174 protein-coding genes, 1 tRNA gene and 3 pseudogenes (2 of these 178 running past the window's edge) are annotated in these 230,686 nt (G+C 59.2%); 86 read left to right on the top strand and 92 right to left on the bottom strand.

Annotation, left to right across the window (positions count from 1 at the left end; translation table 11 throughout):
* From QZR14_RS01840 to QZR14_RS01830, 3 genes are all read left to right on the top strand, one after another.
* Window positions 1-22, top strand: partial view of a sigma-70 family RNA polymerase sigma factor gene (locus tag QZR14_RS01840; RefSeq protein WP_311995744.1) — the 3' end only. It extends 497 nt beyond the left edge of the window; only the last 22 of its 519 coding nucleotides appear in the window; its start codon lies off the left edge, out of view; the stop codon is at window positions 20-22.
* Complete coding sequence (locus QZR14_RS01835; protein WP_311995743.1) at window positions 13-975, top strand: FecR domain-containing protein; 963 nt, start codon at window positions 13-15, stop codon at window positions 973-975. The genes QZR14_RS01840 and QZR14_RS01835 overlap by 10 nt, the downstream gene beginning before the upstream one ends.
* Window positions 976-1,041: 66 nt before the next feature.
* On the top strand, window positions 1,042-3,441 hold the full coding sequence (locus tag QZR14_RS01830) for a TonB-dependent receptor (protein ID WP_311995742.1): 2,400 nt from the start codon (window positions 1,042-1,044) through the stop codon (window positions 3,439-3,441).
* 56 nt (window positions 3,442-3,497) lie between these two features.
* Here the strand turns inward: QZR14_RS01830 and QZR14_RS01825 are convergent, their stop codons facing one another.
* The 6 genes from QZR14_RS01825 to QZR14_RS01800 all read right to left on the bottom strand — a co-directional run bounded on the left by QZR14_RS01825 (window position 3,498) and on the right by QZR14_RS01800 (window position 10,335).
* Window positions 3,498-4,490, bottom strand: coding sequence for a LacI family DNA-binding transcriptional regulator (locus QZR14_RS01825; RefSeq protein ID WP_311995741.1), 993 nt, complete (start codon window positions 4,488-4,490; stop codon window positions 3,498-3,500).
* Between the two features lie 75 nt (window positions 4,491-4,565).
* Entirely contained in the window at window positions 4,566-6,068 is a 1,503-nt protein-coding gene (locus QZR14_RS01820; protein WP_311995740.1) for a glycoside hydrolase family 32 protein, read from the bottom strand.
* Complete coding sequence (locus tag QZR14_RS01815; protein WP_311995739.1) at window positions 6,065-7,210, bottom strand: ABC transporter ATP-binding protein; 1,146 nt, start codon at window positions 7,208-7,210, stop codon at window positions 6,065-6,067. The genes QZR14_RS01820 and QZR14_RS01815 overlap by 4 nt, the downstream gene beginning before the upstream one ends.
* A gap of 27 nt (window positions 7,211-7,237) precedes the next feature.
* Window positions 7,238-8,080, bottom strand: a complete 843-nt coding sequence (locus QZR14_RS01810) for a carbohydrate ABC transporter permease (protein ID WP_311995738.1) — start codon at window positions 8,078-8,080, stop codon at window positions 7,238-7,240.
* Entirely contained in the window at window positions 8,077-9,039 is a 963-nt protein-coding gene (locus QZR14_RS01805; RefSeq protein ID WP_250605110.1) for a carbohydrate ABC transporter permease, read from the bottom strand. The genes QZR14_RS01810 and QZR14_RS01805 overlap by 4 nt, the downstream gene beginning before the upstream one ends.
* A gap of 21 nt (window positions 9,040-9,060) precedes the next feature.
* Window positions 9,061-10,335: an ABC transporter substrate-binding protein gene (locus QZR14_RS01800; protein ID WP_311995737.1), complete on the bottom strand. Its 1,275-nt coding sequence runs from the start codon at window positions 10,333-10,335 to the stop codon at window positions 9,061-9,063.
* A gap of 168 nt (window positions 10,336-10,503) precedes the next feature.
* Between QZR14_RS01800 and QZR14_RS01795 the strand changes: the two genes are divergently transcribed.
* Window positions 10,504-12,069, top strand: a complete 1,566-nt coding sequence (locus tag QZR14_RS01795) for a carbohydrate porin (protein ID WP_311995736.1) — start codon at window positions 10,504-10,506, stop codon at window positions 12,067-12,069.
* A gap of 146 nt (window positions 12,070-12,215) precedes the next feature.
* Here QZR14_RS01795 and QZR14_RS01790 read toward each other — a convergent pair whose 3' ends face one another.
* The 4 genes from QZR14_RS01790 to QZR14_RS01775 form a co-directional block, all read right to left on the bottom strand.
* Window positions 12,216-13,175, bottom strand: coding sequence for a TauD/TfdA family dioxygenase (locus QZR14_RS01790; RefSeq protein ID WP_311995735.1), 960 nt, complete (start codon window positions 13,173-13,175; stop codon window positions 12,216-12,218).
* A 37-nt stretch (window positions 13,176-13,212) separates the two neighbouring features.
* Window positions 13,213-13,944 carry a TSUP family transporter gene (locus tag QZR14_RS01785; protein WP_311995734.1) on the bottom strand — a complete coding sequence of 244 codons (732 nt, stop codon included), beginning with the start codon at window positions 13,942-13,944 and terminating at the stop codon, window positions 13,213-13,215.
* A 616-nt stretch (window positions 13,945-14,560) separates the two neighbouring features.
* Window positions 14,561-17,017 (bottom strand): membrane-bound PQQ-dependent dehydrogenase, glucose/quinate/shikimate family, encoded by a 2,457-nt coding sequence (locus QZR14_RS01780; protein ID WP_311995733.1) that lies wholly within the window; start codon window positions 17,015-17,017, stop codon window positions 14,561-14,563.
* Window positions 17,018-17,243: 226 nt separating this feature from the next.
* Window positions 17,244-18,146 carry a GntR family transcriptional regulator gene (locus QZR14_RS01775; RefSeq protein WP_250605116.1) on the bottom strand — a complete coding sequence of 301 codons (903 nt, stop codon included), beginning with the start codon at window positions 18,144-18,146 and terminating at the stop codon, window positions 17,244-17,246.
* Window positions 18,147-18,300: 154 nt separating this feature from the next.
* Between QZR14_RS01775 and QZR14_RS01770 the strand changes: the two genes are divergently transcribed.
* From QZR14_RS01770 to QZR14_RS01730, 9 genes are all read left to right on the top strand, one after another.
* Window positions 18,301-18,987, top strand: a complete 687-nt coding sequence (locus tag QZR14_RS01770; protein ID WP_250605117.1) for an aspartate/glutamate racemase family protein — start codon at window positions 18,301-18,303, stop codon at window positions 18,985-18,987.
* A gap of 7 nt (window positions 18,988-18,994) precedes the next feature.
* The gene (locus QZR14_RS01765) at window positions 18,995-19,744 is read left to right on the top strand and encodes a hydroxypyruvate isomerase family protein (protein ID WP_311995732.1); all 750 of its coding nucleotides are present in this window, start codon (window positions 18,995-18,997) and stop codon (window positions 19,742-19,744) included.
* A 169-nt stretch (window positions 19,745-19,913) separates the two neighbouring features.
* A complete protein-coding gene (locus tag QZR14_RS01760; RefSeq protein WP_250605119.1) occupies window positions 19,914-20,429 on the top strand; it encodes a cupin domain-containing protein in 516 nt (171 codons plus the stop codon).
* A 227-nt stretch (window positions 20,430-20,656) separates the two neighbouring features.
* Window positions 20,657-21,715, top strand: a complete 1,059-nt coding sequence (locus tag QZR14_RS01755; RefSeq protein WP_311995731.1) for an ArsO family NAD(P)H-dependent flavin-containing monooxygenase — start codon at window positions 20,657-20,659, stop codon at window positions 21,713-21,715.
* A gap of 82 nt (window positions 21,716-21,797) precedes the next feature.
* On the top strand, window positions 21,798-22,232 hold the full coding sequence (locus QZR14_RS01750; protein WP_311995730.1) for a YeeE/YedE family protein: 435 nt from the start codon (window positions 21,798-21,800) through the stop codon (window positions 22,230-22,232).
* A gap of 2 nt (window positions 22,233-22,234) precedes the next feature.
* Window positions 22,235-22,654 (top strand): DUF6691 family protein, encoded by a 420-nt coding sequence (locus QZR14_RS01745; protein WP_250605467.1) that lies wholly within the window; start codon window positions 22,235-22,237, stop codon window positions 22,652-22,654.
* A 147-nt stretch (window positions 22,655-22,801) separates the two neighbouring features.
* The gene (locus QZR14_RS01740) at window positions 22,802-24,004 is read left to right on the top strand and encodes a cation:proton antiporter (RefSeq protein WP_311995729.1); all 1,203 of its coding nucleotides are present in this window, start codon (window positions 22,802-22,804) and stop codon (window positions 24,002-24,004) included.
* Between the two features lie 61 nt (window positions 24,005-24,065).
* Window positions 24,066-25,406: a putrescine-ornithine antiporter gene (gene potE / locus QZR14_RS01735; RefSeq protein ID WP_311995728.1), complete on the top strand. Its 1,341-nt coding sequence runs from the start codon at window positions 24,066-24,068 to the stop codon at window positions 25,404-25,406.
* 49 nt (window positions 25,407-25,455) lie between these two features.
* Window positions 25,456-26,361, top strand: coding sequence for an amino acid ABC transporter substrate-binding protein (locus tag QZR14_RS01730; RefSeq protein ID WP_311995727.1), 906 nt, complete (start codon window positions 25,456-25,458; stop codon window positions 26,359-26,361).
* On the opposite strand, the gene QZR14_RS01725 is transcribed toward QZR14_RS01730, so the two are convergent.
* Window positions 26,358-27,002 carry a dTMP kinase gene (locus tag QZR14_RS01725; protein WP_311995726.1) on the bottom strand — a complete coding sequence of 215 codons (645 nt, stop codon included), beginning with the start codon at window positions 27,000-27,002 and terminating at the stop codon, window positions 26,358-26,360. The genes QZR14_RS01730 and QZR14_RS01725 overlap by 4 nt on opposite strands.
* Before the next feature lie 57 nt (window positions 27,003-27,059).
* Window positions 27,060-28,241 carry a XylR family transcriptional regulator gene (locus QZR14_RS01720; protein ID WP_311995725.1) on the bottom strand — a complete coding sequence of 394 codons (1,182 nt, stop codon included), beginning with the start codon at window positions 28,239-28,241 and terminating at the stop codon, window positions 27,060-27,062.
* A gap of 175 nt (window positions 28,242-28,416) precedes the next feature.
* Between QZR14_RS01720 and xylA the strand changes: the two genes are divergently transcribed.
* The 4 genes from xylA to QZR14_RS01700 all read left to right on the top strand — a co-directional run bounded on the left by xylA (window position 28,417) and on the right by QZR14_RS01700 (window position 33,750).
* Window positions 28,417-29,733, top strand: a complete 1,317-nt coding sequence (gene xylA / locus QZR14_RS01715) for a xylose isomerase (RefSeq protein ID WP_311995724.1) — start codon at window positions 28,417-28,419, stop codon at window positions 29,731-29,733.
* A gap of 162 nt (window positions 29,734-29,895) precedes the next feature.
* The gene (xylF, locus tag QZR14_RS01710) at window positions 29,896-30,897 is read left to right on the top strand and encodes a D-xylose ABC transporter substrate-binding protein (RefSeq protein WP_311995723.1); all 1,002 of its coding nucleotides are present in this window, start codon (window positions 29,896-29,898) and stop codon (window positions 30,895-30,897) included.
* Window positions 30,898-31,056: 159 nt separating this feature from the next.
* Window positions 31,057-32,613 carry a D-xylose ABC transporter ATP-binding protein gene (xylG, locus tag QZR14_RS01705; RefSeq protein ID WP_311995722.1) on the top strand — a complete coding sequence of 519 codons (1,557 nt, stop codon included), beginning with the start codon at window positions 31,057-31,059 and terminating at the stop codon, window positions 32,611-32,613.
* Window positions 32,614-33,750 carry a sugar ABC transporter permease gene (locus tag QZR14_RS01700; protein ID WP_123449829.1) on the top strand — a complete coding sequence of 379 codons (1,137 nt, stop codon included), beginning with the start codon at window positions 32,614-32,616 and terminating at the stop codon, window positions 33,748-33,750.
* A gap of 10 nt (window positions 33,751-33,760) precedes the next feature.
* On the opposite strand, the gene QZR14_RS01695 is transcribed toward QZR14_RS01700, so the two are convergent.
* On the bottom strand, window positions 33,761-34,684 hold the full coding sequence (locus QZR14_RS01695; protein WP_311995721.1) for a LysR family transcriptional regulator: 924 nt from the start codon (window positions 34,682-34,684) through the stop codon (window positions 33,761-33,763).
* Window positions 34,685-34,778: 94 nt separating this feature from the next.
* Entirely contained in the window at window positions 34,779-35,978 is a 1,200-nt protein-coding gene (locus QZR14_RS01690; RefSeq protein WP_311995720.1) for an MFS transporter, read from the bottom strand.
* Between the two features lie 48 nt (window positions 35,979-36,026).
* On the opposite strand from QZR14_RS01690, the gene QZR14_RS01685 reads away from it, so the two are divergent.
* From QZR14_RS01685 to QZR14_RS01645, 9 genes are all read left to right on the top strand, one after another.
* Window positions 36,027-37,553 carry a c-type cytochrome gene (locus QZR14_RS01685; protein ID WP_442967366.1) on the top strand — a complete coding sequence of 509 codons (1,527 nt, stop codon included), beginning with the start codon at window positions 36,027-36,029 and terminating at the stop codon, window positions 37,551-37,553.
* Window positions 37,550-38,023 carry a (2Fe-2S)-binding protein gene (locus QZR14_RS01680; RefSeq protein WP_250605133.1) on the top strand — a complete coding sequence of 158 codons (474 nt, stop codon included), beginning with the start codon at window positions 37,550-37,552 and terminating at the stop codon, window positions 38,021-38,023. Before QZR14_RS01685 ends, QZR14_RS01680 begins: the two co-directional genes overlap by 4 nt.
* A complete protein-coding gene (locus tag QZR14_RS01675) occupies window positions 38,020-40,254 on the top strand; it encodes a xanthine dehydrogenase family protein molybdopterin-binding subunit (protein WP_311995719.1) in 2,235 nt (744 codons plus the stop codon). Before QZR14_RS01680 ends, QZR14_RS01675 begins: the two co-directional genes overlap by 4 nt.
* Before the next feature lie 170 nt (window positions 40,255-40,424).
* On the top strand, window positions 40,425-41,537 hold the full coding sequence (locus QZR14_RS01670) for an alkene reductase (RefSeq protein WP_311995718.1): 1,113 nt from the start codon (window positions 40,425-40,427) through the stop codon (window positions 41,535-41,537).
* Between the two features lie 257 nt (window positions 41,538-41,794).
* Window positions 41,795-42,754 carry an EamA family transporter gene (locus tag QZR14_RS01665; protein WP_311995717.1) on the top strand — a complete coding sequence of 320 codons (960 nt, stop codon included), beginning with the start codon at window positions 41,795-41,797 and terminating at the stop codon, window positions 42,752-42,754.
* A gap of 358 nt (window positions 42,755-43,112) precedes the next feature.
* Window positions 43,113-44,411: an MFS transporter gene (locus QZR14_RS01660; protein ID WP_250605137.1), complete on the top strand. Its 1,299-nt coding sequence runs from the start codon at window positions 43,113-43,115 to the stop codon at window positions 44,409-44,411.
* A gap of 88 nt (window positions 44,412-44,499) precedes the next feature.
* Complete coding sequence (locus QZR14_RS01655; RefSeq protein ID WP_311995716.1) at window positions 44,500-45,627, top strand: aminotransferase class V-fold PLP-dependent enzyme; 1,128 nt, start codon at window positions 44,500-44,502, stop codon at window positions 45,625-45,627.
* A gap of 200 nt (window positions 45,628-45,827) precedes the next feature.
* Entirely contained in the window at window positions 45,828-46,925 is a 1,098-nt protein-coding gene (locus QZR14_RS01650) for a carboxynorspermidine decarboxylase (protein ID WP_095125981.1), read from the top strand.
* Window positions 46,926-46,954: 29 nt separating this feature from the next.
* Window positions 46,955-48,199 carry a saccharopine dehydrogenase family protein gene (locus tag QZR14_RS01645; protein ID WP_095125982.1) on the top strand — a complete coding sequence of 415 codons (1,245 nt, stop codon included), beginning with the start codon at window positions 46,955-46,957 and terminating at the stop codon, window positions 48,197-48,199.
* A 101-nt stretch (window positions 48,200-48,300) separates the two neighbouring features.
* Here QZR14_RS01645 and QZR14_RS01640 read toward each other — a convergent pair whose 3' ends face one another.
* On the bottom strand, window positions 48,301-49,755 hold the full coding sequence (locus QZR14_RS01640; protein ID WP_311995775.1) for a TrkH family potassium uptake protein: 1,455 nt from the start codon (window positions 49,753-49,755) through the stop codon (window positions 48,301-48,303).
* Window positions 49,756-50,131: 376 nt separating this feature from the next.
* Here QZR14_RS01640 and QZR14_RS01635 point away from each other — a divergent pair, with 376 nt between their 5' ends.
* Complete coding sequence (locus tag QZR14_RS01635) at window positions 50,132-51,571, top strand: ATPase domain-containing protein (RefSeq protein WP_311995774.1); 1,440 nt, start codon at window positions 50,132-50,134, stop codon at window positions 51,569-51,571.
* Window positions 51,572-51,594: 23 nt separating this feature from the next.
* Entirely contained in the window at window positions 51,595-51,954 is a 360-nt protein-coding gene (locus QZR14_RS01630; RefSeq protein ID WP_311995715.1) for a response regulator, read from the top strand.
* Window positions 51,955-52,083: 129 nt separating this feature from the next.
* Here QZR14_RS01630 and QZR14_RS01625 read toward each other — a convergent pair whose 3' ends face one another.
* Entirely contained in the window at window positions 52,084-52,593 is a 510-nt protein-coding gene (locus QZR14_RS01625) for a nucleoside deaminase (RefSeq protein ID WP_250605141.1), read from the bottom strand.
* Window positions 52,594-52,624: 31 nt separating this feature from the next.
* Window positions 52,625-53,956 carry a nucleobase:cation symporter-2 family protein gene (locus tag QZR14_RS01620; RefSeq protein ID WP_311995714.1) on the bottom strand — a complete coding sequence of 444 codons (1,332 nt, stop codon included), beginning with the start codon at window positions 53,954-53,956 and terminating at the stop codon, window positions 52,625-52,627.
* 214 nt (window positions 53,957-54,170) lie between these two features.
* On the opposite strand from QZR14_RS01620, the gene QZR14_RS01615 reads away from it, so the two are divergent.
* Window positions 54,171-55,085 carry a LysR family transcriptional regulator gene (locus QZR14_RS01615; RefSeq protein WP_311995713.1) on the top strand — a complete coding sequence of 305 codons (915 nt, stop codon included), beginning with the start codon at window positions 54,171-54,173 and terminating at the stop codon, window positions 55,083-55,085.
* A gap of 103 nt (window positions 55,086-55,188) precedes the next feature.
* Here QZR14_RS01615 and QZR14_RS01610 read toward each other — a convergent pair whose 3' ends face one another.
* Window positions 55,189-56,355: an MFS transporter gene (locus QZR14_RS01610; protein ID WP_311995712.1), complete on the bottom strand. Its 1,167-nt coding sequence runs from the start codon at window positions 56,353-56,355 to the stop codon at window positions 55,189-55,191.
* Window positions 56,356-56,449: 94 nt separating this feature from the next.
* Between QZR14_RS01610 and QZR14_RS01605 the strand changes: the two genes are divergently transcribed.
* Window positions 56,450-57,355 (top strand): LysR family transcriptional regulator, encoded by a 906-nt coding sequence (locus QZR14_RS01605; protein WP_311995711.1) that lies wholly within the window; start codon window positions 56,450-56,452, stop codon window positions 57,353-57,355.
* Between the two features lie 218 nt (window positions 57,356-57,573).
* The gene (locus tag QZR14_RS01600) at window positions 57,574-58,035 is read left to right on the top strand and encodes a hypothetical protein (protein ID WP_311995710.1); all 462 of its coding nucleotides are present in this window, start codon (window positions 57,574-57,576) and stop codon (window positions 58,033-58,035) included.
* Window positions 58,036-58,051: 16 nt separating this feature from the next.
* Here QZR14_RS01600 and QZR14_RS01595 read toward each other — a convergent pair whose 3' ends face one another.
* Window positions 58,052-59,296 (bottom strand): MFS transporter, encoded by a 1,245-nt coding sequence (locus QZR14_RS01595; RefSeq protein WP_311995709.1) that lies wholly within the window; start codon window positions 59,294-59,296, stop codon window positions 58,052-58,054.
* 229 nt (window positions 59,297-59,525) lie between these two features.
* On the opposite strand from QZR14_RS01595, the gene QZR14_RS01590 reads away from it, so the two are divergent.
* The 11 genes from QZR14_RS01590 to QZR14_RS01540 all read left to right on the top strand — a co-directional run bounded on the left by QZR14_RS01590 (window position 59,526) and on the right by QZR14_RS01540 (window position 70,127).
* Complete coding sequence (locus tag QZR14_RS01590) at window positions 59,526-60,458, top strand: AraC family transcriptional regulator (protein WP_250605148.1); 933 nt, start codon at window positions 59,526-59,528, stop codon at window positions 60,456-60,458.
* Window positions 60,459-60,535: 77 nt separating this feature from the next.
* Window positions 60,536-60,991, top strand: a complete 456-nt coding sequence (locus QZR14_RS01585) for a (2Fe-2S)-binding protein (RefSeq protein WP_311995707.1) — start codon at window positions 60,536-60,538, stop codon at window positions 60,989-60,991.
* The gene (locus QZR14_RS01580) at window positions 60,991-63,243 is read left to right on the top strand and encodes a xanthine dehydrogenase family protein molybdopterin-binding subunit (protein ID WP_311995706.1); all 2,253 of its coding nucleotides are present in this window, start codon (window positions 60,991-60,993) and stop codon (window positions 63,241-63,243) included. The genes QZR14_RS01585 and QZR14_RS01580 overlap by 1 nt, the downstream gene beginning before the upstream one ends.
* A gap of 17 nt (window positions 63,244-63,260) precedes the next feature.
* Entirely contained in the window at window positions 63,261-64,613 is a 1,353-nt protein-coding gene (locus QZR14_RS01575; protein WP_311995705.1) for a c-type cytochrome, read from the top strand.
* Window positions 64,614-64,625: 12 nt separating this feature from the next.
* On the top strand, window positions 64,626-65,630 hold the full coding sequence (locus QZR14_RS01570; RefSeq protein ID WP_311995704.1) for an XdhC family protein: 1,005 nt from the start codon (window positions 64,626-64,628) through the stop codon (window positions 65,628-65,630).
* A gap of 167 nt (window positions 65,631-65,797) precedes the next feature.
* Entirely contained in the window at window positions 65,798-66,610 is an 813-nt protein-coding gene (locus QZR14_RS01565) for a DUF1206 domain-containing protein (protein ID WP_311995703.1), read from the top strand.
* Between the two features lie 102 nt (window positions 66,611-66,712).
* Window positions 66,713-67,615, top strand: a complete 903-nt coding sequence (locus QZR14_RS01560) for a bestrophin family protein (protein WP_311995702.1) — start codon at window positions 66,713-66,715, stop codon at window positions 67,613-67,615.
* A gap of 306 nt (window positions 67,616-67,921) precedes the next feature.
* Window positions 67,922-68,479 carry a GTP cyclohydrolase I FolE gene (folE, locus tag QZR14_RS01555; protein ID WP_123468712.1) on the top strand — a complete coding sequence of 186 codons (558 nt, stop codon included), beginning with the start codon at window positions 67,922-67,924 and terminating at the stop codon, window positions 68,477-68,479.
* A gap of 78 nt (window positions 68,480-68,557) precedes the next feature.
* On the top strand, window positions 68,558-69,100 hold the full coding sequence (locus tag QZR14_RS01550; RefSeq protein WP_250605155.1) for a DUF3833 domain-containing protein: 543 nt from the start codon (window positions 68,558-68,560) through the stop codon (window positions 69,098-69,100).
* Window positions 69,097-69,807, top strand: a complete 711-nt coding sequence (locus QZR14_RS01545; RefSeq protein WP_311995701.1) for an SDR family NAD(P)-dependent oxidoreductase — start codon at window positions 69,097-69,099, stop codon at window positions 69,805-69,807. Before QZR14_RS01550 ends, QZR14_RS01545 begins: the two co-directional genes overlap by 4 nt.
* A 14-nt stretch (window positions 69,808-69,821) precedes the next feature.
* Window positions 69,822-70,127 carry a DUF6482 family protein gene (locus tag QZR14_RS01540; protein ID WP_250605157.1) on the top strand — a complete coding sequence of 102 codons (306 nt, stop codon included), beginning with the start codon at window positions 69,822-69,824 and terminating at the stop codon, window positions 70,125-70,127.
* A 22-nt stretch (window positions 70,128-70,149) separates the two neighbouring features.
* Here the strand turns inward: QZR14_RS01540 and QZR14_RS01535 are convergent, their stop codons facing one another.
* Window positions 70,150-71,118, bottom strand: coding sequence for an NAD-dependent epimerase/dehydratase family protein (locus QZR14_RS01535; RefSeq protein ID WP_311995700.1), 969 nt, complete (start codon window positions 71,116-71,118; stop codon window positions 70,150-70,152).
* A 92-nt stretch (window positions 71,119-71,210) separates the two neighbouring features.
* On the opposite strand from QZR14_RS01535, the gene QZR14_RS01530 reads away from it, so the two are divergent.
* From QZR14_RS01530 to QZR14_RS01520, 3 genes are all read left to right on the top strand, one after another.
* Complete coding sequence (locus tag QZR14_RS01530; RefSeq protein ID WP_311995699.1) at window positions 71,211-72,098, top strand: LysR family transcriptional regulator; 888 nt, start codon at window positions 71,211-71,213, stop codon at window positions 72,096-72,098.
* Between the two features lie 263 nt (window positions 72,099-72,361).
* Window positions 72,362-74,767 (top strand): glucose/quinate/shikimate family membrane-bound PQQ-dependent dehydrogenase, encoded by a 2,406-nt coding sequence (locus QZR14_RS01525; protein WP_311995698.1) that lies wholly within the window; start codon window positions 72,362-72,364, stop codon window positions 74,765-74,767.
* 84 nt (window positions 74,768-74,851) lie between these two features.
* Complete coding sequence (locus tag QZR14_RS01520; protein WP_250605161.1) at window positions 74,852-76,150, top strand: carbohydrate porin; 1,299 nt, start codon at window positions 74,852-74,854, stop codon at window positions 76,148-76,150.
* Window positions 76,151-76,214: 64 nt separating this feature from the next.
* Here QZR14_RS01520 and QZR14_RS01515 read toward each other — a convergent pair whose 3' ends face one another.
* The 14 genes from QZR14_RS01515 to QZR14_RS01450 form a co-directional block, all read right to left on the bottom strand.
* Window positions 76,215-76,460 carry a hypothetical protein gene (locus QZR14_RS01515; protein ID WP_095049097.1) on the bottom strand — a complete coding sequence of 82 codons (246 nt, stop codon included), beginning with the start codon at window positions 76,458-76,460 and terminating at the stop codon, window positions 76,215-76,217.
* A 287-nt stretch (window positions 76,461-76,747) separates the two neighbouring features.
* Window positions 76,748-77,407: a carbonic anhydrase gene (locus tag QZR14_RS01510; protein WP_250605162.1), complete on the bottom strand. Its 660-nt coding sequence runs from the start codon at window positions 77,405-77,407 to the stop codon at window positions 76,748-76,750.
* A 122-nt stretch (window positions 77,408-77,529) separates the two neighbouring features.
* The gene (locus tag QZR14_RS01505; RefSeq protein ID WP_311995697.1) at window positions 77,530-78,096 is read right to left on the bottom strand and encodes a hypothetical protein; all 567 of its coding nucleotides are present in this window, start codon (window positions 78,094-78,096) and stop codon (window positions 77,530-77,532) included.
* Between the two features lie 139 nt (window positions 78,097-78,235).
* Window positions 78,236-80,941 carry an AAA domain-containing protein gene (locus QZR14_RS01500; protein WP_311995696.1) on the bottom strand — a complete coding sequence of 902 codons (2,706 nt, stop codon included), beginning with the start codon at window positions 80,939-80,941 and terminating at the stop codon, window positions 78,236-78,238.
* A gap of 108 nt (window positions 80,942-81,049) precedes the next feature.
* Window positions 81,050-82,657 carry a M20/M25/M40 family metallo-hydrolase gene (locus QZR14_RS01495; protein WP_311995695.1) on the bottom strand — a complete coding sequence of 536 codons (1,608 nt, stop codon included), beginning with the start codon at window positions 82,655-82,657 and terminating at the stop codon, window positions 81,050-81,052.
* On the bottom strand, window positions 82,615-83,415 hold the full coding sequence (locus tag QZR14_RS01490) for an amidohydrolase family protein (RefSeq protein ID WP_311995694.1): 801 nt from the start codon (window positions 83,413-83,415) through the stop codon (window positions 82,615-82,617). Before QZR14_RS01490 ends, QZR14_RS01495 begins: the two co-directional genes overlap by 43 nt.
* Window positions 83,416-83,478: 63 nt before the next feature.
* Window positions 83,479-84,267 (bottom strand): ABC transporter permease, encoded by a 789-nt coding sequence (locus QZR14_RS01485; RefSeq protein ID WP_250605167.1) that lies wholly within the window; start codon window positions 84,265-84,267, stop codon window positions 83,479-83,481.
* Window positions 84,264-85,067, bottom strand: coding sequence for an ABC transporter permease (locus QZR14_RS01480; RefSeq protein ID WP_250605168.1), 804 nt, complete (start codon window positions 85,065-85,067; stop codon window positions 84,264-84,266). Before QZR14_RS01480 ends, QZR14_RS01485 begins: the two co-directional genes overlap by 4 nt.
* Entirely contained in the window at window positions 85,067-86,053 is a 987-nt protein-coding gene (locus QZR14_RS01475) for an ABC transporter ATP-binding protein (protein ID WP_311995693.1), read from the bottom strand. Before QZR14_RS01475 ends, QZR14_RS01480 begins: the two co-directional genes overlap by 1 nt.
* A gap of 81 nt (window positions 86,054-86,134) precedes the next feature.
* The gene (locus tag QZR14_RS01470) at window positions 86,135-86,953 is read right to left on the bottom strand and encodes a hypothetical protein (protein WP_311995692.1); all 819 of its coding nucleotides are present in this window, start codon (window positions 86,951-86,953) and stop codon (window positions 86,135-86,137) included.
* Window positions 86,954-87,026: 73 nt separating this feature from the next.
* Complete coding sequence (locus QZR14_RS01465; protein WP_311995691.1) at window positions 87,027-87,674, bottom strand: class I SAM-dependent methyltransferase; 648 nt, start codon at window positions 87,672-87,674, stop codon at window positions 87,027-87,029.
* Between the two features lie 36 nt (window positions 87,675-87,710).
* Window positions 87,711-88,835: a PQQ-binding-like beta-propeller repeat protein gene (locus tag QZR14_RS01460; RefSeq protein ID WP_250605172.1), complete on the bottom strand. Its 1,125-nt coding sequence runs from the start codon at window positions 88,833-88,835 to the stop codon at window positions 87,711-87,713.
* A complete protein-coding gene (locus QZR14_RS01455) occupies window positions 88,829-89,263 on the bottom strand; it encodes a VOC family protein (RefSeq protein ID WP_095049038.1) in 435 nt (144 codons plus the stop codon). The genes QZR14_RS01460 and QZR14_RS01455 overlap by 7 nt, the downstream gene beginning before the upstream one ends.
* Window positions 89,260-90,513 (bottom strand): tetratricopeptide repeat protein, encoded by a 1,254-nt coding sequence (locus tag QZR14_RS01450; protein WP_311995690.1) that lies wholly within the window; start codon window positions 90,511-90,513, stop codon window positions 89,260-89,262. Before QZR14_RS01450 ends, QZR14_RS01455 begins: the two co-directional genes overlap by 4 nt.
* A gap of 771 nt (window positions 90,514-91,284) precedes the next feature.
* Between QZR14_RS01450 and QZR14_RS01445 the strand changes: the two genes are divergently transcribed.
* Complete coding sequence (locus QZR14_RS01445) at window positions 91,285-93,258, top strand: GTP-binding protein (protein WP_311995689.1); 1,974 nt, start codon at window positions 91,285-91,287, stop codon at window positions 93,256-93,258.
* A gap of 3 nt (window positions 93,259-93,261) precedes the next feature.
* On the opposite strand, the gene QZR14_RS01440 is transcribed toward QZR14_RS01445, so the two are convergent.
* The 6 genes from QZR14_RS01440 to QZR14_RS01415 form a co-directional block, all read right to left on the bottom strand.
* The gene (locus QZR14_RS01440) at window positions 93,262-94,230 is read right to left on the bottom strand and encodes an aldo/keto reductase (protein WP_311995688.1); all 969 of its coding nucleotides are present in this window, start codon (window positions 94,228-94,230) and stop codon (window positions 93,262-93,264) included.
* 99 nt (window positions 94,231-94,329) lie between these two features.
* A complete protein-coding gene (locus QZR14_RS01435; protein WP_311995687.1) occupies window positions 94,330-95,676 on the bottom strand; it encodes a glutamine synthetase family protein in 1,347 nt (448 codons plus the stop codon).
* Between the two features lie 21 nt (window positions 95,677-95,697).
* Window positions 95,698-96,255, bottom strand: coding sequence for a helix-turn-helix domain-containing protein (locus QZR14_RS01430; protein ID WP_250605177.1), 558 nt, complete (start codon window positions 96,253-96,255; stop codon window positions 95,698-95,700).
* Window positions 96,256-96,280: 25 nt separating this feature from the next.
* Window positions 96,281-97,570, bottom strand: coding sequence for an NAD(P)/FAD-dependent oxidoreductase (locus QZR14_RS01425; protein WP_311995686.1), 1,290 nt, complete (start codon window positions 97,568-97,570; stop codon window positions 96,281-96,283).
* 56 nt (window positions 97,571-97,626) lie between these two features.
* Window positions 97,627-98,955 (bottom strand): ATP-binding protein, encoded by a 1,329-nt coding sequence (locus QZR14_RS01420; RefSeq protein ID WP_311995685.1) that lies wholly within the window; start codon window positions 98,953-98,955, stop codon window positions 97,627-97,629.
* A complete protein-coding gene (locus QZR14_RS01415; RefSeq protein ID WP_108224555.1) occupies window positions 98,952-99,659 on the bottom strand; it encodes a response regulator in 708 nt (235 codons plus the stop codon). Before QZR14_RS01415 ends, QZR14_RS01420 begins: the two co-directional genes overlap by 4 nt.
* Window positions 99,660-99,821: 162 nt before the next feature.
* On the opposite strand from QZR14_RS01415, the gene QZR14_RS01410 reads away from it, so the two are divergent.
* The 3 genes from QZR14_RS01410 to proP all read left to right on the top strand — a co-directional run bounded on the left by QZR14_RS01410 (window position 99,822) and on the right by proP (window position 102,565).
* Window positions 99,822-100,139, top strand: coding sequence for a hypothetical protein (locus QZR14_RS01410; RefSeq protein WP_250605181.1), 318 nt, complete (start codon window positions 99,822-99,824; stop codon window positions 100,137-100,139).
* Window positions 100,139-100,798 carry a DUF3313 domain-containing protein gene (locus tag QZR14_RS01405; RefSeq protein ID WP_311995684.1) on the top strand — a complete coding sequence of 220 codons (660 nt, stop codon included), beginning with the start codon at window positions 100,139-100,141 and terminating at the stop codon, window positions 100,796-100,798. The genes QZR14_RS01410 and QZR14_RS01405 overlap by 1 nt, the downstream gene beginning before the upstream one ends.
* 264 nt (window positions 100,799-101,062) lie before the next feature.
* Entirely contained in the window at window positions 101,063-102,565 is a 1,503-nt protein-coding gene (gene proP / locus QZR14_RS01400; RefSeq protein WP_134175614.1) for a glycine betaine/L-proline transporter ProP, read from the top strand.
* Window positions 102,566-102,611: 46 nt separating this feature from the next.
* Here proP and QZR14_RS01395 read toward each other — a convergent pair whose 3' ends face one another.
* The 5 genes from QZR14_RS01395 to QZR14_RS01375 form a co-directional block, all read right to left on the bottom strand.
* Window positions 102,612-103,223: a nucleotidyltransferase domain-containing protein gene (locus tag QZR14_RS01395; RefSeq protein ID WP_311995683.1), complete on the bottom strand. Its 612-nt coding sequence runs from the start codon at window positions 103,221-103,223 to the stop codon at window positions 102,612-102,614.
* A 111-nt stretch (window positions 103,224-103,334) separates the two neighbouring features.
* A complete protein-coding gene (locus QZR14_RS01390; protein ID WP_311995682.1) occupies window positions 103,335-103,655 on the bottom strand; it encodes a hypothetical protein in 321 nt (106 codons plus the stop codon).
* A 247-nt stretch (window positions 103,656-103,902) separates the two neighbouring features.
* Window positions 103,903-104,691, bottom strand: a complete 789-nt coding sequence (locus tag QZR14_RS01385; RefSeq protein WP_311995681.1) for a DUF2092 domain-containing protein — start codon at window positions 104,689-104,691, stop codon at window positions 103,903-103,905.
* A gap of 108 nt (window positions 104,692-104,799) precedes the next feature.
* The gene (locus tag QZR14_RS01380) at window positions 104,800-105,915 is read right to left on the bottom strand and encodes an AI-2E family transporter (protein WP_311995680.1); all 1,116 of its coding nucleotides are present in this window, start codon (window positions 105,913-105,915) and stop codon (window positions 104,800-104,802) included.
* Window positions 105,916-105,987: 72 nt separating this feature from the next.
* Window positions 105,988-106,593, bottom strand: a complete 606-nt coding sequence (locus QZR14_RS01375; RefSeq protein WP_311995679.1) for a TetR/AcrR family transcriptional regulator — start codon at window positions 106,591-106,593, stop codon at window positions 105,988-105,990.
* Window positions 106,594-106,750: 157 nt separating this feature from the next.
* On the opposite strand from QZR14_RS01375, the gene QZR14_RS01370 reads away from it, so the two are divergent.
* From QZR14_RS01370 to QZR14_RS01345, 7 genes and pseudogenes are all read left to right on the top strand, one after another.
* Window positions 106,751-108,133 (top strand): aspartate aminotransferase family protein, encoded by a 1,383-nt coding sequence (locus QZR14_RS01370; protein ID WP_311995678.1) that lies wholly within the window; start codon window positions 106,751-106,753, stop codon window positions 108,131-108,133.
* 351 nt (window positions 108,134-108,484) lie between these two features.
* Entirely contained in the window at window positions 108,485-110,188 is a 1,704-nt protein-coding gene (locus QZR14_RS01365; RefSeq protein ID WP_311995677.1) for an amidase, read from the top strand.
* 396 nt (window positions 110,189-110,584) lie between these two features.
* Window positions 110,585-111,880: an OprD family porin gene (locus QZR14_RS01360; protein ID WP_311995676.1), complete on the top strand. Its 1,296-nt coding sequence runs from the start codon at window positions 110,585-110,587 to the stop codon at window positions 111,878-111,880.
* A 320-nt stretch (window positions 111,881-112,200) separates the two neighbouring features.
* A pseudogene (locus QZR14_RS27990) lies at window positions 112,201-112,293 on the top strand (DUF6124 family protein); the annotation flags it as partial.
* Window positions 112,294-112,413: 120 nt separating this feature from the next.
* Entirely contained in the window at window positions 112,414-112,659 is a 246-nt protein-coding gene (locus tag QZR14_RS01355) for a type II toxin-antitoxin system ParD family antitoxin (protein ID WP_122844203.1), read from the top strand.
* Window positions 112,652-112,942, top strand: a complete 291-nt coding sequence (locus QZR14_RS01350) for a type II toxin-antitoxin system RelE/ParE family toxin (protein ID WP_311995675.1) — start codon at window positions 112,652-112,654, stop codon at window positions 112,940-112,942. Before QZR14_RS01355 ends, QZR14_RS01350 begins: the two co-directional genes overlap by 8 nt.
* A gap of 469 nt (window positions 112,943-113,411) precedes the next feature.
* Window positions 113,412-113,771 (top strand): DUF6124 family protein, encoded by a 360-nt coding sequence (locus QZR14_RS01345; protein ID WP_311995674.1) that lies wholly within the window; start codon window positions 113,412-113,414, stop codon window positions 113,769-113,771.
* A 172-nt stretch (window positions 113,772-113,943) separates the two neighbouring features.
* Here the strand turns inward: QZR14_RS01345 and QZR14_RS01340 are convergent.
* From QZR14_RS01340 to fdnG, 7 genes are all read right to left on the bottom strand, one after another.
* Window positions 113,944-114,039: transfer RNA gene (locus QZR14_RS01340), tRNA-Sec, on the bottom strand.
* Window positions 114,040-114,046: 7 nt separating this feature from the next.
* Window positions 114,047-115,963, bottom strand: a complete 1,917-nt coding sequence (selB, locus tag QZR14_RS01335) for a selenocysteine-specific translation elongation factor (protein WP_311995773.1) — start codon at window positions 115,961-115,963, stop codon at window positions 114,047-114,049.
* A complete protein-coding gene (selA, locus tag QZR14_RS01330) occupies window positions 115,960-117,363 on the bottom strand; it encodes an L-seryl-tRNA(Sec) selenium transferase (protein WP_311995772.1) in 1,404 nt (467 codons plus the stop codon). The genes selB and selA overlap by 4 nt, the downstream gene beginning before the upstream one ends.
* A 60-nt stretch (window positions 117,364-117,423) precedes the next feature.
* Window positions 117,424-118,350, bottom strand: coding sequence for a formate dehydrogenase accessory protein FdhE (fdhE, locus tag QZR14_RS01325; protein ID WP_311995673.1), 927 nt, complete (start codon window positions 118,348-118,350; stop codon window positions 117,424-117,426).
* A gap of 3 nt (window positions 118,351-118,353) precedes the next feature.
* A complete protein-coding gene (locus tag QZR14_RS01320; RefSeq protein ID WP_311995672.1) occupies window positions 118,354-119,019 on the bottom strand; it encodes a formate dehydrogenase subunit gamma in 666 nt (221 codons plus the stop codon).
* Window positions 119,016-119,951: a formate dehydrogenase subunit beta gene (gene fdxH / locus QZR14_RS01315; protein WP_311995671.1), complete on the bottom strand. Its 936-nt coding sequence runs from the start codon at window positions 119,949-119,951 to the stop codon at window positions 119,016-119,018. Before fdxH ends, QZR14_RS01320 begins: the two co-directional genes overlap by 4 nt.
* Window positions 119,952-123,017 carry a formate dehydrogenase-N subunit alpha gene (gene fdnG / locus QZR14_RS01310; protein ID WP_311995670.1) on the bottom strand — a complete coding sequence of 1,022 codons (3,066 nt, stop codon included), beginning with the start codon at window positions 123,015-123,017 and terminating at the stop codon, window positions 119,952-119,954.
* Window positions 123,018-123,351: 334 nt separating this feature from the next.
* On the opposite strand from fdnG, the gene QZR14_RS01305 reads away from it, so the two are divergent.
* The 4 genes from QZR14_RS01305 (at window position 123,352) to QZR14_RS01290 (ending at window position 127,490) form a co-directional block, all read left to right on the top strand.
* A complete protein-coding gene (locus QZR14_RS01305; protein ID WP_250605195.1) occupies window positions 123,352-124,506 on the top strand; it encodes a MalY/PatB family protein in 1,155 nt (384 codons plus the stop codon).
* 208 nt (window positions 124,507-124,714) lie between these two features.
* A complete protein-coding gene (locus QZR14_RS01300) occupies window positions 124,715-125,572 on the top strand; it encodes a glucose 1-dehydrogenase (RefSeq protein ID WP_250605196.1) in 858 nt (285 codons plus the stop codon).
* 90 nt (window positions 125,573-125,662) lie between these two features.
* Window positions 125,663-127,006 (top strand): cation:proton antiporter, encoded by a 1,344-nt coding sequence (locus tag QZR14_RS01295; protein ID WP_250605197.1) that lies wholly within the window; start codon window positions 125,663-125,665, stop codon window positions 127,004-127,006.
* A gap of 187 nt (window positions 127,007-127,193) precedes the next feature.
* The gene (locus QZR14_RS01290; RefSeq protein WP_141125586.1) at window positions 127,194-127,490 is read left to right on the top strand and encodes a hypothetical protein; all 297 of its coding nucleotides are present in this window, start codon (window positions 127,194-127,196) and stop codon (window positions 127,488-127,490) included.
* Window positions 127,491-127,742: 252 nt separating this feature from the next.
* Here QZR14_RS01290 and QZR14_RS01285 read toward each other — a convergent pair whose 3' ends face one another.
* From QZR14_RS01285 to QZR14_RS01270, 4 genes are read right to left on the bottom strand one after another with little or no spacing between them, the layout of a single operon-like run.
* Complete coding sequence (locus QZR14_RS01285) at window positions 127,743-128,279, bottom strand: hypothetical protein (protein ID WP_016983364.1); 537 nt, start codon at window positions 128,277-128,279, stop codon at window positions 127,743-127,745.
* Window positions 128,280-128,335: 56 nt separating this feature from the next.
* The gene (locus QZR14_RS01280) at window positions 128,336-130,276 is read right to left on the bottom strand and encodes a hybrid sensor histidine kinase/response regulator (protein ID WP_311995669.1); all 1,941 of its coding nucleotides are present in this window, start codon (window positions 130,274-130,276) and stop codon (window positions 128,336-128,338) included.
* 5 nt (window positions 130,277-130,281) lie between these two features.
* Window positions 130,282-132,600, bottom strand: coding sequence for an ATP-dependent DNA helicase (locus QZR14_RS01275; protein WP_311995668.1), 2,319 nt, complete (start codon window positions 132,598-132,600; stop codon window positions 130,282-130,284).
* The gene (locus QZR14_RS01270; RefSeq protein WP_311995667.1) at window positions 132,597-134,249 is read right to left on the bottom strand and encodes a VRR-NUC domain-containing protein; all 1,653 of its coding nucleotides are present in this window, start codon (window positions 134,247-134,249) and stop codon (window positions 132,597-132,599) included. The genes QZR14_RS01275 and QZR14_RS01270 overlap by 4 nt, the downstream gene beginning before the upstream one ends.
* Before the next feature lie 194 nt (window positions 134,250-134,443).
* Here QZR14_RS01270 and QZR14_RS01265 point away from each other — a divergent pair, with 194 nt between their 5' ends.
* Complete coding sequence (locus QZR14_RS01265) at window positions 134,444-134,668, top strand: YgdI/YgdR family lipoprotein (protein ID WP_077572987.1); 225 nt, start codon at window positions 134,444-134,446, stop codon at window positions 134,666-134,668.
* Window positions 134,669-134,712: 44 nt separating this feature from the next.
* On the opposite strand, the gene QZR14_RS01260 is transcribed toward QZR14_RS01265, so the two are convergent.
* The 15 genes from QZR14_RS01260 to QZR14_RS01190 all read right to left on the bottom strand — a co-directional run bounded on the left by QZR14_RS01260 (window position 134,713) and on the right by QZR14_RS01190 (window position 157,305).
* Complete coding sequence (locus QZR14_RS01260) at window positions 134,713-135,087, bottom strand: hypothetical protein (RefSeq protein ID WP_311995666.1); 375 nt, start codon at window positions 135,085-135,087, stop codon at window positions 134,713-134,715.
* A gap of 241 nt (window positions 135,088-135,328) precedes the next feature.
* Complete coding sequence (locus QZR14_RS01255) at window positions 135,329-137,182, bottom strand: polyurethane esterase (protein ID WP_311995665.1); 1,854 nt, start codon at window positions 137,180-137,182, stop codon at window positions 135,329-135,331.
* Window positions 137,183-137,391: 209 nt separating this feature from the next.
* Window positions 137,392-139,080 (bottom strand): polyurethane esterase, encoded by a 1,689-nt coding sequence (locus tag QZR14_RS01250; protein WP_311995664.1) that lies wholly within the window; start codon window positions 139,078-139,080, stop codon window positions 137,392-137,394.
* A gap of 57 nt (window positions 139,081-139,137) precedes the next feature.
* Window positions 139,138-142,215, bottom strand: a complete 3,078-nt coding sequence (locus QZR14_RS01245) for an autotransporter domain-containing protein (protein WP_311995663.1) — start codon at window positions 142,213-142,215, stop codon at window positions 139,138-139,140.
* A 183-nt stretch (window positions 142,216-142,398) separates the two neighbouring features.
* Window positions 142,399-145,350, bottom strand: coding sequence for an autotransporter serine peptidase EprS (eprS, locus tag QZR14_RS01240; RefSeq protein WP_311995662.1), 2,952 nt, complete (start codon window positions 145,348-145,350; stop codon window positions 142,399-142,401).
* A gap of 428 nt (window positions 145,351-145,778) precedes the next feature.
* Window positions 145,779-147,149, bottom strand: coding sequence for a TolC family outer membrane protein (locus QZR14_RS01235; protein WP_311995661.1), 1,371 nt, complete (start codon window positions 147,147-147,149; stop codon window positions 145,779-145,781).
* Between the two features lie 2 nt (window positions 147,150-147,151).
* Window positions 147,152-148,501: an HlyD family type I secretion periplasmic adaptor subunit gene (locus QZR14_RS01230; protein WP_123449744.1), complete on the bottom strand. Its 1,350-nt coding sequence runs from the start codon at window positions 148,499-148,501 to the stop codon at window positions 147,152-147,154.
* Entirely contained in the window at window positions 148,498-150,273 is a 1,776-nt protein-coding gene (locus QZR14_RS01225; RefSeq protein ID WP_311995660.1) for a type I secretion system permease/ATPase, read from the bottom strand. The genes QZR14_RS01230 and QZR14_RS01225 overlap by 4 nt, the downstream gene beginning before the upstream one ends.
* A gap of 203 nt (window positions 150,274-150,476) precedes the next feature.
* Entirely contained in the window at window positions 150,477-150,902 is a 426-nt protein-coding gene (locus QZR14_RS01220; RefSeq protein ID WP_250605208.1) for an AprI/Inh family metalloprotease inhibitor, read from the bottom strand.
* Between the two features lie 93 nt (window positions 150,903-150,995).
* Window positions 150,996-152,462 (bottom strand): serralysin family metalloprotease, encoded by a 1,467-nt coding sequence (locus tag QZR14_RS01215; protein ID WP_250605209.1) that lies wholly within the window; start codon window positions 152,460-152,462, stop codon window positions 150,996-150,998.
* A gap of 428 nt (window positions 152,463-152,890) precedes the next feature.
* A complete protein-coding gene (locus QZR14_RS01210) occupies window positions 152,891-153,328 on the bottom strand; it encodes a hypothetical protein (protein WP_250605210.1) in 438 nt (145 codons plus the stop codon).
* A gap of 171 nt (window positions 153,329-153,499) precedes the next feature.
* Complete coding sequence (locus tag QZR14_RS01205; protein ID WP_311995659.1) at window positions 153,500-154,585, bottom strand: polyamine ABC transporter substrate-binding protein; 1,086 nt, start codon at window positions 154,583-154,585, stop codon at window positions 153,500-153,502.
* A gap of 58 nt (window positions 154,586-154,643) precedes the next feature.
* Complete coding sequence (locus QZR14_RS01200; RefSeq protein ID WP_250605212.1) at window positions 154,644-154,988, bottom strand: cupin domain-containing protein; 345 nt, start codon at window positions 154,986-154,988, stop codon at window positions 154,644-154,646.
* 42 nt (window positions 154,989-155,030) lie between these two features.
* Window positions 155,031-156,437, bottom strand: coding sequence for an NAD(P)/FAD-dependent oxidoreductase (locus tag QZR14_RS01195; RefSeq protein WP_311995658.1), 1,407 nt, complete (start codon window positions 156,435-156,437; stop codon window positions 155,031-155,033).
* 52 nt (window positions 156,438-156,489) lie between these two features.
* Window positions 156,490-157,305 carry a helix-turn-helix domain-containing protein gene (locus tag QZR14_RS01190; RefSeq protein ID WP_311995657.1) on the bottom strand — a complete coding sequence of 272 codons (816 nt, stop codon included), beginning with the start codon at window positions 157,303-157,305 and terminating at the stop codon, window positions 156,490-156,492.
* A 263-nt stretch (window positions 157,306-157,568) separates the two neighbouring features.
* On the opposite strand from QZR14_RS01190, the gene QZR14_RS01185 reads away from it, so the two are divergent.
* Window positions 157,569-157,841, top strand: coding sequence for a DUF1652 domain-containing protein (locus tag QZR14_RS01185; protein ID WP_250605215.1), 273 nt, complete (start codon window positions 157,569-157,571; stop codon window positions 157,839-157,841).
* A 49-nt stretch (window positions 157,842-157,890) separates the two neighbouring features.
* On the opposite strand, the gene QZR14_RS01180 is transcribed toward QZR14_RS01185, so the two are convergent.
* The gene (locus tag QZR14_RS01180; RefSeq protein ID WP_311995656.1) at window positions 157,891-160,365 is read right to left on the bottom strand and encodes a UvrD-helicase domain-containing protein; all 2,475 of its coding nucleotides are present in this window, start codon (window positions 160,363-160,365) and stop codon (window positions 157,891-157,893) included.
* Between the two features lie 278 nt (window positions 160,366-160,643).
* Between QZR14_RS01180 and QZR14_RS01175 the strand changes: the two genes are divergently transcribed.
* Window positions 160,644-161,339 carry a pirin family protein gene (locus tag QZR14_RS01175; protein WP_311995655.1) on the top strand — a complete coding sequence of 232 codons (696 nt, stop codon included), beginning with the start codon at window positions 160,644-160,646 and terminating at the stop codon, window positions 161,337-161,339.
* 69 nt (window positions 161,340-161,408) lie between these two features.
* On the opposite strand, the gene pgm is transcribed toward QZR14_RS01175, so the two are convergent.
* The 4 genes from pgm to QZR14_RS01155 all read right to left on the bottom strand — a co-directional run bounded on the left by pgm (window position 161,409) and on the right by QZR14_RS01155 (window position 167,628).
* Window positions 161,409-163,052 (bottom strand): phosphoglucomutase (alpha-D-glucose-1,6-bisphosphate-dependent), encoded by a 1,644-nt coding sequence (gene pgm, locus QZR14_RS01170; protein ID WP_311995654.1) that lies wholly within the window; start codon window positions 163,050-163,052, stop codon window positions 161,409-161,411.
* Between the two features lie 105 nt (window positions 163,053-163,157).
* The gene (locus tag QZR14_RS01165; protein ID WP_311995653.1) at window positions 163,158-164,558 is read right to left on the bottom strand and encodes an aminotransferase-like domain-containing protein; all 1,401 of its coding nucleotides are present in this window, start codon (window positions 164,556-164,558) and stop codon (window positions 163,158-163,160) included.
* 49 nt (window positions 164,559-164,607) lie between these two features.
* Window positions 164,608-166,056, bottom strand: a complete 1,449-nt coding sequence (locus QZR14_RS01160; RefSeq protein WP_311995652.1) for a hypothetical protein — start codon at window positions 166,054-166,056, stop codon at window positions 164,608-164,610.
* A 549-nt stretch (window positions 166,057-166,605) separates the two neighbouring features.
* Complete coding sequence (locus QZR14_RS01155; RefSeq protein WP_007914918.1) at window positions 166,606-167,628, bottom strand: zinc-dependent alcohol dehydrogenase family protein; 1,023 nt, start codon at window positions 167,626-167,628, stop codon at window positions 166,606-166,608.
* A gap of 270 nt (window positions 167,629-167,898) precedes the next feature.
* On the opposite strand from QZR14_RS01155, the gene QZR14_RS01150 reads away from it, so the two are divergent.
* The 4 genes from QZR14_RS01150 (at window position 167,899) to QZR14_RS01135 (ending at window position 176,488) form a co-directional block, all read left to right on the top strand.
* Window positions 167,899-168,813 carry a LysR family transcriptional regulator gene (locus QZR14_RS01150; RefSeq protein ID WP_311995651.1) on the top strand — a complete coding sequence of 305 codons (915 nt, stop codon included), beginning with the start codon at window positions 167,899-167,901 and terminating at the stop codon, window positions 168,811-168,813.
* 616 nt (window positions 168,814-169,429) lie between these two features.
* Window positions 169,430-172,048, top strand: a complete 2,619-nt coding sequence (locus QZR14_RS01145; RefSeq protein WP_311995650.1) for a PD-(D/E)XK nuclease family protein — start codon at window positions 169,430-169,432, stop codon at window positions 172,046-172,048.
* Window positions 172,045-175,221, top strand: coding sequence for a UvrD-helicase domain-containing protein (locus QZR14_RS01140; RefSeq protein WP_236188319.1), 3,177 nt, complete (start codon window positions 172,045-172,047; stop codon window positions 175,219-175,221). The genes QZR14_RS01145 and QZR14_RS01140 overlap by 4 nt, the downstream gene beginning before the upstream one ends.
* 55 nt (window positions 175,222-175,276) lie before the next feature.
* Window positions 175,277-176,488 (top strand): phospholipase D family protein, encoded by a 1,212-nt coding sequence (locus QZR14_RS01135; protein WP_096134206.1) that lies wholly within the window; start codon window positions 175,277-175,279, stop codon window positions 176,486-176,488.
* 455 nt (window positions 176,489-176,943) lie between these two features.
* Here QZR14_RS01135 and QZR14_RS01130 read toward each other — a convergent pair whose 3' ends face one another.
* Window positions 176,944-183,039: a hypothetical protein gene (locus QZR14_RS01130; RefSeq protein WP_311995649.1), complete on the bottom strand. Its 6,096-nt coding sequence runs from the start codon at window positions 183,037-183,039 to the stop codon at window positions 176,944-176,946.
* Between the two features lie 412 nt (window positions 183,040-183,451).
* Between QZR14_RS01130 and QZR14_RS01125 the strand changes: the two genes are divergently transcribed.
* From QZR14_RS01125 to arcD, 6 genes and pseudogenes are all read left to right on the top strand, one after another.
* On the top strand, window positions 183,452-187,291 hold the full coding sequence (locus QZR14_RS01125) for a hypothetical protein (protein ID WP_311995648.1): 3,840 nt from the start codon (window positions 183,452-183,454) through the stop codon (window positions 187,289-187,291).
* Between the two features lie 306 nt (window positions 187,292-187,597).
* Window positions 187,598-187,922, top strand: a pseudogene (locus QZR14_RS01115) (DEAD/DEAH box helicase); the annotation flags it as partial.
* A 196-nt stretch (window positions 187,923-188,118) separates the two neighbouring features.
* Window positions 188,119-188,901: a hypothetical protein gene (locus QZR14_RS01110; RefSeq protein WP_311995647.1), complete on the top strand. Its 783-nt coding sequence runs from the start codon at window positions 188,119-188,121 to the stop codon at window positions 188,899-188,901.
* Between the two features lie 97 nt (window positions 188,902-188,998).
* Window positions 188,999-190,144, top strand: coding sequence for a hypothetical protein (locus tag QZR14_RS01105; RefSeq protein ID WP_311995646.1), 1,146 nt, complete (start codon window positions 188,999-189,001; stop codon window positions 190,142-190,144).
* Window positions 190,134-190,364 (top strand): annotated as a pseudogene (locus QZR14_RS01100) (transposase domain-containing protein); the annotation flags it as partial. The gene QZR14_RS01105 and the pseudogene QZR14_RS01100, both read left to right, overlap by 11 nt.
* An 802-nt stretch (window positions 190,365-191,166) precedes the next feature.
* Window positions 191,167-192,660: an arginine-ornithine antiporter gene (gene arcD, locus QZR14_RS01095; RefSeq protein WP_284676805.1), complete on the top strand. Its 1,494-nt coding sequence runs from the start codon at window positions 191,167-191,169 to the stop codon at window positions 192,658-192,660.
* A 139-nt stretch (window positions 192,661-192,799) separates the two neighbouring features.
* Here the strand turns inward: arcD and QZR14_RS01090 are convergent, their stop codons facing one another.
* The 3 genes from QZR14_RS01090 to QZR14_RS01080 form a co-directional block, all read right to left on the bottom strand.
* Window positions 192,800-194,173 (bottom strand): MBL fold metallo-hydrolase, encoded by a 1,374-nt coding sequence (locus QZR14_RS01090; RefSeq protein WP_311995645.1) that lies wholly within the window; start codon window positions 194,171-194,173, stop codon window positions 192,800-192,802.
* 90 nt (window positions 194,174-194,263) lie between these two features.
* Window positions 194,264-195,184 carry a universal stress protein gene (locus QZR14_RS01085; RefSeq protein ID WP_250605223.1) on the bottom strand — a complete coding sequence of 307 codons (921 nt, stop codon included), beginning with the start codon at window positions 195,182-195,184 and terminating at the stop codon, window positions 194,264-194,266.
* A 77-nt stretch (window positions 195,185-195,261) separates the two neighbouring features.
* A complete protein-coding gene (locus QZR14_RS01080) occupies window positions 195,262-195,495 on the bottom strand; it encodes an Lpp/OprI family alanine-zipper lipoprotein (RefSeq protein ID WP_250605224.1) in 234 nt (77 codons plus the stop codon).
* A gap of 223 nt (window positions 195,496-195,718) precedes the next feature.
* Between QZR14_RS01080 and QZR14_RS01075 the strand changes: the two genes are divergently transcribed.
* A complete protein-coding gene (locus QZR14_RS01075; protein ID WP_311995644.1) occupies window positions 195,719-196,366 on the top strand; it encodes a BON domain-containing protein in 648 nt (215 codons plus the stop codon).
* A 56-nt stretch (window positions 196,367-196,422) separates the two neighbouring features.
* Complete coding sequence (locus QZR14_RS01070) at window positions 196,423-196,848, top strand: potassium channel family protein (protein ID WP_250605226.1); 426 nt, start codon at window positions 196,423-196,425, stop codon at window positions 196,846-196,848.
* 4 nt (window positions 196,849-196,852) lie between these two features.
* On the opposite strand, the gene QZR14_RS01065 is transcribed toward QZR14_RS01070, so the two are convergent.
* Entirely contained in the window at window positions 196,853-199,222 is a 2,370-nt protein-coding gene (locus tag QZR14_RS01065) for a phosphoketolase family protein (RefSeq protein ID WP_311995643.1), read from the bottom strand.
* 248 nt (window positions 199,223-199,470) lie between these two features.
* On the opposite strand from QZR14_RS01065, the gene fnr reads away from it, so the two are divergent.
* Together fnr and QZR14_RS01055 are read left to right on the top strand one after the other, a co-directional pair.
* Complete coding sequence (gene fnr / locus QZR14_RS01060) at window positions 199,471-200,217, top strand: fumarate/nitrate reduction transcriptional regulator Fnr (RefSeq protein WP_250605228.1); 747 nt, start codon at window positions 199,471-199,473, stop codon at window positions 200,215-200,217.
* Window positions 200,218-200,242: 25 nt separating this feature from the next.
* A complete protein-coding gene (locus QZR14_RS01055) occupies window positions 200,243-201,226 on the top strand; it encodes a zinc-dependent alcohol dehydrogenase family protein (RefSeq protein WP_311995642.1) in 984 nt (327 codons plus the stop codon).
* Window positions 201,227-201,305: 79 nt separating this feature from the next.
* On the opposite strand, the gene QZR14_RS01050 is transcribed toward QZR14_RS01055, so the two are convergent.
* The 3 genes from QZR14_RS01050 to QZR14_RS01040 form a co-directional block, all read right to left on the bottom strand.
* Window positions 201,306-202,229: a universal stress protein gene (locus tag QZR14_RS01050; protein WP_311995641.1), complete on the bottom strand. Its 924-nt coding sequence runs from the start codon at window positions 202,227-202,229 to the stop codon at window positions 201,306-201,308.
* Between the two features lie 160 nt (window positions 202,230-202,389).
* Window positions 202,390-203,631: an MgtC/SapB family protein gene (locus QZR14_RS01045; protein WP_311995640.1), complete on the bottom strand. Its 1,242-nt coding sequence runs from the start codon at window positions 203,629-203,631 to the stop codon at window positions 202,390-202,392.
* 56 nt (window positions 203,632-203,687) lie between these two features.
* Window positions 203,688-203,906 (bottom strand): hypothetical protein, encoded by a 219-nt coding sequence (locus QZR14_RS01040; protein ID WP_250605232.1) that lies wholly within the window; start codon window positions 203,904-203,906, stop codon window positions 203,688-203,690.
* A gap of 370 nt (window positions 203,907-204,276) precedes the next feature.
* Between QZR14_RS01040 and QZR14_RS01035 the strand changes: the two genes are divergently transcribed.
* The 4 genes from QZR14_RS01035 to QZR14_RS01020 all read left to right on the top strand — a co-directional run bounded on the left by QZR14_RS01035 (window position 204,277) and on the right by QZR14_RS01020 (window position 212,154).
* Complete coding sequence (locus QZR14_RS01035) at window positions 204,277-206,016, top strand: dipeptidase (protein ID WP_311995639.1); 1,740 nt, start codon at window positions 204,277-204,279, stop codon at window positions 206,014-206,016.
* A 271-nt stretch (window positions 206,017-206,287) separates the two neighbouring features.
* Window positions 206,288-207,541, top strand: a complete 1,254-nt coding sequence (gene mexE, locus QZR14_RS01030; protein WP_250605234.1) for a multidrug efflux RND transporter periplasmic adaptor subunit MexE — start codon at window positions 206,288-206,290, stop codon at window positions 207,539-207,541.
* A gap of 15 nt (window positions 207,542-207,556) precedes the next feature.
* Complete coding sequence (locus QZR14_RS01025) at window positions 207,557-210,736, top strand: efflux RND transporter permease subunit (protein WP_250605235.1); 3,180 nt, start codon at window positions 207,557-207,559, stop codon at window positions 210,734-210,736.
* Window positions 210,733-212,154 (top strand): efflux transporter outer membrane subunit, encoded by a 1,422-nt coding sequence (locus QZR14_RS01020; RefSeq protein ID WP_250605236.1) that lies wholly within the window; start codon window positions 210,733-210,735, stop codon window positions 212,152-212,154. Before QZR14_RS01025 ends, QZR14_RS01020 begins: the two co-directional genes overlap by 4 nt.
* Window positions 212,155-212,360: 206 nt before the next feature.
* On the opposite strand, the gene QZR14_RS01015 is transcribed toward QZR14_RS01020, so the two are convergent.
* Genes QZR14_RS01015 through QZR14_RS01005 form a run of 3 tightly spaced genes read right to left on the bottom strand, consistent with a single transcriptional unit; the run spans window position 212,361 to window position 215,635 of the window.
* Entirely contained in the window at window positions 212,361-213,305 is a 945-nt protein-coding gene (locus QZR14_RS01015) for an HlyD family secretion protein (protein WP_311995638.1), read from the bottom strand.
* Between the two features lie 4 nt (window positions 213,306-213,309).
* On the bottom strand, window positions 213,310-213,510 hold the full coding sequence (locus QZR14_RS01010; RefSeq protein ID WP_016987298.1) for a DUF1656 domain-containing protein: 201 nt from the start codon (window positions 213,508-213,510) through the stop codon (window positions 213,310-213,312).
* The gene (locus QZR14_RS01005) at window positions 213,500-215,635 is read right to left on the bottom strand and encodes an FUSC family protein (RefSeq protein ID WP_311995637.1); all 2,136 of its coding nucleotides are present in this window, start codon (window positions 215,633-215,635) and stop codon (window positions 213,500-213,502) included. The genes QZR14_RS01010 and QZR14_RS01005 overlap by 11 nt, the downstream gene beginning before the upstream one ends.
* A 170-nt stretch (window positions 215,636-215,805) precedes the next feature.
* Between QZR14_RS01005 and QZR14_RS01000 the strand changes: the two genes are divergently transcribed.
* The 3 genes from QZR14_RS01000 to QZR14_RS00990 all read left to right on the top strand — a co-directional run bounded on the left by QZR14_RS01000 (window position 215,806) and on the right by QZR14_RS00990 (window position 220,163).
* Window positions 215,806-216,861 (top strand): tetratricopeptide repeat protein, encoded by a 1,056-nt coding sequence (locus QZR14_RS01000; protein ID WP_311995636.1) that lies wholly within the window; start codon window positions 215,806-215,808, stop codon window positions 216,859-216,861.
* Window positions 216,862-216,993: 132 nt separating this feature from the next.
* Complete coding sequence (locus tag QZR14_RS00995) at window positions 216,994-218,496, top strand: ATPase domain-containing protein (protein WP_250605240.1); 1,503 nt, start codon at window positions 216,994-216,996, stop codon at window positions 218,494-218,496.
* Window positions 218,493-220,163, top strand: coding sequence for an ATP-binding protein (locus tag QZR14_RS00990; protein WP_311995635.1), 1,671 nt, complete (start codon window positions 218,493-218,495; stop codon window positions 220,161-220,163). The genes QZR14_RS00995 and QZR14_RS00990 overlap by 4 nt, the downstream gene beginning before the upstream one ends.
* A gap of 91 nt (window positions 220,164-220,254) precedes the next feature.
* Here QZR14_RS00990 and QZR14_RS00985 read toward each other — a convergent pair whose 3' ends face one another.
* The 5 genes from QZR14_RS00985 to QZR14_RS00965 are packed head-to-tail and all read right to left on the bottom strand — an operon-like array spanning window position 220,255 to window position 226,799.
* Window positions 220,255-220,632, bottom strand: a complete 378-nt coding sequence (locus QZR14_RS00985) for a response regulator (protein WP_103304982.1) — start codon at window positions 220,630-220,632, stop codon at window positions 220,255-220,257.
* 44 nt (window positions 220,633-220,676) lie between these two features.
* Window positions 220,677-221,891, bottom strand: coding sequence for a hybrid sensor histidine kinase/response regulator (locus tag QZR14_RS00980; protein WP_250605242.1), 1,215 nt, complete (start codon window positions 221,889-221,891; stop codon window positions 220,677-220,679).
* Window positions 221,885-222,478 carry a chemotaxis protein CheB gene (locus tag QZR14_RS00975; RefSeq protein WP_311995634.1) on the bottom strand — a complete coding sequence of 198 codons (594 nt, stop codon included), beginning with the start codon at window positions 222,476-222,478 and terminating at the stop codon, window positions 221,885-221,887. Before QZR14_RS00975 ends, QZR14_RS00980 begins: the two co-directional genes overlap by 7 nt.
* Entirely contained in the window at window positions 222,475-223,308 is an 834-nt protein-coding gene (locus QZR14_RS00970; RefSeq protein WP_093431257.1) for a CheR family methyltransferase, read from the bottom strand. The genes QZR14_RS00975 and QZR14_RS00970 overlap by 4 nt, the downstream gene beginning before the upstream one ends.
* A complete protein-coding gene (locus QZR14_RS00965; RefSeq protein ID WP_311995633.1) occupies window positions 223,308-226,799 on the bottom strand; it encodes a response regulator in 3,492 nt (1,163 codons plus the stop codon). Before QZR14_RS00965 ends, QZR14_RS00970 begins: the two co-directional genes overlap by 1 nt.
* 263 nt (window positions 226,800-227,062) lie before the next feature.
* Between QZR14_RS00965 and QZR14_RS00960 the strand changes: the two genes are divergently transcribed.
* Window positions 227,063-227,422: a response regulator gene (locus QZR14_RS00960; RefSeq protein WP_250605245.1), complete on the top strand. Its 360-nt coding sequence runs from the start codon at window positions 227,063-227,065 to the stop codon at window positions 227,420-227,422.
* A 167-nt stretch (window positions 227,423-227,589) separates the two neighbouring features.
* On the top strand, window positions 227,590-230,686 hold the 5' portion of the coding sequence (locus tag QZR14_RS00955) for a hypothetical protein (RefSeq protein WP_311995632.1). It continues 728 nt past the right edge of the window; only the first 3,097 of its 3,825 coding nucleotides appear in the window; its start codon is at window positions 227,590-227,592; its stop codon lies beyond the right edge, outside the window.

Raw genomic sequence — 230,686 nt, 5'->3', positions numbered from 1 at the left:
GTTGGATCTAGCATGCGCGTAGCACCCGATGCAGAGCTGCGGGAGGTGGCACGCGCCGCCGCGCAATGGCTGGCGCTGCTCGAATCGGGCGAGGCCACTGATGATGATCATGCGCGGCTGCAGCACTGGCGCAACAGTGACAGCCGTCACGAGAACGCCTGGCAGAAGATTCAACTGTTGCGCCAACGCTTTTCCGCGTTGCCGGCGGCGTTGGCCATGGCCACGCTGGATCGTCCGGATCTGGCACGACGTGCCGCGCTGAAACGGGCGCTCGGTTTGGCCGCGTTGGTGCCAGCAGCGTGGCTGATCAGTCGACAATTGCCGATGGATGCATGGCGTGCGGATCTGCACACCAGCACTGGAGAGCGCCAACGTTTGTCGTTGGGTGACGGCAGTTCGTTACAACTCAACACCGCCACTGCGGTAAATGTCGATCTGCCGGCGCGGCAGTTGACGCTGGTGCGTGGTGAGATAGCGCTCAACGTGCCGGGCAGTTCGGCGCTGACGATCAACGCGCCTTACGGCCGAATCCTCGTCAGTCGCAGCGAGGTCTGCGTGCGTCTCAATGCGCGTGACTGCAAAGTTTCGGTCGTCAGCGGCACGGTGCAGTTGCAGCCGTTGCACGGGCCGACGCTGATGGTGAATCAAGGGCAGCAGGTCAGCCTGCAAGCGTCTGGCGCGGGTTCCGTTAGCGCTTTCGATACGTTGATGCCGGGCTGGCGCGATGGTGTGTTGATGGCGCAGAACCAGCCGTTGGGGGATTTCTTGCGCGAGTTAAGTCGCTATCGTTCCGGGCTGCTGCGCTGGGATCCGGCCTTGGAAGCGCTGCGCATCACCGGTAGTTTCCGCCTCGACAACACCGATCAAATCCTCACATTGCTCGCGGCCAGCCTGCCGATCGACGTCCATACCCGTACGCGGTTCTGGGTGTCGCTCACGCCGCGAAACATTCCCCCTGCAGAAAAAACTGGCTGAAGCCTGTCCCTTTTTTTCGCCTCGCTGGTCATTCCAGGCAAGTGAACAAATCGAGAGCGTCTTCCAATGCCCGCCGTATTCCCAAGTCGTTTGCGTCCGTTGTTGCAGTTGAGCCTGCTGCTGAGCCTGAGTGCCAGCCCCGTACTGATCCAGTCCACTTGGGCCGAAGATGCGCGGCGCAGTTATCAGGTGCCGGCCGGCAGCCTGAGCGCCGCGTTGACGCGGTTTGCCGGGTTGGCCGGGGTCAATCTGTCGGTGGATCCGGCGCTGGTCAGCGGGCGCAACAGTAATGGGTTGTCCGGCGAATTTAGCGTGGAGGAGGGGTTCGCCCGGTTGCTGCTCGGCTCTGGTTTGCAACTGCAACCGCTGGGTGAGCACGCTTACACCTTGGTGCCAGCAGCGGAGGCCGGCAGCCTGCAACTGGCGCCGACCTCGATTCTGGGCGCGAGCGACTCGACCGGCGCCGATGTCTTTGCCGGAGGGCAGGTGGCGCGGCGCGGCTCGCAGGGGTTGCTGGGGTCGAAAGACTTCATGGAAACCCCGTTCAGCATGACTACCTACACCAGCGAAACCGTGAAAAACCAACAGGCGCGCACGCTGGGCGATCTGATCGCCAGCGACCCGTCGGTGCGCGCGACCAACCCGGCCGGTGGCCGTTTCGAGCAGTTCACCATCCGTGGTTTCAGTCTGTTCAACAGTGACGTGGCCTATAACGGCCTCTATGGGGTTTTGCCGACTTACACGATCGACATGGAAATGGCCGATCGCGTCGACATTCTCAAAGGCCCGAGCCAACTCATCAACGGCATCTCGCCACGGGGCAGTGTGGGCGGGGGCATCAACGTCGTACCCAAGCGTGCCAGCGACAAACCGATCACCTCGCTGACGGCCAATTACGCGTCGAATAATCAGATCGGTGGCGCGGTGGATGTTGGCCGCCGTTTCGGTGAGGACAACCAGTTCGGCCTGCGTTTCAACGGCGTCAAACAGTCCGGCGACACCGAATGGGATCACCAGAGCGTCGACCGCGACATGGCCGTGCTGGGTCTGGATTTTCGCGGTGAGCGGCTAAGGCTTTCGACCGATATTGGTCACACCGAACGCGACACCGACGCACCGCAGGAGCGCGTGCAAGTCGCCGCCAATGCCAAGGTGCCCAACGCCAACGATGTCCGCGATAACTACGCGCAACCGTGGAGCCAGGCGCGGACCAAAGATACGTTCGGTACAGTCAACGCCGAGTTTGATGTCAGTGATTCGGTGATGGTCTACGGCGGTGTTGGCGCTCGCAAGAGCAATCACGACTTCCTCCGTCATGCGGTTTCAGTGACCAACGATGCCGGTGATTTCAGCGTGCAACCGCGGGATTTCACCCGCGACGAAAACGTGCGCACGGCCACCGCCGGTGTGCGCAACTGGTTCCAGACCGGGCCGGTGAGCCATGAGGTCAACCTCGCGGCCAGCTACTTTTATATGGATTTCGAGAATGGCGGAGCGCGTTATGCGGCCGGTCGCAGCAATCTGTACGACCCGATAGAAATCGCCAAACCCGGCACGCCGACGCGCTATGACGCCAAGGTCTACACGGAAAACCGCTTCAGCGGCGTGGCGTTGTCCGACACCCTGGGCTTTTTCGATGATCGATTGCTGCTGACCCTCGGCGCTCGCTGGCAACGGGTAAAAGTCGATGACTGGAGCGATGACGTGAAAGGTGACACCGCCTACGACGAGGAAAAGGTCTCGCCATCGGGCGGGATTCTGTTCAAGGCGACAGACAAGCTGTCGCTGTACGCCAACTACATGGAAGGCCTGAGCCAGGGCAAGATCGCGCCGTCAACGTCAGTGAACGAAGACGAAATCTTCCCGCCGTTTATCAGCCGTCAGGTTGAGATCGGAGCCAAGTACGACGCCGGTTCGTATGCGTTAACGGCAGCAGTATTCAGGATCAAACAACCCGCCTATGAAACCAACGCCACGACCCGGGTCTTCGGCCCGAACGGCAAACGACAGAACAATGGCGTGGAGCTGAGTGTGTTTGGTGAACCGCTCAAAGGCGTCCGCTTGCTCGGTGGCGTGATGTACATCGACAGCGAGCTGACCCACACCACCAACGGCACGTTCGACGGCAATCGCGCGCCGGCGACGCCGAAATACAACGTCAATCTGGGTGCCGAGTGGGATGTGCCGACGGTGCAGGGGCTGACGTTGACCGGACGGGGCATTTATTCCAGTTCGCAGTATCTGGATCAGTCCAACGACAAGGAAATCGATTCCTGGGAGCGCTTTGACGTAGGGACGCGATACGCCTTCAAGGTCGACGAGAAAACCATCACCCTGCGCGCCAATGTCGAGAACGTGCTGGATAAACGCTACTGGAGTTCGGCGGGCGCTTCGGATGACAGTGAGCCGGGGCTGACGTTGTCGACACCGAGGACTTATCTGCTTTCAGCGACGGTGGATTTCTGATTCCACTCGGCAAATCAAAAGCAATCGGGAGCGTTATCAGCGAACTGAGATCACTCTCATAGTGATGTCCTGACCACCAGTGGACAGTCAACTCGCTGAGTTCCCGATAGCTCAAGGGTCTCGATCAGATGCAGGGCAGCCTTACGACCAATCTCGTAGTACGGCAGTTGCACGGTGGTCAGCGGCGGGATGAACAACTCGGCGATGCCGATCATGTTGTCGTAGCCGAGCACGGCGACATCGTCGGGAATTTTCAGGCCACGCCCCAACAACAGCTGATAGGCACAAAAGGCAATGCGGTCGTTGCCGCAGATCAAAATATCAAATTGGGGACGACCATCAACGACATGCCGGTCGAGGATGGCAGCTGTTTCACTGTAGGCATCATGATCGGAAAGGTCGTACTGCAGAAGCGTTTCAGGCGCCAGTCCGAATGCCTGACAGGCACGCTGCAGGCCTTTTTGTCGCAGCCCCCATGCCAGACTCTGTTTCGGTAGATTGATACACAGAGGACGTTTGTAGCCGAGGCTCAACGCGTGGTGTACGGCGCGGTACTGACCCATTTCGTCGTCGGGCACGTAGCTGACGAGGTCGCTGTCATCTGCCAGACAATTGGCGAGCACCAGAGGCTTGCTCTTCAAGCGCTCGGGAATGCTTACCTGGCGAAATCCCATGGCGCTGAAGATCAAGCCGTCCGGACGGTGCGACAGCATCAGGTCGATGTTCTGGTCGGTGGGCGGGTTGCTCAGCAGGTTGAGGATAAAGACGTTCCAGCCGGCTTGCTGCGCGGTCTGCTCAATGGACAGCAGCAACTCGACCGCGAAGGGTGTGGTCGCGGTGTCCAGCGCGAACACACCGATGGTTCGCGACTGCAGGTTGTCACCGCGCATCTTGCGCGCAGACAGGCTGGGTACGAATTGCAGTTCATCAATGGCGCGACGCACCCGTAGAAGGGTTTCGGGGCTCAGTTTTTCCGGAGTATTGAGCGCTCGAGACACCGTCATCAGGGACACGCCGGCCAGCTGTGCAACGTCTTTCACTGAAGTCATGCGAAGTGCGGCCGGTCAGGTTGACGCAGAATCATGACACAGGGCCCGGGCTTCTCGCGACCCGAATGACGCCGCTCATGACCATCCAGAACCGAGCGGCCATGCCCGGGGAATCGAGACACGCCCGCCACTCCCGCTTGCCACCAGCTTCACGCCCAGACTGTCGGAGCGCGGATAGAGACGACTGCTGAGGCTGAAGCGACCGTTTTCGTCGAACACCTCGATGGATGAGCGGTCGAGAAACACGCGCAGTTCCAGTCGCTCTTGTGTCGGATCTATCGCAACACTGCGCTGGCCTGTGACTTGTGTACCCGCGCGGCTGCGGTCGAGCACCAGGCGCTGCAGTGACGGATCATAGTAGAGCAGGGTTTCTTCACGGCCATCGTCGCTGCACCGCAAGGCGACGCCCAACTGGCCGTCAGTGCAGCCGAGCAGATCCAGATGCACATGGATTTCGAGCATGTCGCCGTTTACTTGCGGCACCCAGCGGGCTCCCGACTCGCCCCACCACGGCGTACCCGGTAATAGCGTCATTCGCAGCGCGCTGAGCTCCCGTGCCGGATACACGCAAAGGCGATCGGCGCACAGCTCAAGTTCGCGGGGCAGTCCGAGCATGCCGCACCAGTGATGGGCCTGGCTCGGCATCGGGCTTTCCCACATGTCCAGCCATGCCCATAGGAGGCGTCGACCATCGGCGGCCAATAGCGTCTGCGCGGCATAGAAATCGTGGCCGTTATCCAGCTCGATAAAAGGCCCGCCAGTGAAATTCCATTCGTTGTCCAGTCGACCCACGCGGTAACCGGTCTGGTACTTGTTGAGCCGTTCGTAACCTTGGGATGGCATGCCTTGAGGGGAGTACAGCAGCACATCGCGTCCGTTCAGTCGGAACAGATCCGGGCACTCCCACATATAACCATCGCCCTCCCTGCCGCCAGACACATAGTTCAGGAACTCCCAGGCGTGCAGATCCGTGGAACGGTACAGCGGCAGCAGCGGCAGATCGCCCAGACGTGCGCCGGCAATCAGGTACCAATAGTCATCCGCCTGCCAGACCTTGGGGTCACGGAAGTGCATGATGGTGTCTTGCGGTGCGCTGTCGATCACCGCGCCGTGTTTGACGAAGCGGATGCCATCGGTACTGGTCGCCAGGCACTGCACTTGACGGATGAAGCGCTCGTCACCCGCTTCCCCCAGCCAGGTGTGCCCGGTGTAGATCAGGGCCAGGGTATCGCCACACACCACCGCGCTACCGGAAAAACAGCCGTCCCGGTCGCAGTCATCGCCGGGTGCCAGCGCAATGGGCAGGTGCTGCCAATGCACCAGATCGGCACTCTTGGCGTGGCCCCAATACATCGGGCCCCATTTCGCGTCGAAGGGGTGATGCTGATAGAACACGTGGTACTCGCCACGAAAGTACACCACCCCGTTAGGGTCGTTCATCCAGCCTGCCGGAGGGGCAATATGATAACCGGGTCGATAATCCTCGATGACGCGAGACTGGCTGTCAGCCAGTGCGCGCTGCGCAAGGTCAAGGGTCGAAGACATGGGATCGCTCGGGGTATTCAAAGACACGGTCATAGGGCATGTGCTCGGATTGAGCGCGGAGAGAGGTCATCCGCCACGGATTCAATGGCTTGTGGTTGGCGCTTCAATGCCGTGCCGTCAGTGTCGAACAGATGGATCTTGTCGATGTCCAGTTGCAGTTCGACCCGATCGCCTGTCTGCCATCCGGCGTTGACTTCACAACGACAGATCAATGGCTCGTCTTGACCTGTATCCAGGTGAACATAGGTTTCACTGCCCAGGTATTCGACCCCGGTCACGACGACGCCAGCGGTTCCTGGCGCCGCTTTGAGCGACAGGTGTTCCGGGCGGACGCCCAGGCTCAGCGAGGCGTCCGCCGCCAGGTTCGAGCTGTCGAAGGGCAGGGCGGTCATCCCCAAAACGGCAGCCTCAACCAGGCTGGTTTCGCCCGGCGCATGCAAACGGGCCGGCAGGAAATTCATTCTCGGCGAACCGAGAAAACCGGCGACAAAACGGCTCGCCGGGTTTTCATAGAGTTCGCGCGGTGAGCCGACCTGCTCGACGTGACCGCCATTGAGCACAACAATTTTGTCAGCCAGGGTCATCGCTTCCACCTGATCGTGGGTGACGTAGATCATGGTTGAACGCAGTCGGGCATGCAGCCGGGCGATTTCGTTGCGCATCTGTACCCGCAAGGACGCATCCAGATTGGAAAGCGGCTCATCGAACAACAAAATGTCCGGTTCCCGCGCCATGGCCCTGCCCATGGCCACGCGCTGACGCTGCCCCCCAGACAGTTCCTTTGGCTTGCGTTGCAACAGTTTGTCCAATTGCAGGATTTGCGCAGTTTTCAACACCCGCTCGCGCAGGCTGCTCTTTTCAGTCTTGGCCAGTTTGAGACCAAAACTGATGTTGTCGTAGACGCTCATGTGTGGGTACAGCGCATAGGACTGAAACACCATGCCGACGCCACGTTCGCGCGGTTCCAGGTCGTTGACCCGCCGCCCGTCGATCAGCAGATCACCGGCGCAGATCGAATCCAGTCCGGCGATCAGGCGCAGCAGGGTTGACTTTCCGCAGCCCGACGGACCGACGAACACCACGAATTCACCCGCAGCGATTTCCAGGTTGATGTCGCGAAGAATCCGCGCGCCGCCCAGTTGTTTGTTGACGTTGTCCAGTTTCAATTTGATCACGATGCTGTTCCTTGTCTTTATTGGGCATCAACCCTTTAATGCGCCGGCAGTGAGACCGGAAACGATTCGGCGCTGGAAGATCAGCACCAGAATCACCAGTGGGACGGTGACCAGCACCGAGGCAGCCATCAACAAGCCCCAAGGCAACTCATGGGGGCTGCCGCCGGAAATCAAGGCGATGGCAACCGGCACGGTGCGTTGGCTGTCGGTGAGGGTGAACGTCAGGGCAAACAGGAACTCGTTCCACGCCGCGATGAAAGCCAACAAACCGGTGGTGACCAGTGCAGGCCAGAGCAACGGCAACAGCACGCGGGTCAGCGTCACCCAAGGTGAAGCACCATCCATGATTGCCGCTTCCTCCAGTTCATGGGGCAGTTGTCCCATGAAGGTGGTCAGCACCCAGACGGTGAACGGTAGGGTGAAAATCGTGTAGCTGAGGATCAACGCCCAGGACGTGTTGTACAGACCCAAGGCGCGGATCACTTCGAACAGCCCTGACAGCACCGCAACCTGGGGAAACATCGACACGCCAAGCACCATCATCAACACCGTGCCACGTCCACGGAATTTCACCCGGCCCAAGGCATAGGCAGCGGTCAGGCTGAGGAACAGCGCCAGTGTGACCACGCACAGCGCAACCACCAGCGAATTGCCAATCGCTCGCAGGAATGAGGCCTGGTGGAGTACCGCCGCGTAATTGGAGAAGTCGGGATGTTCGATCCAGTAGCTCACCTCGAACAAGGCGCTGGAGGGCTTCAGCGAGGTCACGATGGCGTAGTAGAACGGGAAAACCGCGTACAGCAGCAAAACCCCGATCAGGCACCAGAACCCGAGTCGCAACAGTGTTTTTTTCAGCAGGCGCGGGCTCATGCGCGGACCTCCAGTTGACGGCGTCCGAGGTAGAGATAAAGCATGGCGATCACCGCGACCACCAGAAACAACAACGTCGACGCCGCGCTGCCGTACCCGACGTCCTGGAACTCCACCAGGTGCTGGCGGGCATACACCGACATGCTCATGGTGCTCGACGAGTTCGAGGTCAGCACATAGATGACGTCGAATACCCGCAGCGAATCGAGGATGCGGAAGATCGCCGCCACCAGCAGTGCAGGCATCAACAGTGGCAGCGTGACACGCCAGAACACCTTCAGCGGATGAATGCCATCGACCCTGGCCGCTTCGTAGCAATCGCTTGGCAACATCTGCAAGGCAGCGAGCATCAGCAACGTGACAAAGGGCACAGTCTTCCAGACGTCAACGATGATCACCGCCCACATCGACAGGTCCGCATCTGCCGTCCAGGCCAAAGGTGCGTCAATCAGGCCGAGGCTGAGCATCAGGTGATTGATGATGCCGAACTGGTCGTTGAGCATCCATGACCAGATCTTCGCCGAGACAATCGTCGGAATCGCCCACGGAATCAGAATCAACGCTCGCACCAGAGAACGGCCGGTGAACTTGATGTTCAGCAGCAACGCCACCAACAGCCCCAGGACGACTTCCAGCCCCACCGAGACCACCGTGAAATACAGCGTGTTGCGCACCGCATTCCACCACTGTGGATCGACGAGGATGCCCGACCAGCCGGAACCGCTGCGCAATAGATAATTGCTCAAGCCGATGAAGGTTGCGCCACCGGTGTCCGCCAGGCTGGCGTCGGTCAGGCTGAACCAGAATGTGCGCAGCAGCGGCCAGGCTGCCACCAGGGCCAGGCAGACCAGCATCGGCGTCAAAAACAGCCAGGCAGCGCGCACCCGGCGACGTTGTACAGGCGTTTCCCTCGTGAGCAGAAGCTCTTCAAACGGGGCATGGGCAGTAGAGACAGACATGGAGATTTCCTTCCTTGCGGCTTACCAGTTCTGGCGTTTGATACGCGTGAGTTCGCTTTCCAGTTCGGCCAGCGCCTGATCGACGGGCAACTCGCCCGCCAGCACGCCATGCACCCGATCGAAGAAGGCATTGGAGAGCCGTGGATAACGGTCGGCGGTGATGGCGGCGGGGCGCATGACCCCAGCGTTGAGAATGCTGTGGAGCTGAGCGTAATAAGGCATGGCCGCGAGCAACTGGGGATCTTGATACAGCGACTCGATCACCGGGTTATAGCCGCCTTTCAGCGCTCGACGTTTTTGCTCTTGGGCACTGCTCAGGTAGCTCACCAGCTCGGCGGCAAGCTTGGGATGCGCGCTGTAACGCGAGACCGCCAGGCCCCAGCCACCGAGTGTGGAGGCATGCTCGCCGGTCTCGCCGCCGCGGGGCAGGGGAGCGACGCCAACCTTGTCCTTTACGGCACTGTCCTGGCCTTGCACCAAGGCCCAGACATAAGGCCAGTTGCGCATGAACAGCGCATTGCCGGACTGGAATACGCCACGTCCTTCTTCCTCGGTGTAATTGAGCACGCCACGCGGAGAGATGTCTCCGACCCAGCTTTTCGCCAGGGTCAACGCCGCTCTTGAGGCCTGACTGTTGACCACGATGTCGCCGCGTTGATTGATCAGTTCGCCTTGCGGTTGGCTGCTGATCCACTCCAGCGCATTACACGTCAACCCCTCGTAGGCACGTCCCTGAAAGATGTAACCCCAGAGATTGGCGTTCCCGGCGTTGCGTTCAGCCTGTTGCACATCCTTGGCGGTAGCGGTCATTTCCTCCCACGTCTGGGGAACCTGCTTGTTGTATTGCTCAAGCAAGTCTTTGCGGTAATACAGCAGACCCGAGTCGGTGAACCACGGCATCGTCACCAGCCGTCCGTTGACCGTGGCGTTATCGACCTGGGCCTGAAAGTAGCCTTGGGTCGCGTTGGCGGGAAGCACCTCACGCAGATCCATCAGGTGTTTGGCCAGCATCCCCGGCCAGACCATGTCGATTTGAATGATGTCGATGTCGGTGGACTGCGCACTGAGGATCTGCTGGTAGAACGACAACCTCTCGGTTGCCGAGTTAGGCGTGGAGACCACCTCGACGTTGTTGCCAGTCTGTTTCGACCATGTCTCGACGGCCTCCTTGCACAGTTGCAATTCCGCCCCCACCGCACCGCACGAGATCGTCAGATCGGTTGCGCTCGAGACGGATGGCAGTGCGGCAGACAGGGTGATCAATGCTACGGGCAGGAGCGATTTCAGGTGTTTCATCGAGCGTCCTTTATTTTTGTTTTTAGAAAAGTTAACGTTAACATCGCCAAATGTAGCAGCGTATTTGCGATGAGGCACCCTTTTTTTCGTCGATTGCGACAACTCGCAACGCAAGGAAAAAACGGCGGTTTGCGTCAACCAACAATAAAAACAAAACAGGGATTTCATATGCACAAAGCAACAGGCTGGCTACTGGCAGGTGTGCTCGGCACATCCGCGGCGACCGCTCAGGCCGCAACACTGGAGGAGCGCATGGCCGCACTTGAAGCCCGTGCCAGCGCAGCGGAAAAACGTGCAGCCACGGCCGAACAGCAGACCCAAGTACTTGCCCGGGAATTGCAGCAGATCAAACTCGCGACGCCGCCCTTACAACCCGCCGCGTCTAACGCAACAGCGATTTCGGCGCCTGCTCTGGATACCCGACTGGCAAAACTCGAAGCCCGTCAGCAAAGCCTGGACAAGGAGGGCAGTACCGGGAACCTCACCGATGGGTTCAGCTTCAACGGCTATGCGCGTTCCGGATTGCTGGTCGACGAGGGGCTGGGTGGCGGCCGTGGCGGCCCGTATACAACGCCGGCCGGCGCGGTGGGTGGTGCAGTCGGGCGACTCGGTAATGAAGACGACACCTACATGCGTATCGACCTGTCGAAAGAGATCTATGCGCAAAACGGCACCCGCTCCAAATTCACGGTTTCCATCGCTGACGGTGTGGAAAGCTCCAATGACTGGACGGCCGACGAAAGCAACCTCAACGTACGCCAAGTGTTCGCCACGCTCGATCATGTCGCTGCGTTCAAAGGCAATTCAGTCTTCGAGAAAGCTACGCTGTGGGCAGGCAAGCGGTTCGATAGAGATAATTTCGACATCCACTGGCTGGACTCGGACGTCGTCTACCTGGCCGGCACCGGCGGTGGAATTTACGATGTGCAGATGAACCAGCACTGGCGTTCGAATTACTCGTTGATTGGGCGTAGCTACGGGGATTTCAGTCAGGGCGGCATTAATGCCGATGTGGAAAGCTACATCCTGACCTCCAACCAGTTCTTCGAGGATGGCCAGTGGCAGTGGATGTACAACGCCATCGGCGCCAAGAAAAACGATGTCGGCACCCGCACCAATAAAGCCGGTTTGACGCCTGCGGATAGCGGTTTGCACAGCATGCTGGCCAATCACCAGAAAACCTTTTTCGGCAGGGAAGGGTTCTTTAAAACGGCGCTGCTCTATGGGCAAGGCCTGGGGGCAGAGGTCAAGAACGTTGGCTCGGATGGTGAACTGATCGACGAGGCCCGCGCGCTGCGTCTGGCGCTTTACGGTGAGACCCCGCTGACCTCTGACTGGCGCATCGGCCCCAGCTTGCTGGCCGAACAGAGCAAGGATCGATACGTCAAAGGTGACGACTACCGCTGGCTGACCTTGAACGTGCGCCTGGCCAACACAATCAACAGCAACTTCGAAATGGCCTACGAAATGAGCTGGCAAACCATGAACCTCGACCCCAAGGGCTATCTACAACGTAATGCGGTCGATGGTAACTTCTGGAAATTCACTGTCGCCCCGACATTCAAACTGGACGTTGGCGATCTACTCACGCGTCCGGAATTGCGAGTGTTCGCCAGCTACATGAACTGGTCTTCGGATCTGGACAGGTTCAGTACTAACGACGCCTTTGGCATGTCCGACTTCCAGGCGGGAGGGGTGTGGCAATACGGTATACAGATGGAAACCTGGTTTTAATCGTTGAACGTGTTCATGTTCTATCGTTGACATGGAAGGTTTGCTATAGAACCGCGACAGCTGAAAAGCTGTCGCGGTTGCTATGCGTTTTAGCGGTTAGCGTCGTCGTTCGTCATTGACGTGGACATCGGCTTCTTTCCTGCAGATTAGTGTTGCTCGGCCATCATCTCGGGATTTTTATGGCTCGTTAATACGCTCTTGTTCGAATGGTAATGAATGCCGCACGTGTATTCGATAAATGAATGATCGGTATTTTCATGCTGGGCAATGTTGTATTTCTGAAAAGGCAACATGGCTCTGCGCACGGGTGACTGATCCAATATGTTTTTGTAGGTGGTATTTGAGTCGTCAGCAATCCAAAGGCGTCTTACTTTTCTTTTCATGGTGCCATCCACGAATTTATGGCGGGCATGCAGAACTCTCAGGTTGTCCATGACCAGAATGTCCCCCGGTTCAAGGCTGATATTGGTGATGTAGTTCTCGTTGGTGGAGTAGTGGTTCTGGATGTAGTTAAAGGCAGCATTGGCCCATTCAGGAATGAAGGCGGTGCTGTCATACCTGTAGCGGATTCTTAATGTGTCGGTAGTGACCTGTTCGAATACTGCGCAATCTATGGAGAGTAAATCGTCCCGGCAGTAGGCAACACTGCCGCGGGCCATCAATATCTTCAGTGTGTCAGCCTGATTGGCAAGCAGGTCATTGTAAATTTTCTGCCCATCCACCAGGAAGTTATCTCCGCCAAACTCAGGCTTGGAAATGCACTGGAGGATGACGAATTTGGGTGGGGTGACTTTTGTTGCCCGGCCATCAACATAAACCATCCCGTTCAGAAAAGATCCGTCGGTATGCGGGAAGAAATCGCTCGACAGCTCACCGTGGTAATCGTCCTTGAAAGTTTGCCAGTCTTTGTTTATCGGCTCGCCACCGCCGACCACACCATGTTCATCCGATTTCGTATGGAACTGAATCAGTCCAAACTTACCCGCCATCTCTCTAAAGGCTTCCACAGAGTGGTCTTGAGGCTTGATCACGCAATATCCATTTTCTTTAAGAAAAAGGGCGATTCCTTTGGTGTCAAAAAAATCAAACTTTTTGCTTGCAGTCATTTCACACTCCTTGTCTTGATGGGAAAGCTTTTGCATGTCACTGAAAAAAATGATCGAAGACCATTTTCAAACCAAAAAACGTCACCCCTGCTTTTAAAAGCATGGCGCCTACACGCTGCGATATACGGTCTCTGAGAAAACCACCCAAATACGATCCAAACGTGGATGCGCTAATCATGATGATGATGAGATTTGCGTAATCCATGAACGCAAAACCGGCAATAACGAAGGCCGCCACTTTCAAGCCGTGGAGCACACTCATTTGCATGGCGTGGGTGACGATCACTTCATTCTTATTGATGTTCATCTTCATCAGGATCGGCTGTGATATCAGACCGGTCACTGCCACGAAGAGTGAAAGGAACGTTTGAAAGAAGCCCACGATTGCAAAGTTCTTAAATACAAACCCCAAGCGCGAGACGATCTTCGTCCAGGTAATGGCCAGAATAAAGAGGCCAAGGATCAGTGATAGATATTGCTCGGGGAATTTCCCGATAAAAAAATAACCTATGAAGGCACCGACAAGGCAGCCAATGACATATCTAGGCAGGATTTCTATTTTTGCGCTCTTGTAATCAAAGGCAAATCTGCTGCCATTGCTGACCATTTGAATCAAACCGTGAACCGGCACTACCGCAGATATGGGGATGAATTGAGGCATCACTGCAAGCAATCCAATACCACCACCAACACCAATGGCGGCAGTCATGAATGACGTGATAAAACTGACGCCCACCAACATATACAAGCCATCAGAGATTCCGAGCATTATTAATTCCTGTCCAGTTTTTAAAGGTTAAGCGTGCATCTAGATGCGGTGGTTTTTTTGCAAAGCAACTTGTCCTTGCACAAGCACCTATAAGTGTTCCGAGACAAACAGGTGTTGCAGGCTGGGTTCAGTCATTGCCTGCTTTAGGCACTTGGCCATGTCGAGCTTTTACATCGGTGGATGTCGCTTGGTTGTCAGGCGTATATCTTTTTCAACACGATAAGGTTTCCGCTCCTGTTGAAGGGGGCGTCGAGGCTGATAAATAAAGTCTGATTGATGCGTGAGTAAGGGTTACGGTAGTTCGTAACCCCTTTACTCTTTATGGCGGAAAGTCAGTGCATTATCCAAATGGCTGCATCGTTGCGCTGACTGGTTTTCGGCCCGATGCACGTTTCCCTCCTGAACATATTCAATCGTCCACCCAGTCACGTCCCGGCGATTAAAGGCGGGCCATGTTGTCGAGAAGACTCATTAGTCTGTACGGGTAGTTATCGCCATTTAAATAAACCGAGAGACTGCCATGACTCATTTTCTTCGTCGGTCCCAGCGCTAGAAACATTTATATGTTTCTAGCGTCCGACACTGTCATGGCAAGCCTTCTCAGACAAAACGCGACTTACTTCTCGGGCAGGGCCCAAGCAATAATGCTGTCACCCAGCTTGGTTGGAATCCGATCATGACCGCCAACCACGGCCACGACGTACTGTCGGCCTTGACTCATGTAGGTCAAGGGTGAGGCCTGATTACCTGCAGGGAGGCGTTCTTCCCACAGCAGTTCGCCACTTTCGCTGTTGTAAGCACGCATGAAACGATCGAGGGTGGCGCCGATGAACGTCACGCCGCCGGCGGTCGTCACGCCCGTTGCATCACTCGGTGTACCGATTTCGAAGCGCATCCGGGAGGCGATTCCCCAAGGCCCGCTGTCATATCCGGTACCGAATGGTCGGCTCCAGACGACGTCGCGTGTGCGCAGGTCGATGCCAGCAATGAAACCCCAGGGTGGCGCAATGCAAGGCTGGTCAAGGGAGGACATCCACGGATCCTTGATGGCGCCATAAGGCAGCCCGGCCTGGACGCGGAAGCCTTGGCTGTTGCCCGGCGATTCCTGGAACGACTTGGCATTGATTGCATCGAGTTGTTCGCGAGGAACCAGTCCCTGCATATAAGGGAGGCGCTGGTTATTGATGATCAGCAGGCCTCGCTGAAGATCGACCATCACACCTCCCCAGTTCAAGCCGCCGTGATGACCGGGGAAAATCAGGCTTTGTTGGCCTACGACCGGCGGGGTGAAGATCCCTTCATAGCGTGCCTGGCGAAATTCGAGGCGACATTGCATCTGATCGAAAGGGGTCAGGCCCCAGGCTTTGGCCTCGGTGAGTACTTCCGGGGTTTTCGATGGGCGCCCCATGGTGCTCGGCATATCCGGCGAAAGTGGCTGGGTGGCAGCGGTGTAGTCTCCGGGGGCGGTTCCCTGTGGCACAGGCGATTGCACGACATCCACCAGTGGTTCGCCGGTGGCGCGGTCAAGCACGAACAACTGGCCGGACTTGGTGGCTTGGATAACGGCCGGGCGTGACCCTGTGGCGGTTGGGAAATCAATCAGGCTGGGTTGTGGGCTCAGGTCGTAGTCCCATAGATCATGGTGAACGGTCTGGAAATGCCATTTGACCTTACCTGTCGCTGCATCGAGTGCAACCAGGGAAGAGCTGAACTTGTCCTCCTGTTCCGTGCGGGTACCGCCGTAGAAGTCGCCAGCTGCGTTGCCGGTGGTGACATACACCAACCCGAGTTCATCGTCGGCGGAAAGCGGTGCCCAGGAGTTGGGCGTGCTAAGCGTGTAGGTTTCGTCGTGGCGAGCGGGGGTATTGGTGTCTGGGCGGCCCAGGTCCCAGGCCCATTTCTGTTTGCCGGTCACTGCATCGTAGGCACGAACCACCCCCGAAGGGGCCGGGCGCACATCTGAGTCAAGGACTCGGCCTCCGGTGATGACGACCCCGCGAATGACGATGGGGGCAGAAGTGATACCCGTCGAGCCTTTTCTGAAGGTGCCTAACCCGTCTTTCAAATCCGCAAAACCTGCGTTGCCGAAGCCGGGGCACGCTTGGCCAGTCAGGGCGTCTACCGCGCCGAGGCGAATATCGTTGGTGCCCCAGATGATGCGCGAGGCGCATAGGCCACTGGCATTGGGTACTTCAAAATAGGAGACTCCACGGCAGTAGGCGCCGCCATTGGCGAAGTAGTCCGGGTCAACTTTGGAGTCGAACCGCCAGTTCTCCTTTCCGGTGGTGGCATTCAAGGAAATGATGATTTGCTTTGGCGTGCAGGTATAAAGCGAGTTACCGACCTTGATCGGCGTGGCCTCGTTCAAGTACTTGGTTTTTTCACCGGCTTGCTTCACGTCGCCGTGGTGGTATTCCCAGACTTTCACCAGGCCCGGCACATTCGAAGGCGTGATTTGTGATGCGGCGGAATAGTGATTGCCCAAGTTGGAACCTGCATAGGCAGTCCAGTTGGTCTCGTTGTGTGACGCGGCAATATTGCCGTCCGGAGAAGTCACCGTACTGCGGCTGAAGGGTTGTCCAGTGCGTGTTGTGGCGAGCGTCGAGTCGGCGAGGTGAACGGTTGTCGGGAAGAACAGGGGGACCAGGATTGTGCCCCCCATGAGCAGCGGCAGCCCACCCATAATGATGAAGTAATGACTTCGTTTGGCATTGGTAAAGTCACGACGCACCAAAGGCCAGAATGCCAGAAACGGAATGCTCAGAGCGGCCAGCCAGGCCAGGCGTGGAATGAAAGCCCAGCCGTCGTATCCAGACTCCCAGATCGCCCAGGCGTAGGTGGCCAGAGAGGCTGCGCCATAAAGGTAGAGGCCGAGGGAATGTTTCAGGCCGATGAGGATGGCCGAGAGCAGCAGGGTGGTCCCCATCATGGCGTAATAGGGCGATCCGCCCGCCGCCACCAGGACACCGCCTTTGTAGGCCAGCGTCGCTCCAAGCAGGGCAACCAATATGTTGTACGCCCCGAACAGAAGGTTCGAGACTCCCGCTCCTCTACCCAACGTCCCTTCGTTCATTGCGATCATCCCTGTGTGATTCGATATGGCTCCTTCCGAGCGGCGCGCATGATTGCTCATTATTGTAACGAAATACAATATCCGACGAAAAAATTAACTATTCCGTACGGATTAGATGGTTTTTGTATTATGTGCCGAGGAGAGACAATCTGATAAGCTGCTTCGCGAATGGTTGTAGAGCACTCAGATGAAGCTTTGATCAGTACCAGGGAGTGGGTGACGCGCTCTATAGCCCTTCATCTTTTGGCATGACGTCCTGCCGGGTCTTGAGTCGGCCTACGTCGTCCAGGTGTCTCCAGAGAAATTGCGCAGCTTCTTCACGCCGGTCAGACTCGATGAGGTCGAGCAAATGGATGTGTTCCTGGCATTGCGCCATAAGACGAGTGCGATCGACGTTGGCCTTGTAGCTCATGAAGCGTCTGAGCTGATTTTGCTGGCGTATGGCATCAATGAAAAAGACATTGCCGGAGCACTGCACGATCAGTTCGTGAAACTGGGCGCCCACCTCGAACAGTTGGGCCCGGGACAAGGTATGGATATCCCCGTCGAGCATGGCCAGTTGCTGTTGCCGGGCTTGGGCAAATGCGGCGTGATTGATCTGATAACCGGGCTCAAGCAGGGCGGCCGGTTCGATGGCCATCCGAAAACGGTAGCTTTGGATGTGTGCCTGGGCGTTATGCACGAAGTCTTTGAGACTCCATCCTTGCCCCGGCTTGCGCTCTACCATGGCTTCGCTGGCCAGCCTGTTCAGTACCTTGAGCAACTGTCCTCGGGGTACTTCGTAACGGCGCAGCAGTTGCGCTTCAAAAAAGTCGGCAGGTATTTCTCCGCCAAGAATGTCGTCGACCACACGAAGGTAAAACTCTTCGAAGGGATCGCTGGCGAGAGGGAATGCTGCCTCCTGAATCTGCCCTGCATCTTTTTTCAGGAAGTAGCCACGATTGGGTTCCTGGATGGCAAGGTCCCATTCAGCGAGCAAGGCAAAAGCGCGCCGGACAGGCGAACGGGACACCCCAAGCGCTTGCGCAAACGTCTGCTCGCGCAACGGCTCACCGGCTTTCATCGACCTGGCTCGCACCATGTCGATGACGCGTGGAGCCAACTGCAGGGCGAGGTCTTTCTTGATCACAGGCTCTCTCTCGAATGGTTAACTTCAGTCCGTTCCCGTTGGGGCAGAGGCCCCCATCGGACTGGAGTGGGAAAATACCACACGAGGAGGACGAGGGTATCTGCACAAAGAGCGCTGGCGGACTTGTCGAACAACCTTGTCGAGGCATATGAGCATGAAGGCTCCGCGCATTTTTCTGATCCACGCGACCGCATTGGCGATCGATCCCGTCACGGTAGCTTTTGCCAGTCAATGGCCGCAGGCACAGATCGTCAATCTGCTTGAAGACTCGTTATCCCGAGATCGAGTGGAGGAGGGGGCACTAACCTCGAGTATGAAGGCGCGCTTTCTGGCACTGTCACATTACGCAGTACAAAGCGCCGCGGACGCCATTCTCTTCACTTGCTCGGCTTTTGGCGATGCCATAGACCTGTGCAAGCCTGAGATTGCCATTCCGGTACTCAAGCCGAACGAAGCCATGATCAACCAGGCAATCACGCAAGCATCGCGTATTGCTGTGCTGGCGACGTTCGAGCCGACCATCCCTTCGATAGTCGCCGAGTTCAAGCAAGTGGCTGAGCGTCGTGGTCGCGTGCTGGAGGTGGTGCCGTATTTTGTTTCCGGTGCGATGCAGAGGCTGAGTGAAGGCGACAAACAAGGTCACGATACCGCCATCGCAGAAATGGCCGGTCGGGTCGAGGCCTGCGATCTGATCTGTTTCGCCCAGTTTTCGATGACGAGCGCCGCCGGGCTGGCACAGGCTCGATCTGGTCTGCCCGTATTGACCACGCCCGACAGTGCAGTGCTGGAGTTGCGAAGGATGCTCCAGGCTAATGATTTCGTTTCTTCCCAGGATGGATGATTACCCAATGCTCAAGTTCAATGCTCATCTCGGCTTCCAATTCAATGAATTGCCTTTTCTGCAACGCATCGAAGCCGCCGCAGCCGCCGGTTTCCGGGCGGTGGAGTTCCCGTCGCCGTATGAATTCGACGCAAGTCTGCTTGCCGACCATCTAGCCCAATATAGTTTGCCGTTGATTCAGTTCGCCGCCCCGGCTGGCGTGACCAAAGGCATCGCCGCGTTACCGGGCATGGAAGTGGAGTTTCGCGACGGGTTGCACCAGGCCGTCAGCTACGCAAAGGCGTTGGCGTGTTCGGATGTCCACATCATGTCGGGCGTTACAACGCAGAATGACGCTGAGCGTATCTACGCGGGCAACCTGGAATATGCCGTCAAGTACTTCGAAGACCAGGGGCTGCGGCCGCTTATCGAAGTGATCAGCGCGGAGGCGATGCCGGGCTATTACATGTCTGACTTCAGCAAGGCGCAACAGATTCTGGAAACCTTCCCGAGTGTCGGGCTGATTCTTGATCTTTACCATGCCCAGCTTTTGACCGGAGACGCAGCCGATGTGCTGGCGCGGTTTTATGACAGAACCGTCCATGTGCAAATTGCTGATTGCCCGGGTCGTCACGAGCCGGGAACAGGGAATATCGACTTTGCTGCGTTGTTCGCGGCGCTGGAGCAGCGCGGCTATGCAGGATGGATCGGATGTGAATACCGTCCTTCTGGCTCTACCGTTGCGAGCCTTGAGTGGTTCAAGCAGTTGAGTGCTTAGGTTTTAGACTCAAGACATTGCGACGGTAGGTTTGTGATTCTGTGATGGAATGTAAAAGGAGGGCGATGATCGCTAAGATCTTCGATCGTCGCCCATCTACAGTTAACTACACTAAATGGTCGTTTAGTTGAGCTATCAAAAAGCCATCATTCAATCAATGGAGCAGGCGATGATTCAACGTAAAGCAAGCGCACAAGACGTGATCAATGGGTTGAATCTCGAGCCTCATCTCGAAGGCGGTTATTTTCGCAGAACCTATCAGTCAGACCATCGCGACTGGCTCGAAACCGCTGCAGGACCGCGTTACCTGATGACGTCGATCTACTATCTGCTGACCGAGCAATCACCCGTGGGCCAGTTTCATTTCAACCAGTCCGACATACTGCATTATTTCCATCTGGGCGACGCGCTCGAATACAGCCTGATCCATCCTGACGGATCATTGCAGACATTCGTCATGGGCAACGATGTTCTCGCAGGACAGCACCTGCAATTGCACGTACCGGGTGGCATCTGGAAAGCATCGCGGTTGCTGGATGGCTCAAACGGATTTGGTTTGATCAGTGAAGCGGTTTCACCAGGATTCGATTTCGCCGACATGGAGATGGGGAGTCGCGAGAAACTCACGGCGGTGTTTCCACAGCATCGAGTGCTGATTGAAAAGCTGACACGGGATGAGGATTGAGCGATGCAGATTCAAAGGATTATCAGATTGAAGGGAAAGCCGTTTTGAGGCTTCGCAGGAGAATGAAATCTCGTGGGCAACGAGGCTAACCTCGAAACATCTTGTTACGTGTAATGTATATTATGTTAAATGATGTCAGTTGCAACGCCGCCGCTTGAGCAACATCAACAAACGTCCACTTCAAATGGATTAACTTGACCTGACTTTCGCTGACCCAAGGATTCCCCATGCCTGCCGAAGTGGATGTCGCGATTATTGGCGGTGGCCAGTCCGCACTCGCCGTGGCTTACTTCCTGCGCCGTACCGGGCGTTCCTTTGTGATTATTGATGCCGAAGCGGCACCGGGTGGCGCCTGGCGGCATGGCTGGGAATCCCTGCGACTGTTTTCACCGTCGACCTGGAGTTCCATCGCCGGTTGGATGATGCCTCCGGTCACTGACGGTTACCCAACTCGCGACAACGTACTCGATTACCTGCGCCAGTATGAGCAACGCTACCAATTTCCTGTCGAACGGCCCTACTGGGTCAACGCTATCGAACGTCGGGGCAATCACCTCAACGTAAAAGCCCAGGGCCGCAGTTGGCTGGCCCGCACCGTGGTCAGCGCGACCGGCACCTGGCGCCATCCCTACCTGCCGCATTACCCCGGCAGCGAAATCTTTACCGGTCAGCAATTGCATTCGGCCCACTACGTTAACGCCAAGCCGTTTACCGGGAAAAAAGTCCTGGTGGTCGGCGGTGGCAACTCCGGTGCACAGATCCTTGCTGAAGTCTCGCAAGTGGCCGATGCCACCTGGGTCACTGCGCAGCCGCCAGAGTTTCTTGCCGATGACGTTGATGGACGCGTGCTCTTCGAACGCGCCACCGAACGCTGGAAAGCGCAGCTGGCCGGCATCGACATTGAGAGACCGGTTGGCGGCTTGGGCGATATCGTGATGGTGCCGCCAGTCGTCGAGGCTCGGGAGCGCGGCGTGTTGCACGCGGTTCGGCCGTTCCTGCGCTTCACCGAGACCGGCGTGACGTGGGCTGATGGCTCGCAAACGCCGGTCGACGCGGTGATCTGGTGTACTGGCTTCCGCCCTGCCCTCGGCTATCTGGAATCACTGGGCGTGTGTACCGCCGACGGGCGCGTGGCCGTCAAAGGTACGCATTCGATTCAGGAACCGCGTTTGTGGTTAGTGGGTTATGGCGACTGGACAGGCGCCGCTTCCGCGACACTGATCGGCGTGACCCGAACGGCGCGCAGTACCGTCGAGGAAATTGAGCGATTTTTGAAGGAGCAGTGAGTCGGCGCACCTCAGCTCAGTCAACGCTGATTGACATCAAAATCGACGTCCTTTATCAGCACTTCTGTTCAGGAGACGCAAAATGAGCATTGATTGGGTCAACTTTACGCCTTGGACATCCCTGGGCGGAGGAGCCTTGATTGGCCTGGCGGCTAGCATGTTCGTTCTGGCAAATGGTCGCATCGCAGGCATCAGTGGTTTGATTGGTAGCGTGATGCAATTTGGCAGTGAAGGTTGGAGCGAGAAGGCGCTATTTCTTCTTGGTCTGCTGCTTGCGCCATTGCTATGGGGAGCATTTAACGTGTTGCCGCACATCGAGATCAGGGCAGAGTGGCCCGCCCTGATTACTGCGGGGCTGCTCGTCGGCGTGGGAACCCGTTACGGCTCCGGCTGTACCAGCGGTCATGGTGTTTGTGGGATCTCTCGACTGTCAGCCCGATCCATCACGGCAACGATGTGCTTTATGTTCGCCGGTTTCGCAACGGTGTACGTCATTCGTCACGTGGTGGGAGCATGAAATTGATCAAGTTGGCCGCATTTTTTTCGGGCCTGATCTTCGGTCTGGGTCTTCTCTTGGCAGGCATGACGAACCCCGCCAAAGTATTGGCTTTTCTTGATGTGGCCGGGGCCTGGGATCCGTCACTCGCACTGGTGATGGGAGGAGCCATCGCAGTGGCGGTTGTCCCCCTGAATTGGGCGCGCAAGAACAAGCAGTCCTTGCTAGGTGCCCCCATGCAGTTACCAATGAAAAGGGAGTTGGATGCCCGCTTGATTGGCGGCAGCCTGGTGTTCGGTATCGGTTGGGGCATCGCGGGGATCTGCCCTGGCCCCGCCGTCGCTATTCTGCTTACGGGGCACGGGCGGATCATCATATTCGTATTGGCGATGTTGGCCGGTATGTACTTGTTCTCTTTACTTGAACGTCTACGCACGACCTGATTACTCGCCGAGACACAGGCGTCATCCAATCTGGTCCTCAATTGACTTAAATCAGAAGACTCAACGCGCAATGAATTAAACCTGCCTGGTCGCTTTTCCTTTAAATGCGCCTTTATCGGCGCATCAATCCGGACAGGCAGGTCTTCGATGTATCAGAACTTGGCGCTGCTTGCCGCTTTCCTTCTGACCTACAGCCTGTTTGCGGGGCGTTTCGAGTCACGCTTGCTGAATGGGCCTCTGATGTTCATGCTCGCCGGGCTGATTCTCGGCCCTGCGTTTCTGGGTTTTCTGCAACTGCGGATTGACCGGGATGGACTCAAGATCCTCGCAGAACTGACATTGGCGATTGTTCTTTTCAGCGATGCAGCCAGAGCCGACCTCAAGGTTCTCAAAGTGCACGAAGGATTACCGCTGCGCTTGTTGCTGATCGGGCTGCCGCTGACCATGCTGAGTGGCTGGCTGGCCGGTATGTGGCTGTTCCCGCAGATACCCTCGATAGAGTTGGCAATACTTGCAACCCTTCTGGCCCCCACCGACGCAGCACTGGGTAAGGCGGTGGTTAGCAATCCAAAGGTTGCGGCTTCCGTACGTGAAGGATTGAACGTGGAGAGCGGACTCAATGACGGCATCTGCGTGCCGGTGCTGTTGATGTTCCTCGCTCTGTTGATCGAAGAGCAGACGCGGTCTCCCGTCTCGCTGGCGCTAGAGTTGCTTTTCGAAGAGCTTGGCATCGGCGCGCTCATCGGCTCCACGCTTACGTTCATTGCCTGGCTGCTGCAGCGCTACGCTGCAAAACATCATTGGCAAACACCCACGTGGTCGCAGTTGACGCTGCCAGGGTTAGCGGTGCTTTGCTTTGCTACCGCGCAAACACTAGGCGGTAGTGGGTTTATCGCCGCGTTTGTTGGCGGGCTGCTCGCCAGCTACCTGTTTACTGAACAAAAGCACGATCTGCTCAAGGCCAGCGAAGAGTTCGCCAGCTTGCTATCCGTCATAACCTGGATTGTATTCGGCGCGCTGGTGATCCCTTGGGCCTGGGGCAGTTTCACTCTGAATATCTGGCTGTATGCAGTCCTCAGCCTGACCGTGATTCGCATGCTACCGGTACTCATTAGCCTGACAGGAACCGGGTTTGATTTCGAAACTCGCCTGTTCATTGGCTGGTTCGGGCCGCGGGGGCTGGCGAGCATAGTCTTCGCCGTCATGATATTGAACTACCCTCTGCAAGCCGGCCGTACGTTGGTGGCTGTAGCGGCCTGTACCGTTTTGCTCAGCGTGCTGCTACATGGTTTGAGTGCCAATCCATGGGTCGCACGGCTGGCATCAACCGTCAGCGAAAACCGACCATGAACACAGGGCACTGCGCCCGATGGCTGAGCGGCGATGCGTTTCGCAGATCAAGGGGATCCCGATGGCCGACTCAAGCAAGAAAATGAGCCTCATGGGGCTCACCACGCTGGTGACGGTGAACATGATGGGCTCAGGCATCATCATGTTGCCGACGAGCATGGCCCAACTCGGAGCTGTTTCATTAATGTCATGGATCGTCACGGCTGTCGGCTCCATGGCCATTGCGTATTGTTTTTCCCAGTGTGGCATCTACTGCCTGCGCTCAGGCGGGTTATCCGCCTACACCGAAGAGGCGCACGCAAAATCCGGTTTTTTCCTGTGCTCGTATTTGTATTTTCTCTCGCTGGCGATCGCCAACGTGGCGGTGGCCATCTCCGCTGTGGGCTACATGACTTCGTTCCTGCCATGGCTGGGAAGCGGCGCCATTCCATTGTTCATCGGAACGGTCGGCTTGCTCTGGTTGACCACCGCGGCTAATTTTGGAGGCCCTGGCATCACGGGCAGGATTGGTGCAGTGACTGTCTGGGGGGTGATCATTCCGGTCGCGGGCTTGAGCATCATCGGCTGGTTCTGGTTCAAACCCGATCTGATAATCGCCGCCTGGAACCCGAACGACCTGCCAATATCCGAAGCGATCAGCAAAGCGATTCCCCTGACCCTCTGGGCCTTTCTCGGCATGGAGTCGGCAGCCCAAGCCTCTGATGCGGTGGAAGACCCCAAGCGGACCGTGCCGCTGGCCTGCCTGTTCGGTACATTGGGGGCGGCAGCAGTCTATGTGCTATCGACGACGGTCATTCAGGGCATCATTCCCAATGCCGAACTGGCCAACTCATCAGCGCCCTTCGCGCTCGTTTATGCGCATATGTTCAACCCTGCCGTCGGTAACATCATCATGGCGCTCGCGGTGATGGCCTGTGTCGGCTCGCTGCTGGGCTGGCAGTTCACTTTGGCGCAAACCGCGAAAATGACTGCTGATCAGGGCATGTTCCCGAAACTGTTCAGCAAGGTCAGCGCGAGCGATGCCCCCATCGTCGGGATGCTGGTCTGTGGAGTACTGCAGACCTTGATGGCACTGTCGACCATTTCGCCGAATGCGAGTGAGCAGTTCGGGAAACTCGTCAGCCTTGCAGCAGTGACCAACCTGATCCCCTATGTGACAGCCGCCACCGGGCTGCTGGTCATGATGTACAAGGCCAAAGTCAGCGCAGGCGTATACACGCGCAACACCTTGTTGTTAGTGGTTGCCGTGGCCTACTCCCTGTACGCGCTGTATGCCTGCGGCAAAGACGCCGTGTTCGGCGGCATCCTTGTTCTGGTGTTCGGCTACCTGCTTTACGGTTTCCTCGCTAAACGTTTTGTCGCCGTCTCTGCGCCCGCTCATCCCAAGCCCGACAGCCCTTGATCGCAGGCTTCAGAACAGCACAGAGATCTGAATTCGAGGACGCTCGCGCATGAACATGAAACTGACCAAAGCCAACCACCTGCTGCTCGTCTGCATGCTTGCGCTGCTCCCGCTAATGGCCCACGGCAATACGCTTGAGCGCATACGCGCGAGTCATGCTTTCACTCTCGGCTATTTGCCTGACTTCGCGCCCTTCAGTGATCAGGCAGCCGATAAAGCCAGCGGTTATGCCATCGATCTCTGTCTGAAAATAGCCGAAAAGGTCAAGGCCGACCTGGGCCTGCCCGAGTTGAACATTCACTACCAGCCTGTCTCTGTTGGCGACCCGATGAGTGCCGTCAGTACGGGCAAAGTCGACATTCTCTGTACCCCAACCCCACCCACGCTGGCACGGCGCAAGCAGGTCAGCTACTCGGTGCCGGTCTACACCGCCGGGCTGTCGGCAGTAGTGCGCCGGGATGCATCCCAAGCGTTGCTCAATGTGCTGGACGGCAAGGTGGCTCATACCGGGCCGACATGGCGAGCCACCGTGAATCGCGGTCTGTCCAATCAGACGTATGCCGTCACCGCTGGCGGTGTCACCGAGACGTGGATACTCCAGCAAATGCGATTGCTCGGTGTTGTGGCGACGCTGGTCACCGTAGAGAACGCAGATGCTGGTCTCAAGTTGGTTGCCGAAGGTAAAGCCGACGCGTTCTTCGCTGAACGCATGATGCTCAAACATCTCCTGAGCAAAAATTACCCCACAGAAAACCTGTTGCTGCTGGAGCGGATTTTTGAGTACGCACCGACTGCAATGGCAGTGGATCGAGAGGATGAAGATTTCCGCCTGCTGGTCGACACTGCGCTGAGTGAAATGTATCGCTCCGGCGAGATAGAACAGGCATTCGACAAATACCTGGAGGGTGCCAGCGACACGGCGAAAAAACTGTTCAAGGTCTACGCGATACCCTAAGCGCCAAGCCTGGCATCCACTTCGACGTTCAACCCAAGCACCTCATAGATCTGAGAAACCACCAGCATCGTCGCCTCCTCAACCGTTCCTTCATTGCGGCACAACATCCAGCCGTGATCCTTGACCGCCTGCTCGAACATCTCGGTACACGCCACATGCGCGGCGTACTTCTGAATCACAGTGCCGCCCAGTCCCCGCGAGCGTGTCGCCGCCCTCGCCCACGAAATATCCGGATCGGTGACGACGCCAACATGCAGATCTGGCACCCGCACTTCTCGCTCCATATTCAACTGAAGAATCTCGGCAAACGGGATGGTTTGGCGGAACGCGGCGTCCGAGGGATACCAGCGGTCGATCAGGATAATGCTGTCCAGCGGCTGCTTCGTCAGAACGTTCTGGGAAATCCAGCGACGGCTGTCCGCCAGGCGCTGACACACAGCCCACTCCAGATCCACAGAAGGATTTCTGGCCAGCGTGTTCACCAGGGCCATGGTTTCCCCCCTGAAAGGATCGCTTTTCCTCTCGCAAAGCCGGATGACTTTCTTGTTGCCTGCCCTCAGCACCTGCGTAACAGCTTCCAACAGTGTGGTTTTGCCGGTGCCCTTGGGCCCATCCAGAGAAACGAACAGCGGACGATTCATTGTTCACGCAACAATCAAGACATTGATGGCCACTCTAACCTCATTTCCGGTATTCCATCAGCGCATCCCTGCCCCTTGCTGATACTCGCGCGGCGTACAGCCAAACTCCCGCCGAAACACCGTGTGCAGATACTGCGCAGATTTGAAGCCACAACTGCGCGCCACGTCGGCAATCACTGAGTCGGTATTTTTCAGGCCGCTGGTGGCCGCTGCCAGTTTGAAACGCAGGATCTCGTCGTGCACGCTGCAGCCTCGCTCGGCGCGGAAATGCGCTTCGAGTGACGAGCGCGATACGCCAACATACGCCGCCACCTGCGCCGTTTTGATGCCCTGGCAAGCGTATTGGCGAATGAACAGCAGGGCTTGCATGACGTAGGGATTGCCCAACGGCTGGTGCAAGCTTGATACCTGCACGTTGACTGCATCGGGCGGAATCAGGATTTGCGTGCCGGTGGATGGCATGCCGTGGAGCATCTGATGGAGCAATTGCGCGGCGGTACGGCCCATGGTTTCGGTGCCCTGAATAACAGAACTCAGGGGGACTCGGGTCAGGCTGCGGGTCAGCGGGTCGTTGTCGATGCCGATCAAGGCCACTTGCTCCGGCACGGCAATGCCGGCGGTCAGGCAGGCTTGCAGCAACTGACGCGCGCGGGCGTCGCTGACGGCGATGATGCCGATGGGTTTGGGCAGGCTTTGCAGCCAGGCGATCAGTTGTTCAACGGCGCTGTCCCACAGCGGTGCGCTGGTGCCCATACCACGGTAGATTTCGCCGTGCAGGCTATCGCGCTCCATCAGTTTGCGAAAAGCTTTTTCCCGCTCTTGCGCCCAACGATTGGCTTGCGCTTCAGGCAAGCTGAAGCAGGCAAAACGCTGCAGTCCTGCCTCGATCAAATGCGTGTAAGCCAAGGTGATCAGCGCATTGTTATCGGTGGCGACATACGGAATCGCCTTTGGATAGGCGCGCGTATCTTCGTACGAGCCCCCTACCGCTACCACTGGCAACTGAATGTCGGCCAGCGCCTCGCCAATCAGCGGATCGTCGAAGTCGGCGATGATCCCGTCACCCTGCCAGCGCTCGATGCCTTTCAAACGACAGAGAAAATCCTCTTCCAGAAACAGGTCCCAGGAAGCACGGGTGCTGCTGAGGTAGTTGCCGATGCCGCTGATGATCCCACGGTCATAGATCTTGCTGCCGTTGAACAACAGGGCGATGCGGTGAACAGGCGGTACGGTTTTCATTGTTTTTATGCTTGTCCCGAGCCCCTTGTCACAGAGGCGATTGGCACAGACTAGGCGCCTGGCCGAAGAAGCTCAATACGCAAAATCGCACCCGGTGTTGGTGTTTTTCATAATCAGCAGGCACGGGGCCGTTGCTAGTATCGAGACACCGCCAAGAACAACAAGGACAAGGTCCATGCAGTATTTCCCTGATGTCGAGCCGATTCGCTTCGAAGGTCCGGACAGCGATTCTCCCCTCTCCTTTCGCCACTACGACGCCGACAAACTGATCCTCGGCAAGCCCATGCGCGAACACCTGCGCATGGCCGCCTGTTACTGGCACACGTTCGTCTGGCCGGGTTCCGATGTGTTCGGCGCGGGGACGTTCAAGCGCCCATGGCAACACGCCGGCGACCCGATGGAGCTGGCCATAGGCAAAGCCGCTGCGGCCTTCGAATTTTTCTCCAAACTGGGTATCGACTATTACTGCTTCCATGACACGGATGTCGCCCCGGAAGGCCTGTCACTGAAGGAGTACCGCAACCACTTCGCGCAAATGGTCGATCACCTCGAGCGACATCAGGAACAAAGCGGAATCAAGCTGTTGTGGGGCACCGCCAATTGCTTCAGCAACCCGCGTTTCGCTGCCGGCGCCGCGAGCAATCCGGATCCCGAAGTGTTCGCCTGCGCCGCCGCCCAAGTGTTCAGCGCCATGAACGCGACCCATCGCCTGAAAGGCGCCAACTACGTGTTGTGGGGCGGCCGCGAAGGCTACGAAACCCTGCTGAACACGGACTTGAAGCGTGAACGCGAACAACTGGGCCGCTTCATGCGCATGGTGGTTGAGCACAAACACAAAATCGGTTTCACCGGCGACCTGCTGATCGAACCGAAGCCGCAGGAGCCGACCAAGCACCAATACGACTACGACAGCGCCACCGTGTTCGGCTTTCTTCAGCAGTACGGGCTGGAGCACGAAATCAAGGTCAACATCGAGGCCAACCACGCGACCCTGGCCGGGCATAGCTTCCATCATGAGATTGCGACAGCCGTATCGCTGGGGATTTTCGGCAGCATCGACGCCAACCGTGGCGATCCGCAAAACGGTTGGGACACCGACCAATTCCCCAACAGCGTTGAAGAGATGACCCTGGCCACCTATGAAATCCTCAAGGCCGGCGGGTTCAAGAACGGCGGTTTCAACTTCGATTCCAAGGTTCGCCGGCAGAGCCTTGATCAGATCGATCTGTTCCATGGCCACGTCGGTGCCATGGATGTTCTCGCCCTGTCTCTGGAACGCGCAGCGGCCATGGTGCAGAACGACGAACTGCAACGGCTCAAGGATCAACGCTATGTCGGTTGGCAGCAGCCCTTCGGGCAGGCGGTGATGGCCGGTGACTTCAACCTTGAGTCGTTGGCCGAGCACGCATTCACCAACGAATTGAACCCGCAAGCTGTCAGCGGCCGCCAGGAAATGCTCGAGAACATCGTCAACCGCTACCTCTATCGCTGATCGCTGATCGCTGATCGCTACGAGAATCTGCCGGCGCAACGACGCTGTGACAATTGCACGACAATTCTGTGCCTGCGGCGCCGGCGGATTCTCTACAGTTTTACCAGCCCGATACTCATCGTCAGGCCGTGTCTTTCCAACAACAATAAAAGGACGCCCCACATGAAGAACGTAAAACGTACGCTATTGGCCACTGCTCTGGCCGTGCTGTCTCTGCCGGTGCTGGCTGACGCAGCCCACCCGAAAATCGGTTTCTCCATTGACGACCTGCGTCTGGAACGCTGGTCGCGTGACCGTGACTATTTCGTCGCGGCGGCAGAAAAAATGGACGCGAAAGTCTTCGTGCAGTCGGCCGATGCCAACGAGCAAAAGCAGATTTCCCAGATCGAAAACCTGATTTCCCGAGGCGTCGACGTCATCGTCATCGTGCCGTTCAACGCCACGGTGTTGACCAACGCGGTGGCCGAAGCGAAGAAGGCCGGGATCAAGGTCGTGTCCTATGACCGGCTCATTCTCAACGCCGATGTCGACGCCTATATTTCCTTCGATAACGAAAAAGTCGGCGAGATGCAGGCCAGCGGCGTGCTGAAAGCGGCGCCCAAGGGCAATTACTTTTTGCTCGGTGGTGCGCCCACCGACAACAACGCCAAGATCCTGCGCGAGGGCCAGATGAAAGTCCTGCAACCGGCCATCGACAAGGGTGATATCAAAATCGTCGGCCAGCAGTGGGTGAAGGAATGGAACCCGACCGAAGCCCTGAGCATTGTTGAAAACGCCCTGACCCGCAACGACAACAAAATCGACGGCATCGTCGCCTCCAACGACGCCACGGCCGGTGGCGCCATTCAGGCATTGGCGGCGCAGCAATTGGCCGGCAAGGTGCCGATTTCCGGGCAGGACGCTGACCTCGCAGCGGTCAAGCGCGTGATCGCCGGCACGCAAACCATGACCGTGTACAAGCCGTTGAAACTCATCGCCTCCGAAGCAGCCAAGCTCTCGGTGCAACTGGCGCGCAACGAAAAACCCGCCTTCAGCTCGCAGTACGACAACGGCAGCAAAAAAGTCGACACCATCCTGCTCACGCCAACCCCGTTGACCAAGGACAACATCGACCTGCTCGAACAGGACGGCTTCTACACCAAGGCGCAAATTGCCGGGAAGTGACCGGATCGTAAATCTCTGGTCAACCCTGTGGGAGCGAGCCTGCTCGCGAAGACGGCAGCACATTCGGAATCGATGCTGGCTGAACCACCGCTTTCGCGAGCAGGCTCGCTCCCACACAGGTTTGGTGATGTCTGAGTCCTTGTTATACGAGCCCTCTCCATGTCCGACTATCTGCTGCAAATGAACGGCATCGTCAAAACCTTCGGCGGTGTCAAAGCGCTCAACGGCATCGACATCAAGGTCAGGCCTGGTGAATGCGTTGGCCTGTGCGGCGAGAATGGCGCCGGCAAGTCCACGCTGATGAAGATCCTTTCGGCGGTCTACCCGCACGGCACCTGGGACGGTGAAATCCTCTGGGACGGGCAACCGCTCCGAGCGCAATCGATCAGTGAAACGGAAGCTGCCGGCATCGTCATCATTCACCAGGAACTGACGCTGGTGCCCGACCTGTCGGTGGCCGAAAACATTTTCATGGGCCATGAATTGACCCTGCCCGGCGGGCGCATGAATTACCCGGCAATGATCCACCGGGCCGAAGCGCTGATGCGTGAAATGAAAGTGCCGGACATGAACGTGTCGCTGCCGGTTTCGCAGTACGGCGGCGGCTATCAGCAACTGGTGGAAATCGCCAAGGCCCTGAACAAAAAGGCCCGCTTGCTGATCCTCGACGAGCCTTCATCGGCGTTGAGCCGTTCGGAAATCGAAGTGTTGCTGGACATCATCCGCGACCTCAAAGCCAAAGGCGTTGCCTGCGTCTACATCTCGCACAAACTCGATGAAGTGGCCGCCGTGTGCGACACCATTTCGGTGATCCGCGACGGCAAACACATCGCCACCACCGCCATGGCCGACATGGACATTGCGCAGATCATCACGCAGATGGTCGGGCGGGAAATGAGCAACCTCTACCCCAGCGAGCCACACGACATTGGCGAAGTGATTTTCGAGGCTCGTCACATCACTTGCTACGACGTCGATAACCCCAAGCGCAAACGGGTCGACGATATTTCCTTCGTCCTCAAACGCGGCGAGATCCTTGGCATCGCCGGTCTGGTCGGTGCCGGCCGTACCGAACTGGTGACCGCGCTGTTCGGCGCCTATCCCGGCCGCAACGAGGGCGAAGTCTGGCTTGATGGCCAACCCATCGACACCCGCACGCCGCTCAAATCAATCCGCGCCGGCCTGTGTCTGGTGCCGGAAGACCGCAAGCGCCAAGGCATCATTCCGGACTTGGGCGTCGGCCAGAACATCACCCTCGCCGTGCTGGACAACTACTCGAAACTGACCCGTATCGATGCCGAAGCCGAACTGGGCTGCATCGATCAGGAAATCTCGCGTCTGCACCTCAAGACCGCCAGCCCGTTCCTGCCGATCACCAGCCTGTCGGGTGGCAATCAACAAAAAGCCGTGCTGGCCAAGATGCTGCTGGCTAAACCCCGGGTGTTGATTCTCGACGAGCCGACCCGAGGCGTGGACGTCGGCGCCAAATACGAGATCTACAAATTGATGGGCGCGCTGGCCGCCGCAGGCGTGTCGATCATCATGGTGTCGTCGGAGCTGGCCGAAGTGCTCGGCGTGTCCGACCGCGTGCTGGTGATCGGCGAGGGCCAGTTGCGTGGCGACTTCGTCAACCATGAACTCACCCAGGAACAGGTGCTCGCCGCCGCCCTCAGCCAGCCTGGCAGCCATAACAATAATGATCGGAAAACCGCGTAAATGAATCAGGTCAAACAACTGTTCACCCGCTACAAAATGCTCGCGCTGGTGTTTGCCGTGGTGCTGATCTGGCTGTTCTTCAGCTGGCAGACCGAGGGCGGATTCCTGACCCCGCGCAACCTTTCCAACCTGCTGCGGCAGATGTCGATCACCGGCATTCTCGCCTGCGGCATGGTGCTGGTGATCATCAGCGGCGAGATCGATTTATCGGTCGGCTCATTGCTCGGTCTGCTCGGTGGCCTCGCGGCGATTCTCGATGTGGTCTACCACATTCCCCTGCTGGCCAACCTGAGCCTGGTCGCCCTCTGTGGGCTGATGATCGGTCTCGCCAATGGCTACATGGCGGCTTACCTGCGCATACCCTCGTTCATTGTCGGTCTGGGCGGCATGCTGGCGTTTCGCGGGATTCTGCTGGGGATTACCGGCGGCACGACCATCGCGCCGGTATCACCGGAACTCGTCTACATTGGCCAGGGTTACCTGCCCCACTCCATCGGCACCGGCCTGGGCGTTCTGTTGTTCGCGTTGACCGTGTTTCTGACCTGGAAACAACGGCGCAATCGCGCCCTGCACGGCCTCGCGGCGCATTCATTGGTGCGTGACGTCATCCGCGTGTTGGTGATCGGCGCCGTGCTGGCCGGTTTCGTGCAGACGCTCAACAGTTACGACGGCATTCCCGTGCCGGTCCTGTTGCTGCTGATTCTGCTGGGCGTGTTCAGCTACGTGACCAGTCAGACCGTGTTCGGCCGACGCGTGTACGCCGTGGGCAGCAACATGGAAGCGACGCGCTTGTCCGGGATCAATGTGCAGGCCGTGAAGTTGTGGATTTTCGGGATCATGGGCGTGATGTGCGCCCTCGCCGGCGTGGTCAACACCGCGCGCCTGGCCGCCGGTTCGCCTTCGGCCGGGAGCATGGGCGAACTCGATGCCATCGCCGCGTGCTTTATCGGCGGCACCTCCATGCGCGGCGGTTCCGGTACGGTGTACGGCGCCCTCCTCGGCGCGCTGGTCATCACCAGCCTCGACAACGGCATGTCGATGCTCGACGTCGACAGCTATTGGCAGATGATCGTCAAGGGCAGCATTCTGGTGTTGGCGGTTTGGGTGGATGTGAGTACACGAACCGGGCGCCGTTGAGCCCCAGGGATCACGCGGCGGGCGTGGTCGCGGGCGCCGGGCCGAGAATTTCCATGAGGAAATCGATAAACACATTGATCCGGCTGGAGCCACGGTGATTGGGTAAATACAACGCGTTGATGCAGGTGCTGGCACTGCCGGGATTGACCTCGTACTGCTCAAGCAAGCGGGTCAGCCGGCCGGCTGCGACGTCGTCGCGTACCAGCCAGTCAGCCAGCAGCGTCACCCCGCCGCCGCCGATGGCGGCTTCGCGCAGAATGTCGGCGTTATTGCTTTGCAGGCGCCCATGGACGTTGAGCTGAATGGGCGCGTCTTCATTCTGAAAGGTCCAGTGCTGGTGGGTGCCGCCGTAATCGAAACGCAGGCATTGGTGCTCCAGCAAATCCCGTGGATGACTGAGCGCCGCGTTACGCGCCAGATACGCCGGACTGGCCACCACCCAGCGCTCGAAATGCCCCACCCGTTTGCTGACGATGTCTTCACTGACCACCGACGACCCCAGCCGCACCGAAACATCGATCTGCTCGCTGAGCAGGTCGCTGACCTGATCGCTCAGCGACAGACTGATCTCCAGCCCCGGATGCCGCTCGAGCAAGCGGCTCAGGTGCGGCGCGATCAGGCGCCGCCCGAACTCCACCGGTACGCTGACACGCAGACGGCCCTGCGCTTCGGCGCCACGATCGGCGACGACAGCATCGGCTTCGTCGACTGCGTCGAGAATCGCCACGGCTTTTTCGAAATAGGTCTGGCCGGCAACGGTCACGCTGGTGTTGCGCGTAGTGCGATTGAGCAGGCTCGCGCCCAGCTCGTGTTCCAGCCCGGCCACTTGCCGTGTCACTGACGACGTTGATATCCCGAGTTTGCGCGCTGCCGAGGAATAGCCCCCGCAGCGCACGGTTTCCACAAACATCTTCAGTGCCAGCAACTTGTCCATAAGCGGGGTCCGGTCGATAGGGAACGCGGATGATTGTGCATCACTGTTCCCGCGTCGTCTTGTACCGCCGTGCTTGAACACGCTCGCCGGTTGTTCAGACATCGGCCTGGCGACTCAGGAACAAGCCGAGCGCAAGCGCTGGCAACAGCGCCACCGCGACGGCGGACAGGTTCCAGCCGAAATGCTCGTACAGCGGACTCGCGACCAGCGACCCCAGCGCGCCGCCGACGAAAATACTGGTCATGTACACGGCGTTCAGGCGCGCACGACTGTGGGGATCGAGGGCGTACACCTCACGCTGGCCGAGCACCATGTTCAATTGCACGGCGAAATCCAGCAGCACCGCGCACACCACCAGCCAGACATAGCCGCTGCCGGGTAGCGCGGCGATCAACAGCGAAACCGGCGCCAGCAACAACGCGACCAGTGTGCCGCGCCGAGCATACCCGGCATCGGCCAGACGCCCGGCAATCGGCGCTGCAATGGCACCCACCGCACCGACCAGGGCGAAGATCGCCACCTGTGCTTGAGTGAAGCCGTGGTGACGCATCAGTTCAATCGGTGCGAGGGTCCAGAACAGGCTGAAACTGGCAAACAGCAGCCCTTGATACAGCGAGCGCTGTCGCAACACTGAATAGCGCCGGGCCAAGGCAAACACCGAACCGATCAGCGCGGCATACGTGGCTTTATGCGTCGGCAGCCGACGCGGCAGTGCCACCGCAGTGATCAGCGCGATGACGGCCATCAGGGCCGCCGCGCTGTAAAACACTCCGCGCCAACCAAACACTTCAACCAACAGACTCGACAGTGGTCGTGACAACAGAATGCCCAGCAGCAGACCGCTCATGATATTGCCGACAACGCGGCCACGGCTGGCCTCGGGCGCCAGGTGCGCCGCCAGCGGCACAAGGATCTGCACCGCCACCGAGGTCAGGCCGATCAGCAAGGACAACACGAGGAACATCGACGGTGAATGGGTCAGTCCGGCGCACAACAGCGTAACGCTCGCCGCAAGAGTGAAGCCGACCACCAGCCGGCGGTTTTCCATCAGGTCGGCGAGCGGCACCAGCAGCAACAGGCCCAGGGCGTAGCCAAACTGCGTCAGCGAAACGATCAGGCTGGCATTGGCGCTGGACAGACCGATCTGCGGTGCAATCAGTTCGACGATCGGCTGCGCGTAATAAAGATTGGCCACGACCGCGCCACAGCAAAATGCCAGGAACGCGACCATCAGGCCGGAAAGTGAAGCTGGCTGTTCGGCGCTGGCCGCAACGCCCGGGTTGCCCGTGTGCATGATGACACCTCATTGAGTTCAGGAAAGTGCTGCCAAGGCTACGGCTCTGTGGCGACGCACAGAATCCACGCGGCGGGCAACGCAGTGATGCGTCCGGCGCAACGGCGCTGGCGTTGCTTGTCGCGCAACGCGCTGTTGCGTGCTCCGGTGATTCTCCCGCGCTGGCGGTTTCTCTACGCTTTGGCCCTGGCGCTGTCGTCCCCCGCGGCGCCCTTCCCCGGCTGTCACAAGGAGCGTTGTCATGACCCTTATCCCATCCGTTCTGCCATTGCCTGCCACGTTGTTCTCTGTCCCATGAACCGCCACTTTCTGAAGTCCAGAACGCTTTGGATCAGCGTGGCAGTCGTCGCCGTGCTCGGCCTGATCGGCGCCGTTTGGCTGATGTGGCGCCCGGCAATTGCACCGATCGAACGCCCGACGACCTTCGATACTGCACAGTTGCAACGCGGGGCGCGGGTGGTCGAGGCCGGCGATTGTGCGGTCTGCCATACCCGCCCCGGCGGTGAGTACCTGGCCGGTGGGCTGCCGCTGGTGACGCCGTTCGGCACGCTGTACAGCACTAACATCACCCCAGACGCAGAGACCGGTATCGGCCAATGGTCACTGCCGGCCTTCGAGCGGGCGATGCGTCAGGGCATCGCTCGCGACGGTCATTTCCTCTATCCGGCGTTCCCCTACGTGCACTATCGGCGCATGAGCGCAGCCGACATCGCCGACGCCTACGCCTACTTGATGAGCGGCCCCGCCGTGCACGCGCCGGCCGAGCAGAACCAGATGAATTTCCCGATGAACATTCGCCCGTTGGTGTCGTTCTGGAACCTGCTGTTCCTGCACGGTGAACCACTGACGCCGCTGGCGGGGCGCAGCGAAGCGTGGAATCGCGGGCGTTATCTGGTCGACGGCCCAGGCCATTGCGCCGGCTGCCATTCGCCGCTGAACCTGATCGGCGCGGAAAAATCCTCGGAATATCTACAGGGCGGCAGCGTTGACGGCTGGCTCGCGCCGGCGCTGGTCGGTATGGGCCAACGCAGCAACCCGTGGAGTCGCGCGCAACTGGTGGGCTATCTGCGCGCCGGGATCGTCGATGGCCACGGCACACCCGCCGGGCCGATGCGTCCGGTCAGCTTGAGTCTGGCCCGCTTGCCCGCCAGTGAAGCCGAGGCGATTGCCGAGTATTTGCTCAGCCTGGAAAACCCGCCTTCGGTGACAGAGACAACGCCGAAGACGCCGGCCAGTGAACCGGCAGACCACTCGACTGGCGCCCTGCTCTTCAGCAGCGCCTGCGCCGGTTGCCATGGCCCGGCAGCGCCGATGCGCGCCATCGATGGTCGCCCGGGGCTGCAAAAAACCTCGGCGCTGCAAGCGGCCAGTTCGCGCAACTTCCTCAAAACCGTGCTTGAAGGCCTGCCCGCCACACCCGGATCGCCCGGCCCGGTGATGCCTGCGTTCGCCGCCAGCCTGGACAACGCGCAACTCGGCGCACTGGCCGCGTATCTGCGTCAGCAAGCCAGCCCCGATCAACCGTGGGCCGACCTCTCTTCCACTATTGAAGCGTTACGTCAGGAGACGAAATGAGCCAGATCACCCTCAACGTCAACGGAGCCGCACAACCGCTTGAGCTGGAGCCGGACATGCCGCTGCTGTATGCGCTGCGCAATCACTTGAACCTCAACGGCGCCAAATACGGCTGCGGTCTCGGTCAGTGCGGCGCCTGCACGGTGATCGTCGACGATCAACCGGTGTTCGCCTGCCTGACGCCCTGCGCCGGCCTCGAAGGCAAAAAAATCCGCACCGTGGAAAGCCTCGGCAGCGCGCAAGAGCCGGGCCCTCTGCAAGCGGCATTCATCGAAAAACAGGCCGCGCAATGCGGCTATTGCATTGCCGGCATGCTCATGCGCGCGCAGGCGTTGCTTGAGCGTAATCGACACCCGGATGAGGCGACCATTCGCGAGCACATGGCCGGCAACCTGTGCCGCTGCGGTACGCACTTGCGGATCATTGAGGCGATCAAACAGGTGGCCGGGCACAACGGGAGCCTGACATGAGTGAGTCGAATGAATTGAACCCAAGTCGACGCGCCTTCCTGCGCGGTGGTGCGTTGCTGATGGCATTCACCCTGCTGCCGGTGGCGCGACGTGTGTTGGCAGATACGGAAGTCGATACGCTCGGCACCGTGGTCCTCGCGCCCGACCTCCCCGGAAGCCTGCGCACCAACCCGTTTCTCGATGCCTGGATCCGCATCGGCGCCGACGGCATCACCGTCTACACCGGCAAAGTCGAATTGGGCACTGGAGTGAAAACCGCGCTGCTGCAAATCGCCGCCGAGCGTTTGCAGGTGCCGGCAACCTCCATCAACCTGCTCACCGCCGACACCGCGCTGACGCCCAACGAAGGCTACACCGCCGGCAGCCACAGCATTTTCGACAGCGGTACCGCGTTGTATAACGCCGCCGCGCAGGTGCGCGAAATGCTCGTCGATGCCGCCGCCCGCCATTGGCAGCTTGATGCTGCACGGCTCGGCACTCACAGCGGCGTGATCGAAGGCCCGACCGGTCAGCGGATGAGTTACGCCGATGCGGTCAAACATGTCGATGTGCATCAATATGCCAAGGCTCAGTCACCGGCGATGGCCGCCGCTGACTTCAAACTCATCGGGCATTCGTTGCCGCGCCTCGACATCCCGGCGAAGGTCAGCGGTGGCGCAGCATTCGTCCAGGACATGCGCCTGCCGGGCATGTTGCATGCGCGGGTGATCCGCCCGCCCCGTCCGGGCTGCACGCTGCAAGCATTCGATGCGGCATCCATCGAAGCGCTGGCTGGCGTGGTCAAGGTGATCCGCGACGGCAACTATCTGGCGGTGCTCGCCCGTGATGAGTGGCAAGCGATAAAAGCCATGCGCCGTGCCAGCGAGGTGACGCAATGGAGCGAGGGCGAGGCGATTGCCGACGCAGCCGAGATTCATGGCTTGCTCAAACGCCTGCCCTCCCGGCGCTATCCGATCAGCAACAACGGCACGCCGAGCGGCGCGGCCGACACGCGTTTTCAGGCGCGGGTCACCAAGCAATATCTGATGCACGGCTCGATCGGTCCGTCTTGCGCGGTGGCCTGGTTCAAGGACGGCACGCTTACCGTCTGGACCCACACCCAAGGTGTTTACCCGCTGCGCGCCGGCATTGCCGAAATGCTCGGTCTGCCACCTGAGCGGGTGCGCTGTATTCATACCGAAGGTTCAGGGTGTTACGGGCACAACGGCGCCGATGATGCCGCCGCCGATGCAGCATTGATTGCTGTGCGTGTGTCCGGTACGCCGGTGCGTGTGCAGTGGATGCGCGAGCAGGAAAATCTTTGGGAGCCGTATAGCTCGGCGATGGTCACCGAGGTCGACGCCGGCCTCAGCCAAGGCCACCTGCAGGATTGGGCCTACGAACTCTGGACCACGCCGCACAACGAACGCATCGTCAACGCCGGGCGCCTGTTGCCGGCACGCTTGCTCGCGCGGCCCTTCGCCTCGGCGCCCTCCGTGCCGATCGCCCAGCCCGAAGGCGATGGTGATCGCAACGCGGTGCCGCTGTATGACGTCAACTCGACGCGCATCAACATGACCTTCGTCACCCAGATGCCCTTTCGCACCTCGGCCATGCGTTCGCTGGGTGCGCACATCAACATCTTCGCCATCGAGGCGAGTATCGACGAACTGGCGATCAGGGCCGGCATCGACGCGGTCGCCTTGCGTCTGGCCCATCTCAGCGACCCGCGTGCCCGTGCGGTCGTAGAACGTGTGCGTGATGAGATCGGCTGGCCGCAGAAAAGCAGCGAGCCCGGCGCCGGTATCGGTTTCGCCTTTGCCCGCTACAAAAACATCATGGGTTACTGCGCCATCGCGGTGAAACTGCGGGTGCATCCGCAGACCGGCGAGATTCGCATCGATCACGTGGTGACGGCGGTGGACGTCGGCCAGATCGTCAGCCCCGATGGCCTGCGCAATCAGGTCGAGGGCGGCATCGTGCAGTCCGCGAGCTGGACCCTCTACGAAAAAGTCGCCTACGACGCGGGCGGCATCCGCAGTTACGACTGGAGCGGTTATCCGATTCTGCGTTTCACGCAACTGCCGAAAAAAGTCGATGTGCATTTGCTCGACCAGCCGGGAGAACCCTTCCTCGGTGCCGCTGAAATCGTTCAGGGGCCGATGGCTGCCGCCCTTGGCAACGCCGTCGCCAACGCCACCGGCCGGCGCTGGCTGAACCTGCCGCTGACGCGCTCAAACCAACCCGTCTGAGCCATACCCGTGTTCATCGCTGATGAGCACGGGCGCCGTTGCGCGCTACGCAAAACAGCGTAGCGCCGGTCACCGATTATCACCCCCGCTACACCCGGTTAAGTTAGCGGCACTGGTTCGCGGCCCCGCTGCCGCGCTTGATTGCCTTCTATTGATCTCTGGAGCTACCCATGACCCGTCGCCTGTTCCAACCCCTCGCACTTGGTCCTTATACCCTCGCCCATCGCGTGGCGATGGCGCCGTTGACGCGCTCACGCGCCGGCCAACCGGGCGATGTGCCGACGCCAATGAACGCCGAGTACTACCGCCAACGGGCCAGTGCCGCGCTGATCATCACTGAGGCCACGCAAATCTCCCGGCAGGCTCAGGGTTACGCCTGGACGCCGGGCATCTACAGCCCTGAGCAGGTCCGCGCATGGTGTGATGTCAGCGCAGCGGTGCATGAGGCCGGCGGGTTGATCTTCATGCAACTGTGGCACGTCGGCCGGGTGTCCCACCCCAGTTTTCAACCCGATGCTGGCCTGCCGGTTGCTCCCAGCGCGCTGCCGGTGCCTGGCAAGACGTTTATCGTCGACGACAACGGTAACGGCGTCTGGAGTGATGTGCCGGTGCCGCGAGCGCTGGAAACGGCGGAAATCGCCGGGATCGTCGAGGACTACCGCGTGGCCGCGCGCAACGCGCTGCAGGCGGGCATGGACGGTGTAGAGATTCATGCCGGCAACGGTTACCTGCTCGACCAGTTTCTTAACAGCAACAGCAATCAGCGTGACGATGCCTATGGTGGCAGCGTGGAGAATCGCGCGCGGTTTCTGCTGGAGGTGGTCGCGGCCGTGGCTGAAGAAGTCGGTGCCGAACGGGTCGGCGTACGCCTGACGCCGATGGGGCGCTTCATGGGCATGGGCGATGACACCCCGGAGGCCACCTTCGGCCACCTCGTCGAAGCGCTCAACCAATGGAATCTGGCCTACCTGCATCTGGTCGAGCCAGCGATGGTCGGCACCGTCAAAGATGAGAACTTCGACCCGCGCTGGGACGCGATCATTGCCCAGTTGCGCAAGACCTGGAACGGCGTGCTGATCCTGGCGGGCGGCTACGATGCGCAATCCGCCGAACAGGCGCTGATCGCCGATCGGGCCGACGTCATTGCGTTTGGCCGCCCGTTCCTGGCCAACCCTGACTTGCCGCGTCGACTGCACGATGGCCTGGCGCTTAACACGCCGGACCCGAGCAGCTTTTTCGGCGGGGATCAGCGTGGGTACGTTGATTATCCGTTTCATGCCTGAGCAGAAGCAGGCGACCCGCCTCTCATGAATGTGTAAATCGCTGGAAGCAGGGGCCGATGGGCCCCTGCCCTATCAAGTCATACGATCTCTTTGCTCAATCAAAGGCGTGAAAAATCCAGCATAAAGCCAAACATATGCGTGGTTGTGCGCTTTCAGGTCTATTGCCCGACGTCGCCGAATGCGATAAAACGAGCTGGTTGTACGACAACACAATAAAAACCAAGTCGTTCGAACGGCTAACAATCCTGAGATCTGCCATGCCTCGCCCTACCGCTACGCAAACCGTCCCGCCGCCCTACCCCCGTTATCTGGCTGTGATCATTCTGTTGTGCATGGGCTGTGCGTTTGCCGGCAATCATGTGGCGGCGCGAGTCGCATTTGATGATGGTGCGGGTGTGCTGCTGGCGATTCTGATGCGTTCCGGCGGGACCCTGCTGGTGCTCGGCATTCTGGTGCTGTGGCAAAGACAAAGCCTGCGCTTGTCGGCGGGTGCCTGGCGCTGGCAACTATTGCTGGGCCTGCTGATTGCTGCGCAGAGTCTGTGTCTGTACTCCGCTGTCGCGCGGGTTCCGGTGGCGCTGGCCCTGCTGGTGGCGAACGTGTTCCCTATTCTGCTGGCATTGCTCACCTGGGTGCTGGGTGGCCAGCGACCGAGCGCACGCACCGCGACCTTGATGGGTTTGATTCTGATGGGGCTGGTGTTTGTACTGGATGTCCCCGGGCGTCTCTCAGCCACGACACAGGTCAGTACGCAATGGCTGACGGGCGTCGCACTCGCGTTCTGCGCTGCCAGCGTGTTCGCCTGCGCGCTGTGGATCACCGACCACAAACTGTCTCAGGTACGTGGCTCGGTACGCAGTCTGCTGACCATTTTCATCGTGTTCAGCAGCGTCAACCTGGCAGGGCTGACGGGCGCCCTTCCCGGCGGATTGAACCTGCCCGCCACCTCGACCGGATGGCTGGCCCTTGCCACCCTGATGGTGCTGTACGGCACGGGTTTTATTGTCCTGTTCATTTCAGTGCCTCGGCTGGACATGCCGCGCAATGCCCCGGTGATGAACATCGAGCCATTGGCAACGCTGCTGATGGGCTGGATTGTGCTGGACCAGATGCTCAGTAATGGACAGATTGTCGGTGGGGTGATTGTGGTCACGGGCATCGTTTTGCTGACCTACCGTAAAGCAGTCGTCAAGGCAGAGGTCAAAGCCGGTGCGTGAAGGGTGAAAGGCGGGTAATCAACCCAAGGCAGTATCGAGCCTCTCAATGAAACTGCAGATCGCGCCACTCGTCCCAGCTGAAAGCTTGTCGTTAGGTCTCAGCCTTTTTATGCCTGCGTCCAAGCGTCGCAGCAAACAACCATTGGCAAATCCTGCACAAGCCTTAGAATCCCGCGCGCTCTTGCTGTCGCCAGAGACGGCGACCGCGGCGTAACTGACGGACTAGTCACACCTCGCTGATGGGTGTCCGACCCTACAGCCCTGCCCGCTCGGCGGGCACTCGCACCACACACTTTTTCGGCTTGGCAATCGCCTGCGCAGAGGCGCACGTTGCGCTGTTCGATCTTCAGAGGTTTTTATGTCTCCGCGTTTGCTGGCCATGGCGCTGGCGCCCCTGCTCGGGCTGTTCATTGTTGCGCTGGGCAACGGTTTCCTGTCGTCCCTGACCACCCTTCGCCTCGACGCTGCCGGTGCCTCGACCACGATGATCGGCATCGTTTCATCCGCCTACTTCATCGGCCTGACTTTGGGGGCGGTGTTCAATGACCGTTTGATTCTGCGCATCGGCCATATCCGCGCCTACGGCAGCTTTGCCTCGCTGATTGCCGTGACCATTCTGCTGCAGGGTCTGTTCTATGACACGTGGGGCTGGTTCGCCCTGCGCCTGATCAACGGCTGGGCCACGGTCGGCGTGTTTCTGGTGATCGAAAGCTGGCTGCTGCTGGCGGGCGACGCGAAGATTCGCGGGCGCTTGCTCGCGCTGTACATGATCGTCTTGTACGGCGCTGGTGTGCTGGGCCAGGCAACGCTGGGGAAAATCACCGGGTTGAGCGACAGCGCACCGTTCATGGTCGCCGGCATGCTCGCCTCGTTGTCGGTGTTGCCGATCGTGATCCTGCCGCGCGTGTCGCCGCTGCTCGATCAGGTCGAGCCGCTCAAGCCACGGCAATTGTTGGGCGTGACGCCGACCGGGCTGGTCGGCTGTTTCGGCTCGGGTGTCAGCATCGCGGCGATTTACACCTTGCTGCCGCTGTATCTGCAGCGCAGCGGTCTGAATGTCGGAGAAGTCGGCAGCATGATGGCCTGGACGATCCTCGGCGCCATGCTCCTGCAGTACCCGGTCGGACGCTGGTCCGACCGTAAGGATCGCTTGCAGGTGCTGACGATTCTGACGGTGGCGTGCACGGTGTTGTCGCTGGTGATCGTCCTGCTGCCGTTGTCCTCGACGCTGCTCGCAGTGATGTTGTTTCTGCTCGGCGGCGGTGTGTTCGCACTTTACCCGGTTGCCGTCAGCCACGCCGCCGACCGCGCCCCTGCCGAAGCCTTGGTGCCGATGATTCAGGGCTTGCTGCTGATCAACTCACTGGGCTCGGCGCTCAGTCCGATGATGATCTCGCCGGTGATGAATTCGTTCGGCGCCAATGGTCTGTTCTGGGTCTTTGCGCTGGTCAATCTGTGCATGGTCAGCTTCTTCCTGTGGCGCCGGGGCAAACGCCCGGTTCCGGCCAATCCCGCACCTTTTGCGGCGGCAGCAACGTTCTCGCCGACGGGTGCTGAGCTGCGGGTGACCGAAGATTTGCGTCAGGCGGTGCAGGAGCATCCGCCGATGGTGGATGCGCTGAGCGGCGAGCCTGCGACGCAATGTGAATCACGCTGATTCACTTGCACAATTCAATCAGCTCATCCCTGCCCTTTGCCTACACTTGCTTGCCAATGATGTTTCCTCTCTGCCGAAGGAGTCACCCATGTCCAAGCTCTATCCCAGTGTCGATCCCGAGGGGCTGATCGAGTACTCGGTTGTCTACACCGACCGCTCGCTCAACCACATGTCGCAGTCCTTCCAAGGCGTGATGAAGAACATTTCCAAGACCCTCAAACAGGTCTACAACGCCGAGGCGGTTGCGGTGGTTCCGGGCAGCGGCACATTCGGCATGGAAGCGGTGGCGCGACAGTTCGCCACCGGTCAGCAATGCCTGGTGATCCGCAATGGCTGGTTCAGTTATCGCTGGAGCCAGATTCTTGAGATGGGCAATATCCCGGCGGCGACCACGGTGCTCAAGGCCCGGCCGGTCGAGCCGGGTCGCCAGGCAGCCTACGCCCCGCCGCCGCTGGACGAAGTGCTGGCAGCCATTGCCAAGCACAAGCCGCAGGTGGTCTTCGCACCCCACGTTGAAACGTCATCCGGAATCATCCTGCCCGACGACTACCTGCGGGCGGTCGGCGACGCCGTGCATGCGGTGGGTGGCTTGTTTGTGCTGGACTGCATCGCCTCCGGCACGATTTGGGTGGATATGCACAGATGCGCAGTCGACCTGCTGATCAGCGCACCGCAGAAAGGCTGGAGCGCCTCCCCTTGCTGCGCCCTGGTGATGTTCAGTGCTGCGGCGCTCAAGCGCATCGAACAGACGCAAAGCAGCAGCTTCGCCTGCGACCTGAAAAAGTGGCTGCAGATCATGCAGGCCTACGAACAGGGCGGACATGCCTACCACGCGACCATGCCCAGCGATTCCCTCGCGCGCTTCAACGACGTGATGAAAGAGACCCAGGCTTACGGCTTCGACAAGATCCGCGACCAACAACAGGCGCTGGGTGATCGGGTGCGCGCCCTGTTGACCGGCAAAGGCATCAAGAGCGTGGCCGCAGTCGGCTTTCAGGCCCCTGGCGTTGTGGTGAGCTACACCGATGATGCCGACATCAAGAACGGCAGGAAGTTTGCCGAGCACGGCCTGCAGATCGCCGCCGGCGTGCCGTTGCAATGCGACGAACCGGCCGACTTCCAGACCTTCCGCCTCGGGCTGTTCGGACTCGAGAAACTGCAGAATATCGAGCGCACGGTGAGCATGCTGGAACAGGCACTGGATGAGGTTATTTAGCTACCCGGCCGTCGGGCACAGGCTTCACGACATAACCGTCAACTGGTGGTTGATGTCGCGGTGTTGCACGTCCCGACGTCCCGAGCGTTCAACCTTTTGGGGTATTTGCTGAACCAGTCGTACGCTCTGCTCTTTCGATATGTGGTCAGTCCGGGCACAATGCGCATCCTTTTTTGGCTGGCCTTGCCGGAGGCCTCGAAATGATCAAGACACCGTACTACCTCATCGACAAACAGAAACTGCTGACCAACATGCAGAAGATCGCCTATGTGCGCGAACAGTCCGGGGCCAAAGCCCTGCTCGCGCTCAAGTGCTTCGCGACCTGGTCGGTGTTCGACTTGATGCAGCAATACATGGATGGCACCACGTCGTCGTCGCTTTACGAACTCAAGCTCGGCCGCCAGAAATTCGAAGGCGAAACCCATGCCTACAGCGTGGCCTGGGCCGACGATGAGATCGAGGAGATGCTCGCCAATTGCGACAAGATCATCTTCAACTCCATCAGCCAGCTGCAACGCTTTGCCGAGCGCTCTGAGGGTAAAGTCCGTGGCCTGCGCGTCAACCCGCAAGTCAGCAGTTCCGATTATCTGCTGGCCGACCCGGCGCGTCCGTTCAGTCGTCTTGGCGAATGGGACCCGGTGAAGATCGAAGGCGTTATCAGCCAGATCTCCGGCTTCATGTTCCACAATAACTGTGAGAACGGCGACTTCGGCCTGTTCGACCAAATGCTCTGCACCATCGAAGAACGCTTCGGTGAGCTGCTGCACAAAGTGAGCTGGGTCAGCCTCGGCGGCGGCATTCACTTCACCGGTGAAGGCTATGCGCTGGATGCGTTCTGCGCTCGTCTCAAGGCGTTCTCGCAAAAGTACGGCGTGCAGGTCTATCTGGAGCCTGGCGAAGCGGCGATCACTAACAGTGCCTCGCTGGAAGTCACCGTGCTCGACACCCTCTACAACGGCAAGCACCTGGCCGTCGTGGACAGCTCCATTGAAGCCCACTTGCTCGACCTGTTGATCTATCGCCTGAACGCCAAGCTGGCGCCGAGCGAGGGTGAGCATACCTACATGGTGTGCGGCAAATCGTGCCTGGCCGGAGACATCTTCGGCGAGTACCAGTTTGACCGTCCGCTGGCCATCGGTGATCGACTGTCCTTCATCGATACCGCCGGCTACACCATGGTCAAGAAGAACTGGTTCAACGGCCTGAAAATGCCATCCATCGTAGTGAAACAACTCGATGGTACCGTCGAAGTGGTTCGCCAATTCGGTTACGAAGACTACCTGTCCAGCCTTTCTTGAAACGGACAGATAAAGGAGAGAAAAAGCAATTGAAAAAGAACGTTCTTATCATTGGTGCAGGAGGTGTCGCTAAGGTGGTGGCCCACAAGTGCGCGCAGCATAACGATGAACTCGGTCGTATCGCTATCGCGTCGCGCAACATCTCCAAATGCCAGGCCATCATCGACAGCGTCAAGGCCAAGGGTAGCCTCAAACAACCCGCCGATATCAAAGCCTTCTCGCTCAATGCGCTGGATGTCGAAGCGACCAAAGCGCTGATCCGCGAAACCGGATCCGAGATCGTCATCAACGTCGGCTCCGCGTTCCTCAACATGTCGGTGCTGCGTGCCTGCATCGATACCGGCGTCGCTTATCTCGACACCGCCATTCACGAAGAACCGGGCAAGATCTGCGAAACCCCGCCGTGGTATGGCAACTATGAGTGGAAGCACCTCGCAGAGTGCCAAGAGAAGAACATCACCGCCATTCTCGGCGTGGGCTTCGACCCGGGTGTGGTCAATGCCTATGCAGCACTGGCGCAACAACAGTATTTCGACCGCATTGATTCGATCGACATTCTCGACGTCAATGCCGGTTCCCACGGCAAATATTTCGCCACCAATTTCGACCCGGAAATCAATTTCCGTGAATTCACCGGGCAGGTGTGGAGCTGGCAGAACAGTCAGTGGACCAGCAACACCATGTTCGAAGTCAAACGCACCGACGACCTGCCGGTCGTGGGCTCGCAGAACCTGTACCTGACCGGCCACGATGAAGTGCACTCGCTGTCGAAGAATCTGGACGTGCCCAACGTACGTTTCTGGATGAGTTTCGGCGAGCACTACATCAACGTGTTCACGGTCCTCAGGAACCTCGGCCTGCTGTCCGAACAACCGGTCAAGACCGCCGAAGGCCTGGAAGTCGTGCCACTGAAAGTGGTCAAGGCCGTGCTGCCTGATCCGAGCTCGCTGGCGCCCGGCTACACCGGCAAGACCTGCATCGGTGATCTGGTCAAGGGCACCAAGGATGGCCAGTCGCGCGAAGTGTTCATCTACAACGTGGCCGACCACGAGGAAGCCTTTGCCGAAACCGACAGCCAGGGCATTTCCTACACCGCCGGCGTACCGCCTGTTGCCGCTGCCCTGCTGGTCGCCCGCGGCGAGTGGGATGTGCAGCGCATGGCCAACGTCGAGGAACTGCCGGCTGAGCCGTTCCTCAAAGCGCTGGACGTAATGGGTCTGCCGACCCGCATCAAGGACGAAAACGGAGATCGTCCCTGGAACGGCGTAGCCTGAGGCTCGCAATAACCTGCGACGCGTCACTGCCCGCTACAAAAAACGCCGCTCATTGAGCGGCGTTTTTGTATGTACTGAAATTCAGGGCACGACTCGCTGGGTCAATATCTCCAGAAAACCGGGGTTACGAGCACCAACACAGTCAGAATTTCCAACCTTCCCAGCAGCATGCCGACGGTGAGTAGCCATTTCGCCGCATCCGGCAGTGATGAGAAATTACCTGCCGGCCCAATGATTGTGCCCAAGCCGGGTCCGACGTTACACACCGCCGTAGCGGCACCGCTTAATGCGGTTATCCAATCAAGCCCAATCAAAGCCAGGCCCAAAGCGATGGCGGCAATCGTGATGGTGAAAAAAAACGAGAAGGTCAACAGCGAGCGTACGATCTCTTCATCGATGGGATGGCCGTTGTATTTTTTCTGAATCACGGCTCGAGGATGGATCAACTGCTTCAAACTGCTGACCAGAAGCGCGGCAGCCACCTGAAAACGGAAGATTTTGAGCCCGCCTGCCGTTGATCCGGAACAGCCACCGACGAAGGTCAGATAGAAAAACAGCAAAACAGCGAAGCTGCCCCACAAGGTGTAGTCGCCAACCGCAATACCAGTGGTCGTGACGACCGAGGTGACATTAACCGCCACGATACGAAACGCCTCCCACCATCCGTAGTCGCTGTGAAAATACAGCCAGGTACCTACAGCCAACGATGTGACGAGCAGGAATCCAATAAACCCGCGGACCTGGTGATCCTTGATCAGCGCACGCCGATTACCCCGACATGTTGCAACGTACAAGGTGAATGGCAGGCTGCCCAGAATCATGATGACTACTGCCACCCAGTGAATTGCTGGTTGCTTCCAATGCCCAAGAGAGGAGTCCGAAGTTGAGAACCCGCCGGTTGAGATCAACGACATTGCGTGGTTGACCGCTTCAAATGGCGTCATTCCTGCGAGCCAGAGCAACAAAGTGCCGATACCCGTCAGGCCCAGATAGAGCAAAAGAATGTACTTGGCTGCCATATGAGAACGCGGTGTCACTTTCTCCGACCAATCCGAGGACTCTGTCTGGAAAAGACGCATGCCACCGACTCGCAAGAGTGGAAGAATTGCCACCGCCATGCCGATAAAACCGATGCCGCCCAACCAATGGAGCATGGAACGCCATATCAGCAAACCAGGAGATGAACTATCCAAACCGGTGAGTACAGTCGAGCCAGTGGTTGTGATGCCCGACATCGTTTCGAAGAATGCATCGGTGTAGCTGATATCGCTGATGAAAACCATGGGTAAAGCTGCGAAGGCACACACAACGACCCAGCTCGCGGTAGTCAGCAAGTACATGTCCCTCGGGCGGAGATTGCCCGTGTCCGGACGCCCTCGCACGATCAACAGCAGACCACAGATGAAGGTAATCAGGCTCGACCCGAGGAAGGCCGACAGATCGTCGCTACGCTCATAAAACACCAGCGTGATCATGGGGATAGCCATGCTTACCGCCAGGGTAATCAAAAATATACCCAGGATGAAGCCTATAAGCCGAATTGCTGCGTGGGACATCACAATAGCGTTCCAAATTAGCACCGCGCAGTATCGGATGCCCATCCTGAAGACTCCGTAAATTCTCCGTAAAATTTGTACCTGCAATCAGTCAGGCTGCGTGAGTCAAAGGGTAGTCATGAGTTCGAATCCCATCACCTGCGTTATCTCAGGTTCGGCAAAGCCCTGACTATGCCGGCTTTGTCGTTCGCCGGATTTGGCAATCGAATCTTCTTGCGCGCAGGTTGTCCTTATTCCCGGATTGCATGCCGTCACTCGCCAAGCATCACTTTCCAACGCTACTTTGCCTCCACCGCCATGGCCCAAAAAAGGAAATGGCGTTAGCATTTCATCCATCCGGCTTAACAAGCCTGTTTTTTCAGATCAGGGTCGCATAGTGGAAAAGCTAAAACGCCTTCAAAGCGGAATCGAAGGGCTCGACGCGCTGCTGCAGGGAGGCCTGGTCGCGGGTGCTTCGTACATCATTCAAGGCCGCCCCGGTTCCGGCAAGACCATCCTCGCCAATCAGCTCGGCTTCCATCATGCCCGCAATGGCGGTCGCGTCCTGGTTGCCACGTTGCTGGCCGAGTCCCACGACCGGCTGTTTCAGTTTCTGTCGACCATGAGTTTTTTCGACGCCTCGCGAGTGGGCGCCGAAATACAGTTTGTCAGCGCTTTCGATACGCTGGAAAACGAAGGCCTCGATGAAGTAGTGAAACTGCTGCGGCGCGAAATCAGCCGGCAGAAAGCGACGGTCATGGTCGTCGACGGTTTGCTCAACGCGCGCTCCAAGGCCGACTCACCGATCGACACCAAAAAATTCATCTCCGAACTGCAAGGCCACGCGGCATTCGCCGGTTGCACCGTGCTGTTTCTCACCAGCTCGCGCCTGGACGACGGCAGCCCGGAACACACAATGGTCGACGGCGTCATCGAAATGGGCGAAGAGCTGTTCGGCACGCGATCGGTGCGACGCATTCACCTGCGCAAGACCCGTGGCAGCGGCGCGTTGACCGGTGTTCACGAATGCGAGATCACCGATCACGGCCTGGTGGTCTATCCGCGCCTGGAAAGTCTGTACAAACGCCCTTCCGCCCCCGACAGCGCAGACATGACACGGATTCCCAGCGGCATCGTTTCGCTGGATGACATCCTCGGTGGCGGCTTGCACAGCTCCAGCGTCACGCTCGTCATGGGGCCTTCCGGGATCGGCAAAACCACGCTGGGTCTGAAGTTTCTCGCGCAGTCGACGGCCGAGGCGCCGGGCCTGCATTTCGGTTTCTATGAGAGCCCGCAACGGCTGCGACTCAAAGGCCGCTCGCTGGGCATCAACATTGAACAAATGGAACACAGCGGTGCGCTGAGCATTGCCTGGCAGCCTACCACCGAGGGCTTGCTGGACGGCCTCGGTGCGCGCCTGCTGAGCCTGGTCGATGAAAAAGGTATCAAGCGCCTGTTCATCGACAGCCTCAGCGGCATGACTCGGGTTTCAACCACACCGGGACGCATCACCGACTTTTTCAGTGCGCTGATGAACGAGCTGCGGTCGCGAGGCGTTACGGTCTTCGCCTCCTGGGAAATGCGCGATCTGTTCGGCTCCGAGGTCAGCGCACCGAACTCCGACCTGTCGAGTATTGTCGACAACCTGATTCTCATGCGTTTCTTTGAAAATCACGCTGAACTTCGCAGGACGCTTTCCATTCTCAAGATACGTGATAGCTCTTATAACCCTTCGCGGTTCGAGGTGGTTATCCGTGATCAAGATGTGTTCCTGGAAAAGGCTTTGAGAAATGAACCTTCCGTCTCATCTGAGTCATTGCCTGGTTCAATATCGTAAGTCTTCGAGCGGGTTGAAATAACATGACCACCATCCTGGTAGTCGACGACGAGTATCTGATTGCTGACATTCTTGGCTTTGCGCTGGAGGATGAGGGTTTCATGACGGTGACGGCCAGCAATGGCAAGAAAGCCCTCGAAGTGCTGGAGAGAGAACGGCCAGCACTGATCATCACTGATTTCATGATGCCGGTCATGGACGGCCTCGAATTCGCCGAAGCCGTGCGTGCTCAGCCTTCCGTCAAACACTTGCCGATCATTCTCATGAGTGGAGCGCAGGCGCACATCGGCATACAGCGTTCGGATCTGTTTGACGTGGTGCTGCCCAAGCCGTTCGACATTGCGGTGATTGTGGCTGAAGTAAAGAAGCTGTTGGCCTCATAGATACTCAACGACAAAGGCAATTTCGGCATTGGAATTGCCCGCTCTCATTTGTGAATTGGCGGGTTCAATGCCCCTTCCTGCGTCTCTAGAGGGGCAGCACCACGCCAATCGAGCGTGGTTTCTAACCTGTTACGACCAAAAACCCTTGTGCGGCTCAGCCGCCTCCCCCTCCAGCATCGGCCCCAACACACTGACCTTGCGCTGGCCTTTGGCGAATACTTCGCGGCATGGCAGCGAGAACGTCGGGTTCTCCGGATGGTCACCCGTCAAGCCCAGCAAGGCATGTTCCGACAAGGCGTAAACCACCCGCCCGATCCCGGTCCAATACACCGCGCCGGCGCACATGCAGCAAGGTTCGGCGCTGGTGTACAACGTGCACTGTTCCAGCTCTTGCGGTGACAGCAGTTTTGCCGCCGCTGCGGCCGCCACCAACTCGGCGTGCTGAGTCGGATCGCCTTCCGGCGGCATCGAGTTGTTCCCCGCTTCGACAATCACCTTGCCGTTGCGGTCGGCCACCAATGCCGCGAACGGATGGCGACCGCGTTGCTTCGATGCCTCGGACAGGGCGATGGTCTGGCGCAGCAACGTCAGATCAAGTTCGCTGACGCCGGCCGGGATGAGCTGAGTGAATTGATTCATGGGTGACTCCTGGGCAGTGGAAAACAAACAGTCAGTCGGCCAGTTCAGCGCCGATGGTTTCAGTGGGTTTTTTGTCGTTGTTGAGCAGGATGTTGAGGACGATGGCGGTGATCGCTCCGAGGAAAATCCCGCTGTCGAGCACCAGTTTCAGGGTCGGGCCGACGTGTTCGAACAGCGCCGGGAAAGACATCGGCAGCACCCCGACACTCACCGACACGGCGACGATGATGCCGTTGCGCGTCCCCTCGAATTGCACCCGTGACAGTTCCTGAATCCCCGCCACGGTGGTCATGCCGAACATCACGATCGCGCAGCCACCGAGCACCGGCGTTGGCACTGCGGCGATCAACGCGCCGAGTTTCGGGAACAGGCCCATCAGCACCATGATTGCCCCGGCAGCGGCCACGACGAAGCGGCTTTTCACGTTCGAAAGCGCAATCAAACCGGTATTTTGGGTGAAGGCGTTGTAAGGAAAACTGTTGAACAAGCCTCCGAGCATGGTCGACAAGCCGTCGGCGCGAAACGCGTTGCCGAGGGTTTGTTGCGTGGTCGGTTTGCCGGTCAATTTGCCGATCGCCAGGCAGTTACCGGTGGTTTCGGCCATGATCACCAGCATCGCCAGGGTCATGATCAGAATCGGCACCGGCGCGAATTCAGGGGCGCCGAATGCCATCGGTGCGCTTAGTTCGAACCACGCCGCTTCGCTGACCCGATTGAAGTGAGTCATGCCGCAGGCCGCGGCGATCAGGCTGCCGACGAACAGGCCGATCAGTACGCTGAGGTTGCCGAGGAAGCCCTTGCATTTGGCGTAGATCACCAGTGTCACGCTGACGGTGGCCAAACCGAGTAACAGGTTCGCGGGATTGCCAAAATCCGCCGAGTCGGGATTGCCACCGCCCAGCCAGATCGCCGCTGCCGGCATCAGCGAGATGCCGATAATGGTGATCAGACTGCCAATCACCACCGGCAGAAAAAACCGCAGCAAGTGGCTGAACACCGGCGCCAGGGCAATGGTGATAAAGCCTGCGGCGATCACCGCGCCGAAAATCTGACTGAGACCGAATTCCTTGCCGATCATGATCATCGGCGCCAGGGCAATGAATGAGCAGCCCTGAATCAGCGGCAGCCGTGCGCCGAATTTCCAGAAACCGAGGGTTTGAATCAACGTCGCCACACCCGAGGTCAACAGGTTGGCGTTGATCAGCAACACCACCTGCGCCGAGGTCAGCCCCATCGCACTGCCAAGAATCAGCGGTACCGCCACTGCCCCCGCGTACATCACCAGAACATGCTGCAAGCCAAACGTGAACAACTGTCGCAGTGGCAAAACCTCGTCCACCGGATGAATGCGTTGTGGGGTCATTTCACACGCTCCTGAAGGTGCGGCATCTGTTGAGATCGCGGGCATGCTCAGGGGCGTTTGAAAGTCAGATCCGCCCCGGAGATCGTTTGACGCGGGGTCATATTTGAACGTTTATTACGATGAAACAAATTAGCAACCATCGCTTTTTTCGATGGCAAAATCAGGCATTCGTGATCTGCTTCCAACCCTTATCCTCGACCCGGGAGTCCACCTTTTGCGCTTCTCACTCGATCAACTGTTGATGTTTGTCCAAGTGGTCAAAAGCGGATCGTTTTCTGCCGCCGGGCGCAAACTGGGCAAGACCCAATCGACCATCAGCGCGGCGATTGCCAACCTCGAAACCGACCTGGGCGTCGACCTGTTCGACCGCAGTAACCGCAGCCCTGCCCTCACCGCCAGTGGCCACAAATTGCTGGTACAGGCCGAAGCCGTGCTCGAACGCTGCATGACTTTTGAAGCCCACGCCGATTGTCTGTCGGAACAGGTCGAACCCAGCCTGACACTGGCGATTGAAACGCCGTACGGCCCGATCATGCCCGTGCTCAAAGCCTTCGAAGCCGCATTCCCTTTCGTCGACCTGATCATCCGCCATCCGGTGTACGGCGACGTCAGCGAACTGGTCAGCAGCGGCGAAGCGGTACTCGGCGTGGCGTTCTCGCAGCCCGGTTACCCCAAGGAACTGGCGTTCCAGCAACTGGGCAAACTGATCATGCTGCACGTCTGCCACCCGGAGCATCCATTGGCGCAACTCGACAACGTCACCTTCGACGACCTGCACGTTCATCGGCGCCTGGCCTTCAGCGCTCACGCGAGCAAACTGCCGAGCAGCGAATACCTGCGCTCGACCCAGTTGTGGCAAGCGGAAAGTTATCTGGCGTTATTGGAAATGGTCCGCGCCGGGCTTGGCTGGGCCACCCTGCCCCGGCAGCTGGTTCAGCGAGAACTGGCCAAAGGTGAGCTGGTGGAACTGCAGCTCTCGGCGTATCCGCATACCGACTGGCAGATTGGTGTCGATTTGCTCTGGGCGCGGCAGCGGCCGTTGGGCAAGGCGGAGCGTTGGCTGAAGGAGAAATTGCAGGGCTACAAGGTGTATGAGCTGGATCGCAATGGGCAGATCACGACGCTTTGATTAGGCTGTTCACGGCGGTGAAAAAGAGGCCCGCCAAAACGGGCCTCGATCAAGGGCTTTTGTAACTACGCCAGCTCGGCTGTTTCAGGCTGACCGGAGCTTGTCACACCGTTGCCGCTTCAACCGTTCTGGAACGCCACGCAAACGCCAACACCATCAGCAGCCCCAGGCCCGCCATTGCCGCGCCGGCCAGGGAGATCGCCGGATAACCGAGCCCGCTGCTGATCACCGCGCCGCCCAGCGCCGCGCCAATCGCGTTGCCGAAGTTGAAGGCGCCGATATTCACTGCCGAAGCCAGATTGGGCGCGTCCTTCGCCGCTTCCATGACGCGCATCTGTAGCGGCGGCACCAAGGCAAAACTGGCGATACCCCAGATCAGGATGGCCACCGCGGCCGGCAGCGGCCAACGCATCAGTACGGTGAACGCCAACAAGACCAAAATCAGCACGCTCAGCGAGACGATCAGGGTGCGATCGATCGAGCGGTCAGCAGCCTTGCCGCCCCACATGTTACCCAGCGTCAACCCGACACCGTAAAGCATCAGCATGGCGGTGATGTAAGCGGTGGACGCATGGGTCTCGCTGCTGAGGATCGGTGCGATGTAGGTGAACACGGTAAACATGGCGCTTGAGCCGACGACAGTCAGGGCCAGCGCGGCTAGCACCGGGCCGCGGCCCAATACGCGGATTTCCGCCATGACACCGACGCTTTGCGGTGCTCGCACGTTGGGCAAGGCGAACCACAACGCGGCCATCGTCACCACGCCCAGGCCGGTAATCCCCCAGAAAGCCGTGCGCCAGCCGAACAGTTCGCCAAACCAGGCGGCCAGCGGCACACCGCCAATGGTCGCCAGGGTCAGGCCCATGAACATTGCCGCAACCGCCCCGGCACGTTTCTCCGGAGCGACCACGCTGGCGGCGACGATCGAGCCAACGCCAAAAAAGGCACCGTGGTTCAGTGAGGTCACCACCCTGGCGACCATGAGGCTGTAGTAATCGGTGGCCAAGGCTGACATCAGATTACCCAGGGTAAAAATCGCCATAAGCCCGATCAGCAGATAACGCCGGGGAATCTTGCCGGTGGTCAGGGTCATCAGTGGTGCGCCGAGCAAAACGCCCAGCGCATAAGCGCTGACCAGCAAACCGGCAGCGGGAATGGAAACGCCCAGATCCGCGGCGATACCCGGCAACATGCCCATGGGGGCAAATTCTGTAACGCCGATGCCGAAGGCACCAATGGCGAGTGCGACAAGTGGTGGATTGATACGCATGGAAAGCTCCTTATCTATGCCGCCAATGCTACGATCCCGTCTTTTCAGGCGGTAGATAGCATTTTCGGCAATCACCTTTGCGCAGGAGGCACAAGTGGATTTCAACGGCAGGTCAGGTGAAATGAGCGTGTTCACCACCGTGGCGCAGGAAGGCAGCCTGTCGGCCGCCGCGCGTGCACTGGGCCTGACGCCCTCGGCGGTCAGTCGGATCATCGCGCGCACCGAACAACGGCTGGGCACCCGCCTGCTGTTGCGCACCACCCGAGCGATCACCTTCACAGCCGAGGGCGAAGCGTTTTTGCGCGGTGCCCGGCGGATCCTCGCCGACATGGACGAGGTCGAAGAAGCCATCGCCGACCAAGGCGTACCCAAGGGTCGATTGCGCGTCAGTGCCGCCCTTGTCCATGGACGCCTGGCCATCGTTCCGTTGGTCGCAGCCTTCAGCGCCCGTTACCCGAACATCGTCGTCGACCTCACCCTCGGCGACGAAGTGGTCGACATTCTTGGCGGGCAAGCCGACGTCGCGGTGCGCTTCGGCCATCTGCCCGACAGCCCGCTGACCGCACGCAGGATCGGCACCACCGGCCAGGTCGTGGTGGCATCGCCCGAGTATCTGCAGCGCCACGGCATCCCGCAGGAACCGGAAGACCTGCTACAACACAACTGCCTGCGCTTCAATTTCAAGCGTGCCGAACCCAACTGGCCATTTATCCGCGATGACAAAGCGTTTTCCCTGAAGGTCAGCGGCAACATCGAATGCAGCAGCGGTGAAGCGCTGGCACAACTCGCGCGAGTGGGTGCCGGGATTGCACGCATCGGCGAATTCAGCGTGAGCGAGGATCTGCAGCGCGGCGATCTGATTGCGCTTTTGCAAGACTGGAACCCCGGTGACCAGGAACCGATTCATGCGGTGTTCGTCGGCGGCGCGGCAATGCCGGCGCGGGTGCGGTTGTTCGTCGACTTCTTGGTGGAGAATCATCGGATGTCAGCTGAGACGTAAGCTGATATTTGCGGATACTGGTGATGTTGAAGTGGCCATGGCTTTTTTGGACGTTTTACCGAATCCCTCCACCGCCCGGACATGCTCCGGCGTAGCCCCCCCCATAAAGCCCCTGATTCACACAACAGCCCTCATGTAACCCAAAAACACGCCGATACCGTGCAGCAGCACGGAAGCACCGCAGCAGCATGACTCCCTAGAAGGCAGGAACCCGAACAATGTTGGAACACCTCTGGCGCAGCATCCATTCCCCGGACTACCTGCCCAACGTACTGGAATGGATGCTCTATATTCTCCTCAGCCCGTTCATGGTGATCATGTGCCTGATGGTCGGAGCGCTGGCCGGCAAATGGTGGAGAGCGCTGCCCTACGGCAGCCTGACTTGTTATGTGGTCTTCCTGAGCCGGTCTTCTTTCTATCGGTGGGAAAGCATTTTCCCCCTGGCCGGCCTGCCTGCGCTGGCGATAGTTGGCGCACTGCTTGCGCTGCTCGGCTTTTATTTGAAAGGCGTACTCAGAACCCGCGCAGAAGCAAAACCCGAAGGCCATTGGCTGCGCAGGCTTTATCAAGGCCTTAAGGTCGTCATGCGGACAGTTATGGTGATGTTCTGGGCAGTCGTCGTGCTGTTTGTTGTGATCTTCACTGTCTCGGTCGCGACCCAACCATCATTGGCGCATTGAGCAGCCTCCTGCTTGATCAGACAAATCGGGACTCAGCTTCGCCGGAAACAGCGTCCGAATGGGCTGCCGGTTCGACAATATGAACTTCCGTGGCATTGCGCCCCGCCAACCAGGCAAGCACAGAAGCGGCGACCAACACTGCGGCGCTAAGCTCGAACGTAGCTTTGTAACCGCTCAGATCAAAAGCCAGACCGCCAACGATTGCGCCGCCGGCGATCGCCAGTTGGACAATGGCCACGAGCAAGCCGCCTCCGGCTTCCGCATCATCCGGCAGCGTTTGCGCCAGCCATGTCCACCAGCCGACCGGCGCAGCGGTGGCCACCAGTCCCCAGAGGCCGAGCAACACGGCGGTCAGCACCGGTGAATGGCCGATGCTGACCAACGCCAGCGCGATGGCCGCCATGATCAGCGGGATGACGGTCAAGGTTCGATAGAGGCCGCGCCCCATAAACCGTTCGATCAAAAAGGTGCCGATAAAACCGGCCAGTCCCAGCCCCAGCAGCATCAAGGACAACGTTGAGACGCTGACGCCGGTCACGCCCTCAAGAAAGGGACGCAGGTAAGTGAACAGCATGAACTGGCCCATGAAAAACACGCTGACGGCGACCATGCCCAAGGCCACTGGCAATTGCTTCATCAGCCGCAGCACGTTGCCGCTACTAGCCTGGCGCTCGCCCTTGAAAGAAGGAAGGCTTATCAGCAGCCACACGGCAGCCAGCACCGCCACCGGAACCACACAGAAGAATGCTCCACGCCAGCCGATCAGCGAGCCGAGAAAGCTGCCCGCCGGAGCGGCGATGACCGTCGCCAGCGCATTACCGCCATTGACGATGGCCAGCGCTCGCGAAACCTGTTCTGGCTTCACCAGACGCATGGCGGTCGCCGCCGAGAGTGACCAGAAACCGCCGATCGCTATCCCGATCAACGCACGTCCGAACATGAATGACGGGTAACCCGGCGCGACCGCGACGATCGTACCGGAGACGATCATTAGCAAGGTCAGGCTCAGCAGCAACGTCTTGCGTTCGATGCGCGCGGCGACCGAGGCAATCAGCAGGCTGGTGATCAAGGCAAAGGCACCGGACACGGAAATCCCCTGCCCGGCCTGGCCTTCGGTGATGTGCAGGTCGGCCGCAATCGGCGTCAGCAGACTGACGGGCATGAATTCTGAAGCGACCAGGGCGAATGCGGCCAGCGACATCGCCAGCACGGCGCTCCAGCCACCTGTTCTTGTAGAAGGATCTGTAGAAGGAAACGTCATGGGAACTACCTGTGGTGCGAAAAACCTGTGGATGTGATGCGCAGGGGCACGCAGCTTGAAGCCCATTCGGGCGCTGCCCCTGTAACAGATAGACACATTCTCCCGGTCAATCCGGCCCTTCCCTAGTGCATTCCTCTTGAATGCTTGCCTGATCCTCTGGCGATGCAGGGTGATGGATAGGAAACGTCTCGTGCGCGGATTAGAGTTCGGTCAACAGGAGTGACCCGACATGATCCCTACCCCCCTGCCCCAGGCATCGCCTTTGGCGTTGAACATCGACCCGCGCGTGAGCGCACCGGGCGACTTCGCCACGGCCATACCCGGCTTGTCGCTGTTTCGTCGCGACCAACCAGCACCGCCCGTGGTGTGCATGATCGAACCGAGCCTGATTCTCGTGGGCCGCGGCGAAAAGCGCTTGTGGGTCGGTGGTGAAGGCTACAGCTACGACCCGTCACGGTTTCTGGTGACGTCGCTGGACTTGCCCGCCAACTCCGAAGTGATGCTCGCCAGCCCCGAACAGCCCTGTGTCGGGCTGGTGCTGAAACTGGATGTCAGCATGCTCGCCGAAGTCATCACCAAGAGCGGCCTGCCGGCCAAGCGCCAGCCAGCAACGGGCACGGGCGCCGCGATTGGCAGCCTGTCGTCTGCGCTGGAGGGCGCGCTCGATCGCCTGCTGGCATTGCTCGATGAACCCGAGGCAATCCCGGTGCTGGCGCCGCTGATTTTGCGCGAAATCCACTATCGGTTGCTGCATACCGACCAAGGCGCACGGCTGCGACAGATCACGGCCGTCGATGGTCAGGGTTATCGCATCGCCAAGGCCATTGACTGGCTCAAGGTCAACTACAGCGATGCCCTGCGCATCGACGATCTGGCCGCCCGGGTACAGATGAGCGCGCCAACCTTTCACCATCATTTCCGCCAACTCACTGGCATGAGCCCGCTGCAGTACCAGAAATGGCTGCGGCTCAACGAGGCACGCCGACTGATGCTGGTAGAACGCCTGGACGTTTCGCGGGCGGCGTTTGCGGTCGGCTATGAAAGCCCTTCGCAGTTCAGCCGCGAATACGGCCGGCTGTTCGGCACTGCGCCGAGTCGTGACATCGCCCTCCTGCGCGGGCAGCCATACGAGGCAGAAGCGCTCGGCACAGTCGCGAACTAAACGAAACCCGGTGATGCGCCTCGCCGCGCGTCACCGCTGATAACAATGCACGTCAACCGATGATCAGCGGGTGAATCATGGAACTACGAATCAACCAGAAGACCTATCAGGTCGATGCCGACGCCGATACACCCTTGTTGTGGGTGATCCGCGATGATCTGGGCATGACCGGGACCAAGTACGGCTGCGGACTGGCGCAATGCGGCGCCTGTTCGGTGCTGGTGGACGGCAATGTCGTGCGCTCGTGCGTCACGCCGGTGGCAGGTGTGGTCGGCCGCGAGGTGACCACGATTGAGGCCATCGAAAACGATGACGTGGGCAAACAGGTGGTCGCGACCTGGGTCGACCTGCAGGTCGCTCAGTGTGGCTACTGCCAGTCCGGGCAAGTGATGGCCGCCACCGCGCTGCTCAAACAGAACCCTAAACCGAGTGATGCGCAAATCGAGGCGGCGATGGTCAACCTGTGCCGCTGCGGGACTTACAACGCCATTCATGCCGCCGTGCATGAACTGGCCGGCAAGGGAGACGCGTGATGAACGTTCGAATCGACCCTTCACTGCAAGCCTCGGCACTGAATCTGCACGAACCGATCAATGTTTCGCGCAGGCGTTTTCTGACCGGCACTGCCGTCGGCGCACTGGTCCTCGGCTTCGGCCTGCCGCTCGGTGCGACGCGCGTGCAAGCGGCAGCGGCGGCAACGACCGCCGAGCGCGGCACGCAGGTGCCGGCGTTTCTCGAAATCCGTCCGGACAACCGCGTGCGTCTGCTCTGCCCGTTCATGGAGGGCGGACAAGGTACGTTTACGGCGATGGCGCAGATTGTCGGCGAAGAGCTAGATGCTGATCCGTCGACCTTTCTGGTCGAGGCCGCCCCGCCCGGCGAAGCCTATGTGGTGTTGGAAAACGGCATGCGCATCACCGGCGGCAGCATGTCGGTGCGTATGAGTTACCCGGTGATGCGCCGCCTCGGCGCCCTTGCCCGCGCCATGCTGTTGCAGGCGGGCGCGCAGCAACTTGGCGTGCCGGTGAGCGAGTTGAGCACTGAGCCTGGCAAAGTCGTGCATGCCAAGTCGGGCCGCTCGCTGGCCTACGGTGAACTGGCCGAGCGTGCGATGGATCTGCCGGTTCCCGATCCGGCCTCCGTGAAACTGCGGGATCCGAGCCAGTTCCGCTGGATCGGCAAACCGGTGAAGCGCCTTGATGCCTACGACAAGTCCACGGGTAAAGCGCTGTACAGCATTGATCTGAAGGTCGACGACATGCTCCATGCCGCCGTGCAACATGCGCCGCGCCTGGGCATGACCGTGGGCAACCTGCGCAACGAAGACCAGGTCAAGGCCATGAAAGGCGTGCACTCCGTGCATCGTCTGCCGGGCGCCGTGGCGGTGGTCGCCGAGCGCTGGTGGCACGCCAAACGTGCGGTCGAGGCGATCCAGGTCGACTGGCAAGAACCCACGGCCGAGAGCAAAGTGCGGCCGATGCCCGCCGATTTTTCCAGCGATGCCTGGTTCAAACGCCTCGCTGAAGATAAAGGCCCGGCCAAGGATGATGAACATGAAGGTGACGTGGCTTCGATCCTCAAGGATTCCAAGACGCGGATCGACGCCACTTACCACAACCAATACCTGAACCACGGCCAACTGGAGCCGCCGTCAGCATTGGCCCGATTCAATCCGGACGGTTCGCTGGAGGTCTGGCTGCCGAATCAGGCACCGGACATGTTCCGCGCCGACATCGCCAAGCGCACTGGGCTGGATCCGTCGCGCATCACCTTGCATTCGCCGCTGCTGGGTGGCTTCTTCGGCCGGCATTTTCTCTACGACTCGGCCAGTCCCTATCCGCAGGCGATCGCGCTGGCGAAAGCGGTGGGCCGTCCGGTCAAGCTGATCTGGAGTCGCGAAGAAGAGTTCCTGCGTGACGTGCTCCGTCCGGTTGCTGCGGTGAATTTCCGCGCTGCGCTGGACAGCGACGGCTGGCCGCTGGCAATCGAGGCGATCAGTGCCACCGAAGGCCCGACCGAAGCCCTCGCCGGCAAGCAGGGTGAGAAGCTCGATCCGACGGCGCTTGAAGGGTTGTCGGGCAAGTCCTACGCAATCGCCAACAAACGCATCGCGCAGATCTACGTCAAAGGCCCGGCGATGCTCGGTTACTGGCGTTCGGTGGGCAACTCGCTCAACGACTTCTTCTATGAATCGTTCCTTGATGAGCTGGCCGACAAGGGCGGCAAAGACCCGTTCGACCTGCGTCTGCATTTGCTGCGTGACAACAAACGGCTGACGACATTGCTGCAAGCGGTAGGTGAACTGTCGGGTGGCTGGAAGCGCGGCCCTTTTACCGCCGAGGACGGCAGCAAACGTGCGCGCGGCGTGGCCATGGCTTCGCCGTTCGGTACGGAGACAGCGGTGATCGCCGAAGTGTCCATCGAGAACGGTCAGGTCAAGGTGCACGACATCTGGCAAGCGATTGACCCGGGCAGCATCGTCAACCCGGCGATTGTCGAAGCGCAGGTCAACGGCGCCGTGGCGCTGGGACTGTCGCAAACCTTGGTCGAAGAAGCCGTGTGGGTGGATGGCAAACCCCGGGCGCGCAACTACGACTTGTACCCGATCCTGCCGCCTGCGCGGATGGCACGGGTGCATGTGCGTGTGGTCGAGAGCGGGGAAAAAATGGGTGGCATCGGTGAACCGCCATTGCCTGCGGTCGCGCCCGCCATCGCTAACGCGGTGGCGACGCTAACCGGTCAGCGGGTGCGCAGCCTGCCCATGAGCCGACACACCTTCACTTGATCAGCGCCGGAGCGTCCATGAATAACAGCCGATTCGCAAGAACCGCTGGCTGGCTGGCAGTGCCGTGCCTGGTCGCGGCAGGCCTGCTGGCCTGGTATGTCACCCGCGAGCCCGTCTCGCGCCTGGAAAACCATCAGATCGCCGTGGCCGACATCAACCCGGCGCTGGTCACCCGTGGCGAATACGTCGCCCGGCTCAGCGATTGCGTCGCCTGCCACAGCGTGCCAGGCGGCGCGCCGTTCGCTGGCGGCCTGGAAATGGCCACACCGCTGGGCACGATCCACGCGACCAATATCACCCCGGACACGGAAACCGGCATCGGCCGCTACAGCCTCGCGGACTTCGACCGAGCGGTGCGTCACGGCGTGGCGCCCGACAGTCGCCGTCTGTATCCGGCGATGCCCTACCCGTCCTACGCCAAGCTCAGTGATGACGATGTGCGGGCGCTGTATGCGTTCTTCATGAAAGGCGTGGCGCCGGTCAAGCAGGCGAATATTCCGGGTTCGATTCCGTTTCCGCTGAACCTGCGCTGGCCGATTGCACTGTGGAATGGCTTGTTTGTCGACGCCGAGCCCTATGCCGCCAAACCGTCGCAGGATGAACAGTGGAACCGTGGCGCGTACCTCGTTCAGGGCGCCGGGCATTGTGGCAGTTGCCACACGCCGCGCGGCCTGGCGTTCAACGAGAAGGCACTGGATGAGGCCGGTAAGCCGTACCTCGCCGGCGCGTTGCTCGATGGCTGGTACGCACCGAGCCTGCGTGATGATCACAACACCGGGCTGGGCCGCTGGAGCGAGGCGCAGATCGTGCAGTTCCTCAAGACCGGTCGCAATCAACACGCGGTGGTCTATGGCTCGATGACCGAGGCGTTCAACAACTCCACGCAGTTCATGAGCGATGAGGATCTGACCGCGATTGCCCACTATCTGAAGTCGCTTCCCGGGGATCGCGAACGGGATGGCGCGCCTTGGCAGTATCAAGCGGTATCCGCAGCGGAACGTCTGGACTCGCCCGGTGCTCATACCTACGTCACGCGCTGTGCTTCGTGCCACGGTCTGGACGGCAAGGGCCAGTCCGAATGGATGCCGCCGCTGGCCGGCGCGACCTCGGCATTGGCCAAGGAAAGCGCCTCGGCGATCAACATCACCCTCAACGGTTCGCAACGTGTGGTGGCGGCCGGTGTGCCGGATGCCTATCGCATGCCGGCCTTCCGTGAGCAGTTGTCGGATCAGCAGATCGCCGACGTGCTGACCTTCATGCGCAGCACTTGGGGCAATCAGGGCGGTGCGGTGGATGCGCAGACGGTGGGCAAGTTGCGTGAACACACTGATCCGGCCAGCAGCAGCCCGATCATTTTGCAGATGCGCTAAGAGGATATTTTGATGGAAAGCATCGACTTGCTGGTCCTGCGCACGGCGCGGGACTGGCTTGCCGCTGGCGAGCGTGTGTTGCTCGCCACGGTGGCGCGCACCTGGGGTTCATCACCACGGCCGACGGGTTCGATGATGGCTTTGCGTGACGACGGTCGCGTGGTGGGCAGCGTGTCCGGCGGCTGCATCGAAGACGATCTGATCCATCGCTACACCACGGCCCATGGCGGCCCCGCTTTTAGCGACGGCGCACCGCAAGTGGTGCGCTATGGCGTCAGCGCCGATGAGGCGCATCGCTTCGGCTTGCCGTGCGGTGGCACGCTTGAGCTGATCCTTGAGTTCAACCCGGCGTGGCAGTCACTTGATGAACTGCTGACGCAACTGGACGCCGGGCAACTGGTTCGTCGTCGCCTGACGCTGGAGTCCGGTCGGGTCATGCTTGAACCGACCGCGACGCCGGAACAGTTCAACTTCGACGGCGCGCAGATGCTCAACACCTTGGGGCCGGGCTATCGAATGCTGATGATCGGTGCCGGTGCGCTGGCCGAGTATCTGGCGACCATGGCCTTGTTCAACGGTTTCAGGGTGGCGGTGTGCGATCCGCGTCCCGAGTACATCGAGACCTGGGCGGTGGATGGCGTGGAGCGCATCGTCGGCATGCCGGACGACGTGGTCCGCGACTTCGCGGTGGATCTGCGCACCTGCATCGTCGCTTTGAGCCATGACCCCAAACTTGACGATCTGGCCTTGCTCCAAGCGCTGCACAGCCCGGCGTTCTACATCGGCGCCATCGGCTCGCGGCGCAACAGCCAGCTGCGCCGCGAACGCCTGATCGAACATTTTGGTGAAACCGAGGCGTCGCTTGAGCGCCTGCACGGGCCGATCGGCCTGTACATTGGCAGCAAGACGCCTGCGGAAATCGCCGTTAGCGTGATGGCGGAGATACTTGCGGTGAAGAATGGCGCCAATCTGCCGAAAGCGTTTTCAATTGCCAGGGGCAAGGCGCTCGTGGAGTGAGCTGTGCTTCTACTCTGCGTCGGCGTTATCGGCCGGCAACGAAGCGACGTGGTGTTGAACAGCCTCGGCGCCGATGTCCTGGAGAAGACACGGCGTTCTTCGACAGGTCATAGAACCCCTCCCGGCAAGAAGGGTCTGCTCTCTTATAACCTCTCAGGAATACCCCCATGTCCGCGCAACGCAACCTCGTCCTCCTCGCTCGGGGAGGCTACGCCGCCCGAGGAATGCTGTATCTGATCATCGGTATCTTTGCGTTGCTGGCAGCCCAGGATTCGACTAAACCGAAGGACAGCCACAAGAGTCTGGAAGCCTTGCTGGGCCAGCCTTTCGGCTATTTTCTGGTTGGACTTGTCGTAGCGGGGCTGCTCGCATTTGCCGCGTGGCGTGTCCTGCAGGCCGCGCGTGATGTTGATCATCACGGCACAAAACTCAAAGGTCTGGTGATCCGCACAGGGCTGTTTGTGGGAGGTCTGGTCAACGGTGCACTGGCGTTCTTTGCATTGGGCCTGCTCATCAGCGGGATTAAAAGCTCGGGCAATTCCGCAGGACAAACCAAAGACTGGCTGGCGTATCTTTTGTCCTGGGAACACTCGAACTGGCTGGTGTACCTGATTGCCCTCGTTCCGCTCGGTGTAGGGATTGCTCACCTCATCAAGGGCTGGAAAGCCTCGTTCGAGAAGTATTTCGAGGCTGACGAAGAGGTCATGCGCTACGTCCGCCCGGTCTCGCGGTTTGGTCTGATCGCGCGTGGCGTGGTGTTTATCGAGATTGCATTGCTGCTGGCAATCAGCGGTTCCACCTATCAGGCCATGGATCCTCCCGGTATGAAGGAAGCACTCGATGCGCTGCAGAATCTGCCAGCCGGCTGGCTGATTTTGATGGTGATGGCGTTGGGACTGATTGCCTTCTCGGTCTACAGTCTGTCGTTAGCTTTCTGGCGCAAGATCAACATGGATGTGCCGGGCGTGGCGAGAACGTAGGGTGTAAATGACGGGGTCAAGTACGACGGCCCGAACCTTTGCAGCGAAAACACCGTCCGAGCTAAAGCGTTATCGCTTACCGCTCACCTCAAGGTTTTCCGTTTGAAAGCTGCCATCGTCAGAAAATACCGTTTGATCATCAAGACTCTGGGCTATGTCGGCTGGGCGTTGTTCTGGCTGCTGCTCTGGGACATCGCCGTCACCGTCGACTTCATGCTGTTCCTCAACGCTAAGCTGAATCTGCCATTGATGCCCCTGACTTTGTTGGGTTCGGCGTTGATCGTGCTGATCAGTTTCCGCAACAGCAGCGCTTACAACCGCTGGTGGGAAGCGCGGACGCTGTGGGGTTCGATGATCAACAACTCACGCAGCTTCGCCCGGCAGGTGCTGACGCTGCTGGATGACGCCGACAGCGACGTCAATCCGGTGAAGTCGACCCTTCTGCGTCGTCACGTCGCCTATGTGAACTGTCTGGCGGCCCATCTGCAAGGCCAGCCTTGTCCCGAGGAAGTGCGAGCGTTCATTCCCGCCGATGAGTTCGCCCGCAGTGGCACCACCAATAACTTTGCCAACGATATCCTCACCGGCTCGGCGACGTTGCTCGCACGGGAATACAAGGCCGGGCGCCTGGACAGCATTCGCCTGGCGCGGCTGGAATCGACTCTGGTGGACTTGTCCAACAGCCAGGGCGGCATGGAGCGGATTGCAAATACGCCGCTGCCTTACCCTTATGTGTATTTTCCGCGGCTGTTTATTTCGCTGTTCTGCCTGATTGTGCCGGTCGGTCTGGTGGAGTCCTTGGGCTGGTTCACGCCGCTGGCCTCGACCGTCGTCGGTTTTATGCTGCTGGCCATCGAACGCATCGGCACGGATCTGCAAAGTCCGTTTCGCCACAGCGAACACCAGATTCAAATGGAAGCGCTGTGCGAAACCATCGAGAAGAACCTGCAGTCGATGCAGCGTGATTCCTTGGGTGACGTGCGCAGGCTTGAAGAGAACGCTTGAGATGCCGGAATCGGCAATCTGACGGCTCCGGAATCGATCAGGACGCTTGCCCACCATCGTCGTAGTTTCCCACCGCGCTTGCGCTTGTCCCGGAGCGCTCGCGGTCCCCTCTCTGTCCTCCACCCGTCGCGCGACCTCACATTTTGCGATGTGAGGTTTTCGCATCTGCATAAAAAAGATTGCCGACTCATTGTCAGGTGATTTTTTTCAGCCTATCTTCAATAAAACCTATACAAAGCACTTCATTGCGTACAACTCTTTCGCTATGGATTGGCTTCACGCACAGCATCACCGCGAGCACCTTGAATGAACCCATTATTAGCCAGTCATTACCGTGAAATTCTCGTCGGCGTCGGTGAAAACCCCGAGCGCGAGGGTCTGTTGGACACGCCCAAGCGCGCCGCCAAAGCGATGCAGTATCTGTGCAATGGCTACACGATGAGCCTGGAAGACGTCACCAACGGTGCCCTGTTCGAATCGCAGAGCGATGAAATGGTGATCGTCAGCGACATTGAGCTGTATTCCCTCTGCGAGCACCACATGCTGCCCTTTATCGGCAAGGCGCATGTGGCGTACATCCCCACCGGCAGGGTGCTGGGGCTGTCGAAGGTCGCGCGGGTGGTGGACATGTTCGCCCGTCGCCTGCAGATCCAGGAAAACCTCACCCGGCAGATTGCCGAGGCCATCCAGCAGATCACCGATGCCGCCGGAGTGGCGGTGGTCATTGAAGCCAGGCACATGTGCATGATGATGCGCGGCGTAGAGAAGCAGAATTCGGTCATGACCTCCTCCGTGATGCTGGGCGCCTTCCGTGACAGCTCGACGACGCGGCAAGAGTTTCTGCAACTGATCGGACGCCGATAAAGCTATACAGCACCTATTCACTGTACAAGCCAATAACTGGACATTTCACATCACCTGTGTGCTTCAGGGAGTAAGGCCATGACCCGATTTCTGCTGTTACTGGCACTGGTACTCAGCATCGCAAGCTGCGGCAGTGTCGATGTCGCTCGTTATGCCGATCAGCAACCGGCCCTCGACCTGCAGCGCTTTTTCAGCCAGCCCGTCAAAGCCTGGGGGATGTTTCAGAAGCGCAGCGGTGAGGTGGTCAAGCGTTTCGAGGTCGACATCGTCAGCCGGCGTGAGGGCAACAATCTGATTCTCGACGAGCGCTTCCTGTACAGCGATGGCACCCGCCAGCGCCGCGTCTGGACCCTCACGCCCGAAGGCCAGGGCCGCTGGAGCGGTCGCGCGGCTGACGTGGTGGGTGTCGCCGAGGGTCAGGTCGCTGGCAACGCATTGCACTGGCGTTATCGCCTGAACCTGCCGGTCGACGACTCGACCTACGAAATGAGCATGGACGACTGGATGTACTTGATGGACGAGGACACGCTGATCAACCGCACCAGCATGTCCAAATTCGGGGTAGAGGTTGGCCAGGTGACGTTGTTCTTCCGTCGCCAGGCTGCCGGAGTCAACGAATGAACCGCGCATTGACCCTGGCCTCGCTCGGCGACGGTTATCGCGCGCTGGTGATCGGCGCCAGTGGCGCCCTCGGCACAGCCTTTTGCGAACTGTTGAAACAGGATCCGCGCTGTGCCGGGGTGCGCGCGCTGGGGCGCCGTACCCTCCCCGAGCTGGATCTTGAGCGGCCAGAAACCATAGCCAGCGCCGCCGCCGAACTGGCGAGCGAAACGCCGTATCAACTGATCATCCACGCGGCCGGGCTGCTCCATCGTGAGGGGATCAAGCCGGAAAAAAGCTTCAACGCGATCGAACCGGAAGCGCTGCAAGCCGTGTTTCAAGTAAACACGATGGGGCCGGCATTGGTGTTGCGTCATTTTCTGCCGCTGCTCGACCCTCGGGGGGCGATGGCAATGCTGTCGGCCAAGGTCGGGAGCATCGGCGACAACCGTTTGGGTGGCTGGTACACCTATCGCGCCTCCAAGGCTGCGCTGAACATGCTGATCAAGACCGCCGCCATCGAACTGGCACGCACGCGCCCGCAGAGCCGCTTGCTCAGTCTGCACCCGGGCACGGTGGTGTCGGGCTTGTCGCAACCTTTTCGCGGCGCCTCCAGGGCCCGTCCGGCAGACGTTGCCGCCGACCAGTTACTGACCTTGATTGACCAGTTGACGCCGGCCGACAGCGGCCATTTCTTTGCCTACGATGGAGAACGCCTACCCTGGTAGGCAAGGAGTGAAGCATGAACCTGCAAACCCTTACCGAACGTGCGGCCAACAGCGAAATACGCGAACTGGAACTGCTGTCGCTCGAAGGTGGTTTTTATCTGGCGCGGATCCGCCTGGATCACGGCCAGTTCACCCTGCTGGATGATGCGGCCAAGCCGATGCACCTGCGCTCGATCACCCACCTGCGTGACTTGCTGCAGACCGTACCGGCGTTTCCGTGCGTGCTGGTGCAGCAATGCGTTCACGATGAAATGTGCGGCCGCGACACAGGCCCGGTCGAAGAGCTGCGCATTCCGTTTTCGCTCACCACGCCTGCATGAGTCGGACCAGGCCCGGCTTCATTCAATCCAGGCAACCCAGACCTGCCAGCGTTACTTCGACAGCCTCATCCAGCGGCGTGTGCGGCTCACGTCCCAATGTCGCCTGCAAGCGCGCGCCGCTCAAACGCACCGGCTCGTTCCACAGGTAGCGCATCTCCTGCATTTCGCGAAAGGTTTCGACAACCGGTGACAGCACGCTGATCAACCACCACGGGAAGGCTTTGATCTTCGGTGCCTTGCCGCTGTGTTTTGCGACAACGCGGCGGATGGCTTCGGCCATTTGCCGACCGTCCTCATCCCAATGACCCGCCATATGAAAGGTTGCAAAGGGATCAAGGGTCTGGCGACGCTCCAGCAGTTGCACCATGGTGTTGGCGACATCGGGTAAATAGGCCCACTGGTTGCCGATGCCCTTGGCGCTTGGCAGGAGCACGCGGGCCACCGCCCTGCCCGGTTTGATCAAGCCTTGGGAAAACCAGTTATTGCCCGGTACCGGCCCGAAAAAATTGCCGGCGCGCACAATGATCACGCGGCAGCCTTGAGTGCTGGCGTCGCGCAGTCGTCGCTCAAGTTCCACTCGCAAGGCGCCTTTGCGGGTCAAAGGTTGTTGGGGCGAATCCTCGTGCAGCAGTGGAAAGGCATCCGGCCCGTAGTTGTAAACGGTGCCCGGCAGGACAATCGTCGCGCCTTGGGCAATGGCGGCGGCGATGGTGTTGTCGAGCATGGGCAACACCTGCTGGTCCCAGCCACGATACCCCGGCGGATTGACCGCATGGACGATGGCCGAGCATCCCTGCGCAGCGGCCATGACCTGCTGACGATTCATCGCGTCACCGTCGAACCAAGTGATGCCTTCCGCCCCTTGATTTTGCGGGCGGCCACCGCGACGCAATGCACATACTTCCCAACCGGATTCGCGCAACTGGCGCGCCACCTCACCGCCAATGCCACCGGTTGCACCCAGAACCAAAACGCGCCGACTTGTGATCATGTTACCGCCCTCTCGATGGAATGAGAGAAGTCTGAAGGCGCTCGTCACTCAATGAAATTGCCTGATTTCGGCGACCCGCTATACATTTATGCATGGACAATAACATTAGCTGGGAACTGTACCGCTCCTACCTGAGCGTGCTGCAGGAAGGATCATTGTCGGCCGCCGCGCGGGCACTGGGTGTTGCCCAGCCCACGGTCGGGCGCCACATCGATACGCTTGAGCAGCAACTGGGCGTGAGCCTGTTTACTCGCTCACAACAAGGCCTGTTGGCGACAGAAGCCGCGCTGGCACTCAAGCCTTTCGCCGAAGCCATGCGCGCCAATGCCGCTGCACTGTTGCGCGCCGCCGAGGCGCAAGGGAGCGCGGTCAGAGGAACGGTGCGCATCAGCACCAGCGAGGTGGTCGGCGCGGAAGTGCTGCCCCCGATGATTGCCGGACTGCAAAGCCGCTACCCGGAACTGAGGGTGGAGCTGGTGCTGACCAATCGCGTGCAAGACCTGTTGCATCGTGAGGCCGATATCGCCGTGCGCATGGTCGCCCCGGAACAGGGTTCGCTCATTGCCCGACGGATCGGCGACATCGAACTGGGCCTGCATGCCCACCGCCGCTACCTCGATGCGTGCGGCACACCGCAGTCACTGGAAGCACTCACCGATCACGCACTGATCGGGTTCGACCAGGAAACGCCCTTTCTGCGCAGCGCCAGGCACTGGTTGCCGCAATGGCGCCGCGAACACTTCACCTTGCGCACTGACAGCGATCTAGCCCAACTGGCGATGATCCGCGCTGGTGTGGGCATCGGCGTGTGCCAGGTGCGAGTGGCACAACGTAATCCCGAACTGGTGCGCGTACTCGCCCAAGCCTTCAAACCCGGACTGACCACCTGGCTGACCATGCACGAAGATTTACGCAGCAGCCCGCGCTGCAGAGTGACCTTCGAAGCCCTGCTCGCAGGGCTTGAGCAATATGTGGGCTAAGCTGGTTTTACTTCCGTGTGTCGGCTGATCTTTAAGGCCAGGCTGAACACAGCACAACGGAAGAGCTGTCATAACCGGCATTTTTTCTGACACAAATTCGTTTTTTGCAGCCATTCAAAAGCTCCGCTGAACCCCATGAGAGTGCCTGTTACGGCTCAGGCGCGTTATCAAAGAACCAACAACGCTTTATTACTGAATTAGTGATTTAACTAGGTAGTTACCTAACTATATAATGCCCTCCTCATTTCAACGGGACATTCAACGTGAAGCAGAGTCAACGCCTCTCGGGCATATCAAAATTCATTCTGGTCGGGCTCGGGGTGATCATCGCCCTGCTCGGCTTGGCGCTCGCTGCTGGCGGCGTGAAGTTGGTCAGCCTGGGAGGGTCTTGGTACTTCCTGGTGGGTGGTCTGGTGATGGCCCTCTCCGGTCTGCTGATCGCCCGATTCAAAACCGCCGGCGCCTGGCTGTTTGCGGCGTTCCTCGTCGGGACCGCCATCTGGGCCGTGAGCGATGCCGGACTGGTGTTCTGGCCGGTGTTCTCGCGCCTGTTCATGTTCAGTGTGATCGGCCTGGTCGTGGCGCTGGTTTATCCGCTACTCAAGCGTGCCAACGGTGGCGTTGCGGGTCGCGGCGCTTACGCTGTGGCTGCTGTGCTGGCGGTCGGCGTTGTTGTGGCGGCCGGCAATATGTTTGTCGCCCATCCAACCGTGGCGGCAACCGGCAATGGCCCGGGCCTGACCCCGGTCGAGCCGGACAAGGCGCAAAAAGACTGGGCGCACTACGGTAACACCGAAGGTGGCAGCCGCTTCGCCGCGCTGGACCAGATCAATCGCACCAACGTCGACAAATTGAAAGTGGCGTGGACCTATCACACCGGCGACGTCGCCGAGAGCGATGGCAACGGCGCCGAAGACCAGCTCACCCCGCTGCAAATCGGCAACAAGGTGTTCATCTGCACCCCGCACAACAACCTGATCGCGCTGGATGCCGACACCGGCAAGGAACTGTGGAAGAACGCAATCAACGCCCAGTCGAAAGTCTGGCAGCGTTGCCGTGGCATGGCCTACTTCGACGCCAGCACTGCCATTGCTCAGCCGGCCAATTCGACAATCATCGAAGCCAAACCGGCGCCGGCCGCCAATTGCCAACGTCGCTTGCTCACCAACACCATTGATGCCCGCCTGATCGCGGTCGATGCGGACACCGGCGAGTTCTGCCAGGGTTTCGGCAACAATGGCCAGGTTGATCTGAAGGCCGGTCTGGGTGATGTCCCGGACAGCTACTATCAGTTGTCCTCGGCGCCGCTGATGGCCGGCACCACTGTGGTGGTTGGCGGTCGTGTGGCTGACAACGTGCAGACCGACATGCCCGGCGGCGTCATCCGTGGTTTCGACGTGATCACCGGCGCCATGCGTTGGGCCTTCGACCCGGGCAACCCGCAGGACAAAAAGGCACCGGCAGACGGCAGCACCTATGTGCGCAGCACGCCGAACAGCTGGGCACCGATGTCCTACGACCCGGCGACCAACACCGTGTTCCTGCCGATGGGCAGCTCGTCTACCGACATCTATGGTGTCGAGCGCAGCAAACTCGATCACACCTACGGCGCTTCGATCCTCGCGCTGGACGCCACCAGCGGTGAAGAGCGTTGGGTGTTCCAGACCGTGCACAACGATCTGTGGGACTTCGACCTGCCGATGCAGCCAAGCCTGATCGACTTCACCAAGGACGGCAAAACCGTACCGGCCGTGGTTATCGGCACCAAGGCCGGGCAGATCTACGTGCTCGACCGTGCCACCGGCAAACCGCTGACCGACGTTAAAGAAGTTCCGGTCAAAGCGGCGAATATCCCGAACGAACCGTACTCGCCAACCCAACCGAAATCGCTGGGCATGCCGCAAATCGGCGCGCAGCACCTGACTGAATCGGACATGTGGGGCGCAACTCCGTACGATCAGCTCCTCTGCCGCATCGACTTCAAAGGCATGCGCTACGACGGTCTGTACACCGCGCCGGGCACCGATAAATCGCTAAGCTTCCCGGGCTCGCTGGGCGGCATGAACTGGGGCAGCATCTCCACTGACCCGGTGCACGGCTTCATCTTCGTCAACGACATGCGCCTGGGCCTGTGGATTCAGATGATCCCGTCGCAGAACAAAGGCCAGGCTGCTGGCGGTGGCGAAGCGTTGAACACCGGCATGGGCGCCGTGCCGCTGAAAGGCACGCCGTACGCCGTAAACAAAAACCGCTTCCTGTCGGTGGCCGGCATTCCGTGCCAGGCGCCACCGTTCGGCACGCTGACCGCAATCGACATGAAGACGCAGAAAGTCGCCTGGCAGGTTCCGGTCGGCACCGTTGAAGACACCGGTCCGCTGGGCATCCGCATGCACCTGCCGATCAAGATCGGTCTGCCAACCCTCGGCGGCACGCTGTCGACCCAAGGTGGTTTGATCTTCATCGCCGGCACCCAGGACTTCTACCTGCGCGCCTTCAACAGCGGCAACGGTGAAGAAGTCTGGAAAGCACGTCTGCCAGTCGGCAGTCAGGGCGGCCCGATGACCTATGTTTCGCCGAAAACCGGCAAGCAATACATCGTCATCACCGCCGGTGGCGCGCGTCAGTCGACCGATCGCGGCGACTACGTGATGGCTTACGCCCTGCCGTAAACCACGCTGTTCACGTAAAGCGCGGCACCTTCGGGTGCCGCGCTGCTTTCCCCTATTGCTCAAGTTTTCAGCAGGAAGATTTACATGCTATCGGCTGTTCGTTTTTCCCGTTCCGACCTGTTCAAAGGCCTGTTGCTGGGCCTGACCTGCACCACCGCCCTCCCCGCGCTGGCCGACAACGATTCCGATCTGTTGACCCGCAGCACCCTCACCGGTGACTGGGGTGGCTTGCGTCACCAGATGGATGAACAAGGCATCAAATTCACCGGCGACTACAGCGGTGAAATGGCATACAACGCCGATGGTGGTTTGCATCGTTCGGCGCGCTACTCGCAGAACATCAAGCTCGGCGTGCAGTTCGACCTGAGCAAACTGTATGGCGTCGACAATGCCGGCAAAGTCCAGTTGACCATCAACGACCGCCGCGGCAACAGCGCTTCGCAAGACCTTGTCGGCAACCGTCTGCCGATCCAGGAAAACTACGGCGGCCTGTACACGCGCCTGACCGAACTGAGTTACGAGCGCAGCCTGTTCACTCCGGCGCTCAATGTGAAACTCGGCTACATGGCCATGGGCAACGACCTCGGCGGCCTCGACAGCGGCATTCTGTGCAACTTCATGAACGCCGGGTTCTGTGGCCATCCGCTGAACATGTCCGGCGGCAGCGGCTGGACCAACTACCCCAACGCCCATTTGGGTGTACGGGTGAAATACGACCTGTCGTCCTCGTGGCAACTGCGCGTGGCCGCGTTCAACGTCGATCCGGAAAGCAACGGCAACTCCAGCCGTGCCTGGCACCTTGGCCCTAAACACACCACCGGCACCGTGGTACCGATCGAGCTGGTGTACAAGCACGCGGGTGAGCTGCCCGGCGAATACAAGCTCGGCTACTACTACGACAGCTCTGACGTAAAACGCATCGGCAGCGACGACGAAGTCTCCGGTCGTGGCGGTCATTACCTGCTGGTCGACCAGGCCGTGTGGCGCTCGCCGACGTCCGAAGGCCGCAGCCTGCATGCCTTTGGCCAATACTCCGCGGCCAGCGAAGCAGCTTCGCCATTCAGCAAGTGGTATGGCACCGGTGTGGTGTTGTACAAACCGTTCGAAGGTCGCCCGCGTGACACCATCGCGCTGGGTTATGGCCGCGCCGTGCCGAACCCGCGTAGCCGTGACGTTTTGCAGGACGCCGCATTGAACAACGGCACGGCGTTCCCGAACCTGGACAGCGCCGAGCAATTGATCGAACTTGGCTACGGTTATCAGGCCACGCCTTGGCTGAGCCTGCGCCCGAATGTGCAGTACATCATCGAGCCGGGCGCGTTTTCCGGGCAGGACATCGACAATGCGCTGGTGTTTGGTTTGCAGGTCAAAGCAGCGCTCTGAGGCCCCGAATGGCAGGCAATAAAAAACCCGGCTCCAATTGCCGGGTTTTTTATTGCCTTCAAGCTCACTTTTTCTTTTTAGCCGGCTTATCAGCCTTCTTTGAATCCTTGGCCTTCTCAGGCTTGCTATCGGCTTTTTTCGCAGATTTCTTCGGCTCGGCGTCTTTTTTCTTGTCTTTCTTGTCGGAAGACTTGGAAAGCGCCGAGGCTGCCGCTGATTTCTTCTCAGGGGATGACTTTTTGTCTTTCAAATCCTTGCTGGCTTTCGAAGCGTCACCTTTGTCTTTGCTTTTCTTTTCGTCTTTAGCCACGTTGACCACCTCTCGGGAGTATGCCGTTATTGACACATCGCCTGTGCGATTGACCACAAGCTAATCATTAGGCGAGCAGGTTCCGAGGCCGTTCAGATTATTTTCAGGCGTCGAAACAGGCCAAAGAATGGTTGAGTGGCTGTTATTGATGGTCAAGAACAGCCAAGGTCAGGATGACAAAAGGACAATCGCGGCGAACCGCATCATCTGGCCCGCTCAGTTGATCTCAATGTCGGTCCAACCGGGGGCAACACTGCCCCGCGCATACGCCAGACCGAGTGACGTCCTCACATCTGTCTGCCGTTACGCGCAGCGATCGCCACGGTGGTCGGCGAATCAGCAAGTGAAACGAAGCGTCGCGTTGCGCCATCGAGCGCATCGATGCACCCTGCCTCGATGTCGTAGACCCAGCCGTGTAGATTCATGCGCCCCTGCTCGAGTGCAAGGGCTACCGATGGGTGCGTCCGCAGGTTCGCCAGTTGTGCGATCACGTTCTCGCGCACGAGGCCATCGAGCTTGTCCCGTGGCGTATCGAACTCGTGTGCAGCGTTAATCGCTTTCGCCGCGTCGGCATGACGTAACCAGTTAGCGACCGCCGGAAGATGATCCAGACACGTGCAACGCGAAATCGCGCCCATCGCTCCGCAGTCCGAGTGGCCGCAAATCACGATGTCCTGGACCCCGAGCACTGCGACCGCGTATTCAACGGTGGCCGAGACACCGCCCGGTTCCGGACCATACGACGGCACAATGTTGCCGGCGTTGCGAATCACGAATAATTCGCCCGGTTCGCGCTGCGTAAGGAGTTCGGGCACCACACGACTGTCCGAGCAGGTGACGAACAACGCCTTGGGATTTTGTTCCGTCGCGAGCTGCTTGAAAAGCTCGACGCGTTGCGGATAAACCTCGCGCTGAAAGCGCAGAAAGCCGTCAATGATGTCACGCATGGAATCCTCCAGAACCGAATGTCGAATGCCGACACGAGCAATCGAACTGCAATCATGCCTTTGTGGCCGCCATTATCCCAGACGTCGCGCACATCGGCTTCACTCAATCAACGATAGTGATTTTACTTGTGGAAAAATGTATAGCCGACGATGTAGCTACCTATTCTGCTTGCTCGGGCCCTCACCCACACGGCATTCGTGCCTTGCTTTAGCTTTTCATTCAAGTCTGCTTTATTCGTGCAAAGCTCAATCTTGCGGTGCGTGTGTGAATCTACGATCCATAGACCTGCCTCACAATGACCAAACCTTGAAGAGGAAGGCCCAGGATAAGTTATTTCATAACCGGATTCATATTCAATGATCTCGCCTGGCAGAAGGTAGGCGGCGGCATCATAACTATTTATGGAAAAAATAATCCCTACGCAAAACCAACCAACAAAAGCGTTTAACACTTTTCTGGCAGTCTTACCGTCAGGATGTCCGAAAAATTTTCGACCCGCCGCAACAAGTCCGGCAATAGCGCTGATCAGCAGATACGTCTGCCATTCGGGGACTCCAGGCATTAAAACTGTTCGCGCTGAAATTCCAACAGTCCAAAATGCATAAGTAATCCACGCACCAAAAAGCAAAAGCACGATCACCCTGACAACTATTGTTTTTGGTTTTTCCTCAGGTGCGCCGAGTTTCATCTATGTATGCTCTGCCATGTAAATAGCTTGAATATTTTTTTCAAAACTTCATTGGAGTGAGAGACGTATTTCAGGGACAGACCACCTCACGAACACATGAGGACAGCGCCTCAGCGACTGACGGCCTCTGCCCCTGTGCTTAAGCGTCCTGCGCAGGACTGGCCCACTGCCCGATAAAGTTGCCAATTTTGCGCTCAATGTCACTCTCAACTGTCCGCAGCCGCAGAATGGGAATGCCACTTTTAGCCAGAATCTCATTTTTCATGGCGTCCCGAGCGGCCTGCACGGGTCGGTCGTGGTACCCGCCATCGACCTCGATCACCCCGATCGGTTGCTTGCCCACTTTGAAATAGATCACGAAATCGCAACTGGCGCGCCGCATGAACGCCCGCTGCGGCTCCGTCCAGTCGAGGCCGGTCGGTGATGCAAGCTTATCCAGCTGGATCTGCGTGTGGTACTTCAATGCCTGGCACGCCGGGGCAGACAGCGCTTCGCGCAGCAACTGGGCCACGATCTGTTCGGACTTGTAGCGTGAATCCTCGGGCCGCAGCCGGGCATCCAGACGCGCCAGAGACTGGTCGAACTCGCGGTAGAGCAAGTCGAATGCCGACACCACTGGCGCGCGTATGATCTGCTCGTCCTGCGCGTAATAGCTGATGTAGCGGATCAGCGCGGCGATGTGGCCATTGTTGTCCGTGAACACCTCGTCGCCGGTCACCAGGGTGAAACGGTGTTTAGCCCGCGAAACGGCCACGTTGATCATGCGTGGGTCGTCGACGAAATCCAGGCGTGTCCGCGCCTGGTTGTAGCGCTTCTTGTCCAGCACGGTGGAGAACACGATCTCGTCGCATTCGCGCCCCTGAAACTTGTGCACGGTGTCCTTGACGAAATCCGTCGGCAAGTGCGTGCCGGACAGGTTGACTTGTGCTCTGAACGGGGCAATGTAACCGCGGCCTTCGCCGTCCACTCCGACGGGTTGCCCCTCCTCCTCAAGCACTTTCAGCAGGGAGTCCAGTTCCCGAAGATTGGTGTTCTTCCTGGCGTGGTTGCCCTTGGCGGTCACCACCAGACGCAGAGGGGCTTCGCCGTTATCCTCGGTCATCGGCACCAGTGCGTTGTCGTAGAACTGCTGGTTGCAGAACTGGATGATCCTGGGGTGGCAGCGGTAATGCTCTTTGAGCAGGGTTCGGGGCAGCACGTCCTGAAACACGGCAATGCACGAGTCCAGCAAGCTGTAGCGCTCGCAATCGTAGGCCTCGGCCGGCGCTTGAAGCCCCAGAACCACGGGGATATGCGGCAACTGGCGGTTGTCACCCACGACGATCAGGTTCTTGGCGCAGCCCAGTGGCAGGATGCCCGGCACGATGTCCTGCAAAGAGGCTTCGTCGATGATTACGTAGTCGAGGACCGCTCCCGGCGCGATCGAATTGACGATAGAGTGCGTGCCGCTGCCCAGGATCGGGAAGCGCTGCAGGAAGGCATCGAAATGCCGGCAGTAAGTTTTGACATCAAAGCTGTCCGACGGCGGTACCTGAAGTTGCAGATGGCGCTTGAGATGCTGCATCGATGCAGTTGTCAGTTCTTTGAGCAGGGCCGTGAAATTCGCGCGTGCCAACGAATCGCGGCACGCCCGCAGCTGCGCTTCCTTGTCCCGTATCGACTGGTCGTAATAATGCATTTGCAGCGCATGGAAAACGGCCATGCGCGCCTCGCCTTCGGCGAATGGCGTGGTGCGAAAGATCCTGAATTTGAACAGTAGCTCGATACGGTCTCTGAGATGAATGCGCTGCTCGCCGAGGTAAGCCAGGTAGGCCAAGAGGTCCGCAGTCTTGCGCGGTGTCAGGCCATACTTGTCGAGCGAGCCGGTGGCCTGCACAGCGCTTTCTGCCTGCCACTGCTGCAGGTAGCGCCGCTCGATGACCAACTCGTCCAGCTCGATTTGCAGTTGCGCCGCACTGTTATGGTCTTGCAGGTGCTGCTTCAAGCGGGCCAGCAACGCCTGGATCTCATCGAGTGATGGCGCCGGCTCGGGTGGGCTTGAAGGCCACGCAGGCAGGTCGGCGAAGAAGGCCTTGCGTTTGTCCTGGTTGCCAAGTTTGGCGACCACGTGGCCCAGGCCGTATTTCTCCAGCTTTTCGTAGACATTTTCCACGGCAGCATTGTTGTTGGACAACACCGCTACGGTCTGCCCACGTAACAGAATATTGGCGAGGATGTTGAGAATCGTCTGGGTCTTGCCGGTCCCTGGCGGGCCTTCGATCACGCTGACTTGCGCGCTGAACGCCCGCTCGACGGCCTGAAGCTGACTTTCGTTGAGCCCGAACGGATAGATGAGCCCCTGCCCCGGCGCCAGCGTGCCGTTGCGCCCCGTACAGTAGGCTTGCAAGGCAGTGCCAGCGATGGCGGGCAGTGTTTCGAGCTGACGCACCACATTGTCGGCAATTTCACGATCAGTTTGCGACTTGGCGTGATTCTGTCGGGCTTTCGCCACGGTAGTGAAATAGCTGAAGACCGGCGTGCCCTTCATCGGTGTCGGAGCGGTAAAGCCGATGCCGTCCATCTTGTAGACATAGGGCTTTTTGCTGCCCGGGTAGCGCACAACGGCATAGCGCTCACCGTAAATCGTAGCGCTGGCAATGGGCTTGGTGCTGCCGCATGTGTGCAGCAAGACATTGGTCAACTCGCGGGTGGGCGAAACCAGGCAATTACTGAGCGGGCGGGTGTATTTTTTTTGGGAGGGGTAGTGACAGGTCAGCTCCAGAAATTCGTCCTTGTCGCTCCAGCGAATCGCCCAGTCGCTGATCTTTGTGGTTTTGTCCTCACCATCCATCTGAATCGAAGCCATATTCCTCATCCCTAAACGCATGACATCCGGCTTCGCCTCGCGCCGAATGCTACCTCTCCAAGAGGAGCCATATTGCCATCATTGCGTACAAGGTCGATAGCCCGGCCGTTAACGCCCACGCAGCGCCGGACGCAGTGACGAGTCGCCGAGCAGATGCAGGGCTTCGTCAAGGACGTCGACGTCGGCGATGAGGCTGGCGAAATCCCAGTAGCGGTTGAACGTATCGGATGTGCGGTGGTAGGTGTTCGAGTCATAGAACTCATGCCGCTTCATGCCTTCCTCGACCCCTCCTTTGAGCAAATCGTCGCCAGTGCTCACCTGCACCGCGGGGATATCAATCTTGGCAAAACTCGCTTGATCGGAGCGAAAAAAATATCCCGCCGAAGGCTCTTCATCGAGGCTGATTTTGCGCCCGAGGGTGTGGGCAGCGCTGACAAGCACCTCGGACAAATCGGACTGATCGCCGTCCACCAGAAACAGGTCACGGGTTTTGCCGATCGGTACGAAACCATCGATATTGAGCGCCGCCACCACATCCAGCCCCGTCTCGCGGATCAACTGTGCGACCCGTGCGGAACCATGCATGCCGACCTCCTCGGCAGACGTCCAGGCAAAGAGCACCGTGCGCCGCAGCGGCGGCGTGTCGGCCAGACGCCTGGCCAGCTCAAGCAAGACCGCCACACCGATCGCGTTATCGACAGCGCCGGGGTAATAGCCTCCGCCGTCGGCGGTTTTTCCGAGGTGATCCAGGTGCGCGCAGAACAGGACATACTGGCGGGGAAACAGTCGGCCCTTTTTCATCGCCAGCACATTCCGGCAATGCCGAATGACAATGTCGCAATCAAGCCGCAGTTGCAGGTGTGCATCGAGGCCGCACGGGCGTCCTGCCATTGGCCTGGGGGCAGCGATGAATGCATCAAGGTCAACACCGCCGTCGGCTAACAATCGGCGGGCAAACCGTTCGCTGCAGAACCCTTCGAAATTCAGCCGACTGCGCACAGCATGCGGAAGAAAGCGAAACGGCCGGCGCATTTCGTCCTGCACAAGGTGAAACGCGCTGCCGAACAGTTCATCGGTGTGGACGATAATGACGCCCGCCGCACCCTGGTGGGCCGCTTCCTCGTACTTGTATTCCCAGCGCCCGTAGTAACTCATGCGCTGGCCGAGGAACAGTTCGCCTCCCGGGCTGTTGCGTCCGGGATCGTTGGGTAACACCACGACCACTTTGCCAACGACGTCCAGTCCGGCGTAATCGTCCCAGTCGAACTGTGTTGCGACAATGCCATAACCGACAAAGACCAAAGGCGCGTGCTCGAGCCAAACCCTGGATTGCTGTGAGCGAATCAGCAGTTCATCGTCCTGTTCGAGGTCGTAGCGGGTATCACCCTGGATGATCGTCCGGCAGCTTTCGGCACCGGATCGCGCCGTGGCGCAACCGAGGGGTACGGACTGGAACAGGCGCCGGCGGCCCTGCCAGGGCGTCAACCCCAGTGCCCGTACTTTTCGCGCTATCCACAGGGAGGCTCGCCACGCACCGGGCTCCCCTGCCCCGCGCCCGGCAAAACGGGCGCCGGCCAGGGTTCGACACGTGTCGGCGAGCGCTGCCGCATGGAGCTTGTTTTTCAGGTAACCGCGAAACACCGGAGCACGAAAGTTTTTTTGCCTGGTTTTTTTCAGGAGCGCGCGTCGCATGTCGGCTCCCCTTCGCCCGGCCACTTGAAAAGTCGTGCGGCGTTGTCAAAGAACACTTGCCGGTGATACTGCTCGTCGATGGCACTGGCGCACGCGGCCACGTAGCCAGGGTAGTCGACGCTGGGCCAGCCCGAACCGAAGAGGAACCGCTCCGGTTTGCCGGTGTAATCGAGCATCCAGCGGATCGGTTCGACCATCAATCGGCCAAGCGTGGCTTGCGAAACGTCGTTTAGCGATCCTTCGATGATCGAGCTGAGTTCGAGCCAGACATTATGGTTTTTCGCCGCCAGCACAGCGGCATCGGTAAACCACGGGTTACCGCTGTGAACCAGAACGAAGTTCACGTCCGGGTGGTCCACGATGACCTCGTCCAGGCTGAGTGGGTGGGCATACTTGAGCTTGGAGCGATGCCAGCCAGTGTCGCCACTGTGGAATAGCACAGGAACATCAAACTCACGCGCCAGAGCATACAGCGGCATGAGCCTGGGATCGTCAGCATGCACATGCATAAATCCCAGATTGATTTTGATGGCCCCATAGATGCCGCGCGCCAGTCCCTGCGCCAGCGACTCTGGCGACCACTCAGGTTGAGCGATGACCGCGCACCTGGCCACGCCCAGCGCCTGCAACTGCCCGGCATCGCAACCGGGGTTATGCGAATCCGTTACGGATGCGCGGATGTCGAAGCGTGCCTGCAGCGCCTTGAATGCTTGCAGACTGTCAGTTCGCGCAAATTCGGTATGCACATGCGCGTCGAAAACAGGCCCGGAATAACGACTCATCGAAGACTTCCCTGTGTAGACGATCCTCATTGCCGCGCATCCAGTTGCGCGGTTTCTCAAGTGCTAGCTGCTGGCACTGCTGTAAGAGCGCAGCGCAAACAGCCAGAACACCCGTGACAGACAAACAAACGCGACGGCAAAAAGCAGCGCACCCATGACTTCCTGCCAGCCGACCATGCCCATCGCCGCCGCTACCGGGACATTGGAAACGAAATACACCGGGACCAGAAACGTCAGGACCATGCGGACCGTCTGCGGAAACGCCGTGACCGGAAACCGCGCGATCTCCATGAGCGTGTAACTGATGATCCAGACATCACCAATCTTCACAAACCAGATCGACAAGGTGCAGGTAATCAGGAACAACGAGTAGAAGATCGCCACCCCTGCCGCCATCAACCCCAGAAACGCCGCGAGATTGCCCAGCCCTAGCGCACTTTCGCTGTGCATCGCATACACAACGACCGCGAGCCCGATCAATACGCGAGGCAGTTCCCAAAGGCTGATTTTCGAGCATGACACCAGAAACTGGCTGTCGACCGGGCGCACCAGCATGTAGTCCAGATCCCCGGTGCGCACTTGCTCCGACAACGCATGCAGGCTCGGAAACAGCCAGACCTCAAGCAAACCTTCCAGCACCAGAGCCACGCCGAACAGCGCCAGTACCTGATGCAGGTTCCAGCCGCCCAGACTTCCGACTTCGCTGAACATGGCATCAAGGAAGTACAGCGCCAGGAGCATCCCGACCACCGTGTTCAGGGCATTGGTGACGGCATTGATACGAAACTCCAGTTCCGCAAGCATCGAATGCCTGATCAGGGCCAGCAGCACTTTCAACGGTCGCAGGTTCATATGCCGGCCCCCGAAAAACGCTTCAACCCTTGGCGCCACAGCCCCCGACGCAGCCCCACCAGCAGCACCACCCAGAACAGTTGCACCGCAAACCCCAGCAGCAGATCGCCGTCGGCGGCCTTGCCGATCAGCACCTTGACCGGAAAATCCAGTGAGGCGGAAAACGGCAGCAGCGCCACCAGATGACGGGTCGCTTCGGGAAACAGGTCAACCGGAATCAGCATGCCGCCCAGCACCGTGTACATCGACCAGACCATTGCATCCAGTGCCAGCGAATTAGCCATCCAGAACGCAAGCAGGCCGACGCAGTAATAGATGTGGAAAATAATGATCCAGGCCAGCACCAGCGAGACGAGGAACAACGGTAATCGCCAGGCCACAGCTGCCAGGTCGATGGCAAACAACGAGGCCCCGACACAGAACACGGTGATGACGATCGGTGCGCGCACCACCATCTGCCCCAAATGCTCTGCCACGTGAAACCAGAAAGGTGCGACCGGTTTCAGCAGTCGGCCGGACAGCGTACCTTGGCGGATTTCGTCGTTCAGAACGAAGATGACCCATACGGCAGTCAGCTGTCTGACCAGATAGATGCCGAGGAAATACGCCACGAAATCACTGGGCGCATAACCGCCGATGACCTTGTCTCGTGACAGCTCCCACCAGATCATCATCATGAACAACGGTGCGACGCCGCTGATCAACCAGACAAACAACTGCGCCCGGTAGACCACGGTTACCAGCACGCTTGTGCGCAGCAGGCGTCCGGCAATGCCGGGCCACGAAGCCAGAGCAACCATTACGCGTGCTCCTTTGGCAGCAGCAGGCGCGGAAACGCCTGCTCCAGGGAGGGCGTCTGGATCGAGATGTCTGTCACCGGAAAGTTCGCCAGCAGTTGCGCCACGGTGCCGGCGAATTGCTCTTCAGGCACCAACAACTCGGCACTTTCACTGTCCAGGCTGAGCAGAGTGCCGTAAACGCTCAGTTCGTCGCTGCCCACTTGCGAGGAAAAGCGCAAGCTGACCTGGCGTTCATTGACGTGTGCCTTGACCAGTGCCTGACGTGCGCCATCGAACACCACGCGTCCCTGGTCCAGCACAATGACGCGGTTGGCCAATGCCTCGATGTCCGCCATGTAATGGGAGGTGAGAATAATCGTGGCGCCGGACTCGCGATTGTACTCAAGGAGGAATTTGCGGATGGCGACCTGCATCTCCAGGTCGAGGCCGATGGTCGGCTCGTCGAGAAACAGGATACTCGGGCGATGCAGCAGTGACAGGATGAGCTCACATTTCATCCGCTCGCCCAGCGACAGCTTCCTGACAGGACGCCGAATGATGTCACCGGCCGACAGCAACTGGCACAGCTCATCGATCCGGCGCCTGCATTCGACAGGCGTAATGTCGTACAGCGCACCATGAAGATGGAAGGATTCCAGCGCCGGCAGGTCCCATGTCAGTTGCTGCTTTTGCCCCATCACCAGGGCAATCGACTTGAGGAACTCCGCGCGCCGCTTGAACGGGTCATGGCCCAATACCGAAAGATGCCCGCCGCTCGGTCGCACGATACCCGAGAGCATTTTCAGCGTGGTGGTCTTGCCCGCGCCATTACCGCCGAGAAAGCCGACCACTTCACCCGCGTCTATGGAGAAAGAAACATCCGTAACAGCCGGCACGTACGTCTTCTCGCGACGAAAGTAACGCAGCAGGCTGCGCGACTGGTCGTCACGGGCCCGGTAAACCTCGTAAACCTTGCTGATACCACACAGCTCGATTGCTTTTGACATACCTATCCTTGAAATCCCGCATCCTTCACTTCAGTCAACACGCCAGAATGCAACGGTGGCGATCCCTGTATGTTGGCGTACTCAGCCGCGGCGAGCCAGCAGTTGATCGTGATGGGCTTGCACAGACAAACCGTCGTCGATCACCAGGCAAACCGCGGGCACCAGACTCGATTGGGCCAACAGGCCGAGGCCGAGTACTTCTTGCAATTTGAAACCGGCCGCCTGCAGCGACGCCTTCGTCCGATCGACGTCGACCGTGATCAGGTGCACCAGACACGGCACCGCCTTCAGAGCGGTCGACGCGTTGCCGGGTAACGCCTGACGCTCAAGAAAGGCCAGACGCTGCTGGCCAATCATCAAGCGTCCCGGCTCCATTGCGATGCTGACCCGGTCATCCAGGTGAGTGAAGTAATGGTGTTGTTCCTGCTTCGGCCGGGCACAGAGCAATGACACCCCGCCGAGCGCAAACAAACCGTTATCCGAGACTTGAGTGGCAAGGTCGCCACCAATACCGCGCACGTACTCGATGAGCGACACACTGACATCGCCCGTATCACCGGCGGGTAAGTTGGCGATCAGCCAGGCCGGCGCCGCCTCCCCCGCCGGAGCCTTGGCCGTCAGAGCCAGGGCTGCGCGCTGCGACGGCAAAAGGCACGCCAGATGTGCCACCAGATCCGTTGAAGACAGCCAGATTGAACAGCCTCGAACGCTCCCCGCCGCATTGCCCGTGCAGAACTCCAGATACCCGCCGCTCAACCGGAAAAATGCGCTGACGCGGCCATCATCGTGACGCACTTGTCGCGTATGCGCCGTGAAGCCTGCACGGGTGAACTGGCCGATGACCTCATCGAACAGGCCTTGCGACACGGGGTAGACGACGTGATCCAGATGGGAAATCACCGACGCCTTCCCTGCAAAGCGCATCGCTCACCCGCTACACCTGGCGACTGTCGCAATGGTTTTTTGCGCTGCGTCACGCGGCTACGCCTGTCGAGGCTTTTGTGCCTCGGGTGCAGAGCGTTACGCCATTCTCCCGCACGCCACCACGTTTTTCCTCCTGGCTGACGGCTTGCAGGCCAGCTGCTTTGAAGGCTTCGAGGAATCGGTTGCGTGACCAGCGTGTCAGATTGACCTCCAGTTCTTGCTCCCATCCCTGCGACTCTTCGCTTTCTTCGTAATAGTCCACCATGACAATCAGCTCGCCACCGGGCGCCAGCAGGCTGGCAGCTTTTTCGATAGCGGCGGTGACGTCTTCGAAGTAATAGAACACCTCCATGGAAAAAATCAGCTCAAACTGCATGCCCGCCGGTGGGCGCCAGTTCATGAAACTCTCGACATCGATGTCGACATTGTTGCAATCCTGGACTCTGGTTCTGCACATGCGCGCCATTTCCTGACTGAGCTCCACAGCCCGGCAATAGCCGTTGGCAAACTTCGAGCGAGCCATGTACTCCAGGGCATATCCGTTGCCCGGACCGATCTCCAGGTAGCGACCTGTAGACGATTCAAGCGCGGACAATACCGGCTCGACCCGCGCCCAATGCTCGCGCGCCATGTCCACCGCGCCATCCTCGATGGCCCATTCGTCGAAGAGCGTCTCGACTTGCAGTTCGTGACTCATCCAACACTCCTGTTTACTGCCGGGGTTCGATCCACGCTAGCGGATCCATTGATAAAAATGTACAGCGTTACGGTGCGAGCCAATCACCAGGTGCCCATCATCAGTGAGCAACGGCGAGGAATGAAATCCCGTGTCGTGCTCCAGTTGCCACAAGGTTTGTCCGCTATGTTGCGCCAGGCAGTGCAAACGCTCGTCGGTGCCGACGAACAACGCGTCGCCGCTTGGCAGCACGGTAAAGGGTGTGTAACGGAATTCGCAGGCGAGATTGACCCGCCACAACATTTTCAGGCTGTGCAGATCGATGCCGTACACGTGACCGTCATTGCTGCCGACGTACGCCACACCTTCCGGTGACAGACTCGGACAGGACACCACGAAACCGTCGGTGTGAAATTGCTGCAGCACGCTACCGTTGGCAGCATCGAAGACAATGATCTTGCCGTCGACTTCGGTGCCGATGATCCCGCGCCCCGAGGCATGATCGATCGCAGCAGTGCCTTCAAACCGGCTGGTTTCGGTAATTCTCCAGCGCTCCTCGCCTTCGGGACTGAAGCACATCAGCACATTGTCTGTGCCGACGATGACATTGCCGTTCCCGTCCAGTGCCGGCGAGCTATAGAGGTCATCCTCAACCCGCTCGTCGAAGGATTGCTTCCACAGCAACGTGCCCGAAGCGTGGTCGACGGCGTAGAGCGTATGGTCGTAGCTGCCGGCGTAGACGATATGTCTGGCGGAGTCGATGGTCGGGCTGGCGTGAAACGGCCCTTGCGCATGAAACGTCCACAGGCATTCGCCGTCACAGGTGATGCGACGTAGCAGATGGTCCTCGCAGCCCACGACGAAACTGCCGTCCGCCGACACGGCAGGCGAGCTGTAGACCGGTCCCTGAGTCGCAAACCGCCACTGCGGCTCGCCGTCACTCAAACGTACGCACTGCAAGCTGTTGTCCCAGCAGCCGAACAGAATCCGGTCATCAGCGATCCTGCCGGGAATGCTCCATACCCTCTCGTCGCAGGAAACCGTGCGTTGAAAAGCAGGAGGAGCCTGCCAGTCCTTGTGCGAGGTTTCGCGCCAGGGTCTGTGGCTGCGCAGCGCCTGGTTGTTTTTGTACCAGGTGCTTTGCAGGTGCAGCGCATACGCCGTTCCGGGTCCGTTCAGCATGAGGTGTGCCTGGCACTTTCGATACCGCCGCCGTACTTCTCGGAGATTTCGACCTTGTAACCGTTAGGATCAATAAAATAAACGGAACGTGAAGAATGGTATTGAACTTCATAGTCCGGCAGCAACTTGACGCCGTGATCGCGAAGTTGCGTCAGCACCCGATCGAAGTCTTCCACTAAAATCCCAAAGTGGGTAATTTCCAGTCCGTCGTTTTTTACGCCACGGCCTTCTGCATATTCATGCATGCATAAGTAAAGTGTTTCATTGGCACCGATCGTCATCCAGCGGGTAAATGCGCGAATGCCCACTTCCTTGACTTCGAAGCCAAACACGCGCGCATAGAAATCGCGACTCTCTTCAATGTCAGCGACGTCCAGTTGAATATGATCCACAGCCACTATCTTGATCTTGTCGAGTGCAGCGCTCATTGGACTAACCCTCGATATTCGTCTGGCAATATACCGTCAGCTTGCCAACGGTCGATGCAGGACGTGAAGAAAGGCAATTGTTCTGGAAGGTGCTGTAAGGCGACCTCATAACCGGCGACGCCTGCGGATATATTGGTCGTGTCCAGCGACAAGGTGTCTTTGAATGCCACCAGTGCCTGATCGAAGTTACCCATTTGCTGATGACAGGCACCGATCATGTACTGCGAATACGTCACGCGTGGAAAACCGATATCGTAAGCTTGCTGGTAACGTTGCAACGCACGCTGCCACTGCTGATCCTTGACTTCGATCTCGGCAGCCTCGTGGTAGGAAATGCTCCAGTGCGGATCGTAGGCGATCAACTCGTCGGCCACCTGGCGAGCGCTCTCGATGTCGCGGGCGACATAAAGCATTTCCTTGAGCTTGGATTCGTAAACAGTCTTGCGCGCTTCCCTTGCCGGGATACTCGCGCCTTTTTCTCCACGGATGACCGCATCGGCATATTCTTCGGCCAGCAGCATGTATTGCCGCGTGGTTGCCACATCGCCCCGGGCTGCCGGCACCATGGCCAGTCCGCGATAGAACGATGACAGCGAAACCAGATCCACCGGCGCGTCGCTCGAGGCAATCTGCCGGGCGGCCTTTTCGCCAGCGTCGATGAACCATTTGTTCAACTCATCATCGATGGAATCGCCTTTCAGTTTCCAGACAATCGCCTGCGAGCAAACGTCCAGAACCCTGGACGGTGGCATACATTGAGCCTGTAGCAATGCCTTGAGCGCAGTGAAGTCCTGCTGATGCGAAGTGGTCATTTCAAGACGGTTCTGAATGGCAAACCGGGTCAGATGAAATGTCACACGCTGGTCGGGAAACAGTGCCTCGTAAGGTATTCTGGTCAATACCTGATTGGCGTAACGGTACCTGCAACTGGCGGCCAGACACTGTGCGAGGCTCAATTTCTGCACCGGTGGGGCCCATTCCAGCATGTCGGCCAACCACTTGACCTTGGCCACCGGGCCATCCATCGGGTAAGAAAAAAACTCCAGTTCGTCGACACCGATTGCGTGGCGCTGCGCCACTTCAATCAGCGTTGAGGGCTCAAGCAGTTGAGGCACCCGGTAAGGCACCTCATCAAAGTTCTGCTCCGCCAGCCCCGCACACACGGAGCGCGACCAATTCGTCGGATGGGCGCCTGAGTCATCATAGAAAAACACGGCGCGCGAAAACGCATCGTCCAATTTGCTGTGCATATCACTTTCCCTAATGACATGTAGAAACTGCGCTGTCGAGATTAAATACGGCCGAAGCAATGCTTCGGCCGTACCTCACAAGACACCGGTATCTTGTGTACAGCGGACAATCAGAGGATGAACAGTGCCGAAAGGATTCGGTTCTGTACGCTATTGAACTTAATCATGTTGAAGCTCCTTTTTTAAAGTATGCATGGCGAATCCATGCGATTCCGTTACTTCATTCACGGCCGAATCTTTCAATGCGGCCGAAATAGAAGTTACTGCTTCTCAGAGGATGAACAGCGCTGACAGCATCCGATTTTGTACGCTTTGATATTTGATCATTTCACTGTCTCCATGTGATTTAAAGTTTGCTGCAAATTGCAGCGACGTAAGATTTAGCTGTCGTCCGAAGATACGTCAAGGAAGTTTGTGAAAGGCACGCGCCAAGGCCAAACAAACCTTCTAGTTAGTTCCGACGGCGTTTTTTCAACGTGTATCAATGGTTTAAATGAAAAATAACCCGATCATGTTTTTTTGCGATGCGCGACGATGCACGGAAAGTTACCCGCCGTCGCGCCTCGCGATTTCGGCACCTTCAGCGTTGAAAGCGCTAGTAGAAACAAATTGCAACAATCCGTGGTGAATTGACGCCCCTACAAACCTCAACTAGTTTAAACAACCGTCACCGGTGGTAACTGGATGTATCCGCCGTAGGACAGCGCATTCGAATGGAGTTCGACCGGCCGACACCCGCCTCGTCAGCCGTATGATCAGGAGCGATCAACCATGAAGTCCCTTAATCTGGGAATCCTCGCGCACGTCGATGCCGGCAAGACCAGCCTGACCGAACGGATCCTGTTCGATGCCGGTGCGCGTTTGCGCCTGGGCAGTGTGGATTCGGGCAACACCTGCACCGACAGCCTGCTGCTGGAACGCGAGCGCGGCATCACGATCAAATCCGCCGTGGCCTCGTTCGAGCTCAACCACCTGCTGATCAATCTGCTGGACACCCCCGGACACCCGGATTTCATTGCCGAGGTGGAGCGTACCCTCGCCTTGCTCGACCTCGCCGTCGTCGTGGTTTCGGCCGTCGAGGGGGTTCAGGCGCAAACCCGGGTGCTGGTCAACGCCCTGCAACGAATGGCAATACCTCATGTGTTCTTCATCAACAAGGTTGATCGTAAAGGCGCCGATTTCCTGCGCACCCTGGAGGCTCTCCAGCTACAGCTCAAGAGTCGCCCGTTGGCCTTGTGCACTGTGCGAGACGCCGGCACGGCGCAGGCCACGGTCGAACGCATTGATCAGGCGTCAGCCGAGGTCACGTCACAGTGGCTGGACGTGCTGTGCGAACACGATGAGACGTTGTTGCACGACTACGTGACGGCGGCGCAAACAATCGACAGTTCGCGCCTTGAGCAAGCGGTGCGCGAGCAACTGGGCAGAGGCCTGGTCAATCCGGTGTTTGCCGGGTCAGCCATTACCGGTGTTGGCGTCGCACAGATGATCGAGACGCTCACACGGTTGGCCCCGGCCAGATGTCACGATGCCGAGGCGCCTGTGCTCGCCTCGGTATTCAAGATCGACCGGGGCTGGGGCGGGCACCGGCGTTTTCATGTCTGTGTCCAGGCTGGCACGCTGCACGTCCGCCAATCGATCGAGACGCCGCAAGGCACCAGCCGGATCACCGCCATTCAAGTCTCCGAAAGCGGCGGTCTGCAACCGGCAACCCTCGCCCGCGCAGGCCAGATCGCTTGCATCACCGGGCTTGAAGGCGTGCGCATCGGCGATCGGATCGGCGCGTGCAGAGAACGCAACACAGCCGCGCACACTTTTACCCCGCCGGCGATCGAAACCCATGTTTCTGCCGCTTTGCCAGCGCAGACAAAAGCCCTCTGGGAAGCATTGAGCCTGCTGGCCGAACAGGATCCGCTGATCGATTTGCGCCGAAACCCGGCGGGGCAAATGTTCGTTTCGCTGTACGGCGAGGTGCAAAAGGAAATCATCCAGGCCACGCTGCAAGAGGAGTACGCCATCGAGGCGGTCTTCGAGGAAAGCTCGGCGATCTGCGTTGAAACCTTGCAAGCGTCTGGTCAGGCCCAGGAATCAATCGATGAGCCCGACAATCCGTTTCTCGCCACCGTCGGTATTCGTGTCAGTCCCGGGGCGGCAGGATCGGGACTCACGTTCATTCGTCAAGCCCATGCCGGGCTGATGCCGGCGAGCTTCTACAAAGCGATCGAAGAATCGGTCTTCGAGAGTCTCAAGGAAGGCCCGTGCGGCTGGATGGTTCACGATTGCGAGGTGATATTGACCACCGTCGACTATGCATCGCCCTCAAGCACTGCGGCTGATTTTCGACACCTCACACCGCTGGTACTGGCTGCAGCGATCAGCCGCGCCGGCACCGCGGTCTGCGAGCCGCGCAGCCAGTTCAACATCGAAGTGCCGGCGGCCTTGAGCAGCGCGGTTCATGGTTTGCTGGCCAAGGCCGGGGCCACAATCCATGGCACCACGCTAGATGCAGAGACCGCGCGGATCGAAGGCTCGATCGTCACCACGCGAATCTACAAGTTGCAGCACCAGATACCCGATGTCACCAGCGGCCTTGGTTTTATGGAAAGCCAACTGGCCACGTATACGCCGGTCGCGGGCACTGCGCCTCGCCGGGAGCGCACCCTGGCCAACCCTTACAATCGCCAGGATTACCTGCGGCAAGTCAGACTGGGCTTGCGCACCGGACGGCCGGCAAGCAGTGCTTGATGGCTATTGAACCGGCGGCTGGCTGATCTGGTTTAGATGACTGACATCGGCGGCCGGCAGGTGCAGTTGTGGCGCCGCCATGATCTCGCGCAATTGCTCGACAGTACTGGCCCCCACCACGGGTGCCACCACCGCAGGTTGGGCCAGCAACCAGGCGAGTGCGACTTGCGTACAGGAACTGTCGCAGTCCCGGGCAATCCGGCGCAGTGATTCAAGGATCAGCCAGTTGCGCTCGTTGAAGTAGTCTCTCTGTACACCCGGCGCGCGCGGAGAACCCGGCAATCCTGCCTGCGGGTGGTACAGGCCAGACAAAAAGCCCTTGGCGAGCGGGTTGTACGGCAAGAGTCCGACGCCCTCTTCCACGCACAATGGCTGCAGTTCGGTTTCGACACGACGCCGTTCGAGCAGGTTGTAGCGTTCTTGAACACTGACGTAGCCGACCAGTGCATTGCGCTCGCTGATCGCCAGTGATTTCATCAGGCGCCAGGCCTTGAAGTTGGAGCAACCGACGTAACGCACCATCCCCCGCTGCACCAGATGTTCGAAGGCGCGCAAGGTTTCTTCGACCGGAACATCATCGTAGTCATCATGGGCCTGATACAAATCGATGCAGTCGACTTGCAAACGCTCCAGCGAACCCTCCACAGCCTTGACGATGTGCCGCCAGGAAAGCCCCTCGTCATTGGGCCCGGGCCCCATGCGCCCGGACACCTTCGTTGCCAGCAATACCTGGTTGCGTCTGGCCGTGGTTTTCAACCAGCGCCCGACGAACTCCTCCGAATCCTTGCCACCGACACCGTCACCCAGAACCGGGTAGACATCCGCCGTGTCGATCAGGTTACCGCCCGCTTCGACATAGGTATCGAACAAGCGGCGTGAGGTAGGCTCGTCGACCCACCAGTTGCATTGCGCGGTTCCCATCGCAATCGCGGAAACCTTGAGTCCCGAGCGTCCAAGTCGTCTGTAGTTCATGATCGATATCGCCGTCCCTGTTACGAAGCTTCCATGATGTCGCGGGGCAGTATAGTGGAGTCTCGGCGCCCCCGTTCAAGGCTGACTGCTTTGCAGGTGTCACAAATACCACCGATACTCCCGCGCCCCAATCTCCTGCATAAACGCCAAATGATCCTGGCGTTTATTCTCGCAATACACATCCACAAACTCCGCGCCCAACCCTTCCCGCAACTGCGGCTGATGCTGCATCGCACGCACGGCCTCGACAATCTCTTTAGGGAAATCGATCCCGCTACTGCGGTCTTCGTTCAGCGGTGCGATCGGTTCTTTGCCCGACGCCAGCCCGTGCTCCAGTCCCACCAGAATCGCCGCCAGCACCAGATACGGATTGGCATCCGCGCCCGCCAGGCGATATTCAACCCGCAGGTTCTTCGCGTCCGACTCGGGGATGCGCAGGCACGCATCGCGATCCTCAAAGCCCCAACTGGCTTTGCTCGCGGTGTTCACCGTGCCGCCCAAGCGGCGCATCGAGTTCTGGTTTGGCGCGAAGATCGGCATGCTGTGCGGCAGCAATTCCAGGCACCCGGCGACTGCATGGCGTAGCGGCTGCTGCTCATTGGCCGCCAACAGATTATTGCCGGTTGCGTCGTACAAACTGACATGCACATGCATGCCGCTGCCCGGATGCTGCAAGTACGGCTTGGCCATGAAACTCGCGCGATAACCGTGTTTAAGCGCGACGCCGCGCGTGCTGCGGCAGAACAACGCCGCCCAATCCGCCGCACGCAAACCGTCGTCGAGATGGCCGAAGTTGATTTCAAACTGTCCGGGCCCAAGTTCCGCGGTAATCACCGTGGCGTCGATGCCCTGTGCCCGCGTCGCTTCGACCATTTCATCCAGCACCGGCGCGAAGCGTGAGAGACGTTCGATGTGCAGGTTCGGTTGATCATCGGCATCGTCGGTCAGGTCGTCGCGGGGGAATTGCGGCAGACCGTCGCGCAGCTTTTTATCGAACAGGTAGAACTCCAGCTCGAACGCCACCACCGGGTGAATGCCTTTGCCCGCCAGGCGTTGGAGCACTTGTGCGAGGACTTCACGGGGTTCGAACTCGATCGGTTTTTCCGTGCCGTCCGAGGTGATCAGCATCTGCCCTAGCGGCTGCGCTTCCCACGTCACCGGTTTCAGTGTGCCCGGCACGAGACGGCGCACGGCATCCGGGTCGCCGTCGTTGAAGCAGTAATCGCCAATCGGGAACAAACCGCCCTGCACGCCGAGCAGCACACAGTTCTGCGGCAGTTTCAGCACGCTGCCGGCGGCGACTTTTTCGAGCATGTCTACCGGATAACGCTTGCCGTAAAAATGCCCGGGAATGTCCACGGAAATCAGGTCGACATAACGCACCTCGGGGTAACGTTGGCGAAACGCACGCACTTCGGCGAGCAGGTCTGCGCAGACAGCGTCCATCGTGTTCATCCTTTGTTGTGATCAGGTGTAGACCCAGAGCACGCGAGTCAACTGCTCGGTGAGGTTGCCGTAGCGGCAGCGGGTATGACTGTCGAACTGAAAGCTGTCGCCGGCTTTCAACGTGGTCGGTTCTTCGTTGTCGCCCAGCCACAGCGTCAGTTCGCCTTCGAGGACGTAGCCGCCCTGCTCCGAGCTGTCAGTCAGATGGCGATCACCGCTGCTCGCACCGGCTTCCAGATGGCTTTCGAGCATGGAGAACGAGGCGCGCATCTGCGGCGACACCAGAATGTCGGTGATGCCGTTGGCGTAATACAGCGTGCGGCGCTCGTCCGGGCGCGTCACCCAGGGCAATTCCTTGGGTTTGGGCAGGCTGTAGAAATAGGTGGTCGGCACGCCGAAGGTTTCGCTGATCGCGGTCAAGTCCGCCACAGTGGGCCGCGACAAGCCGCGCTCGACCTGCGACAGAAACCCGACCGAACGGCCGATCTTGTCGGCCAGCTCCTTCAGGGTCCATTTCTTGTGCTTGCGCAGGTCATGGATGAGGATCGCCAGCGCGGCGATTTCTTCTTGCTTGTTCATGGCTGCAATTCCGAAAGATGTTTCATCAAATACTGTCGCGCAGTCGATACCAGGCCTTGCCGATCGCCTCCAGCGGCGCCGCGAAGTGCTTGCCGCCGGGAAAGCGGCCATTGCTCAGGCCTTGGTACAACGCCAATTCATCGCCATCGCCGAGAATCGCATCGGACACCGCACGCGCGGCAGCCAATGTCGGCAGGACGCCGTGCCCCGAGTAACCTTGCAGCCAATATCGGTGGTCATCGCCGCCAACGTCCGGCGTGCGATTGATCGTCAAATCGATATGCCCGCCCCAGGCAAACTCGATGCCGACACCTTTGAGCTGCGGGAACACCCGTTCCAGAAACGGCCGCGTCGCCGCCGCAATGTCCTTGGGCATACCGCCGAGATAGGTGCAGCCGCCGCCGAACAACAGGCGGTTATCCGGCGTGCGACGAAAGTAATCGAGGACGAATTGGTTGTCGGTCACGCACACATTGCGCGGCAACAGCGCATTGGCCTGTTCAGGCGCAAGCGGTGCAGTGGCGACCTGATAAGTGCCCACCGGCAGAATGCAGCTGGACAGTTGCGGGTCGAGTTCATCGAGATAAGCGTTGCACGCCAGCACCAGCACATCGGCGCGAACCGTACCGCGAGCGCTGTTGACCCGAAAACCGCCGCCCTGCGCCTGATAACCCAGCGCCTTGCTTTGTTCATGGATTCGCCCGCCGGCCCGCTCGATGGCGGCCGCCAGGCCTAGCGCCAGTTTCAGCGGATTGAGGTGTGCGCCTTCAGGGTCGTAAAGCCCGGCCTGATAGCGATCAGTGGCCAGCCATTCGGGCAGTTGTTCACGAGCAATGAACTGCAACCCATCGTGGCCCCACTTGTGGCTCGCCTCGTGTTGCCATTCGCTGAGCAGGCTGACCCGGCGCGGCATCACCGAGGTCCACAAATGCCCGGGCCGATAGTCGCAATCGAAACCATGGCGCCCGGGCAATTCGCGCAATTCGGCGGCAGCCCAACGCATGCCGTCCCAAAGCCGCCTGGCCCGTTCATGGCCCAGCGCAGCTTCCAGCGGTGGCATATCGCACGACCAGCCAAGAATCGCCTGCCCGCCATTACGCCCCGACGCCGCCCAGGCCACGCGACTGGCTTCCAGCACGATCACGCGTTTGCCTGCCAAGGCCAGACGCAACGCCGTGTGCAGGCCACTGAATCCAGCGCCGATGATCACCACGTCGGCATCATGCTCACCTTCTAGAACAGCGCGCTGGCTCAGAAGATCGGCGCAACTGTGGGCGTAATAGCTGTCGACGTGCTGGCTGGATTGCTGAAACATTCGCGGCCTCATGAAATTTGTTTCTTATAATTTCATGAAAATCTACAGAATAAATTTCACACAGGCAACTCGACCTTCGCGATCAGCCCTCCGCTCTTGCGATTGCTCAGCGTCAATTCACCGCCCTGCTCACGGACGATCGCTCGCGCGGCGGAAAGACCCAGGCCCACGCCGCCGGTATCGCGATTGCGCGAAGCTTCCAGACGAAAGAACGGATCGAACACCTGCTCCAACGCCGACTCGGGAATACCGGGGCCTTCGTCGCTGACCTCGATGCAGATCGCATGCTCATCACGTCTCAATGCAATGCCCGGACACTTTGCATATTTCAGCGCATTCTCCAGCAAATTGACGACCACCCGCTTGATACCCAGCGGTCGTCCTTCGTACACCAGATGCGCTGGACCTTCGAAGTCGACATTGATGTGCTGATCGCGGTAATCGTCGACGATGGTCTGCAGCAACTCCGACAGATCAAACGCAGTGGTCTGCTCGCGGTGCGTGTCTTCGCGGAAGAACGCCAGCGCGGCGTTGATCATCGATTGCATCTCTTCAACGTCGCGAATCAGTTTGCCCTGGTGATCGAGGTCTTCCATGAACTCGCTGCGCAAGCGCATGCGCGTCAGCGGTGCGCGCAAATCGTGGGAGATCGACGCGAGCATGTGCGTGCGCTCGGCGATGAAGTGCTGGATCTGCGCCTGCATGGTGTTGAAGGCGATAATCGCCTGACGGATTTCGTCAGGGCCTTCGAGCTTGATCGGCGGTGCGCGCAGGTCGGTGCCGAATCGTCTGGCAGCGCGGGCGAAGCGCTGCAAGGGGTTGGCCAATTGGCGGGTGGCAACCCAGGCGACCAGCAACGTGGCAATCAATCCCAAAGCGATGACGATCGCGATACGCGCGCCAAACTCCAGGCCCCAACTGCGCTCCGGCGGGACAAATGACAACCAGCTGCCATCGACCAATTGCACGACGGCGGCGTAATGCGCCTGAGGACTGCCGTTCGGCCAGTCGCCTGGGCTGAACACCTCGATTTTTCGATCTTTGCCCAGCAGTTGCTGCAGCACCGGCACCCGGCTCGCTGGCAGGCGAAGCCCGTCACTGGGCAGGTCGAAGTCGGCGCGTTGTGCTTGCCACGACACCTGCAGCATGGCGCTGCTCGCTGCCGTGGCCAGTTGCGGGCGCAGGCTGGCCGGGGCGGCTTCGATCACCCGCGAGGTCGCGGCGATCTGCTCCAGCAGGCCGGTGCGCTCAATCGGTGGCCGCGCCCAGATCCCGGCGACTTGCACGAACAGTGCATTCAACGCCAGCGAGGCGACCATCGCGGCAATGATGGTCAGGGCGATGCGTCGGCGCAGGGTGTCGCCACGCCATAGTCGGCGGATCACGAGCGACTGACCTTGGCGGTGAACAGATAACCACCGTTGCGCACGGTTCGAATCAGGTCCGGGCGCTTGCTGTCCGGCTCGATCTTGCGCCGCAAGCGGCTGACTTGCACATCGATGCTGCGATCAAAGGCGTCATGGCCATGGCCGTGAGTCAGGTCGATCAACTGCTCGCGGGTGAGGATACGCTGCGGATGATCGAGGAACACCACGAGCAAATCGAACTCGCCGCCGGACAGCGGAATCATCACGTTTTCCGGGGAGCGCAGTTCGCGGCAGGTGATGTCCAGATGCCAACCGGCGAACGCAATCACCGGGCGCGACGGCTCCACCGGGCTGCGCTGTTCAGCGGCGCGACGCTGCAAGGCACGTACGCGAGCGAGCAGTTCCTGCGGGGCAAATGGTTTGGTCAGGTAATCGTCGGCGCCCAGTTCCAGCCCGACAATGCGATCACTCAGTTCGGCCATGGCGGTGAGCATGATGATCGGAATGCCCAATTGCGCGCGCACCTTCTGGCACAGGCTCAGGCCGCTTTCGCCGGGCATCATCAGATCAAGAATGATCGTGTCCGGACGGTTCTGCGCGATTGCCGCCCACATGGCTTCGCCGTGGGACGCCACGTCGACTTCATAGGCGTGCTGCACGAAGAACTTCTTCAGCAGCGCGAGGATTTCCACGTCGTCGTCGACGAACAGCAGTCTGCTCACAGTTACAGATCCATGCGGCGAAAAAACGCCAATCTAAAGCCATTTCGCCGCCCGGGTCATTTATTTCAATCGAGCAACATTTCTACGCGCCAGACATCAAGCGGACATCCTCCGGCAAAACCGCGCGGGCATTCTGCGGCCATTCCAATTCAGGGGGTTCTCATGAAGCTATTGAACGACAACCACTGCGCCGAGGGGCACAGCAGCAACCGGCCCTTGATCCTCAGCCAGCGCACCGCCGCACTCGGCCCTGATACGCCGATTGTGTTTCAGGAGTCGTGCCTGGGCGTGTCCAGCGATCAGAGCCGGATCGTCCTGCGCCGCTATTTCGAGCAGTTCAGCCCGACCAATGCGCACTGGGTCGAGTACGTCCACAGCATTGCCGCTGCCGACCTCATCCAATGGATCATGACCCACGGCCAGTTGCACATCGAGTGCTCGGACAGCATCGCCACGCAACCTCACAAGGAAACCCGTTAATGACCCGCACGCGTTCGCTGTCGCTGGCCCTCGCCGCCACCCTGAGCCTGGCGGCCTGCACCAATAACAAGGTCGAGCACAGCGGTTTTCTGCATGACTACAGCGTGTTGACCGAGCGCCAGTCGCCGTCCGGCGAGTCTGTGCTGGCGTGGGTCAGCCCGGCGCTGGCCAGAGGTCGCTACACCCAGGTTTACCTGGCGCCGAGTCAGTTTTACCCGAGTGCCGAGCCGACGCCGCGGATTCCGCTGAGCACCCTGTCCGGGGTTACCGACTACTACGACGCGGCATTGCGGCTGGAACTGGGCAAGGTGATGCATCTGGTCAACCAACCCGGGCCGAACACCCTGGTGGTGCGCCCCGCCATCACTCAAGTGGCGACCAGCACTCAGGGTTTGCGCTTTTATGAGTGGCTGCCGGTCACCCTCGTCGCTGCCGGCGTGAGCACGGCGACCGGTATTCGCGATCAGGACAGCCAAGTCGCCACCGAGGTGTCGTTCGAGGACGGTTCGACCGGCGAAGTGATTGCCGAAGTGGTGCGCAAAGGCACCGGCGTGCCGCTGGAGAACGACAAGCAGGTGTTGACCGCCGATGACGTTAAGGTGGTGCTGGATGGCTGGGCCAGCGACCTCGGCAAATCCTACGCAACCCTGCGCCGGTAACTACATTCCCCTGTAGGAGCTGCCGGAGGCTGCGATCTTGTTAGGACGCGGAGCGTCCCCGGCTGCATTCCCACGCTGAGCGTGGGAACGATCAGCGTGGGAACGATCACTCGCAGCCTTCGGCAGCTCTTACACAGATGCGTCAGGAAAAAAAGCGCCGGGCAGTGAATTATTTCGTGTCCTCATGTATCTGAGCCAAAGAGTACGCGCCATCAAAAAGATGGCATCTACGCGGCACGATGGATCAGCAAAGAGAAGACCCGGATGAAATCACGCAAGAAAACCGTCAAGCCGATCGGCCTGAACGACATCACCATTGTCGACGACGCCAAGATGCGCAAGGCGATCACCGCTGCCGCGCTGGGCAATGCCATGGAATGGTTCGACTTTGGTGTCTACGGCTTCGTCGCCTATGTGCTCGGCAAAGTGTTCTTCCCCGGCGCCGACCCCGGCACCCAGATGATCGCCGCGCTGGCGACGTTCTCGGTGCCCTTCCTGATCCGACCGCTGGGCGGCTTGTTCTTCGGCGCCTTGGGCGACAAATACGGGCGACAGAAAGTCCTCGCCGCGACCATCGTGATCATGTCGCTGAGCACTTTCGCCATTGGCCTGATTCCGTCCTATGCCTCGATCGGCATCTGGGCGCCGATCCTGCTGTTGTTGGCGAAAATGGCCCAAGGCTTCTCGGTGGGCGGTGAATACACCGGCGCCTCGATCTTCGTCGCCGAATATGCGCCGGACCGCAAGCGCGGCTTCCTCGGCAGTTGGCTGGATTTCGGTTCGATTGCCGGTTTCGTCCTCGGTGCCGGTGTGGTGGTGCTGATTTCCACCACGCTGGGCGAAGCGAAGTTCGAGGAATGGGGCTGGCGTCTGCCGTTCTTCCTTGCGTTGCCGCTGGGCATGATCGGCCTCTATCTGCGTCACGCCCTGGAAGAAACCCCGGCGTTCCAGCAGCACGTCGAAAAGCTTGAGCAAGGTGACCGCGAAGGCTTGGCCGGTGGCCCGAAAGTCTCGTTCAAGGAGGTCGCGACCAAACACTGGCGCAGCCTGATGACCTGCATCGGCGTGGTGGCAGTGACCAACGTCACCTACTACATGCTGCTCACCTACATGCCGAGTTACTTGTCGCACAACCTGCATTACAGCGAAAACCGTGGCGTGCTGATCATCATCGCGATCATGGTCGGCATGCTGTTCGTGCAGCCGGCGATTGGCTTTATCAGCGACAAGATCGGTCGCAAGCCTTTCATCGTGGTTGGCAGCATCGGTTTGTTCATTCTGGCGATCCCGGCGTTCATGCTGATCAACAGCGGCAAGATCGGTTTGATCTTCGCCGGCCTGCTGATGCTGGCCGTGCTGCTGAACTTCTTTATCGGGGTCATGGCCTCCACCCTGCCAGCGATGTTCCCCACGCACATTCGCTATAGCGCACTGGCGGCGGCGTTCAACGTCTCGGTATTGATTGCCGGCCTGACGCCGACCGTGGTCGCCTGGCTGGTCGAGAGCACCAACAATCTGTACATGCCGGCGTATTACCTGATGGTGATTGCCGTGGTCGGTCTGGCCACCGGCGTGACGATGAAGGAAACCGCCAACAAGCCGTTGCGTGGTGCAGCGCCAGCGGCCTCTGACCTCGAAGAAGCCAAGGAACTGCTGCAAGAGCACCACGACAACATCGAGCAGAAGATCGAAGACATCGACGCCGAAATCGCCGCGCTGGAAGCCAAGCGCAAGGAACTGGTGCAGCAGCACCCGCGAATTAACTGAGCGCGAACACTGACCGCAGACCGACTCTGACCGGGTGGCGTGCTGCTTAAACGCAGCTCAGCCACTCGTGCTCCGGATGCAATCGCGTCAAATGTCGAAGCAACCACACGCGCTCCTGCGCAGACAAGTTCGGTAAGGCGCTGGCGAAATCGCTGCGGTCTTTGGGGCGCGTGTGTTTGGCCTTGAACAAGAGAACAGCGGCAGGTCGCAGATACGGGATGCCCGCCGTGCTGCGCAGAACCATTTCGGCGCGCGGGCAGGTTATCGACGGATCACGCTTGTAGATCCAGGTATCCGGCGTGCCCGGCTCGATCATGACATCCACACGCCAGGTCTGTGCGGCGCTGTCGTATCCCCAGATCTGAAAAATGTCTTCGGCGGGCAAGCAGGTCGCTGACAAAAACCGGAATGTGCCGTCCTTCACCGCGTAGAAATCCAGATCGCTCAACGCTTGGCGAAAACAGGCGAAATCCGCCCGCAACACCGTGAACTCCAGATCGCTGTGAGCCCGTGTTTGCCGCCCGTGCCACAGGTCCAGCGCCCAACCGCCGACCACGCACCACGGGCGATTTACCGCGTTCAGAAGTGTTGCCAACTCCTCAGGTGTCCAGGGTTGCCATTGCTCTTGATCGGGCACCAGCGGCTGGGCTGTTGTCATGTCTCAGGCTCGTTGTTCTGTAGATGGATATCGGTAGCGCGCCATTCGACCCCCTTTCACCACCCGGCTCAAGATTTTTATCAGCTCGCCTTGAATCCGATCGCACGTCATTCAAGGCGCATTGACTACCACATACGTCACATCACTGCCCTGATACTGCGGCTGGTACCAGGTCGAGCCGCACTGCATATAGGCGACGTTGTACTGAATCACCTGCACGCAACTGCTGGGCATTTGCGCCGGGGTAAAGATCGCCCCTACCACCGCCGCAGTGGCCGCGACGGTTGCCGTTACCGCCACTGCGGTCGCCACCGGATGGTAGTGATCGTCGTAGCCATAACGGCCATGGCCGTCGACATCAATATCGACATCGCGACTGTTGTCGATGATGACGTTGCGGTTGCTGTTATTGACATTCGTGCGGTTACCCACGTTGTTGCCGGCATTGACCCGATTGCCCGAATTGACCCGATTGCCGGCACTGACATTGTTGGTGCGCTGCGGCGCATTGATCCGCTGCGCCCGTTGCGCATTCGGCGCCGGGGCGCGGTTGACGTTGGCGCGGGCATGTCCTTGGGCGCGTTGCCCCCGGGCATCGGCTTAGGCGACATAACCGGCGGTCAGCAGTGTGGCGGCGGCCAGCGACAACAACAGACTCCACGTCATCGACTTGCTCATGTCACTGCCCTCCCTGATCGCTGGCCTGTTTAAACGCAATTGCCACATCGCCTTTGCCCGGTTTGAAGGTGAACTGCGTATCCGGGATGGTCGGCTTGAGGTTCCACCGATACACCGCGCTGTACTCGGGAAAGCTCTTCTCGTCCGTGGTGGTGATCACCAGTTTGCACGGCAAGGGTTTATCGGAACGGGTCAGCCACAATTGCCAGTCGATGCCCTCCTGGCGAAACGCCAAATGGTCGCAGAGCTGGCCCTTGATGACCGACGGCCCCACGTACAATGCCGCTTTCAAGGCGTCGATCTGCGCCTGATCACTGCCGAACAGAAACAGATCCTCCATCGGTACCTGCACACCGTAGAAGTTCTCGACCTTGTGCAGGGTTTCCGCCACGGTGGCCGGGGCGTCGACAGTGGTGTAGTACTTCAGGTACGGCGAATACTGGGTGAGTTTTTTGCCGTTATAGAAAAACTCGCGGGTGCGCACATCGCCTTCGCTTTTCGCATACAAACGATCGTGGCCGACCACTTTCAGGGTATTGGCGGACTCGGTCTTGATCTTCTGCCCGGATTCCAGAACCGTGTCGCGCGAGACTTCGGCATCGACCTGGAATTTCGGCAGGCTGCGCAGGTAGTTGCCCATATCGATGAGCTTGTCGACCACGTGCGGGTTGATCAGCGGCGCATCGTCGGTGGCCTCGGGAGGGGGCGCGGCCGGTGGCTCTTCTGCGCGGGCTCCCGGCGCGAGAACCAGTGTGAACATCAGGCAGACGATACTGGCTGGGGCTTTCATCGGTTCCGCTCCTGTCCCTGCGTGGGCGTTGCGCCTGAAGGGCGACTGACTGACCAGCCTAGATGTCCGCTCAGGTGTACGCCAATGCGTCAGCGAGAGGGATGAGTGTCACGGCAGGTTTTCTTTGCGCTGGCTCTCCAGAAGCTCGGTGATATCGGCCGGTTGATACACCCAGCCGATGAACAATTCATAGCCAACCGCCAGAATCACCGGCCCGGTGAACAAACCGATAATGCCGCTGGTGACCATACCCCCGAGCGCGCCGATCAGTACAACCGGCATCGGCACCGCGACGCCGCGTCCCAGCAGCATCGGTTTGAGCACGTTGTCGGCAAGCCCGGCAATCGCCATCCACACCGCAAAGATAATTGTGCTGGCGCTGACCCCGTCCACGGCGAAGACATAAATCACGATGGGCAGCGTGATCAGCAACACCGGCAATTGGGTGATGCCCAGCAGCAACACCATCAAGGCGAGAATGCCGGCCGCCGGTACGCCCATGACCACCAACGCCACGCCCACCAGCAACATCTGAATAAACGCGATGCCAACCACGCCCTGCGCCACGGCGCGGATGGTTGCCGTGCACAGTTCGGCGATCTGCGGGCCACGCACGGGGCCGGAAATGCGTGTGGTGATAGCCACCGCTGTCCGGTGGCCGCGCTCGCCGTGGTGCATGATCAACCCGGCGACGATCAAGGCAATCACAAACACCACGATGCCTGCGCCGACGCCGGCAGCTTGATGCAACACCACTTTGCTCCAGTCCTTGAGGTGCGGTGCCAGTTCCTGAAACGCCCAGCTCAGGTCCTGCGAAGCGTGCATCCAGATGCCGTAAAGCGGCGCGCCAATCAGCGGCCAGTCTTCGACACTGGCCGGTGGCGGCGGTATCTCGAACTGCCCCGCTTCGAACGTGTGCATGCTGCCCTTGATCGAATCGGCGATCGAAGCACCCAGCAGGCTCAACGGCAGCATCAGAATCACCAGGCCCACCAGCACCAGAATGATTGCCGCCCAGCCGTAGCGATTACCGAGTTTTGCACCCAGCAGCTGATTCAGCGGATACAGCGTGACAGCCAGGATCAGCGCCCAGAGCATGACATTGAGAAACGGATGGAAAATGTCGTAGCAGAACAGCACCAGAATGGTGATCAGACCCGCGCGTATGAGTACGTCAAGCAACGCTCTGGAACTCTGAAACGCTATCAGCGGTTTGTCTTCCATGTCGGCGCTCCTGGGTGGGCCATCGATGAACCGCTGTGAGCCTAGTTCACAACCGGCACATCGTCTTTTGCCTTAGCGCTCCAACATGCCGTGACACAACAGATTCAGAACCCCGCGCATGTGCATGGCGTGCGCGGTGCGGTCTGGCAATTCCTGCGTGGCCAGGCGAATAAACGCCATGTTCGCGTACTGGTTGAACAGCGTCGCCACCACGTCGAGATCGATCGATTCGCGCACTTTGCCGACCTGCTGGAAATGCAGGAGCAGCGCTTTCGTCTCTTCGATCACGGCGGCATTCCACGGGCTCATCGCCTCGGCCAACTCACCGGTCAGCAGAAACGGCGCCAGTTCCCGCCAAAGCGAAGCCGGCATCGCCTGTAGCTGGTAATCGGTCATCAGCCCTTCGAACTCGCACAACGCCTCCAGCGGATCGCTGTCATCGTCCAGATTCGCCCGCGCCTCGCGCATGGCTTGCTCGTCGGGTTGCTTGAGCAAGGCCAGCAGAATCTCCTGCTTGCCGCCGAAATAGTTGACCACGGTGGGCGCAGAAACCCCCGCCTGCACGGCGATCTGATCCAGCGTGGTGGCCGCAAAGCCATTGCGTTTGAACAACTCGAGCGCCGCCTCGGCAATCACCTGCCGGCGCTGTTCCTTCTGCCGCTCTCTGAGTCCGCTCATGTTGCCTCTGATGATCCTTGCCAATGGCCCTCAGCCTACGGATATCTTTTTTCATCGACAAATATTTTCTTTACAAAAATATTTTTAGGTGACAAAACTTTATCCGTGCAGCGCCGCGACGAACGCACTCACTTGCCCTTTTCTCTGGAGATCCGCCATGTCCGCCGAACTCGATTCGACCCGCAGTACCAGCGATTACCAAGCCTCTGACGCCGCTCACCACATCCACGCGTTCGTTGATCAGAAGGCCCTCAACGAGGAAGGCCCGCGAGTGATGGTCAGCGGCGATCGTCTGGCATTGTGGGACAACGACGGCAAGCGTTATCTGGACGGCATGTCCGGCCTGTGGTGCACCAATCTCGGTTACGGGCGCAAGGATCTGGCCGCCGCCGCGACCGCGCAGCTGGAACAACTGCCCTACTACAACATGTTCTTCCACACCACTCACCCGGCGGTGATCAAACTGTCCGAACTGCTCTTCAGCCTGTTGCCCAAGCACTACAGCCACGCGATCTACACCAACTCTGGCTCCGAAGCCAACGAAGTGCTGATCCGCACCGTGCGCAAGTTCTGGCAGGTGATGGGCAAGCCCGAGAAGAAAATCATGATCGGCCGCTGGAACGGCTACCACGGCTCGACCCTGGCGGCGACGGCGTTGGGCGGGATGAAGTTCATGCATGAGATGGGTGGCACCATTCCTGATGTGGCGCACATCGATGAGCCGTACTGGTTTGCCCATGAAGGCAACCTCAGTCCGGAAGAATTCGGCCTGCAAGCCGCGCGACAACTGGAAGACAAGATTCTCGAGCTGGGCGCCGACAAGGTTGCCGCGTTCGTCGCCGAGCCGTTCCAGGGTGCGGGCGGCATGATTATTCCGCCGGCGACTTACTGGCCAGAGATTCAGCGCATCTGCCGTCAATACGATGTGCTGCTGTGTGCTGACGAAGTGATTGGCGGTTTTGGCCGTACCGGTGAATGGTTCGCCCATCAGGCGTTCGGTTTTGAGCCCGACACGCTGTCGATCGCCAAAGGCCTGACCTCCGGTTACATCCCCATGGGCGGGTTGATTCTGTCGCGGCGCATGGCCGAGGCGCTGGTGGAAAAAGGTGGCGTGTTTGCCCACGGCCTGACCTATTCCGGCCACCCGGTCGCGGCCGCCGTGGCGATTGCCAACCTCAAGGCCCTGCGCGATGAGGGCGTGGTGAATCAGGTGAAAACCGACACTGGGCCTTATCTGCAGAACTGCCTGCGCGAAGTGTTTGGCAATCACCCGTTGGTGGGTGAGATTCAGGGCATTGGCCTGGTGGCGGCTCTGCAGTTCGCTGAAGACAAGGCCAGCCGCAAGCGCTTTATTAATGAAAACGACATTGCCTGGCGTTGCCGCACGATCGGCTTTGAGGAAGGCTTGATCATTCGCTCGACATTGGGTCGGATGATCATGGCCCCGGCGTTGATTGCCACGCGCACGGAGCTGGATGAGTTGATCGACAAGACGCGGATTGCAGTGGATCGAACGGCGCGGGAGTACGGGGTGCTGTGATCGGCCAAGGTCATGCCTGCCTTCTGAGAACTCCATAAATCCCTGTGGGAGCTGGCTTGCCAGCGATGGCGATAGTTCAGGAACATCATTATCGAATGTGCAGGCCTCATCGCTGGCAAGCCAGCTCCCACATGGATCTTCAGCGGACACGAATTCTGCATTCGTCGCAGATCCCCCGGGGGGGCCAGTGAGGTAGAAAATCGGCGGCAGATCAATCCCGCCGATTACTCCGCGCGCCGCTTGGTGTTAAATAGGCGCCAGTCTTAACCTTGTCGCTTATAGCTGTGCAACGAGAACCGATATGAACACCCACTCCAGGAAAACCACCCAAATTCAAACAGCGGTGAGCGCATGATCGAAGTCACCGAAGTTTCCATTGCCCAACTGCGCGCCGCGCTCGAGTCCGGCCAGACCAGCGCAGTCGAACTGGTGCAGGCGTATCTGGCCCGCATCGATGCCTACGACGGCGCCGACACCTCCACCGCGCTGAATGCCGTGGTCGTGCGCAACCCTGAAGCGCTGAACGAAGCCCGGGCCTCCGATGCCCGCCGTGCCAAAGGTGAAACCCTCGGCCCGCTCGACGGCATTCCTTACACCGCGAAAGACAGCTATCTGGTCAAGGGCCTGACCGCCGCCTCCGGCAGCCCGGCTTTCGCCGATCTGATCGCTTATCGCGATGCCTTCACCATCGAACGTCTACGCGCCGCCGGGGCAATATGCCTGGGCAAAACCAATATGCCGCCGATGGCCAATGGCGGCATGCAACGCGGCGTCTACGGCCGCGCCGAAAGTCCTTACAACGCCAACTACCTCACCGCGCCGTTTGCCTCCGGCTCTTCGAACGGTGCCGGCACCGCCACCGCAGCGAGTTTCGCCGCGTTCGGCCTGGCTGAAGAAACCTGGTCGAGCGGGCGTGGCCCGGCGTCGAACAATGGTTTGTGCGCCTACACGCCGTCGCGCGGGGTGATCTCGGTGCGCGGCAACTGGCCGTTGACGCCGACCATGGACGTGGTCGTGCCTTACGCGCGGACCATGGCCGATCTGCTCGAAGTCCTCGACATCGTCGTGGCCGAAGACCCGGACACCCGTGGCGACCTCTGGCGTCTGCAACCGTGGGTGCCGATCCCGAGCGTCAGCGAAGTGCGCCCCGCCGCTTACGCCGATCTGGCCGCCGACGCCAAAGCGCTGGCCGGCAAGCGTTTCGCCGTGCCGCGTATGTTCATCAATGCCGATCCTGAAGCCGGCACCAGCGAAGCCCCGGGCATCGGTGGCCCGACCGGCCAACGCATCAACACCCGCGCCTCCGTGATCGACTTGTGGAAGCAGGCGCGTCAGGCTCTGGAAGCCGCCGGTGCGGAAGTCATCGAAACCGATTTCCCGCTGGTCTCCAACTGCGAAGGCGACCGCCCCGGCGCGCCAACCGTATTCACCCGTGGTCTGGTCTCGAAAGAGTTCTTGCACCATGAGCTGTGGGATCTGACCGCGTGGGCGTTCGACGACTTCCTGCAAGCCAACGGCGATCCGAAACTCAATCGTCTGGTCGACGTCGACGGGCCGAAAATCTTCCCGCACGATCCGGGCACCCTGCCCAACCGTGAAGGCGATCTGGCTGCCGGCATGGATGAATACGTGCGCATGGCCGAGCGCGGCATCACGCCGTGGAATGAAATCAGCACCGTGCCCGACGGCCTGCGCGGCCTCGAACAGACCCGGCGCATCGACCTCGAAGACTGGATGGATAAGCTGGGCCTCGACGCCGTGCTGTTCCCGACGGTCGCAGACGTTGGCCCGGCGGACGCGGACGTCAATCCGGAGTCGGCAGACATCGCCTGGAGCAACGGCATCTGGGTGGCCAACGGCAACCTCGCGATCCGCCACCTCGGCGTACCGACCGTCACCGTACCGATGGGCGTGATGGCCGACATCGGCATGCCGGTCGGTTTGACTTTCGCTGGCCGCGCCTATGACGACTCGAATCTGCTGCGTTTCGCGGCGGCCTATGAATCGACCGGCAGCAAACGCCAGATTCCGCCGCGCACGCCGCCGCTGTCTTAACGCGGTGAAAAGGTGTGTCAGCCAACAAAAATGTTGCCTGACACACCGCTATCGCTGGCAAGCCAGCTCCCACAGGTTCTACTGCCGCCACAAAATCCTCATTCAACCCAAAACCCTGTGGGAGCGAGCCTGCTCGCGAAAGCGGTGTGTCGGCCGGCAATAATGTTGACTGATGTACCGCCTTCGCGAGCAGGCTCGCTCCCACATTTTTTTGTGTGACGCCAAGATCGGTGGGTACACCATAGCCCCCTGTGGGAGCTGGCTTGCCAGCGATGGCGTCAGCACTATCACAACCTATTGACCTGACAACCACAGCAATTCAGCACACCCACTCAATCCCCAGCCCTGCAAACACTCGATCATCCCGGCCACCTTCATTGCCGCTGGCCACTGACCATGATCGACTGCGCCCCCTCGCGCCTAACCCTGCTCGCGCTGCTCTGCGGTCTGAGCACCACCGCCCACGCCAGCGGTTTCTTCGACGATGCCAAAAGCGAAGTGTTCAGCCGCAACTTCTACCTGAGTAACGACTACCGCTCGCCCTCAACGTCCGGCAAAAACTATAAACAGGAATGGGCTCAGGGCTTTATCGGCACCTTCTCATCCGGTTTCGCCCCCGGAACCGTCGGTTTCGGCATCGATGCCCACGCCTTCGTCGGGCTGAAACTGGACGGCGGCAAGGGCCATTCCGGGACCGGTCTGCTGCCGGTCGACAGCGATGGCCGCAGCGAAAACGACTACTCCAGCGCAGGCGGCGCGCTCAAATTGAAAGCCTCGCGCACCACCCTTGCCTTCGGTGAAATGACCGTGGAAACACCGGTGTTCGATACCTCCGACAAACGCTTGCAACCGGAGTACGCCACAGGTTTCCTGCTCAACAGCGCCGAGTTCGACCACGTCAATCTGGTGGCCGGGCATTTCACCGCGTTCAAGAATCAGGACAGCTCATCGGGCAAAGGCGATTTCTATGGCTATGGCGCCAATACTGAAGCGGGCGGGATCATTTTTCTCGGCGCCGACCTGTTCACCGACAGCCCGATTGGCGGCGCGTTGTACGCCTCGGACCTGAGCGACACCTGGCACCAGTACTACGGCAACCTGCACTTCAAACAGTCCGGCGTGCTGCTCGACGCCAACCTCTACCACACCCGCGACACCGGCCGAGCACTGGCCGGCGCCATCGACAACACCGCGTTCAGCCTCTCCGGCAAATACACCTTCGGCGCGCACGCGGTGCTGCTCGGCTGGCAAAAGATCAATGGCGACACGCCGTTCGATTTCGTCGGTGGCGACTCGATCTACCTCGCCAACTCGATCAAATACGCCGACTTCAACGGCGCCAACGAACGCTCCTGGCAGGCGCGCTACGACCTCGACCTCGGCGCCTTCGGCATCCCCGGCCTGAAGTTCATGACCCGCTACGTCAGCGGCAGCCAAATCGACGGCAGCCACGCGCCCAAGGGCGGCGCCTACAACCCGTTTGATCCTGACAGAGGTAGTTACCAACCGCAGCAAGGTGACGGCGGCAAGCATTGGGAGCGGGATATCGATTTGAAGTACGTCGTGCAGTCGGGCGCGGCGAAGGATTTGTCGGTGCAGGTTTCGCATGTTTCACATCGGGCCAATGAGGCGCAGGCCGGCGATGACATTGACCGCATCTACGTGGTGATCCAGTACCCGTTGGGCTTCTGACGCACCACGGTCAACCTTCTTGGAGTGATTCAAATGTGGGAGCGAGCTTGCTCGCGGAGGGGCCCGTGAAGTCAATACAAAGTGCCTTTTAAACCCTGGCGTTTAAAAGACACCTCCAGACACGCCTTCGAAGCTACACATTCTTGCGCCATTGCCTACAGCTACGCCAGAATCCGCCGGCTTGTGCGCCTTGGGGGCGGGTTCTATTGGGTGCAGTCGCTGACGAATCAGCGATCGGGTTTAGCAATCCGATACCTTACAGACGCTCAATCCCCAGTAGCGATGAGCCGTGGTGGCTACATCAACCACGGAGTTTCACCATGATCAAACCAACACCCAACCCACCCGAAACCGACCTCGCCTCCCCCTACGAATCCCTCGATTCCAAAAAACTCAACGACGCCGCCGAACGCACTGCGATCTTTTGCTTTTAACGTGTCGGGGACTATCGTTTGTCCAACGGGCTCGATGCTCGTTAGCGCACCAATAGTGTGATAATTTGCGCGCATTCGACCATCTCCTGGAGGCCACTCATGGCAACCGTACGAAAAACCATCACCGTGACTGACCAGCAAGACCACTGGATCAAAGCCCAGATCGAAGCCGGTCATTACACCAACGACAGCGAATACATCCGTGATCTGATCCGTCGTGAGCAGGAGCGAAACGCCGAGCTGGAAACCATCCGCGCGGCACTTCGGGAAGGTGAGTCCAGTGGAAAACCTCGCCCTTTCGATCCCGAGGCATTCAAGAAGAGAATGTTGAGCGCGCATGGCTGAATATCGTCTTACCCCCGCCGCAGAGGGTGACCTTGAGGCGATCTGGAGTTATACGGCTCAACAATGGGGCTTGGATCAGGCCAATCGCTACATCGACATCATTACCGCAGCCTTCGAGCAATTAGCCGAGCGCCCAAAAACCGCAGCGGCCTGTGACGCAATCCGCCCCGGTTATCGCCGCTGCAGTGTGGAACGCCACATGATCTATTTTCGGATCACCGCGTATGGCATCGCGATCATCAGAGTGCTGCATGATCGGATGGAAGCGCAGCGTAATCTCTGAGAACGTCTCGGATGTCGCAGGATACGGTGGAGCAAAAGATCGCGCCCTTCGGCAGCTCCTGCTGTTCCCTGTCGGAACTGCCGAACGCGTTATCAAGGACAGACCACGTTTGCCCCCAGATCTTCGCCCGATATTTCGCCTTTTAAACCGGAGTGTTTAAAAGACACCTCCGGACACGCCTTCAATGCTACAAATCCTTGCGCCTTGCCTACAGGCAAGCCAGAATCCGCCGGCTTGTGCGCCTTGGGGTGGTTTCTATTGTGGTGCGGTCGCTGACGGATCAGCGATCGGGTTTAGCAGCTCGGCTAATTTCAAGGCACGCGAGTTTCGCCATTATGTTATGGCGGCTTTGCGTGGGGCACTTCGGTGCGCCGGGATCCTTGAGCCTGGTCTGCTAACCCGCGTACAGCCGCCACCCTATCCGTTTAGCAGCGATGGATGACGGCTCCAAATCTCAAGGAGCTACACCATGATCAAACCAACACCAAACCCACCCGAAACCGACCTCGCCTCCCCCTACGAATCCCTCGATTCCAAAAAACTCAACGACGCCGCCGAACGCGCCCTCGATCACTACCTCTGCCCACTTGGCGCCACACCGCCGCCCCGTAAAACCCGCCGGATGTACGCCGTCACCGCAGACTTCAAAAACGAGGAACTACTGGCTGATGCCAGCGAAACCCTCGCCTCCGCCAGAACCATCGCCCATGACTTCGCCCATCTCATACCGGCATCGCAACGCAGAACGCTGCTGGGCATCGCGCAACTGATCATGCTTGGCGAGCTGGCGGTGAATCGGGTGATGGATAATCTGGAGCTGCCGCAGTAGCGACCCTCGATGATCGTTCCCACGCTCTGCGTGGGAATGCAGCCCTTGACGCTCTGCGTCAAATTCGCAAGCTGGAACGCGGAGCGTCCCTTGAGGCATTCCCACGCAGAGCGTGGGAACGATCGACCGACCTGGAGTTGTCGAAGGCTGCGATCTTTTGCTTTGGGAAAACTGGCGGAAGGCAGCCGGAGTCGAACCTGCCCGGGAACGGATGCCGTCCCCAACCGGGTTTGAAGCCCGGCCGCGCCACCGGGCGCGATTGCCTTCCTTTGAACTCAGGGTGCGTCGGCACTGGCCAGCGCGTTGTCGGGGCGGATCTGGCGGGATTCGCCGAGGCGCCGGGTCAGGCCGACGCGGTCGAAATATTCGAGGTACTGAATACAGCGTTTGCGTCCCAAGCCTAGCGCATCGCGGAAGCTTGTCACCTGGATCTGCGGATTTTCCTTGCCGAGTTTGAGCAGCACGTCGGCCATGTGGCGCAGTTGCACGTCACTCAAAAACAGATCGCGCACCACTTGATGCATCAGACCGAGCCGCGCCAGTTTACGCAGCAGCAGGCGCACGACAGCGTCGTCCTGACCGAGCATTTTCGCGATGTCACGCACCCACGGCGGGTCGAAACCGGCCTGTTCGAACAACGGTTGTAATCGCAGCCAGAGGCTTTCGTCCTCGGCATTCAGGCGCACCTGATGATCCGGCAAATGCAGCCATGGGCCGCTCGCCTGGATTGAGCCGGCCGCCAGCAATTCATCCAGCAAACTCACAAACGTTGAGCGTTCCAGTGCCAGACCACTGAAGCGCCGCAAGCGATCGCGATCCGGGCCCATCTGGTCAGGTTCCAGTTCATGGAACTGCGCGAGTTGATCCAGCAAAGTGAACTTCAGTTGCGCCCAGCGCTGCACGTTGAACAGGACCGGGCCTTGGCGGGTGTCGATCAGGCGTACATTTTCCGCTAATGCCCAGGTTGAGCGTGGGCGATTGAATTGGCGTTCCAGGCGCAGCGGGTCGACGCCGCCAGCGCTGTAGTTGAGCAGTACGGGCAAGACCTGTTCGAACTCGTCGCCAGAAGCCAAAGTGCGCAGTTGCGCCAGACGTTCGGGGCTGCGGCGTTGTCGCGCCGGGGCGAACGGGTCGAGGACCTGGCCGCCGCCCAAGGTGCGTTGCGCGCTCGGGTCGCGCAGGATCAGTCGATCGCCCTTCACCGCGTGCACCGGCGCGTTGATCAGCAATTGCGCGAACATGCGCTCGCCGGGGCTCAGGCGCGGGCCTTCGAGCAAAGCCACCCGGGCGATGACATTCTGCGTGCCGAGGTGCACGTGCACCGGGTGAAAGTGTTCGAAGGTGCGCTCGCCGGGCAGCAGTTGAAACTCGATGTCGACCCGTTGCGTCGGCGCGTGCAGCCATTCGCTCAACAGCCACTGGCCGCGATGGATCTGCGCCAGTTCAAGGCGTTCGCCGCTCAGGTTCAACGCCACTCGTTGCCCGGCGAACGCGTGCTCGGCGGGTTGATTCTGTGCATGCAAGCCGCGCACCCGCACCGATCTCCCCGAAGGCCCGAGGCTGAGTTTGTCGCCGACTGCGACCGCACCCGACAACGCCGTCCCGGTGACCACGATTCCCGCACCGGCAACACTGAACGCGCGGTCAATGGCCAGCCGAAATCCGCCTTCGCGGCTGCGTTCCTGCACTTCTCGTTGCGTTTTCAGCAACGCTTGACGCAACTCATCGATACCCTGCCCGCTCACGCTCGACGCCGTGAATAGCGGCGCTTCGGCAAACGGCCCCGGTTCCAGCAGATCGAGAATCTGGCGCTGCACCTCTTCCACCCTGCCCGCCTGAACCCGGTCGCATTTGCTGATCGCCACCAAGGCCTGTGGAATGCCGAGCAATTCGACAATCGCCAGATGCTCGCGGGTCTGTGGCATCACGCCGTCATCCGCTGCGACCACCAACAGCACCAGATCGATGCCCTGCGCGCCGGCAAGCATGTTGTGGGTGAATTTCTCGTGGCCCGGCACGTCGATAAACCCGGTCAGCCCCGCGCCCGGCTCAAGTTCGGCATAGAGATAACCGAGGTCGATGGTCATCCCGCGTTCGCGTTCCTGCGGGCGGCGGTCGCCGGTTTGCCCGGTCAGCGCTTGCAACAGCGAGGTCTTGCCGTGGTCGATGTGCCCCGCCGTGCCGACGATCACGGATCGACCTGCAACTGCGGCAATTGCGCGAGCCACGCCGGTTCATCGTCGAGCTGACGCAGATCCAGCCACAGCGCGTCGTCGTCGATACGCCCGAGCACCGGGATCGGCAAGGCACGCAACGCCGCTTCCAGATTCAACAGGCAGCGCCCGCGCAAACGCTTGGAGACTTGCGGGCGCATGCACAACGCCGCACTCGGCAAACGCGCCACCGGTTGGCTGCCGCTGCCGATCATGCCCAGGGCCTCGACTGCACTGACCTGCCAGATCTCGCCCAACCGTTCAGCCATCAAGGGCTGCAAGCGCAAAGCCTGGGTGAAGATGTCCGCTTGCGGGCGGGTCAACAGCCGCAAACTCGGCAGACGTTCAGCGAGACGATCGGGATCGCGATACAACCCCAGCACCGCCTCCAGCGCCGCCAAGGTCAACTTGTCGACCCGCAGCGCACGTTTCAACGGGTTCTTCTTGATCTTCGCGATCAGTGCTTTGCGCCCGACGATCAACCCGGCCTGCGGGCCACCAAGCAATTTGTCGCCGCTGAACGTGACGATATCCGCGCCATCCAGCAGCGCCTGACGCACTGTCGGTTCAGCCGGCAAACCCCAACGGGTCAAATCCAAGAGGCTGCCACTGCCCAGATCTTCCAGCAGCGGCAAACCGTGACGATGGGCCAACTCAGCCAGTTCAGCGGTCGGCACGCGGGCGGTAAAACCTTCGATGCTGTAGTTGCTCGCATGCACACGCATGATCAAACCGCTGCGCGGGTTGATCGCCGCTTCATAGTCGCGGGCATGGGTGCGATTGGTCGTGCCGACTTCGTGCAGGCGCACGCCAGCGCGGGCCATGATGTCGGGGATGCGGAAGGCGCCGCCGATTTCAATCAGCTCGCCACGGGAAATGATGCCTTCCTTGCGTGCGCCAAGACTGTTGAGCGTCAGCAGCACGGCGGCGGCATTGTTGTTGACCACGGTGACGGCTTCGGCGCCGGTCAGTTCGCGGATCAGGCCCTCGATCAGATCATCGCGATCACCGCGTTTGCCGCTGGTCAGATCGAATTCCAGATTGAGCGGGTAACGCGCGGCCATTTGCACCGCGTCGATGGCTTCGTCTGGCAATAAGGCGCGACCAAGGTTGGTGTGCAGCACCGTGCCGGTCAGGTTGAACACCCGGCGCACGTGGCTGCGCTGTTGCTGGGCCAGGCGTTCACTGACGCGGCCGGCGAGTACTTCAGGGCTGATTTCCACGGCTGACAATTGCCCGTTCAACACGCCGGGGCGCAGTTCATCGAGCAACTGGCGCAAACCCGCCAGCAGCGACTCACGCCCGTGACGCTCAAGCAAAGGCCCACACGCAGGGTGACGCAACACACCATCAATGGAAGGTAACCGCAGGGACATCAGCCACTCCTGGAAACAGATCACTGGGCTACGCAGTGAAAAACAAGAGTGTAGACCTTGATGTCATTCGTCTCCCGGCGCCAGTAACAGATTCGGCGCCAGCCGCTGATAACCGTCCTGGGCCAGACGCATATCGAGCAGCAAACTGCTTAGATCCGCTGACAACGCCTCGGCATCGGCGTCGTTCTCCAGATACACCAGTTTCAGATAGCTGTTGCAGCCCGGACAGACTTCGGCACGCAACGGTGCCTGATTGGCAGCATGGCGATCGTCCTCAAGGCTCAGATAATCCAGGCCTTTGCTCGACTCGCAATACACGCACTTGACCCGCACCACGTGCCATTCGCAGGCACACAGCGAACACACCAGATAACGCAAACCGTTGTGCTTGCCGCGATGGCGAATCACACCCGCCATGGCCGGTGAGCCGCAAGCCGGGCATTGGCTGAGGCTGTCGCCGGGTTTCAGTTGCAGATTCGCCGCGCTGAGCAGCCAGTGACTCCAGGCCACTTGCAGCGCCGCGCCAAGAAAAGGCACCAACTGCGCCGGCACCATCGAATATTGACCGCTGACCAACGCCACGGCCCATGCACGTAACTGACCGGGACTGGCGACCCGCAACGTTGTCACCGCCTCAATGACGGCAGGCTGTTCATCAGGTTCATAACGCTGCAACAAAGCGTCGAGATAAGCCTGCCAACCCTCTTCACGCACCAACGTGTCAGCCGCAAATGGCGGCAAACCATGCTGCTGACAGGCCTCGATCCGTTGCTGATCAAACGGCGCCGTCAGCGGCGGATCGTCAAACACCTGCTGCTGCACCCGGCACAGCCCGGCAATCAGTCGCAGATAATCAGCCAGCGCATGCCCCTCGGCCAATTGCTCCAGTCGAGCGGCGCGCAAAGCAAACAGGTTATGCGGCGGCAGATGCAGAAACGGCGGCGAACTGGCCGCCGCTTCGATTTCCCCAGGTTCAAGAATGGTTGGCAAACGTCAGCCCTTTTTGGTGATCGGTCGCTCCGGCACGTCGGGATGACGCTCGTCGCGGGTCACCTCGCGATACCAGAGTTCATGGTGTTTCTTCGCCCAGGCGCGGCTGACCCAGCCGTGCATCATTGCGTCCACCGAGCCCTTGATCCACAGCCCGGCGTAGATGTGGATGATGATGCTCAGCACCAGAATAAATCCGGCCAACGCATGCAGCAGCATTGCCCAGCGAATCACGGTGATGCCGAAATACGCACTGAACCAGGCCCGCCAGATCACCAGCCCGGTGAACAGCAACGCGAGCATGCACAGGAGTAAAGTCCAGAACAGCAGCTTCTGCCCGGCGTTGTATTTACCTACCGGCGGCACGCTTTCTTCATCGTTGACCATCACCCGATTGATCCGCCGCAACCACCGCCGGTCATTGGCGATGAAGAAATTGCTGCGCCAGAAACTGAACACCAGGCCAAGGAACAACACGAACATGGCGATGCCCATGTACGGATGCAGAATCCGCGTCCACGGCCCGCCGCCGAACAGGTTGCTCAGCCAGAACAGCGACGGATGAAACAACGCCAGCCCGGACAGCCCAGCCATGAAAAACAGGATCGCCACCAGCCAGTGATTGGTGCGCTGGTTGGCGGTGTAACGCAGGATCGTCTTGTTGCTCATGACCGGTCCTCCCCGCGTGGATCGAAGGTGTGCACCGCCGGATCGACGACGTGCACCGAGGTGTCGGGTGGCGTTGGATGTTCGTCCTCTTCAACCCGGTTCGGCCCGATGCGCACGTAGTGGAAGAACCCGGCCAGCACCGCCGCGCCCATGGCCAGCAGGCCCAAGGGTTTGCTGATGCCTTTCCACAAGCCCACCAACGGACTGATCGCCGGATCCTGCGGCAGGTTGGCGTAGATGGTTGGCGTGTCGGCGTGATGCAGCACGTACATCACGTGCGTACCGCCGACACCGGCCGGGTCATACAGACCAGCGTTTTCGAAGCCACGACTTTTCAGGTCAACGATGCGCTCGGCGGCGTGTTCCTTCATGTCTTCCTTGGTGCCGAAGACGATGGCGCCGGTCGGGCAGGTTTTCACGCAGGCTGGTTCCAGCCCTACTGCGACCCGATCCGAGCACAAGGTGCACTTGTAAGCCTTGTGGTCTTTCTGCGAAATGCGCGGAATGTTGAACGGGCAACCGGTGATGCAGTACCCGCAACCGATGCAGTGATCCTGATCGAAATCGACGATGCCGTTGGCATGCTTGATGATTGCGCCGGGACTCGGGCACGCCGCCAGGCAACCGGGCTCGGCACAGTGCATGCAGCCGTCCTTGCGGATCAGCCATTCGAGGTTACCGGCGTCGGTTTCGTGCTCGGTGAAGCGCATCAACGTCCAGGTTTCCGCGCTCAGGTCTTGCGGATTGTCGTAGGTGCCGTGGTTGTGGCCGACCTCGTCACGCAGCTCGTTCCATTCCGAGCAGGCCACCTGACAGGCTTTGCAGCCGATGCATTTGGTGGTGTCGATCAGCTTGGCCACCGCCTCCTGATTCCTCACCGACGGCGGCACGGTTGTGGTGGCCGAGCGGGCAATAATGTCTTGGCTGGCCATTTACAGTTTCTCCACGTTGACCAGGAATGACTTGGATTCCGGGGTCTGTGTATTGCCATCGCCGAGGAACGGCACCAGGGTGTTGGTCAGGTAACCGTGACGTGTCAGGCCGGTGAACCCCCAGTGCAGGGGGATGCCGATCTGATGCACGATCTGGCCGTTGACCTGCAGCGGCCGGATCCGTTTCGTCACCACTGCCACCGCTTCGATAAAGCCACGCTTGCAAGTGACGCGCACGCGATCCCCGGCGGCAATGCCCTTCTCTTTCGCCAGTACTTCACCGATTTCCACGAACTGCTCGGGTTGGGCAATTGCGTTCAACTTGCAATGCTTGCTCCAGAAGTGGAAATGCTCGGTGAGCCGGTAACTGGTGCCGGCGTACGGGAAGTCCTTGGCCTCGCCAAGGGTTTCCCAGACCGAATCGAAGATCCGCGCTGCCGGGTTGCTGGTGGCTTTCTTGTTTTGCGGGTGCAATGGATTGATGCCGATGGGCGTTTCGAACGGCTCGTAGTGCTCGGGGAATGGGCCTTCGTTCATCTTGTCGACGGCGAAGAACCGCGCCACGCCTTCGGGATTCATGATGAACGGATTCATCCCGGCTTCCGGCGGCACGTCGGCTTTGTAGTCCGGCACATCGGTGCCGGTCCAGGCCTTACCGTTCCACCACACCAGACGTTTTTTCGGGTCCCACGGTTTGCCGGCGACGTCCGCCGAAGCGCGGTTGTAGAGAATCCGCCGGTTGGCCGGCCAGGCCCACGCCCAGCCCTGATGCTGATGCATGCCGTACGGATCGGTGTTGTCACGACGGGCCATCTGGTTGCCGGCCTCGGTCCAGCTGCCGGCGAAGATCCAGCAGCCAGACGCGGTGCTGCCGTCATCCTTGAGCAAGCCGAATCCGGCCAGTTGCGAGCCGGCTTTGACCGCGACGCCAGCGGCATCGGTGAAATCCGCCACAGCGCTGCCGTTGATTTCCTTGGCCAGCTCCTCCGGCGAAGGCTCGTCGGGGATCTTGTACGGCCACGTCAGCTTCAGCAGTGGATCGGGGAATTTGCCGCCCTCGGCCTGATAACGTTTGCGCAGGCGCAGGAACAGTTCGCTCATGATGCGGATGTCGGTCTGCGCTTCGCCCGGGCCATCGGCGCCTTTCCAGTGCCATTGCAGCCAGCGGCTGCTGTTGACCAGTGAGCCGTCCTCTTCAGCAAAACAGGTGGTCGGCAGGCGAATGACTTCGGTCTGGATTTCGGCACTTTTCACGTCGTTGTACGGCCCGACGTTGTGCCAGAACTCCGAGGTTTCGGTAGCGAGCGGGTCCATCACCACCAGCCATTTCAGCTTGGCCAGTGCGCCCATCACACGGTTCTTGTCCGGCAGCGCGGCGATCGGGTTGAAGCCCTGGCAGAAGTAGCCGTTGACCTTGCCCTGGCTCATCAGGTCGAACATCTTCAGAACGTCGTAGTTGGGGATGTCGAGTTTTGGCAAATGGTCGTAGCACCAATTGTTCTCGACGGTGGCGTTGGCGCCGTACCAGGACTTCATCAGGCTGACGTGGAATTTGCTGTAGTTCTGCCAGTAGGACAATTGTCCCGGCCGCAGCGGGACTTGCGTGCGTTTGTGGATGAAGGCGTTGTAGTCCTGCTCGGCGTCGGTGCCCAGCGTCAGGTAGCCCGGCAGCGCATTGGAGAGCAAGCCAAGGTCGGTCAGGCCCTGAATATTCGAGTGGCCGCGCAAGGCGTTGACCCCGCCGCCGGGCATACCGACGTTGCCCAGCAGCAATTGCACCATCGCCGCGCTGCGGATGATCTGCGCGCCGATCGAGTGCTGCGTCCAGCCGAGGGCGTAGAGAATCGTCATGGTCTTGCCCGGTGTCGAGCAAGTGGCGATCTCTTCCCAGATTTTCTGCATGGCATCGACCGGCATGCCGCAGATCTGGCTGGCGAGGTCGATGGTGTAGCGGCTGTAATGCTGCTTCATCAGTTGATAGACGCAGCGCGGGTCTTGCAGCGTCGGGTCAACTTTGACGAAACCGTCGTCGCCCATCTCGTAACCCCAGCCGGATTTGTCGGTGTAGCTGCGTTTCTCCGCGTCGTAGCCGCTGAAGATCCCGTCTTCGAAGCCATAGCCTGCTCTGACGATGAACGACATGTCGGTGTAGTTGCGCACGTATTCGTGCTGGATCTTGTCCTCGGTCAGCAGGTAATTGATCAACCCGCCCATGAAGGCGATGTCGGTGCCGGTGCGAATCGGCGCGTAATAGTCGGCCACCGAAGCGGTCCGGGTAAACCGCGGATCGACGACGATCAGCCGCGCGGCGTTGTGCGCTTTGGCCTCGGTCACCCATTTGAAGCCGCACGGATGCGCTTCTGCGGCGTTGCCACCCATCACCAGGATCAGATTCGCGTTGGCGATATCGGTCCAGGTATTGGTCATGGCACCACGGCCGTACGTCGGGGCAAGACTTGCCACCGTCGGGCCGTGTCAGACACGCGCCTGGTTATCGAACCCCAGCATGCCGAGACTGCGAATCACCTTCTGGGTGATGTAACCGGCTTCGTTGGACGCCGCCGACGCCGCGAGGAACCCGGTGCTCAGCCAGCGATTCACCGTTTGCCCGTTGGCATTTTTCTCGATGAAGTTGGCGTCGCGGTCGGCTTTCATCAGGTCGACGATGCGGTCGAGCGCTTCGTCCCAACTGATCCGCGTCCATTCGCTGCTGCCCGGCTTGCGCGTTTGCGGGTAGAGCAAACGGCCGGGGCTGTGAATGAAGTCGAGAAGGCCTGCGCCTTTCGGGCAGAGGGTGCCGCGATTGACCGGGTGGTCGGCGTCGCCCTCGATGTGAATGATGCTTTGCGCGACGTTCTTCGCGGCATCGCCCTGGCTGTACATGATCAAGCCGCACCCGACCGAGCAATACGGGCAGGTGTTGCGGGTTTCATGGGTGTGGGCAAGCTTGAAGTGACGCACCTGCTCGGCGAAGGCTGGCGTCGGGGCCATGCCCAACGCGCCCAGGCTAGAGCCTGCAAGGCCGATACCGGCGACCTTGAAGAACTGACGACGGCTGAGATCCATCGTGCACTCCTGATCAGGTGGAACCCGGTACTTGAGCCGGGTTTTATCTGGACAATCACGGTTGCGGCAAACGTGTGCCGACTTTTTCACTGTAGACAATGACCACACGATCTGTGTGAAAACCGACCGTCGGCCGTTTGTCGGCACTCCTGCTAACAACCGCAATCCCTGTGGGAGCTGGCTTGCCAGCGATCGCGGTGGGTCAGTCAGCTACATTGTTGGATATGCCGACGCCATCGCTGGCAAGCCAGCTCCCACAAGGTTTTGGGTGTTCCCGCAGGGTCATGGGTTTATCATGCCCCCCAGGACCATTCCCGCCTTCACGAGACCGCGCATGACTTTCGATTTTGATCAGGTATTCGACCGCCACAACACTGGCAGCACCAAGTGGAGCCGCTATTCGGCTGACGTGTTGCCGATGTGGGTCGCTGATATGGATTTCGCCGCGCCGCCGGTGGTGATCGAGGCGTTGCAGCAACGCTTGCTGCACCCGCTGGTGGGCTACAGCGTGGCGCAGGACAACTTGCGCGAAGCCATCGTCGCCGACCTCTGGAACAAATTTTCCTGGAAGGTCAAACCGCAGGAGCTGATTTTCCTGCCCGGCGTCGAGTCTGGCTTCAACATGGCTTTGAAAGCGCTGGTGCAGCCGCAACAGAACGTCGTGGTGCAAGTGCCCAACTACCCACCTCTGCGCCATGCGCCGGGGCACTGGGGGTTGAACAAGGTTGAACTGGAATTCGTTGCGCAGGCTGACGGCACTTACCTGACGCCGTTGGACGTGTTGCGTGAATCGCTGAACGGCGGCGGCGCGCTGCTGCTGAGCAACCCGCACAACCCGATCGGCAAAGTGTTTGGCCGTGACGAGCTGCAAGCCGTGGCCGACATCTGTGCGGCGCAGGACGCCTGGATCATCTCCGACGAAATCCACGCCGAGTTGTGCTTCGACGGTCGCGTGCACATTCCGACCGCGTCGCTGAGCGCGGAGATTGCCGAGCGCACCATCACCCTGATGTCGGCGAGCAAGGCCTACAACATCGCCGGTCTCAAGACCTCGTTCATGATCATCCAGAACGCCGCCCTGCGCGAACGCGTCAACCACGCCCGTTGCGGCATGGTCGACAGCGTCAACCCGCTGGGCATGGAAGCCACCCGCGTCGCTTACAGCGAAGGTGCGCCGTGGTTGGCCGAGCTGAAAACCTACCTGCAAGCCAACCGCGACTGGCTGGTTGAAGCGGTGCGCAGCCGCTTGCCCGGCGTGACCATCAATGTGCCGCAGGGCACCTATCTGGCGTGGCTGGATTGCTCGGCGCTGGATCTGGACAACCCGCAGCAGTTCTTCCTTGAGCAGGCCAAAGTGGGGCTGAGCGCCGGTCTGGACTTCGGCGATCAACACCAGCAGTTCGTACGCCTGAACTTCGGCTGCCCGCGCTCGCTGCTCGAAGAAGGTATCGCCCGCATGGAGCATGCACTGGCAAAACGCAACACCTGAAACCACCACTAAACCCTGTGGGAGCTGGCTTGCCAGCGATAACAATGTATCAGTCGACATTAATGTTGAATGTCAGACCGCTATCGCTGGCAAGCCAGCTCCCACAGGTTCTTTATTCAGTCTGAAAACCGTTGGAAATCCGATCGAACTCACGGCAAACGCACCGGGTCAACCGCCCATACCAGCCATGAAACCTCGGAGACCCGCGATGACCGACTATCCAAAACCACCCTTCCCCGCACAAGCCCAAGCCGTACCCGGTTCGCAACGCAAAATGGAGCCCTATCCTGATTGTGGCGAGCAAAGCTACGTCGGTTCCGGGCGACTGGCCGGCAAGATCGCCCTGATCACGGGCGCCGACAGCGGCATAGGCCGCGCCGTGGCTATTGCGTTCGCCCGTGAAGGCGCCGATGTGGCGGTGGCGTATCTGGATGAACACGACGACGCCAAGGAAACCGCGCGCTGGGTCGAACAGGCCGGACGCCAGTGCCTGCTGTTACCGGGCGATATCGCGCAAAAGGCCCATTGCCAGGCCTTGGTCGACAAGACCGTCGAACGCTTCGGCCGCATCGATGTGCTGGTCAACAACGCGGCGTTCCAGATGACTCACGAAAACTTCGAAGATATCCCCGACGACGAATGGGTGATGACCTTCGACGTCAACATCACCGCGATTTTCCGCCTGTGTCAGGCGGCGATCAAACACATGCGTGCCGGCGCGTCGATCATCAACACCAGCTCGATCAACTCGGACATGCCCAAACCCACCCTGCTCGCCTACGCCACCACCAAAGGCGCGATCGCCAATTTCACCGGTGGTCTGGCGCAGATGCTTGGGCCGAAGGAAATCCGCGTGAACTGTGTGGCACCGGGGCCGATCTGGACGCCGCTGATCGTCTCGACCATGCCCGATGAAGAAGTGCAGAACTTCGGCGGCAACACCCCGCTCGGCCGCCCCGGTCAACCGGTGGAAGTGGCGCCGATCTATGTGCTGCTCGCCTCGGACGAAGCCAGCTATATCACCGGCCAGCGCTATGGCGTGACCGGTGGTAAACCAATGTTGTGATGACGCCTTCGCCAACGCCTACAGTACAACTGAAGGCCCATTGAACACGGTGCGATTGCCGTCAGATCAAACATTTGAGGGCGGCAGATCATGAGTTTTATCGTGTGGGTCGCCGTACTCGGCGCCGTCCTGCTGACCCTGGCACTGACCTCGTCGTATCTGCGGTGGATGCCGGTGACCACCTCGGCGGTTTGCTTGCTGCTGGGGATAGGCATCGGCCCCAGTGGCCTCGATCTGCTGAAGCTATCCCTGGAAGACGCCTCGCTGTGGATGGAGCACTTGACGGAAGTTGCGGTGCTCTTCTCCCTGTTCGTCTGCGGCCTGAAGCTGCGTCTGCCGCTGCGCGACAAGCGTTGGCGAATCGCCTTTGGCCTCGCCGGGCCGGTGATGGTGCTGACCATCGCCGGAGTTTGTCTGCTGCTGCATTTTGCATTGCGTTTGCCGTGGGGGCCGTCGCTGTTGATCGGCGCGATTCTGGCGCCGACCGACCCGGTGCTGGCGGCGCTGGTGCAGGTCAACGATGCGCGGGATGTCGACAGCGTGCGTTTCGGCCTGTCGGGTGAAGCCGGGCTCAATGACGGTGTGGCCTTTCCGTTTGTGATTCTCGGCTTGTTGTTGATCCACGGCGATGGCTCTGCCGCCGAGTGGCAGGGTTGGGTCTTGCGCAGCTTGTTGTGGGCGGTGCCCGCAGGACTGCTGACCGGGTACTGGATGGGCCGTGGCATTGGCCGTGTAACCCTGTCGCTGCGCATCCACAACGACGACAGCACGCTCAGCCCGAATGATTATCTGGCGTTGTCGTTGATTGCCCTGGCCTACGTCGTTGCCGAAGCGATTGGCGGCTATGGCTTTCTGTCGGTATTCGCTGCCGGGTTGGGCCTGCGTCAGGTCGAAGTCAAATCCACCGGCGCCGGGCAGCCGCCCGCCGAACACTTGGTGCAACCGGTGGTCGGCCATCAGAACGTCGAACCGCAGCAGGCGGTGCATGGCGACACCGAACGGCTGGAAAGCAGCCAGGTTGCCGCCGGGATCATGATGGGTGACATGCTGTCGTTCGGCAGTCTGGTCGAACGCGCAATGGAAGTGTTTCTGGTGACCCTGCTTGGCGTGGTGCTGGTGGCGCACTGGGATTGGCGGGCATTGCTGGTGGGCGGCGTGCTGTTCTGCCTGATCCGTCCGGCCTGCGTTGCGCTGATGCCTTGGGGCACGCTGCTTGAAGGACGGCAACGGTTTTTGATCGGCTGGTTTGGCATTCGCGGGATCGGCAGCCTGTTCTATCTGTTTTATGCCTTGAACCACGGGCTGACAGACTCACTGGCCAGCCTGTGTACCGACCTGACCTTGTCGGTGGTGGCGCTGAGCATTTTGCTCCACGGCATCAGCACGCAACCGATCCTCGCTCGTTACGAACGGCGAAAAAAACGAAAAGCCTGATTCTTCTCCTCGATTTTCTAAAGACAATTGATCGAATTTTTTTCTGTAAAAAAATGGATCCCCGCTTAAAGGCCGGCAGTCACAAGCATAACCCCTCGCCGGATATGCCCGGCCGGGCCCGGCAGGTTCGGTTCCCCTGCGGCGCTACGCCTATGAAACGGAATCCTTGAAGATTAAGGTCACGGTCATGAAAGAATGCTCGACTCCTGCGCAAATCAAGGCTTGCAGAGCTCTGGCTCTGGAACGCAATCGTCAATTGTTCGATAACGCCCACACCCTCAACCGCGCAGCCAATGCGCTGCTCGACGTGGCCGATCTGGACATTGAGCAGTTTGAACGCTACCGCGCACTGCGCAAGAAAGCCGACTCGATGTTTGAAGACGCCATCGACCATTTGTGCGTCCTGAACGAGGACTTCCCACCGATCCCGATGTCCTCGCAGAACTCGGTGGCGTTGCGTCGAGAGCTTGAAACTGTGGAGTGAGGCAGAAAAGCCCCTCACCCTAGCCCTCTCCCAAAGGGAGAGGGAACTGACCGAGGTGGATGGTCGGGATACGCTGACCTGAGATACCGAGTCGAATGCAGATTTTGAGTACAATGAAGATCTGCTCCCTTCCCCCCTCGCCCCTTTGGGGGAGAGGGCTGGGGTGAGGGGGATCGATCTAAAGTGCGCCACAACAATCCAGACGAATAAAAAAGCCCGGCCACATAAGCCGGGCTTTTCTGTACTTGGCCATCACCCCCCCGGATTGGTCACCTGAATAAACACCGCATAACTCCCCAGCAACACCCAGAACGTCGCAAAGATCCACGGCGTGCGCACCGAAAACAGCAGCGACTTGCGATAGCCTTTGTGGCTCGATTCCATTTCACTGAACAGCGGCGATTCGTCATACGCCAGGCCCATCAGCGGCTCGCTGTGCAGCAAGTGGCTCTGCTTGAAATGCCAGTGATCGATGATGTCGTACGCGGCACGGATCCCCGGCCAGGCATTCAGCGAGCTGAGCAGCCCGAGCAGGGCCAGAAACGGTGGCACCACCAGGGTGAACAACTTGCCCCACTCCGGGTTGAGGTTGGCCATGCACGAGGCAAAGGCAATCACCAGAAACGACTGGGCCGCCAGATAGGCGTCGGTGCGGTTGGCGAGGATGCTGGTTTCGTACTGGATCTCCCGCCGATAGAAATCCAGCCGTTCCTTGGGTGAGCCGAACATTTTGGCGTCATGTTCGGTCAGGGTTTCTTCAGCGGTTGGCTCGGTCAGTATGCGAGACACAAGATGCACGCTCCGGGGTGGGGAAAGCCTTTAGAAGTCCCGGTTGGTGCGCAAGTTCAGACGGATTGACCGACGTCTTGTTTCATCGATTGGGCAATGATCGCCACCAGATTCATTTGCGTGAATGGCTTGGGCAGCCGTGGCAGTTGCGCGGCAAAACCTTCCAGACGCTCGGCGTAACCGGTGGCCAGGATGATCGGCAGATCCGGTTTGAGCACGCGCACGGCATGGGCCAGTTGCGCGCCGCTCATCTTCGGCATGGCCATGTCGGTGATCATCAGGTCGATGACTTCGCCCTGATCGAACAGCGCCAGCGCCTGCGCACCGGAGGTCGCACTGACCACCCGATGACCAAGGTCTTCGAGCAGCAGGCTGGTGCTGGTCAACACCAATGAGTCGTCATCCACCACCAGCACGCTGAGTCTTGGCACCACCACGGGCTCGGCGTATGGCTGCAACGGCTTGCTGACCGTACCCTCGCCAGCCACCGGAATCCACAGTTCTGCCGTGGTGCCCTGAGCCTTTTCGCTTTTGAGGACGAAACGCCCACCGAGTTGTTCCATAAAGCCGTGGACCATCGACAAGCCCAACCCGGTGCCCTTGCCAAGACCTTTGGTGGTAAAAAACGGATCCCTGGCCGACGCCAGTGTGTGCTCATCCATGCCCTCCCCGGTGTCGATGACGCTGAGGCAGACGTAACGCCCCGCCGGCTGGTCCGAATGCCCCAGATCAAGCACCACTTGCGGTTCAGCGGTGATGCTTACCGTACCGCCGTCGGGCATCGCGTCGCGGGCGTTGGTCGCCAGATTGAGCAAGGCCAGTTCCAACTGATTGGTGTCCGCCAGCACCGGTTCGAGATCGTCGGGAAACTGCGTGTCGACACGGATGCCCGGCCCGAGGGAGCTGCGCAGTAAACCGGTGATGCCCTGAACCAATTGCGCGATATCCACCGATTCGGTCTTCAGCTCCTGACGGCGGGCGAACGCCAGCATACGCTGGGTCAGCGACACGCCGCGCAAGGCGCCCTGGGTGGCGTTTTCCAGCAGGCGGCTGATTTTCGGATCGTCGCCCACTCGTTTGTGCACGATCTCCAGGTTACCGAGAATCACCGTCAGCAGGTTATTGAAGTCATGGGCGACGCCGCCGCTGAGTTGACCGATGGCCTGCATCTTCTGCGCCTGGAACAGCGCTTCACGGGTTTTCTCCAGCGCCTGCTGTGCCTGATGGGCTTCGGTAATGTCACGGGTGATCTTGGCAAAACCGAGCAAGCTGCCGGTGTCGCCACGAATCGCATCGACTACCACATGAGCGAGAAACCGCGTGCCATCCTTGCGCATCCGCCAGCTCTTGTTCTCGAAGCGGCCTTCGCGGGTGGCGATTTCCAGCGCCCGTTGCGGCTCGCCGAGTTCGCGGTCTTCGGGGGTATAGAAGATCGAAAAATGCTGGCCGATGATTTCTTCCGGCAGATAGCCCTTGATCCGCTGAGCGCCCTGGTTCCAGTTGCTGACCCGGCCTTCGGGGCTGAGCATGTAGATCGCATAATCGGTGACGCCCTGCACCAGCAAGCGGAACTGCTGTTCGCTTTGCTTGAGGGTTTCCTCGGCCATCTTGCGGTCGGTCAGGTCGCGGGTGATCTTGGCGTAACCGAGCAACTTGCCGCTGGGATCAATGATCGGATCGATCACCACGTGTGACCAGAAATTGGTGCCGTCCTTGCGCACCCGCCAGCCCTCGCCTTCGAAACGTCCTTCACGGATCGCGGTATCGAGCGCGCGTTGCGGCAGGCCGGCAGCGCGATCATCAGCGGTATAGAAGCGGGAAAAATGTTCGCCGAGGATTTCCGCTTCTTCGTAGCCCTTGAAGCGTTTGGCGCCGGAGTTCCAACTGGTGATGATGCCGTCGGGATCGATCATGTAGATCGCATAGTCGACCACCGCATCGATCAATAGACGAAAACGCATCTCTTCGATCGCCGCGGTCTTGTTTTTCTCGCTCATCACACTCACCAGCCATTGTCATGAGCAGAAGTATGCGGCAATCCAGCGAATTGGGAAGCGGCCATCTCATGCTTGATCGCCCACCAGCGCGGCAGCAGCTGTTTGATCCGGCTCTCGGCAAAGCGGTCGTCAATCAGCATGACCACGCCGCGGTCCTCGCGGGTCCGGATGACTCGCCCGGCGGCCTGCACCACTTTCTGTACGCCGGGGTACAGGTAGGTGTAGTCGTAACCGGCGCCGAAAATGGCCGCCATGCGCTGCTTGAGTTGTTCGTTGACCGGATTGAATTGCGCCAGCCCCAGCGTGGCAATGAACGCGCCGATCAGCCGCGCACCGGGTAAATCGATGCCTTCGCCGAACGCCCCGCCCAACACGGCAAAGCCGACGCCCTGACTGTGGGCAGTGAACTGATCGAGAAAGGCCTGCCGCGCCCCTTCGAGCATCCCGCGCGATTGCTGCCACAGGGTAATGTGCGGGTGACGCTCAGCCAGTAACGACGCCACTTGCTGCAGATAATCGAAGCTGCTGAAAAACGCCAGGTAGTTGCCCGGACGTTCGCTGAACTGCCGCGCGATCAATTCGACGATCGGCTCCAGCGAGGCCTGACGATGGTTGAAGCGTGTCGAGATACGGCTGACGATCTGCACCTGCAACTGCTCGGCGCAAAACGGCGATTCGACGTCGATCCACACGGTGTCGGCGGGCGTGCCGAGCAAATCTGCGTAATAGTGGCGCGGGCTGAGGGTTGCGGAAAACAGCACGCTGCTGCGCGCCGCTTTCAAGCGCGGGCTAATGAACGCGGCCGGCACCACGTTGCGCAGGCACAATTGCGACAGCGGCTTTTTGCGGTCGAGGTCGCGCTTGCTGATATCGAACAGGTAATGCTCGTCGTACAGCTCCGCCACCCGGGCGAACTGCAGCAGGTCGAAGTAGAAGTTCTGCAAGGCGCTGTCGAGACCCTGCGGATGGTCATTGAGGTAATCACCAATGGCCGCGCAACACAGCGAGATCGCGTGCAGAAGTTTTTCCGGGGCCTTGTCGTAAGCCTGATACGCCGCCAGTTGCGGCGCATGCAGCGCGTTCCATTCACGGTTGATTCGTTGCAACGGGTTTTTCAGCGGTGCCGGCGCGGTTTTACGCACGCTGCCCAGGGTGAACTGATCAAGACTGGCGCTATACATCTGCCGGCCGCGCTCGACAAGGTTGTGCGCCTCGTCCGCCAGTACCGCGACTTTCCATTGATTGAGCTGGGCCAGACCGAACAGTAACGCGCTGAAGTCGAAGTAATAGTTGTAGTCGGCGATCACCACGTCCACCCAACGGGCCATCTCCTGACTCAGGTAATACGGGCACACCGCATGCTGTGCGGCGACCTCGCGCATGGCGGCTTGATCGAGCAGGCGGATTCGACTGGCCGCTTCCCGCGCGGCCGGCAGGCGGTCATAAAAGCCCTGAGCCAACGGGCAGGATTCGCCGTGACAGGCTTTGTCCGGGTGTTCGCAGGCCTTGTCCCGGGCGACCATTTCCAGCACGCGCAAGGGCAAGGCTGGCGACTGATCGAACAACACCTGACTGGCATCCAGCGCCAATTTGCGCCCTGGCGTTTTAGCGGTGAGGAAGAACACCTTGTCCAGCTGCTGCGGCGCCAGCGCTTTGAGCATCGGGAACAGCGTGCCGAGGGTTTTGCCAATGCCGGTGGGGGCCTGAGCCATCAGGCAACGGCCAGTGCTGACGGCCTTGAACACTGATTCCGCCAAGTGCCGCTGGCCGGGACGAAAGTCCGCATGGGGAAACACCAGTTGTTGCGCGGCCAGATTGCGCGCCTCGCGATGGGCCATTTCCTGTTCGGCCCATTGCAGGAACAGCGTGCATTGCTGCTCGAAAAAAGCCTTGAGGCTGTCGGCGCTGTGGGCCTCGACCAGGCAGGTTTCCTTCTCGCTGACGATATCGAAGTACACCAGCGCCAGATTGATCTGCTCGAGTTCGAGTTTGCGGCACATCAACCAGCCGTAGATCTTCGCCTGCGCCCAGTGCAACTGGCGATGATTGGCCGGTTGCTTGCTCAGGTCGCCACGGTACGTTTTGACTTCTTCCAGGCAGGTCTGCGCCGGGTCGTAGCCATCCGCCCTGCCCTTGACCTTCAATTGCCGGAATTCGCCTTCCAGCGCCACTTCGCTTTGATATTTCTCGCTGCGCCGCGAGGCCACTGTGCGGTGACCGGCGATGCCTTCCAGGGCCGTGGGTGATGGAGTGAAGCGCAGGTCGAGGTCGCCGGTCTTGGCGGTGAACTCACACAGTGCGCGCACCGCGATGCTGTAGCTCAAGCGCTCTGCTCCGCCCATTGCACATAACACACCGCCACCGGCATCTGGTGTTGGTGGCAGAACTCCAGCCAGCGCAATTGATTGTCCTGCAGGCGATCGCCGGGGCCTTTCACTTCAATCATCCGGTAGGTTTTGTGCTGCGGCCAGAACTGGATCAGGTCGGGCATGCCGGCGCGGTTGGCCTTGATGTCGAGCAGCAAACGGTTGAACCAGTGTTTGAGATGTTCGGCGGGCAGACAGGCCAAGGCCTGCTCCAGCAGTTGTTCATTCATGGCGCCCCAGAACACGAACGGCGACTGAATGCCCCATTTGTCGACAAAGCGCTGGCGAATGGTCGCGGCATAGCGACCGTCGTCGAGTTCGCTCAGGCACGCCTGAAACAGCTCGGCGCGGCGTTGCTGGAAGTCTTCATTGAGCAGGTCCACCGGGCCACGCTGGAACGGGTGGAAGAACGCGCCGGGCAACGGCGCAAAAATCGCCGGCCAGCACAGCAGGCCGAACAGCGAGTTGATCAGGCTGTTTTCCACGTAATGCACCGGGCCATCGTCATCGTGCAGATGCGCCTGCACGTAATACTCCACGGACAACGCGGGATCGCTGCGCGGCAATTGCAGGTCCAGCCGCTCGACCGGTTTTGCCGCTGTGCGCTTGAGTGGCGGGCCACCAAGTTTGCGCCGCACCCTTGGCAGAATCCGTTGCAGGCCCTGCTGCTCGGCAGCGCTTTCCGGCGCCTGCTCGGCCAGCGTGGCGAGTTCCAGCGCCAATGGGTATTCGCCGCAGCGCTCCAGCACCCGGATCATGCGCAAGCGGGCGCCGGGATAGGCGCAGTCACGGTAAATGCTCAGGGCCAGGGCAAATTCGCCGATGCGCTCGCAATACTGGCCGATCTGGAACAACACCTTGCCACGCCGGCGTTGCAGCCACGGGTTGTCGAAGTGCAAGGCGCTGACCTGCTCGACGATGGTTGCCAGCGGCTCGCCGGCCTCGAAACGCAATTGGCAATTGTGCAGGAACAGGCAGGCGTCGACGTCTTCGCGACTGCGCAGGCCCCGGGAGTCGGCGCAGAATTCGACTTTTTCATAGGTGAAGATGCCAAGGTCGGCGAGGACAAATTCCGACCAGTCCTGATACAGGTTGCCGAAGAACATCAGCCGCAAGCGGTCGCACAGGTCCATGATGGTCAGGCTGAACAAGCGATCATCGAGCCGCGGCGCCCAGTCGCGCAGGCTGCGAGGGTCGTTGAACTGCTCAAGCAGCAGCGGAAGCCAGTCATCCTTGCGGCCCTTGGGCTGCTCGATGAAGGTTGCAAACGCTTGCAGGATCTCGGCCTTGAGCAACACGTCGAACAATTCGGCGAGGGCCAGCGGCGCGTGTTCGTCGATCCAGCCGTGCCCCAGCAACGGCTGCGCGGCCTCGGCGATGTCGCCGATTTCAACGTAATTGAGTTTTCCGGCACGAAAATGCACGCCCTTGCGCATGACCATCCGCACCAGCAAACCCTGCGACGCCCGGGGCAAGGCCTTGAAGTCGCGAATGAACGTGTGTTCCGTTTCACTCATCACATCGGCATAGCGAAGCTCAAGCCAATCAAGCACTTGCCGGAAGTTGTTGAGGTAATAGAACGGGTCGTCGAGGGGATTGGCAGTCACGGGAATTCTGGGCCATGGCGAGCGAATACTGGTTATGCGTACAGATACCAGCTGTGCCCTGCCCGGTGCAAACGGAAAATGATCAATGGCATTTTTTCGCCGGGCTATCGAACTTTTGTCCCGGGGATGGCACCAACCGCGTTAGAGGGCCGACAATGCTCGGCATCACATCGAATGAGGATTTAGAGGTGGGTATGAAAATCAAGTCGCTGGGCATCCCTTTCGCCGTCGTTGCCGCGCTGGCACTGGCTGGTTGCTCGACCCCGACGGTGGTCACTCTGCAGAACGGCACCCAGTATCTGACCAAAGACATGCCGAAGACCAAAACCAAGGACGGTTTCTATGAGTTCGAAGACATTTCCGGGGCCAAGGTGAAGGTCCGCGCTGATGAAGTAGCCACGGTGCGCGAAGAAGACTAGGTTTCGCTCGTTCCCACGCTCCGCGTGGGAACGATCATTGCGTGTTATTCGAAGGTCGGCATGCCCGGAATGCTGCCGTCGCAAGTCATGTACGTGCCGCCCCGCTTGACCACTTCACCCTGCAAGCGCCGGCAGCGTTCCAGATCCTGCTGCGCCATGCGATCAATGCTCAGATTACCGGTGGTTTGCGGCTGCTTGCCGTCCCCCAGGCGCAGGGTCACGAACGGTTGTTCGGGCTGAATCTGAAAGCGGCTCTTTTCTTCGACCGGTTCCACCGTCTCGCTTTTCGGCGGGCTCGGCAGTTGATCGGTGGTGACGCCGTAACGGCTCAGAATCGAGCTTTGAGGCAGATCGGCACAAGCATTGGCCGAACACAGCGCCAGTGCGACGAAGCCGACATACCCCTTGAAACCTTTCACGTTTGAATCTCCTGTACTCAATGGCGGCTAGCTATAGAACGTGTGTGCACGTGCTGGCTTTAGGCCGCATTTCCTGTTTTTGCAGGGGTTTGAGTCAGGGAGTGGCTGTCGAGTCACTTTTGAAACCGAGTTATCGTTCTTCGCGAGCAGGCTCGCTCCCACAGGGGATTTATAAACGACACAGATCCAGTGTGGGAGCCAGCCTGCTGGCGAAGAGGCCCTTACCGGCGCCCCATCAACCTCAGGCGATCACAACGCCGTCAGCACTCAAGCTATTGAGCGATACCCCCACCAGCGTCACCGAATCGTTGCCAAACGTCAGCACCGTATCCTGCCCGACAGAGGCGGCATGGGCGCGGAAGTCCTCCGCCGGCAAAACACCCTGCACGCCAAGAAACACCAGTTTGTCATTGGAGGTATAGCCGACCACCCGGTCCTGGCCGAACGCGCCGTTGAACAGGAACGTATCCGCCCCGCCCCCCGACTCCATCAGGTCGTTGCCGATGCCGCCGACAAACACGTCATTGCCCGCGCCGCCAATCAGGTGATCGTTGCCGTCCAGGCCGAACAACCAGTCGCCACCGGCATGCGCCTTCAACGTATCGGCGCCGCCAGTGCCTTTGACACTGGATTCGTACGCGGTGACGTTGTTGCCGACCTTCAAACCGCTGGCCGTGACGCTGTGGGTCACGTCGTCCTTGAACAACCCCCAAAGAAAGCCCGGTTCCTTGGTGACAATGCTGCCGATGTCGCGGGTGATGCTGATCCCGCCGTTGGCATCGCGGATGTATAGATTGCCGGCGCCGTCATTGGCGAAGTCGAAGTTCTTCACCGCGCTTTGCAAGTCGAGGGTATTGCTGCCCTGCCCGCCAAGGATGACGTTGTAGCCGCCGCCGTCACGGAAGGTGTCGTTGCCGGCGCGGCCTTCCAGGTAATCGTTGCCGCTGCCACCCTGGATCAGATCATTGGCATCGCTGCCGATGATGAACGTGCTGCCCTTGTGGATTTCGGCGTTGCGGTTGAGGTCTTGTACCCAAGTGTTGGCCCGCGCCGGGTCCGAGAGGTTGGCGACGATGATCGTCGAGTCGCGGCTGGTCAGGTCGTAGAATTTTGATTCGATCACGCGGTTCATGCCGTCGCCATACGCGGTCGGCAAGTGCGAGATCCAGGTGGGAATATTGAGGATCGAGTACGGCAGCAGATTCCACGCGGTCGAGGCGTAGTGATCGTTGAAGCTGACGATGTTGTCGGTAGCCGATACTTTGGGCGCATCGTGCACGCCGATCGAAGCACCGGTGAAGGTCGAGCCGTCGAGGGCGCGGAACACCGGGTCGTTTTCGTAGCCGACGTTGAGCACTTTGTCGGTGCTGCTCTGGGTGGGCGAGGCGTAGGCGATGTAGTTGGAATCGGCGAAGAAACCGCCCCACTTGCCGCTGCTCAAGTCGGCCATGCTGTTGACCGCCAAACCACCGAGGCTGTGGCCGCTGACCAGCACGTCCTTGCCGCTGAGGCCGTTGGCCTTGGCGAACGCCACCACATCATTGAGCAGATTGCCGAAGGCTTCGCCGACGTAGTTCTTGGCGTAATCCTTGGGACCGAAGGCGGCGAGCAGGTCGTTGATCACGTCGCCGATGGAGTCGATGATCAGGTTCTCACGCGGGCCGCTGGTGCCGCGAAAGGCGATGCCGAGTTCCGTGAGATGGCCCTGGGCGTCGTACTTGCCGAGGATTTCCACTTGGGCGGTGGTGTAGCCGGCCTTCTCGCCGAAGAAGGTTCCGCGAGCATCGGTTTTGCCGTCGTAGCCCAGTTGCGAGGCGGTGATGGGCGTCCAGCCGGCCTTTTTCACCGCGTCGAGGGCGAGTTTTTCCGAGTCGGGGTTCCACGGAATGCCGGGGATCACCCCCTGGGAATCGGTACCGCCGAGCAGCGCCGTGACCAGCGTGGCAGGCAGGCCGAGGCCAAAACCGTTGTGCTGATAACCGGCGGCAAAGCCGTTATCGAGGTTGTGGTAGGAATACAGCGTGATCGCCATGGCATCGCTGAACAACGCCTTGGAATCGGCTGTGCCGAAGTTCTTGTAGTCATACACACCCATTGCTATTGCCTCTCTCTTGTTGGAATTGTTAGAGATAGCTCACAGCCAGGGCGCCCCACGGGGACGCCCCGGAGCATTTCGATACAACACTTCTTTAACGCGACATTTGCAGGAGCTGCCGAAGGCTTCGATCTTTTGACTTTGCTCTTAAAAGCAAGATCAAAAGATCGCAGCCTCGTTTCACTCGACAGCTCCTACAGGATTACTGTTTAGGCGAAAACGAACGCCGAGTCCGACAGGTTAGCCACTCCCACCCCGATCAGGGTCACGGCATAGTCGCCAATCTTCAGCACGGTATCGTTGCCGGCCTGCGCCGCGTGCTGCTTGTAGTCGTAGCCCTGCCCCGCGCCTTGAACGCCCATGAACACCAGTTTGTCGTTGCCCTGATAACCATTAATGGCATCAAAACCGAACGCACCGCTGAACAGGAAGGTGTTGTTGCCACCCACTGCGCTCATCACGTCGTTACCGGCGCCACCGACGAAGGTCACATGGCCCTTGTCGCTGATCAGCTTGTCATCGCCACCGAGGCCGAACAGCCAGTCACCGTCAGCGGTGGCGTGCAGGGCATTGCCGTAGCCATCGCCGCTGAGCGAGTGGTTGTACTGGGTCAGTTCGTTGCCATTGGTCAAGCCTTTGGCCGTGACGCCCCAGGTGATTTCCTTGCTGCCCCACCACGAACCCGACTCCTTGCTCACCAGCGCGCCGATGTCGCGGGTCATGCTGATACCGCCGTAGGCATCGCGCACGTACAGCGTGCCGTCACCGTCGTTGGCGAAGCTGAAATTCTGCAACGGTTTCTGCAGTTCGAAGGTGTTGTGACCCTGGCCACCGAGCAGGATGTTGTAGCCGCCGTCATCACGGAAACGGTCATCGCCGCCGAGGCCTTCAAGGAAGTCGTTGCCCGCCCCGCCCTTGAGCCAGTCATTGCTCTGGGTGCCGATGATGAAGGTGCTGCCGGTGTGCGGCTCGCCGCTGCGGCCGAGGTCTTCGACCCAGGTCTTGCCGCGAGAAGCCTCTTCCAGATTGGAGACGATGATCGTCGAGTCTTTATGCGTCAGGTTGTAGAACTTCGAATCGATGACCCGATTCAAGCCATCGGCATAGCCCAACGAGCTGTGGGCCGACCAGTTCAGCGGGTTGACGATGCTGAACGGCACCAGGTTCTGCGCGGTGGACGCGTAGTTATCGTTGAAGTTGACGATGTTGTCGGTGGTCGAATCGTGCGGCTTGTCGTGCTTGCCCATCGAAGCAGTGCTGAACGTGGTGCCATCGAGTACGCGGAACACCGGATCGTTCTCGAAACCGATGTTCAGCACGTTATTGCCCGTGCTGCTTTGGGTTGGCGAGGCGAAGGTGATGTAGTTGGCATCCTTGAAGAAGCCGCCCCAGTTGCTCGCGCTCAACTCGGCCACGCTGTTGACGCCGAGCCCGCCGAGGCTGTGGCCGCTAAGCAGTACGTCCTTGGCGGCGATGCCGTTGGCAATGGCGAATGCCGCGACTGCCTTGAGCAAATTGTCGAAGGCGTTTTTCGCGTAGTTGCTCGCGTAATCCGATGGCCCGATGGCGGCCAGCAGGTTGTTTTTCAGGTCACCGAAAGTGTCGCTGTAACCCAGCCCGCCGGTGCCACGAAATGCAACGCCGATACCGATCAGCTTGCCGGCGGCGTCGTATTTACCGAGCACTTCGGCCTCGGCGCTGGTGAAGCCGTCCTTCTCGCCGAAGAACGTGCCCTGCGGCCCGACCTTGCCCTGATAGCCCAGCGCCGTCGCCGTGAGCGGCGCCCAAGCGGTGGCCGGCAGAGGCTTGCCGGTCGGCGTGTAGGCATACAGCGTCAGCGCGATGGCGTCGCTGTACAACGCTTTGCCATCGGCATTTTTATAATCGAACAGTCCCATGTTGTGCTCTCTCTTCCTTCAGAAACCGGCAGCTCTGTGCAGAGCTGCCGGTACGCTTTAGAACTGCCAGTCGAGGGTCAGACCCACACCGTGGTCCTTCTCGTTCGAGCCGATCAGGCCGTTGTAATCCAGGTTCACCCGCACATCGCGATTGAGCGCCAGACCTGCCCGCACACCGACCACCGCTGCATCGCGATCCATCGACACGCCCTGCACGGTGAACGCGCTGTTGCCATTGGCAAACGCCAGGTGGCTGTCAGCATCGACGTTGTTCAGGTTGTGCTGCCAGCCGAGGCTCGCGCCCAGTTCCAGCTGATGCTGATCCGACAAGGCGAACGAACGCTTGGCGCGCACACCGAGGGTCGACAACACCACATCGCGGTTGTCCTCACCGCCCTTCAATGCCGCGGCGTCACCCTTCTCGGTGAAGCTTTCGGTATTGAGGTGCACGTAGGACAGGTTGGCGAACGGCTCCAGGTTCATCGGTTGCAGCCCCAGATCATAGGCGGCTTCGGTGAACACTTGAGTGGTTGCGGCATCGTGCTTGGTCTTTTGTTTACCGCTGACGTCCCCTAACTGCAGGTCACGTTTGACGTCGACACGGTGCCAGCTATAGGCGCCACCGACGGTCAGACGCAGCGCATCGATCTGATGCCCCAGGTACGCACCCAAGTGATAGCTGTCGACCGAAGCCGACGAATGCGTGCCGCTGCCCATGCTCAACGAGCTGTCGCTATAACCGGTAACGAAACCGAGACGGGTATCTTCAGCGATCAAGCCGTCGACACCGGCCAGCAGGCCGCCAATGGAGCTGTTGGAGTCGGCGTTGTCATGCCCGCCATCGCTCTTGCCCCACGAACCCAAGACCTTGACCCACGCATTGCTACGGTCGTCAGTCGGTGCGCCAGCGTTGAACAGGTCACGCTCACGCAGACGCTCGCCCACGGCTTCGCGCAGGTAACGGCTGTCGTTGATCAGCATCGTGCCAATGGCCGGATGGATCTCGCCGGACAGTTGCTGGAACGCTTGCTGCGCGGACGCCGCATTCGGCGAGAGCAACAGGGTTTCGAACAGCGCATTGCCGGCGCCCAGACGTTCAGCCGCCACACCGACGGCGCGCTGGTTTGGCGTCAGGCCGACGCTGGCGAACGAAGCCTCGTTGCGCCCGACCGCCAACTGGATACCATCCGCCGAGTACGCCAGCGTGCCGCCGAGGAACGCATAATCAGGCAACACCTGACCGAAGCGCCCTTCAATGCCGCCGGCCGCTTGCAGGATGTTGTAGCGCGTGCCGAGCAGGCTTTGCACTTGGTTGGTGGTCAACAGTGTCGGGCTGTTTTCCAGCGACATGCTCACCGTCGCGCCTTCGATGACCGCTTTACCCGTGGCGATGATCTGATCGCTGCTGGTCGGCGACAGCTCTACCGCGTAGGTCGAACCCGGTGCAAAGGTCACGTCACCGGCCACGTTCATGGTGCCGATGGAGTTACCCGGCGCCACCGTACCGCCGCTGTTCACCGACAGCGCGCCGATGTTGCCGTTGCCGCCGAGGATACCGCCGTCATTCACCGTCACCGCCGATTGCAGCGAACCGTTGATGGCCAGTCGGCCCTGATTGACCAGGGTCGGGCCGCTGTAAGTGTTGGTGCCGGTCAGCACCAGCGTGCCGAGGCCTTGCTTGGTCAAACCGCCGTGACCGGAGATGTCGTTGCGCCAGGTGTCGAGGCCGCAGGTGATGTCGGTGCACACGCGTTCGGTCGGTTTGCCCTGATCGATGATCGCGCCGATGCCCGGCAGATCCGCGACAAACTGCCCGGAGCCATACGCGCCGTCGATGCGGAATTCGGCCGGGATGTCCTGCTCGGTGACGAACATCGACGGGCCGTCGATGCCCTTGCGCAAGTTGATCATGCCCCAGCCGTACAAGGCGTCGATGCCCGGTGCTCCGAGGTCGGTGGCGGTGGTGCGCAAGACCGTGGCGACTTGATCACCGCTCATGTACGGGAAGCGTTCCATCAGCACCGCCATGGAGCCGGCCACATGCGGCGCGGCCATCGAGGTGCCGTTGTAGTTTTTGTAACCGGTGGTCAGGTTGTCGGCGTTGGTGCCTTCGATGATCGCGCTGAAGATCTTCGTGCCCGGCGCCGAGACGCAGAAACTCGCGGTGTAGCCGCAGCGCGAAGAGAACGTACTCATGATGTACGGGTTGGCGCTGGCCAGGTCCGGGTTTTTCTGCAACGCGGCGACGGTGATCCAGTTCGGCGCGATGTCCGGGACGAAATAGCCGAGACCGGCGATGGCGTCCGGGTTGTTGAGGTTGTAGTCGTTGCCGGCGGCGAAGATCGTCACGATGCCACTGCGCGCAGCCGCGATCGCGCCGTCGTAGGCGCCGCCGGGTTTGGTGCCGAGCAGTGTGCGGATTTCGTTGAACTGCAACTGCGCGTCATTGACGGTGAAATGCGGGTAAGCCGGATCGCGGCCACCGAGGTCGAACCGGTCGGTGATGCCGATGCCCCAACTGTTGTTGATGATCCGCGCGCCGCTGGCGATCAATGCGTCCCAACCGGCCTTGTACACCGCGCCGTCGTTACCGCGAACGATGCCGTCTTCCGGGCCCGGATCACCGTTGTCGGCGCTGATGATCTGCGCACCGAACGCCACGCCGTGCATCGGCCCGCCGTCACGACTGCCTGCGGCGATGCCGCCAACGTGGGTGCCGTGGGCGCCGAGTTTGCCGTCGGAGCCGACCGAGGGCGAACCGTCATAGCGGAACGCATCACCGGCTTTGACCGGGATGTACGGGTCGGTGTATTCGCGGATGCCGCTGGTGACCAGGGTGACGACTTTATTGCTGCCGGAAAACTCCGGGTGCGCGGCGTACACCGGCTGGTCAAAGATCCCCAGTTTCACGCCTTTGCCGGTGTAGCCAGCGGCGTAGGCGTGATCGGCCCCAATCGCGCCCAGGCCCCAATCGGCCTGAAACTCGGCGCTGCGCCAACTCGACGGATCGCCCGTGCGACCGCTCTCCACGTAGGGCGCGGCATGGGCTGTGCCAATGGCACAAAGCACGGCGAGCGTGAGGGTTTTCAGGGCAAAGCGGCCACCCGTTTGCGCGGGGGTATTGTTGTTATTCATCCAGCGACCTTCCTTAGTGATGTTGCGAAAAATCCGTCTCTTCAGCTGTAAACACGCTGCACGCCGGTGTTCACATAACCTGTAGGAGCTGCCGCAGGCTGCGATCTTTTGCCTTTGCTTTTTAAAGGCAAGATCAAAAGATCGCAGCCTGCGGCAGCTCCTACAGGGACAGGGTTATCTTGCTTAGAACTGCCAGTTCAGGCTCAAGCCAACGCCATGAAGCTTTTCGCGATTGGCCAGTTGTCCGTTGTAATCAAGGTTGACCCGCACGTCGCGGCTCAGCGCGAGGCTGGCCTGTACGCCGACCAGCGCGGCATCACGCACCAGCGCTGAACTCTCCACCGCGTAGGGCGTGCCGCCACTGGCAAAGCGCAAATGCTGCGCGGAATCGATGTCGCTGAGGCTGTGCTGCCAGCCGAGATGGCCACTCACGTCGAGTGATTGTGCCGGCGAAAGATTGAAGGTCTTGACCGCCCGCACACCGAGGGTGCTCAGCACCGCGTCACGTTGATCGCCGGCGCTTTTCAACGCCGCAGCGTCGCCCTTCTCGGTCAAACCTTCAGTGTCCAGATGCACGTAGACCAGATTGGCGAACGGCTCCAGCGCCAACGGTTGCAGGTGCAGGCGATAAGCCGCTTCGCCGAACACTTGCGTGGTCGCCGCGTCGATCTTGGCTTTCTGTTTGCCACTGACGTCGCCGTATTGCAGGTCGCGTTTCACATCGGCGCGATGCCAGCTGTAAGCCGCGCCCGTGCTCAAGCGCCAGGCGCCAACTTCACGGCCGGCGTATGCGCCAAGGTGATAGCTGTCGACCTTGGCCGAGGAATGCGTGCCCGAACCCATGCTCAGCGAACTGTCGCTGTAACCGCTGACCAGACCGATGCGCGTCTGCTCGTCCAGCGCGCCATCGACACCGGCCAGCAGCCCGCCGATCGACGTGTTGTAGCCTGCCGTGTCGTCGCTCGAATCGGTCGTGCCCCAGGCGCCGAGGGCCTTGATCCAGCCATTGCTTTGCGCTGCATTGGTGTCGTGCAGACGCTCGCCCACCGCGTCGCGCAACTGGCGGCTGTCGTTGATCAGCATTGAACTCAACGCCGGGTAGATCTCGCCGCTCAACTGCTGGAACGCCTGTTGCGCCGAACTCGCGTCAGGTGAACGCAACAGGCTTTCGTACACCGAATTGCCTGCGCCCAAGCCTTCGACGGCAGCAGCCACCGAGCGTTGATTCGCTGTTTGCCCGACGCTGGCGAAGCTGGTCGCATTACGTACGATATCGAGCTGAATGCCATTGGCGGCGTAGTCGAGACTGCCGCCGATAAACAGGTAATTCGGCAGCACCGCACCGAACTGGCCCTGAATGCCGCCGGCCGCTTGCAGGATGTTGTACTGGCGACCGAGCAGGCTTTGCGCCTCGGCTGTGCTGAGTAACGTCGGACTGTTTTCCAGCGACAGGCTGACGGTGGCGCCGCTGATAGTCGCGGTGCCGCCGGCAACGATGCGGTCGCTGCTGGTCGGCGACAGTTCAACAGCGTAAGTCGAACCAGGCGCGAAGGTCACGTCCCCGGCCACGTTCAAGGTGCCGATGGAGTTGCCCGGCGCCACGCGAGCGCCGCTGTTGGCGGTCAACGCGCCGATCCGGCCGGAACCGCCGAGGGTGCCGCTGTCATTCACCGTCACAGCGGAAGTCAGCGAGCCGTTAACCGTGAGCAAGCCGCCATTGACCGTGGTCGCGCCGCGATAGGTGTTGTCACCGGTGAGGATCAACTGCCCGCCGCCGGACTTGATCAGACTGCCCTGATACACCCGATTCGCCGCTGCCGCATCACGGGCAGTGCCGACCGCGTAATCGGTCTGATCCTGTTGGCTGGCACCTGTTGGAACACCGTTCTGCCAGCCTTTGTCTTGCAGGGTTTGCTGCCAGGCGCTGTGCTCGGCGAGGTCTTCGGTCTGGCGCTGGATCAGCGCCTTGTCGGAGATGTCATTGCTCCAGACATCGCGCTGCCCGGCCGCCAGACTGGCGTCAAACGCACCGAGTAATTGCCCTGGCCCGCGCATCGCCCGGTTCAGGTTGGCCACGCCCCAGCCAACCCGCTCGGTCGGCGCATCAGTGACTGAGCCATCCAGTTGCGTCGCGGTAGTCAGCAGCACTTCGAGGGCCTGCTGATTGGTCATGTACGGGTAGCGCTCCATCACCAGTGCCAGTGCACCGGTCGCATGTGGCGCCGACATCGAGGTGCCGGACTTGATCGCATAACCGCCGCCGGGAATGGTGCTGTCGATCTTCGCCCCCGGCGTGGTGATGCACCAGTATTTGGCGAGGCCGCACTGGTTGTACTTTTGCTGATTGCTTTGATCGAGGCCCGATACGGCCAGCCAGTGCCCTTCCAGATCCGGCTGAAAGTACGGCAGCGCCGAGCGCACGCTGGCATTCGGATAGCCGCTGTTGCCGGCGCTGAACACGTTGATCACGCCGCGTCGGGACACATCCGCTGCTGCGTCGAGCCAGGTGCCTTTGTTCCAGTGCTGCGCATACGCGGCGTGCAGGTCGGCCAGTGTGCGGTAGCTGACATCCGGCGGCTGGCTGCCCCAACTGTTGTTGATTGCGCGCACGCCGGCATCGGCCAGGGCGTCGTATACCGCTTTGAAATAGCGCGGGTCGGGGTTGGGGCCAAACAGGAAGCTGTCGTTCTTGTTGGTGTTGCCGACGTAGATCTGCGCGTTGTACGCCACGCCGTGCATGCCGGCACCGTCGCGCGAGGCGCCCATGGTGCCGACGACGTGAGTGCCGTGGGAGTCGTTGTTGGGGTTGAGGGTGCCGTTGACGTTGAACAGTGAGCCGTCGATGTAGCTGCCGCTGGCCATTACCGGGTGATAACGGTCGCTGGCGAATTCCGGGTGGGCGGCATCGAAGCCGGAGTCGAGGGCGCCGATTTTTACGCCTTGGCCGGTAATGCCGGCGGCGTAGGCTTGCTCGGCCTGCATCCGGCTCAGCCCCCAGTCGCGGAGATATTCGGCGCTGCGCCAACTGCCGGGATCACCGGGTTGGCCGGCTTCGAGGTATTGCGCCTGGGCCTGGGTTGCGGAAATCACAAGCAGCAGGGTGCCGACCGAAATCGGCTTGATGCGTACGTCCATGTTCACCACTCACTTTTATTGTTTTATGCAGGTTTTTCTGCGCTGTTGCCTGTTCCCCTCACCCCAGCCCTCTCCCCCAGGAGAGGGAGCTGACCGTGGTGTCTTGCGTCATTCATTGACCTGAAAAACCGGGTCGATGTTGGATTCGGTAGAGCATTTCCCTCACCCCAGCCCTCTCCCCGAAGGAGAGGGAGCTGACCGTGGTGTCTTGCGTCATTCATTGACCTGAAAAACCGGGTCGATGTTGGATTCGGTAGAGCATTTCCCTCACCCCAGCCCTCTCCCCGAGGGAGAGGGAGCTGACCGAGGTGTCTTGCGTCATTCATCGACCTGAAAAACCGGGTCGATGTTGGATTCGGTGGTGCTCGGTCAGGTCGGTGTACTTCTAAAATATCCCCCAATCAGTCCCCTCTCCCTCTGGGAGAGGGTTAGGGTGAGGGCTGGTGAGCGACCACAAATGCTTCATCCACACGCGCCAGATCCTGCTCATTCAAGGTCCCGGCGTAGTAATGCAACTTGGTCCAGGCCATCAGATAGTCGTACCGCGCCTGCGCCAGATCGCGGCGGGTGGTGAACAGTTGTTGCTCGGCGTTCAACGCGTCGAGGTTGGTTCGTTCGCCACCGAGAATGCTCTGTTTGGTCGAGACCACCAGCGCTTCCGCCGAGCTCAGCGCTTTCTGATAAGCGCGCAGTTTGCTCACCCCGGACAAACAGGCACTGAACTGTCGACGCAGTTCGATCAGCGTCTCGCGCGTTTTGCCGTCCAGCTCGTATTCGGCCTGTTCCATGGTACGGCTGGCCTGACGCGTCGACGCCGACACACCGCCACCGGCATACAACGGCACGCTGACTTCAAAACCGATGGTGTTGGTTTCGTAGCGCTGGTTGTAGGTGTTGCCGCTTTCCGACTCGTTCTGGCGCATCGAGGCGTAGGCGCTGACTTTCGGCAGATGCCCGGCACGATTGCGCTCCACTTCATAGCGCGCGACTTCCACAGCCTGGCGTTGCGACGCCAGATTGGGGTTATTGCTCACCGCCAGCTCATGCCAGGTGTCGTAATTGGCCGGTTGCAGGGTGAAGGTCTGGAAGTTCTGATCGAGCGGCGCCAGATCACCGATGTCCACCGCCGGCACGCCGACCAGTGCCCCCAGTTCGCGCAGCGCAGCGTCCTGTTCGTTGCGCGCCTCGATCTCCTCGGCAGTCGCCAGCTCATAGCGCGACTCCGCCTCGAGAATATCGGTACGCGTGCCCTCGCCTTGCTTGAACATGTGCTCGTTCTGCTGAAACTGCTGCTCGTACGCCTTCTTCTTCGCCTGAGCGATATCAATCTGGTCCTGCGCAAACAACGCCTTGGTGTAGTTGTCCAGAACGCGAACCAGCAACTCCTGGCTCTTGCCGCGAAAGTTCTCGTCGGCAAACAACGACTGTGCGACACCTTTGCGGTACGCGGCATAAGCCTCGTAATCGAGCAGCGGTTGCTGCAGGGTCAGGGCCGAGCCGTAACTGCTGTAGTTACGGTCGTCGGTTCGGTTACGCGCGCGCTCATCGAGGGAGGTGGCTTTCGACGAGTTGCGGCCCTTGTTGTAGGTGTAGCCAATGCGCGGCAGCAGACCGGCGCGGCCAATCGCACGGTTTTCCAGACCCGCATCACGTTCCTTGATCGCCCCGAGGAACACCGGGTCATTGCGCAATGCCTGTTCGTAGATCTCGAACGGCCCCATGGCCGCTACTGCTGAGTGACTCGCGAACAGCATCATTGCCGCCGCGAGCATGGAAAGCTTATTCATACAGCCGAACATCCTTATTCCTCGGTCAACGCGGAGCCGGCCCGGTCGAGCAGCGGTTTGAACAAATAGTTGAGGAGTGAACGTTCGCCGGTACGCACGAACATTTCTGCCGGCATGCCGGGCTTGATCACCAGACCATTGAGCTTTTCCATGGCCTGATCGCTGACGCTGCTGCGCAACACGTAGTACGGCACGCCTGTTTTCTCGTCGACCATCTGGTCGGCGGAAATCAGGCTGACTTCGCCCGGTACACGCGGGGTTTTGCTCTGGTTGAACGCGGTAAACAGGATGTCCACCGGCAAGTGCGCGCCGACCTTGTCTATCAGGTTGATCGGCAAATGCCCTTCCACTTCCAGCGTGGTGCCTTGCGGGACGATCTCCAGCAACGTTTCGCCTTGACGCACTACGGCGCCTTCGGTGTGCACGCCGAGGTTGACCGCCACGCCATCAGCGGTGGCGACAATTTCGCTGTGTTGCAGGTCGAATCCGGCGGAGGTCAGTTGTTCGGACAGCGTGACGCTTTTCAGTTGTGCGTCGGCCAGTTGCGTGCGCACTTCCTTCTGATACTCCTCGCTGTGCTGTTGCAGCTTCAGGCGCGATTCGAGAATGCCCTGCTCGACCCGACCGCTTTCCCCGGTGTTTTCCGCCAGTTGCTGCTGCACCTGCGACAGTTGACGCTGGTATTCCATCAAGCGGTTGCGCGGGATGTAGCCGTTGTCGGCCAGCGGTTGCAGGTTGCTCAACTGCTGTTGCAGCGAGTCGGCCTGGGCATTGAGATCGGTACGGGCGCGGCGCATGCCGGCCAGTTGCGCGGTAGCACCTTCGATGCTCGCACGCAGTCCGGCCTGCTCGCGGTAGTAAGCCTCGCGACGACTGCTGAATAGTTGGCGCTGACCTTCCAGCACCAGCGCCAGGCGCGGATCCGGGTCATTGCTCAGCTCGGCGGGAAAGGTCACTTGCTTGAGGTTGTCACGCTCAGCCTGCCAACGCGCAAGGCTGGCCCAGGCCATACGGTATTGCGCCTGCAGCGACTGCACGTCAGCGGCGACTTGCGTCTGATCGAGGCGGAACAGCGGCTGGCCCTGCTTCACGATCTCGCCTTCGCGCACCAGAATCCGGCTGACCACGCCGCTGCTCATCGACTGCACAGCTTTGCGTTTACCCGACACGACGACCGTGCCTTGCACCGGAATGCCTTGATCCAGCGGCGCCAACGCCGCCCAGGTGAAGAAACTGCCGGCGCCGACGATTGCCAGAATCCAGCCCATGCGCGCAAAGAATTTAGCGTCGCGTTCCGGACGTTCGGTGATGTAGGCGTGTTCCATGCTCGCTTCGTTTTCAGTGTTCATGCTTGCGCTGCTCATACACCCGAATTCCTTGTCGAGGGCTGGTACTGTCGGCTCATGCTGAGCCCGCCCGGTGTCGGTGCAGCTTTTTCCCGTTGTTGTTCTTGCTGGCCGGAGAGTGCCTTGAGTACGTCCTGACTCGGGCCGAAGGCTTGCAGACGCCCTTCATTGAGAACCAGCAGCTTGTCAGCCTGTGCCAGCACCGAAGAGCGATGCGTCACCAGCACCACCGTGGTGCCTTGCGCTTTGAGCGCGGCGATGGCGCTGGCCAGTGCGGCTTCGCCGACGGTGTCGAGGTTGGAGTTCGGCTCGTCCAGCACCACCAGACTCGGCGTGCCGTACATGGAACGCGCCAATGCCACGCGTTGCTTCTGGCCACCGGACAAACCACTGCCGTCCTCGCCCAGTTGCGTGTCGTAGCCCTGCGGCAGACGCAGGATCATTTCGTGGACGCCGGCCTGTTGCGCGGCGGCGACAACCTTCTGCGGATCGGCCTCGCTGAAACGGGCGATGTTCTCGGCGATGCTGCCGCTGAACAGTTCGATGTCTTGCGGCAGATAACCGATGTACGGGCCCAACTGGTCGCGGTTCCAGCGATGAATATCCGCGCCATCGAGACGCACGGTGCCGCCGAGGGTCGGCCAGACACCCACCAGCACGCGGGCCAGGGTCGATTTACCGGAACCGGAAGCCCCGAGCACGCCGAGCACTTCGCCGGCATTCAGATTGAAATTGACCATCTGCAAAGTCGCGGCACGTTGCCCCGGTGGGCCGGCGCTGACCTGCTCGAAAGTGATCTGGCCTTTCGGCGGCGGCAGCGCCATGGCGTCGTCGCTGGGCGGGAACGCTTGCAGCAAGGCATCGAGACGGCGGTAAGCCAGCTTCGCCCCGCTCCACTGCTTCCACACCGCAATCAACTGGTCGATCGGGCTGAGCACGCGGCCCATCAGAATGGAACCGGCAATCATCATCCCGGCGGTCATGTCGCCCTTGATCACCAGCAAAGCACCCAGGCCCAGGACCAACGATTGCAGGCACAGGCGCAGGGTTTTGCTCAGCGAGCTGATCACCGCACCGGTGTCACTGGCCTGGTTTTGCAAACCGAGGAAGCGCGAGTGCACCTGGAACCAGCGCTTGCGCAGGGAACCGAGCATGCCCATTGCCTGAATGGTTTCGGCGTTGTGCAAATGGCTGGTGGCCAACTGGCTGGATTTCTGCGAAAAACCGGCCGCTTCGCCCAGCGGCTTTTTGGTCATGTATTCGTTGAGACAGGCCAAGCCGATCAGCAACAGCGCGCCCGCCGTGGCGAGTACACCGAGCCAGACATTGAACAGGTAAATCACGAACAGATAGACCGGGAACCACGGCGCATCGAAAAACGCGAACAGCGCCGGCCCGGTGACGAATTGGCGAATGTGCGTCAGATCGCCCAGCGATTGCCCGGCATTGCCCTCGCCCTTGAACAGGTTGCGCTCGAACGCCGCTTGGTAAACACGCAGGTTGAAGCGGCGCTCCAACTGGCTGCCGATGCGAATCACGATAAAGCTGCGCACCACTTCCAGCAGGCCGATAAAGGCGAAGAAGCCGACCACCATCAGCGACAGCATCGCCAGGGTCGTTTCGTTCTGCGACGACAGCACCCGGTCATAGACCTGGAGCATATAGATGGAGGGCACCAGCATCAGCACGTTAATCAGTGCGGTAAAACAGCCGACACTGATCAGGATACTTTTATAGTCACCCAAAGCCTTGAATAAGGGAGCGGTGGCTGGGGCCTTCGCCATCTTCATTGATTCTTCCTGAAATGATTGAACCCGCCACACTTGGGCGAGGCGTCAATTAATGTTCCGGTCACCTGCGAAAGATCACTTGCAAGTACCCGCTTACACTTTCATAACAACTTGAGCAAATAACTGCGGTGCAGTTGTCATTTGGCAGTTTTTATAACCAACTCGTAGCGCTTTATATTAAAACGCGGTCGCCGATTCGATAATCAAGGCTGTTTCACTGTGTGCGTCAGCGTGATCACCAAACCCGACTTCAAAGTGGTCAGATAAAGCCCGTCACGTTGTCGGCTGAAGAACTGGATTCTTGAGCCTTCCTTGCCGGTAATCGAAAGGCCGTCAGGATCGGCAAACCAGCCGATCGGGGTTTGCTCAAGCCATGCCCCAAGACATTCGGCTCCCTTGCCCAGTGTCTGGTTGGGTTCAAGATCAAGCAGGCATGTATTCGAGGGTTTGTCCTGCAACGCCTGCGCCTGTGGGGCGTCGTCACGTGCAGTCAAAACAGCTTGCCACTGCCCGGCAAAAAAAGATGGATCTTCGAGTCTGAGGCTGCTTGCCATGCTTGTTTCTCCAGTCATCATCAGCGCCGCTGTTATCCACGCCACGGTCTTGTAGGTAAAAACGTTTCGACTCATAGGAAATTTCACTCCGACTCGTAGCCTTGCCCACCAGACAAGACGATGCAAGAAAAGAAAACGGCGCATCACACGCCGCTTCCCGTTTCTACATCACGCCACGATATCGCTGGTGGCTGCCTGGCCAACGGTGCTGACCTGGAAATCAGCCACGCCGTGCCCGGAGAAGTCCACCGACAACAGGCTGTTGCCGCCCGACGAGGTGAGGATCGCGTCACCGACAGCACCGGTGAAGCTGCTGACAAAGTGCAGACCGGAACCTTTGGTGATGCCGGTCAGGTCGATTTTGTCCAGACCGCTGACGAAATCGAGGATCTGATCGATCGCACCCGGCTTGGAGTCAGAACTGGCAGCAAACACGAAGGTGTCCGAACCGGCGCCGCCCCACAGCTTGTCGGCACCACCAGCGCCGTAGAGGATGTCGTTGCCGGCACCACCCTTGAGCTCGTTGGCCACGCTGTTACCGATCAACAGGTCGCTGCCCGAGCCACCGATGGCGTTCTCGATGATCGCGCCCTTGGCGATGGACACGTTGCCCACCAGGCCGCCAACGTCGGAGAACGAGGCGTCATTGAGGTTGATCTTCTGGTTCTGGGTGAAGCCAGAGAAGTCCAGCGTATCCTTGCCACCGGCATCCCACACCGAGAACACCACTTTGTCACTCGACGACGAAGCACTCAGGAAATCGCGACCGGTGTTGGAGTTGAAACCGTAGGTGGTGTCACCGGTACGGGTGTTCATGTTGGCACCGTAGAGCTTCTGGATGGCAGCGATATCGTCCATCAGCGGGCCGGACGAATACGCTTCGACGCCGCCCTTGCTGAAGTTCTGATTGGTGTTGCTTTCGCTCCAGTAGCTCATGACGCTGTAGCCGCGGGTGTCTTGCCCGTAGGAAGCGTCGTTGTAGGTCGGGTTGCCGTTCCCGGCGTTGTAGTCGCCAGGGTGAGCGAGGCCCAGGCTGTGGCCGATTTCGTGAGTCAGGGTCTGACGACCGTAGTTGTTCAGGTCCGGATTCTTGTTCTGCGTGTAGCCACTGTTGATCAAGTACCACGAGGTGCCGTCATAACCGGCGCCGGTGCCTGGCAGATACGCGAACGCTGCAGCGCCATCCTGGCCACCGCTGTAGTTACCGAAGGTCATGTGGCCGTCGCCGCCCGAGGCTTTCTCGGTGAAGGTCACGTTGGCCACGTCAGCCCAGGATTGCATGGCGAGCTTGGCCTGGGCCTGTTGTTGTGCACTGAACTGACTGAACCCAGTGATCCCGTGCTTGTTCATCGTGCTGGACGATGCCGAGGTCAGGAACGTATAGGTGAGTTCGATCTTGCCGCTGCCATCCTTGTCCTGGTAGGCAGCGCCGTCGCGCAGCAACTGGGTGGCGGCCTGGTCGACGGAGAAGGAGGGTTTGCCATTGACCGTGAGGTTGCCGCCACGATCGTATTGATGGCTGAAGCTATTGATCTGGTTGTACGCCGAGCTGGCTGCGGCCAGTGGTTGTGGCGCCGCGGACAGCAGAAAGGCCTGTTCGGCGGTATCAATAGCGTTCGCTTTAACTTTCGACATAAACACACTTCCTTGTTTAGCAATGGAACAGTTTTTGTCCGACAGGACTCTCTCTGGCGAGATCGTCCTATCACTCGCCCAATGAAGGCGTAAGAAACCTGACACAATTTGAAATCTGCCGTAAAGGATTTTTTTGAGATCAAATCGGGCTGTTTCGCAAAACTGCCGTAAACAAAGCGTGCGGGGGCGAAAGAATGTTTTAGTTGCGGAGCTTTTGCCTAATTGTCTGACGATTTTCTATTTAAATATTAAATATGAGTAAGTTGTTTTTTGTTAGGTGCTTCTCACTTTCCTGCACTTGATTAGTGCGATGACATTGTATTGATATCAACCGGACAGCTTACTCAAACTTCAGCAGCTGCCGGGTGAAACGAGGCTGCGATCTTTTGACCGTCACTGGCAGAGTCAAAAGTCGCAACCCGGGAGGTTTATTCAAGCGGGCCGCGGTCGAAGATCACGTCGACTTCGTAGCTGTCGTCTCCGACGGCTTCAGTGGTGAACTGCAATCGACCGTTGATACGCACCCCTGAATGCTGAAGCGTCACGAAGCCCGGCTTTTTCTTGTCCGCGTAAAAAAAACCAGGGTGCTCATATGAGTAGTAACGAGTGTAAGCAATCAAAAGAACGCGCGGATCATCTAGCGGGATCTCCGTGCCAGAATCTGCTTTGTCCCTGAGATTCACTGCGATGACTGAAAGATGAAAGCCGTCATCGATTTCTGGATCGAACATCGTGCCGTGAAACCTGAGTGTTCCCTGCTGTTCGTCGCGATGGGTTTCTTTGGCATCGAATTTGAATTCCTTGCCGGTACGCAGGTTTTTCACCGTACCCTTCAAGACATCCTTGAGATCCTCTTTATCGCTCATCATCAAAATCCTCGATAGGGAAAGGCGATATTTCGCCCTTCTGCCAAGGCATTAAATCTGCTTTCGATCGAGGTGAGACCTGTCAACATTGACAGGTGTAATCGCTGATTTTAAGTGCTAACACCCGCTAAGACAGGAATGCCGGGTGCGACAGCACCCGGTCGACGTTCCTCAACTTCCCGTGCGGATCTTGTTCCACACCCGCGTGCGGATCCGGTCAATGTTCAACGGCATCGCCTCCAGCGCGAACAGCTTGCCCATCATTTCCGGGCTCGGATACACCTTGGTGTCGTTCTTGATCGCCGGGTCGATCAGGCTGTCCGCCTGCTCATTGCCATTGGCGTAGTGCACATAGTTGCTGATGCCGGCCATTACGTCCGGGCGCAGCAGGTAGTTCATGAACGCATAACCGGCCTTCTCGTCCGGCGCATCGACAGGCATGGCGACCATGTCGAACCAGATCGCCGCGCCTTCCTTGGGAATTGCGTAGCCGATATCGACGCCATTCTTCGCTTCTTTGGCGCGGTTCTCGGCTTGCAGGATGTCACCGGAGAAACCGACTGCCACGCAGATATCGCCGTTGGCCAGGTCGCTGGTGTATTTCGAGGAGTGGAAGTAGCTGACGTACGGCCGCACTTTCATCAACAGTGCTTCAGCCTTTTTATAGTCCTCGGGATTCTTGCTGTGGTGCGGCAGGCCCAGGTAGTTGAGCGCCGCCGGCAGCAATTCCGGGCCGTTGTCGAGGATCGCTACGCCGCACTTCTGCAGCTTTTCCATGTATTCGGGTTTGAAGATCAGGTCCCAGGAATCCACTGGCGCGTCGTCGCCCAGCACCGCTTTGACCTTGGCGATGTTGTAGCCGATGCCGGTACTGCCCCAGAGGTAGGGAAAGCCGTGTTCGTTGTTCGGGTCATTGGTCTGCAGCGCTTTGAGCAGCACCGGATTGAGGTTCTTCCAGTTCGGCAGCTGGCTCTTGTCGAGTTTCTTCAGCGCCCCGCCCTGAATCTGCCGGGCCATGAAGTGGTTGGACGGAAACACCACGTCGTAACCGGATTTACCGGTCATCAACTTGCCGTCGAGGGTTTCATTGCTGTCGTAGACGTCATAGGTGACACCCACGCCCGTCTCTTTCTCGAAGTTCTTGGTGGTGTCCGGCGCAATGTAGTCGGACCAGTTGTAAACCTTGACCGTTTCCGCTGCCTGAGCAAGGGAAACGGCGAGCATCAGCGGTGCCAGAGCGAGGGTTTTGCGGATCATGGATCGATTCCTGTGTGGGTTTTCTTTTTTGTTGGCAGGCAATCAAAGGATCAAACAATCAGAAAATCAGCACGTAGCTCTTGCGCACGGTTTCCTGGACGTCCCAGATTCCGAGCGTGTTGGCCGGCAACATCAGTGCGTCGCCACCTTGTATGTGCAGGGTTTCGCCGCCACCGTCGGGGGTGAACGTGCAGCGCCCGGAAATGAAATGGCAGAACTCCTGCGCGGTGATCTGCCGGCGCCAGCGCCCGGGGGTGCACTCCCAGACGCCGGTTTCGACGCCGTCGTCGCGCTCGACGCTGGTGGTCGAGGCGATCGCCACCGGCTCGCCGAGGGGCACGGCCACCGGATTGGATTCGTCGAGTGGCAGGGTTGCGGTGTTTTTGAACTGGGTAATGTTCATGGTCTGACCTGTCTTTTGGGCTTTCTTGAAGTAAATCGGCGCTCAGTGCATGAAACCTTCCATGAAGCCCGCGACCTGGCTGGCAAGTTTGCGCCGCCATGGTGCGGTCGCCGGGTTGGCCAGGGTCTGGTCTTCGTGGACGAAACTTTTGATGATCGCGTTGTAACCGAGCCAGCGACACGGCTCCGGCTCCCACGCGCGCAGCGCATGAATGCCGCCGTCCGGCAACACCCACGGCTGCTGAGTCAGTTCGGTGTCGCGCTCAAGAATCAGGTCGGCCAGGGTGCGCCCACCGAGATTGCTCGCGCCGACGCCCTCCCCGCCATAACCGCCGGACAGCGCGATGCCATTGGCGCGATCGCAAAGCATGTGCGGCTTGAAATGCCGGGACATGCCGAGGTTGCCGCCCCAAGCGTGGGTGATCTGCACGTTTTTCAGTTGCGGAAACAGTTCGCCAAACAGATAGCGGCGCAGCTCGACCTCATCGCGGGTCAGATCAAAGTTGTGACGCAACTTGCCGGCGAACTGATATCCGCCCCGCGCGCCGAAGATCAGACGATTGTCGGCACTGCGCTGGCCATAAGTGACCTGGCGGCTGAATTCGCTGAACGCCTGGCCACGGCTGAGGCCGATTTCGTCCCAGGTCGCGGCAGACAATGGCTCGGTGGCAACGATCAGGCTTTGCACCGGCAACTGATAGCGGCCCAGCGGCGGCAAGGTCACCGAATAACCTTCAACGGCCGGCACGATCCAGCGACTGCGCACGCTGGCTTTCGCCGTGCGTAGACTGCCCGACTGCCAATGGGTGACCGGGCTGTTTTCGTAGATCTTCACGCCCATGTTCTGCACGGTGCGCGCCAGACCGCGCACCAGTTTCGCCGGATGAATGGTCGCTACATGCGGCCCGTAAATCCCGCCATAAGGCTTGGCGACGCGAATCTGCTGGGCCAGTTGTTCAGGGCTGAGCCAGCGGTAATCGGCGTCGGTCAGGCCTTGGGCGTGCAGTTTGCCCAAGTACTCGCGCAGGGAGGTTTCCTGTTCCGGGTAACGCGCCGCGCAATACAGCACGCCGCCCTTGCGGTAATCGCAGTCAATGCCTTCGCGTTCGAGGACGACTTCCACTTCATCGGGAATGCTGTGCAGCAGATCAAAAGAAGCGCGGCGCTGCTCGGGCGACAACCCGGCCAGCAAGCGATCTTCGCCAAGCAGATTGCCCATCAGCCAGCCGCCATTGCGTCCTGAGGCGCCGAAACCGGCCGTTTGCGCCTCGACAATGGCGATATCCAGACCGGGGGCGAGCTTCTTCAGGTAGTACGCCGTCCACAGCCCGGTGTACCCGGCGCCGATGATTGCCACGTCGACGTCCAGATCTCGCTCCAGCTCGGGCCGCGCGGTCAGCGGCTCATCGAGTTGATCCATCCATAAACTGATAGTGCGCCACGCCGGCATGCAAGACTCCGCCACTGAAATTCTTCGATGGCGTCGATCCTAGTGGCTGTGCTCAGTGGATGTCTTGCGCGCGTGTCCGCAAAGAAATTTGTTTCGCGTAAGCCTTGGGTGACTGGCCGGTGTGCTGACGGAAACAGCTATAGAACGCCGACAGCGAATTGAAACCGGCGGCGAAGGCCAGCTCATCGATGCGCACCGGCGGCGTGGCGTTGTCCAGCGAACGCAACAGATGTTGCAGGCGCGCCTGATTGACGTAGCGATAGAAGCTTTGCCCGAGCACTTGATTGAGCAGATAGGAAATCTGATTGCGGCTGTACCCGCACTCCTTCGCCACCCGCTGCAGGTCGAGTTCGGGGTCAAGGTACGGTTGCTGCTTTTCGAAATACTGCTGCAGATCTTCGGCCATAAAACTCAACTGGCGCGGCGACAGACCCAGGCGACTGACTGCCGGGCGCTGACTTGACGAGGGCGTGCCCGCCGTTTGCGTGCGCACCAGCGAGGCGTACTCGTTGACGCGCCAGATCAGCCCTTCCTTGACCGTGAGCGCCTCACTGGAGCGAAACGACACCAGACCGTCACCGCCGCGCAAGGTGACTTCGTATTGAATGAACGCGGTGTTGCCGTCGACGCGAATACGGTCGCAATGCTCAAGCAGTTCGTCGGATTCTCGCGGCATGCTGACGCGCACGTACTCGCGCAACTCGTCGAGTCCAAGCACGCGGTTCTGGAAGAAATCGTTGTACTGGATGTCCGGGTGATACAGCGCCATGACGCTGTCCAGGTCACGGTGCTTCCAGCTCAGGTGATAGCGCATGACCGTAGCCGCCGTGGCTTGGGTCTGTTCTGGGCCGTCATCGTCGGCGTGCATAAAGGGCTCGGCGCAAAAGAACCGAGCTTGCCCAAGTTCGCTACAGGCTTCAACGATTAATCCGTAGTGGCGTTTTGGCGATGATTGCGTAGGCCGTGACTTACATCAAAAAATGCGAAGCAATCGCAAAATGAACTGAAAAATCTCACAGAAAATTCACATGCGGATGCTACTTTTAACGTCAGTCACCGGTTGAGCCAATGAAGGCTCTTCCCACCTAACATGAGCAAACGGAAGCGCTCGATGAAGAAGGCGGGCAACACATGAATAAAGGGTCGAGCAAAGTCACGTTCCCCAACGCATGCCAGTTGATGCGTTGGCATTTTCATCCGATGGGTTTCGAGGCAACGATGGACGCGCCAGGCAGCATGATCGCCCGTCTGTTCGATCGCGCCAGCGGCGAAACCATGATCGCCATCGCTGGCATCCCGTGCGCGACGGTGATGAATGCGGCAGATGTCGAACGAATCATCGAGGCTGTGGAGGATGAGCTGGAAGCGTTTATTCCTCCAGAGACTCTCAAGAGTTACGCATAAGTTTATGATTTAAAACGAAAAGCCCGCAGCGATGCGGGCTTTTTTGTGCTTACGCGGTTTGCTTGGCGGTGCGGTGATCAACGAAGAACGGCTTGTCTTTGACCACTCGGTCGGACGCCCGGGGCATGTTCACTGCTTGCGCCTCCTGTGGGTCGACATACCAGTAGCAATGGCTGACCGCCCGCGTGATGCCGACATAGGCCAGGCGCAGGATCTCGTCCTTTTGCGCGCTGTCATAGGGCTCGCTGTCGCCCGACTTGCCTAGCCCGGCCATGCGATAGACCTGATTTTTGTAAGGCGAACTGGTCAAGTGCTGACAGTCACCGAGCAAAAACACCGCATCCGCCTGCAAGCCTTTGGCGCTGTGGTAGGTCAGTTGCTTCAGGCGGCGCGCTTCATACGGCAAGCTCGAATCCACATTAACTACTGCCTGAATATGCTCTTCAATCAATAACTTATCGCTGCTTTTTCGATAAAGCATCAAGATCGAATGGCCCTGACGATAGTGTTCGGCGAGGCGCTGGCCCAAGGCCTGATCGTCGCGCTCCAGCACATTGACCGGTTGCAACGGCTTCGGTGCGCCACTGGCCTTGGCTTTTTTCCCCGGGATTGCCGGCGCCGCGCGAACGATGTGTTCGGCGGCATCAATGATGTACTGGTGGCTGCGGTAGTTATCACTGAGCATCACCCGCGTGGTGCTCGGCGACGGGAACTCCTTGTCGAACGCCATGAAATAACTCGGCGAACTGCCGCGCCAACCATAAATCGACTGCCAGTCATCACCGACGCACAGCAGCGAGGAACGCTGCGCGCCCCGCCCGACGTGCATGGCCGGGCCGCGGCTGCGGATTTCCGTGAGGCTGGCGCGAATCCACGAGACGATCTGCGGTGAAACGTCCTGAAATTCGTCGATCATCAGGTGCGACAACGGCCTGAGTAACGCGTCGCTCAACAGCTTTAGATTTTCCGGTGAATGCTCGCTGAACAGCGCGAACATGCGGTTGTAGGTCATGATCGGCGGTTTCTGATCGAGCAGATGATCTTCAAAGGCGCGCCAGAACAGACTCAGGGCCTCAAAGAAGAAACGGTCCGGGTCGTCCTTGGCAAAGTTCATGCGACCGACCGCGTCAGGCACGTCCAGGCCGAGGTTCTCGATAAAGCCTGCCGCCGCCACGAAACAGTCAAGCAACGGCGCGGAAGCCAGTTCACCTTTGACCTTGTAATCGAAGCCCGGCCCGGCACTGGCATCGCCCGCCAGCGTTGCCAGAACGCGTTTTGACGACTCGTAACTATCCAGCCAAATCAATGGCTTACGGCAGAAAGCTTGAAACAGTGTGCGTTTGACAGCCCACTCTGCGCGCACGCTCAGCTTGGCGTTTGGCCGACTCGTTTGCGGGTTTTCCCGTGGATCGAAGCCGAGCACCACCCAGGCATCCAGGCTCGGAATGTAGCCGTGGCAATGAAACTTCGCGCCGTTGATATCGAAACTCTGCCGGTTCGGTTCTATGCCCTTGATCGGCCACGCGCCAGCGCGGAACCACAGATCTTCAATGACGTCGCACAACTCCTCGTCGCGCCGCGCCGCCAGCTCCGTTACCGCGACGCGTTTCTGCACATCCGGGTGATCACGCTCCAGCTCCTTGAGCTGCAAACCGGCGCGGGACAGTGGCTGAATCAAATGTCGAAACCGCTCGTCCTCGTTGAACAAGCGGTGATAGCAGGCGTTGAGTTGCTGACGTTGCGCGTCGTTGATGCGCAGATCGAACGGGTTACTGTCGACCTCCTGCTCATCACCTTGTGCGCGGTGACTGAGGTTTTCAAAAGCCTGCAAGCGCTCGAAACCCGGCAAGCTGCGCACCATCGGCAGAATGCGCGAGTGGAATGTGCGCACCAGTTCACGTGCCTGACGCAAGTTCAGCGCCTGCCCCCAGAGCGCGAACAGCTCGATCAGTTTGTTGATGAAATCCTTGCGCGACTCGCGGGTGAAGGTCACCACGGTCATCGAATCCAGCTCAAAACCCAGATAGTGGTTGAGCAACAGGATACGCAGGACCAGCGTGGTGGACTTGCCTGCTCCAGCGCCGGCGACCACTGAGGTTGACGGGGTTTCGCTGAAAATCATCTTCCATTGCGCGGTGCTTGGCTGTGCATGTTCAGGCAACAAACGGGCAACATCGGCCTTCATGCGCTTTTTCAGCTCGGCCGTCAGCGGCAGGCGCCAATCGTCGAACAGATGATTATCGACGCCAGGCGGACGATGCTCAGTGCTGCGACTGTCACGAATCAGCAGCACCTGGCGGCCCTCTTCCAGCCCCTCAAGCTTGCCTTCCTTAAAACCATATTCAACACCAGCGGTGTGGCCGCTGCGGAAGCCGTCGGCCTGACCGTGCAACCACGAGGCGCGGTGCTGTGCGCGCAGACGGGTCAAGCCGTGGCCGAACAAGCGTGCAGCCAGGCGTTTGAACCAGGGCATCTCGGCCAAGGGGCGAAGTTCGGGAGGAAGATCGGGGGTGTGTTGCGCCACGCTGACGGGCTCCAGTGTGTGAGGCTGTTGCGGCTATGGTGTCTGTATTTGCCGTTCAGTTCTAGCGAAATGCTTACAGGTCATTGGTTTAGGCGATGAACTGAAGGTCAGATGAGACGCTTTCGAGTGTTTTTCTTATCGGGCATTTCGATCATAACGCCGCACTTTTTACGCTTTTTATCGATTATTAACTGATAGATGATCGCCGTCATAAACCACCGGTCTCGCGTTGGGTGCAACCACTCACACCCCATGACGAACCTTTTGAGGAGACGATCATGCTTGAACTCAGACCTTTCAGCTCGCTGGGCGGCGCCCATCACGGCTGGCTGGATGCCCATCACCACTTTTCGTTCGCCGAGTACTACGACCCGCAGCGCATGAGCTGGGGCAACCTGCGAGTGTGGAACGATGACGTGATCGCTGCCGGCACTGGCTTCCCGCAGCATCCGCATCGCGACATGGAAATCATCACGTATGTCCGTGAAGGTGCGATTACTCACCAGGACAACCTGGGCAACAAGGGCCGCACCGAGGCTGGCGACGTCCAGGTGATGAGCGCCGGCACCGGCATCGCACACAGCGAATACAACCTGGAAGCGAAGGACACCAAGATCTTTCAGATCTGGATCCTGCCAACGGAAACCGGCGCACCGCCATCGTGGGGCGCCAAACCGTTCCCCAAAGGCCTGCGCGAAGGTTTTGTCACGCTGGCCAGCGGCAAGCAAGGTGATGACCAGAGTCTGCGGATTCGAGCCGATGCAAGGTTGGTCGCGGCCAATCTCAAGGCTGGGGAAACTGCGGAATATCATCTGGATGAAAAGCGTCGCGCGTATCTGGTGCCGGCCACCGGCGCAATTGAAGTGAACGGCTTGCGCGCGCAAGCTCGAGACGGCGTGGCGGTAGCGCATGAACGAGTGCTGAGCGTCACAGCCATTGAGGACAGTGAAATTGTCCTGGTGGATCTGGCCTGATCGCTCGAATGGCAGGCAAAAAAAAGGGCAACCATATGGTTGCCCTTTTTCATGCGCTCGCCAACAACATCAGCCGGAAATGGCGCCATCCACCAGCGCCTGTGCCTCTACGACCAATTGCTTGAGGTGGTCGTCACTGATGAAGCTTTCGGCGTAGATCTTGTAGATGTCTTCCGTACCCGACGGACGCGCGGCGAACCAGCCGTTTTCCGTCATCACTTTCAGACCGCCAATCGCCTGATCGTTGCCCGGTGCATGACTGAGAATGCTCTGGATTTTCTCGCCGGCCAGCTCAGTCGAAGTGACCTGTGCAGGCGACAACTTGCTCAGCAGCGCTTTCTGCTCAGGGTTGGCCTTGGCGTCGACGCGTACCGAGAACGGTTCACCCAACTCATCGGTCAATGCCTTGTAGGCCTGGCTCGGATCGCGACCGGTGCGCGCGGTCATCTCGGCGGCCAACAATGCCGGGATCAGACCGTCCTTGTCGGTGCTCCACACACCGCCGTCCTTGCGCAGGAACGAGGCACCCGCACTCTCCTCGCCGCCAAAACCCAGCGAGCCATCAAACAGGCCGTCTGCGAACCATTTGAAACCAACCGGAACTTCGTACAGACGACGACCCAGGCGTTTGGCAACGCGATCGATCAGACCGCTGCTGACGACGGTTTTACCCACGCCGGCATCCGCGCGCCATTGCGGGCGGTTCTGGAACAGGTAATCGATCGAAACGGCCAGATAATTGTTCGGCGCGAGCAGACCACCGGACGGCGTGACGATGCCGTGGCGGTCGTGATCAGGGTCGCAAGCGAAGGCAACGTCGAAACGCTCTTTCAGGCCGATCAGGCCCTGCATCGCGTGGCTCGACGACGGATCCATACGAATCTGGCCATCCCAGTCAACGGTCATGAACCGGAACGTCGCATCGACTTCCTTGTTGACCACTTGCAGATCCAGGCGGTAATGCTCGGCAATCGCCGACCAGTAGCGCACCCCTGCTCCGCCCAGCGGATCAACGCCCAGACGCAGTTTGGCGTCACGGATGGCATCGAAGTCGATCACGTTGATCAGGTCAGCCACGTAAGTGTTCACGTAGTCGTGACGGTGCGTGGTACTGGCCTTGAGCGCCTGCTCGTAGCTGATGCGCTTCACACCTGCCAGCTTGTTGGCCAGCAATTCATTGGCCTTGGCTTCGATCCACTTGGTGATGTGGGTGTCGGCCGGCCCGCCGTTGGTGGGGTTGTATTTGTAACCACCGCTTTGTGGCGGGTTGTGCGACGGCGTGATGACGATGCCGTCCGCCAGGCCCGAGGTGCGTCCACGGTTGTAGCAGAGAATGGCGTGGGAAATGGCGGGTGTCGGCGTGTACTCGTCACCTTCGGCGATCATCACGGTCACACCGTTGGCGGCCAGGACTTCCAGCGCGCTGGCGCCGGCCGGGGTCGACAGTGCATGCGTGTCGATGCCGACAAACAGCGGCCCGGTAATCCCTTGTGCTTCGCGGTACAGGCAGATCGCCTGGCTGATGGCCAGAACGTGCCACTCGTTGAAACTCAAGTCGAACGAGCTGCCCCGGTGCCCGGATGTACCGAACGCCACACGCTGAGTGGAAATCGAGGCGTCGGGCTGTCCGGTGTAGTAAGCCGTTACCAGTCGCGGGATATCGACCAACAATTCTGCCGGTGCCGGTTTGCCCGCAAAAGGACTGAGTGTCATGCAAAACCTCTGAAATAGAGTGGTTCAGGAATAGAGCGCAGTTTACTGGCAGTTTGACCGCAGTGCGATGGGATCTATCCGGGCGTCTCCCGATGTTTTTTAACGTTAGTCTGCTGGCGCAAGGCGCAAGGCGTCACCGATCAGCCCGACCACACTGGCCAGGTCATGGTCACCATGGCTCAGGGGGCTCAACCGCAGATGGTGCGCATACAGGCCGTGCAGGCTGAACAGCTCGCCAGGTGCAATAACGATCTGCTGCCTCAGCAGGCACTGGAAGACCTGCGCCATGTTCACCGGTCGCAGTGAATGCACCCACACGGTCGCGCCACCCTGGGGTTCGACAACCTGCATCGCATCGCCAAGACGCTCGCGCAACAACTCGATCAATTGCGTACGACGCTCCTTGAGCATTCGCCGCAATACCAATAGATGCTGATCCAGCCGACCTCCCCCCAACAACCTGGCAATGGCTTTCTGGCGAATCGGTGACAGCCGAAACGCGCGCAAGAGGAAATGGCGCTGCAGCTCATTGCGCCAATGACGCGACAACACATAACCGAAAGGCGCCTCGGCTCCGACGAACTTCTCGAATGTGGAAAACACCAGTAACCGATCGGGGTCCAGCCAGTCGCGCAACCGTTGCGCATCAGTGGCTTCATGGAGTTCGCTGTAACAATCGTTTTCCAGCACCCAGATACCATGACGCCCAAGCAAATGCGCGACTGCCTGTTGGTTGTTCAGCGGCTGAAGACTGCCCCGGGGCATGCTCAACACTGACGACAAAAGCATCAAACGCACTGTCTCGCTGTTGAGCAACGATTCCAGCCGCTGCAGATCAATCACGCCGTCGGGCAGCAGCGGCAGCTCGATAACCCTCACCTCAGCGGCTTCCAGCAGACGCAAGATCACCCAGTCACAGGGCGATTCGACGACCACAGTGGCCCGACGCAACTCGAGCACGGAAACCAGAATCTCCAATACACCGCGCAGGTCTGCGCCGATGTAGACGTCATCCGCACGCCAGTAATTGGCCGTGGACGAGGTGTAACGGGCGGCCAGCACCGTCCGCAATTCCAGCTCCCCACAAGGTTGCACCAACGCGTGCGGCTGACGGGGATACTGACGCAGCAGTTCCCGCTCCAGCATCAGTAACGGACTGTCCAGCGGTTGTAGCGAGGCCGGTTCATCGGCGCTCAGCACGCACATGCCCGGGCGCCTGGCATTGACGTAAACGGTTTCCAGCAAATCACTGCCACTGTCCGGCGAATCCATCATGTGCAGCGCTTGCGCGTAGTACCCGGACTTGGCAATTGAATAGACTCGACCTTCCTTTTCCAGCAGCGAGTAGGCGTACTGGACAGTCGAGATCGACACATTGAGCCGGTCAGACAATTGTCGGAGTGAGGGCAGGCGCACCGCCGCGCTAGTCCCCGCCTCTTCTATCAGCAGCGTCAGATATCGATAAACCGCCTGATAAACGAAGTCATTCTCCTTTGTCGGCTTCACGAGCCCGTATCCGTGGGCATGGGGTCATCTCCAGGCAAACAGATCACGATCAACCTTCCGCCGAGCGATCAGCAGCAGCCGGAGCGAGGCTCTGCGCAGCCGCTTCTCCAGGTGCAGACATACGAACCGGCCCCATTGCATACAGACGCACAATCAACCTGACCGGCAGCCCACTGACATCCGTCATCCATTTCATGACCTGTTCCGGCGCATGCAGGCCCTGCATGGCCCGGTGCAGATCCGGCAATGCCACCAGCATACCGGGGTGACAATTGCGCAAGAATCGCTCTAGTCCGGCACCCGCATTAATGAAGGGTGAAAACAACAGGCACGTCAGCTGGATTTCATTCAGTTCAAAATTGGTCAACAGAGCGCTTTCTGCCTGCGCGCGCAGATGCCCGGGCTCCTGCAGATTGTCGAAGCTGGCGAGCAACTGTTCGCATACCGGTTCGGGGACCTGTTTTTGCCGCATCGTCGTCAGACTGCTTTGCAGGTAATCGCCGACGCCGTCCTCATAGGTCCGCCCCTCGATGAATTGCGCCTGCAAACCTCGTAAATGCCCAGCCACCACAGGCTCTACGTGCTCGTCATCACCCTGATAAAGCGTCAGGTCGTCAGCCTGAAACCCCAGAAAATCACTCAGCAAGGGCCAGCGCTCTTCGAGCTTGCCGACAATCATGTCGTTGATGCTGATAAAGCTGGTACGCCGACACGCCTCGAATTGATCTTCGGGACGCCAGGCCACCCGCTCCTCTTCGGGATAGAACTCACGGTAATAATCACCGCCCAGCCCATCGAGCAGCGTAAACAGCATTTCAAAGCCGAACGGACTCACCTGCGGCGCGGTAATTGCGGCCTTCTGCACTGCACGGCCCAGTCCTTCGAGGAAGTGGTTTTGCCGACGCGGGGACTCACTGCCAACCATGGCATCGACACCGTTGTTCCAGCGGGCAACCTGGCCATAAAACTCGGCAGTGGCCAGATAAGCGTCATCCCATAATTCGAGCGTTTCGTTCCAGGTTCGTCGATGGCCGATCAACAGCAGGTTGATACGGTTGGCTTCGCGACCAGCTGCGCTTATGGGAAGCTGATGATCAAACGGCAACACCTCGCGATGATCGACCATCACCAGCTCTACCCGGGGATCGTCATACAGAAACAGTGCGCTGTAGCTGCGGTGCATGTTTTGCAGGGATGTCTGGCTGCTGCCGTTCCAGCGCAGGTTGGCCACCCGCAACTGAAAGGTCGCGGGCGAACGGCCAGCGATGGTCAACTGCGCAGCCCGTAGCAGGGCCAGCGTGTAACAACTGTCGCGCGACCCTGACTGGTTCACCAGCACCTTGAAATGACCGATGTTCTCCATGCCGCCGGCGGCCACTGCCAGTCGCTGGATCAGCAGCTGCAGCGCCGTGCGTTCTGCGCGCGAGAAGAAACTCAGCAAACGTTGCAAAACTTGCTGGTAGACATAATTCATTGCCTGATCATGGATAGTGCTCATCGGTATTTACCCGGTATCGAAAGTTTCATGGCGCGCGGACTGACGCATCAGTCAGGCGACAATTGATCAATAAGTAATAGACGCTCAGATGCTAACACTTACAAGTTTGAAGTTATTTGAAACACTTGAACTGAAAAACCACCCTTAATCGTCGAATAACAGCCTCAAAGCCCTGTATTTGCTGAGATATTTTTTCTGAAACTCGATCCTAGGAAATTTCCCACAGCATCCCACACCAAGTGAGTACAAGAAAAAGAGAAGCAGTTTCCGAATAGCCCTACAACAATTAAACAGAAGTTGGCGCGACAAACGGTTTTAGCCGTTTTATATCGAACAGGACAAATTGAATGCACAGCCATGGCTCATTCCTTGAGATGAAAGTAATCATTCAATTATCAGGGCTTACATTGTGATTAGAAGATACAGATGGTGAGCAAAAACCAGTTCAGTTGCTGAACGGTCCCGGGCGCAGCCCCAGCAAGCTCTGCTTTTCAGGTGGGAAGGTAAACGCACAAGAGTCCGTGGGGCCACGGACTCTGATTGAAAGGCTTACGCCGGTTCGACTTGCAGGGCAACCCGCTCGCGGCATGGGCATTCGTCCATGTAGCGATGCGCTTCGACAAACTCGTTGAACGGGAATACACGGGTTTTGAGCGGCAGCAGCACGCGGTCAGCGGTCAGCTGGTTGATGTCACGCAAGGCACGTTGCAAGGCGACGTGATCCTGAGTGATGCCCAGTTCCGGTTTGCCGGTGAAGTTGCCGATGCAGTGCACGAAGAACTGGATGTTCTTCTGGAACGCTGCGCAGGCCGGGAACGGTGTCTGGTTGCCGCCTTGCAAACCGTACAACACCAGGCTGCCACGCGGCGCCAGCACATCGCCCAACAGCGACATCTGCGGGCCACCGAGACCGTCGAACACCACGTCGACACCACGGTTGTCAGTGATCTTGTTGATTCGCATCAACAGATCTTCCTCTTCAGTAACGATGACCTTTTCTGCGCCCAAGGACAGCAGGTACTCGCGCTCTTCGGCTTCTTTGGTCGCGGCAATCACCCGCACGCCCATCGCCTTGCCCAGCTGGACAAACGAAGGACCGGCGCAATGGCTGGCGTCAGTGACCAGCGCGAACTGGCCCGGCTTGACCCGTGCCAGATCGGCGTAGGCAAAGTAGGCGATCAGCAGCGGCGTGTAGTGCACGCTGGCTTCGATCGGGCTGAGTACATCCGGATAGCGGGTCAGCGCGGTACGCGGCAGTACGATCGACTCGCCGTAAACCGGGTAGTCGTTCGGGCTTTCAGCCGGGAAACTGGCAACCTTGTCACCGACGGACAGGTCCTCGACATCGGCACCGACTGCAGTGACGACACCGGCCATTTCATGGCCGAGACCCGATGGCAGACGCGCTTGGGACGACGCCAGGTTCTGACGCCACAGGGTGTCGTACCAGCTGATGCCGATTGCCTCGACACGCACTTGCACTTCGCCAGGACCTGGCTGAGCGGCCGCATGCTCTTCGCATTTGAGCACCTCGGCCGGACCAAACTTGTGAAAACGGATCGTGCGGGACATCGCAAACCTCGTCAAAGTAACCTCTAATGCCCTGAACTCTATCTGGGCTTTTGACCCAAGACTATCAGTGGCTATTAATAGTCGACATGCCTGTCATTGATTCCGCACCAGGGGCGGCATTGGCTAAATCCATGAAAAAACTGCTGCCAACGTCTCACTCAAGCTGAATTTTCCGGTGCAGAGTACCAGCCTTTCCCCGTAAGATTCATGCCGGCCATTGTTCTCATATGGCCGCTCTCGTCAAGCTTGATGACTCTGCCAGGACTCCAGATGAATCGTAATGACCTGCGTCGTGTCGACCTGAACCTGTTGATCGTGTTCGAAACATTGATGCACGAACGCAGTGTGACCCGGGCCGCTGAAAAGCTCTTTCTCGGTCAGCCAGCGATCAGTGCGGCACTGTCGCGGCTGCGCAGCCTGTTCGATGACCCGTTGTTTGTACGCACCGGGCGCAGCATGGAACCGTCCGCCCGCGCGGTGGAAATCTTCGCCCTGCTCTCACCGGCCCTCGATTCGATTTCGACCGCTGTCAGCCGTGCAGCCGAATTCGACCCGGCGACCAGCACCTCGGTCTTCCGGATCGGTTTGTCCGATGACGTCGAATTCGCCCTGCTGCCGATGCTGCTCAAGCGCCTGCGCGCGGAGGCGCCGGGAATCGTGCTGGTGATCCGTCGCGTCAACTACATATTGATGCCCGGCCTGCTGGCTTCCGGCGAGATATCCATTGGTGTCAGCTACACCACAGACCTGCCGGCCAATGCCAAGCGCAAGGTCCTGCGCCGCAGCGCGCCAAAATTGCTGCGCGCCGATACCGTGCCGGGGCCGTTGAGCCTGGACGACTACTGCGCCCGCCCGCATGCGCTGGTGTCGTTCGCCGGCGACCTCAGTGGCTTTATTGATGAGGAACTGGAGAAACTGGGGCGCAAGCGCCATGTGGTGCTGGCGGTGCCGCAGTTCAATGGCTTGAGCACGTTGCTCGCCGGCACGGACATCGTGGCGACCGTGCCGGATTACACGGCAGATGCGTTGACGGCGGCCGGCGGCGTTCGCGCGGAGGATCCGCCATTGCCGACGCGCACGTTTGAACTGCACATGGCCTGGCGTGGATCGCAGGACAATGATCCGGGTGAGCGTTGGTTGCGGTCGCGGATTCAGATGTTTTTCGGCGATCCTGAGAGTCTTTAGGCGTTGTCGGGCAGGCTGTTTAGCTGATCATTTCTGCCTTTCCACAAACCATGGAGTTCCATTCACTTCCGGTAGATTGCTACATTGGGGGCACATCTGAGGGCATACGTTGGATGGTTTGAAAAGGATGCCCCCAGCCTGAAGTCCAACAGTTCCCTTCTAGAAAAGTCACCCGTTGTTGTTCCCACACACCGCGGTGTGAAAATAGGCCGAGGAGATGCTCTCCTCTGCCAAAGTGCGCGAGCAACCGAGTGAGACCTCCTGTGCAATTAATATTTCAAGTGTAAGTCGCCAAGCTGAATTCAGGTATTACTCCGACGCTTTTCAAAACGCTGCCAAAAGTCGGCTGCTCACCCCAGGGGGCCAGCAGGCTTTACCAGACCTCTAGTTGGACAAAGGCTGCTAACGGTAAAGAGCAAAAATTCAGTAGGCGCAGTTCTTTATCTGCCTTGCTGCGATATCTGACACACAGGCAGTCGTGGTCTGACAGCCGCTCTCAGCAATTTTCCGTCGTACGTGAATGGTTGCTTTCGGTTAGTCTTGTCGACTAGGAGCAGGGGAACAAGATGCAATAGGACGCCTGCATTGGATTGTCGTCAAGGAAGTCAACCTTAGCATGCACATCACTTTTGGCCTTTTCTTGGATACCCGTCAGGGTCCGTCCCCGACGAACTTCTTCAATACCCCGATAGTGGGCCGCCTCGGATTCCTGTCCCTGCTGGAGACCTACCTTGGTCTAAGCGCGCCAGAAGCGTCCAAGGCCAGACGCGTGACCATCTACTCTGGCCTGCTGCGCGTCCATGACAACAACTCGCGCTTTTACAGTGAGTCCCTGAAGGCCGACAGTATTGGTACGGCTGCGCGCCTCCTGGCCTGGCGCGACGAGTGGCGGCTTGGCGGTTGGGACGGCAGCGCTAATCCAGAGCATGCTTCGCGAATCCAGGAGCTTGCCGCCATTGAAAAGGCAGCTCTCGAAACGCTGCCGCCCGGAGAGGCCGATCGCTTGCACCTGGTGATACAGGCTCTGAGTGCGTCCGGCCCCGGCCCCATCAAGTCAGTTCACCTGGTTGACCCGCCCGAGGATTTCCCGCTTCTCTGGCGGCAGGTGCTCGAGCGCCTGCCAGCGGTCGAAGTCCGACTTCCCGAGCCACAGGGAGAAGGCCAACTTCGTGCGTTGCAAGAGCAAGCCCTAACCGTTCTGGCTGGAGGCTCCCCGGGCAATCTGACCGTGCAGACCGACGGGAGTGTCTTGCTAGTGCACGCTCTCGCGGCCACGACCGCCGAACACTGGTTGAGCGCACAGCACTCGCACCACCCCGGCGACCGGCTGATCCTGGCTGAGGAGGCGGGCGACTCGCTAGATGTGTCGCTGTCCGCGACCGGCGGGGTCAACTGCGGGTTCGAACGCCCTAGTCAGCTCCGCACAGCCCTACAGGCACTAATCCTTGCCTTGGAAATGTGCTGGGAACCAATAGACATGAACCGACTGCTGGATTTCCTGACGCACCCAGTTGGCCCATTCAGTCGTCCTGCGAGAGGCAGGCTCGCTCGTGCTGTCGCCAAGCAGCCTGGAATTGGGAGCGAAGCCTGGACGGCGGCTAAGGCCAAGATCGCAGCGGGTGACGATGCCCAGGAAATAGCAGATGAAATTACCTTCTGGCTGGAGTCAGAGCGCTGGTCACGCACCGATGGAGTGCCGGTCGATGCACTGATTGCTCGCGTCGCCCGGATGAAGGAGGCTATGCGGCTTCGCCTTTCAGGTGAATCCGCTGATGCGGCGAGCTTCACGGCAGCGCATAGCCAATGTGCGGCCGTCCATGAAGCATTGATCGAGCTGGCTCGGCAAGGGTTGGCCACGGTGCTGCCTCGGCAAGTCGAGCAGTTGGTCGCCCACGCCACGCCCGCCGGGGCAACCAACCCCGCTGCGGTTTCCCATGTCGGCTGCATGCGCTCGACCAGCACGGCAGCCGCGTGCATCGAAGCCGCTGATGAAGTGATCTGGTGGATGCCATCTACGCCTGCCCTGCCCTCACCTCTGCCTTGGTCTCCTGCCGAGGTGAATGCTCTGACTCAATTAGGTGTGCAGTTGCGAGACCCGGCGCGTGAGCTTGTATCGTTAGCACTGAAGTGGCTGCGGCCACTACTTGCTGCGAGAAAAAGATTCATCATCGTCTACCCTCCCCCCGGTTCAGAAGTACATCCGATTCGCCAGCTTCTTAAGAAGCTCGTACCGGATATCGAGTCCGCTTCGCTTGACCTGGACATTGCACTCGACTCCACACTTCTCGGGGTAACTGCCGAGGTGCTTGCACGTCAGTCGCTGCCCGCTATTCCACGACACATCCAACTCCCTCATCCCGTGCAGCTCGGCGACGCCTCACAGTCGTTTACTACGCTCAACGAGCTCTTCAATGACGCGGCCCTATTCGTTTTGAAACGAGTGGCGAAGCTAGATCCTACTTCAGTCCTGGGGGTGGATGAGGGCAACCGCCTGCTGGGCATCCTCGCTCATCGGGTGCTCGAGAAACTCTTCGCGCACAACGATGCCCTGAGTTGGTCAAACGCCGATGCCGTTGCCTGGTTCCGCGCCGAAGCCGACTCGCTCTTGCTGACTGAAGGCGCTGTACTACTCATGCAGGGCGCGGGGGTAACGCAGCAACACTTCCGGAAGGTTTGCGAACGAGCCATAGGTAGTCTCCTCGATCACCTCAGGCTCGCAGGTGCCATTCAGGTTCAGACTGAGGTGGAGTTCAGAGGAACCTTGGGAGCAGTTCCGCTGATCGGCAAAATTGATCTCTTGGTCACGCTTGGTGACAAGCGAACTGTCGCCGTGGACATAAAGTGGAGAGGCGATACCTACTACGCCGGGCTGCTTCGCTCTGGTGAGCACCTACAGTTGGCGCTCTATTCCAGCCTCATAGAGCAAACAAGCGGTGTCGCACCCGCCGCGCTTGGCTATTTCATCCTGGAAAGCGGGGGACTGTACATCACCGCTGCCGACATTTTCCCAAAAGCGCAAGTCAGAAGACCGCCCGACGGCGTAACCGTCTCCAACCTACTAGACCGTGCCCGCACCACGTGGGAGTGGCGCAAGCAGCAGTTGGATGCGGGGACCATCGAAGTCGTTCCGGAAGAACCGAGTGACGAGTTCCAAGGCCCTGAGGGGACCCTTCCGGTCAACGGTCCAAACAAATGGGATCGAGATCACCTTATCTTGCTGGGAGGCTGGAAATGATGAACAACATCGAATTCATCAGTGCAGGCGCCGGCAGTGGCAAGACCTACAAGCTGACCGAAACACTCGCTCAAGCTCTCGAATCGGGCACAGCGCGCCCTCACGCCATATTGGCCACGACCTTCACCGTGAAGGCCGCTACCGAACTGCGCGAACGTGCCCGCTCCTGGCTGCTTGAAAATGGACGTATCGACCTGGCCACAGCTATCGGCCAGGCCCGCTTGGGCACCGTCAATAGCGTTTGCGGCCAGATGCTCAAGCGGTTCTGCTTTGAGCTGGGCCTGTCTCCCGATCAGACTGTATTGGGCGAAGGTCAATCCAAGAGACTGCTCAAAGCTACACTTGCCGAGTCGATGGAAGCCGACGCTCAAACGGAGCTTGTTCGGCTCACAGAGCGGTTCGGCATCGAGCAGGCGGACTGGTCCAAGACTGTTGAGGCTGTCGTTAAGGCCGCACTCGACAACGATATTGGACCGGAGGAGCTTCGAGTGATGGGTTCCCAGAACGCGGACGCGATGCTCACGAATTGGCCTGCTCCGGCTACGGGGCTGGACCCAACCGAAGCATTGGCGACTGCGCTGGCCGAAGCACACAAGGGGGTAGCGGCATACGTAGAACAGCAGCAAGCTGTCGATGCCAAAGTTGCAGACAACCTATTAAAAGGCCTAGAGGGACTCCAGAAGCTAGATCGACTCTTCCGTGAAGGCCGCTGGTGCTGGCCCGACTGGATCGGCGCAGCCGGATTTGACGCTGGCGCCAAGGTCAGAGATATCGTGGCGCCAGTCAAATCCGCAGCGCAGGTCCACGAGTCTCACCCGGCCTTTCATGCCGAAGTCCGCCAGTACCTTGACCAGATATTCAACCTCGCCGCCGACGTTCTCAATGCCTACGAGCAGGCTAAGAAGGCGCTGGGTGCCGTCGACTTCAGCGACCAAGAGGTGTTGCTGCTACGTGCGTTGAGAACAAAGCCATCTGTCCGGGAAGTCTTGGCGGCAGAACTGGATCTCATCATGGTTGATGAGTTCCAGGACACCAGCCCTCTCCAGCTAGCGCTTTTCATCGAGCTGGCCAAGCTGGCTAAGAAGTCGGTGTGGGTCGGCGACCCCAAGCAGGCTATCTATGGCTTTCGCGGAACTGACGCAAGCCTCATTTCCGGCGTTCTCAACGCCATCAAGGGCTGGGGCGGAATCGTAGGGAAGGCCCTGGACACCTCCAGGCGCTCCAACGAAAGCCTGGTCTCGCTCACTAATGGTCTATTCATCTCTGCGTTCGAGCCTGAGCTGACGCCCGAACAGGTTCGGTTGCAGCCACTGCGCAAGGACATTCCGGACCAGCCCGCGCTGTTGAACTGGAACTTCGAGAGCAGCCGAAACGACTCGGATTACCTATGTCTTGGCCAGGCCATCCGCGAGCTGCTGGAGTCCGGGGTCAAGGTCGAAGACAAGGACACCGAGGAGCTCCGTCCGATTCAGGCCGGCGATATCGGAGTGCTTTGTCGCTACAACGACCAGGTCGAATATTCCGTTACGTCGCTCACCCGCTGGGGCATCCCGTCAGCCAGCCCACGCTCCGGTTTATTGGGAACTGCCGAAGCCATCTATGTCATGGCCTGTGTGAGGCGCATGAACGACCCAACCGACACCGTCGCCACGGCGCTGGTACTAACCCTGGCCGATGGCACTCCGATCGAGACCTGGCTTGCAGACAGGCTGCAATACCTAGCCACCGATGGGGTGAGGTCACACGAGTGGCTGACGAAGGGTGAGAGCGCCCATCCGCTACTGGCCCGATTGGAAGAGCTGCGTCCAACGCTAATGGCTTTGACGCCACAGGAAGTACTGCGACTTGCTGCTGCCGAGTCCCAAGTAGTGCGGCGGGTCGGCGAATGGTCCACCTCCCCTCACGAGAGCCGCAATAGGCTGTCCAATGTCGAGGCACTGGTCGAGCTCGGAAAGACTTTCGAGGACGAGTGTGTCGCCGCGAAGCGACCGGCGACCGTCAGCGGCATGCTTCGTTGGCTAGACGAACTCGCCAGCGCAGAGGACGATAACCGGGCCATTTCAGAAGACAACTCGGTCTCAGTCCTCACCTATCACGGGGCCAAGGGGCTGGAGTGGCCAATCGTTGTGCTGACAAGCCTCGATGCGACAGCACGCAGTTCACTTTGGGGCGTGCGCGCGAGGACAGTTGGGGGCTTCGATCCGCAGCAGCCGCTCGCCAACCGCTTCGTACACTGCTGGCTGAAGACCTGGGGCAAGCGGTCCCAGCCCCAAGCCGCACTCAATGCCGAAGCCAGCGTAACTGGCCAAGCCATGCAGGCAGAGGCCTTGGCGGAGAACAAGCGTCTGCTATATGTGGGCCTGACCCGCGCACGTGACATGAACGTCGCACTATCTTTCGTACGCAGGTCAGGGCCGGGCCGCGCCTGGGTCGGCGAGATTAAAGGTGCAGCCGAGCTGTTGTTCGGTGACTCAGAAATAATAACGACTTCCGAAGGCAAGCAGCTTTCCAGGCTATCTAAGTCCTGGAACAAGGATGAGTGCTCAACGGAGCCACCTGCCAAAGCCTCCGAGGCTTGCCACTGGTTTGCAACTCGTCCGCGCGTGCAGGCCGAACCTTTGTGGCACCGACCGAGTTCTGCTTCGGGCGGTGCATTCACGGTTGTCGAGACCGACGCCGTCGGAGTTCGGCTAAGCCTGGCAGGCAAGCCCGACATGGCATCGCTGGGCACGGCGCTTCACCTGTGTATCGCACGCGCCGGCGTGCTTGGCGGTATTTCTCCCCCTGACGTCGAGGGCATTCTGAAGACCTGGGCCGTGGCTGGTTCTGTAGATAAGGATGCCGTGTGCACTCAGACCTCAGCGTTCCAAGCTTGGATAGCCAAGCGCTGGCCCGACTGTCCCGTTTACGTCGAGGTACCCATCGAAGCAGATGGCCCGAACGGCACTCGTATCAGGGGCCGCATCGATTTGCTGGTGGAGTTGCCAGACGGCTGGATTCTCCTGGACCACAAGTCGAACCCCGGAGGCTCAGCCAGAGACGAGGACCTGGTGGCCGAGCACGGCCCCCAGCTCGAGTCCTACGGTCATGCCCTTCTCAACGCAACCGGCAAGCCCGTGAGCGAGCGATGGCTCTACATGCCGGTCGCTGCACGAGCAGTCCGCCTCTCCTGACGTTTCCCAGAAGCGCACCGGACTTAGTTCAATAGAAGCACGAGGAAAAGCAGAGATGGATGTGAAGTTCCTGTCGGCTTCGCGGACGCAGTCGACACTCATAGCGCTGGTTGAGAACTGCGAGTCGATGCAATGGGCAGTAGCCTGGGCTACCGAGAACGCGGTCTTCGAGGCAGCGATGAAAGACAGCTCGAAGTTCGAGCACTTCGTTGTCGGCACTCATATGTTCCAGACGCAACCCGAGGTGCTTGAGCGGGCTGCAGCACTAGCGGCCGCAGCCGTCGTTCCTCCTACGGGCGATCTGTTCCACCCGAAGGTCTACCTGTTTCGTAACGGGCAACGCATACGCTGCGTGGTCGGGAGCCCGAATCTCACGAAGGCGGCGATGAGCCGAAACGTCGAGGCGAGCGTGCTGCTTGATGGCTCGCTCGACGATGCAGCGCTAGTAGACCTCAGTCGCTTCGTCGCAGAAGCGTGGAAAGGGGCGGAGGACATCTCTCACGAGTTCCTCTTTCGGTACCGTCACCAGTACGCAGCTAAGACGGCTGCGCGACAGGAACTGATCAAGTTCGCTGACGTTCGGCCACCTTCTAAGCCGAATACCAAGCGAGCGCCACATGACATGAGCTGGGCGGACTACCTCGTGCAGGTCCGAAGCTCATCACACCCGTCTGCGCACCTGTTTAAGGAGCGCTTGGGCGTTCTGACAAAGGCTCGCGCCCTTTTCGCGACTGGCATACCCTACGCGAAGTGGAACAAGGACGACCGCAAGCTGGTCGCCGGCACTCTCGGGCGCAAGAAGTCTCAGCAGCCAGGCGTGGACTACGGGCTTTTCGGGAGCATGGGCGCAAGTGGGACGTTCGCGAACCTGGTCATCGAAGCGCCCACAGGTCTCTCCCATGCCCTCGATTTCATCCCGTTGATGGGCGCGGTCACGCAGGACGACTACGACCGCTACTGCAAAGCGTTCAGAGCAGCCTTCGATCAGGACGGGCGAGTCGGCGGACTACCGACCGCGACTAGGCTCTTGGCGATGAAGCGGCCTGACGCATTCGTGTGCATCGATTCGGCCAACCGAAAGGACTTGTGCGAAAACTTCGGTGTCAGCCCGAGCACAACGAACCTGGAGAACTACTGGCAGCGCATCATTGAGCCGATGCACGGTGATCCGTGGTGGAGACATCCGCAGCCGAGCAATGCGGCTGACGCCGAAATCTGGTTGGGACGCGCAGCGCTTCTGGACGCCATCTACTACACGCCCCGTTGAGCCTGCAGCTCTTCGACTTCCTGCGGACGCAGGACACGTCCACCCCCTCTTGAAACCGCCGAGGTTCACCGATGGTGAAGAAGTCGCTGACTTGGTCATCGTCAAAAAAATCTACATCCTGGCAGTGCAGGCCAAGATCCTACGCCACCGCCTCACCATAAGAGAGGACGCGTGGTTTCTTGTGAATATTAGTCTACCGGCTCCCACACGGTTGAAAGTCAGCTTGCAGCCTCCGCCGACGTTCAGCTGCGAAATCCGGCAGACAGCAACCAGCCTTTTCCGGTCACTACCGACAAGTCCCTAACTCTCGCTTTGGGTCGAAAACGGTCGTCGCGAATGGTTGAATCCACAACCCAAAGTGGACCTTCATCAAGGGCAATTTCCCGTCAGTAGCCCTCACTGACTAAACCATCCGGACGAGGCGGTATGCTCCCAGTCTATGTGCACGACAAAGGTCACATGACCTGACTCAACTCCGTTAACCAAGGCCCATACGCTAGGTGTAGTGTAGGTAGTAGATCCGGTCGCATCAGTACGTCACACCCCTCTACGCAGTATGAGTCCTCAACTGAAATCTGATCGCTCCGCACTCGCCACGTACGTTGAACCACCGCAAGGTTTCCGGCGGTATCCACCCATCTCATAGAGCCTGCGTATCCGCAATGTCGCAGATCAGCGAGCATTTGAAGACTTGCCGGGGGGACCAGTAATGAAGTCCTTCCCAACCAGTCATCAATCGGGACCCGGTTTACTAACCAAAGACTACGCTCGTCCATTAGCTCATCTGGACTGCCCGCGCTGATCAACCAGTCCTCAACATACCCTTCGTTGAAAGGGCACGCATCGGGCGGGATATCTTCATCAGGATGCACTGCGACAATCCCGCCCATACGAATAATCATTCGCTGCCGATCCGATTTTATACGTGAGTTTTGAGGATGCTCCTCCTCATAGAAGCCAAGTCGAATCCAACCACTGTACTCCGGATCATCGTCGGCAACTGTGACGATCGGGTTAAGACCATTGCGTGCGCTGGCTTCCCATTTAGGGCGCGGCGTCCTGCTGGCGACAGCCATCAAGTGCGCCGGAATATTTGGCAGAATGTAGCGGAGCATCTCCTCGACCAACTCTGATTCGAAGCCTTCGGGCAGCCCTACGGGATGCGGAAGGCTAACGAGCATGGAGTCAAGAATGGATAGATAGAGTTCCATTTGCCATAGCAAGACTTGGGCGGGAAGACGGGCATTGCCATCACGACCGACACTGAGCTCCCATCGCCGGCGACCTGGAATAGAATCACGCCACATGATGTTATTCAGACGTCCCTCGATGATGTACGGGAGGTCAGGCCAGAACTGCGCCAGAAATTCCATCACTTCAAGCTGCTCAAGTGCCGCGATCATCCGTAACTGTTGACGAACGACCGGCGTGGACGACATCGTCGGATCAGTTCGGTCTGCAACTGTCACATCTATCCTGGCAAGAAGTAGTTGCGCCATGCTCGCCACTGCCCATGAGTCGGACTCGGCACACAGCGTAAGCTCGGGTGTGACATCGGCAATCAGGTGTGAAAGATCGACTGGAGACTCAAGCAACACGCGAAGCACTAGATGCAGCGAGGACACTGATGTATCAGCCAGTAGCCAGTGGCTCAAAGGACGCGCGAATAGATGAGTACGATCACGCAGCAGACGTGCTATGGCACTCAAGACCAGCCCTTTGCGTGGCAAGACCGGATTGCCCAGGCGATTCAGTAGCAGGCTGATCAAGGCCTCTTCCACTGACCAGTCGCAGCCCCCCGGCTCAAGATCTTCAAACCCAAGGTAGCGTCCCGGCAGCGGCAAACGAAGCTCCATCACATCGAATGCCTCCGACCAAGCCTGTGTTGCGATGCCTGGAGCCTCCCATTCGGCAAGCTGCTCAACCAGACGTTGCGTCACACCATGAACATTGCCAGACCGCAGCTTACGGGCCGTCTCGTCTGCTAGCACCTGCCGGGCTTGCGCAGGATCAAGCTCAAGCGCTCTGGCTACCGAAGCTGCGTGCTTACGGCCGCCGACGTTATGCCAGCCGCCGCCGCCTTTTGCACAGCTATATGCAAGCACGTACGTGATGGCGGCCAGTTGTACATGACCGGCGTTATCAAGCGCGTCAGCCAGGCCTTTGATGGCCTGGTAACGATCCCGAAACCAGTAATCCGTATCGTGCACATAAAAGTGGATCAGTCGTTGGGCTGCTAATTCATCGCCTGCGTCGACCATTTCGCTGATGATATAAGCCAGAGGTAGTGTCACTACCCCGTCGATCTCGGAATCCGAGATTTTCGCTTCACCTAGCCTGCGAAGCGTAGACAGCACATCCGTATAGGTACGCGTTTGAGGAAAGGCGGGACGAAGCTCCTCACCTGTGGTGTCGTGTTCACGGGATCTGCTTTTACTGCGTACTATCTGCGTGGGATGACGGTAATCACGCAGGGCTGCTGGAGTTGTAAGCGCATGCTCTGATGCAAATGTAAGAAGTCGCTCAACGGCATCGATCCGATACCCCGTAGCGTCATCTAACACTTCTGCACATAGTTGTGTGAATCGATCCTGGACGTAGGATACGTTGCTCGGGATAAGCCGTTCGAGCGGTCTGAGCCGCTCCATGACAAGCTTACTGCCGGCACCATCATGGTCAACCACGAACAAGATTGAGCCCCAAACCCCATCGAGCAAGAGCGGATCTGCCGTTTCGGCAACCTTCGTCAATACGCTCGTCAGCGCGGCGAGCGTGACCCAAGACTCCCCCCCACGCTCACGTGCCAACGTCGACGCTAAAAGCCGAACACCGCGTACCGGGTCAACAGCCATGAGCGCACTGAACCAGGCATTCGGCGCATGCTTTGTCTCTCTGCCGTCGGTATGGTTCCTTACTGCCCGCACGAGCGGCTGTAACTTGATCAAGCCATCAAGCGCTGCGGTGGAAGACCCACTCTTCAAGGCGCTCACACTCTCGATCAGGTCAAATAGAGAGGTGTCTTTGTGAAACCCGTACCCCAGTAGAAATCCACAAGAGTGCCGCCAATAACTGGCCGCCGCCTCAGGTTGTCCTGCAACTGCTAACGCCTGTGCCACCCGCATGGAAAACTCGGCATGGTTGCTGTAGTAAGTACCGCCGTCTATCTCCTCCGCCACGAGTTCACGATCTAAAGCGTCGACCACCAACTGCGACGCTGATTCATGTTTAGCGTAGGGAATTAGTATCGAAAAAAAAGTATTGGCCGAAATAGCCCCGCCGTCTTCCCTGTCCATCTGGGTCGCAATACCCAGACGAGCCTCGGATATGGAAGAAATGGCGTATTCCCATTCTTCCTGCGTTCTAGGGAGACTCAGTGCTCGGGCGAGGCTATCGGCTATAACTGAATGGATTAGATAGAGGTCGCATGCCCGAGGAGAACCCACGAAGGGACGAAGATCCCCGAGCAGCTGTGCAAAAACAGCATTAGAGTCGTATGGCCTGTTTTGGATGGTCGACGCTTCAGCTTCTGCGCTTGCTATCACGAAACGTAGCCAGCAACGGTACCAGCCCTCTCCTTGAACACGATGCCGCTCTGCGTCCAGGGTTTGTGAGTTGCCAGTTAAGGCTTGTAGACGTGTGGATGCGACCCAGTCACGCACTGGCTGGGCACTATGTAGGTGGCCATCGTCGCCCAGAGCGATGTCGAGCGTATCTGGCTCGACCAAAAATGGTTGGCCATTTTCAACTGAAGCGCCTCGCTCAAAACACCAGATAGCCTGCTCTACCCCTCTAGCGTGACGCAGCGCGTTGCTGGCGTAATCTGCTGCTGCCACAAGGTCGCTCGCCTCCCATGCTACGTCTGACAGCCCCAACCAAGTCGCACACGCGCGCTCATCGTTTAAGCCGAATCGCTGATCAGGTTGAACGCGCACTCGCCCAGCGAGACGTTCAACGGAAGACATAGGTAGCTCGTGAGAGAGCATGCTCGAAAGCCTACGTACGAAGATGAATTTGAGTTCTTCCTCGAAATACAACTGATCACAAACCTCTCGGGCGACCCCAAACGTATACCCTAAGCGCAGTTGTCCACGCAGCGATGCTAGGTAAACCTTCTCCTCCTCATACAGATCAGCCTCAGGATCGAAGTGATCAGAGTGACTGCTGCGGTCGCCGTCAAACCACAACTCAAGGTATTCCGCCCAAGGTGCTACTGCGCCTTGTGCCTCGACCGCCTCACACGCGAGCAGTCCTTGAGTCGCATCCAGAGTTGGTTCCCCATCGAAAAGCATGCGTTGTGCGAGAGCGTGCGGCCCATGTAGCGCCTGGTAGGTGATCCAATACGGATGCCAGCGATTTGTACCTTCGTCAAAGCACATGTCGAGTGAACGGAAGATCTCAGAGCACCTGAGCAGCACTGGCCAGTTTCCGCTACTTGCCGCAATGTCCGCTGCAAGCGAGACGCCGTTCTCAATAGACGTTCGAGAGTGTCCATGAACGAGACTGTCACGCGCAAAGGTGGCAGAGACCCGCTCCAGAATCTCGTCGTCCCGCCCCACCCGGCGCAAAGAGGGAAGCAAAAAGCGGTATGAGCGAGCGTCCTGAAAAAAGTCCTTGGATTCTAGCCAGGCGATGACCGGATTCAGGATATTGCGAACGCTTTTGCCTGCGGCTTGTAACTCGTCAAGAATGAAGCGCCTGAAGCTCTCATGAAATATCCGCACACCGCCTTGACCTGTGGCGCGGGAAAGGATGGGGGACAGCATGGCCAGCGCTTCGGGAACATAGTCTTGCATCAAGCTCCCGACAATTTCTTGCAGCTCTGCCTCCGTCACCGAGAAATCAAGAACACCTAGGATATTAGCCACGGGAATGGTGTTGCGGCTGGCGGTCAGGTTCAGGTGTTGATAGTAACGGGTAATGTCACCGTCCAAGGCTGGCGCTGAAGATAGCCACTCATGAGGCGATTGAATGCGCCCGCTCTTTAACCCCTCAACGAGGCCAACCGACAAATAGCGGGTGTAGAGTGGATTTCCTTGGGCCTTCGACGCCAGTAAGGTGAGTAACTCGTCTCGTTCACCTTGGTCGCAAATGGCGACGTCTTCAAATGCTTGTGAAACGCCGTGTTTGTCACACAGAGAAATTATTTCTTCGCGTTGCCATGCTTGAAGGGTGTGCTGGTGCAGTGAGTCCTTGAAACGATCTCGGAGAGGATCAAGATGCTCGCCAGGTTGAGAGCCAATGACAAGCGATACACCTTCGGGTAAAGCAAGTGTAGATAAGCGCTCCACGATATCTGTTTCATTGTCATTTAGGCTTTGAGAGGTGCTGCGTACTCGCGCAATGTGATCTAGACCGTCGACAATAATGACGACTCGGGAACCGCTTTCAACGATCTGCTGCAGGCTTACTTCAAGGACATCAGCTCCTGCCGCGAAGGTTTGCAGAGCAGATACGCTCTCTTGCTCACTCAACCAGTCCTGGATATCCCCCAGAAGATTTGCAAACAGGATGTTGGTGCTAACCCGCTTCTCTGCCAAACCGTCTCCAGGGGCAAGGAAACAATAGTGCTGCGCTACAACAACACCGCGATTTCGCAAAAAATCGGCAAGCTGCGTCAACTCCCAAGATTTACCTGATCCTGGGCCAGCAAGGATCAAATGAACGCCGCCCTGCAGCACCGTTTCAGCCAGATTGTCGCGAACGTGCGGTCGCGGCTGTAGCACAGAATTATCAATCGGGAACTGTTGAAGTACTCGCCCGAAATCTGTGCGCAGCATCAAACGACTTGCTACGTCCCCAGGAGTCAGTCTTTCGCCTTGAATGCGCGCGTTGGTGGCGATGTGAATAGCTAACGCTGCAACATCCTCAGGCCGTCTTTCGGCGTTGGGATATCGCCCTACTCCAACATCCTTCTTCAACAAGTCGAGCAGTAAATCCTCTAACGGGCCGGGGCTATCAAGATCAAGCGTTGCTGAGGGCAAAGCAAGTTCAATGACAAAGCGCTCGCAAAAAGCGACAACCTGATCTCGGGTAAGCGGTGCTGGGCCCTCCTTGGAGGGGCAGAGTACCGAGAGTTTGGGGCCTTCGGCATGTGGCCATATTCGAGCTGAATCGATGCGATATCGCTTTGTAGTAAACCCTGCGAACGTGCCAGCGGCATCTGACACTTCAAATAAAGCGGACAAGGCGTCGGCTATAACAGGGGTCTGCCAGGTCGCGCAGAGCCTGTACTCGTCAGCTGCGTCCATGCCTGCATGGGTGAACGTCTGAACCAAACGGTCAAATCGAAGAGAGGAGGCATGGCCTGTGAAATCTTGAAGCTTCAGTGCGACGTCGGGGTTCAGGCTGGACTTTAGCTGGCGCCGGATTCTGGTTCCATTGGCCGTCACCTCAAGATCGTCGAAGCGGTCGTCTTCGACAGTTTTACGATCTACGATGACCGCTTCATGCTGGTGAACAAGTGCTCGAACCAGTAAGTATGCGGTAACCAAATCTTGGTAGGCATAGCCCCTATGAGCGGCGCTCAAGGAGCCCATGTGTGTCGTAATCAAATTTCCCGCTCCTTTTAAAGCCCGGCACTAGGGCCCTCCTTCACTGGCTACACATATTAAGCTACTGATGGCTTTTTGGTTGCTCTTTGCAAAATGCTTTTAGCAACGATGGCGCGCCCCCTCTGAGGGCGATCAACAGTGACTGCAGGTAGTTTTGCACCACGGAAATTCGCACTCGAATCGAAGAGGGCACGTGCGAGATGCGATTGCTGGAGAACAACCAGCGGTCCGGGGCGGCCGGCCTCATAGAACCGCTAAAGAAAAACTGGGTGAGTCCAGATTTGACTGCCAGTTGACCGCAATAGCCCTAACCCATCCTGATTTTTGCTATCAACCGAACTTCAGGACCATGGTCGAGGCAGGATGATTCGGCTAAATTGCACCACCGCACTGCAGATCCATGAGGAACTGGATGTCTATCGAAATCATTGGCCCCAAAAAATACAAATTCCAGGATCGTGTATGTCTGCTTTTGGCGCTGCAGCATGCACAGAGCGCACACGCGCAATTGGAAATCGAACCGCGCGGTGGCGAAGATGCGCAACTGGTTTTTGACGATGGCTTGAGTCGCAATGTCGTTGAAGTTCAGGTCAAAGGAGCGAAAGCAAAAGTCACTGTTGATGAACTCGCGGATTGGCTTGCCCATTTCCCGGCACACGAGGCCGAGGATCCTTTGATTGCACGTCTGGTCAACATCCCTACCCATAACGTCATGATGATCGCTTCTGGCCGCTGTGATGATGCCACATCTACTTACGTGGCCGATCTTGGCGATCCGATTGCCCCTTGGCCAGCGACTCGAATCAAGAAGCCAGACCTTGCAAATATCCGAAAAGGTTTAGCGTCTTATGAGGTGCCCCTCGATGGGGATAGCCCTCTGCAACAACAGCGCAGAAAGGCCATCGGCACCCTCTTCTCTCTGCTGAAGGATCCAGCGCTGCGTCAAGCCGTACGACGTGTACGCATAATCGAGCGGCTGGACGAAAGCACGGTGCGGCAAATGTCTGAAAGTCTTCTCCAGTCTGTTCACGGAGTCGTTCCTGACCTTATCGCCAGGACGTTGACAGCCCTGGAGACCATCATCTTCGACGCGAAAGGCACCGGCGCCGATGTGCTGCCAGCGATCCGGACGCAAATACGGGCGGCCAGACCCGACGAACGCCTGGCTCCCGCTGGCTATATAGCCCGAGGAGATGAGGAAGACCTAAAACTCAAATTAACCACGCAAAAAGTACTGCTCCTCGCCGGCCGGCCGCGCATCGGTAAGACCATGACATCGCGGCAACTTGCGGGGGACTTTGAACAAATGGGGTTCATCGTCAAAATTGCCGAAAGCGTCCAATCGGCTCAACGGTTCTTGATGGATCCGGTGAACGAGAATCGCCTTGCCGTTGTGGATGATCCTTTTGGCGGTGCGCACGCCACTGACGATGCCGTCCGAGAACTCGCTCTCCTTGAGCAATTGTTAGGGTCGATCGGCGCAAACCGAAGGCTTATCGTCGTCCAAGCGCAGGACCGATTGCTGGAGGTCACGCGCAAAAGGTCTGTCGATGAGATGGAAACGCGTGGAGTGAAGTGGATAGAGCTTGGCCACCTGGACTGCGTTTTTTTATCAAATGTCTGGACGCAGGCCTGCACAACCTACTCCGTACCGAAATGGCTGAGTGAGTGTGTGCGATCTGCCCTCTCCACTTCGGCACTCGATCTCGAACCAGGCTGCCTGCTTTATCTAGCTACAAACCACCATAAATTGTCAGCGGGTGCAACGCTGCCCGAGATAATTCGGCTCGCGCGAGAAGATGCTCAGACGCTCGGCCGAGCCTTAAAGGCGGAGGGGCTTGCCCCTCTTGTCACCGCCTTGGCCATCTCGACCACACCCGACCTGCCAGTTTCCCCTACAGAGTTGGCATTCGCAATGGGTGCTGGCGGGCCTGATCGTCCTGGCCGGAGTAACGTCACTGGCAAATCAATTTCCATGGGAGCCGCGACGACTCGGGGCAGCCGTCCTGAGCCACAGTACGATACATTACCGGAACTCATTTCTGGCACGGACATATTGGTCGAAATGCTGGAGGCGCGTCGGATTTTGGAAATTCGAGCAGGCGGCTTGTATGCGTTTACCCACCCATTCTACCGAGCGGGTTCTGAGTCACTGATTGACGGTGCTACTGCGCGCGCAGAAAAAAGTGCTCTCGATACAGTGGGTCGTACCCTGCTGAGCCTGTCACCGGAAAGCTCTGATGCGGCCGCCAGGAATCTTTCCTGGCTCTACGATCGACTTGATACCCCGGATGGTCGCGCGGCGGTGATCAACATCGCAATCGATGGCCTAAGCTCAATCTTCCCAAGAACACGGGATGACTGTTTTGGCTTCTTGGTGAAGCGACTCACGCAGTTGCCTTCTGAAACGCAAAGTCAGATCTCCAAATGGGTTTCAGCTGTCACCTTTTTTGATATTGACGATGTGGAATGGTTTAACGGGCAGCCCCGTATCCCAGCTGGGAGCATGGGTGGGACCATAGAAGTCGACATGTTCGCCAAAGAAAGGCCCTGGAAGGAGATTAAGGATGTTGTTCGAGCGCTCGACAACGCCGAAGCCACTGTCATTTCGCCGGAGCAAGCCGCAGCTGCGCTTACACACTTAAGCCGTCATCCGAAAAAAATGACGCCCAGCTCTGCAGGACGGCTCCTCAGCTATGATGTCGCATTGATCCGAGCGCCATCTGCCGCTGCGTGGCTTTCTGTACCCCGTTCGGATGACGATGATCTGCTGGATCGTATATTCGGAGAAGAACATCCGGCTGTCGCGACAGAGGTGCTCAAGTCGGTCTTGGATGTTTGGGGTGACTGCGAGCCAGAAAGGCGCCGCAAGCTTCAAAGTGGTCTGGTACGAATGGCAGACTCTCCAATTGCTGCTTTGGCGTTCATCGAGCGCCTTGTGCTTTTCGACCGTATCGAGGAAACCGGCGACACCCCCCCTTGGGAACTGTTCAGCGAGTTGATGAGCCAGGTCATGAAAGCGCTACCTACCGGTGCCGTCTTTCGCGAAGCTCGCCTTTACAACGTGCTGTCTGAAGGACTGGGGCATATACCAAATGAAGCGCTCATGCGGATCGCGGATCACTGGATTGATTTGCTGCACAACAGTGTCAGAAACCGCCGACTCAGCGACTACATGCTAGGTGTGACAGACATCCTGATTGAAGGTACAACTTCCGAACCCTCGACACGTTCAGGCCGCGTGCAAAGGCTGTTGGAATTACCGGGTACCAGCGCTCGTATTCGCGTTGTCGCCGACCTGGTTCAGCGGTGGGACTTGCTGACACCTGCAGAACAACATGCGTTGCTGAAGCAGCTGAAAACCCCGGCCGAAGACCTTGACTGGCTGCGAGCGACCGCGATCACGCGAAAATCAGTCCCTCCTGAGATTCTGACACTCACCCTCCCAGGGGAGGGGCTGGTTGCGCTGAGTTCACTGCCGGCGATCCTGAATACCCCAACGGCGTTGCTGAATGCTGTTGTGCACGTCTACACAGGGTGGCATCCAGAGGTTCAGTACATTGGAGTTTACGGAGGACCGCACAAGATCTGGCGGCCTGTCGTAGCATACTTCGCTCAACATGCCAGCCATCCGATGTTCGAGATTTGCTGGGAGACGTTGCTTTCCTTAGGGGACACCGTTGAGCTCTCGGAGGCAATAAAAGCCCTCGGCGCTGATCATGCTCCGCGCCTGTTCGACATCATGCTTGCGCGGAATATGCAGACCACAGGCGACTTTCTACCGAAGGCATGGCAATCGCTCTTTGAGGTCGCAGCAGATGAACAGCTCACCGCACAGTGGATCGGCCTAATGGCCAAGGCTGCCCCTTGGGTCCTGGACGAACTTACAGAGGTCGATGAGTGGATCCCCAGAGCATTCATAGAGCAATTTCTGAAGCATATGGAGCCAGATATGAGGCTCATGCAGCTCTTGCAAGCGCTGTCTAAGCTGGCAAACAGTGACGCCGTTGTACCGTCATATGCATCCGATCTTACCGATCTATTGCGGAAGCTTCTTGAGGCACAGCCACCTCGACATTGGGCGACTTGCCAATACCTCGAGCGGAGAGTCAAGAAGTTAAACATAGACAGCACAGAGTTGCTGATGGAGATTGAAGCCTTGCGGCTCAAACTGCTCAATGAGCGCGAGCCCCGTAGCTACCCAACATATCCGCCGCTCGATGGATGGGTTATGGCCTCGATGACCGGATAAATCTGAAGCTGAAGGATCAAGCTGCCCCTAAGCCTTCACGGCTAAGGGGCTAACGTTCGCAAAGATCAAGGTAGACCTCCTGCAAATCACATCGCTCAGTCCACAGGCCCGCAAACAGCTTTGGTGGACATATTTTTGATCGTGTTTGCCATGTGCACGGCATCAAGCATCCTCTGACCAAGGTCTACGACCCCGAGACCAATGGCCAGGTCGAGCGCACTCCCTTCAAGGTGACCTGTGAGGCCTGGACGAAAAACCCAGAGCGATTCATTACCAATTCGTACCATCTCATTCTGGCACCGTACAGTCGACCGGGCAGTGAATGTCGTGATCACTAACCCGGAACTGGTCAAACCAGGCTTGGACCTGTTGGTGTTCCCCACCATCATCTTCATGCAGTCGGACTGGAACGTGTACACGCTGCAGCAGGCCGCCCGTCGCTCGTGGCGACTTGGTCAACCGCAAGCGGTTCACGTCATCTTCTTGGGCTACGCCGACATCTCTGCCTGCAGTTGTTGGCTAGAAGATCATGGCGTGCCAGAGTACGTCGGGAGGCATACCAGACTATGGATTGAACGTGCTGAATCACGACGGCGACTCGGTTGAGGTGGCATTGGCCCGGCAAGTGGTCCGGTCTGAATCTGACGTTTCCTCTCCCCCGAACGGGGACCCGCAAGGCTCCTCGGAGTTTTCTTGTTTGCCCAATCGCAGCGGCGCACACTGAAAACTCCGGCGGGATCACAGTCAGCTGCATTGGCCAGAGACTTCACTTCTACGACGCGATAGTATTCGGGGCAATGAACTTGTGTCTAACAGGGAGGTTGATAGTGACCAAAAGGGACGATTTCAAAGCAGCCACAAAAACTGCGCTAGCTCGCCGGGCTGCACATTTTTGCTCCAATCCGCGCTGCCTCAAACTCACCATCGGACCGCACTCTGACCCAACCAAAGCTCTGACTTCTGGGCACGCCGCACATATTCATGCCGCCTCCGAACTGGGCCCCCGCTACAAGGCCTCGCAGACTGCCGTAGAACGGACGGCCATCGAAAACGGCCTGTGGCTTTGCAGGGAGTGTGGAGTCATCGTCGATGGCGACGAGGATGCTTACGAAGCGGACTTGCTCCGAAAGTGGAAGATTGACCACGAAGCCATAGTGTCGGAGGTGCGCACCGCAGGGTACTCTCGCAGCCTGGCACTGCTTCAATCTGGACGCATGGAACCGCAGATTGCGAAGGAAATCGTCTCCGCCATGACGGATCGGCGGTCGTTGTGGGCCACATTCGATGCCGAATGTCCTGACCACGTCCGAGAATCGCTTGATGAACTGCGCAGGCGATTCGCCGTCATTCGGGGAAAGCTCGTTGACGGAACAGCACTTGACGGCATTCTGCTATCGCTGACTAAGACAATTCTGATTTTCTTCAATGCGATGAAATCTGTTGACCTCAGAACGCTACGATGTAGTTCGGCTGACCCCGAGTGGCTGCATTTTAATGACGCCCTGGCAGCTCTCAGGAAATCCATCGGACTGCAGATAGCTAACCTCGCAGAAGCCTATGAGATTGCTTTGTGCGAGGACCTCCTGAGTATTGCACCAGCCAGAAGCTAATTGCTTTACAGAGCAGCGACACTCAGATACAGGCGCGCGATTCACACCCAGATTGCGCCAAGCCGATGGCTATAGGAATGGATTAAGGAGGATGCAGATGAATCCAGATCAGATCGAATTCAACAAACTCCTGGGCCAGAATCAGAAAGATGCCAGCGTCAAAGCATGCTTGCGAGGTGGCGATAAGCAACTGGATTGCTCAGGGAAAATTATTCACTCCCATTCCATCCAACGAGGCAAAATCCTCGCTTCGATCGCAGATGGCGGCGGAGAAAGCGAAGGAAAGGTCTACCACCTTGGGTTCGCACCAGCAGAGGACATGCAATCGATGCAGCCGGAGTTCAAGCTCCAAGGCATCAAGAAGTTCAGCACTTTCGCCGGCTTCTGCGGCGGGCACGACAAAGCCATATTCCAGCCAATTGAGGATGTAGCGTTCACCGCAACGGCCAAGCAACAGGACATCTACGCCTACCGGGCCGCAGCCAAGGAACTGCATTCCACCCTTGAGTCGAAGAAGTTCTGCGAAGTCTTTTTGGGCGAAAAGCTGAACGTTGATGACTTTCCGCCGCACTTCCAAATGACGCTTCCGGCGATAAAGCGGGGCGAAATGGTGGTCCCTGACTTCATACTCGAAGGGATGCTGCAAGGGGAAAAGAACCATGAGATTCGGACCAAGCACATGCAGTGCGGACACAGCATCTCCGAACTGCAGCAGATCTGCGATGACTTGACGGATGCTATTGAACGCGAGGAACCGTCGGAGTTCGAACACATCTACCACGCCCTCGACGGAGCTTGCCTAGTAGCCTGCTGCGCGTCGTTCATCCCATACTTCGACCATGATGGCAATCGCATCATCTCCAGGCAGGAGGAACAGCGAATGGCCCAGTCTAGCGCAGCGAGCCGTGCTGACATGAAGAACGTGATGCTCAACGTTTTTCCGGAGGACGGCCAAACCCATATCATTTTCACCTTCTCCAAAGGCAATCCGAGCTTCAAGGCGTCGATCGAACGACTGCTCAAGCTGGAGGATGAAGCGCTGAAGATTGGCCTTTCAAACATCGTACTCAACTACGTCGAGAACTCTGCTTACGGCCCGAAGTACATCAACGAGAACTTCAGCTCGGAGCAGATCGCAAGCATTGCTGAGTCGTTCGCGGTATCCGCAATCGATAGAAGTAAATTTCGAAAGAGCAACATCAATCTATTCGTTGTCAATCCAACCGCTACGACTCGACAATAACCCGGTCGAAAACACGATCAAGCCGTGGACGCTTGGGCGTTCGAACTGACTCTTCGCAGGATCATTGCACAGTGGTAACCGGGCGGCGGCGATCATGAGCCTGATCCAGTCGGCGCGCCTGATTGGGCATGATCCGTACGTGTACCTCATGGATGTGCTGACGCGGTTGCATACGCAGAAGGCCAGCGAGATAGTGCAGTTGTTGCCGCTTCAGTGGATGGCTGATCTGCGCAAGGTGTGTTCCGCGTACGCTTACTCTGTACCAATCGCAGGCTTTCGGTCAGTGGCCCCGCAGGTGAACGCCATGGACCTCAATGCTGGGATTCTGAAAGTGTATTTGCTGGCCGCTGGAGAGTCCCATCATTGCTCCCACTTCTACAGCCAATAGCGCCAAGCCCTCAGGGATGGAGGTTAGCCGGGTGCTACACACACACTCACCCACCCCATGGGAGATGCACGAAAATCTAACCTAGGGTCCGCAGGCTACTCAATAACATGCCCAGTGCCAAAGCACGATGTGATCTGAGCTAACGCAGTCTAGCCAAGCAATTGGGTGAAAAGCATCTCTGAGCGTGCAACTCGCCCCCCCCCAGCCAACCCCAGTTTGGGCGTACACTCAAAGCCACCCAAAGCCATACTGGATTTCGTCAGGAATCGCCATTCGTGATCGCTCATGTAAGGCGCCTGAGTGGGGGCAAAATTGGGGGCATAATAAGATTTTTTCAAACTGAAACTACCGTCCTAGAGCCTAGTCAAAATGTTTTTTGGCGATCCTGACAGTCTCTAGCCTCCGACAGCCTGACTGTTTATCCGATCACTTCTGCGGTCGTTCAGAATCAGGCACAGCGATGCGCATGCCGTTATGCATCGCCCCACGCCGGTCGTTTCTGCCGCGGAACCGTTCTTCCCTGAATTGACTTTTATCAAACACAGACATGACGTTCTGACCGAGATTGAGCATCTAGACCTGCACAACCGTGTTTGCGGTCGATGCAGAAAACCTGCTCTCGTGGAGGCTCGTCATGGCTACTCACCTGCAAGACGTTCAACCCGTCGTCCCCCCTTCCAGGCCTCAGCCGCTGCCGCTGAGTCTGCGCAAGGCCGAACCAAGGCGTTTGTCCTTGAGCCTGTTGATCGCGCTGGTGATTGGTTCGATGATCGGCAGTGGCATTTTCAGTCTGCCTCAGAACATGGCCGCCAGCGCTGGCGCTGGAGCGATTCTGATTGGCTGGCTGATTACCGGTGTCGGCATGCTGTCGCTGGCGTGGGTTTATCAGGCGCTGTCCAACCGCCAGCCGACAATGGACAACGGGGTATTTGCTTATGCCCGCGCATTGGGGGGTGACTTTCTGGGTTTCAACTCAGCCTGGGGCTACTGGATCAGTGCCTGGATCGGCAACGTCAGTTATCTGGTCATTCTGTTCGCAGCTCTGAGCTATTTCTTTCCGCTGTTTGGCGAAGGCAATAACAAAGCGGCAATTGCCGGGGCTTCCGTGGTGCTGTGGTCACTGCACTGGATGATTCTGCGGGGAATGCGCACGGCGGCGCGGGCCAACGCCATCACGACCGTGGCCAAGGTCGTTCCATTGCTGCTTTTTATTGGTGTGCTGATTGCGGCATTCCAGCGCGAAACCTTCATGGTTGATTTCTGGGGCACACCTGCGCTGGGCAGTACCCTGGATCAAGTCAAAAGCACGATGCTGGTCACCGTCTGGGTCTTCATCGGCATCGAAGGCGCCAGCGTGTTTTCCGCTCGCGCCGCAGAACGTGCCAACGTCGGCCGGGCCACGATCATCGGCTTTGTCATCACGCTGATCCTGCTGATCGCCGTTTCACTGCTTTCACTGGGCATTCTCAGACAACCCGAGCTCGCCGCCCTGAAAAACCCTTCGATGGCGGGCGTGCTGGAAGCTGCTGCCGGGCCGTGGGGCGCGGTGCTGATCAGCATCGGCCTGATCATTTCGGTCGGTGGCGCCCTGCTCGCCTGGACGTTGCTCGCCGCTGAGTCGCTGTTCACACCGGCAAAGGAAAAGGTCATGCCGGTGACGCTTGGCGAGGAAACCGTCCGGGGCGTGCCCGCCAATGCGTTGTGGCTCACCAATGGCTGCATCCAGTTGTTCCTGCTTCTGACGCTGTACTCGAGCGCCAGCTACCTGGCGCTGATATCCCTTGCGACATCAATGATCCTGCTGCCTTACCTGTTCAGCAGTGTCTATGCGTTGAAATTGACCTGGCAGGGCGACACCTACGGCGGCAATCGCGCGCTTCAGATCCGCGACATGGCCATCGCCACTGTCGCCGCGCTCTATTGTGGATGGCTGTTGTATGCCGCCGGCCCGAAATACCTGCTGCTCAGTGCTTTGCTATACGCCCCCGGCTCGTTGATTTACCTGGGCACGCTGAAAACCCGTCAGGGCCAGCCACTCAGCGGTCCCGAAACGGGTGTGTTGATCATCATCTGGGCCGCTGCGATCTACGCCGGCCGGATGTTGTGGGCCGGGACGCTGACGTTGTAAGGCGACTCAGCGATCAGGCCTATGCCCTGTACAAAGAGCCATTTCCCCCGCAAACCAGGTGTTCTGAAGCCAGAAAACACACCGCCGAGAAGGATCGACACGCCTGGTTGGAGTGGCGGTACTGACTCGGCGGGCTCCGTCACAGAGCCGAGCCTGCGCCGAGTTCGACACAGTCGCGGTACTCCGGCACAGACACTGACCAGCCCAGCTCTATGCTGATGCGCCGGCGCAGGACGTCCGAGGCATTGGGTTCACCGTGTACCACATAGGTGTGTTTTGGCGCGCGTTTGAAGCCACGCAGCCACTCGATGATTTCATCGGCGTCGGCATGCGCGGACAGGCTCTGCATCGGCACCACTTCAGCGCGAATCGGTACCTCTTGCCCGTGGATGCGCACGGACGGAGCACCCGCGACAATTTGCGCACCGCGCGTGCCGCCGGCCTGAAAACCCGGCATCAAGAGTGAGTTCAATGGATTCGGCGCCAATGCCTTGAGGTGATGCAACACTCGCCCACCGGTGGCCATGCCACTGGCAGCGATGATGACGGCGGGGGTACGTTGCTGATCCAGGTCGATGGATTCTTGGGTCGAACGTACAAACCGGGTGCCCCTGCACATCCCTTCGCAATCTTCCAGTGACAGGCGGTGCTCACTGCGAAAGCGTTGATACAGGCGTGTGACGTCGGTGGCCATGGGGCTGTTGAGGTACACCGGTAAGTCCGGGATCGCATGCTGCTGTTTAAGCCTGTAGAGGTAGTACATCAGTAGTTGCGCACGTCCGACTGCGAACGAAGGTACCAGAGTGATGCCATGGCGCAGTGCCGTGCGATTGATCACCTCGGCCAGTTGCTTCTCTGGTGCGTCGTCTGGATGGCGGCGATCGCCGTAAGTCGACTCCACCAGCAGATAGTCGGCCTGCTCGATGAATTCCGGCGCGAACATCAACGGATCGTGAGGCCGGCCAAGGTCACCTGAACACACCAGCGTGGTGCCCTCGGCGCTGACCTCGACGGTGCTGGCACCCAGAATATGCCCCGCGCCACGCAGCAAAATGCTCAACCCCGGAATGACTTCGACCCGGTGATGCAACTCGATCGGTTGCAAGAGTTTCAATGCCTGCGCGGCGTCCTGCTCGGTGTACAAGGGCAACGCCGGCGAGTGTTTGGAGAAACCGTGCTTGTTGGCAAAACCCGCCTCCTCTTCCTGCAGACGACCACTGTCGAGCAGGAGGATTCTGACCAGTTCACAAGTGGCCGGCGTGGCGTACACCGGGCCGCGATAACCATTGCGAACCAACACAGGCAGGTAGCCGCTGTGATCCAGATGGGCATGGCTCAGCACTATTGCGTCGAGGTCACGCATGGGCAACTGGAACGGGTCCCGGTTGTGCAAGCGCAATTGCTTGTAGCCCTGGAACAGACCGCAATCAATCAGGACATGCCGACCGTGATGTTCCAGCAGGTATTTGCTACCGGTGACTGTGCCGGCAGCGCCGAGAAATGTCAGTTGCATGGCCGTCTCCTTGAACCCACAAGTGAGCGCTATTAATCGCTCCTCTTGATCCAGGCGCAGTTGACTTTTATCAACTGCGGCGCGAACCGGTCAGGCTGCAAAAGGTGGCGGCTTGACCATCATCAAGCTGCACGGCGCACGATTGACCAGGCATTGCGCTGTGCCACCGATGAAACCGTCGAGGCCAGGATGGTAGGACGTGCCCAGCACCATCAGGTCAAACGCATGCTCGCGGGCAAAGCGTTCGACCACCCGGTAAGGGATTCCGGTCAGCAAGTGTCGGTGTTTTTCATCGACACCATAGCGCTCGGCCAGGGTATCGAACGCCTCTTGCTGAGTATCGGTGATCGCCTCGCGCAGGCTGTGATCCAGACTCAGGTTCGGCACACTCATCGCGGCATCACCGACTACGGACCAATCGCTTACATTCAACAGATGCAACGACGCAGCGCATTCGGATGCCAATGTCGATGCCAGCTCGAGTATCCGGTCATTGAGGCCTTGGGTAAGGTCCTCAAGGTGGGACAGGTCTATGGCCGCCAGAATCTTCAACGGCTTCGGGTTCGCGGCGTCGGTGACCAGGTGCAGACAGGCCGGGCAATCGCGCAGCAACATCCAGTCCAGTGGTTGATGGAATGCCCAATCAAGGGCCGGAATATGGTGGGCGTCTTTGATCACCAGATCGGCGCGGAAGTCATTGACGTACTCGAGCACATGCGCCGGTGTGGATCTGGCCCAGACCACTTCGGTTGTCACTTGCACCTCAGCACTGCGTTGAAACCGGGCTTGCTGTTCCAGCCACTGGCGATGCATCTGCAAGTAGCCTTCGCGCGCCTGCGCCATGGCGTTGTGGTCAAACAGACCGGCCAGCGCCAAGGCCTGGACATAATCGAACGCCACGATGTGCAACAACGCACCGCTGGCCCGGGCCAATGCCTGCGCGCGGTCAAACGCCGGCGTGCGGGTCATTTCAGCGGGTGCAATCAACAGAATCCGTTTAAGCCTGAACATCACGTCATTCTCCTGGCAATGCTTCGCCGGCCTGATTGCCAGCCCGACATCCGTGTCCGCTTTGATCTCATCGCCGACTACTTGCGCGTGGCCTTTTCGGTCGTCCGCTTGGCGCGCTCATTGGCTTCATTAGCTGCTCGTTGTGCCTGTTCAGCTTTCAATAGCGCTTCGTCGGCCCGCAAACGTGCGGTTGCCGCGTTGTTTTCCGCAGACTCAAGTCGCGCATCGATTTCCTCGGCATGGCGGTGGCTGCATCCGGTGGCTGTCGCCATCAGGACACTCAGCACAATGATGGACAAGCGCATGTTCATGATTTCCCCTTGGTTAATCGCTGCACTGCTCAATCGATGATCCGAGTATCTGACGATGTCCGCTATCGACTCTGATTTTTGTCAATTAATAACGCCGCCAACGGGCGGCCGTGCAAATGGGCGTTGTTGATCTATCTCAATGAATTTTCGCCGTTCAAGCGTAGAAAAAGCATGAGCGGCATTCGCCGAACGTGAGCAACCATTGAGAAGAGAGACCGCCGTCATGAATGATCTGGATCTGCGCAAAGCCATTCTGGAAGAGCTCGAATTCCAGCCAGACATCAACGCCGCGAACATCGGTGTCAGCGTGGACAACGGCGTGGTCACGCTGTCCGGGCACGTCAACACCCTCGCCCAAAAAGTCAGTGCAGAACGGGCGGTAAAAAGCATCAAGGGTGTGCGTGCGCTGGCCGAAGAACTCGAGGTCAGACTCAATAACAATGGTGGAACCGGGGACGACACCATCGCCCAGCGTGCCTTGAGAATCATCCTGTGGAGTTCCGATGTTGCCGAAGGCGATGTCAAAGTCACCGTGCAACACGGACGGGTCACGCTGGAAGGTGAAGTGGACTGGCAATACCAGAAGGAAACCGTTGAAAGCTCAGTGCGCAAGCTGTCCGGCGTAACGGCCGTTAACAATCGCCTGATCCTGCGCCCACGACTGGACGTTTTCGATATTCAGGAGCGCATCGAGGCGGCGCTCAAACGCAACGCCGAACTGCACGCCCACAAGATTCGCGTCAAAGTCGAAGGCGATGTGGTGACCCTCGAAGGCCGGGTTCACTTGTGGCGTGAGCGTCAGATCGCAGAACGGGCGGCCTGGTCGGTGCCGGGCGTGAGCAAAGTCGAAGATCATCTGATGCTGGCGTGAACTCAAGTATCCAGTCACCCCCGGCTTTGCTTGCCATCTGACGCTGGAGAGTCGCGATGCTGATCGTGACGCTGATCAACACCCTCGTGGTGGTCGCTGCGGTGTTGATTCATTACGAGTGTTTGTTACGCCTGAACGACTGGCTGCCGAAACTGAAAAACTGGCGCCGGTTCCGCATCGTCGTCGGGGTGTTTGGCGGACTGCTGGCCCATGCCATCGAGGTCTGGTGCTTCGCCCTGGTCTATTTTCTGATGTCGCGGACCGGCGAGTGGGGGCGCCTGACAGGCAGCTTCGACGGCTCTTACATGGATTGCGTGTACTTCTCCTTCACGACTTACACCACCATCGGTTTTGGTGACATTTCTCCAGTCGGCAATCTCAAGTATCTCACTGGGCTGGAGGCCCTGACGGGCTTGGTGCTGATCACCTGGACGGCCTCCTTCCTGTTTCTCGAAATGCAGAAATACTGGAAGAGCAAGTAAGCAGTCAGTGGACAATGGGCGGCGTCCACTGCCAGTTCCGGACTTCGGGCAGATCCTCGCCATGCTCAATGAGGTACAGCTTGTGTTTCTCCATCATTGACCAATAGCGCGCCCTCGCAGCCGGCACTTGCTCGTGCAGCCATGGAACACGCTCGATCACATCCAGGGCCAATTGATAACGGTCCAGGTTATTGATGACCGCCATGTCGAACGGCGTGGTGGTGGCGCCCTCCTCCTTGAAACCACGCACGTGGAAATTATCGTGATTGCGGCGTTTGTACAGCAGGCGATGGATCAACGCCGGGTAACCGTGGAAGGCAAAGATCACCGGCGTGTCGAGGGTAAACAATTCATCGAACGCGCTGTCGGGCAAGCCATGGGGGTGTTGGTATTCAGGCTGCAGCACCATCAGATCCACGACATTCACCACCCTCACCCGCAAGTCCGGGACATAGCCACGCAACAGGGTCACGGCAGCCAGGGTTTCCAGGGTTGGCACGTCGCCGGCGCAGGCCATGACGACGTCAGGCTGTGCGTCGTTGCGACCGGCCCATTCCCAGCGGCCAATCCCGGCCTGGCAATGACGCAACGCTGCATCGACGTCCAGCCACTGCCATTCCGGCTGTTTGCCGGCGACGATGACATTGATGTAGTCACGGCTCTTGAGGCAATGCTCGGCCACTGACAGCAGGCAATTGGCATCGGGCGGCAGGTAGATACGAACGATGTCGGATTTCTTGTTCGCTACCAGATCGATGAACCCCGGATCCTGATGAGAAAACCCGTTGTGATCCTGGCGCCAGACGTGTGAGGTGAGCAGCAAGTTCAGCGACGCGACGGGTTTGCGCCACGGCACTTCGGCAGCGGTCTTCAACCATTTGGCGTGCTGATTGACCATAGAGTCGACGATATGAATAAAGGCCTCGTAACACGACAGCAAGCCGTGACGACCGCTCAGCAGATAGCCCTCTAGCCAACCCTCACACACTTGCTCGCTAAGGATTTCCATGACCCGGCCGTCAGGGGCCAGATTGATGTCCTCTGCTATTAACGGCTCCATCCAGGCCTTGGCGGTGACCTCGTACACCGCGTCCAGTCGGTTGGAGGCGGTTTCGTCAGGGCCGAACAAACGGAAGTTGCTCGATGTTCGATTGCCCTTCATGACATCGCGCAAGTATGTCCCGAGCAGGCGCGTAGCTTCAGCACGCACAGCACCTGGCGCTGGCAGATTCACCGCATAGTCGGTAAAGCGTGGCAGGTTCAGCGGCTGCAACAGCTGACCACCGTTGCCGTGGGGGTTGGCACCCATGCGCCGCTGACCGGTTGGCGCTAACGCGGCTATTTCCGGGGCCAGAGCGCCATTGTCGTCAAACAGTTCGTGAGGGCGGTAGCTGTTCAACCAGTCTTCCAGTTGCCGTACGTGCAGCGGTTGCTGGAAATCCGCCAATGGCACTTGATGGGCGCGCCAGGTCCCCTCGACGCGATGGCCGTCGACAAATTCAGGGCCTGTCCATCCTTTCGGGGTGCGCAGTATCAGCACTGGCCATAATGGCCGTTCCACAGAGGCCGAAGGCTGACGCGCGCGTTGCTGGATGTCGCGAATCTTGCGGACGATGGTATCGAGGGTTCTGGCAAGGTCTTGATGCACCCGCTGCGGCTCGTTGCCTTCGACAAAGTAAGGATCGTAACCATAGCCATACATCAAGGCCGACAGTTCGTCCTCGCTGATGCAGGACAGGATCGTCGGGTTAGCGATCTTGTAGCCGTTCAGGTGCAGTATCGGCAGCACCGCGCCGTCACGCGCAGGATTGAGAAACTTGTTGGAATGCCAACTGGCGGCCAGTGTGCCGGTTTCGGCCTCGCCATCGCCAATCACACAGGCCACGATCAAATCCGGATTATCGAACGCCGCCCCGTAGGCATGAGCCAGGCTGTATCCCAACTCGCCACCTTCGTGGATCGACCCGGGCACCTGCGCGGACACATGACTGGAGATCCCGTAGGGCCAGGAAAACTGCCGAAACAGGCGTTGCAAACCGTTGATATTGCGCTCCACCGAGGGGTAGTACTCGGTGTAAGTGCCCTCCAGCCAAGTCTGCGCGACCACCGCAGGCCCGCCATGCCCGGGGCCGGCGACGAACAACATGTTCAGATCGTATTGATTGATCACATGATTGAGGTGGGTATAGATCAGGTTCAGCCCCGGCGTGGTCCCCCAATGCCCCAAGAGTCGCGGCTTGATATGAGCCAGCGTCAATGGCTCGCGCAACAGCGGGTTGTCCTTGAGGTAAATTTGCCCCACGGCGAGGTAGTTGGAAGCACGCCAGTAGGCGTCCAACCCTTCCAGTTGCTCAGCATTCAGAAAATCACTCATGAGGGGGAACGCTCCGCAAAAGACTGATAGACCGTTGTCATTTCGTCGATTCTGCAAGCCTGCTACCCCCTGGACTTGATTTACATCAAGTTTCACCCCCCACGTTGAAGCTCAATAGAAGCGAAGTTGCCAGGGCCTCGGTAAACCGGGCACCCCGTTCGTCCGTAATCAAGGTGAAAGGCCAAATGAAAAGCGTGTGCGTCGCTACGACACCTATGCTTATCACACACCTCAAAGGTACCTTTCCCATGCTTGAAGTTTCTTCCCCGCGCCCGCCCCTGCCTCTCAAGGCTGCGTGTTCCAACTGCAGTGTGGTGGAGTTGTGCCTGCCAATCGGCCTGACTGGACCGGATGTCGATCGCCTCGACACGCTGATCGTGCAACGCCACAAGGTCAAAAAAGGCACTGCACTTTATCGCGCAGGCGACCCGCTACGCTCGCTGTTCGCTGTGCGCACAGGCTCATTCAAAACCAGTGTTTTGTCCGTCGATGGCCGCGAACAAGTCACCGGCTTTCACATCCCCGGCGAAATGCTTGGCCTGGACGCCATCAGTGCCGACCAACATGCTTGCACTGCATATGCGCTGGAAGACAGCGAAGTCTGCCCGATTCACTTCGCCCAACTGGAAAAACTGGCGCAAAGCCTTCCGTCCTTGCAACACAATCTCAACAAGCTGCTGAGCCGGGAGATCGTGCGCGATCACGGCATGTTGATGCTGATGGGCAACATGAATTCCGATGAGCGCCTGGCGGCGTTTCTGCTCAATCTCTCGCACCGTCTGAGCTCGCGAGGCTATTCCTCCAAAGAGTTCGTGCTGAAAATGCGCCGTGAAGAAATCGGCTCCTACCTTGGCCTGCGACTGGAGACCATCTGTCGCGGCATTGCGCACCTGCGTGATCAGGGCTTGGTCGAGATCAGTGGGCGCGACGTGAAGATCCAGAACATGGACGGCCTCAGGCAGATGGTGTCTGGCTGTAATCGCCAGACCCACTGAACACGTCTGCAATGGAGCTTTGAACATGCGCGCCATGGTTCTACATGCTCCCGGCCAGCCGTTGCAATGCGAAGAGCGCTCTGTTCCCACAGCCGCCCCCGATCAGATCCTCCTCAAAGTACTGGCCTGCGGGGTGTGCCGCACTGACCTGCATTTGCTCGATGGTGAATTGCCCCAAGCTGTGTACCCAAGGGTGCCGGGCCATGAAATCGTTGGTGAAGTCACGGCGGTGGGCCAAGACATCACGCCTGAGTGGATCGGCCGACGAGTCGGCGTGCCCTGGCTGGGCTGGACGTGCGGCGTGTGCGAGTTCTGTCGTTCGGGTCGTGAGAACCTGTGCGATCAGGCGCGGTTCACCGGTTGTCATCTGGACGGTGGCTACGCTGAATACACGGTTGCCGATCCGCGCTTCTGCTTTGCCCTTCCCGAGTCCCTTTCAGACCAGCAAGCCGCGCCCCTGCTGTGTGCCGGGCTGATCGGCTTTCGTGCATTGCAAATGGCTCGCGGCGCTGAGCATCTGGGGCTCTACGGGTTTGGCGCGGCGGCGCACCTGGCGATTCAGGTCGCGCTCGGGCGTGGTCAGAAGGTCTACGCGTTTACCCGCCCCGAGGACGACATCGGACAAGCCTATGCCCGTTCACTGGGTGCCGAATGGGCGGGGCCGTCCGACCAGCCGCCACCACACTTGCTCGACGCCAGCCTGATATTCGCCCCGGTGGGCGCACTGGTGCCGGCAGCGCTGGCAGTGACGGCCAAGGGTGGCTGTGTGGTCTGCGCCGGGATCCACATGAGCGACATCCCGGCGTTCCCGTATCGTTTGTTGTGGGGTGAGCGCAGTGTCCGCTCGGTCGCCAACCTGACCCGCGAAGACGGCACTGCGTTTTTCCAGGAGCTACGCCACACTCCCGTGCACTGCGACATCACCCGATTTGCCCTAGAGGACGCCAACCAGGCCCTGGCGGTTTTACGAGCGGGGCAATTCAACGGTGCAATCGTGCTCACGCCGTGACGGCTGGTCTGACCGCCAGAATGCTCCCCGGCAACGAATACCGCGCACACTCGGCACCGGCGCTGAGGGCCGGCAAGGTTCAGGACTGCAATGTCTGTTGCGGTTTGATCGCCAGCACACTGCACGGCGCTCGATGCAGCAACTGTTCGGCGGTGGTACCCAGTAACTTGCTCAGCCCGTGGTGCTGCACCGTGCCCATCACGATGACGTCAATCTGCTGCTCGACGGCGAACTCGCAAATACTCGGTACCGGCGCGCCCTCGATAAAATGCCGGCGCGAGTCCGGTACGCCGTGACGTTCAGCCAGCGCCGCAAACGCCTCATGCTGCGCGCTGCCCTGCGCTTCATAGATACCGGTTGCTAACGGCAAGGCGCCGAACCCCATATCCGTGGCGTAAACCGCCGCCCAGTCATACACATGCACCAGTTCGAGCCTGGCATCACATTGCTCAGCCAGCCGGGTGGCGGCATTGAGGATCTGGTCGTTGAACAGGCAATCCTGTTCTTCGCTACGCATGACATCGACGATGGCCAGTACATTGCGTGGCCGTGGATGCGTGTCGTCGGTCACCAAGTGCACTGGCACGGGGCAGTCGCGCAACAGCTGCCAATCCAGTGGTGTGTAAAAAATCCGCTCCAGCGCGGACTCGTGCCGGGCATCCTTGATGATCAACATCACCGGCATTTCGTTGACGAACTGCAGAATCTCGGCAAACGGATCATGAACCCAGACCACCTCAGTGGTGACCTTGATGTGATGCCTTTCAAGCAGTGACGCCTGCTCTGTGAGCCACTGACGATGGGTGTGCAGATAACCATCGCGGGCCAGGCGGATTTGCTCAGGGGCAAACAGGCCTGCCACCGCCAGCGCTTGCACATAGTCAAAGGCCACGATGTGCAGCGGCAGTTGCATCGCCTGCGCCAGTGCAGCGGCGCGCTCAAACGCCGGCGTGCGCTCCATGGCTGGAGGAGCGATCAACAGTAAACGCTGAGTTTGCGACATGGGGCACCTCGGCACGCGGCCAACAGAAGGAATAGGCCTTCAGCGTGAACGATGCGGCCGCCAGCCAATTGATTTTTGTCAGCAACAGTCCGGATTGTGACCCGAGCCAGAATCCCTGCCGCATCCGCCTTTTCGAGCCCGGTTGCGAGCCGGCCTGCGATCAGAGCAACAAGGTGCCCGCCCACATCGCCAGCGTCAGTAATAGCTGGCCCGGGATCACATAGGCGGCGAAGCGTTTGCCGCCACTGATCCAGGCCACCACACACTTGCTCACCGAGTTACTGCTGACGGCAATCAGTGCGGGCGCGGCTATGGCGTCATAGGGCAACTGTCCCGCTTTGGCCAGGCTCGCCACAGAAGCCGTAGCGGAGTGCGCATCGGCAAAGCCTGTGAGTGTCGCTGTGAGCATCACACCCACCTCACCAAAGTGGCTGAGCATTGCCGATGACAGCACCGTGATGCTGGTGATAGTCAGGGTCACGATCAAGGCGAGTTTGAGGTTGAACGCTTTGGCCGTCTTGATCGGTTCACGTTGAGTGCCCCGCGTCGGGTCGGGAAACATCAGGCAGGCGCCATACAACGCTGTTGCCACCAGTCCGAAACACAACGGCGCCCACAGGCTGCGCAACAAGCCCGGATCAACCGTGGCGAGGATCAGCCCGACCTGAATCACCGTGGCGAGATTGGACAGAATAGCGGCGGCGCTGAGGATTCTAATGTTGTCCGGCTCATGGGCAACCCGCTGGCCCATGGTGGCGATCGTCAAGGTACTGGAAGCGAACCCGGAGGCTATTGCACTGATGACATAGCCATAGCGTGAGCCCAACGCTCGCACGGCGATATGACCCGTCGCGCCCACCAGCATCAGCAACACCGTCAGGGTGCAAACAGTGCGTAAATTGATCGCCGCATACGGGCCGACGTAACGATCCGGTGCCAATGGCAGCACCACCAGGGCTGCGATCAGCAAGACCAGGCCGTCGCGCATTTCAGCCTCGCTCAACTGGCTATTGGCAAAGTGATGGAGTTTTTCGCGATACGTCAGCAGCCCCGCAATCACCACCGCGAGGGCGATCGCCAGCGCCGGCGCGCTGGCGCACAACGCGCCCAAGACCAACACCGTGAGTAACGCAACCTCGCTGGTCACGCCGGGGTCATCACTGAGACTGCGCCAGTACGCGACGCTGATCAGCAACGTCACACAGACCGCCATGATCCCCAACAACAGGCCGCCGCCGACCTGCAGCGCCACATACCCCAGCAACGCGGTAATGGCGAACGTGCGCAAGCCCGCGCAATGTCGCGCGTCGCCGGTGCCCTTGTGCCGTTCACGCTCAAGCCCGATGAGCATGCCGATCCCCAGTGCCATCGCGGCATCCGACAGATCGAATACTTCACTCATGACGTGGCCTGTCCTGCAGGGCTTTTACGCGCTGCTCTGTGCTTGACTCAACGGGTTCACACAAGGCTTGCGACGCCCACACGACGAGCCCTGAATGGCTCCGTCAACAACGTCTGGCCTAAGGTGGCGGGCCAGACATGCGGCGCGTCGATACGAGCCTGAAGCCGATCGACGAAGTCTTGTGCAGTTTGCTGATGCTTGAAGCTCACTTCCCAGTCATCCAGATGCACGACCCAGCCATGGGGTGCCTGTCTCTCGGTAATCTTGATGTTCATGGAAAGCCTCGGTAGAAACGGCTGACGAATGAAACGACAACCCATCAAGCCCAATTCAGATCACGACTTGCAGAGTGGCCATGGTGACTTTTCCCTGCGCCAGCGGCGCAGGTGAGTTCAGCACAGGATCAGAGTGTGGGCCGGGACTGCAGGCCGGAAGTTGATAATCGTCAACTATCCGCGCAAGAACGGCAGCGCCCGAGGCTGCCTGCCCGGGCTTTTTCATTTGTGCGCCGCTTTTGCGTTTTTGTGCGACAGATCTCTTTCTGAACTCCCGCAAGGCTCTGGCACGGTGTTAGTTTGTAAATGTATGTGTATCAACGTTGAGACACACCTTTCTAAACTGCCCTGCAAAGGAATGCCCTTCGTAATGAATGTCCCTTTCAAGCAATTGGCTGCCACCACCTTGATGCTGGCCGGTCTTTCCGTGTTCACGGCGCCCGCGCAAGCCAATATCACCCCACAACAGAGCGCTGAAATCCTCAAGACCTACAGCGCCGACAAAACCACCGATTTCCACCAGTTCCTCGGCAATCTGGGCAAGAACGATCTGGCAAAAACTGCCGACATCGGCCCGGCCATTAGTGCTTTTCTCGACAGCAAGACGTTGAACGCCGACCAGCAGAACGAAATCTATCGATTGCTGGGGATCTACACGCGTGCGAAGTACAGCGCTGCCGCCACTGAAACCCTGCGCGAACTGGTGGAAATCCCGACTTATCGCAAGGACGGCGTTGAGCAGCACGACAACCCGGAATTCATCAAGATCGCGGCAAAGATCCAGAGCCTGGCCGAGTCGTTCAATCTGAAATTCCGCAACATCGACAATCGCGTCTACGAGATCTCCCTCGACGGCAGCGGTGATGAAGTCGTGGGCATTCATGCGCACGCCGACGTGGTGCCGGTGACGCCGGAAAACTGGGTGCTCAAGGATGGCACCCGCCTCGACCCGTTCAAGATCACCCTGATCGGCGATCGCATGTACGGTCGCGGCACCGAGGATGACAAGAACGGTATCGTCGTCACGCTCTATGCGATGAAAGTCATCAAGGAAGAAAAACTGCCGCTGGTGCGCAATTTCAAGCTGCTGGTCGACACCACCGAAGAAACAACAGGCGATGCGATTCCGTACTACTTCGAACGCAATCCGACGCCGAACTACAACCTCGCACTGGATGGTGGCTACCCGGTGGTGATTGCCGAGAAAGGCTACGGCACCGTCATGGCTAACTTTGCCAAACGCAAAGGTGAAGGCAAAGGTGCGGAAATCATCGCGATGACCGGTGGTCTGGCGACCAACCAGATTCCCTCGGCGTCAGTCGCCACGCTGGTGACCGACAAGCCAGCCGAACTGGCTGCCAGTTTGCAGAAAGCCGGCGCCGAATACGCCAAGCGCAACGGTGGCAACTTCGAAGTGAGCGCCAAGGTCGATGGCCAGGACGTCAAGCTGACGGTGACCGGTGTGTCCGCGCACTCCTCCGAGCCCGAGTCCGGGGTCAATCCGGTGGCGCGCATGCTCGACTTCATCAATAGCGTTGATGGCAAGGTCGCGCTCAAGCACAACCACATCACCGATGCCGCGCGTTATGTCGCCGATAACTGGGGTCTGGATTACCTCGGCAACAAACTGGGTGTCGGTTTCTCCGATGCGTTCATGGGGCCGCTGACAACATCGCCGACCTACGTTGGCATGGACGAAAAAGCCTTCAAACTCGCGGTCAACCTGCGCGTTCCGAAGGGCAAGTCGCCGGAGAAGCTCAAGGCTGAAATTGCTGAGAAACTGGCGGCGTGGAGCAAGAAGAGCGACGTAGCCGTTGCCTTCGACTATTCGATCGCCGAGCCGATGTACCGCAACCCTGAGGGTGAGTGGGTCAAGGCGCTGTTGGCGGTGTCGACTGAAAACCTCGGCATGAAACACGAATTTGGCACCTCTGCTGGCGCCACCTCGGTGCATGAACTGCCGAACGGCGTGCAATTCGGTCTGGCCATGCCAGATGTGAAGTACACCGGTCACACCGATGGCGAGTTCAAGACTGTCGAGCAATTCCAGCTGGATCTGCAGATCGTGACTGAAATGATCGGACGCATCGGCCAGTTGCCGAAACTCTGAAGCTTGTGTGGCGAGGGTGCCAGCTCCCTCGCCACAGTTATTAATCCCCGCGTAATCCTCGCCGCGCAGCCTCGCTCCTGACTTTTGCACATCGGGCAACACAGAATTGCCCCGAAGAGATTGATAGCCACCTAACGAAAGGTGCATGCTAGAGGGCTCGTTCGGGTCTTATATCATTCCGAATGATAGTTACCTTTGCTTCATTCGATTCGTGCCATCACACCCCGCCGAGCATCATCCGCCCATCTTCAATACATTGGCGGATGCATCCATGGAACAGTCACTCAAACATTTGCGCTTCCCGTTGGCCATGTTGGCCGTACTGGTGATGAGCGCCTGCGGCAAGACTCCGGAGACTGCCGCCACCCTGCCTGCTGCGAAAGTCAGCGTGGCCAAGGTGTTGGAACAACCGGTCAACGAGTGGGACGAATTCACCGGGCGCCTCGAAGCGCCGGAAACCGTTGAAATCCGTCCACGGGTCTCCGGCCAGATTGACGCGGTGGCTTTCACTGAAGGCGCTCTGGTCAAGAAAGGCGACCTGCTGTTCCAGATCGATCCGCGTCCGTTCCAGGCTGAGGTACGCCGCCTCGAAGCCCTGGTTGCCCAGTCCCGCGCCAATGCCACCCGCAGTGAAAACGAAGCCGGTCGTGGCGAACGCCTGCGTGCCAGCAACGCCATTTCCGCCGAACTGGCCGACTCGCGCACCAGCGCTGCCCAAGAAGCCCGCGCCGCCGTCGGTGCCCTGCAAGCGCAACTGGACCTGGCCAAACTGAACCTCAGCTTCACCCGCGTGACCGCGCCAATCAGTGGTCGCGTCAGCCGTGCCGAGATCACCGCCGGTAACCTGGTGACCGCCGACACCACCCCGCTGACCAGTGTGGTTTCTACCGACCGTGTTTATGCCTACTTCGACGCCGACGAGCGTGTATTCCTCAAATACACCCAACTCGCCCGCAACGGTCAGCGCGGCGCTACCACCCCGGTGTACATGGGGCTGTCCAACGAAGACGGCAACCCGCACCTCGGTCAGATGAACTTCGTCGACAACCAAGTCAACCCGAAGACCGGCACCATCCGTGGTCGCGCAGTGTTCGACAACAGCGCCGGCACCTACACCCCGGGCCTGTATGCACGCCTGAAACTGGTCGGCAGCGGCACCTACAACGCCATGCTGATCAATGACGAAGCGGTCGGCACAGACCTGGGCAAGAAGTTCGTACTGGTGATGGATGCTGACAACAAAACCGCGTACCGCGCCGTTGAACTGGGTCCGAAAATCGAAGGCCTGCGCATCGTCCGTACCGGCCTGAACAAGGACGACACGATCATCGTCAAGGGTCTGCAACGGGTTCGTCCTGGCTCCCCGGTCACCCCTGAAGTGGTGCCGATGGCCAGCGAACAGACCATCGCGGCACTCGCTCAACAACGTCAAGCGCTGGAAGCCAGCAACCTGCCCAAAGTCGCCCCTGCCAAAGGCGCGTCCGGTTCGGTTGTGAAGCTGGCTGCTACGACCCCACGCGGTTAAGGGACGACAACTCCGATGAATTTTTCCCAATTCTTCATTTCACGGCCGATCTTCGCAGCGGTGCTGTCGCTGTTGATCCTGATCGCCGGTGCGATCTCGCTGTTCCAGCTGCCGATCAGCGAATACCCGGAAGTCGTGCCGCCAACCGTGGTGGTACGTGCCAACTTCCCGGGCGCCAACCCTAAAGTCATCGGTGAAACCGTGGCCGCTCCGCTGGAGCAGGCCATCACCGGCGTCGAGAACATGCTGTACATGTCCTCGCAATCGACCGCCGACGGCAAGATCACCCTGACCATCACCTTCGCCCTGGGCACTGACCTGGACAACGCGCAGGTGCAGGTGCAAAACCGGGTGACCCGTACCGAGCCGAAGCTTCCCGAGGAAGTGACGCGCATCGGTATCACCGTCGACAAAGCCTCGCCCGACCTGACCATGGTTGTGCACTTGACCTCCCCGGACAAGCGCTACGACATGCTCTACCTGTCCAACTACGCGATCCTCAACATCAAGGATGAGCTGGCTCGTCTGAACGGTGTTGGTGATGTGCAGTTGTTTGGTATGGGCGATTACTCGCTGCGGGTCTGGCTTGATCCGAACAAGACTGCTTCGCGCAATCTGACTGCGACGGATGTGGTCACCGCAATTCGTGAACAGAACCGTCAGGTCGCTGCCGGTCAATTGGGTGCGCCCCCTGCCCCCAATGCCCAAAGCTTCCAGCTGTCGGTCAACACGCAGGGCCGTCTGGTCAGCGAGGAAGAATTCGAGAACATCGTCATTCGCGCAGGCGACAACGGTGAAATCACTCGCCTCAAAGACATCGCTCGCGTCGAGCTGGGCTCCAGCCAATACGCCCTGCGTTCGTTGCTGGACAATCAGCCGGCAGTGGCCATTCCGATCTTCCAGCGTCCAGGCTCCAATGCCATCGACATCTCGAACGATGTTCGCGGAAAAATGGACGAGCTGAAGAAAAACTTCCCGCAAGGCATGGACTACAGCATTGTCTATGACCCGACGATCTTCGTACGCGGTTCGATCGAGGCGGTGGTTCACACCCTCTTCGAAGCGCTGATCCTCGTGGTACTGGTGGTGATCCTGTTCCTGCAGACCTGGCGCGCCTCGATCATTCCGTTGGTGGCGGTGCCGGTATCGCTGATCGGTACGTTTGCGGTCATGCACCTGTTTGGCTTCTCGCTCAACGCGTTGTCACTGTTCGGCCTGGTACTGGCCATCGGTATCGTGGTGGACGACGCCATCGTGGTGGTGGAGAACGTCGAACGGAACATCGAACTCGGACTGACACCGGTCGAAGCGACCAAACGGGCGATGCGAGAAGTGACCGGCCCGATCATCGCAACGGCACTGGTGCTGTGTGCGGTGTTTGTTCCGGCGGCGTTCATCTCCGGCCTCACCGGGCAGTTCTACAAGCAGTTCGCACTGACCATCGCTATTTCGACCGTGATCTCGGCGTTCAACTCGCTGACCCTGTCGCCAGCGCTGGCCGCCGTGTTGCTGAAAAGCCATGACGCACCGAAAGACCGCTTCTCCAAGGTGCTCGACAAGATCTTTGGTGGCTGGTTGTTCCGTCCGTTCAATCGTTTCTTCGATCGTGCCAGCCATGGCTACGTCGGCACCGTGCGCCGGGTTATCCGTGGCAGTGGCATCGCCCTGCTGCTGTACGCAGGCCTGATGGTGCTGACCTTCTTCGGTTTCTCCAGCACGCCGACCGGTTTCGTACCTGGCCAGGACAAGCAATACCTGGTGGCCTTCGCGCAACTGCCGGACGCCGCGAGCCTGGATCGCACCGAAGAAGTCATCAAGCGCATGTCCGACATGGCGCTGAAACAGCCAGGCGTGGAAAGCGCCGTTGCGTTCCCGGGTCTGTCGATCAACGGCTTCACCAACAGCCCGAACGCCGGCATCGTGTTCGTGACCCTGAAACCGTTCGACGAGCGTAAAGACCCGAGCATGTCCGCCGGTGCAATTGCCGGTGCCTTGAACGGCCAATACGCGAACATTCAAGAGGCGTACATGGCGATCTTCCCGCCACCGCCGGTACAAGGTCTGGGCACCATTGGTGGTTTCCGCCTGCAAATCGAAGACCGGGGCAACCTGGGCTACGACGAGCTGTACAAAGAAACCATGAACATCATCAACAAGAGCCACAGCGTGCCGGAACTGGCAGGCCTGTTCACCAGCTACACCGTGAACGTGCCGCAGGTCGATGCCGCCATCGACCGTGAGAAAGCCAAGACCCACGGCGTGGCCGTCAGCGACATCTTCGACACCCTGCAGATCTATCTGGGTTCGTTGTATGCCAACGACTTCAACCGCTTCGGGCGCACCTATCAGGTCAACGTTCAGGCCGAGCAACAATTCCGCCTTGAATCCGACCAGATCGGTCAACTGAAAGTGCGTAACAACAAAGGCGAAATGATCCCGCTGGCGACCTTCATCAAGGTCAGCGACACCTCCGGCCCGGATCGTGTAATGCACTACAACGGCTTCATCACCGCAGAAATCAACGGCGCCGCAGCCCCCGGCTACAGCTCCGGTCAGGCTGAGAAAGCCATCGAGAAACTGCTGAAAGATGAACTGCCGAACGGCATGACCTACGAGTGGACCGACCTGACCTACCAGCAGATTCTGTCCGGCAACACTGCGCTGTTCGTGTTCCCGCTTTGCGTACTGCTGGCGTTCCTGGTGCTCGCCGCTCAATACGAAAGCTGGAGCCTGCCACTGGCGGTGATCCTGATCGTACCGATGACCCTGCTGTCGGCCATTACCGGCGTGATCATCTCGGGCGGTGACAACAACATCTTCACCCAGATCGGTTTGATCGTACTGGTGGGACTTGCCTGTAAGAACGCGATTCTGATCGTCGAGTTCGCCAAGGACAAACAGGAAGAAGGCCTCGACCCGCTCGCAGCGGTACTGGAAGCCTGCCGTCTGCGTCTGCGGCCGATCCTGATGACTTCCTTCGCGTTCATCATGGGTGTGGTGCCACTGGTGTTCTCCAGCGGTGCCGGTGCCGAGATGCGTCACGCCATGGGTGTGGCGGTGTTCTCCGGGATGCTCGGGGTGACCTTCTTCGGTCTGTTGCTGACGCCAGTGTTCTACGTACTGATCCGTAACTTCGTTGAACGCAGTGAGGCCCGCAAAGCGGCCAAGGCCATGAAACTGGAGGCGCAACAATGAGTCTGAAAGTCTTCCTGCCGAGTCTGCTGGTGCTGGCACTCAGTGCCTGCGCCGTCGGCCCCGACTACAAGACCCCAGCCACGGAGGCGGCCAATATCACGGCCGCCACCGACGGCGCCGCCGGGCAAAAGAACTTCGACCGTTCGAAATTCGAAGGCATCTGGTGGCAGCAATTCGACGATCCGACCCTAAACCAGTTGGTGACCCAATCGCTGCAAGGCAACCGTGAACTGCGCGTGGCATTTGCCCGCTGGAAAGCCGCCCGGGCGATCCGCGACGACGCCAGCAACGATGCAATGCCAACCATCACCAGCCGCGCCAGCAGTGACCTGGCCAAGGGCCAAATCCCCGGCCAGACCACCGACCGGGTCAATAGCGAGCGCTATGACCTCGGTCTGGACATGGCCTGGGAACTGGATTTGTTCGGGCGCATCCAGCGCAATCTGGAAGCCAGCGACGCCGACCAGCAATCCGCCGAAGCCGATCTGTATCAGCTGCAAGTCACCATGATTGCCGAACTGGTGGACGCTTACGGTCAACTGCGTGGCGCACAATTGCGCGAAAAGATTGCCGTGGCCAACCTGAACAACCAGCAGGAATCGCGCAAGATCACCATCAGCCTGCGTGATGCCGGTGTGGGCGATCAGCTTGATGTCGAACGGGCCGATGCGCGTCTGGCCAACGTTGAAGCCACTGTGCCGCAGTTGCAGGCGGAACAGGTTCGGCAGAAAAACCGTATCGCCACCCTTCTGGGTGAGCGTCCGGACAAACTGACCGTCGATCTGAGTCCAAAAGACTTGCCGGCGATTGCCAAGGCCTTGCCGATCGGTGACCCAGGTGAGCTGCTACAGCGTCGCCCGGACATCCTCAGCGCTGAACGCAAACTGGCTTCGGCCACGGCGCGCATCGGCGTGGCAAAAGCCGATCTGTTCCCCCGGGTCAGCCTCAGTGGCTTCCTCGGCTGGACAGCCGGACGGGGTTCGCAAATCGGTTCCTCGGCGGCCAACGCCTGGGCACTCGGCCCGAGCATCACGTGGGCAGCGTTCGACCTAGGCAGCGTGCGTGCCCGTTTGCGCGGCGCCGATGCGGATGCCGAAGGCGCACTGGCGACTTACGAGCAACAAGTGCTGCTGGCGCTGGAAGAGTCGGAAAACGCTTTCAGCGATTACGGCAAACGCCAGCAACGCCTGATCTCGCTGATCCGTCAAAGCGAATCGAGCCGCAAGGCTGCCGACCTGGCTGAAATCCGCTATCGCGAAGGCACGACTGACTTCCTCGTGCTGCTCGACGCACAGCGTGAACGGTTGAACGCCGAAGACAGCCAGGCCCAGGCCGAAGTCGACCTGTATCGCGGCATTGTCGCGATCTACAAAGCCCTTGGCGGCGGCTGGCAACCGGAGACAGTCGCCAGCAAGTAAACGATTGTTAAAGAGCTCCTTTGGTTGGCCGCAACCAACCAAATTTTTTGCCCCGCGTATCATTCGGTCGCGGGGTTTTTTTATGCCTCGCCACATCACCCGAACGCCACTGTTCCCCTGTAGGAGCTGCCGAAGGCTGCGATCTTTTGACTTGCCTTTAAAAGAGCAGATCAAAAGATCGCAGCCGTCGGCAGCTCCTACATGGATCAGTTTTCCAGCACAGTGACGGTGGCCGTGGTGCCCGCACGCAGGCGGTTTTTGCCGGCGTAGTCGCCATCGATTTCGATCCGCACCGGCACCCGCTGCGCAAGTTTCACCCAGGTGTAACTCGGATTGATGTTGGCCAGCAGGCGGCTGCCCGGCGCGTTCTCGCGGTCGGCAATGGCGAAGGCAATGCTTTGCACCGTGCCACCGAACGTCTCCCCGCTCATCAGTTGCACCCGTACCCTGTCGCCCTCATCGATGCGCGGCAGTTTGGTTTCTTCGAAGTAACCACTGACGTAGAACGAATCACTGTCGACCAAGGCCAATAACGCGCCACCGGCCACCGCGTAATCGCCCTGACGGGTCAGCAGGTTTGTGACATAGCCACTGACCGGGGACTCGACGCGGGTGCGCTGCAAGTCCAGTTCGGCCTGGGTCAATGCAGCAATTGCCAGTTGCACGTTGGCCTCGGCCAGGCCCAGATTGGCTTGATTGCGTAACAGGTCCGCCTGGGCCACCGCCACATCGGTACTGGATTTCTCCCACTCCTCACCGGAAATCGCAAAACCCTGCTTGAGCGTACGCCGACGACGCTCTTCGCTCTGCCGCTGCTTGAGCAAGGCTTCACTGGCCACAATTGCCGCTTGCGACTGGCCCAGCGTAGCTTTCGCCACTTCCACCGAACGCCGCGAATGCTCCACGGCGAGGCGGTAGCGCGCCGGGTCGATCTCCATCAACAGCTGCCCCTTATCAACGTGCTGGTTGTCCTGCACGAGCAGACTGACAATGCGCCCCGAAACATCCGCCGACAGCGTCACCACATCGGCCCTGACCCGGGCGTCACGAGTCCACGGCGCGCGGGTGTAATGCTCCCAGGCAAACCAGCCGAGCACGATCGCTAGCAACACCACTGCCAATGTGATCAATCGCGTGAATAGCACTCTCAAGGCATCAGGCTCCCATCAGCAAAATCAGCGTGGCACACACGCAGGCATACAAGGCGCCTTCGAACAGTGCCTCATGCCAGACCAGACGTAATACGCCGAGGCGCCGCAATCCCCAGTCCAGCACCATGAATATCGGGATGGCTAACAATAACGCCTGGGCAATGGGCGGCAGATAGACACCGCCGATTTCAAAATCAATGGGCAAGGGCTGCTTCTCCTTCCGGAACAGAACGCTGAATCGCGTCACCGTGGCGCTGCAGGAATGACACGATGATCAGCAGCGCCACACGCATACGAAACAGTGACCAGACATGCTCATGACTGGCGACGTGCAGTTCGTCCAGTTCGTCGCCCAATGTGTCCAGGGAGGCCATTAATGGCGCCAGTTGCACATCCTGCCGCCCGGCGACATAGCGCCCGGTCTTGCGCACGGCCGAAGCCAGGCGTTGATTGAAGGCGTCCGACAGCAGCGCATTGTTGCGTGCCTGCTGCCGCAGCTGATGCATCGCCACACCCAAAGCCACGCAAGCGAGGCTGATTTCATACAGTTGCTGCATGGCGCGGCTATTCGCTGCCGGCAGCAGACCGAGCATGCTGGTCAGGCGATCAACCATGCGACTTTCAAAGGCGAACTGTTGTTCATCGGTCGCGGGAGTTTTGGTCAGCGCATAAACCTGCTCGCGCGCTTCGTTATACAAACGGCGAAGACGCCATGCCGGGCGAAACGGGAAAATCCACGCATAAACGATCAGCGCAAGCATTGCCGCGCTGACATAGGCGCCGGCAAATTCGAACCATTGAATCGCCGTGTTCTGCCCGGTACCGACATTCTGCGGGCCGAGCATCAGGAAACTCGATAACCCCAGCCCCATGCCGATCCCCGCTGTCGCCGGACTGGCCAGACCGATTGCGATCACATACAGCAGCGGCGCCAGTAGCAATGCCAGCAGCTCGAAATCACTGATGGCCGGCACCAGCATGAATTGATAGAGCGCTGAAACCACCAGCGCCAGCCCCAGACCTCGGGCGTAACTCTGCGCGGCCATCAGCGGACGCGGGAACGTGGCCATCAGCGAGCAGAGGATTCCCACCAGAATCATCCCGCCCCGCGCGCCGTCCCACGCGGTTTCGATCCAGATCAAACCGGCGACCAGCAACGCAGTGAACGCCCGGATCGCATTCATCGACGCCAGGGTGAAATCCAGATGCAGCGGGCTGGCCTGACCGCGATAAAGACAACTGGCCTCGCGCCCTTCCTGAATGGCATCGCTCAGTTCAAGAATCTGCTCCAGTTGCTGTAGCAGCCGCGCCTGTTCCCAGCGCAGCGCCCAGGCCAGCGAGCGCAAGGTGGCGCTCATGTTTTCAGTCAACTGCTCAGCCTGATACGCCAACGCCTCGAACTGTTGCTGCAGTTTGATGAAGTGCTGACGTGCGGGTTCGGGCAGCGCTCGCCCCTGCTCCGCCAACTGGTCGAGTAGCGAAAGTTCTTCGGCGCGCAAGCGCTGGATGTCCAGCGGCAGATCACCCTCCCAGCGCTCTGCAAGCAGCTCGCGCTGATGACGCAACACGGTCAATCGTGAGGTCAACAGCATCAGTTGATTGCCTAACAGCAGCACCAGATGGTTGGCGCTGCGCAAGCGTGGCGCATCGAAATACAAGTGCCGCCGCAGCCCTTCAAGGGCGCTGATCTCGCCGAGCAGTTGCATTTGCCGGGCCTGGAACCCGGCCTCGCTTTCTTCCGTGCGAAGCACCGCCGCGGCGTGGCTGGCGGCCAGTTTGATCACCTGATCGACTTTGGCGAAATAGCCCTTGGCAACCGCTTGCGGGCGCGCCGTCAGCAGGCTGACCACACACACGCACGCCACGGCCAGCAAGGTTTCGGTGACGCGGGTAACCGCCAACAGAAACGTGCCGTCCTGATCGGGAATTGCCAATAACGCCACGACTACAGCGGTGTAGCCGCTGAGCACAAACGCTTGCGAACTGGTGTAACGCAGCAATGTGCCGCCGGCTGTACACAGCGCCAGCCACAGGGCCAGGGTGGTGATGAATGGCAGCGGAGCCTGGGGAAAGATCGCCATGATCAACACCGCAACCGCCGCCCCGAGCGTCGTGCCGATCACCTGACCGAAACTGCGTGCCAGCGCCATCCCGGCCAGCGGCTGACTGACAATGACCACCGCCATGATCGACCACTTGGGTTGATCGAGATCGAACAAAAACGCCAGATACAACGTCAGCAACCCCGCCGCGATGGTTCGCAGAGCAAACAGCAGGACCGCCTGACCGGGATGGATCACGGCCTTGAAGTAATTGAACAGGGCTTGCATGGGCACTCTCATCGAAGCAACTTGTGCAAGCGTAGACACTGCATCGAAAAACTGACGGGTAACTGAGTCGACGCAGTTTGTAGGGCGATTCGCATGCAAGGGTTTGACTCATGGCCCGAGCTGACCGAAGCTTGCCGCTCTGCTCAAGAACGCCTGTTTCGGAAACCTGCATGCCTCAGTCTCGCCGCTACTTGCCTATCAGCCTGGGCCTTGTGCTTGTCGTCCTCGTGGCGTGGTTGTCACTGCGCAGCACCGCCCCGGTCATCCCCGATGCAATCAAGCACGGCTACAGCGAAGCGCTCGATGCTGCGCGCAAGGGGCAACCGGGCGCGGCGCGCCAGTTGTATCAACAGTTGGGCCGGCCGGACATCTCGGTCAAACGCCGCGTATGGCTGCATGGTGAGTTGCCCAATTACCCAAGCCCCCAGGCGTTGAAACTCGCTGATACGGACCTGCAAAACGAATCCCCCGCCGTGCGGCTGGCGGCGATCAGAAGCGTAGTGGGACTGGTGCCGGGCGGGCAGCGCAGCCTGTTGCTCGGGCCGATGCTCGAGGATGAGGATCAGAACGTGCGTTTTGCCGCGATCAACGCCCTGCTCGGTTTGACACCGGATGAGCTGGGTCTGTATTTCGCACCGCTGCAACAGGCGATTGACGGTTGGGAACAAACGCTCAAGGCGCAGCCGGAAAGTGCCGCCAACTACGCGCAACTGGCCCGCCTGCATCTGCACAACGCCGAACTCAAAGACGCGCAGGTTGCACTCGACAATACCCTGCGCATGGAGCCCGGCAATCTGCAGGCGCTGGTGATGCAGATCGATGTCCTTGATCGCCAGGGCCAAACCGACGCCGCCCGGCAACTGCTGGGGCAACAACTCAAGGCCCAACCTGATTCGGCGTATCTGCAACACGCCTTGGGGCTTTGGCTGTTGCACCATGATCAGCGCGAATACGCCCTGCTCGGCTTGTCCAAAGCCGTCGAGCTTGAGCCGGACAACAAGGATTACCGTTACGACCTCGCTACCACGCTGCACAGCGCCGAAGAACTGGAAGCGGCGCAGAAGCAGTTGCAGGAAATCGTCCAGCGCCACCCCGCCGACCGCAAGGCGCGGGTGTTGCTGATCAACTACTGGAAGGAAAGCGGGCAACTGCAGAACGTACAGATTCTGTTGGCGCAACTGGAACAGCTCAACCCGGATGATCCGGCCCTGCAGCAGGGTCTCTGAGCCATTTTTCACCGCTCAAACGACACATCCGGCAAGGAATTTCGGAACTGCCATCACGGCGCAAGGTCAAGTTAATCAGGCCGCTCATTTGAGATGGCGGCCTCGCTTCCCTTAGTCATGAGAGGGCATTTTTTGTCTACTTCTAACGAGTTGATCAGTGCGAAAGCCGCTACCGGCATTGGGGGTCTGGACGACATCCTGGCCGGTGGTCTGTCTCGCGGTCATGTATTTTTGCTGGAGGGTGAGCCCGGAACCGGCAAAACCACGGTCGCTTTGCATTTTCTCCTGGCCGGCGCGAAAGCCGGCGAACGCTCGTTGTACATCACGCTCTCGGAAACCGAGCGCGAACTAAGGCAAGGGGCGTCGTCCCATGGCTGGACGCTGGATGACAACATCAAGATCTTCGAGCTGACGCCCCCGGAAAGCCTGCTCAACGCCGAGCACCAGCAGAGCCTGCTCTACTCCTCCGACCTGGAACTGGGTGAAGCCACCAAGCAGATTTTCGAAGCGGTCGAACGCTTCAAACCTACGCGTGTGGTGCTCGACAGCCTGTCGGAAATTCGTTTGCTGGCGCAGAGTTCTTTGCGTTATCGCCGACAGATTCTCGCCATCAAGCATTACTTTGTGCGCTACAACGCCACGGTTCTGCTGCTTGACGACCTCACCACCGAATCCCTCGACAAAACCGTGCACAGCGTGGCGCACGGGGTGATTCGTCTCGAAGAACTGACGCCCAACTACGGCGCTGAACGGCGACGCGTGCGGGTGGTCAAGTATCGCGGCCAGAAATATCGCGGCGGTTTCCACGACTTCACCATCATGGGCGACGGCGTGCATGTATTCCCCCGTCTGGTGGCGGCTGAACACCGTGGCGACTATGCGCGCCTGCAACTGTCCAGCGGCATCCCGGAAATGGACGCCCTGCTCGGCGGCGGCATCGAGACGGGTTCCAGTACGCTGATTCTCGGCCCGGCCGGTACCGGTAAATCGCTGATCTCGATGATCTTCGCCGCCGCTGCCGTGGGCCGTGGCGAGAAAGCCGCGCTGTTTATCTTCGATGAAGAACTGGGCCTGCTGTTTGAGCGCATGAAAAACATCGGCATCGATCTCAAGGCCCTGCAGGCCACCGGCAATCTGTTGATCGAACAGGTCGACGCCGCCGAACTGTCGCCGGGCGAGTTCTCCCATCGCGTAAGGCGCTGCGTCGATGAAGGTCAAATCAAAACCGTGGTCATCGACAGCATCAACGGCTATCAGGCGGCAATGCCGGAAGAAAACGCGCTGGTGCTGCACATGCACGAACTGTTGCTGTACCTGAACCGCAAAGGCGCGGCGACGTTCATGACGGTCGCCCAGCATGGTCTGGTGGGCGACATGCAAGCGCCGGTCGACATTACTTATCTGGCTGACACGGTGATTCTGTTGCGTTACTTCGAAGCACTGGGCAAGGTCCGCCGCGCGATCTCGATCATCAAAAAACGCACCGGCAGCCACGAATCGACCATTCGTGAATACCGCATTTCCACGCAAGGCATGACCATCGGTGCACCGCTGGAAGCCTTTCAGGGCGTATTGCGCGGCGTTCCCACCTACCTCGGCGCAAGTAATCCGTTGCTGCAGGAAGAGCGCTTGTGACGGTTCAAGTGCCGCTGGCCGAACGCGCGCTGATTCTCGCGCCCGTGGGTCGCGACAGCCAGATTGCGCTGATGATCCTCAACGAGGCCGGTTACGGCGGAGTTGTCACACCCACGCTGGGTGCGCTGTGCTCGGAAATCGAAGTGGGTGCCGGCCTGGTGCTGGTCGCCGCCGAAGCCTTGCGCGGGCCGGAACTGGAAGCACTGTTCCATTATCTGGAACAGCAACCTGCCTGGTCGGATCTGCCGATTGTGCTGTTGACTCATCACGGTGGTCAGGAACAAGGCCCTTCCTCGCGCTTGAGCGATCTGTTGGGCAACGTGACGTTCCTTGAACGCCCGTTTCATCCCGCAACACTGGTCAGTATGGTTTCCGCCGCATTGCGCGGCCGCCGACGACAGTACGAGGCACGCGATCGGCTGATCGATCTGAGTGAAAGTGAACGGCGCCTGCAATCGACCCTGGAAACCCTTGAGCAACAGGTCGAAGAGCGCACCGCACAACTGCGTCACAACGAAGAGGCGCTGCGCCAATCGCAGAAAATGGAAGCGGTCGGCCAGCTCACTGGTGGTATCGCCCACGACTTCAACAACATGCTCACCGGCATCATCGGTAGCCTCGAGTTATTGCGCCGGCGTCTGGCCCGTGGTCGCACCGATGACCTCGACAGCCTGATCGACCTGGGCGTGACCTCGGCCAATCGTGCCGCCGGTCTGACCCATCGTTTGCTGGCGTTTTCCCGTCGGCAGTCGCTCGATTCCAAAGCCGTGCAGATGAACACCCTGGTGCTGTCCATGGGGGAGCTGCTGCAACGCAGCCTTAACGAAAGCATTCAGTTGGACATGCGTCTGAACGACAAACTGTGGGTGGCGGAGGCGGATCCCAACCAACTGGAAAGCGCCCTGCTCAACCTGGTGATCAATGCCCGCGATGCCATGCCCGACGGCGGCAAATTGGTGGTCGAGACCAGCAATCAGGTACTCACCCGCGAATTCACTGAAGCCTACAGCAACCTCGAACCCGGTGATTACGTGATGCTCAGCGTCACCGACAACGGCAGCGGCATGCCGCAGAGTGTCATCAATCGCGCGTTCGACCCTTTCTTCACCACTAAACCGATCGGCCAGGGCACCGGGCTGGGCCTGTCGATGATCTACGGGTTCAGCAAGCAGTCACGCGGCCATGTCTCGATCGACAGCGAGATCGATGAAGGCACCACGGTCAGGCTCTACCTGCCGCGTTTTCGCGGTGAAGAACTGGAAAGCCCCGATGCCGACATTCAACAGGCACCCGATGCGCTGGACGGCGAAACCGTGCTGATCGTCGAAGACGACCCGGCGGTGCGCGTGCTGGTCTGCGCGGTGCTCGGTGAATTGGGCTACGCCTTTGTCGAAGCCTGGGATGCCGACAGCGCCGTGCCGATTCTGAACTCGACGCAGCGCATCGATCTGCTGATCAGTGATGTCGGTCTGCCGGGCATGAACGGCCGGCAACTGGCGGAGGTTGGCCGTCAATACCGGCCTGGCTTGAAGGTCTTGTTTATCACCGGATACGCCGAGCACGCGGCTGTGCGTGGCGGGTTCCTCGATTCGGGGATGCAGATGATCACCAAACCATTCACGTTTGACCTGCTGACCGCCAAGGTGCGGGAGATGATCAAAAGCTGAAAGCGCTGAAACTGCAGGAGCTGCCGCAGGCTGCAATCTTTTGATGAACAAGATCAGAAGATCGCAGTCTGCGGCAGCTCCTACGCAGATATCAGGCGAGCAATTCCTGAATCTTTTCCTGCAACACATCCAGGTCGAACGGCTTTTCCAGGATCGGCGCCTTGCGCGTGATCGGGCTGCCGGTTTCGCGGATTTCCTGCGGATAACCGCTGATGAAAATCACTTTAAGGTCCGGGCGCAGCTTGACGGCCGGCTCGGCGATCTGCACGCCGGAAATCCCGCCGGGCAAACGGAAATCGGTGATCAACATGTCCAGATGTGGCTTGCTCGCAAGAATTTCGAACGCCTGCTCGCCGTTTTCGGCCTGCAACACGCGATACCCCTGCCCTGACAGGTAATCCGTCAGGATCATCAAGATAACCGGTTCGTCCTCGACGACGAGTACTACATCTTGTGCATCTACGCTCATGGGAAGCCTTTGTTCGGTCAATAGCTGCTGATACGACCGTACGGTCAATCAGAGGTTGCGTCGGATTTGCCGTTTTCCTGGATTGGCAGACAAACGCGAAACAGGGCGCCTTCGTTGATTTCACTCTCGACGACGATGGAACCGCCATGGGCGGCGACGATCTGCTCGGAAATGAACAGACCCAGCCCGAGCCCGGCCACTACCGTCTTGGCGGAAACCCGTTCGAACTGTTGGAAAATACGCTTCTGATTCTCTTGGCTGATGCCGATGCCGCGGTCCTGAACCTCGACCCGCGCCTCATCACCTTCACAGTAAACCCGCACCTGGATCGGGCTGCGACCACCATAGCGCAGAGCGTTGGTCAGCAGGTTGGTGACTACCTGCTCGATGCGGAACTCGTCCCAATGGCCTTCTACCGGGGATGGTGCGGTAAACGACACTTCGGTTTCAGCGGCTTCGATCTGTTGTGCGAAGTTTTGCAGCAGGTTGCTCACCAATTGCACCAGATCGAAACGACTCGGTCGGATCGACAATTTGCCGGTGCGAATGCGCGAGACGTCGAGCATGTCTTCGATCAAGCGGATCAGGCTTTTGATCTGCCGCTCATCGCGGTCGACCATGGCGTGCATCTTGTCGAGGGTGAACGCGGCGGCGTTGTCACGGGCCAGGTGCATCTTGCGCAACTGGGTTTCGAGGATCAGACCGTTGAGCGGTGTACGCACTTCATGGGCAACGATGGACATGAAGTCATCACGCATGCGCACGGCCTGCTCCAGCTCCAGCTGGGTGTTTTGCAGTTGCTGCAACAGCGCTTCCTGTTCGCGACGGGCCTGCTCCAGCGCTTCGAGCTGTTGCTTGAGCGCTTTGCTCTGGCGGTACAGATCGACGAAGACATTGACCTTGCTCTTGACCGCATGGATATCCAGCGGTTTGTGCAGAAAGTCCACCGCCCCGCTTTCGTAACCCTTGAACGCGTAATTGAGTTCACGGCCGGCAGCGCTGACGAAAATGATCGGGATGTTCTTGGTTTTCTCGGTGCCGCGCATCAACTCGGCAAGTTCGAAGCCGTTCATGCCCGGCATCTGCACATCGAGGATGGCCATGGCGAACTCGTGCTGCAACAGCAACGACAGCGCTTCATCCGCCGACAACGCTTTGTAGACGGTACGGTCTTCGCGCTTGATCAGCGCTTCGAGCGCCAGCAGGTTCTCCGGCAGATCGTCGACGATCAGCAGTTTGGCTTGGATATTACTCAGCATGCGATTCGTTCCAGCTCGACAAGCAGACGGCCGATGCCGTGAATGGGTAGGACATGGTCCGGCTGCTGAATCTTCAGTGCAGCCAAGGGCATGGTGGCGACTTGCGCTTCTTCGGGGTCCTGGACGATGGTCAGACCACCGCGGCGTTTGACGTGCGCCAGCCCGCGCGCGCCATCGTGATTGGCGCCCGTCAGCAGTACGGCGGCCAGCGAATCGCCGTAGGCGTCCGCCGCCGATTCAAACAGATAATCGATCGATGGCCGGGAATAATGCACGCGCTCCTCGAGGCTCAGCGAGAGGCTGCGATCCTGCTCCACCGACAGGTGATAACCCGGCGTGGCGAAGTACACATTGCCGGCAACGATGTCCTGCTTGTCGGCAGCCTCGTGCACCGGCATCTCCACACGCCGGGAGAAGACCTCGGCCAATTGGCTGCGGCGCTCTTCGGGCAGGTGCAGGACCACAATGATCGGCAACCCGTAGCCGCGGCGCAGCGGCCCAAACAGGCTCAGCAGCGCCTCGACGCCACCGGCGGAAGCCCCGACCACAATTGCCTCGACGCGAGGTAAATCCACGGCCTCGTTCATGTTTTGCGGTAAATCCGTTCTTGTTTGACCAGCGCTTCGAACTGGTTCGCGTAACCGGAGAAATCCAGCGTTTCCTTGCTGCCCAGCACTAGAAAGCCGCGGTGGCACAGCGATTCATGAAACAGACCAAAGGCACGGTCCTGAAGTTTCTTGTTGAAGTAAATCAGTACGTTGCGACAGGAAATCAATTGAGTTTCGGAGAACACGCTGTCCGTCGCCAGACTGTGGTCGGCGAAGGTCACGTTCTCGCACAGGCTCTTGTCGAAGATCGCGTAACCGTACGCTGCAGTGTAGTAGTCGGCAAACGAGCGCTGACCACCGGCCTGCTGATAGTTGGCCGTGTATGCCCGAACATTCTCCATCGAGAAAATCCCCTGCTTGGCCTTGTCCAGCGAGCGCGGGTTGATATCGGTGGCGTAGATGATCGTGCGATCGAGCAAGCCTTCTTCGCGTAACAGAATCGCCATCGAATAGACCTCCTCGCCCGTGCTGCACCCGGCGATCCAGATCTTGATCGACGGATAGGTGCGCAGCAGCGGCACTACTTCCCGGCGGATCGCGAGAAAGTGCGACGGGTCGCGAAACATCTCACTGACCGGAATCGTCAGCAATTGCAGCAACTGCATGAACGCCGTCGGGTCATGCAAGACCTTTTCCTGCAAGGCCGAAATGGTCGCGCACTCAAACTGGCTCAGCGCGTGCTGCACCCGGCGCTTGATCGAAGCGCCGGAATAATCGCGAAAATCGTAGCTGTACTTGAGGTAGATCGCCTCGATCAACAAGCGCAGTTCGATTTCACTGTTTCGTTCGGCTGGCGTACTGCGTTCCACTAAATGCGTTCCATTTTTGGTAACCACACGCGAATCAGCGAGAACAAGCGATCCAGGTCGATGGGCTTGGCCAGGTAATCATTGGCGCCCGCCTGCAGGCAGCGCTCCTGATCGTCCTTCATGGCCTTGGCCGTCACCGCGATGATCGGCAGCTTGCGCCAGCGCGGATCCTTGCGGATTTCAATGGTGGCTTCGAAACCGTCCATTTCCGGCATCATCACGTCCATCAACACCAGATCGATGTCCTCGACCTCATTGAGTCTTTCAATCGCCTCACGGCCGTTTCGGCCGATCACCACGACTGCGCCTTTGGTCTCCAGGGCGCTGGTGAGGGCGAAAATGTTCCGCACATCGTCGTCCACCAGCAGCACCTTGCGGCCCTCGAAGACCTTGTCGCGGCTGCGCGCGGTCTTGAGCATCTTCTGCCGTTCATGGGACAACTGCGATTCGACTTTGTGCAGAAAGAGTGTGACCTCGTCCAGCAAGCGCTCTGGCGAGCGTGCGCCCTTGATGATGATCGAGCGCGAGTACTTGCGCAGTTCGGCCTCTTCATCGCGGGTCAGGTTGCGCCCGGTATAAACGATGACCGGCGGGAACGAGCAGATGTCTTCGGTCGACATGCGCTTGAGCAGGTCATTGCCGAGCATGTCCGGCAACTTCAGGTCGATGACCATGCAGTCGTAGATCGTCGTGCGCAGCAGCTCCAGGGCATCCTGCGCAAGGCCGACGGCGGTGATTTCGATGTCTTCGTCGCCGATCAGCCGTGCAATGCTTTCGCGCTGCAAATCGTCGTCCTCGACCAACAGCACGCGTTTGACCTTCTGGGTCAGCTTGGCTTCGAGACGGGCGAACACATCCTTGAGCTCTTCGCGAGTGGTTGGTTTGACCGCGTAACCGATCGCGCCCATGTGCATCGCCGCTTCGACGCGGTCCTCGACGGAAATCACATGCACCGGGATGTGCCGGGTTCCGGCGTGTTCCTTCAGGCGTTGCAGCACGGTGAGGCCTGAGTGATCCGGCAGACGCATGTCGAGCAGGATGGCATCCGGCACGAACTCTTTGGCGAGGTCGTAACCTTCGTCCGCGCCATGGGCCACCAGGCACTGATAGCCCAGTTCATGCGCCAGATCGTAGAGGATGTGCGCAAAGTTCGGCTCGTCTTCCACTACCAGAATGCAGCGCGTGGCGAATGGGGCCTTGTTGCGGTCATCGGCGAAGCGCGGAATGTGCACCGGCGCCAACGGCGAAACCACTGGCGGCAATGGCGCGCTGACCACCGCCGCTGGCGGTGTGAAGGTCAACGGTTCGAAGTGCGTTTCGCTGGACTCGTCGAAATTCTGCGGCATCACCAACGTAAACACGCTGCCCTGTCCCGGCGTGCTGCTGACGCTGATCGAACCACCGAGCAAGGTCGCCAGATCCCGCGAAATCGACAGGCCCAGCCCCGTGCCACCGTACTTGCGGTTGGTGGTGCCGTCGGCCTGGCGGAAGGCTTCGAAAATGCTCTCTTGTTGATCGGCGGCTATACCGATACCCGAATCGCGCACGATGAACGCGACCCGATCATCCGGCTGGCCAGCGATGGTCAGGCTGACCGCGCCCTTCTCGGTGAACTTCACGGCGTTGGACAGCAGGTTCTTGATCACCTGCTCCAGACGCTGACGGTCGGTGTAGAGCATGCCCGGCGCGCCAGGTTGCAAGTCGACGCTGAAGTTCAGCTGTTTGTCTGCCGCCAAAGGCTCGAACACACTGCGCAGGCCATCGGCCAGACGGGCAACACTGGTGTTCTCCGGAATCACTTCAAGCTTGCCGGCCTCGACCTTGGAGATGTCCAGAATATCGTTGATCAGGTTGAGCAGATCGTTGCCGGCGGAGTAGATCGATTCGGCAAACTTGACCTGCTCGGCGCTGAGGTTGTCCTGCGGGTTCTCCGCCAGCAACTTGGCCAGAATCAGCGAACTGTTCAGCGGCGTGCGCAGTTCGTGGGACATGTTGGCGAGGAATTCGGACTTGTACTTGCTCGAGCGCTGCAATTCTTCGGCGCGCTCTTCGAGCTGCACCTGGGCCTGATTGAGTTCGGTGTTCTTCAGGTCCATGGCGTCGCGTTGCTCGGCCAGGGTCTGCGCCTGTTCGGCAAGTTGCTCGTTGGTCTGTTCCAGTTCGACTTGCTGGGTTTCCAGATGCGCCTGGGATTCCTTGAGAATCCGCGACTGCTCTTCCAGCTCTTCGTTGGCGGTTTTCAGCTCTTCCTGCTGCACCTGCAACTCTTCGTTGAGTTGCTGGGTTTCGGCCAGCACTTCCTGCAAACGCTGACGGTAGCGCGCAGCTTCGATGGAGGTGCCGATATTGCCGGCAATCAGTTCCAGCAGTTCGATATCGCGATCGGTGAGCGGACGCAGGAAACCCAGTTCGATCACGCCATTGACGCGGTCGTCATCGCTGGTCGGCACCACCAGCACACTGTGCGGCAAGCCCTCGCCCAGCCCGGAGCTGACTTTGAAGTAGTCCGACGGCACCGAATCCAGACGAATCAGCCGCGCCTGTTGCGCCACTTGGCCAACGATGCCTTCGCCGCTATAGATCGACTGGTCCTGCTCTTCCTGCTCGCGGGAGAAGCCGTAAGTGGCCACCCGCTTGAGGCCGCCATGTTCTTCACGCACATAGAGCGCGGCCACGGCGGTACCCATGTATTGCGCGCAGAACTGCAGAATATTGCGCCCCAGCAGATTCAGCGTCAGTTGCCCCAGCACCTGCTCGGCGAGTTCGGTCTGACCATTGCGCAACCAGGCCTGTTGTTCCAGACGCTCGGCACTGGCTTGTTGTGCGGCAAGGTTGGCGCCGTAGTTGGTCGATAGATTGACCAGATCACGCCGGCCGATATAGGCCAGCAAGCCACTGATACCGGCGATGAAAATCAGGTAGAGACTGATGCTCCAGATCGTGGTGCGGCGCACGTCTTCATTGCGCGTGGTGCGCAGGACCTGTTCGGTCTCGATGACGTCTTCGAATTGCTTGCGGATCTCGTCTGTCAGGCGTTTGCCGCGTCCGGCCTTGACCGCGCCCCGGTAGTCGCCACTGGAGCGCTGCAGATCGATCATCGACTGCGCGTAATTGGCCCACTCGGTCTGCAAGGCTTGCAGACGGCGCAGGCGATCGGTTTGCACCGGGTTGTCAGCGGTCAGTTCGAGCAAGGTATTGAGGGCGACCGCGATGCGCGGCTTGGCCGTTTCGTACGGGTCGAGGAAATGCTCGTCGCCGCTGAGCAGGAAGCCGCGCATGCCGGTTTCCAGATCCACGGTGAGCTTCACCGCTTCGTTGGCGTTATTGATCACCCGGTCGGTATGCTCCACCCACTGGATAACCGACAGCAGATAAGTGATCAGCGACACGAAGAACACGGCGCTGAGCGCACCGACGCCCAAGGGCAGGCTGATGTTGCGGCTCAGGAGTTTGCGAAACCGTTGCTCATCAACCGTAGACGGAGAGGACATGGGGCAGCCTTGTCGAACTGTTGAAAAACAGGGAGTTTGCCCCAAAACGACGGCGTGGATCCATTTTTCTCACACCTTTCGCTGCAATTTCCTACGTACAACAGCACGTTTACAGCCTTCAACAGTTATCCTTGCGGTCCCGTCTGAGGCTATGCTTTTTTTGTTACAGGCAGGGAACTTGTGGCACTGCGCCACTTACTGATGCAAGAGACCGGCACTTTTGATCGACCGGCGCCCCTGAACTGACTTTCGAGAGCCTTAATATGTCTACCCCCGCCCCCACCATCCTTGTCGTAGAAGACGATGACATCGTGCGCATGCTGATCGTCGATGTGCTGGAGGAGTTGGAGTTCAAGGTACTCGAAGCGGATGATGGCGAGCCTGCGCTGGCGATTCTCGCAGACGCGGGCAACTCGATCGATTTGATGATGACCGACTTCGGCCTGCCAGGCATGGACGGCCGTGAACTGGCAAACAAAGCTCGCGAACTGCGCCCCGCCCTGCCGATTCTGTTTGCCAGTGGTTATGCCGAAAATATTGATGTACCCGCAGACATGCATGTTATCGGCAAGCCATTTTCCATTGATCAATTACGCGACAAAGTTAAAAGCATTATCCAGTAACACAACACTATACTACGCCCCTTCCAATAATGACGAAGGGGCAGCACTGCACACCCCAGCAAAAATTCAACTTTATTAAAAACTGAATAACGCACTTACACAGCAGCACTTGATGAACAACAAATAACGAATGAGGATATCCGGCACATTAGACAAACGGATCTCCCATGAACATAACAAACATAAACTGGACAATTCATAACGACTTTTCGAATCCAGCCCGTCGCACTCAACTTGACCACGCCGAACGCCTGGAAGTTATCTACAAATTAACAGAGCGCAAAAAAACATTAAGCCCTTCGCAAGCGATCTCGCTGGCTGGCGCAACCATTAAGCTCGAGTCCGGCTCGACGCTTGACAGTGCTTTGCAACCTGGCAGAAAAATGTTGCAGAACTGGTGCGATCAAGAGGCCTTCAAAAAGCTCATGGTCACGTTGAACCTCCCTGACCACTCACAGTTTGCAGTGACGAGCGAAGAAAAAATATACGCAAGATATTCAGGCAAAACATTGCAACTTGCCAACGCACTGAAACTTGCACCAAGCCTCAAAGATGACTTCCTGATACTTATTGAAATGGCGGAACTGACCGGGGGAAGCATTTCCCTGGCTGAACAAATCGATCTGGAACAATGGCTCAAGTTTCATGATTTTTTGATCCCCACAACCGCCGCTGAATGTACCAGACTGACAACATTCATGACGCAACCACCGATAGCGGCCCCGTTACTCGGTAACTATTGGGAAATGATCAAGTCTGGAGTCGACAACTCGGTCACTCTTTCTGCAGATCAACGTAATGAGTTGCGTCGAATCATGACCAGTTACGTGGCAGATCGCTCGCTACTGGAGCAGCTCTCGCAGAGCATCTTTGGCGGGCACGTGGCGCCTTTCGAACGCTCGGAGGCCGAAGATATTATTCAACGACTTGTTTCCAGGCCCATAGCGCTTACATGGGCCCGCGCCTTTGTCCGGGATCTGGGCTGGTATGGCACGCAAGATAATCAGCCGCAATCAGATGAATCGCTCAAGCAGATGCTGCTGACTGCCCTGCTGCTCGACCTTCATCCTCGAGTCGGTGAACCAGAGCCGCGTAATCAGGTGGCAGGTTTCGATTTATACGCCGTCGAGCATATCGAGAAGTCCTTCGCCGATGTTCAGACGGCATTCGAAAATCACCTCATCCAGCATCACCGGATCTCTGAAAAAAATGCGGCTTTGGCCGCTCACTTGCTGCTCGCAGAGGCTGCACCGGAATTTCTGGTGAAAGATTTGCCTGCGACAGTGGCGTTGGGCACCCCGCAATGGGTCGAGTTCTGCCGAATCGTGGCAGTGCAGGAAACCGTCGCACCGGGATCGACGCGGTCAATGACCTATGCCCGATTGCACCAACTGTCGAAGTTGGGTCCGGTGTCCGGATTCCACAAGACCCTCGACGCACTGGCGGCGGGAGACGCCGTGATTGACTGGGCGTTACTCAACAAAATCATCACCCTGGATGAGGTAGAGAAATCGATCACGGATGCCCTTGCAAAAGCGTCCGGTGCTTACGCTCGGTTTGCCGGGACACTTGCCGAGACAGCCGACACACTGGTCCGCCCTTTGCCTACCCGCAAAAGTGTTGCACTGGACATCCTCAAGCAGGTCGCCAAAGGCTGCAGCTATCTGGAACATGACGTCATGTATCAGAAGAAAAACCATGCGCTGGAAGACGCCTACGGCGACCGGATGTCTCTATCGCCCGTGGAGTTGCACATGTCCAACGACCTGGCGACCGAGGACTGGGACCTGAAGACCGGAGAAAGCATCTACACAGCGTTTCCTGACATGCTGCCCAATCTGATTTCCCCTGACGGTGAGTTTTACCGACAGTTCAATCGTGATTACCTCAAGCATATGAAGGCGATGGGCACGCACTTGAAGCAAGCGTTTTGCACACTGCCCATTGCGGATAGAGCGCGCTTGCTGAAAGGCAAAGTGACGATTTTCAGCCTCAGGCCCTCCGTCGCGAAACTCCAGATGCCCGCCAATCTGCCAACCAATCCCCTGTCGTCGACCCTTCACGCGATCCTGTGGGCGACATCAAGCAAACCGACGGAAAGCCATAAAGAAATAGAGGGAGCAAAGGGCCGTTATGGTGTAGTCCTGTGCTCCGAGTTCGAAGGTCGGATGACGTGTTACGAACTTTTCACTCTGCACGGGACCTGTCGCGAAAATCCACGGCTGGCAGCGCTGATTGAACAAGAAGGTCTGCTGAGCACAAGCGTGCGCAGCGACGAAAGAGGCTACTCGCTTCCTGCGACAGTGCATTCATTGCCGACGAATATCGAGTGTTATACCCATGGAGTACCGCCCGGTCTCATTGCGGCAAGTTCGGGCGTGATCGATAAAATCGGTGAGTTGCCAGCGTCTCCGGTCCCCAAGGAGATCAACGGTTATTACCAGAGTTTCTACTCGAGCGAATTCGACCCGTTGACGAATTTCGTACTCAAGCACCGGCCGATCGCTACCTATGATGAGCTGGTCAGAGAATGTTGGGGGCAGACTCGCCTGGAGGCTCTGCGCGCAAAACGGGAAGCGGATCTGGACACTTTTCTGAATTTCGTAGTGCCCTTCAAATCCTGTATCGAAGACTTGAGCTCCGACGATGTCGAGCGACAAGCTCAAGGGGCCGGAGCGTGTGCCCTTGAAGCTGCGATGACTATCCTGCTGGTAGTCGGCGCTGTTGCACAGGTTGTGAGCATCGTTGCCAAAACCATGACCGTTGCCACCAAAGCCAGCGCACTGGCCAAAGTGGGTCTGGGGTTGGTCAATAATGTGTTCAACCCGCTGGACGGCGTACCGGATCTGCTGTTCAAGGGGAGCAAACTGCTGCGCAAGGGATTCAACAGCGGTTTCGCCCAGCTGGAAAATGTGCTTTCCGACGCGCGCAAATGGTCGGGCACCACCTCCCATCGGCACTTGGCCGCGACGATTGATCCCGACACTATTCGCCTCGCGGAGTGGCGACCTGCACAAGCGTCTCAGGACATCTTTCAGGTGTGGGCGACACGACACAACGATGAATGGTTCGCGCTGAACTTGCGGGGCCACGCCTGGGGGCCGGCCCTGAAAAACATCAAGCCGCGAGAAAAATTTTCATTCTTCAGATTGTTCAAGCGATCGACGCCTTTCAGCTACACAAAAGCCTACTTGAAAAAAGCCACCCCCCTTGCTCAGAGCAAACTGGACAACACACTCCAGCTACTGTCGGAAATCGAAAATG

The sequence above is a fragment of the Pseudomonas sp. rhizo66 genome, from assembly GCF_031931925.1.
Classification (GTDB): Bacteria; Pseudomonadota; Gammaproteobacteria; order Pseudomonadales; family Pseudomonadaceae; genus Aquipseudomonas.
Note: the sequence above shows the minus strand (reverse complement) of the source record. Positions and strands in the feature narration are given on the sequence as shown.

Coding starts and splice junctions, on each gene's coding strand:
- QZR14_RS01835 (WP_311995743.1), top strand. CDS start 13: ATGCGCGTAGCACCCGATGCAGAGCTGCGGGAGGTGGCACGCGCCGCC.
- QZR14_RS01830 (WP_311995742.1), top strand. CDS start 1,042: ATGCCCGCCGTATTCCCAAGTCGTTTGCGTCCGTTGTTGCAGTTGAGC.
- QZR14_RS01825 (WP_311995741.1), bottom strand. CDS start 4,490: ATGACTTCAGTGAAAGACGTTGCACAGCTGGCCGGCGTGTCCCTGATG.
- QZR14_RS01820 (WP_311995740.1), bottom strand. CDS start 6,068: ATGACCGTGTCTTTGAATACCCCGAGCGATCCCATGTCTTCGACCCTT.
- QZR14_RS01810 (WP_311995738.1), bottom strand. CDS start 8,080: ATGAGCCCGCGCCTGCTGAAAAAAACACTGTTGCGACTCGGGTTCTGG.
- QZR14_RS01805 (WP_250605110.1), bottom strand. CDS start 9,039: ATGTCTGTCTCTACTGCCCATGCCCCGTTTGAAGAGCTTCTGCTCACG.
- QZR14_RS01800 (WP_311995737.1), bottom strand. CDS start 10,335: ATGAAACACCTGAAATCGCTCCTGCCCGTAGCATTGATCACCCTGTCT.
- QZR14_RS01795 (WP_311995736.1), top strand. CDS start 10,504: ATGCACAAAGCAACAGGCTGGCTACTGGCAGGTGTGCTCGGCACATCC.
- QZR14_RS01790 (WP_311995735.1), bottom strand. CDS start 13,175: ATGACTGCAAGCAAAAAGTTTGATTTTTTTGACACCAAAGGAATCGCC.
- QZR14_RS01785 (WP_311995734.1), bottom strand. CDS start 13,944: ATGCTCGGAATCTCTGATGGCTTGTATATGTTGGTGGGCGTCAGTTTT.
- QZR14_RS01780 (WP_311995733.1), bottom strand. CDS start 17,017: ATGAACGAAGGGACGTTGGGTAGAGGAGCGGGAGTCTCGAACCTTCTG.
- QZR14_RS01770 (WP_250605117.1), top strand. CDS start 18,301: ATGAAGGCTCCGCGCATTTTTCTGATCCACGCGACCGCATTGGCGATC.
- QZR14_RS01765 (WP_311995732.1), top strand. CDS start 18,995: ATGCTCAAGTTCAATGCTCATCTCGGCTTCCAATTCAATGAATTGCCT.
- QZR14_RS01760 (WP_250605119.1), top strand. CDS start 19,914: ATGATTCAACGTAAAGCAAGCGCACAAGACGTGATCAATGGGTTGAAT.
- QZR14_RS01755 (WP_311995731.1), top strand. CDS start 20,657: ATGCCTGCCGAAGTGGATGTCGCGATTATTGGCGGTGGCCAGTCCGCA.
- QZR14_RS01750 (WP_311995730.1), top strand. CDS start 21,798: ATGAGCATTGATTGGGTCAACTTTACGCCTTGGACATCCCTGGGCGGA.
- QZR14_RS01740 (WP_311995729.1), top strand. CDS start 22,802: ATGTATCAGAACTTGGCGCTGCTTGCCGCTTTCCTTCTGACCTACAGC.
- potE (WP_311995728.1), top strand. CDS start 24,066: ATGGCCGACTCAAGCAAGAAAATGAGCCTCATGGGGCTCACCACGCTG.
- QZR14_RS01730 (WP_311995727.1), top strand. CDS start 25,456: ATGAACATGAAACTGACCAAAGCCAACCACCTGCTGCTCGTCTGCATG.
- QZR14_RS01725 (WP_311995726.1), bottom strand. CDS start 27,002: ATGAATCGTCCGCTGTTCGTTTCTCTGGATGGGCCCAAGGGCACCGGC.
- QZR14_RS01720 (WP_311995725.1), bottom strand. CDS start 28,241: ATGAAAACCGTACCGCCTGTTCACCGCATCGCCCTGTTGTTCAACGGC.
- xylA (WP_311995724.1), top strand. CDS start 28,417: ATGCAGTATTTCCCTGATGTCGAGCCGATTCGCTTCGAAGGTCCGGAC.
- xylF (WP_311995723.1), top strand. CDS start 29,896: ATGAAGAACGTAAAACGTACGCTATTGGCCACTGCTCTGGCCGTGCTG.
- xylG (WP_311995722.1), top strand. CDS start 31,057: ATGTCCGACTATCTGCTGCAAATGAACGGCATCGTCAAAACCTTCGGC.
- QZR14_RS01700 (WP_123449829.1), top strand. CDS start 32,614: ATGAATCAGGTCAAACAACTGTTCACCCGCTACAAAATGCTCGCGCTG.
- QZR14_RS01695 (WP_311995721.1), bottom strand. CDS start 34,684: ATGGACAAGTTGCTGGCACTGAAGATGTTTGTGGAAACCGTGCGCTGC.
- QZR14_RS01690 (WP_311995720.1), bottom strand. CDS start 35,978: ATGCACACGGGCAACCCGGGCGTTGCGGCCAGCGCCGAACAGCCAGCT.
- QZR14_RS01680 (WP_250605133.1), top strand. CDS start 37,550: ATGAGCCAGATCACCCTCAACGTCAACGGAGCCGCACAACCGCTTGAG.
- QZR14_RS01675 (WP_311995719.1), top strand. CDS start 38,020: ATGAGTGAGTCGAATGAATTGAACCCAAGTCGACGCGCCTTCCTGCGC.
- QZR14_RS01670 (WP_311995718.1), top strand. CDS start 40,425: ATGACCCGTCGCCTGTTCCAACCCCTCGCACTTGGTCCTTATACCCTC.
- QZR14_RS01665 (WP_311995717.1), top strand. CDS start 41,795: ATGCCTCGCCCTACCGCTACGCAAACCGTCCCGCCGCCCTACCCCCGT.
- QZR14_RS01660 (WP_250605137.1), top strand. CDS start 43,113: ATGTCTCCGCGTTTGCTGGCCATGGCGCTGGCGCCCCTGCTCGGGCTG.
- QZR14_RS01655 (WP_311995716.1), top strand. CDS start 44,500: ATGTCCAAGCTCTATCCCAGTGTCGATCCCGAGGGGCTGATCGAGTAC.
- QZR14_RS01650 (WP_095125981.1), top strand. CDS start 45,828: ATGATCAAGACACCGTACTACCTCATCGACAAACAGAAACTGCTGACC.
- QZR14_RS01640 (WP_311995775.1), bottom strand. CDS start 49,755: ATGTCCCACGCAGCAATTCGGCTTATAGGCTTCATCCTGGGTATATTT.
- QZR14_RS01630 (WP_311995715.1), top strand. CDS start 51,595: ATGACCACCATCCTGGTAGTCGACGACGAGTATCTGATTGCTGACATT.
- QZR14_RS01625 (WP_250605141.1), bottom strand. CDS start 52,593: ATGAATCAATTCACTCAGCTCATCCCGGCCGGCGTCAGCGAACTTGAT.
- QZR14_RS01620 (WP_311995714.1), bottom strand. CDS start 53,956: ATGACCCCACAACGCATTCATCCGGTGGACGAGGTTTTGCCACTGCGA.
- QZR14_RS01610 (WP_311995712.1), bottom strand. CDS start 56,355: ATGCGTATCAATCCACCACTTGTCGCACTCGCCATTGGTGCCTTCGGC.
- QZR14_RS01600 (WP_311995710.1), top strand. CDS start 57,574: ATGTTGGAACACCTCTGGCGCAGCATCCATTCCCCGGACTACCTGCCC.
- QZR14_RS01595 (WP_311995709.1), bottom strand. CDS start 59,296: ATGACGTTTCCTTCTACAGATCCTTCTACAAGAACAGGTGGCTGGAGC.
- QZR14_RS01590 (WP_250605148.1), top strand. CDS start 59,526: ATGATCCCTACCCCCCTGCCCCAGGCATCGCCTTTGGCGTTGAACATC.
- QZR14_RS01585 (WP_311995707.1), top strand. CDS start 60,536: ATGGAACTACGAATCAACCAGAAGACCTATCAGGTCGATGCCGACGCC.
- QZR14_RS01580 (WP_311995706.1), top strand. CDS start 60,991: ATGAACGTTCGAATCGACCCTTCACTGCAAGCCTCGGCACTGAATCTG.
- QZR14_RS01575 (WP_311995705.1), top strand. CDS start 63,261: ATGAATAACAGCCGATTCGCAAGAACCGCTGGCTGGCTGGCAGTGCCG.
- QZR14_RS01570 (WP_311995704.1), top strand. CDS start 64,626: ATGGAAAGCATCGACTTGCTGGTCCTGCGCACGGCGCGGGACTGGCTT.
- QZR14_RS01565 (WP_311995703.1), top strand. CDS start 65,798: ATGTCCGCGCAACGCAACCTCGTCCTCCTCGCTCGGGGAGGCTACGCC.
- folE (WP_123468712.1), top strand. CDS start 67,922: ATGAACCCATTATTAGCCAGTCATTACCGTGAAATTCTCGTCGGCGTC.
- QZR14_RS01550 (WP_250605155.1), top strand. CDS start 68,558: ATGACCCGATTTCTGCTGTTACTGGCACTGGTACTCAGCATCGCAAGC.
- QZR14_RS01545 (WP_311995701.1), top strand. CDS start 69,097: ATGAACCGCGCATTGACCCTGGCCTCGCTCGGCGACGGTTATCGCGCG.
- QZR14_RS01540 (WP_250605157.1), top strand. CDS start 69,822: ATGAACCTGCAAACCCTTACCGAACGTGCGGCCAACAGCGAAATACGC.
- QZR14_RS01535 (WP_311995700.1), bottom strand. CDS start 71,118: ATGATCACAAGTCGGCGCGTTTTGGTTCTGGGTGCAACCGGTGGCATT.
- QZR14_RS01530 (WP_311995699.1), top strand. CDS start 71,211: ATGGACAATAACATTAGCTGGGAACTGTACCGCTCCTACCTGAGCGTG.
- QZR14_RS01520 (WP_250605161.1), top strand. CDS start 74,852: ATGCTATCGGCTGTTCGTTTTTCCCGTTCCGACCTGTTCAAAGGCCTG.
- QZR14_RS01510 (WP_250605162.1), bottom strand. CDS start 77,407: ATGCGTGACATCATTGACGGCTTTCTGCGCTTTCAGCGCGAGGTTTAT.
- QZR14_RS01505 (WP_311995697.1), bottom strand. CDS start 78,096: ATGAAACTCGGCGCACCTGAGGAAAAACCAAAAACAATAGTTGTCAGG.
- QZR14_RS01500 (WP_311995696.1), bottom strand. CDS start 80,941: ATGGCTTCGATTCAGATGGATGGTGAGGACAAAACCACAAAGATCAGC.
- QZR14_RS01490 (WP_311995694.1), bottom strand. CDS start 83,415: ATGAGTCGTTATTCCGGGCCTGTTTTCGACGCGCATGTGCATACCGAA.
- QZR14_RS01485 (WP_250605167.1), bottom strand. CDS start 84,267: ATGAACCTGCGACCGTTGAAAGTGCTGCTGGCCCTGATCAGGCATTCG.
- QZR14_RS01480 (WP_250605168.1), bottom strand. CDS start 85,067: ATGGTTGCTCTGGCTTCGTGGCCCGGCATTGCCGGACGCCTGCTGCGC.
- QZR14_RS01475 (WP_311995693.1), bottom strand. CDS start 86,053: ATGTCAAAAGCAATCGAGCTGTGTGGTATCAGCAAGGTTTACGAGGTT.
- QZR14_RS01465 (WP_311995691.1), bottom strand. CDS start 87,674: ATGAGTCACGAACTGCAAGTCGAGACGCTCTTCGACGAATGGGCCATC.
- QZR14_RS01460 (WP_250605172.1), bottom strand. CDS start 88,835: ATGCTGAACGGACCCGGAACGGCGTATGCGCTGCACCTGCAAAGCACC.
- QZR14_RS01455 (WP_095049038.1), bottom strand. CDS start 89,263: ATGAGCGCTGCACTCGACAAGATCAAGATAGTGGCTGTGGATCATATT.
- QZR14_RS01450 (WP_311995690.1), bottom strand. CDS start 90,513: ATGCACAGCAAATTGGACGATGCGTTTTCGCGCGCCGTGTTTTTCTAT.
- QZR14_RS01445 (WP_311995689.1), top strand. CDS start 91,285: ATGAAGTCCCTTAATCTGGGAATCCTCGCGCACGTCGATGCCGGCAAG.
- QZR14_RS01440 (WP_311995688.1), bottom strand. CDS start 94,230: ATGAACTACAGACGACTTGGACGCTCGGGACTCAAGGTTTCCGCGATT.
- QZR14_RS01435 (WP_311995687.1), bottom strand. CDS start 95,676: ATGGACGCTGTCTGCGCAGACCTGCTCGCCGAAGTGCGTGCGTTTCGC.
- QZR14_RS01430 (WP_250605177.1), bottom strand. CDS start 96,255: ATGAACAAGCAAGAAGAAATCGCCGCGCTGGCGATCCTCATCCATGAC.
- QZR14_RS01425 (WP_311995686.1), bottom strand. CDS start 97,570: ATGTTTCAGCAATCCAGCCAGCACGTCGACAGCTATTACGCCCACAGT.
- QZR14_RS01410 (WP_250605181.1), top strand. CDS start 99,822: ATGAAGCTATTGAACGACAACCACTGCGCCGAGGGGCACAGCAGCAAC.
- QZR14_RS01405 (WP_311995684.1), top strand. CDS start 100,139: ATGACCCGCACGCGTTCGCTGTCGCTGGCCCTCGCCGCCACCCTGAGC.
- proP (WP_134175614.1), top strand. CDS start 101,063: ATGAAATCACGCAAGAAAACCGTCAAGCCGATCGGCCTGAACGACATC.
- QZR14_RS01395 (WP_311995683.1), bottom strand. CDS start 103,223: ATGACAACAGCCCAGCCGCTGGTGCCCGATCAAGAGCAATGGCAACCC.
- QZR14_RS01385 (WP_311995681.1), bottom strand. CDS start 104,691: ATGAAAGCCCCAGCCAGTATCGTCTGCCTGATGTTCACACTGGTTCTC.
- QZR14_RS01380 (WP_311995680.1), bottom strand. CDS start 105,915: ATGGAAGACAAACCGCTGATAGCGTTTCAGAGTTCCAGAGCGTTGCTT.
- QZR14_RS01375 (WP_311995679.1), bottom strand. CDS start 106,593: ATGAGCGGACTCAGAGAGCGGCAGAAGGAACAGCGCCGGCAGGTGATT.
- QZR14_RS01370 (WP_311995678.1), top strand. CDS start 106,751: ATGTCCGCCGAACTCGATTCGACCCGCAGTACCAGCGATTACCAAGCC.
- QZR14_RS01365 (WP_311995677.1), top strand. CDS start 108,485: ATGATCGAAGTCACCGAAGTTTCCATTGCCCAACTGCGCGCCGCGCTC.
- QZR14_RS01360 (WP_311995676.1), top strand. CDS start 110,585: ATGATCGACTGCGCCCCCTCGCGCCTAACCCTGCTCGCGCTGCTCTGC.
- QZR14_RS01355 (WP_122844203.1), top strand. CDS start 112,414: ATGGCAACCGTACGAAAAACCATCACCGTGACTGACCAGCAAGACCAC.
- QZR14_RS01350 (WP_311995675.1), top strand. CDS start 112,652: ATGGCTGAATATCGTCTTACCCCCGCCGCAGAGGGTGACCTTGAGGCG.
- QZR14_RS01345 (WP_311995674.1), top strand. CDS start 113,412: ATGATCAAACCAACACCAAACCCACCCGAAACCGACCTCGCCTCCCCC.
- QZR14_RS01320 (WP_311995672.1), bottom strand. CDS start 119,019: ATGAGCAACAAGACGATCCTGCGTTACACCGCCAACCAGCGCACCAAT.
- fdxH (WP_311995671.1), bottom strand. CDS start 119,951: ATGGCCAGCCAAGACATTATTGCCCGCTCGGCCACCACAACCGTGCCG.
- QZR14_RS01305 (WP_250605195.1), top strand. CDS start 123,352: ATGACTTTCGATTTTGATCAGGTATTCGACCGCCACAACACTGGCAGC.
- QZR14_RS01300 (WP_250605196.1), top strand. CDS start 124,715: ATGACCGACTATCCAAAACCACCCTTCCCCGCACAAGCCCAAGCCGTA.
- QZR14_RS01295 (WP_250605197.1), top strand. CDS start 125,663: ATGAGTTTTATCGTGTGGGTCGCCGTACTCGGCGCCGTCCTGCTGACC.
- QZR14_RS01290 (WP_141125586.1), top strand. CDS start 127,194: ATGAAAGAATGCTCGACTCCTGCGCAAATCAAGGCTTGCAGAGCTCTG.
- QZR14_RS01280 (WP_311995669.1), bottom strand. CDS start 130,276: ATGAGCGAGAAAAACAAGACCGCGGCGATCGAAGAGATGCGTTTTCGT.
- QZR14_RS01265 (WP_077572987.1), top strand. CDS start 134,444: ATGAAAATCAAGTCGCTGGGCATCCCTTTCGCCGTCGTTGCCGCGCTG.
- QZR14_RS01255 (WP_311995665.1), bottom strand. CDS start 137,182: ATGGGTGTGTATGACTACAAGAACTTCGGCACAGCCGATTCCAAGGCG.
- QZR14_RS01250 (WP_311995664.1), bottom strand. CDS start 139,080: ATGGGACTGTTCGATTATAAAAATGCCGATGGCAAAGCGTTGTACAGC.
- QZR14_RS01245 (WP_311995663.1), bottom strand. CDS start 142,215: ATGAATAACAACAATACCCCCGCGCAAACGGGTGGCCGCTTTGCCCTG.
- eprS (WP_311995662.1), bottom strand. CDS start 145,350: ATGGACGTACGCATCAAGCCGATTTCGGTCGGCACCCTGCTGCTTGTG.
- QZR14_RS01235 (WP_311995661.1), bottom strand. CDS start 147,149: ATGTTCGGCTGTATGAATAAGCTTTCCATGCTCGCGGCGGCAATGATG.
- QZR14_RS01230 (WP_123449744.1), bottom strand. CDS start 148,501: ATGAGCAGCGCAAGCATGAACACTGAAAACGAAGCGAGCATGGAACAC.
- QZR14_RS01225 (WP_311995660.1), bottom strand. CDS start 150,273: ATGAAGATGGCGAAGGCCCCAGCCACCGCTCCCTTATTCAAGGCTTTG.
- QZR14_RS01220 (WP_250605208.1), bottom strand. CDS start 150,902: ATGAGTCGAAACGTTTTTACCTACAAGACCGTGGCGTGGATAACAGCG.
- QZR14_RS01215 (WP_250605209.1), bottom strand. CDS start 152,462: ATGTCGAAAGTTAAAGCGAACGCTATTGATACCGCCGAACAGGCCTTT.
- QZR14_RS01210 (WP_250605210.1), bottom strand. CDS start 153,328: ATGAGCGATAAAGAGGATCTCAAGGATGTCTTGAAGGGTACGGTGAAA.
- QZR14_RS01205 (WP_311995659.1), bottom strand. CDS start 154,585: ATGATCCGCAAAACCCTCGCTCTGGCACCGCTGATGCTCGCCGTTTCC.
- QZR14_RS01200 (WP_250605212.1), bottom strand. CDS start 154,988: ATGAACATTACCCAGTTCAAAAACACCGCAACCCTGCCACTCGACGAA.
- QZR14_RS01195 (WP_311995658.1), bottom strand. CDS start 156,437: ATGCCGGCGTGGCGCACTATCAGTTTATGGATGGATCAACTCGATGAG.
- QZR14_RS01190 (WP_311995657.1), bottom strand. CDS start 157,305: ATGCACGCCGACGATGACGGCCCAGAACAGACCCAAGCCACGGCGGCT.
- QZR14_RS01185 (WP_250605215.1), top strand. CDS start 157,569: ATGAATAAAGGGTCGAGCAAAGTCACGTTCCCCAACGCATGCCAGTTG.
- QZR14_RS01175 (WP_311995655.1), top strand. CDS start 160,644: ATGCTTGAACTCAGACCTTTCAGCTCGCTGGGCGGCGCCCATCACGGC.
- pgm (WP_311995654.1), bottom strand. CDS start 163,052: ATGACACTCAGTCCTTTTGCGGGCAAACCGGCACCGGCAGAATTGTTG.
- QZR14_RS01160 (WP_311995652.1), bottom strand. CDS start 166,056: ATGAGCACTATCCATGATCAGGCAATGAATTATGTCTACCAGCAAGTT.
- QZR14_RS01155 (WP_007914918.1), bottom strand. CDS start 167,628: ATGTCCCGCACGATCCGTTTTCACAAGTTTGGTCCGGCCGAGGTGCTC.
- QZR14_RS01150 (WP_311995651.1), top strand. CDS start 167,899: ATGAATCGTAATGACCTGCGTCGTGTCGACCTGAACCTGTTGATCGTG.
- QZR14_RS01145 (WP_311995650.1), top strand. CDS start 169,430: ATGCACATCACTTTTGGCCTTTTCTTGGATACCCGTCAGGGTCCGTCC.
- QZR14_RS01140 (WP_236188319.1), top strand. CDS start 172,045: ATGATGAACAACATCGAATTCATCAGTGCAGGCGCCGGCAGTGGCAAG.
- QZR14_RS01135 (WP_096134206.1), top strand. CDS start 175,277: ATGGATGTGAAGTTCCTGTCGGCTTCGCGGACGCAGTCGACACTCATA.
- QZR14_RS01125 (WP_311995648.1), top strand. CDS start 183,452: ATGTCTATCGAAATCATTGGCCCCAAAAAATACAAATTCCAGGATCGT.
- QZR14_RS01105 (WP_311995646.1), top strand. CDS start 188,999: ATGAATCCAGATCAGATCGAATTCAACAAACTCCTGGGCCAGAATCAG.
- arcD (WP_284676805.1), top strand. CDS start 191,167: ATGGCTACTCACCTGCAAGACGTTCAACCCGTCGTCCCCCCTTCCAGG.
- QZR14_RS01090 (WP_311995645.1), bottom strand. CDS start 194,173: ATGCAACTGACATTTCTCGGCGCTGCCGGCACAGTCACCGGTAGCAAA.
- QZR14_RS01085 (WP_250605223.1), bottom strand. CDS start 195,184: ATGTTCAGGCTTAAACGGATTCTGTTGATTGCACCCGCTGAAATGACC.
- QZR14_RS01080 (WP_250605224.1), bottom strand. CDS start 195,495: ATGAACATGCGCTTGTCCATCATTGTGCTGAGTGTCCTGATGGCGACA.
- QZR14_RS01075 (WP_311995644.1), top strand. CDS start 195,719: ATGAATGATCTGGATCTGCGCAAAGCCATTCTGGAAGAGCTCGAATTC.
- QZR14_RS01070 (WP_250605226.1), top strand. CDS start 196,423: ATGCTGATCGTGACGCTGATCAACACCCTCGTGGTGGTCGCTGCGGTG.
- QZR14_RS01065 (WP_311995643.1), bottom strand. CDS start 199,222: ATGAGTGATTTTCTGAATGCTGAGCAACTGGAAGGGTTGGACGCCTAC.
- fnr (WP_250605228.1), top strand. CDS start 199,471: ATGCTTGAAGTTTCTTCCCCGCGCCCGCCCCTGCCTCTCAAGGCTGCG.
- QZR14_RS01055 (WP_311995642.1), top strand. CDS start 200,243: ATGCGCGCCATGGTTCTACATGCTCCCGGCCAGCCGTTGCAATGCGAA.
- QZR14_RS01050 (WP_311995641.1), bottom strand. CDS start 202,229: ATGTCGCAAACTCAGCGTTTACTGTTGATCGCTCCTCCAGCCATGGAG.
- QZR14_RS01045 (WP_311995640.1), bottom strand. CDS start 203,631: ATGAGTGAAGTATTCGATCTGTCGGATGCCGCGATGGCACTGGGGATC.
- QZR14_RS01040 (WP_250605232.1), bottom strand. CDS start 203,906: ATGAACATCAAGATTACCGAGAGACAGGCACCCCATGGCTGGGTCGTG.
- QZR14_RS01035 (WP_311995639.1), top strand. CDS start 204,277: ATGAATGTCCCTTTCAAGCAATTGGCTGCCACCACCTTGATGCTGGCC.
- mexE (WP_250605234.1), top strand. CDS start 206,288: ATGGAACAGTCACTCAAACATTTGCGCTTCCCGTTGGCCATGTTGGCC.
- QZR14_RS01025 (WP_250605235.1), top strand. CDS start 207,557: ATGAATTTTTCCCAATTCTTCATTTCACGGCCGATCTTCGCAGCGGTG.
- QZR14_RS01020 (WP_250605236.1), top strand. CDS start 210,733: ATGAGTCTGAAAGTCTTCCTGCCGAGTCTGCTGGTGCTGGCACTCAGT.
- QZR14_RS01005 (WP_311995637.1), bottom strand. CDS start 215,635: ATGCAAGCCCTGTTCAATTACTTCAAGGCCGTGATCCATCCCGGTCAG.
- QZR14_RS01000 (WP_311995636.1), top strand. CDS start 215,806: ATGCCTCAGTCTCGCCGCTACTTGCCTATCAGCCTGGGCCTTGTGCTT.
- QZR14_RS00985 (WP_103304982.1), bottom strand. CDS start 220,632: ATGAGCGTAGATGCACAAGATGTAGTACTCGTCGTCGAGGACGAACCG.
- QZR14_RS00980 (WP_250605242.1), bottom strand. CDS start 221,891: ATGCTGAGTAATATCCAAGCCAAACTGCTGATCGTCGACGATCTGCCG.
- QZR14_RS00975 (WP_311995634.1), bottom strand. CDS start 222,478: ATGAACGAGGCCGTGGATTTACCTCGCGTCGAGGCAATTGTGGTCGGG.
- QZR14_RS00965 (WP_311995633.1), bottom strand. CDS start 226,799: ATGTCCTCTCCGTCTACGGTTGATGAGCAACGGTTTCGCAAACTCCTG.
- QZR14_RS00960 (WP_250605245.1), top strand. CDS start 227,063: ATGTCTACCCCCGCCCCCACCATCCTTGTCGTAGAAGACGATGACATC.